At 39.5% G+C, this 230,686-nt stretch carries 188 protein-coding genes, 4 tRNA genes and 1 riboswitch (2 of these 193 cut by a window edge); of the genes, 40 read left to right on the top strand and 152 right to left on the bottom strand.

The genetic code is table 11. From position 1 onward, the window contains the following. Positions 1-479: the 3' portion of an AraC family transcriptional regulator gene (locus WAA20_RS02315; protein ID WP_073389054.1), read on the top strand. Its footprint begins 478 nt before the window's first position; only the last 479 of its 957 coding nucleotides appear in the window; its start codon lies off the left edge, out of view; its stop codon occupies positions 477-479. Positions 480-962: 483 nt separating this feature from the next. On the opposite strand, the gene WAA20_RS02310 is transcribed toward WAA20_RS02315, so the two are convergent. The 3 genes from WAA20_RS02310 to WAA20_RS02300 all read right to left on the bottom strand — a co-directional run bounded on the left by WAA20_RS02310 (position 963) and on the right by WAA20_RS02300 (position 4,808). Continuing rightward, the gene (locus tag WAA20_RS02310; protein ID WP_073389052.1) at positions 963-2,162 is read right to left on the bottom strand and encodes a glycosyltransferase family 4 protein; all 1,200 of its coding nucleotides are present in this window, start codon (positions 2,160-2,162) and stop codon (positions 963-965) included. Positions 2,163-2,223: 61 nt separating this feature from the next. After that, complete coding sequence (locus tag WAA20_RS02305; RefSeq protein WP_073389051.1) at positions 2,224-3,294, bottom strand: GTP-binding protein; 1,071 nt, start codon at positions 3,292-3,294, stop codon at positions 2,224-2,226. Positions 3,295-3,455: 161 nt separating this feature from the next. Further along, positions 3,456-4,808 carry an MATE family efflux transporter gene (locus tag WAA20_RS02300; protein ID WP_073389049.1) on the bottom strand — a complete coding sequence of 451 codons (1,353 nt, stop codon included), beginning with the start codon at positions 4,806-4,808 and terminating at the stop codon, positions 3,456-3,458. 243 nt (positions 4,809-5,051) lie between these two features. On the opposite strand from WAA20_RS02300, the gene WAA20_RS02295 reads away from it, so the two are divergent. The 4 genes from WAA20_RS02295 (at position 5,052) to WAA20_RS02280 (ending at position 10,458) form a co-directional block, all read left to right on the top strand. Beyond that, a complete protein-coding gene (locus WAA20_RS02295; RefSeq protein ID WP_073389048.1) occupies positions 5,052-5,771 on the top strand; it encodes a response regulator transcription factor in 720 nt (239 codons plus the stop codon). 38 nt (positions 5,772-5,809) lie between these two features. Beyond that, positions 5,810-7,018 carry a HAMP domain-containing sensor histidine kinase gene (locus WAA20_RS02290; protein ID WP_338802117.1) on the top strand — a complete coding sequence of 403 codons (1,209 nt, stop codon included), beginning with the start codon at positions 5,810-5,812 and terminating at the stop codon, positions 7,016-7,018. A 305-nt stretch (positions 7,019-7,323) separates the two neighbouring features. Continuing rightward, the gene (locus WAA20_RS02285) at positions 7,324-8,079 is read left to right on the top strand and encodes an ABC transporter ATP-binding protein (protein ID WP_073389044.1); all 756 of its coding nucleotides are present in this window, start codon (positions 7,324-7,326) and stop codon (positions 8,077-8,079) included. A gap of 27 nt (positions 8,080-8,106) precedes the next feature. Beyond that, on the top strand, positions 8,107-10,458 hold the full coding sequence (locus WAA20_RS02280) for an ABC transporter permease (protein WP_073389043.1): 2,352 nt from the start codon (positions 8,107-8,109) through the stop codon (positions 10,456-10,458). 79 nt (positions 10,459-10,537) lie between these two features. Here the strand turns inward: WAA20_RS02280 and WAA20_RS02275 are convergent, their stop codons facing one another. The 10 genes from WAA20_RS02275 to WAA20_RS02230 form a co-directional block, all read right to left on the bottom strand. Beyond that, a complete protein-coding gene (locus WAA20_RS02275) occupies positions 10,538-10,765 on the bottom strand; it encodes a hypothetical protein (RefSeq protein WP_073389041.1) in 228 nt (75 codons plus the stop codon). 5 nt (positions 10,766-10,770) lie between these two features. After that, on the bottom strand, positions 10,771-11,976 hold the full coding sequence (locus tag WAA20_RS02270; protein WP_073389040.1) for a hypothetical protein: 1,206 nt from the start codon (positions 11,974-11,976) through the stop codon (positions 10,771-10,773). Between the two features lie 256 nt (positions 11,977-12,232). Continuing rightward, positions 12,233-14,290, bottom strand: coding sequence for an endo-1,4-beta-xylanase (locus WAA20_RS02265; protein WP_073389038.1), 2,058 nt, complete (start codon positions 14,288-14,290; stop codon positions 12,233-12,235). A 486-nt stretch (positions 14,291-14,776) separates the two neighbouring features. Then, positions 14,777-14,850 (bottom strand) — tRNA-Pro (locus WAA20_RS02260). A gap of 342 nt (positions 14,851-15,192) precedes the next feature. Beyond that, entirely contained in the window at positions 15,193-16,128 is a 936-nt protein-coding gene (locus WAA20_RS02255) for an ATP-binding cassette domain-containing protein (RefSeq protein WP_073389037.1), read from the bottom strand. Then, the gene (locus tag WAA20_RS02250) at positions 16,112-17,248 is read right to left on the bottom strand and encodes an ABC transporter ATP-binding protein (protein WP_073389035.1); all 1,137 of its coding nucleotides are present in this window, start codon (positions 17,246-17,248) and stop codon (positions 16,112-16,114) included. Before WAA20_RS02250 ends, WAA20_RS02255 begins: the two co-directional genes overlap by 17 nt. Before the next feature lie 6 nt (positions 17,249-17,254). Beyond that, positions 17,255-18,334 carry an ABC transporter permease gene (locus WAA20_RS02245; RefSeq protein WP_073389034.1) on the bottom strand — a complete coding sequence of 360 codons (1,080 nt, stop codon included), beginning with the start codon at positions 18,332-18,334 and terminating at the stop codon, positions 17,255-17,257. 1 nt (position 18,335) lies between these two features. Further along, positions 18,336-19,271, bottom strand: a complete 936-nt coding sequence (locus tag WAA20_RS02240) for an ABC transporter permease (protein ID WP_073389032.1) — start codon at positions 19,269-19,271, stop codon at positions 18,336-18,338. Positions 19,272-19,344: 73 nt separating this feature from the next. Next, positions 19,345-21,042 carry a peptide ABC transporter substrate-binding protein gene (locus WAA20_RS02235; protein ID WP_330393661.1) on the bottom strand — a complete coding sequence of 566 codons (1,698 nt, stop codon included), beginning with the start codon at positions 21,040-21,042 and terminating at the stop codon, positions 19,345-19,347. 279 nt (positions 21,043-21,321) lie between these two features. Continuing rightward, a complete protein-coding gene (locus WAA20_RS02230; protein WP_073389029.1) occupies positions 21,322-22,626 on the bottom strand; it encodes a class I SAM-dependent rRNA methyltransferase in 1,305 nt (434 codons plus the stop codon). A gap of 114 nt (positions 22,627-22,740) precedes the next feature. Between WAA20_RS02230 and nudC the strand changes: the two genes are divergently transcribed. The 5 genes from nudC (at position 22,741) to WAA20_RS02205 (ending at position 27,145) form a co-directional block, all read left to right on the top strand. Further along, the gene (nudC, locus tag WAA20_RS02225; protein ID WP_073389028.1) at positions 22,741-23,559 is read left to right on the top strand and encodes an NAD(+) diphosphatase; all 819 of its coding nucleotides are present in this window, start codon (positions 22,741-22,743) and stop codon (positions 23,557-23,559) included. Between the two features lie 142 nt (positions 23,560-23,701). Further along, positions 23,702-23,774, top strand: a tRNA-Gly gene (locus tag WAA20_RS02220). Positions 23,775-24,114: 340 nt separating this feature from the next. Further along, positions 24,115-25,461, top strand: coding sequence for an AAA family ATPase (locus WAA20_RS02215; protein ID WP_073389026.1), 1,347 nt, complete (start codon positions 24,115-24,117; stop codon positions 25,459-25,461). Positions 25,462-25,602: 141 nt separating this feature from the next. Continuing rightward, the gene (gene tnpA / locus WAA20_RS02210) at positions 25,603-26,019 is read left to right on the top strand and encodes an IS200/IS605 family transposase (RefSeq protein WP_073389025.1); all 417 of its coding nucleotides are present in this window, start codon (positions 25,603-25,605) and stop codon (positions 26,017-26,019) included. After that, positions 26,000-27,145, top strand: a complete 1,146-nt coding sequence (locus WAA20_RS02205) for an RNA-guided endonuclease TnpB family protein (protein ID WP_338802114.1) — start codon at positions 26,000-26,002, stop codon at positions 27,143-27,145. The genes tnpA and WAA20_RS02205 overlap by 20 nt, the downstream gene beginning before the upstream one ends. Before the next feature lie 36 nt (positions 27,146-27,181). Here WAA20_RS02205 and WAA20_RS02200 read toward each other — a convergent pair whose 3' ends face one another. The 3 genes from WAA20_RS02200 to WAA20_RS02190 all read right to left on the bottom strand — a co-directional run bounded on the left by WAA20_RS02200 (position 27,182) and on the right by WAA20_RS02190 (position 29,818). Next, positions 27,182-27,766, bottom strand: a complete 585-nt coding sequence (locus WAA20_RS02200) for a hypothetical protein (RefSeq protein WP_338802113.1) — start codon at positions 27,764-27,766, stop codon at positions 27,182-27,184. Between the two features lie 761 nt (positions 27,767-28,527). Next, on the bottom strand, positions 28,528-29,322 hold the full coding sequence (locus WAA20_RS02195) for a DUF4179 domain-containing protein (RefSeq protein WP_073390579.1): 795 nt from the start codon (positions 29,320-29,322) through the stop codon (positions 28,528-28,530). Further along, positions 29,315-29,818 (bottom strand): sigma-70 family RNA polymerase sigma factor, encoded by a 504-nt coding sequence (locus WAA20_RS02190; protein ID WP_073390580.1) that lies wholly within the window; start codon positions 29,816-29,818, stop codon positions 29,315-29,317. Before WAA20_RS02190 ends, WAA20_RS02195 begins: the two co-directional genes overlap by 8 nt. Positions 29,819-30,255: 437 nt before the next feature. Here WAA20_RS02190 and WAA20_RS02185 point away from each other — a divergent pair, with 437 nt between their 5' ends. The 4 genes from WAA20_RS02185 to WAA20_RS02170 all read left to right on the top strand — a co-directional run bounded on the left by WAA20_RS02185 (position 30,256) and on the right by WAA20_RS02170 (position 35,491). Then, complete coding sequence (locus tag WAA20_RS02185; protein WP_338801142.1) at positions 30,256-30,414, top strand: hypothetical protein; 159 nt, start codon at positions 30,256-30,258, stop codon at positions 30,412-30,414. Positions 30,415-30,422: 8 nt separating this feature from the next. Next, positions 30,423-32,129 (top strand): transposase, encoded by a 1,707-nt coding sequence (locus tag WAA20_RS02180; RefSeq protein ID WP_338802112.1) that lies wholly within the window; start codon positions 30,423-30,425, stop codon positions 32,127-32,129. Between the two features lie 505 nt (positions 32,130-32,634). Next, complete coding sequence (locus tag WAA20_RS02175) at positions 32,635-34,260, top strand: sigma-70 family RNA polymerase sigma factor (RefSeq protein WP_073389886.1); 1,626 nt, start codon at positions 32,635-32,637, stop codon at positions 34,258-34,260. Positions 34,261-34,441: 181 nt separating this feature from the next. Continuing rightward, entirely contained in the window at positions 34,442-35,491 is a 1,050-nt protein-coding gene (locus WAA20_RS02170) for a hypothetical protein (RefSeq protein ID WP_073389887.1), read from the top strand. Between the two features lie 102 nt (positions 35,492-35,593). On the opposite strand, the gene WAA20_RS02165 is transcribed toward WAA20_RS02170, so the two are convergent. Next, complete coding sequence (locus tag WAA20_RS02165; RefSeq protein WP_073389889.1) at positions 35,594-36,910, bottom strand: AAA family ATPase; 1,317 nt, start codon at positions 36,908-36,910, stop codon at positions 35,594-35,596. A 194-nt stretch (positions 36,911-37,104) separates the two neighbouring features. On the opposite strand from WAA20_RS02165, the gene WAA20_RS02160 reads away from it, so the two are divergent. Together WAA20_RS02160 and WAA20_RS02155 are read left to right on the top strand one after the other, a co-directional pair. Beyond that, a complete protein-coding gene (locus tag WAA20_RS02160) occupies positions 37,105-37,926 on the top strand; it encodes a MerR family transcriptional regulator (protein ID WP_073389890.1) in 822 nt (273 codons plus the stop codon). A 271-nt stretch (positions 37,927-38,197) separates the two neighbouring features. Further along, a complete protein-coding gene (locus WAA20_RS02155) occupies positions 38,198-39,901 on the top strand; it encodes an RNA polymerase sigma factor (protein ID WP_338802734.1) in 1,704 nt (567 codons plus the stop codon). An 88-nt stretch (positions 39,902-39,989) separates the two neighbouring features. Here the strand turns inward: WAA20_RS02155 and WAA20_RS21040 are convergent, their stop codons facing one another. Together WAA20_RS21040 and WAA20_RS02150 are read right to left on the bottom strand one after the other, a co-directional pair. After that, on the bottom strand, positions 39,990-40,205 hold the full coding sequence (locus tag WAA20_RS21040) for a GyrI-like domain-containing protein (protein WP_139263853.1): 216 nt from the start codon (positions 40,203-40,205) through the stop codon (positions 39,990-39,992). Between the two features lie 6 nt (positions 40,206-40,211). After that, positions 40,212-41,102: a DegV family protein gene (locus WAA20_RS02150; protein ID WP_073389893.1), complete on the bottom strand. Its 891-nt coding sequence runs from the start codon at positions 41,100-41,102 to the stop codon at positions 40,212-40,214. Positions 41,103-41,592: 490 nt separating this feature from the next. Between WAA20_RS02150 and WAA20_RS02145 the strand changes: the two genes are divergently transcribed. The 3 genes from WAA20_RS02145 to WAA20_RS02135 are packed head-to-tail and all read left to right on the top strand — an operon-like array spanning position 41,593 to position 46,272. Further along, on the top strand, positions 41,593-42,576 hold the full coding sequence (locus WAA20_RS02145; RefSeq protein WP_073389895.1) for an ATP-binding cassette domain-containing protein: 984 nt from the start codon (positions 41,593-41,595) through the stop codon (positions 42,574-42,576). Beyond that, on the top strand, positions 42,569-43,945 hold the full coding sequence (locus WAA20_RS02140) for an ABC transporter permease (protein WP_073389896.1): 1,377 nt from the start codon (positions 42,569-42,571) through the stop codon (positions 43,943-43,945). The genes WAA20_RS02145 and WAA20_RS02140 overlap by 8 nt, the downstream gene beginning before the upstream one ends. After that, on the top strand, positions 43,942-46,272 hold the full coding sequence (locus WAA20_RS02135; protein ID WP_073389898.1) for a CPBP family glutamic-type intramembrane protease: 2,331 nt from the start codon (positions 43,942-43,944) through the stop codon (positions 46,270-46,272). Before WAA20_RS02140 ends, WAA20_RS02135 begins: the two co-directional genes overlap by 4 nt. A gap of 176 nt (positions 46,273-46,448) precedes the next feature. Here WAA20_RS02135 and WAA20_RS02130 read toward each other — a convergent pair whose 3' ends face one another. After that, on the bottom strand, positions 46,449-47,519 hold the full coding sequence (locus WAA20_RS02130; protein WP_242951227.1) for a M15 family metallopeptidase: 1,071 nt from the start codon (positions 47,517-47,519) through the stop codon (positions 46,449-46,451). Positions 47,520-47,771: 252 nt separating this feature from the next. Between WAA20_RS02130 and WAA20_RS02125 the strand changes: the two genes are divergently transcribed. Further along, positions 47,772-48,227 (top strand): hypothetical protein, encoded by a 456-nt coding sequence (locus WAA20_RS02125; RefSeq protein WP_073389900.1) that lies wholly within the window; start codon positions 47,772-47,774, stop codon positions 48,225-48,227. A 193-nt stretch (positions 48,228-48,420) separates the two neighbouring features. Here the strand turns inward: WAA20_RS02125 and WAA20_RS02120 are convergent, their stop codons facing one another. The 6 genes from WAA20_RS02120 to WAA20_RS02095 form a co-directional block, all read right to left on the bottom strand. Continuing rightward, positions 48,421-51,102, bottom strand: coding sequence for an EAL domain-containing protein (locus WAA20_RS02120; protein ID WP_073389901.1), 2,682 nt, complete (start codon positions 51,100-51,102; stop codon positions 48,421-48,423). Between the two features lie 93 nt (positions 51,103-51,195). Then, positions 51,196-51,900 carry a hypothetical protein gene (locus WAA20_RS02115; RefSeq protein ID WP_073389903.1) on the bottom strand — a complete coding sequence of 235 codons (705 nt, stop codon included), beginning with the start codon at positions 51,898-51,900 and terminating at the stop codon, positions 51,196-51,198. A 183-nt stretch (positions 51,901-52,083) separates the two neighbouring features. Continuing rightward, entirely contained in the window at positions 52,084-53,286 is a 1,203-nt protein-coding gene (locus WAA20_RS02110) for an ABC transporter permease (RefSeq protein WP_081373965.1), read from the bottom strand. After that, the gene (locus WAA20_RS02105) at positions 53,279-53,992 is read right to left on the bottom strand and encodes an ABC transporter ATP-binding protein (RefSeq protein ID WP_073389905.1); all 714 of its coding nucleotides are present in this window, start codon (positions 53,990-53,992) and stop codon (positions 53,279-53,281) included. The genes WAA20_RS02110 and WAA20_RS02105 overlap by 8 nt, the downstream gene beginning before the upstream one ends. After that, a complete protein-coding gene (locus WAA20_RS02100; protein ID WP_073389906.1) occupies positions 53,985-55,589 on the bottom strand; it encodes an efflux RND transporter periplasmic adaptor subunit in 1,605 nt (534 codons plus the stop codon). The genes WAA20_RS02105 and WAA20_RS02100 overlap by 8 nt, the downstream gene beginning before the upstream one ends. A 247-nt stretch (positions 55,590-55,836) precedes the next feature. After that, entirely contained in the window at positions 55,837-57,777 is a 1,941-nt protein-coding gene (locus tag WAA20_RS02095; protein WP_073389908.1) for an EAL domain-containing protein, read from the bottom strand. A gap of 112 nt (positions 57,778-57,889) precedes the next feature. Between WAA20_RS02095 and thrH the strand changes: the two genes are divergently transcribed. The 3 genes from thrH (at position 57,890) to WAA20_RS02080 (ending at position 62,003) form a co-directional block, all read left to right on the top strand. Then, positions 57,890-58,495 (top strand): bifunctional phosphoserine phosphatase/homoserine phosphotransferase ThrH, encoded by a 606-nt coding sequence (gene thrH / locus WAA20_RS02090; protein ID WP_073389909.1) that lies wholly within the window; start codon positions 57,890-57,892, stop codon positions 58,493-58,495. A 398-nt stretch (positions 58,496-58,893) separates the two neighbouring features. After that, entirely contained in the window at positions 58,894-60,735 is a 1,842-nt protein-coding gene (locus WAA20_RS02085) for a methyl-accepting chemotaxis protein (RefSeq protein ID WP_073389911.1), read from the top strand. Positions 60,736-60,983: 248 nt separating this feature from the next. Further along, a complete protein-coding gene (locus tag WAA20_RS02080; protein WP_073389913.1) occupies positions 60,984-62,003 on the top strand; it encodes a glycosyltransferase family 2 protein in 1,020 nt (339 codons plus the stop codon). Positions 62,004-62,061: 58 nt separating this feature from the next. Here the strand turns inward: WAA20_RS02080 and WAA20_RS02075 are convergent, their stop codons facing one another. The 8 genes from WAA20_RS02075 to WAA20_RS02040 form a co-directional block, all read right to left on the bottom strand. Then, positions 62,062-63,303, bottom strand: coding sequence for a hypothetical protein (locus WAA20_RS02075; RefSeq protein WP_073389914.1), 1,242 nt, complete (start codon positions 63,301-63,303; stop codon positions 62,062-62,064). A 21-nt stretch (positions 63,304-63,324) separates the two neighbouring features. Further along, positions 63,325-64,455, bottom strand: coding sequence for a DUF58 domain-containing protein (locus WAA20_RS02070; protein WP_073389915.1), 1,131 nt, complete (start codon positions 64,453-64,455; stop codon positions 63,325-63,327). A 14-nt stretch (positions 64,456-64,469) separates the two neighbouring features. Further along, on the bottom strand, positions 64,470-65,405 hold the full coding sequence (locus tag WAA20_RS02065) for a MoxR family ATPase (protein WP_073389916.1): 936 nt from the start codon (positions 65,403-65,405) through the stop codon (positions 64,470-64,472). Further along, positions 65,386-66,228, bottom strand: coding sequence for an ABC transporter ATP-binding protein (locus WAA20_RS02060; RefSeq protein WP_073389917.1), 843 nt, complete (start codon positions 66,226-66,228; stop codon positions 65,386-65,388). The genes WAA20_RS02065 and WAA20_RS02060 overlap by 20 nt, the downstream gene beginning before the upstream one ends. Next, positions 66,229-67,263: an iron ABC transporter permease gene (locus WAA20_RS02055; RefSeq protein WP_073389918.1), complete on the bottom strand. Its 1,035-nt coding sequence runs from the start codon at positions 67,261-67,263 to the stop codon at positions 66,229-66,231. It lies immediately after the preceding gene. A 103-nt stretch (positions 67,264-67,366) separates the two neighbouring features. Next, the gene (locus WAA20_RS02050) at positions 67,367-68,473 is read right to left on the bottom strand and encodes an ABC transporter substrate-binding protein (protein ID WP_081373967.1); all 1,107 of its coding nucleotides are present in this window, start codon (positions 68,471-68,473) and stop codon (positions 67,367-67,369) included. Positions 68,474-68,536: 63 nt separating this feature from the next. Further along, positions 68,537-68,732: riboswitch (cobalamin riboswitch) on the bottom strand. A 274-nt stretch (positions 68,733-69,006) separates the two neighbouring features. Further along, positions 69,007-69,675 (bottom strand): DUF6273 domain-containing protein, encoded by a 669-nt coding sequence (locus WAA20_RS02045; protein ID WP_073389919.1) that lies wholly within the window; start codon positions 69,673-69,675, stop codon positions 69,007-69,009. A gap of 21 nt (positions 69,676-69,696) precedes the next feature. Beyond that, a complete protein-coding gene (locus WAA20_RS02040) occupies positions 69,697-73,701 on the bottom strand; it encodes a hypothetical protein (RefSeq protein WP_338802110.1) in 4,005 nt (1,334 codons plus the stop codon). Positions 73,702-73,960: 259 nt separating this feature from the next. Here WAA20_RS02040 and WAA20_RS02035 point away from each other — a divergent pair, with 259 nt between their 5' ends. Next, positions 73,961-74,812 (top strand): pectinesterase family protein, encoded by an 852-nt coding sequence (locus WAA20_RS02035; protein WP_073387403.1) that lies wholly within the window; start codon positions 73,961-73,963, stop codon positions 74,810-74,812. Here the strand turns inward: WAA20_RS02035 and WAA20_RS02030 are convergent. Beyond that, a complete protein-coding gene (locus WAA20_RS02030; RefSeq protein ID WP_073387405.1) occupies positions 74,799-75,803 on the bottom strand; it encodes a LacI family DNA-binding transcriptional regulator in 1,005 nt (334 codons plus the stop codon). The two genes, WAA20_RS02035 and WAA20_RS02030, sit on opposite strands and share 14 nt — an antisense overlap. A 462-nt stretch (positions 75,804-76,265) precedes the next feature. On the opposite strand from WAA20_RS02030, the gene uxaC reads away from it, so the two are divergent. Beyond that, positions 76,266-77,681, top strand: a complete 1,416-nt coding sequence (gene uxaC, locus WAA20_RS02025; protein ID WP_073387406.1) for a glucuronate isomerase — start codon at positions 76,266-76,268, stop codon at positions 77,679-77,681. Between the two features lie 134 nt (positions 77,682-77,815). On the opposite strand, the gene WAA20_RS02020 is transcribed toward uxaC, so the two are convergent. Continuing rightward, the gene (locus WAA20_RS02020) at positions 77,816-78,220 is read right to left on the bottom strand and encodes an amino acid-binding protein (RefSeq protein ID WP_073387408.1); all 405 of its coding nucleotides are present in this window, start codon (positions 78,218-78,220) and stop codon (positions 77,816-77,818) included. 203 nt (positions 78,221-78,423) lie between these two features. On the opposite strand from WAA20_RS02020, the gene WAA20_RS02015 reads away from it, so the two are divergent. Further along, a complete protein-coding gene (locus WAA20_RS02015; protein WP_073387409.1) occupies positions 78,424-79,209 on the top strand; it encodes a hypothetical protein in 786 nt (261 codons plus the stop codon). A 120-nt stretch (positions 79,210-79,329) separates the two neighbouring features. Here the strand turns inward: WAA20_RS02015 and WAA20_RS02010 are convergent, their stop codons facing one another. From WAA20_RS02010 to WAA20_RS01970, 9 genes are all read right to left on the bottom strand, one after another. Then, complete coding sequence (locus WAA20_RS02010) at positions 79,330-79,974, bottom strand: AAA family ATPase (RefSeq protein WP_073387411.1); 645 nt, start codon at positions 79,972-79,974, stop codon at positions 79,330-79,332. 116 nt (positions 79,975-80,090) lie between these two features. After that, complete coding sequence (locus WAA20_RS02005; RefSeq protein WP_073387412.1) at positions 80,091-80,801, bottom strand: ABC transporter ATP-binding protein; 711 nt, start codon at positions 80,799-80,801, stop codon at positions 80,091-80,093. Between the two features lie 34 nt (positions 80,802-80,835). After that, the gene (locus tag WAA20_RS02000; protein WP_073387414.1) at positions 80,836-81,600 is read right to left on the bottom strand and encodes an ABC transporter ATP-binding protein; all 765 of its coding nucleotides are present in this window, start codon (positions 81,598-81,600) and stop codon (positions 80,836-80,838) included. Then, positions 81,600-82,664 carry a branched-chain amino acid ABC transporter permease gene (locus WAA20_RS01995; protein WP_073387415.1) on the bottom strand — a complete coding sequence of 355 codons (1,065 nt, stop codon included), beginning with the start codon at positions 82,662-82,664 and terminating at the stop codon, positions 81,600-81,602. The genes WAA20_RS02000 and WAA20_RS01995 overlap by 1 nt, the downstream gene beginning before the upstream one ends. A gap of 167 nt (positions 82,665-82,831) precedes the next feature. Continuing rightward, on the bottom strand, positions 82,832-83,719 hold the full coding sequence (locus WAA20_RS01990) for a branched-chain amino acid ABC transporter permease (RefSeq protein WP_073387417.1): 888 nt from the start codon (positions 83,717-83,719) through the stop codon (positions 82,832-82,834). 316 nt (positions 83,720-84,035) lie between these two features. Next, a complete protein-coding gene (locus WAA20_RS01985; protein ID WP_073387418.1) occupies positions 84,036-85,208 on the bottom strand; it encodes an ABC transporter substrate-binding protein in 1,173 nt (390 codons plus the stop codon). 185 nt (positions 85,209-85,393) lie between these two features. After that, positions 85,394-86,806 (bottom strand): UDP-N-acetylmuramoyl-tripeptide--D-alanyl-D-alanine ligase, encoded by a 1,413-nt coding sequence (murF, locus tag WAA20_RS01980; RefSeq protein WP_073387420.1) that lies wholly within the window; start codon positions 86,804-86,806, stop codon positions 85,394-85,396. Positions 86,807-86,931: 125 nt separating this feature from the next. After that, positions 86,932-88,032: a D-alanine--D-alanine ligase gene (locus tag WAA20_RS01975; RefSeq protein WP_073387421.1), complete on the bottom strand. Its 1,101-nt coding sequence runs from the start codon at positions 88,030-88,032 to the stop codon at positions 86,932-86,934. A 97-nt stretch (positions 88,033-88,129) separates the two neighbouring features. After that, on the bottom strand, positions 88,130-89,578 hold the full coding sequence (locus tag WAA20_RS01970) for a C69 family dipeptidase (RefSeq protein ID WP_073387423.1): 1,449 nt from the start codon (positions 89,576-89,578) through the stop codon (positions 88,130-88,132). 466 nt (positions 89,579-90,044) lie between these two features. On the opposite strand from WAA20_RS01970, the gene WAA20_RS01965 reads away from it, so the two are divergent. Both WAA20_RS01965 and WAA20_RS01960 read left to right on the top strand, forming a co-directional pair. Next, the gene (locus WAA20_RS01965; protein WP_073387424.1) at positions 90,045-92,747 is read left to right on the top strand and encodes a YfhO family protein; all 2,703 of its coding nucleotides are present in this window, start codon (positions 90,045-90,047) and stop codon (positions 92,745-92,747) included. Between the two features lie 139 nt (positions 92,748-92,886). Continuing rightward, positions 92,887-93,903, top strand: a complete 1,017-nt coding sequence (locus WAA20_RS01960; protein WP_073387426.1) for a helix-turn-helix transcriptional regulator — start codon at positions 92,887-92,889, stop codon at positions 93,901-93,903. Between the two features lie 156 nt (positions 93,904-94,059). Here the strand turns inward: WAA20_RS01960 and WAA20_RS01955 are convergent, their stop codons facing one another. The 14 genes from WAA20_RS01955 to WAA20_RS01890 all read right to left on the bottom strand — a co-directional run bounded on the left by WAA20_RS01955 (position 94,060) and on the right by WAA20_RS01890 (position 106,651). Continuing rightward, on the bottom strand, positions 94,060-94,683 hold the full coding sequence (locus tag WAA20_RS01955) for a thymidine kinase (protein WP_073387428.1): 624 nt from the start codon (positions 94,681-94,683) through the stop codon (positions 94,060-94,062). 196 nt (positions 94,684-94,879) lie between these two features. Next, positions 94,880-95,908 carry an SH3 domain-containing protein gene (locus WAA20_RS01950; protein ID WP_073387429.1) on the bottom strand — a complete coding sequence of 343 codons (1,029 nt, stop codon included), beginning with the start codon at positions 95,906-95,908 and terminating at the stop codon, positions 94,880-94,882. Between the two features lie 58 nt (positions 95,909-95,966). Continuing rightward, the gene (locus WAA20_RS01945) at positions 95,967-97,193 is read right to left on the bottom strand and encodes a GDSL-type esterase/lipase family protein (protein WP_073387431.1); all 1,227 of its coding nucleotides are present in this window, start codon (positions 97,191-97,193) and stop codon (positions 95,967-95,969) included. Between the two features lie 71 nt (positions 97,194-97,264). After that, on the bottom strand, positions 97,265-98,635 hold the full coding sequence (locus WAA20_RS01940; RefSeq protein ID WP_073387432.1) for an MBOAT family O-acyltransferase: 1,371 nt from the start codon (positions 98,633-98,635) through the stop codon (positions 97,265-97,267). Positions 98,636-98,670: 35 nt separating this feature from the next. Continuing rightward, positions 98,671-99,465, bottom strand: coding sequence for a phosphatase (locus WAA20_RS01935; RefSeq protein WP_073387434.1), 795 nt, complete (start codon positions 99,463-99,465; stop codon positions 98,671-98,673). A 73-nt stretch (positions 99,466-99,538) separates the two neighbouring features. After that, positions 99,539-100,609 carry an NAD(P)-dependent oxidoreductase gene (locus tag WAA20_RS01930; protein WP_073387435.1) on the bottom strand — a complete coding sequence of 357 codons (1,071 nt, stop codon included), beginning with the start codon at positions 100,607-100,609 and terminating at the stop codon, positions 99,539-99,541. 82 nt (positions 100,610-100,691) lie between these two features. Next, entirely contained in the window at positions 100,692-101,405 is a 714-nt protein-coding gene (locus WAA20_RS01925; protein WP_073387437.1) for an IspD/TarI family cytidylyltransferase, read from the bottom strand. Between the two features lie 45 nt (positions 101,406-101,450). Then, on the bottom strand, positions 101,451-102,035 hold the full coding sequence (locus WAA20_RS01920) for a VanZ family protein (RefSeq protein WP_073387438.1): 585 nt from the start codon (positions 102,033-102,035) through the stop codon (positions 101,451-101,453). Between the two features lie 122 nt (positions 102,036-102,157). Beyond that, complete coding sequence (locus tag WAA20_RS01915; protein WP_073387440.1) at positions 102,158-102,913, bottom strand: amino acid ABC transporter ATP-binding protein; 756 nt, start codon at positions 102,911-102,913, stop codon at positions 102,158-102,160. Continuing rightward, the gene (locus tag WAA20_RS01910; RefSeq protein WP_073387441.1) at positions 102,910-103,587 is read right to left on the bottom strand and encodes an amino acid ABC transporter permease; all 678 of its coding nucleotides are present in this window, start codon (positions 103,585-103,587) and stop codon (positions 102,910-102,912) included. Before WAA20_RS01910 ends, WAA20_RS01915 begins: the two co-directional genes overlap by 4 nt. After that, a complete protein-coding gene (locus WAA20_RS01905; protein ID WP_073387443.1) occupies positions 103,568-104,227 on the bottom strand; it encodes an amino acid ABC transporter permease in 660 nt (219 codons plus the stop codon). The genes WAA20_RS01910 and WAA20_RS01905 overlap by 20 nt, the downstream gene beginning before the upstream one ends. 72 nt (positions 104,228-104,299) lie before the next feature. Next, positions 104,300-105,208 carry a transporter substrate-binding domain-containing protein gene (locus WAA20_RS01900; protein WP_073387444.1) on the bottom strand — a complete coding sequence of 303 codons (909 nt, stop codon included), beginning with the start codon at positions 105,206-105,208 and terminating at the stop codon, positions 104,300-104,302. Between the two features lie 146 nt (positions 105,209-105,354). Next, positions 105,355-105,993, bottom strand: coding sequence for a helix-turn-helix transcriptional regulator (locus WAA20_RS01895; RefSeq protein WP_073387446.1), 639 nt, complete (start codon positions 105,991-105,993; stop codon positions 105,355-105,357). 4 nt (positions 105,994-105,997) lie between these two features. Further along, a complete protein-coding gene (locus tag WAA20_RS01890) occupies positions 105,998-106,651 on the bottom strand; it encodes a DUF3990 domain-containing protein (protein ID WP_073387447.1) in 654 nt (217 codons plus the stop codon). A gap of 241 nt (positions 106,652-106,892) precedes the next feature. Here WAA20_RS01890 and WAA20_RS01885 point away from each other — a divergent pair, with 241 nt between their 5' ends. Next, on the top strand, positions 106,893-108,221 hold the full coding sequence (locus WAA20_RS01885; RefSeq protein ID WP_073387449.1) for an AAA family ATPase: 1,329 nt from the start codon (positions 106,893-106,895) through the stop codon (positions 108,219-108,221). A 58-nt stretch (positions 108,222-108,279) separates the two neighbouring features. Beyond that, positions 108,280-108,675, top strand: a complete 396-nt coding sequence (locus tag WAA20_RS01880; RefSeq protein WP_073387450.1) for a hypothetical protein — start codon at positions 108,280-108,282, stop codon at positions 108,673-108,675. Positions 108,676-108,715: 40 nt separating this feature from the next. Here WAA20_RS01880 and WAA20_RS01875 read toward each other — a convergent pair whose 3' ends face one another. From WAA20_RS01875 to gmd, 23 genes are all read right to left on the bottom strand, one after another. Then, on the bottom strand, positions 108,716-110,428 hold the full coding sequence (locus WAA20_RS01875) for a hypothetical protein (RefSeq protein WP_073387452.1): 1,713 nt from the start codon (positions 110,426-110,428) through the stop codon (positions 108,716-108,718). Positions 110,429-110,793: 365 nt separating this feature from the next. Then, complete coding sequence (locus tag WAA20_RS01870; protein WP_073387453.1) at positions 110,794-111,333, bottom strand: Fic family protein; 540 nt, start codon at positions 111,331-111,333, stop codon at positions 110,794-110,796. Positions 111,334-111,438: 105 nt separating this feature from the next. Next, on the bottom strand, positions 111,439-112,593 hold the full coding sequence (locus WAA20_RS01865) for a Coenzyme F420 hydrogenase/dehydrogenase, beta subunit C-terminal domain (RefSeq protein ID WP_073387455.1): 1,155 nt from the start codon (positions 112,591-112,593) through the stop codon (positions 111,439-111,441). Between the two features lie 102 nt (positions 112,594-112,695). Then, positions 112,696-113,328 (bottom strand): polysaccharide pyruvyl transferase family protein, encoded by a 633-nt coding sequence (locus WAA20_RS01860; protein ID WP_338802732.1) that lies wholly within the window; start codon positions 113,326-113,328, stop codon positions 112,696-112,698. Further along, the gene (locus WAA20_RS01855) at positions 113,325-113,792 is read right to left on the bottom strand and encodes a polysaccharide pyruvyl transferase family protein (RefSeq protein ID WP_338802098.1); all 468 of its coding nucleotides are present in this window, start codon (positions 113,790-113,792) and stop codon (positions 113,325-113,327) included. The genes WAA20_RS01860 and WAA20_RS01855 overlap by 4 nt, the downstream gene beginning before the upstream one ends. A gap of 90 nt (positions 113,793-113,882) precedes the next feature. Further along, complete coding sequence (locus WAA20_RS01850) at positions 113,883-115,292, bottom strand: hypothetical protein (RefSeq protein WP_338802096.1); 1,410 nt, start codon at positions 115,290-115,292, stop codon at positions 113,883-113,885. An 86-nt stretch (positions 115,293-115,378) separates the two neighbouring features. After that, positions 115,379-116,503, bottom strand: a complete 1,125-nt coding sequence (locus tag WAA20_RS01845) for a glycosyltransferase (protein ID WP_073387459.1) — start codon at positions 116,501-116,503, stop codon at positions 115,379-115,381. A 1-nt stretch (position 116,504) separates the two neighbouring features. After that, positions 116,505-117,725 (bottom strand): O-antigen ligase family protein, encoded by a 1,221-nt coding sequence (locus tag WAA20_RS01840; protein ID WP_073387461.1) that lies wholly within the window; start codon positions 117,723-117,725, stop codon positions 116,505-116,507. Positions 117,726-117,783: 58 nt separating this feature from the next. Further along, positions 117,784-118,812 (bottom strand): stealth family protein, encoded by a 1,029-nt coding sequence (locus WAA20_RS01835; RefSeq protein WP_073387462.1) that lies wholly within the window; start codon positions 118,810-118,812, stop codon positions 117,784-117,786. Next, positions 118,802-119,683: a hypothetical protein gene (locus tag WAA20_RS01830; protein ID WP_139263730.1), complete on the bottom strand. Its 882-nt coding sequence runs from the start codon at positions 119,681-119,683 to the stop codon at positions 118,802-118,804. Before WAA20_RS01830 ends, WAA20_RS01835 begins: the two co-directional genes overlap by 11 nt. Positions 119,684-119,692: 9 nt before the next feature. Next, a complete protein-coding gene (locus WAA20_RS01825; RefSeq protein ID WP_073387552.1) occupies positions 119,693-120,466 on the bottom strand; it encodes a glycosyltransferase in 774 nt (257 codons plus the stop codon). Positions 120,467-120,478: 12 nt separating this feature from the next. Then, entirely contained in the window at positions 120,479-121,558 is a 1,080-nt protein-coding gene (locus tag WAA20_RS01820) for a glycosyltransferase family 2 protein (RefSeq protein ID WP_338802091.1), read from the bottom strand. Beyond that, positions 121,548-122,660, bottom strand: coding sequence for an FkbM family methyltransferase (locus tag WAA20_RS01815; RefSeq protein WP_073387466.1), 1,113 nt, complete (start codon positions 122,658-122,660; stop codon positions 121,548-121,550). The genes WAA20_RS01820 and WAA20_RS01815 overlap by 11 nt, the downstream gene beginning before the upstream one ends. A gap of 417 nt (positions 122,661-123,077) precedes the next feature. Next, complete coding sequence (locus WAA20_RS01810) at positions 123,078-123,782, bottom strand: sugar transferase (RefSeq protein ID WP_081373806.1); 705 nt, start codon at positions 123,780-123,782, stop codon at positions 123,078-123,080. 268 nt (positions 123,783-124,050) lie between these two features. Continuing rightward, entirely contained in the window at positions 124,051-126,036 is a 1,986-nt protein-coding gene (locus WAA20_RS01805) for an LCP family protein (protein ID WP_081373807.1), read from the bottom strand. Positions 126,037-126,085: 49 nt separating this feature from the next. Beyond that, entirely contained in the window at positions 126,086-126,712 is a 627-nt protein-coding gene (locus WAA20_RS01800; RefSeq protein WP_139263732.1) for a hypothetical protein, read from the bottom strand. A gap of 15 nt (positions 126,713-126,727) precedes the next feature. Then, the gene (locus WAA20_RS01795) at positions 126,728-127,582 is read right to left on the bottom strand and encodes a class B sortase (RefSeq protein WP_073387469.1); all 855 of its coding nucleotides are present in this window, start codon (positions 127,580-127,582) and stop codon (positions 126,728-126,730) included. 58 nt (positions 127,583-127,640) lie between these two features. Next, on the bottom strand, positions 127,641-128,354 hold the full coding sequence (locus WAA20_RS01790; protein WP_027218580.1) for a CpsD/CapB family tyrosine-protein kinase: 714 nt from the start codon (positions 128,352-128,354) through the stop codon (positions 127,641-127,643). Between the two features lie 124 nt (positions 128,355-128,478). Then, entirely contained in the window at positions 128,479-129,330 is an 852-nt protein-coding gene (locus tag WAA20_RS01785; RefSeq protein WP_073387470.1) for a Wzz/FepE/Etk N-terminal domain-containing protein, read from the bottom strand. 57 nt (positions 129,331-129,387) lie between these two features. After that, complete coding sequence (locus WAA20_RS01780) at positions 129,388-130,119, bottom strand: CpsB/CapC family capsule biosynthesis tyrosine phosphatase (protein ID WP_073387471.1); 732 nt, start codon at positions 130,117-130,119, stop codon at positions 129,388-129,390. Continuing rightward, the gene (locus WAA20_RS01775; protein WP_073387472.1) at positions 130,116-131,636 is read right to left on the bottom strand and encodes a glycosyltransferase; all 1,521 of its coding nucleotides are present in this window, start codon (positions 131,634-131,636) and stop codon (positions 130,116-130,118) included. Before WAA20_RS01775 ends, WAA20_RS01780 begins: the two co-directional genes overlap by 4 nt. Before the next feature lie 202 nt (positions 131,637-131,838). After that, on the bottom strand, positions 131,839-132,780 hold the full coding sequence (locus WAA20_RS01770; protein WP_027218582.1) for a GDP-L-fucose synthase: 942 nt from the start codon (positions 132,778-132,780) through the stop codon (positions 131,839-131,841). Between the two features lie 78 nt (positions 132,781-132,858). Next, positions 132,859-133,950 (bottom strand): GDP-mannose 4,6-dehydratase, encoded by a 1,092-nt coding sequence (gmd, locus tag WAA20_RS01765; RefSeq protein ID WP_073387473.1) that lies wholly within the window; start codon positions 133,948-133,950, stop codon positions 132,859-132,861. 345 nt (positions 133,951-134,295) lie between these two features. Between gmd and WAA20_RS01760 the strand changes: the two genes are divergently transcribed. Next, positions 134,296-135,168 (top strand): AraC family transcriptional regulator, encoded by an 873-nt coding sequence (locus tag WAA20_RS01760; protein ID WP_073387474.1) that lies wholly within the window; start codon positions 134,296-134,298, stop codon positions 135,166-135,168. Between the two features lie 78 nt (positions 135,169-135,246). Here WAA20_RS01760 and WAA20_RS01755 read toward each other — a convergent pair whose 3' ends face one another. The 16 genes from WAA20_RS01755 to uvrA form a co-directional block, all read right to left on the bottom strand. Then, positions 135,247-137,001, bottom strand: coding sequence for a hypothetical protein (locus WAA20_RS01755; protein ID WP_139263734.1), 1,755 nt, complete (start codon positions 136,999-137,001; stop codon positions 135,247-135,249). A gap of 150 nt (positions 137,002-137,151) precedes the next feature. Then, positions 137,152-137,616, bottom strand: a complete 465-nt coding sequence (locus tag WAA20_RS01750) for a divergent PAP2 family protein (RefSeq protein ID WP_073387476.1) — start codon at positions 137,614-137,616, stop codon at positions 137,152-137,154. Positions 137,617-137,671: 55 nt separating this feature from the next. After that, positions 137,672-138,538, bottom strand: coding sequence for a dTDP-4-dehydrorhamnose reductase (gene rfbD, locus WAA20_RS01745; RefSeq protein WP_073387477.1), 867 nt, complete (start codon positions 138,536-138,538; stop codon positions 137,672-137,674). 21 nt (positions 138,539-138,559) lie between these two features. Then, positions 138,560-138,826: an HPr family phosphocarrier protein gene (locus tag WAA20_RS01740; RefSeq protein WP_073387479.1), complete on the bottom strand. Its 267-nt coding sequence runs from the start codon at positions 138,824-138,826 to the stop codon at positions 138,560-138,562. Between the two features lie 21 nt (positions 138,827-138,847). After that, positions 138,848-140,164, bottom strand: a complete 1,317-nt coding sequence (locus WAA20_RS01735) for a CdaR family protein (protein ID WP_073387481.1) — start codon at positions 140,162-140,164, stop codon at positions 138,848-138,850. After that, positions 140,161-140,979, bottom strand: a complete 819-nt coding sequence (gene cdaA, locus WAA20_RS01730; RefSeq protein ID WP_338802089.1) for a diadenylate cyclase CdaA — start codon at positions 140,977-140,979, stop codon at positions 140,161-140,163. The genes WAA20_RS01735 and cdaA overlap by 4 nt, the downstream gene beginning before the upstream one ends. Positions 140,980-141,042: 63 nt before the next feature. Further along, positions 141,043-142,227 carry a hypothetical protein gene (locus tag WAA20_RS01725; RefSeq protein ID WP_073387484.1) on the bottom strand — a complete coding sequence of 395 codons (1,185 nt, stop codon included), beginning with the start codon at positions 142,225-142,227 and terminating at the stop codon, positions 141,043-141,045. Positions 142,228-142,235: 8 nt separating this feature from the next. Continuing rightward, positions 142,236-142,625, bottom strand: a complete 390-nt coding sequence (locus WAA20_RS01720; protein WP_073387485.1) for a hypothetical protein — start codon at positions 142,623-142,625, stop codon at positions 142,236-142,238. A 37-nt stretch (positions 142,626-142,662) separates the two neighbouring features. Next, positions 142,663-143,070, bottom strand: coding sequence for a class I tRNA ligase family protein (locus WAA20_RS01715; RefSeq protein ID WP_073387487.1), 408 nt, complete (start codon positions 143,068-143,070; stop codon positions 142,663-142,665). A 57-nt stretch (positions 143,071-143,127) separates the two neighbouring features. After that, complete coding sequence (locus tag WAA20_RS01710; RefSeq protein ID WP_073387488.1) at positions 143,128-143,859, bottom strand: ComF family protein; 732 nt, start codon at positions 143,857-143,859, stop codon at positions 143,128-143,130. Beyond that, entirely contained in the window at positions 143,849-146,089 is a 2,241-nt protein-coding gene (locus tag WAA20_RS01705; protein ID WP_073387490.1) for an ATP-dependent RecD-like DNA helicase, read from the bottom strand. Before WAA20_RS01705 ends, WAA20_RS01710 begins: the two co-directional genes overlap by 11 nt. A 76-nt stretch (positions 146,090-146,165) precedes the next feature. Continuing rightward, positions 146,166-146,702, bottom strand: coding sequence for a hypothetical protein (locus tag WAA20_RS01700; RefSeq protein ID WP_073387491.1), 537 nt, complete (start codon positions 146,700-146,702; stop codon positions 146,166-146,168). Between the two features lie 83 nt (positions 146,703-146,785). Continuing rightward, positions 146,786-147,610 carry a flagellar hook-basal body protein gene (locus tag WAA20_RS01695; protein ID WP_073387493.1) on the bottom strand — a complete coding sequence of 275 codons (825 nt, stop codon included), beginning with the start codon at positions 147,608-147,610 and terminating at the stop codon, positions 146,786-146,788. Between the two features lie 135 nt (positions 147,611-147,745). Beyond that, entirely contained in the window at positions 147,746-148,570 is an 825-nt protein-coding gene (locus WAA20_RS01690; protein WP_073387494.1) for a flagellar hook-basal body protein, read from the bottom strand. A gap of 104 nt (positions 148,571-148,674) precedes the next feature. After that, positions 148,675-149,664: a rod shape-determining protein gene (locus WAA20_RS01685; protein WP_073387496.1), complete on the bottom strand. Its 990-nt coding sequence runs from the start codon at positions 149,662-149,664 to the stop codon at positions 148,675-148,677. Between the two features lie 326 nt (positions 149,665-149,990). Continuing rightward, positions 149,991-152,864, bottom strand: coding sequence for an excinuclease ABC subunit UvrA (gene uvrA / locus WAA20_RS01680; protein ID WP_073387556.1), 2,874 nt, complete (start codon positions 152,862-152,864; stop codon positions 149,991-149,993). A 446-nt stretch (positions 152,865-153,310) separates the two neighbouring features. On the opposite strand from uvrA, the gene uvrB reads away from it, so the two are divergent. Further along, positions 153,311-155,305, top strand: coding sequence for an excinuclease ABC subunit UvrB (gene uvrB, locus WAA20_RS01675; RefSeq protein ID WP_073387497.1), 1,995 nt, complete (start codon positions 153,311-153,313; stop codon positions 155,303-155,305). Between the two features lie 143 nt (positions 155,306-155,448). On the opposite strand, the gene WAA20_RS01670 is transcribed toward uvrB, so the two are convergent. The 5 genes from WAA20_RS01670 to WAA20_RS01650 form a co-directional block, all read right to left on the bottom strand. Next, positions 155,449-156,795, bottom strand: a complete 1,347-nt coding sequence (locus tag WAA20_RS01670; RefSeq protein WP_073387499.1) for a S41 family peptidase — start codon at positions 156,793-156,795, stop codon at positions 155,449-155,451. Between the two features lie 63 nt (positions 156,796-156,858). After that, on the bottom strand, positions 156,859-158,055 hold the full coding sequence (locus tag WAA20_RS01665) for a peptidoglycan DD-metalloendopeptidase family protein (protein ID WP_081373811.1): 1,197 nt from the start codon (positions 158,053-158,055) through the stop codon (positions 156,859-156,861). 230 nt (positions 158,056-158,285) lie between these two features. Further along, positions 158,286-159,188 (bottom strand): permease-like cell division protein FtsX, encoded by a 903-nt coding sequence (gene ftsX, locus WAA20_RS01660; protein ID WP_073387561.1) that lies wholly within the window; start codon positions 159,186-159,188, stop codon positions 158,286-158,288. Then, a complete protein-coding gene (gene ftsE / locus WAA20_RS01655; RefSeq protein WP_242951171.1) occupies positions 159,175-159,912 on the bottom strand; it encodes a cell division ATP-binding protein FtsE in 738 nt (245 codons plus the stop codon). Before ftsE ends, ftsX begins: the two co-directional genes overlap by 14 nt. 60 nt (positions 159,913-159,972) lie before the next feature. Further along, a complete protein-coding gene (locus tag WAA20_RS01650; RefSeq protein ID WP_073387501.1) occupies positions 159,973-161,061 on the bottom strand; it encodes a helix-turn-helix domain-containing protein in 1,089 nt (362 codons plus the stop codon). Between the two features lie 299 nt (positions 161,062-161,360). Between WAA20_RS01650 and WAA20_RS01645 the strand changes: the two genes are divergently transcribed. Further along, positions 161,361-161,558: a YjfB family protein gene (locus tag WAA20_RS01645; protein ID WP_073387502.1), complete on the top strand. Its 198-nt coding sequence runs from the start codon at positions 161,361-161,363 to the stop codon at positions 161,556-161,558. A 150-nt stretch (positions 161,559-161,708) separates the two neighbouring features. On the opposite strand, the gene WAA20_RS01640 is transcribed toward WAA20_RS01645, so the two are convergent. The 13 genes from WAA20_RS01640 to mtaB all read right to left on the bottom strand — a co-directional run bounded on the left by WAA20_RS01640 (position 161,709) and on the right by mtaB (position 172,563). Further along, positions 161,709-162,560, bottom strand: a complete 852-nt coding sequence (locus WAA20_RS01640; protein ID WP_081373809.1) for a S1-like domain-containing RNA-binding protein — start codon at positions 162,558-162,560, stop codon at positions 161,709-161,711. Then, complete coding sequence (locus tag WAA20_RS01635; protein WP_073387505.1) at positions 162,553-163,335, bottom strand: acyl-ACP thioesterase domain-containing protein; 783 nt, start codon at positions 163,333-163,335, stop codon at positions 162,553-162,555. Before WAA20_RS01635 ends, WAA20_RS01640 begins: the two co-directional genes overlap by 8 nt. A gap of 31 nt (positions 163,336-163,366) precedes the next feature. Further along, positions 163,367-164,977 (bottom strand): DUF5722 domain-containing protein, encoded by a 1,611-nt coding sequence (locus tag WAA20_RS01630; protein ID WP_073387507.1) that lies wholly within the window; start codon positions 164,975-164,977, stop codon positions 163,367-163,369. A gap of 127 nt (positions 164,978-165,104) precedes the next feature. Beyond that, a tRNA-Gln gene (locus WAA20_RS01625) sits at positions 165,105-165,177 on the bottom strand. Positions 165,178-165,264: 87 nt separating this feature from the next. Next, on the bottom strand, positions 165,265-166,518 hold the full coding sequence (locus WAA20_RS01620) for a U32 family peptidase (protein ID WP_073387508.1): 1,254 nt from the start codon (positions 166,516-166,518) through the stop codon (positions 165,265-165,267). A gap of 45 nt (positions 166,519-166,563) precedes the next feature. Next, positions 166,564-167,211, bottom strand: coding sequence for an O-methyltransferase (locus tag WAA20_RS01615; RefSeq protein WP_073387563.1), 648 nt, complete (start codon positions 167,209-167,211; stop codon positions 166,564-166,566). A gap of 29 nt (positions 167,212-167,240) precedes the next feature. Further along, entirely contained in the window at positions 167,241-167,780 is a 540-nt protein-coding gene (locus WAA20_RS01610; protein ID WP_073387510.1) for an endolytic transglycosylase MltG, read from the bottom strand. 13 nt (positions 167,781-167,793) lie between these two features. Then, the gene (locus WAA20_RS01605) at positions 167,794-169,470 is read right to left on the bottom strand and encodes a ribonuclease J (RefSeq protein WP_073387512.1); all 1,677 of its coding nucleotides are present in this window, start codon (positions 169,468-169,470) and stop codon (positions 167,794-167,796) included. After that, a complete protein-coding gene (locus WAA20_RS01600) occupies positions 169,467-169,937 on the bottom strand; it encodes a Fur family transcriptional regulator (RefSeq protein ID WP_073387514.1) in 471 nt (156 codons plus the stop codon). The genes WAA20_RS01605 and WAA20_RS01600 overlap by 4 nt, the downstream gene beginning before the upstream one ends. Positions 169,938-169,983: 46 nt before the next feature. Continuing rightward, positions 169,984-170,247 carry a DUF1292 domain-containing protein gene (locus tag WAA20_RS01595; protein ID WP_073387515.1) on the bottom strand — a complete coding sequence of 88 codons (264 nt, stop codon included), beginning with the start codon at positions 170,245-170,247 and terminating at the stop codon, positions 169,984-169,986. Between the two features lie 41 nt (positions 170,248-170,288). Next, a complete protein-coding gene (gene ruvX / locus WAA20_RS01590) occupies positions 170,289-170,732 on the bottom strand; it encodes a Holliday junction resolvase RuvX (protein WP_073387517.1) in 444 nt (147 codons plus the stop codon). Between the two features lie 25 nt (positions 170,733-170,757). Then, positions 170,758-171,033 (bottom strand): IreB family regulatory phosphoprotein, encoded by a 276-nt coding sequence (locus WAA20_RS01585; protein WP_073387518.1) that lies wholly within the window; start codon positions 171,031-171,033, stop codon positions 170,758-170,760. A 147-nt stretch (positions 171,034-171,180) separates the two neighbouring features. Beyond that, positions 171,181-172,563, bottom strand: a complete 1,383-nt coding sequence (gene mtaB / locus WAA20_RS01580) for a tRNA (N(6)-L-threonylcarbamoyladenosine(37)-C(2))-methylthiotransferase MtaB (RefSeq protein WP_073387520.1) — start codon at positions 172,561-172,563, stop codon at positions 171,181-171,183. An 87-nt stretch (positions 172,564-172,650) separates the two neighbouring features. Between mtaB and WAA20_RS01575 the strand changes: the two genes are divergently transcribed. Further along, positions 172,651-172,881 carry an HPr family phosphocarrier protein gene (locus WAA20_RS01575; protein ID WP_073387521.1) on the top strand — a complete coding sequence of 77 codons (231 nt, stop codon included), beginning with the start codon at positions 172,651-172,653 and terminating at the stop codon, positions 172,879-172,881. 112 nt (positions 172,882-172,993) lie between these two features. Here WAA20_RS01575 and thiI read toward each other — a convergent pair whose 3' ends face one another. The 5 genes from thiI to WAA20_RS01550 all read right to left on the bottom strand — a co-directional run bounded on the left by thiI (position 172,994) and on the right by WAA20_RS01550 (position 178,787). Beyond that, entirely contained in the window at positions 172,994-174,196 is a 1,203-nt protein-coding gene (thiI, locus tag WAA20_RS01570) for a tRNA uracil 4-sulfurtransferase ThiI (protein WP_073387523.1), read from the bottom strand. A 103-nt stretch (positions 174,197-174,299) separates the two neighbouring features. Next, positions 174,300-175,460: a cysteine desulfurase family protein gene (locus tag WAA20_RS01565; protein ID WP_073387524.1), complete on the bottom strand. Its 1,161-nt coding sequence runs from the start codon at positions 175,458-175,460 to the stop codon at positions 174,300-174,302. Positions 175,461-175,653: 193 nt separating this feature from the next. Further along, the gene (locus WAA20_RS01560; RefSeq protein WP_073387527.1) at positions 175,654-176,409 is read right to left on the bottom strand and encodes a 16S rRNA (uracil(1498)-N(3))-methyltransferase; all 756 of its coding nucleotides are present in this window, start codon (positions 176,407-176,409) and stop codon (positions 175,654-175,656) included. A gap of 192 nt (positions 176,410-176,601) precedes the next feature. Further along, a complete protein-coding gene (locus WAA20_RS01555; protein ID WP_073387528.1) occupies positions 176,602-177,675 on the bottom strand; it encodes a 50S ribosomal protein L11 methyltransferase in 1,074 nt (357 codons plus the stop codon). A 167-nt stretch (positions 177,676-177,842) separates the two neighbouring features. Further along, complete coding sequence (locus WAA20_RS01550) at positions 177,843-178,787, bottom strand: hypothetical protein (protein WP_073387529.1); 945 nt, start codon at positions 178,785-178,787, stop codon at positions 177,843-177,845. 167 nt (positions 178,788-178,954) lie between these two features. Between WAA20_RS01550 and WAA20_RS01545 the strand changes: the two genes are divergently transcribed. Further along, entirely contained in the window at positions 178,955-179,650 is a 696-nt protein-coding gene (locus WAA20_RS01545; protein WP_073387531.1) for a LytTR family DNA-binding domain-containing protein, read from the top strand. 109 nt (positions 179,651-179,759) lie between these two features. Continuing rightward, entirely contained in the window at positions 179,760-181,085 is a 1,326-nt protein-coding gene (locus WAA20_RS01540; protein WP_073387533.1) for a GHKL domain-containing protein, read from the top strand. A gap of 58 nt (positions 181,086-181,143) precedes the next feature. Here WAA20_RS01540 and dnaJ read toward each other — a convergent pair whose 3' ends face one another. From dnaJ to gltB, 18 genes are all read right to left on the bottom strand, one after another. Then, complete coding sequence (dnaJ, locus tag WAA20_RS01535; RefSeq protein ID WP_073387535.1) at positions 181,144-182,325, bottom strand: molecular chaperone DnaJ; 1,182 nt, start codon at positions 182,323-182,325, stop codon at positions 181,144-181,146. 134 nt (positions 182,326-182,459) lie between these two features. Then, a complete protein-coding gene (gene dnaK, locus WAA20_RS01530) occupies positions 182,460-184,334 on the bottom strand; it encodes a molecular chaperone DnaK (RefSeq protein WP_073387536.1) in 1,875 nt (624 codons plus the stop codon). A gap of 121 nt (positions 184,335-184,455) precedes the next feature. After that, the gene (gene grpE / locus WAA20_RS01525) at positions 184,456-185,085 is read right to left on the bottom strand and encodes a nucleotide exchange factor GrpE (RefSeq protein ID WP_073387538.1); all 630 of its coding nucleotides are present in this window, start codon (positions 185,083-185,085) and stop codon (positions 184,456-184,458) included. Between the two features lie 39 nt (positions 185,086-185,124). Beyond that, positions 185,125-186,153, bottom strand: a complete 1,029-nt coding sequence (hrcA, locus tag WAA20_RS01520; RefSeq protein ID WP_073387539.1) for a heat-inducible transcriptional repressor HrcA — start codon at positions 186,151-186,153, stop codon at positions 185,125-185,127. A 211-nt stretch (positions 186,154-186,364) separates the two neighbouring features. Further along, positions 186,365-187,201 (bottom strand): DUF6465 family protein, encoded by an 837-nt coding sequence (locus WAA20_RS01515; RefSeq protein ID WP_073387541.1) that lies wholly within the window; start codon positions 187,199-187,201, stop codon positions 186,365-186,367. Positions 187,202-187,485: 284 nt separating this feature from the next. After that, complete coding sequence (locus tag WAA20_RS01510) at positions 187,486-188,724, bottom strand: DUF5711 family protein (RefSeq protein ID WP_073387542.1); 1,239 nt, start codon at positions 188,722-188,724, stop codon at positions 187,486-187,488. Positions 188,725-188,791: 67 nt separating this feature from the next. Beyond that, positions 188,792-189,859 carry an aldose epimerase family protein gene (locus WAA20_RS01505; RefSeq protein ID WP_073387544.1) on the bottom strand — a complete coding sequence of 356 codons (1,068 nt, stop codon included), beginning with the start codon at positions 189,857-189,859 and terminating at the stop codon, positions 188,792-188,794. After that, complete coding sequence (gene recR / locus WAA20_RS01500; RefSeq protein WP_073387546.1) at positions 189,856-190,455, bottom strand: recombination mediator RecR; 600 nt, start codon at positions 190,453-190,455, stop codon at positions 189,856-189,858. Before recR ends, WAA20_RS01505 begins: the two co-directional genes overlap by 4 nt. Then, a complete protein-coding gene (locus WAA20_RS01495) occupies positions 190,455-190,817 on the bottom strand; it encodes a YbaB/EbfC family nucleoid-associated protein (protein ID WP_073387548.1) in 363 nt (120 codons plus the stop codon). The genes recR and WAA20_RS01495 overlap by 1 nt, the downstream gene beginning before the upstream one ends. 75 nt (positions 190,818-190,892) lie before the next feature. Further along, positions 190,893-192,731, bottom strand: a complete 1,839-nt coding sequence (gene dnaX, locus WAA20_RS01490; protein ID WP_073387550.1) for a DNA polymerase III subunit gamma/tau — start codon at positions 192,729-192,731, stop codon at positions 190,893-190,895. Between the two features lie 411 nt (positions 192,732-193,142). Next, on the bottom strand, positions 193,143-194,216 hold the full coding sequence (locus WAA20_RS01485) for a 6-phosphofructokinase (protein WP_073390224.1): 1,074 nt from the start codon (positions 194,214-194,216) through the stop codon (positions 193,143-193,145). An 86-nt stretch (positions 194,217-194,302) separates the two neighbouring features. Then, positions 194,303-195,730: an amidophosphoribosyltransferase gene (purF, locus tag WAA20_RS01480; RefSeq protein ID WP_242951237.1), complete on the bottom strand. Its 1,428-nt coding sequence runs from the start codon at positions 195,728-195,730 to the stop codon at positions 194,303-194,305. Positions 195,731-195,984: 254 nt separating this feature from the next. Continuing rightward, positions 195,985-197,670 (bottom strand): VWA domain-containing protein, encoded by a 1,686-nt coding sequence (locus tag WAA20_RS01475; protein WP_073390228.1) that lies wholly within the window; start codon positions 197,668-197,670, stop codon positions 195,985-195,987. 35 nt (positions 197,671-197,705) lie between these two features. Further along, positions 197,706-198,404, bottom strand: a complete 699-nt coding sequence (locus WAA20_RS01470; protein ID WP_073390229.1) for a hypothetical protein — start codon at positions 198,402-198,404, stop codon at positions 197,706-197,708. Beyond that, positions 198,401-198,856, bottom strand: coding sequence for a hypothetical protein (locus tag WAA20_RS01465; protein ID WP_073390231.1), 456 nt, complete (start codon positions 198,854-198,856; stop codon positions 198,401-198,403). The genes WAA20_RS01470 and WAA20_RS01465 overlap by 4 nt, the downstream gene beginning before the upstream one ends. Before the next feature lie 305 nt (positions 198,857-199,161). Beyond that, positions 199,162-200,748, bottom strand: a complete 1,587-nt coding sequence (gene asnB, locus WAA20_RS01460) for an asparagine synthase B (RefSeq protein WP_073390232.1) — start codon at positions 200,746-200,748, stop codon at positions 199,162-199,164. 242 nt (positions 200,749-200,990) lie between these two features. After that, positions 200,991-202,493, bottom strand: a complete 1,503-nt coding sequence (locus WAA20_RS01455; protein WP_073390234.1) for a glutamate synthase subunit beta — start codon at positions 202,491-202,493, stop codon at positions 200,991-200,993. Positions 202,494-202,495: 2 nt separating this feature from the next. Next, positions 202,496-207,043: a glutamate synthase large subunit gene (gene gltB, locus WAA20_RS01450; RefSeq protein WP_073390235.1), complete on the bottom strand. Its 4,548-nt coding sequence runs from the start codon at positions 207,041-207,043 to the stop codon at positions 202,496-202,498. Positions 207,044-207,661: 618 nt separating this feature from the next. Here gltB and WAA20_RS01445 point away from each other — a divergent pair. After that, positions 207,662-209,752, top strand: coding sequence for a glutamine synthetase III (locus tag WAA20_RS01445; protein WP_073390237.1), 2,091 nt, complete (start codon positions 207,662-207,664; stop codon positions 209,750-209,752). Between the two features lie 239 nt (positions 209,753-209,991). After that, positions 209,992-211,767 (top strand): ammonium transporter, encoded by a 1,776-nt coding sequence (locus tag WAA20_RS01440; RefSeq protein ID WP_073390238.1) that lies wholly within the window; start codon positions 209,992-209,994, stop codon positions 211,765-211,767. A gap of 406 nt (positions 211,768-212,173) precedes the next feature. Here the strand turns inward: WAA20_RS01440 and WAA20_RS01435 are convergent, their stop codons facing one another. The 10 genes from WAA20_RS01435 to WAA20_RS01390 form a co-directional block, all read right to left on the bottom strand. Next, complete coding sequence (locus WAA20_RS01435) at positions 212,174-213,058, bottom strand: hypothetical protein (RefSeq protein ID WP_073390240.1); 885 nt, start codon at positions 213,056-213,058, stop codon at positions 212,174-212,176. A gap of 454 nt (positions 213,059-213,512) precedes the next feature. Then, positions 213,513-213,598: transfer RNA gene (locus WAA20_RS01430), tRNA-Ser, on the bottom strand. A gap of 119 nt (positions 213,599-213,717) precedes the next feature. After that, positions 213,718-213,990 carry a hypothetical protein gene (locus WAA20_RS01425; protein ID WP_073390430.1) on the bottom strand — a complete coding sequence of 91 codons (273 nt, stop codon included), beginning with the start codon at positions 213,988-213,990 and terminating at the stop codon, positions 213,718-213,720. A gap of 151 nt (positions 213,991-214,141) precedes the next feature. Next, complete coding sequence (locus WAA20_RS01420; RefSeq protein ID WP_073390431.1) at positions 214,142-217,510, bottom strand: ATP-binding protein; 3,369 nt, start codon at positions 217,508-217,510, stop codon at positions 214,142-214,144. A 90-nt stretch (positions 217,511-217,600) separates the two neighbouring features. Further along, entirely contained in the window at positions 217,601-218,329 is a 729-nt protein-coding gene (locus WAA20_RS01415) for a DUF4194 domain-containing protein (RefSeq protein WP_073390433.1), read from the bottom strand. Beyond that, positions 218,329-219,786, bottom strand: coding sequence for a Wadjet anti-phage system protein JetA family protein (locus WAA20_RS01410; protein ID WP_073390435.1), 1,458 nt, complete (start codon positions 219,784-219,786; stop codon positions 218,329-218,331). The genes WAA20_RS01415 and WAA20_RS01410 overlap by 1 nt, the downstream gene beginning before the upstream one ends. A 21-nt stretch (positions 219,787-219,807) precedes the next feature. Then, positions 219,808-220,668, bottom strand: a complete 861-nt coding sequence (locus tag WAA20_RS01405) for a transglutaminase domain-containing protein (RefSeq protein WP_073390436.1) — start codon at positions 220,666-220,668, stop codon at positions 219,808-219,810. Between the two features lie 188 nt (positions 220,669-220,856). After that, positions 220,857-222,227: a hypothetical protein gene (locus WAA20_RS01400; protein WP_073390438.1), complete on the bottom strand. Its 1,371-nt coding sequence runs from the start codon at positions 222,225-222,227 to the stop codon at positions 220,857-220,859. Further along, positions 222,228-223,523, bottom strand: a complete 1,296-nt coding sequence (locus WAA20_RS01395) for a glutamate-5-semialdehyde dehydrogenase (RefSeq protein ID WP_073390439.1) — start codon at positions 223,521-223,523, stop codon at positions 222,228-222,230. It lies immediately after the preceding gene. 117 nt (positions 223,524-223,640) lie between these two features. Then, the gene (locus tag WAA20_RS01390) at positions 223,641-225,146 is read right to left on the bottom strand and encodes an AAA family ATPase (RefSeq protein WP_073390441.1); all 1,506 of its coding nucleotides are present in this window, start codon (positions 225,144-225,146) and stop codon (positions 223,641-223,643) included. 516 nt (positions 225,147-225,662) lie between these two features. Between WAA20_RS01390 and WAA20_RS01385 the strand changes: the two genes are divergently transcribed. Then, entirely contained in the window at positions 225,663-226,997 is a 1,335-nt protein-coding gene (locus tag WAA20_RS01385; protein WP_073390442.1) for an MATE family efflux transporter, read from the top strand. Positions 226,998-227,284: 287 nt separating this feature from the next. Here the strand turns inward: WAA20_RS01385 and WAA20_RS01380 are convergent, their stop codons facing one another. The 3 genes from WAA20_RS01380 to WAA20_RS01370 form a co-directional block, all read right to left on the bottom strand. After that, positions 227,285-228,121, bottom strand: a complete 837-nt coding sequence (locus WAA20_RS01380) for a hypothetical protein (RefSeq protein ID WP_073390528.1) — start codon at positions 228,119-228,121, stop codon at positions 227,285-227,287. Between the two features lie 133 nt (positions 228,122-228,254). After that, complete coding sequence (locus WAA20_RS01375) at positions 228,255-228,797, bottom strand: histidine phosphatase family protein (protein WP_073390530.1); 543 nt, start codon at positions 228,795-228,797, stop codon at positions 228,255-228,257. A gap of 64 nt (positions 228,798-228,861) precedes the next feature. Further along, a complete protein-coding gene (locus WAA20_RS01370; RefSeq protein ID WP_073390531.1) occupies positions 228,862-230,298 on the bottom strand; it encodes an ATP-binding protein in 1,437 nt (478 codons plus the stop codon). A gap of 292 nt (positions 230,299-230,590) precedes the next feature. Here WAA20_RS01370 and WAA20_RS01365 point away from each other — a divergent pair, with 292 nt between their 5' ends. Beyond that, positions 230,591-230,686: the 5' portion of a hypothetical protein gene (locus WAA20_RS01365; protein WP_167562770.1), read on the top strand. It continues 66 nt past the right edge of the window; the window shows 96 of its 162 coding nt (coding positions 1-96); its start codon is at positions 230,591-230,593; the stop codon falls past the right edge of the window.

Raw genomic sequence — 230,686 nt, 5'->3', positions numbered from 1 at the left:
TAAGAGGCCTTCTTATGGCACTTATAGTAAAACTATTTCCTGTATACAAAAAATATGAACTTGCTGCAAGCGATCATCCGCATGAAAATGCACTTGTTATCGCTCCTGCAATTGACTATATCCAGGAACATTACATGGAGGACTTTGCAATAGAAGATCTTGCAGCCATGTGTTCTCTATCACCAACTCACTTTAGGCGTCTGTTTACAGCGATCGTTGGAGATGGGCCTTTAAGATATCTTAATCACATAAGGGTCCAGAAGGCATCTGTACTTCTACGTACAACAGAAATGCCCATCCTCAACATTTCTGATGAAGTGGGCTTTCATTCCTTATCTAGCTTTAATCGTCATTTTCTGGAAGATTTTGGTGAAGCACCAAGAGACTGGCGCAAGAAAGTGGTGGCGACCCAGAGCCGTTCCATCATGAAGTTCGCGGGCTGGATGGTACCGCCGTCCGTACGGCAGGGGGCGCGGTAAAAATATAGGTGCTTGCGCATTCCTGAGGGTGGTAGTTAATAAAGGATTTGGGGGTCGTGAAAATTATATTAAATTCAAGGCATATATCTGGAATGATATATTCTGGGATTCAAACTCGCTTCGCGGGGGCATGTGAATCCCAAACAAGAATATATCATTCCATCTATCATGCTCTTGAATTTAATATAATTTTCAAAGACCCCCAAATCCTTTATTAACTACCACCCTCAGGAATGTTCAAAGTACTTGTGATATTTTATGTATGTAATTTGGTTCTTGGTACTATGGCTTTTGCAACTTCGTTCTAGAAGTCATATGTTTTGGCACCCTTGAAATATAAACGCACACTTTCTGCGTGTTTTGTAATTCAATGAATCTGTAGGAAATATAGGCAAATGACTTCGACTTCGTCGAAGGCTCTATCGCTTATATATTCATTGAATTAGTAAACATGCAATGAATATGTGTTTTTGTAAATCGCCTTCAATTAGTTAAATCATCAGGGACAACGTATGGCTTAATAACCGGTGCCAAGCTCATCGGGCCATCTGCAGGTGCAATATAGTCTTTATCTTTGATGATAGCATTACAAAAATCTATTAATCTTCTTGCAGCAACTTCACTATTCCACTGTTTAATGATGGTATCATATGCGTTGTTGCCGAACTTCTGCTGACGAGAAGGGTGCTTTACTAATGCTTCGGCTTTTTTTAGGAAGCTATCCAGTTTTTCGCCGTTATAGATATAGCCATTCTCGCCGTCTTTGATAAGATATGGCACTGCGCCGGCCATGGAGCCGGCGACGAGGGCGCAGCCGGAGTTCATGGCTTCGTTAACTACGGCGCCCCAGCCTTCGAGGTTATTGCTTGTAAAGAGGTATATGTGGGCTTCTTCCATCATTTGTCTTACTCTGTTTGGGGGTAGGAACCCGTGGAAGGTGACTACGTCCATAAGCTTGTTGTCTTCGGCGTAGGTTTTAAGATCATCATCCATTTCACCATTGCCGACGATATCTATATGAAAAGAATAGTTTTTTTCTTTAAGATATGCTGCAAGTTCCAGGGCAAATTCTGGGTGTTTGACGCCGTCCATGAATCGTCCAGCCCATAGGATCCTTGGAGTTTTGTTGTCTTCCATTCTTTTCATGCGTCTCATCTGTTCAGGGGTATACTCTCTGACTTCAGGGAAATAGCCCCATCTGAACATCTTGTGAGGATATGCTCCTATAAGGGCAAAGTCGGAGGCAACGTATGCTCCGTTACACAGCATATAGACTTTTTTATTTCTAAATCTGATATGTTCTTTATATTTGGCAATAAGGCCTTTGGGGGATATTGCTTTCCACTGGCCTTCGCGGTAGATTCTTTCGCTCATCCTAAGAAGGGGCTTGCCGCTATCAGCTCTTTGGAGGCAAGCATTTCTTACTTCTTCATTTTCTGTCCATCCAAGAAGTACTATATCAAAATCATTAATTGCATTTAGGGTGCCGATCTTGTCATTGTCATATATTTTCACATAGGGGAGTTTATACACATCAACACCCCAGCCCATGCGAACTCTTTCTTCTTCCATAGGCTGTGTCTGAACAAATATAAAATTCTCATCACCTATGATCCTCATGATCGCTTCACATAGAGGGATCTGGTGATGATTAATATAATTCGAGATAAATAAGAATCTCATTAAGGATCATCTCCTTAGCTGTAGTTTGAAATACATCTATATTGTACCATACGTGAAAACATCAAATTAATTCGCTGAAATCAGCCGTTGGGAAATACTGATTTATTCTATCGGTTTTCAGATTTTCGCCAATGACGATTATTACTTCCTGAGCACTTTTTATATGGCTTATGGAAGTATTTTTACTCGTCGCATTAACTTCTATATAACCTTCACTTTCAGAATTAGTAAATGCATTATTCTCAGCTTTGCCCTTCGATGATTCGCAATTTTCCACATGAAGTTCTGATTTATCTTCATCCACATGATCAGCCTTCGCAAATCCCTTAATACGGATTATATGCCCGCACTCAGGATCTTCTATGGCTTTACCTACATTCTCTATAAGTTCATCTTTTGGAAGTTTTACTCCAAACAGATAAAGTGATGTATAAGCACTGTCATCCGATATCTGTCTTTTTTCATAATCTCCGTGAACATATCCTGCAGAAGCTATTCTCTTAAAGTCATCATCCGTAAGCTCATCATTTCCTTTATTAATAAAAAAGTTGTCATAAGCTTCCTCAGATCTGAAGATATCTGTTCTTTTTATTGAAATAGCTTCTAATGCTGATCTTATATGGTCTTTAACACTTTTGATCTGCGCTTCATCTGCTTCTTCTGTTTTGGAAAGTACAACGATTCCTGCATCAGCAATTTCAGATGCAAGCACATAATCAGAATCCTTAGAAAGATCATTCTCAAGATCTGCTGATGCTATTGCTATAATGCTGCCTATCTCATACCAATTATCAAGGGGAGATTCATAGAGAGTATCGAAGAATTCATCCATATCAAAGATACCGGAGGGTTCTATAATGACTCTTTGATATCCTGACATGGCAAGAGTTATGAGCTTAGTCTTAAGGCGTCTTTGATGGGCATGTTTTCCGTCGCCTCCGACTATCATCTCAACTCCGCACATATCACTTCTGATATCTTCAAGAAGCGCTACATCAATATTGACAGCGCCGTAATCATTTTCAAGGATGCAGACTTTAATTCCCTGACTATTCAAGTATCTTACATATTTTTTTATAAATGTTGTTTTTCCGGATCCAAGGAAGCCGGTTATAAGGTCAACTTTGATCATTGAATATGCCTTCTTAACTAATAATTTCAAACATCATTATAAAACTTCTAACCGGGTAAAAAAAACAGATCAGAATAGAATTCATTTTGCTTTTCATTTATTTTACAGGAACAGAATATATATCATCGAAGTTTTTAATCATCAGACATTCTATGCACTAATTATGCTTTTATTCTCTTGATCCATTTACCACTTCGAAGTCGTATAACGCAGATCACACACTTAATAAACTGATCGATCCTTAGCATAATGTAAACCCAAAATCCCGGCCACTTAAGTACAAGTCCAGTGAGCGCTCCAAGAGGTATACTAAATATCCATAAGAATATTATATCAGCAATCATAAGGAACTTTGTATCACCGCCGCCCCTAAGCGTTCCCTTAGTAAGAATACTGTTAGCAGCCTGAAACCAGATAACAAAAGCAAGGGCATGCATAAGGTCTATGGCAAGGTCAGCAGTTTCCGGCTCTATCTTATAAGCGCCAACTATGAGTCTTGATATAGCAAGTATCAAAACACATCCAAAGCCGCCAATGATAAATCCAAGAGCTGCAAAGGTTGTACCCTGTGCCTTAGCCTTCGCAACATCACCCTTACCAAGAGTGATTCCTGTAATAGTACAGCTAGCCTGGCTTATACCCTGAATAACTACTGTCGCAAGTGACATAACAACAGTTGTAATAGAGTTTGCTGCAACAAAGCTTGAACCGATATGACCCATAACTACAGCTACTGCGCTGTTACCAAGTCCAAGAAGTGTATCTGACACAAGAACAGGTATGGATATCCTGACATACTCTGAGATCAGATCTTTGACTGAAATAGCAAGGTCCTTAATTCTAAGGCCGATATTAGTATCTACAAAGAATAAGAAGCCCATAATAACTGCAAACTCAACGATTCTGGCGATAAGAGTACCGAGAGCTGCACCATTAACTCCCATTTCAGGTGCTCCAAGTTTACCAAAAATAAATATCCAGTTACAAAAGATATTTATAAAAAATGAGCAGCAGCTTGAAATAAGCGGTACATTAGCCTTTCCAACACTTCTAAGCATGATACTGGAAGTAACAGCATAACCGTTCAAGTAATAACAAGGGATAGAGATAAGAAGATATCCCGTTCCCAGACGGATAACATCCTCTTCCTTTGTAAAAAGGCTCATAATCTGACCTGGGCAAAAAGCTGTAGCAACAGAAAAGCAGGTTGCCACTATGAACAGGAGTCTGAACATAATTACAACGGATTTCTTCATGGAAAGCTGATCCTTCATTCCAAAGAATCTGCTTACAAGGACGCTGGCTCCCATGCCAAGTCCCATGCACATGATCTGAAATATAGTAATAAAGTTATTAGCAAGTGTCGCAGCACTCATTGGTGCTTCACTAAGCTGCCCCAGCATGACGTTGTCTGCCATGTTTACACCGACAGTTATAAGCTGCTGAAGAGCAATTGGAAGTGCGAATGCAACAAGCATTCTATAAAATTGTTTATCCCTAACGAATAGTTTCATGATTAACTCATCAGTTCCTTCTAAAGATTTTTATACATCAGTAATTATTTACCTGAAATTGTAACACCGCTTATCTGTATTGCAAGCATACCCATCCTCCTCTACAGTAATATATCCACGATAGCATCACCCCCCTCGTAAATCAAGTATTTAAAGCGCTTTGCGCCATGTATATATTTACTCAATCGCGCTCTAATAATATAATTTTGAAGGAAGATTAATTTAGAAAAAGAGAGGATACTCATGCAATACGACTGCCTGATAATTGATGATGAAAAAGCTCTCGCAGACAACACCTGCGAATATTTCAACATGTTCGATGTTAAGACCAAAGCTGTCTATTCTAAGAAAGAAGCCGAAAAGTTCCTTGAATCTGACAGCGCATCACTGATCCTTCTTGATATAAATCTCTCTGATGGAAGCGGTTTTGAGCTTTGCAAAAAAGTCAGAGAGACTCTCAATATTCCTATCCTCTTCATCTCAGCAAGAAGCACAGATGATGATAAGATAATAGCCCTGAATATTGGAGGGGATGACTACATAGAAAAACCTTATTCGCTTGGAGTTCTCCTCGCCAAGGTCAGAGTAGTTTTAAAAAGATTTGGAAATTCAGGTGATGGATCAGCTAATGCTTCTTCCTCTAATGAAGGTAGTGATACTTCCAAAGACTACGATGATGGCAATCTTAAACTGGACAGCCTTAACAAGGTAGTTACAGCTAATGGCAAGACTGCAAAGCTTACCAGCATTGAATTCAAGCTCCTTAAATACCTCACAGACAACCACGACAGGCTTGTAACCAAAGCAGAACTTTTTGACAACGTATGGAATGACAAGTTCACAACTGACGGAACCTTGAATGTCCACATCAGAAAGATCCGTGAAGAGATAGAAAAAGATCCTCAGAATCCCAAGTACATCGTCACTGTTTGGAAGGAAGGCTATAGGTTCGTATCATTATGAATAAAAAACCTTTTATAGTTTTAATAACATTAACCTTTTTGGCAGAAATAATCCTTTGTATCACTATCACAGGCAAGATCTTCCTGCCAGGATTTGATACCGTAAACGTAAATGAATGTGTAAAGAGCATAGAAACCGGCTTTGGTGATACTTCTAATTATTCTGATGTACTCAAATATGTACTTCTTGGAAACGATGGCAACGTCCTGTATCAAAACGCTGACGGCCTTTCTACAACCATTAATGAAGCTATTAAAAGGGGCGACCTTGTTCTTGACCTTAACACCCCCGAATATTCAGGTGCCCACATTATCTTTCATAATGAAAACAACAAGATAATCGAAAGCTACAAAAACAGACTCGTCTACAGTGTTATTCTTATTTCTTTCTTACAGCTTGTATTGATCTTATCCTATTTCCTGTATCTCAAAAGGACGATCACAGATCCCTTTAATAAGCTCAGCTCTTTTGCCAAAAGAATTGCAGATGGTAATCTGGACATCCCCTTAGAGCTTGACAGGCAGCACATCTTCGGAAGCTTTACAGAGAGCTTTGACATTATGAGGAGCGAACTCAAAAAGGCCAGAGAAGCTGAAAAGAAGGCAAACGACGCCAAGAAGGAAATGGTAGCTAAACTTTCACACGATATAAAAACTCCTATCGCATCTATCAAGTCTACCTCCGAGATTGGGTACGAACTCACTAAAGAAGATCGCACCAAAGAATTCTTTAATCTTATCAACATCAAGTCCGACCAGATAACGACTCTTGCAGCAAATCTCTTTGAATCAAGCGTAGAGGATATTACAGAGATTGATGTAAATCCATCTGCCCACTCTTCTGAAGAGATAAAAAAGATAATTCAAAACGCAGACTATCTTAATAAAGCAGGCGCTTTTGACATACCACCTACAAACGTCTTCATCGATAAGCTCCGCCTTCAGCAGGCCTTTGATAACGTATTCATGAATTCCTATAAGTATGCAGGTACAGACATCACTGTAACTGCTACTACTGATAAGGACTACCTTATAATCGATGTATCTGACAAGGGTCCTGGCGTTCCTGATAACGAACTACCCTTACTTTTGGAAAAATACAAAAGAGGAAGTAACGCTTCAGAAAAAGAAGGTGCAGGACTTGGCCTATATCTTACAAGCTATTTTATCCAGAAGATGGATGGAGAACTAAAGCTTTTAAGTGAAGATCCTGGCTTTACAGTAAGGTTCTATATAAGACTATCCTGATCCATTTAATGATCAACATAATGTATGACTTTTTGTCACTTCGTTCCAAAAGTCATGCAAATGGCCCAATTAAGAACACCTACGGTGTTGGGGCCATTTGCCTACAGATTCACTTTCGTACGAAATCCGCAACCAGTGCGGATTTCTTTAATAAACTCACAAGAATCCATTCTTTTCACAGATATAGATATTTTCTGGAGATTCACGATTTAAGAATTAATTAAGGGTTATTTAAAGGCATTTAAGACTTGAAAAGGTAATATCAGTATCAAGAAATGCAAACAAATTAGAAAAGAGGTTAAATAATGAATACACTAATTAAAACTAATAAGCTTTGCAAAACCTTTTCAAACGGTGGCAGAATGCAGCATGTACTTAAGAACATAGACCTTGAGATCTACGACGGAGATTTCACTATTATCATGGGAGCCAGCGGCGCCGGCAAATCAACCCTTCTTTATGCACTTTCAGGAATGGACAAGCCAACACTTGGTGAGATCAAGTTCTCAGAAAAAGAGATAACTAAGATGAATACAGATCAGCTGGCTAGTTTCAGAAAAGAAAACTGCGGATTTGTATTCCAACAGATATACCTCATTGATTCCATGAGCGTCCTTGATAACGTCATGGCAGCAGGCCTTCTTACCTGCAAGAACAAAAAAGAGGTTTCTAAAAAGGCAAAAGAAATCCTTAAGTCAGTTGATATTGATGAAAGCCTCTGGGATAAATTCCCAACTCAGATCTCTGGCGGTGAAGCTCAGAGAGTTGGTATTGCAAGAGCACTTATCAATAACCCAAGACTTGTTTTTGCAGATGAGCCTACAGGAGCTCTTAACTCTAAGACAGGTAAAGACGTTCTTGATACCCTTACTTCTTTTAACAACGATGGTCAGTCCATAGTTATGGTAACCCACGACATCACCAGCGCAAGAAGAGGAAACCGCGTCCTCTATGTTAAGGACGGCGAGATCGCAGGCGAGTGCCTTCTTGGAAAGTACTCAGAAAATGATGATGATCGTCACAGAAAACTTAGCGACTTCCTTGTATCAATGGGATGGTAATTAATTTAAGACGTGGGGTAAATAATTATGGAAAAGATAAAAATACTTGCTAAATCAAATTTTAGAAAAAATAAAGGCACATGCATCGGACTCTTCCTTCTTATGATGCTTGCCAGCATGATGATCGGACTTGCATTTCTTCTTTTCTTTGATGCATATCCAACAGCAACCAAAGAAGCTAAAAGACTTGATGCAGGCGATGGCTACATCTGGATAATGACTGACATAACAGGGATCGACGATGCATTTGTAGAAGAACTTGTTGGGAGCGAAACAACAGATTATTATAAGTATTCCTGCCTTGGTTTTAACAACGTATCCCTTCCTTTTGGAAACGGAACACTCGCTCCTCAGCTTCTTTTGAACAACGAAAGCGCTTTTCACAAGGGAATGGACAGAACTGAAGTCGTTATAGAAGATGAAAGCATTAAAGAAAACTACATCTATCTTCCATACCAGTTCAACACTTCAGGCGGCTATGAGATAGGCGATACCTATAGTTTCGAACTTCTTGGTACAAACTATAATTTCACTGTAAAGGGCTTTACAACTAACACATTCTTTGGATGTAACAACTGCGGTTCCTATGAATTTATAATTGATAATAATAGCTACGATGAGATCTATGCAAAAGACTCATCCATTTCAGACTCAGTAGTAATCGCTTTTAAGCTTAAAGATAGCTCTACTATCAATTCCTTCCAGATCAAAAAGCTTAACCAGATCCTTGCGCACAACCCTCTGGCAACTGCTACTATCTATAAGTTTAGTGATGTAATAGTCGGAAAAAGCTTTATGTCACTTGTACTTGCAGTTTCCTTCCTTACCATCACCATCATCATTGTTTTAGTTATTACAATAATGCTCACTAACAGCATTTCAAACTTCATTAAGGAAAATATGAAGAGCATCGGAGCTTTAAAAGCCATCGGATATTCAAGCTCTCTTATAAGAAGTTCTCTCTATATCATGTTTGCTCTTCTTGCAATATTCGCAAGCATACTTGGTGCAGGTCTATCATATGCACTAATGCCTATAATGGCATCAATCGTTGTAGGCCAGATGGGTATTCCATATGAGATATCCGTTAATATCCTTTGCAGCTTAAGCGCTCTTGTCTTTGTAGTTTTATATATACTTATTGTAGCTTTTTCAACTACAGGCAAGATCAAAAAGATCGAGCCGATCGTAGCTTTAAGAGATGGAATCGAAAATCATTCCTTCAAGAAAAACAGATTCCGCCTTGATAAGTCAGTCTTTAGCCTTAACCTTAGCCTTTCACTTAAGAATCTTTTTAATAATAAAAAACAGAACATAATCACCTTCCTTGTGACTGGTCTCCTTGTGTTCATCTGTGTTATGGGTCTTTTGATGTATGAAAACTTCAGCAGAAATCCTAAGATTGAGATCCTCACATTTGAAAGTTGCGCCGGAATCCTGGCTGTAGATTACGAAGAAAAAGATGATGCTTATTCTTATCTTCAGAGCCTTGAAGAAGTATCTAATATCAGAGAGAACATAAACATCACAACTAACTACAATAATGAAGACAGCCTTGTAACCTATATCTTTGATGATCCTTCAAAAATGAACAACAAAAATGTCTGCTACAAAGGTCGCCTTCCAAAATATGATAATGAAACTGCTGTAAGCGGTAAGTTCGCTAAAGACCATGGCCTTATGGTTGGTGATGAACTCAAGCTTGATTATGGCTCAGAAAGCTATAGCTACCTCATCACAGGACTTATTCAGACCTGCAATAACAGCGGAAGAGAATGCGTTATCACAAAAGAAGCAGCCACGCACCTCATGGATCTTACCTATGCTCCGGGCTACTACTGGTTTAACTGCGCAGACAGAGATGTTACTGAAAGCATTCTGAATAAGTGCTCAGACAAATATGGTGATCATGTTATTTCTACAATGAACTTCTACGATATGATGGATGGTAACCTTACAACCTTTAAGAGTATATCAAGCCTTATGCTGATCCTTCTTAGTACAATATCAGCCATCGTTATCACTATCATTTTGTACCTGCTCATCAAAGCATTTGTATATAACAAAAGAAAAGATTTTGGAATTTACAAGGCACTTGGATATTCATCAAGAAGCCTTATCTTGCAGACAGCCTTTAGCTTCATGCCATCCATAATCATATCTTCCATCGTATTTTCAGTAGTATCATATTATGCTGCTAACCCTTATATGTCAGTTGTAATGCACGGCTTTGGACTTATGAAAGGAACATTCGATATTCCGATCCCAGGAGTTATTATCATCGGAATAAGTATCTGCACTTTAGCATTCGTATTCTCTATCCTTCAGTCACTCAGAGTTAAGAAGATTGAAAGTTATCAGATGCTTATCGGAGAATAATTTAAAAGAAAATGGCACCTTAGGATATTTCTTATCCCAAGGTGCCTTATTATTTCCTGATCATTTTTTCCTGATCCTATTATCTTCCGTTGATCCTGAACGGACATCCCGGATAATAGTAATCTATTGGAGTTTTCTTATTTACTCTGTCCTGTTTATTAGTAAATACTATTCCTGTACAGGATAAAGAATCCACATTGCCTGTGAAATCACCCATGTTATTGGACTTATCAAGCATATATGCTGAAATAAATAAAGAAAAGCCAACTCCTACTATGAGACTTAATATAAACACGAATACTTCCATATCTATCAACCTCCATTTTGTCTCTTACTTACATAGCCTGTAAGACTTGACTCAGATGTAAGTCTTATTGACTTAAGAACTGTCTTAAGTTTTGTTATTCCTGCACCCAGTGCACAAAAGCTACCAACAACTATAGCTGCAATAAGCCTTCCAGTACTTTGATTACTGCTACTGCTATGTCCACCTGAATTAAGAAGTAAAGCTCCCAAGAGAGCCATTGCTATAAGAGTGATTATAATACCAAGTACCAGCACAACTCCTATAAAAAGCTCTTTGTTCCACGGAACGCCTCCAACAACCTTACCTGTCTGGCCATTAACAAGAATTGTATATGGTCTGTCTTTATATCTGAAGGTCAAAAACCATGCTGGAAGCATTGCTTTCATTGGTTCTGTGTTAACAACAAATTCAGGATTCTGATTTATGATCTCCTTGCTTGAACCTTTAACTGTATCTAACACAGCTGCATTAAACAGCTCTTTGGATCTTGCTGTTGCTGTATTACAAGCTTCTATTGGCTCAACGTCAGATATATCTGAGTAAAAGCCTGTAAGATAACCCTCATTAAAATCTCTAAGGCTTACCATGTTATAAGGTTCTAGTTTTACACTTGTATCATCGCTAAGCTTACGTGAAGCGTCTGTTGTCATGCGGTCAAATATGCAATATCCACTCCTGAGAGAATAGATCGAATAACTACTTTTTCCGCTTTTTATTCTTGATTTAACAACCATAGAATCTCTGTAAGCTACGTTTGTAATATAGTAGGGAACATAGATTCCTCTGATCAGTTCTGCATGAAAGTTCTTGATCTCATTAGGAATAAAGAATCCGGAATTAAGTCTCTTACGAATAAGCATCTCAGCCTGCTGCTTGGTGATCATAAAAGGAAGGATCTTTTTAGGTCTTTTAACCTTAGCAATACGTGAGAATACAACGTTAGGGCTTCCGCAATATACACAGAAGGTTGAAGCTTCTACACTATTAACAGATATCTCTGCTCCGCAGGCACTGCATCTATAGATCTGGCACTCCATATCATCCTGACCGCCATATACTTCGCTCTCTAAAACAGGCCCTTCCTCGTGGTACCCGACTTTAACCTGATATTCACTTATGTCAAAAGAGCTATCGCAGTACTCACACTGCAGGCGATTACTTCTTGGATCATATTTAATTCTTGCTCCACAATTTTTACAGGACAGTATCATATCATCATCTCTTTCTATTAAAAAATCCTTTTTCAAACGATTCAAATGATAAAGCAAAAAGCATTGAAATAACAGTGTTTCGGATAAATAAACATATTTATCGGATAAACAGCTTTCGTAAACCCGCGTCCTCGCTGGGGCCTGTTTGATCTTAATATAAAGTGGAAAAATGCATTAATTTTAAAAAGCCAGTGCTGACACTGCAGCACTGGCGTGTGATTGTTAACTTATGAGGAAGGTAATAATCTAAAAATGCTTAGTTAACAGAACATTCAATTGTTTCTCCAATTGAACCATTGCCCTGAACTCCAAATTCAACGCTCTGTCCTGTTGCAATTGTAGAGTTCCATTCTACAGGAGTGATCACATAGTAATCGCCCTGCTCGTCGATGTTAACATTCCAGCTTGCTGAAATTGTAACATCGCTCTTCTTAACTTTTACTGTCCATGTATTAACTGTGCTACCTGTGTTGCTTACTTTGAAGCTAACCTGATATCCGCTGCCCCAGTTATTGATTGAATAGGAAACGCTAAGTCCTGTAGCTTCAGGCTGAGGATCTGGAGTTTCAACAGGAGTTTCTGTTGAACCTGACTCTTCAGGTGTCTGTGTTGAAGAAGAGCTGTCGTTATTTACTTTCTCGAATACCCACTGCTGGTTTGTTCCGCCATTGTATGACCACTGGCAAACATTTGTTCCATCAGCTGTCTTCTTCTCATAAACATCGAGATACTTTGCAGCGCTTGTACACTTTGTTCCGATTGTGTAAACGCCGTTTGTGCCTGTAGCCTTAACTACGAACTGCTGAGCTGTTCCGCCGTATGCACTGTAGATACCTACATTTGTGCCGTCATCTGTCTCGCCGTTAGCAACATCAAGCATTACATTGCCAAGCTTATTTGTAAGTGTGATGTATCCGTCTGATGTATTAGTAACATACCACTTCTGAGCATCAACTCCTGAACCGGACTTGATAACAACATTCTTCCAGCCATCTGCATTATCTGCATCAACTGTAAGGTACTTCTGTGAAAGTGTGTTCTTGATGTAGTACCAGCCATCATCAATGTGTGCTGTCTGGTTAGGATTTGTTGTTGTGCCTGTTGATCCGCCAGTAGAACCACCTGTTGAACCGCCTGTTGATCCCTGACCAAATACTTCTGTATAAGCCTGGATTACCTTTGAGTATGCAGGCTTAGCATTACCTGGTGTTCTGAAAAGAAGTGGAGCTGCATTGCTGATCCATGTTGTCTGATCTGAAAGTCCCCACCATGTTACACCTGTGATCTTTCCACCACTCTTCTTGATAGAGTTGATGTTCTTGAAAAGGCTGTATGCATAGTTTGCAAGATCTGTATCACCCTTGTTTGTGATATCAAGCTCTGTGATCTGAACTTCAAATCCTGCATTTACAAAAGACTTAAGAGCTGTTGTGTAGTAATCTACTGAAGGGAAGTTTGTGCCAAGGTGTGACTGCATACCTACACCTGCGCAAACCTTCTTGCCCTGGTTGATGTAATTAACAAGTGTGATTACATCATTAACTTCCATGTATGTATTGTAATCGTTATAGAAAAGTTTTACTGAATCTGTAAGTTTGAAGTACTCAAGTGTCTCGTAAGCATAATTGAATGCTTTCTTTACATAAGAAGCGTTAGTCTTGTTGCTTCCATAAACAGCTTCCCATCCTGAGTTCTGTGCATGAAGGATCTCGTTAGCAACGTCCCATGCATATACAACACTGCCGTACTGGCTTGTGTATACATGGTTCATAACAGTCTTAACGTACATCTCAAGACGAGCATCCATTGTTGATGTGTTAACAAATCCGCTACCGCCATTGAATCCGTTTCTGAAGAACCATGAAGGAGTCTGTGAGTGCCATACAAGAGTATGTGCTCTCATCTTAAGACCATTCTGATAACAGATCTTCATAACTTCATCTACTGTGTTGAAGTTGATCTGAGGTACATATTGTTCTTTGTAATTATCCGGGATGTAATAGCCCTGATTCTTAGCCTGAGAAACTGAGATAAGTCTTGCTGAGCTTCCAAGAAGTGCATCAGGCTTCATCTCATTCTCAAGAGTGATACTGTTGTAATCTTTCTTGAGAGTTGCAAGAGTATTTGCATCTCTAAGCTGATAAAGATTGATACATGTTCCTGAATAACCGTAAGTAGTACCGTAGGTGTTAAGAAGTGTTTCGCCTGCTGCGCTTGCATCAACGTTGCATGTAAGACCGATCGCACATACAAGAACAAGCATAAGCATTATCTTAGCGACAACGCTGTAACACTTTTTCATTGATTTTGTCATTTGTGTTTTCCCCTTCTTTTGTCATTAATACCAGAACAATAAAAAATATTTATTTCTGATACACCTTCTTCTCCCAAAGCGCCAACCTGAGCGCTCAACCCCCTGGAACAATATTAAGTTTTCTGTGCTCGAGCACCCTCATTCTAGCAATTATCACAGTTGCGCACTTCCCAATAATTGCGACTTTGTTTACAATTATTGCGATTGTTGTAATATACCCCTTGACAAATTAAATATTTTTCACAAATACGAAATAATTATTTGAATAAAATGCACAAAAAGATAGCTGTAACGCTGAATATATCTACAGTTTTACAAACATGTATTTTTGTTAAGCAAAACTTGACAAATATTATTTATTTATTTTAATATATACAATTAGTATATTTTTATACTTCCCTGCATGAAACTTTCATATTCAAAGTTTCAAGAAACAATTACACAAAAATCAGGTTTTGCATAAATGCAAAACCTGATTTTTTGTAGTCGAGGCGACAAGATTCGAACTTGCGGCCTCTGCGTCCCGAACGCAGCGCTCTACCAAACTGAGCCACGCCTCGATAATATATATTATACTCTCTAAAGAGCGCTAATGGTTATATATAAACGAAAGGATACTGCACTGAATGGGTGGAACAATATAAATGGTGCTGCAGTGCGACTGTAAATCATCCGAAGTACATGAAGCCCGCTTTGAAATCCTTTCGGTTTTGCTGTGAGTCATCAATAAATCAAACAAAAATACTATTCAAAAAACATCCATCTCAACAGCATTATGAATAATACAATAACACTATCTGTAGTGTCAAGCATTTTTTCTTAAAAAACAATAATTTTTGTACGCAGCCCGATACTGCGTACAAAAATAAGTGTTCATTAAAATCAGGTACCCATAAGCCCTATCACTTGGTCCAGTCTTCAAACTCCTTGTCCGTGCACTTTACAAAGTGAGTGCCGCTCACAAGATGCTCTGTACCCTTGTTGTAGTCTATACCTGAAGTCTTGTAATCGTAGTTTATTGCTTCGCGGTTTTTCTCAAGCTCAGGGTTAGGGATTGGTATCGCAGACAGAAGGCTTTTTGTATACGGATGAACCGGATTACTAAAGATCTCATCTGTTGTCCCTGTTTCCAAGAGGTGACCAAGGTGAAGTACTCCGATCCTGTCAGAGATATACTTGACCATGGAAAGGTCATGAGCTATGAACAGATACGCTGTCCCTAGCTCTTCCTGGATATCCTTCATAAGGTTTACAACCTGCGCCTGAATAGAAACGTCGAGTGCTGAGATACATTCATCTGCTATTACAAGCTTTGGATTTAAGATAAGGGCTCTTGCAATGCCGACACGCTGTCTTTGTCCGCCTGAGAACTGGTGCGGATAACGGTCTGCATGCTCCTTGGCAAGTCCTACCTTTTCAAGTATGGCTTCAACCTTTCTATCTCTCTCGCTCTTTGTTTTGCAGATATGGTGGATATCAAGAGCTTCTCCAATGATATCCTTGATCTTTTTCCTTGGGTTAAGAGAAGCCATGGGATCCTGGAATATCATCTGCATCTGGGTCCTTAGATTCTCTTTCGTTTTACCATTTAGCTTTCCTGATATGTCCATTCCGCAGAAGTTTATCTTGCCTTCTGTCGGATCATAGAGTCTTATTATACTTCTACCTATAGTAGATTTACCTGATCCTGACTCGCCAACAAGTCCGTAGGTTTCGCCGGGATAGACTTTAAAGCTTACATTCTCTACAGCCTTAACTGTATAGGTCTTGCTTACAGGAAAATACTGTCTTAGTCCCTCTACTTCAAGGAGAGGCGCTGCGTTATAATTTGCTGCCATTTGCCTGTGCCTCCTTTTTCATTCTTTCTATTCTTGCTTTAAGCTCGTGTGGCATATCAACCTTTGGAGCTCTCTTATCAAGAAGCCATGTAGCTGCAAAGTGAGTATCTGTTACCTTGAACATTGGCGGCTCAAGCTTATCGTCAATCTCAAGAGCATAAGCATTTCTTGGAGCAAAAGCATCACCATTTTTCTCATGAAGGAGGTTTGGAGGTGATCCCGGGATCGTATAAAGTCTGTCGTCATCTGTTCCAAGATCAGGCATGGCTGACAAAAGTCCCCATGTATAAGGATGCTTGGGATCATAGAATATCTCATTTATATTACCGACTTCTACGATCTTACCTGCATACATAACGTTTACATAATCAGCGACTTTAGCTACAACGCCAAGGTCATGTGTTATGTAGATTACCGCTATGCCTCTTTCCTTCTGAACCTTCTTGATAAGCTCAAGGATCTTGGCCTGAATATTAACGTCAAGAGCTGTTGTAGGCTCATCGCATATAAGAAGATCTGGATTACAGGAAAGTGCTATTGCAATAACAACTCTCTGTCTCATACCGCCTGAAAGCTGGTGTGGATACTGCTTCATTCTCTTTTCAGCATCTTCTATACCAACCTCTTTCAAGAGCTCAATAGCTCTTTTGCGAGCATCCTTCTTATCAATCTTATAGTGCCAGATCATACCTTCTATGATCTGCTTGCCTATAGTCATGGTAGGATCAAGGCTTGTCATGGGATCCTGGAATACCATTGCCATCCTGCGGCCGTTGATATGCTTTCTAATCCACTTCTTGTCCATCTTGAGGATATCAGCTTCCTTCCACGTAGCCGTTTTATCCTCATCAGGGTTATAGTCGATTCCGCCCTTATTATCACGGTATCTGTAGATGATCTGTCCTGAATTAACGGTAGCATTCTTGGCAAGGATTCCCATTGCAGCACGCATTGTTACTGACTTACCTGAGCCGGACTCACCAACGATGGCAACAGTCTCACCCTGGTACAGATCTATATTCACGCCGCGGATCGCATGTACATCTCCTGCAGTTGTCTTAAAGGTGATGTCAAGATCTTTGACATCAAGTATTTTTTCTTTTTTCTTATCTTCACTCATGTCAGGTCACATCTCCTTTAACTTAGGATCAAGAGCTTCTCTGAGTCCGTCAGCAACAAGGTTGAAGCTCAGCATCAGAAGAGCCATTACAACGATAGGCGGGATAATCTGATAAGGATGAGTAGTAAAACTGTTAAATCCTTCAGAGATCAGTGATCCCAGTGAACATCTTGGTACAGGAATACCAAGTCCTACAAAAGAAAGAAATGCCTCTGTAAAAATAGCTGTAGGAATTGAGAACATAACCTGAGTAATGATAGGTCCGATTATATTAGGAAGAACTTCACTAAAAATGATATGCATGTTACCTGCTCCAAGAGTTCTTGATGCAAGTACAAATTCCTGCTCTTTGAGTTTGAGCATCTCAGCTCTGGCTATTCTGCTCATTCCAACCCACTCAGTAAGCATAAGCGCTATGATGATCGTGATCATACCAGGCTTAAATACAAGAAGGAGAAGCGTAACTATTACAAGCCTTGGAATGCCGTTGGCAATCTCTAAGATTCTCTGAAGGACCATATCGACCTTACCGCCAAAGTATCCTGAGATAAGACCATAGCTCATTCCTATGATCATGTCGATTATAGCTGCCGCAACTGCGATTATCAGTGAAACCTGAGCACCTGACCATGTTCTTGTCCAGATGTCTCTTCCAAAGTTATCGCTTCCAAACCAGTAGAAAGTATCTGCAAGCTTTTTTTCAAAATAGTAGTTTACAACCTTGGTTCCTGATGTTGTCCTGATATTCTCATGTCCGTCAAAAAAGCCTGTGTTCTCGATTATAGGAATTCTGGGCGCGAGATTTTTGAGCTCAAGGTTCTGACCTGAATAGGTATACTCATTCATCACAGGTCCTACGAATGCAAAGAAGGTAATAACCAGTACAAAAACAAGTCCAAGTACCGCACTCTTCTTGCGCCAGAACCTTGCTACAACCTCTTTCCAGAAACTCTGGGATGCAAAGTTTGTATCTACAAAATCATCACTGCTTTTTTTCTTAAGTTTGAAATCCGCCTGCGTAGGGATGTAGGAATCCGACTTTACAACCCGGATATCAGATTCTTTTTTTAATGCCGCTTCTGACATATCAGTCTCCCTCCTTTGCCACACGGATTCTCGGATCGATCACACCGTAGAGGATATCAACTACGAGCATGATGCCAATGTACATTGCTGAATATATAAAGCTAAGAGCTATAACCACGTTATAGTCATTAGACTGGATTGCGTTAACAAGTAGCGAACCAACCCCAGGAATAGCGAAGATCTTCTCAACAACGAGTGAACCTGTCATAAGATCAACAACAAGGGGCGCCAGAACTGTAATGATCGGAATAAGGGCATTTCTAAGTGCATGTGCAAAGACAAGCTTGTTACCTGAAAGTCCCTTAGACTCAGCCAGCAGCATATAATCTGATCCCAGTACTTCTATCATTTCTGCTCTTGTGAATCTTGCGATCGAAGCCATGGTGAACATAGACAGTGATACTGAAGGCAGTACGCTCGATCCTATGACGTCTTTAGATGAAAAGAGCATCGGGAACCAGTCAAGCTTAAATCCAAATTGATAGGAAAGTGCCAGCGCAAATACATATGAAGGAACAGATACACCGATTACTGAGATAATTGTAGCGATCGTATCCCAGATAGTATCTCTTTTGAATGCTGCAAGGAGTCCCAGAAGAAGGCCTACAACAGCACCTATAAATACAGCTGCGAATCCAACTCCTATTGATATAGGAAGTCTTGAAGCAATAAGCTGTGTGATAGGAGTATTCTTGGAAATCTTATAACTTACTCCAAGGTCACCCTTAAACATATTGATTACGTAGTGGAAAAACTGAATTACTATAGGTTTATCAAGGCCATATTTGGCATATAGTGCAGCTCTTTGTGATTCATTGAGCTTCTCATCATTAAATGGTGAGCCCGGCATCAGCTGCATAAGAATGAAAAGAATAAGTGTAATAGCCAGTAATGTGAATATTGCTGTTACTACTCGTTTTAATACGTATTTTTTCATATCCGCCCCAAAAGAAAACGCGAAGAAAAGTAATGAATCACTACCCTTCTTCGCGCAGCAATTTTTTTAGTTTTTAGTTTTTAGTTGCGTTCTTGTAAACTCTGTTAAGAGCTACCGGATGGAACTCAATTCCTGAAACATTTGTAGAGATAAGCTCTGCATTGCACTGTGTATAGAGAGGGAAAATAACTGCCTCGTCCATTACGATCTTCTCAGCATCGTAAAGTGCCGACCAGCGAGCCTGTGCATCCATAGCTGTAGCACCTGTTGTACACTCAGCGATGATAGCATCGTACTCAGAATTACTCCAGAAACCATAGTTGTTGGAATTGTTAGTAACCCACATGCCAAGGTATGTCATAGGATCTGCATAGTCAGGACCCCAACGTGTAAGACCAAGTTCGAAGTCGCCATCCTGCATACGCTGTACTCTTTCCTTCTTAGGCATCTGCTGAAGTTCAACAGTAAGACCTGGAAGTGTTGTCTCGAGCTGCTCCTTAACAACCTGAGCTACCTTGATAGGAGCATCATCAGCATCGTGGATCATTGTGATAGTGATCTCTGAAACGCCAAGTTCTTCAAGTCCCTTGTTCCAGTACTCAAGAGCTGCATCAGCATCATACTTACATACATCTGAGAACATCTCCTGATCTGCAGAGAAGTCTGATCCGTCAGGGCCTGCTGCAAAATCCATAGGAACTGCTGTATATGTAGGAGCTGAACCATCCTTAAGTACGTCTGTAGTGATAGCTTCACGGTTAAGTGCCATTGTGAACGCGTAACGGATGTTGAGGTTCTGAAGCTCTTTAACTTCCTTGATGTTAGGGCTGATGTACCAGAGGTATCCTGCACCGATTGCCTGGAATGCAGCATCATCTTTAACCTGATCAACCTGCTCACCGTTTACAAGGGTTGTATCAAGATCGCCGCTCTGATAACTCATAAGAGCCTGCTGTGAATCCTGGATTACCTGATAGTTAAGACCTGCAAGCTGAACAGAATCTGCTCCGTAGTAATCAGGGTTCTTGGTAAGGTGGATAGTTGTTGCTGCAGGCTGATAATCATCGAGAACAAATGCACCATTAGAAAGTGTTGTCTCAGGGCTTGTAGCAAATGTATCTCCGCAGCTTTCAAAGAATGCCTGGTTTACAGGATAGAATGTAGGGAAGTACATAAGACTAAGGAAATAGCTAACAGGAACATTGAGCTTAACTTCAAGAGTCTTGTCATCAACAGCTGTTACACCAAGTTCTGACTTGTCCTTGGTTCCGTCAATGATCTCCTGTGCATTAACGATCTGACCGATATCGCTGAGCATATAAGAATACTCAGAAGCAACTTCAGGATCTACAGCTCTCTGCCATGCAAATACGAAATCTGCTGCAGTTACAGCTTCTCCGTTGCTCCAGTTAGCATCGTTTCTAAGGTGGAATGTGTATGTAAGACCATCTTCAGATACATCTACGCTCTCAGCAATAGCATTAACAGCCTGTCCGTCTGCATCCATCTGCATAAGACCATCTGTATAATCTGCGATAACTTCGAATGATGTACCATCTGTTGCCTGCTGAGGATCAAGTGATTCAACAGGTGTTTCAAGCATGATATTAAGATCTGATGAACTGTTTGCACCGCCATTTGGAGTTGAACCAGAATTGTCCTCGGTTGTATTTTCTGTATCTGACACTCCGTTTACAGCAGAACTTCCGCATCCAATCACGCTAAGCGCAAGGGTTGACGCCAGCATGACTGACAATAACTTCTTCTTCATAATCATCCTCCTTTAGTGTTATATACATGTATACAATCTGTGATTTATAAACATACTAAGCGCATAAATATGCGGATGTCAACAAAAACTTTTACGCTTTAAAGTGTTTTTGCTTAGACGCGTTTAATCAATAGAGCACAAGACCTTGATTTCACTGTATTTCTGGGTTTTTGAAATTTTTTCTTATGTGAAAAGAATTTTTTCGACAATTGGAATATTGCATGTAGAAAATATCAGAATAAAAAATCTCACGCAATTTGCACTGCGTGAGATATCGGATTATATTTCATCAACCACCTGAAAGATGACAAACTTCAGATAATAAGATGTGTCATTAGCCCAAAGGATCGGATGATCAGGGCCCTGCTGGCGGAACTCTATCTGGCGAAGGCGCTTATGAGCATCCTTGGCAGCTTCCTTAATAGTCTTAAGGAAGAGGTCTTCATCCATAAAGTGTGAGCAGGAACATGTTGCAAGATATCCGCCATTTCGTACAAGGCGCATACCTCTTATGTTGATCTCACGATAGCCTGTTACAGCCTTTTTGATAGATGCACGTGACTTTGTAAATGCAGGCGGATCAAGGATCACAACATCGTAAGATTCTTTGGAAGCTTCAAGCGCAGGGAGAAGCTCAAATATATCTGCGCACTTATACCCTACAACGTTCTTATCAGCATCCTCGTCAGGAAGGGAACCATCTTCAAATTTCTTAGCAGTAAAACCGTTAAGCCTTGCATTCTCCATAGCCTGATCTATTGCAAGGTCAGATGCATCAACAGAAAGAACAGACTTAGCACCACCTGCCATGGCGTTAAGACCAAATGATCCTGTATGTGTGAAGCAGTCCAAAACCTTGGCATTTCTGCATATAGGTCTTATTGACATACGATTAAGCTTCTGATCAAGGAAGAAACCTGTCTTCTGTCCATCTTTAACATCAACAATATATTTAACGTCATTTTCAATTATAGGAACATTGGTATCAAACTCTGCACCTATGAAGCCTTTAACACGCTCAAGACCTTCAAGCTCACGAACCTTGGCATCACTTCTTTCATATACTCCTCTTATAGTGATACCGTCCTTTTGAAGAACTTCTTTGCATATATCTATGATAAGCTCTTTCATCTTGTCAGTTCCAAGTGCAAGAGACTCGATTACCAGACAATCGTTGAATTTATCTATAGTTATGCCAGGAAGAAAATCCGCCTCACCGAATATAAGACGGCATGAATCAGAAGTTACTCCTTCATATCTGAAGAGGCCATCTTCAAATCCATAGATATCTTTTCTGTATTTCCAGGCATTCGCAACCCTTGTTCTGATAAGGCTTTCATCAACCTTATTGTCCTTCTTTCTTGACATAAGACGGACTCTGATCTTTGAAACATTATTTATAAAACCGTATCCCAGGAAGAAGTCATCAAAATCGTGAACTTCTACGATATCACCATTTTCATACTCTCCTGTGATCCTTGCTATCTCATTATCAAATACCCAAAGGCCACCTGCCTTTATAGTACGACCCTCGCCTTTTTTCAAAATAACCTTTGCATCTGATATGGAAAAAATATTACTCATAAAAAACCTTTCTGTGCTATATTGGACAAAAGAATAATTGCTTAGTGCTTATTCTAATAGCATTATAATGTTGTAGATGTCAAAAGTAAATTTGAAGCTCTATGGAGGATTATCATGATCCAGGATATCGCACCATCTGTTTTCCACAATGAATATAGTAACAGAAAGCCGCAGGAGGGCGACTACGTCTTTATCTTCAAAGGAAGAGAGATCCTTGTTAAAGATGAGGATGATAGCATCACCTGCCCCAAGGTATCAGATATCGGAGACGATAAACTCCAGTTTCTTTTTAGTATCAACAATAAATTTAACTATCTGTATCTTGGAGATGAAGAGATAGAGCCTGAAGGCTTCCGCTACGAAAGCATAAGGAACCTAAGACGCACAGACAACAAACTCCTTGCCTTTGCAGGTATGACAGCTTATCATCTTCACACCTGGTATATGAATAACCGCTTCTGCGGAAGATGCGGTGCAAAGACTATTATCTATAACAAAGAACGCGCCCTCAAGTGTCCTTCCTGCGGCAACATTATATATCCTCGCATCTCTCCTGCAGTCATCATAGCTTTGACAGATGGCGACAAGATCGTAGTCACAAGATATGCCGGCAGAGAATACAAGGGGCTTGCCCTTATTGCAGGCTTTTGCGAAATAGGCGAGACTGCAGAAGAAACTGTAGCAAGAGAAGTCATGGAAGAAGTAGGCCTAAAGGTCAAGAACGTCAGGTATTATAAGAGCCAGCCCTGGGGATTTGAATCAGATCTCCTTCTTGGATTCCACTGCGAGCTTGACGGCGACAGTACCATAACCATGGATGAAAGCGAACTTAAGACCGCCGAGTGGATAGGCCGCGATGAACTTGAAGAAGATACAGAGCACGTAAGCCTTACAGCTGAAATGATGATGGCATTTAAGCATCATAAGTTTTGATCAGTGCACGCAAGCTCTATAGTTTATAAACATTATCAGAAAAAATATCAGATTTTTTGAAATTTGATGTTGACACTAAGATGATATTGAGGTAATATACTTCTTGTCGCTGCGGGATGCGCAAGCGACAAACTGAATAAATGCGATAGTGGCGTAGTTGGTAACGCGCGACCTTGCCAAGGTCGAGACCGCGGGTTCGAGCCCCGTCTATCGCTCGCATAAAACAAAAAGCACATCCTAAAGGATGTGCTTTTTGTTTTAGTGAGCGGCAGAGGAGCCGCTCACACGCGGTGCAGGATTCGTATCTCCGCTTCGCTCCGGTCGTCGCAGGACCGAGGTCCCCCGGACCTCGTGCGACCCGTCTATCGCTCGCGTAAAGAGATGATCACATGATCATCTCTTTTTTAAATCGTATGCTCACACTATTTTTTGTATTTTTGACAAAACAGGTCTAAAACTATCTGTTTTTTTGACAATATTTTTGACATTTTTGCTTGATTTTTGATTGTATTTTTGACAGAAAAGGTTTACTATTGGCTTAAAGGAGTAGCAATCATGGAACTTAAGCGAAAAACAAGTCAGGTAATCAAAGATTGGTTTTCAGGTGATAAAAAGGCTTTACTTATAAAAGGAGCCCGTCAGGTAGGAAAGACATATGTCATCAGGAGTACACTGAAGGAACTTGGAAACAATTACTATGAGGTGAATCTGATTGACTCCCCTGAAGCTATCGATATTCTTATGAATGTCAAAAATGTGGATGAGCTGATTATGGGTTTGTCTACAATTAATGATATGCCTCTGATCAAGGGGGAGACTGTTATTTTTATTGATGAAGTTCAGAAATGTAAGGAGATGGTCACCAGAATCAAGTTCTTAGTGGATGAGGGTAGTTTCAAATATATACTTAGCGGTTCGCTCCTTGGTGTGGAACTTACTAATCTTGAATCTGCGCCTGTTGGATATTTAACTACACATGAGATGTTTCCTTTGGATTTTCAGGAGTTTTTGCAGATAACAAATATAACTGAAAATGTAATGGCTCATTTAAAAAAATCGTTTGAAGACAGAACCCCTGTCATGGATTCAATTCATGAAAAGTTAATGACGCTTTTTTTACAGTATTTGGCTGTTGGTGGTATGCCGGACGCTGTTAGTACTTTTGCCGAGACACATAATATTAATGCCGTTTTAAAAATTCACAAGGATATAGCTGAGCTTTATAAAATGGATTTTACAAAATACGAGGCCGAAGATAAGCGCCTTCAGCTCATAAATGTTTATGATCTGATTCCGGCTGAGCTACTTAAACAAAACCGTAGATATATTGTTTCTGACATCAAAAAGGGATTGCATTTCGAAAGAGTACAAAGCTCTTTTTTGTGGCTGAATAATGCAGGTGTAGCATATTCTGTTTATAATGCCACCGAACCGAGAAAGCCTCTTAAATCCAGCGAAAAGCAAAGTCTCTTCAAACTATATTTGTCTGACGTCGGAATGCTTACATCTATTTATGGAATGGATACCAAGCGTATGCTTATAATCAAAAATCCCAACATGAATGCCGGCGGGATATTTGAAAATGCTGTTGCTCAGGAACTGCGAAGTAAAGGATTTTCACTATACTATTACAATTCCAACAGATTGGGAGAATTAGATTTTGTAATTGAGTACAAAGGCAGCATCTACCCAATAGAGGTAAAAAGTGGTAAGGATTACACCGTTCATTCTGCAATCAGCAATTGCGTTGCTAATCACCAATATGAGATGCAGGAAGCTTTTGTCTTTGCTGACTGCAATATTAAGCATGATAAAAAAATTACATATCTTCCAATCTACATGGTTATGTTTCTTGAAAAGGACCAGAGTGAAGATTTTATCGTAGATGAAGTATTATTTTAACACGCCGTGAGCAAGAAATCCCCCACCTCTATAGGTAGCGGGATGAATTGCGATAAACACGGCGTTTCTTGACTTTTGTATCTGATGATATTATAATCTAATTGTAAATCAGTCGTATATATAATAAAGGCTATAATAATTATGAAATTAGATAATAATAATCATTCAGTGTTCATGATGCGTTATCACCTTATCATGTGCGTAAAGTTCCGCAACAAGGTGATAGATGACAAAATCTCAAGCCGTCTCAAAGAAATATTTGAGAAGATTGCCCCTACGTATAACATTACGTTAGAGGAATGGAATCATGATATTGACCATGTACATATCCTATTCCGAGGACAACCTAACACAGAGATAAGTAAATTTATTAATGCGTATAAATCTGCAAGCAGCAGACTTATCAAGAAAGAGTTTCCTCAGATACGTAAATCTCTTTGGAAAGAGATGTTCTGGTCACAGAGTTTTTGTCTGCTGACCACAGGCGGGGCTACCGTAGATATTATCAAGCAATATATACAATCCCAAGGTAAGAAAGATGACAAACAGAGCCATTAAGTATAGAGCATATCCTACAACTGAACAAAGTGTTATGTTTGCCAAGACCTTCGGCTGTTGCCGCAAGTTCTATAATCTTATGCTTTCCGATAAAATTGAGAGCTACAAGTCTACAGGTAAGTTTGTTACTGTAACACCTGCCAAATACAAAAAGGATTATCTATATCTCAAGGAAGTAGACAGTCTTGCTTTAGCGAATGTACAACTAAACTTACAAAGCGCTTTCAAGAACCGCTTTAGCAAATCCCGTAAGAAAAACAACGGATTTCCTAAATTCAAATCTGCAAAACGCAGCCGTAAGTCATATACTACAAACAATCAGCATGGTACTGTTGCCATTACTGATAACAGCATTAGACTCCCTAAAATCGGTCATGTGAAGACAGTTATCCATCGTAAGCCTAATGATAGCTGGATAGTCAAATCAGCTACTGTATCACAGGAATCTGATGGAAAGTTCTATATTTCCGTATTGTTTGAGATTGCAGATAGTATAAATACCTATGTAGCAGACACGAATAACTGTATTGGTCTAGATTATGCTTCTGACGGTTTGTATGTAGATAATAATGGTAACGTTGGTACAAATCACAAATACTATCGTGAAAGCCATGATAAGCTTGCTAAATCACAACGTAGGCTGTCACGTATGCAAGGCTCTAAAAAGCATGAAATCAAATCCAATAATTACCTAAAGCAACTCCGTAAAGTAAACAAAATACATAGACATATCGCTAATCAGAGATTAGATAATCTGCATAAAATATCTACTGAGATAGCCAATCAGTACGATGTTGTATGCGTAGAATCTCTGAACATGAAATCTATGTCAAATAAAGGTTTTGGTAATGGCAAAGCTACTCTTGATAATGGATACGGTATGTTTCTGTCAATGCTTGAATATAAGTTATCAGAAAGAAACAAATATCTTGTAAAAGTAGATAAGTGGTTTCCATCATCACAGATATGTCATTGTTGTGGAAAGATACATCCTGAGATGAAAAATCTCACAATTCGCACAATGAAATGTGATTGCGGTCTTACAATAAGCCGTGACCAGAACGCTGCTATTAATATCTTACGTGAGGGATTACGTATACTAAACGAATCTTTTGCAGTAGCTTAAAAATTAAATATACAGTAGGGATGGAATAGCCCTAACTTATACGCCTGTGGACATTGTGCAAGACATTGAGTTGCGTATCATCGTAGCCAATGCAGTAGTGGTTGAAGCAGGAAGCTCCGACTTCAAATGCGTAGCATTAAGTCGGAGTAGTTCACACACCTTAGTAATCTGAGACTCTCCCTTATGATTCCACATAAACTGCACATCGCTTCCGGCTTCTGGTTTTCCTCCCAGGTTCTCAGACAGCTTTGCAGGTATCAAAAGCTCCCAATAGCGAACCATATAGGTGTCATCTTCTACTGCTTCAACAACTCCAAGGTGCTGTTCAAAAATCTGCATAAAACCTTCCTGTACTTTAACTACGCGGTATTTAGGAAACTCTTCATTGATCTTTGCAAGTCTTTCTTTGTCTTCAAGCTTTTCAAAGTCCTTGCTCTCAATGAGTTTTCCTTTGATATTTGAAAAGTCATTATTAAGTGGAAGAACCATTAATGCGTCAAAGCTGTTACCCTGTTCATCAGCCGCAGGTCCATATTTGTTAAAAAAGCTGCGCATAGCCATTAGTTCTGTATTTTTGTAATCAGCAGGTTCTTCTGCTCTTATGATTAAGTTATCTAACATTCTTTTTTCCTCCATTTATGCTTATCATTCTAATTTGAACAATAAAAAACCATGACATCTTACGCCAAGATATCATGGTTCATAAAATCAAACATATCAAAAATAATCCACATAAAATGCGGCTTTTACCATAATATTATTAAGCGTAATCAAATAAGCCAGTAGATTTCACCACTAACTTACACATATTGATTCATTGAATCCTTATGCTCATTGCAATATCATGTAGCCGTATTGCAATGAATTATCTTACAACGCTTAACATAAATTTCCTCTTTTATATTATGGTTAAACACATTTTATGTTATAAGTCGAATACATTACCTGACAATATTTCTGTCAAGCATGGGGAAGACAGACGACATATATCGCCTCCAGTTCCGCTGCTATAACAGCAAAAAAGCCTATTCTGCATACGCAAAATAGACTCACACAAATAGACCTACTGTGACAGTTTAGGCTAAAAATACATGATAATCCAGTTTAAGCGTACACAAAACAGCCGCATAGCAGCCATCAAAAAATCATCGTGTTCACTCAAGCTAAATTATCTAATAATCATTCCTTTACCTAACGCCAAGCGCTCTTTCTCTATATTTTTAAAACCTTTTCCATACTAACATCGATACTGAACGGTTGCAATCATTTTTTCATTGCTTCGGCATCGAATATCTATCACTTTTTAACACCCTCTATATACTCAAATACTCTTTCAAAGAGAGCCACCCATCACAGGCAGCTCTCCTATAGAAGTTATGGTTTTATTTTCCTTCAGTTATAAGCTCTTCAGCCATATCGAATAGCTCATCAACAGTAAGAGTTGTATCGAAAGTCATAAGACAGTAGTGAACGCCATTAACATCAAATATAAGGTTTGTAATCATCTGTGTTTCTTCCTGATCTGAACCATAGCTGATAAAGAAATGATCATCGTTTTCCATCCTGTCAAGGAGTTCCTGTGATACCTGTCCTTCCATGTTAGGCGGAAGGAAAAGATATTCATCCAGGCTGTATTTTACAGCAACATCTCCAACCATTCTTGTTTCCATTGAGGTGTCTTCATCATTCCTTATGGTGCTGACAGGCTCAATGTCCAGGTAGATATCCGGTAGTCCATCCTTTGAATATGTGATGTCTAGGCCGGAAGCATCAGCCATTTTGGCTCCATCTTCACTGTAATCTGACATATCGAATATTTCAGCGCTTCTGAAGGTGAAGCCATTATCAAAACGCTCAACTGTAAGCACATCCATATTTATATCATTCTCGAGTTTTGAGATGTCCACATATGTTGTGGTTTCACTACCAATCCTGTTATGGCTTACTATGCTCGAAACTATTCCACTTGCTGCCAGCGCAGTACCTCCGACAAGCAATACACATGCTGCAGCAACGATAGCTGCTGACTTTAGTCTGAAACTTGCCTTCATAATCATTCCTCCACTTTGTCTTGAATATTGTTCGCTTATATTGCGAAACATCTTTTCTTTTGTATGTCCTGAGAAATGGAGTTCATTCATGGAGCTGTTGTAGATTTCTTTAATCTGATCATTCATATGCTTCACCTTCCTTTGGAGAAAAACGAGAATCCTTTGATAACGCTTCTTTAAGTCTTCTTCTGCCTCTTGAGAGATAGTTTGCTACGACAGTTTCTCTTTTTCCAAGAATCTGAGCGATCTCTTTGATGGTATACCCTTCATAGTAAAAGAGATGGATGCTTATCCTGTAATTTGCCGGGAGCTTCTTAAGCTCTTCTGTGAGTACAGATACCGGTTCCTCCGGTATAGCCCTTTCCGGCACCGCATCAAGTCCGATAGTCTTTACGAAGAAAGCGCTCTTTTTCACATCCTTGCAGGCATTGATTGTAGTCCTGATTATCCAGGCTTTCTCATGCTCGCGGCTATCAAATCTTTGGTGGGAGGACAGGTATTTCAGTATTACATTCTGACATATGTCCTCTGCATCAACCGTCCTACGTAGGTAGCTGTAACTGATCCTAAGTATCATGTCAGCATATGTTTCCAATATCCGCCTTGCTTCTTTTTCCTCCATGACATAACTCTCTTTCTGTATTTTTTAGAAGGCCTTCTAACTATAATACGATTCACATCTAAAAAACCTATCACTCATCAAAAAAATTTTTCAAAAAATACTATCTTGTGCACATCGTATAGCTTTTGCAGTTACAGTTCAGACCCTAGCTTGACGCACAACCCTAACGATTAAAAATCACATATTAAAATTGTCTCAAACCCAGAAAAAATCTTACTTTTTCTGGGTTTTTCTATTGCATTTATAATCGTTATGATATATAATATAAACGTAACGATGTATCTTTGAAAGGAGAACGCCATGGGCATAATTAAGCAGTTAGACAAACGAACCGGCATCACTTACGTATATGAATCCAAGGCATACTGGGACAAAGAAAAAAGCAGAGCCGGGCAAAAAGAACGCTGATCGGAAGGATTGATCCGGAAACCGGTGAAATGGTTCCAACTGATGGAAGACATAGAAAGACCGCGGAAACCGAAGAAAAAGAACCCGACTACAAAAAGCTATATGAAAAGCTTCAAAAGAAATGTGAAGCACAAGAAATACTCATCAAATCTCTCAAAGCAGAAATAAAACAGTTAAAGGCTAAGTAATCACTTCTATGAACGACTATCAGTATGAAATAATTACAACTCTACAGTACCGCGTCAAGAATCTTCAGGCACAGGTTGATGCCTTCAAGAACGGATCCAAGTATCTGCAGATGGATGCTCAGTATAAGAGTATGCTTCATACTGAAGAATGCCACATACACAAACTTGAAGTCGAGCTGTCCAAGGCTCACGCACAGACTATAGATGTCAGAAATAAATGGTGGGACACCATTGAAGATGTCTATAAGGATCATCAGAAAGAAATCGCTGCTAAAGATGCCAGGATCAGAGCGCTCGAGAAGCGCATCATCCTGGTGGAGCAGCAGCGAGATGCTGCCCTGGACAAGGTCGCTGAACAAAGGCGTGAATTATATGAAGTAAAAACTGAGCTTGAAGAAGAACAGGGAAAGAATCTTAAACTGACAGCTCAGATCAACAGAGATTATGAGAACTCTTCTAAACCATCTTCCCAGTCTCCAAATCACAAGAAAATATCCAACAGCAGAGAAAAAAGCGGCAGACGTCCAGGCGGTCAGCCTGGGCACAAAGGTCACGGTCGAAAAAAGCAGGCTGTATCAGAGCCAGTTATTATGCTGCCTCCACCGGAAGAAGTACTTGAAGATCCTGACTTCAAGAAAACCGGCAAAGTCATCCGTAAACAGATGATAAATCTGAGGTTTTTCCTGGATGTTAACGAATACGCTGCTGAAGTCTACTATAATTCAAAGACGGGCGAAAGATCCCACGCGCAGTTCCCTGAAGGATATATCAATGACGTAAACTATGGCGGCAGCGTCAAAGCACTTGCATTCATCCTTAATAATGAATGCTGCGTCTCCATAGACAAGACCATCAAACTTATTTCAGATCTCACTGACGGAAAACTGAGCATTTCAAAAGGCATGGTCAATGGTCTCTCCAAAGAATTCTCCATGAAAACGAATAAGGAAAAGAAAGAGCTTTTTGCATCACTGATGCAGAAGCCTGTACTCCATACAGATAACACCAATGCCAGAAGCAATGGAAGCAGTCGATTTGTATTTATTGTTGCTGCTCCGGATGGGACTGCCCAGTACTATTTCAGGGAAAACAAAGGTCATGCAGGAATAAAAGATACCCCTGTCGACCTTAACCAGTCAGCGATATTCATCCATGACCATGACACCACCTTTTATAATTATGGCAGTGGCCATCAGGAATGTATCGCTCATATCCTGAGATACTGTAAAGACAGCATACAGAATGAGCCTGATCGGAAATGGAATAAGAAGATGTATAAACTTCTGCGGGAAATGGTTCATTACCGAAACGGCATTGATGAAACCACAGGATTTGATGAAAAAACTGTCATGGAATTTGAAGAAAGATATGACAGCATCCTGGAAGAAGCCCGAGAAGAATACGAATATATTCCACCCAGTAAATACTATAGGGAAGGCTATAACTTATACAGGCGCATGGCAAAGTATAGGTCCAGCCATCTGCTGTTTTTACATGATATAAGAGTTCCGCACAACAATAACATGGCGGAACGTCTTTTGCGTGCCTATAAACGCAAGCAGCACCAAGTCATGAGTTTCCGCTCGGATGCGAGCATTGATTACCTCTGTCAGAGCATGAGTATGCTTCTGTCATTAAGACAGGATCCAGAATCCAGCGTGTATGACAGCGTATCGAAGATCTTCGATAGACAAAAGGCCGGTAGATCGACTTGATGAATCAAGTGTAGTCTACCGGTCTTCTTATCTCAAGATAGGGTCTGAACTGTAACCTTTTGCATTAAAATTATAGAAAATTTACTGTAAATATCTTGACAATTGGAAACAGAACTTTTTACAATCAAGATAACATAAAAAGCAGAAATGCTTTGACGGGGCGGTGCTACGGCAACGTCCTATTTTTTATGTATATTTCTAATCCTTCAATTCAGGGATATAACAAGTGGTCTGGAAGTGGTCTTTTTTAAGAAGAGAACGCCTCAAAGCTCCTATTCATGCGGATTTTGTAACGGCTCAATACTTCGAACCCCGTCTATCGCTCTTTTTAATCAGAGCCCCATGCTTATATTTGTTTTAGAGCGGAAAAAGGATAAAATCTAGCCCTATAGGCTTTGTCACTTAATTGAAATTTTTTTATTTTTTTCACCAACCTTTTTTATTTTTCTTACACTATATATCCGTACAGCGCTGGTACGGATAAATGATATGTTGGAGAATGAGTATGATCAAGGAAAACGCAGACAAACTTATAATAGAATACTCTCCAAAAATCTACGGATTTGCAGTAAAGAAAGCATTTTCCCTTGAGGAATCGGAAGAACTTGCGGCAGAGATGGTAAAAGAAGTGTATTTATCATTACTTGAGGCTAATGAAGTATTCAACGTGGAAGGCTATGTCTGGCGCATTTGCGAGCATACATATGCGAAATATGTAAATAGCACCAAAAAGCACCAAGGCATTTCTTTGGACGGAATGGAGATTCCTTATTACGACAACTACAATCTCGGAGAAAAAGATAAAGATCTCAAGAAACTCCGCCAGGAGATTGGCTTTCTTTCTGAAAAAAGACGACAGATCATTTATTCATTTTATTACGAAGGAAAATCTATTCAGAAAATAGCAACTGAAGAGGATCTTTCGGAAGGAACAATAAAATGGCACTTGAATAAGGCTAGAAACGATTTGAAGGAGAATTTTTCTATGGAACGAAAAGTAGGAAGTTTGGGAATCTCACCAATCGAGGCTATTTGTTTTGATCATAATGGACAACCGGGTATTAAGGGTGGCCCAGAGGTTTATTTGGACGACAAGATAAACCTTAATATTGTATACAGCGTTTATGACAGCCCCAAAACCAAGGAAGGAATTGCAGAAGAGATGGGCATGACACCTGTATATTTGGAAGATAGAATTGCATTCCTTGCAAAGAATGGCTTCCTGGTAGAAACGAGCGGGAAAAGATATACCACATATGTGAAATTCACTCCAAGGGAACGCAGTCTGGAGCAGGAAGAAGAGATACTAAAGAGCAAGATAAAAGTTGCAGATAGCATACTAAAAAACTATGTTCCAAAGGTAAAGGAAGCAATTAAAAAGATTACAGATATTTATATTCCAAGTGGCAACCCAGAGCTTTTTGAAGCTACAGCCATATTTTATGCCATCGCTAATAAATTCGACTTGCCTATTGTAAAAAATGTGTCTCCATATCTTATTAAAACGCTTGATGGCGGTGAATACTATGTTACTGTAAATCTTAAGTCGGAGATTATTGATCCTGACTTTAAACCAATCCTAGAAGAAAGTACCAGAGATTACACGGCCTGCGGTTCAATGACGCGGAATTCCTGGAAATATCCAACGGTCAAAGCCTGGTCAAACGACAACAGATTTTCTACTCGTAAAGGAATGTGGCAAAACAACCTCAATACGGATTACGATGCCATATATGAAGTAATCTGCGGTGACATCGAGGACAACAAGGCAAATGAAGAAAAGTTCAAGCGTCTTCGTGAGAGAGGTTTTATAACAGATGATGGCAGACTAAATGTGCTGGTTGTCAAGAAAACCATGGAAGAGTTTGATGCCTTAATCCCATCTACCGAGAAGGAACAACTTGATGAATTTGCAAAGATTGCTATAGAGCAGGCTGTTATGCTTGCCAAGAATTATCCGCCGCAGATGCAGGACTTCATAGTATTTGAATTTGTAAAATGGTATGTTGATAATACTATTGCTATGATTGTATTAGATAAATTGTATGATTCCGGCGAGTACAAACCTCTTACTCAATCAGAGAAGGCAACAGTAAATCTACTGGTATTTTCGGATAGACTTCCTCAGTAAATTCAGAGCCCTCAGGCCACACAAGCCTGAGGGTTCTAATCATATTTTGGCACAAAGTATAACATGTCATTAGTACAAGCAAAAGAATTTTATTGGTATATAGCACATAAAATCTGCATCACAGCACTTTTTACACATACAAGCCAATGTTATAATAATAGAGTTTGAATCAGGAGGCTTTATGGACGTCAAAGAGGTTATACAACTTTTTTCAAATAAAGATGCAGTATACATCACAATAAAAAACACCAGTCATGGAGATGATGATTTTAGAGAAACACTTCTTGTAGACTTTGGCACTGAAAAAATTGTAATAAAACTAGCTGCAAATGTTTTTACAGATGAAAAACATCTTTTACTCTGGGAACGGATTGCTACTGAATACCGCAAACTCGGATACTACTGCCCTCTTTTTATCAGGGCTACTGATGGAACATATCCAACAGTTTCATATAAAGGCAAAGATTGTATAGTCTGGGGCGAAGAATATTCCAGGTACAGATCTGCAGAAGAACTCATAAAAGAAAAGTTTTCAGATACGCATCTTGTTAATGATGGATATTATTCCTTCATTGATGATGCTCTGATCATGGATGCAAAGGTTGCATCATGTCATTTTGATTATACTGATATGCCATCAGCATACTGTATGTTCGAACTATATGATCCTTCTGACAAAACAGACGAAACCACAGCTGATGCTGAAAAATGGCTTGATTTCGCCAAAACTCTTCCTAAGGAATATTCATCTCAGGTTAAACGGATTTGGAATAACTGGCTTAGTGCAAGACGTGAACTTGAAAAGATTTATCATCAGTTACCGACCTCTGTTTTCCAGGCAGATACTAATGATACCAATGTACTATTGGATGAAGACGGTAACTTTAAAGGAGTTTACGATTTTAACATAGGCGGACGAGAAGTGTATATCAATTATATATTCCGACAGACACCTTACGTTTCAACATGGGACTGTTATGCTCACTTGGAAAAAGATGATCTTTTCCTAAAGCGCATTATCCACGCATTGGAGATTTCGAAGAAAGCTTATTCTTTCTCGGATCTGGAAAAAGCTGCTGCCCCGCTTCTCTATAAATGTATACGCCCCTTGTGGTGGTATGCTTCGCGAGAACTTAAGGATGCTGGTACAGATAGAAATAAAATAAAACAGCATTTAGACCTCATTGAATACGAGCAAAATAGAGAAATTGCATTTGCAAAGTACATGTAAAGTGGTATGTTATATTAATCGCCAATTCTAAATCAGCATCTAAAAAACAATCCCATGCTTACGCTTTCTGTAGGCATGGGATGTGTTGCTTTTAGCTATCTTTTAAATATACGCATCAATATTCCAACCAATATAAAGAGGCAAGCTAAGAGTCTTGGTTGCTTCACAAAGATTCTCTGCTATGTTCTTCCTTGAAAGTTTGAAACCTCTACGCATTTTATACTTCTTACAAAACTGTTTGTAGCTCTTGGCCTGAGTGTTATCAGCACTTTTCACCTCAACAGGAAAGACTTCCCCATTTGTCTCAAAGAGAAAATCAATTTCTGCGGAATTACCTGAACGCCAGAAATATGGTTCTTTTCCCAACGATTTAAGTTCGTTAAGCACATAGTTTTCAGCGAAGGCCCCTTTGAATCTGACAAATCCATCAGTCTCATCCATAATAGTCTGAGCTGAAACTCTCGATTTAGCGCGCAATAGCCCTATATCTGACATGTAAACTTTAAAGTACGTCTTATCGGCAGCACCAGATAATGGGAGCTCTGGCTTTTCTACAAGTTCTGTCTTGGTAATGAGGCCTGCATCAGATAGCCAGCAAAGAGCGTCCTCTAGTTCAGCGGATCTCTTTCCCTCTTTTACATGTGAAAATACAAATTTATTATTCTCTTTTGCCAGTTGAACCGGAACAGAATCCCATATCCAACGTATCTTGGGAATTTCTGATAAAGGAGCATGCTTAGAAAAATCATCCGCATAATCGCTTAGTATTTCATTTTGCACTTCTTCAACTTCTGCAAAATCATGAGTCTCAACCCAGGTTTTTACAACTTCGGGCATTCCTCCTACTATGTAATACTCTTTTAATAACCTTTCCATTGGATTCGCATAAAGCTCTGGTATCACTCTATCAGTTGGCCAGTCCTTAAAAACCTCGATGAGATCCTCTCTATCATTTGCTATAACAAATTCTTTAAAACTCATTGGATATAATTGCAACCTGTTAACTTTACCCACAGGAAAAGAGATATTCTTTTCTTTAAGGGCAACGCCAAGTAAAGATCCAGCACAAACGAGATGAAGTTCTTTCATATTTTCGCAGAAATACTTGAGCGCCGTTATTGCTCTTGGGCATTCCTGTATTTCATCAAAGAAAATAAGTGTTTCTCCAGGAATTATTTTAGTCTTAAAGTGCCTCTCTAGCTCAGTTACGATTCTTTTTACATCATAGTCATACTCAAAAACTGCCAAAAGATTCTCTGAACTTTCAAAGTTCACATATACATAGCTATCAAAACATTCCTTTGCAAATTCATCAATGATATACGTCTTTCCGCACTGGCGCACGCCCGTTAGAAGCAGCGGTTTCCTACGTGACTTATTTTTCCATTTCTTTAAATCATTTATTATTTCTCTATACATAGCGCCTCCAAAAGTCGTGCCACTTTTGCAATAATTATAACAAAAGTCCTATGACTTTTGCAAATCCGTCTACAAAAGTCGTAGGACTTTTGTAAAAGTGGTTCAGGCATTCCTCTTTTTCTTTTGATTAAAAATAGTATTGACCTTATACTTAACTATAATGATACAACGGTTTCAGAAAGGAGATGCGAGGTATGACAATAAAGGAGTTTTCAAATCTGTGTGGCTGCAACCCACAGACAATAAGGTACTACGATCGCATGAATCTGCTGAAACCGGTTAAAGTTGATGATTGGACTGGGTACCGCTTTTACGATGAAGAACAGGCATTGGATTTTGTTAAGATCAAGAACCTCCAGACTGCTGGCTTTTCAATCGACGAAATAAAAGGACTCCTTAATGCAAGCGATGAAGCTATCTATGACGCTTTTTCTCAAAAAATAAAAGAGCAGGAAGAACATCTGAAGAAGATGATTGAAATCCGCGAGTCATACCAGAACGAAATTACTATGATAAAAAACAAGATAAGAGAATTACACAGTTCAATCAAAAATTCAATGGAAACATATTCACCTGCTGAGGAATTCGGTATCAGCATAGAAGAATACAACGAAATCGTTAAAAATCTGGATTCTTGCTTCAATGAATTCCTTAAAGACGAGGACATTTCAAAACTCAAATTAAAGAATCATTCAGCCACAAACAATAGAAAAGTGGAAAAAGAGTTTAATGAATGTTTATCCAATCCTGATCTGGAAAATATATTCGAGACACATGGATGGAAATATGTAAAAGATTTTTATTCTGACATCCCGGAAGTTTCAGCTGGCGAGGAATACTACTATTTGTTTAAGCTTGATGACGAAAAGAGTAACAACACTGCATTTGCAAATACATTCCTTGGAATACAGTGTTTACAAAACGAAGATAAAGCTATACGCTTGCAATGCAAAGTCATCCGTTCAGATGATGATCAAAATCATTTCTGGCTACTTAGAAAAAAGAGTTCCAAGTAAACGCATCATATAATAGACCGATATTCACTCGCGACATGAGGTTAAAAATGAACCGTCAGGAATTAGCTTTAGTCCCTCCATCAGGTAATCATAGCTTGTGATAAAGGCAATATAGCTTCAGCAAGCACTGCCATATGCTGCGGCGGAATATTGACTGATGAGTTTGAAGAAGATGGTGTGATAAAGCAACACTACACAATTGAACTTACATAAAATGTGTGTTATGGTCTGTCAAATGGCAGGCCATTTTTTAATTGCCAGATTGAAAAAGATGAAAAAAATTTGTAGAATCCACCAAACCTTGCGGCAAATTCTGCGACTAATAAGAGAAGCTTCAAAAAAGGGGTACCCAATGGACAAAAATAACATAACAGAATATGCCGACGAACTCATGAAAGTTGCAGTGAGTAAATGTGACAATCTTGAAGATGCCAAAGATCTTGTGCAGGAAACTCTGCTGACCGCGCTTACATCTATAAGCAAAGGCAAGGTGATATCAGAACCTAAAAGCTGGCTTATGACGGTATTAAATCACAAATATTACGATATGCTCAGACAAAGGTACAGGAAGCCCACTGTCTGCATAGATGAAATTGGTGAAATACCTGATGAAAGCTCTTCCTCCGATAGTTCTGAAGACGCGGAGAATATTCGCCGATGTCTTGCTACGCTTGCCGGTATCTACCGTGAAGTCCTAGTTCAATACTATATGAATGGCAAGAGTGTATTAGAGATATCTCAGCTGCTCAAAATTCCTGAAGATACAGTTAAGACCAGATTGTTTACAGGCAGAAAGCATATTCAGAAGGAGTTTACAATGGAGACTTATACTAAGCAAAGTTATGAACCGGATGATCTTTTTATTGGCAGCGCAGGTCAGATTGGATATAATGACGAACCCTGGTCTCTTGTAGGGGATGACCGTATTAAGATGAACCTGTTGATATTGGCATATAAGAAACCAATTACACTAAGTGAATTATCTAAGGCTATTGGCATCCCAACAGCTTATATTGAACCAATAGTAGCTACTCTTGTTGCAGGACAATTAATGAAGAGGGTCTCTGATAAAGTATATACTGATTTTATTATCTACTCAGAGCAAGACCGAATGGCTAATTTCAATATCCAATTGAATTTGGCAAAAGAGCTTTGTGATGGAATATGGCATATCGTATCCGAAGGTCTTGATGAACTACGCCAGAACAATTTTTATAAAAAGCAAAGTTTAGATCAAGCACTTAAACTGGAAAGCTTTTTCTTTTTAAGAACCATTACATCAGCTACATTAGACGTTAGAGATGAAGCCTGCGGAGGAAGAGAATCCTCAGAGCATTACCCGGAAAGACCTAATGGAGGAAGATGGTATGCTATGGGTAATCTTTATCCTCACGGTTATGATTATGAAAATTGCCCTTATAGTAAATTTCATATGAGTGGTGAATGCGTTCATACACGGCAAAATCTTCTCGGTGCAAAAGAAATAAGTATGTGTAGTTATGATACAGATTCATCAGTTTTGGGAGCAAACTATCATGACAACAGCGATGATTCCTATCTAAAATTTGTATATTCAATATATTTAGGAAAAACAGATATGCTGGAGATGCTTGATAAAAAGCTTTTGGAAGGCATCAATGAGATTCTGGAATTCAATATCATGTATCGTGATGATGAAGGTCAGTTAAAAATCAATATTCCTGTTATAACCATGTCAGACCGCTGGACTTTGTATTCACTAAGTAATAAATACTCCAAAGAAATAGCTGAAGAATATCGCGATAAAATAGTAGCCCTGGTTAAAAATCCCGTGAAGCTTCCAAATCATCTTAAGTCTGTTCCTAATTGGATTAAATATCTTAATTGTTGTAATCTTTTCCCTTCAGCAATTATATCTGAAGCAAAAGATAGGGGGCTATTTTTAAAAGGATATGATAAACCGGCGCCTGCAGTAATACTCTGCGTCAAAAAATAACATATATAAAAACTCTTATCATCAATTCATGTCGAACTGATGATAAGAGTTTTTAGTAAGTGGCTATCCCATGATGCCCATCTTACAGTCATCGTTTCTTGATCGGTAGCCAAATCTGTACACATCGTTCAGATTTTGGAGTCGAGTGATATACAGCAAGCTCCTGTGCATCTGCAAGTTCAAATCCTAGACTTGGCATCCATTCTGTAACTATATCGATTCTCTGTCTTATAAGCTTTTCATAATCATCTATAGGCTTGTCTATATCTTTTGTTTCAAAAACAGCATAGGTAGCTTTGGGAATACTCCATCAGCTATCCTTCTCATCTCCAACGAAAAAGACTGCGACAGTTCCCGGGCCTGTATGGCTTCCTATAGTTGTTCCTATATCATTGATCATGACCTTGCCATTTAGCTTAGGGAATCTTTCCTCGATGAGGCTTGCCACATACTCAGCATCCTGCCTGCATGCAGACTGAGATATGAAGCACTTGCCGTTATAGTCTTTACCACCAAGAGCCTTTTCTTCCATGATATCTACTACTCTTTGTGATACCTTTTTCTTACTTCTGACCTTTTCTCTTGGAATAAGTTTTCCCTCGATATTCACGTTAAGAAGAGGACAGATATTCAGCATATTTCCGACAAAACCTGCGGTTTTTGATACTCTTCCGCCCTTAATATAAAAGGTAAGATCTGTTGAGAAAAACCAGTGCTGGACCTTATTCCTTATATCCATAGCATAATCAGTAAGCTCTTCAAGACTAAGTCCCTGATCTCTCTTACCTGCAAGTATATCTACTAAAAGGCCATAGCCTGATGAAGCTGCAAGAGAATCTATTACCACTATTTTCCTATCGGGATATTTTTCGAGTACCATGTCTCTTGCAATATTTGCCGAGTTGATCGTTCCGGATATTCCTGAAGATAAAGTAAGATGAAGAATATCCTTACCTTCTTTTACAATACTCTCAAAGTACTCTTCATACTCTTCCACATTGATCTGCGAAGTCTTGGTATCTGCTCCGTTCTCCATAGCCTTATAGAAATCATCCAATGAAACCGATTCGCCAAGATCATCTAAATAGTCAAAACCATCAAGCTGATAGTGGAAACATATGTAACTAATCTTATTCTTTATAAAATATTCTTTTGGTAGATCAGCTGTAGAACAACAACTGATAACGTATTCTGAACTCATACCTTCCTCCTTCCATGCCCTTTTACTTTAAAAACTGGAAGTTTTTCTCTATACAGTTTATATTATGACTTTATCAAATTCAATATCCGGCAAGAATCATCGCCACTGTGAGCATTGTTTCAATATATACTATCAGTATAATTTTATATCCAAAACTTTTGTATCTTATATCTTAAATGCAGTCAAATACGCGAATAAGACTCAAAACACGCATTTCCGGACTTTAAAAATAATCCTTCATTATTTCTAGTAGAATCCTCTTAGTAACAAGAATAGTTTCCATTATCCAACGTCATTCTCATAATTATTTAGTTGAAAAATATTGGAGTTTCATACTATTTTTGTTAAAATCTATACTTGTAACATTATTAAGGAGTATTTAAAAATATTGTAAAGATTCCCGTAGCTTTTTATAAGCTGCCAACAGAATCATATTTTTAGCTCCCGGACCCAAAAGGTCTACAAAAGAGGACTATTGAGGAGATAACACATGGCATTTGAAGTTAAACATTTGCAAAAAAGATTTGGGGATAAACAGGCTGTTGAAGACCTTTCCTTTGAATTAAAAGAGCCCGGAGTTTATGCTCTGCTCGGAACAAACGGTGCAGGTAAATCAACATCCATTCGTATGATGCTCGGCATACTTGCCAAAGACCACGGCGACGTACTTTTAAATGGTGAAGCTTTTGATACACGTAAAGTCAACGTAGGATACCTCGCAGAAGAAAGAGGCTTATATCCTAAATACCCTATCATGGATCAGCTTTTATACTTTGCTTCTCTTAAGGGATTATCTGCAGATGATGCAATGGACAAGATCAAATACTGGGGAGACAGACTTAAGGTTAATGAATATCTTTTCCCGGAGAGAAAAAAAGGTAAGAAATTCAAACCAACTCTTGCAGACCAACTGTCCAAAGGTAATCAGCAGAAGATCCAGCTTATGGCTGCCCTTATCTCTGATCCGGAATTCCTGATCCTTGATGAGCCGCTTTCCGGTCTTGATCCTGTTAATACAGATCTTTTCAAAAGCGTGATCCGCGAAGAAATCGATAAGAAAAAATACATCATCATGTCATCTCACCAGATGCCTGTTATAGAAGAATTCTGTGAAGATATCACCATTCTTACCAGAGGAAAAGCTGTAGTTCAGGGTAATCTTAATGAGATCAAGAAATCTTACGGCCGCGTTAACCTCTTCGTTAAGTGTGATGAAGATATTTCTGATACTATTCAGACTCTTGGCATCAAAGTACAGAGTGACACTCCTGCAGGAATCCAGCTCAAAGTTAAGAGCGAAGATGAAGCAAGAAACCTTTTAAAGCAGCTTAGTGATACAAATAAGACGATCGTTAGATTTGAACTCAGAGAGCCTTCTCTTCACGAGATATTCATTGAAAGTGTCGGCGAAGGTGCAGAAGCTGACGATCAGGACATTGCAGGTACTAATGCGGAGGAAAAAGTAAGTGAATAAAAGTGATTTAAGAGGATTCAGGCAGGTCTTCATGTTCGAATTCATTACAGGCATAAAAAAGACCGGCTTTAAGATATTCCTTGCGATAATGTGCGCCATGGCATTTTTTACCATGCCGATCATACTCATCGTAGGCAATATTAAAAGTAAAGATAATGATGCTGATAAGAAAAAAGAGCAGTCAGACTCAGCTATAGAATCTGTATACATTTTTGACGAAACTGGACTTTCCATTGACTATACTCTTTTGAATGAATTGGAAGATTATGCAGGCGTTTCGTTTGTGACAGATAATGATATATCATATGACGATGCTGTAGACAAGCTTAGAAATGATCCTACATCCAATAACCTTGTTATCAAAAATGAATATGACAGCAAAAATGGTTTCGATGTAACGATCGTCCGTTCACCCAAAACTGACATAGGCCTTTTGGCTATCGAAGGCTTTGAAGACGATTACAAAGCTTTTTTCAGAGAAGAAGTTCTTAAAAGTACCGGTATAAGCGAAGACGATTACGAATATCTGTCCAAAGATATTAATGTAACCATCATGAAAACAGCTAAAGACGGATCATTTTCTGAGGACAAAGGCACCATTAGCCATTCCGATTATTTTGTAATGTTTGCAGGACTTATGATCCTGTTTATGTTAATAAACATGTCAGTCGGTAATGTTGCAACTTCTATTGCTACTGAGAAATCTTCCAGAGTAATCGAGTACCTTCTTACAGGAACAAGGCCCCTTGCACTACTTTCAGGCAAGATTGCTGCAAGACTTCTTGAAACTACTGTTATGATCTTCAGCTCATACTCAAGCTATTTCCTTTCACAGCTTGTATGCACATTCCTGATGGCAGGCGCTTCTGCATCAGGCAGTGCTTCAAATAACGTTGTTGTAGTTGCTTCTATGTGGGAGACTATTACTCTTCCAAAGCTCCTTATAGCTGTGCTATACTTCCTTGCAGGTCTTTTCCTGTTCACTATAATCGGTGCACTGGCTGGAGCAAGTGTATCCAAGCTTGATGAACTTCAAGATGCGTACAAACTCTACAGCTTTATTATGGTAATAAGCGTTTATGCAGATATGTTCCTCATTATCATGATGCTCAACACAAGTAATATTGAGGCTTTAAGAAATTTCTGCGCTATATTCCCGTTAACAGGTGCATTCCTTACTCCTGCTCTTATACTTACAGGAAAAATAAGTATTCTGACAGGCATGATAGCTCTTATTATCATCATCATTGCTACTGCCCTTACATTTATTCTGGCAGCAGCAGTTTATGAATCCATGCTCCTTTTCCAGGGAAAGAGACTTCAGATAAAAGATGTAATTGCACTCATGAAAAAACAGGTGGTTGTATGAAAAACTGGCTCAAAATATTAAAATTCACACTAAAACAAGCCGTTAAAGGCAAAAAATTCATAGCTTCTACTGTTTTGATAGGTATAGTTATCTTAATAGTAGCAGCCGGTTCCAACATTCTCATATCAGGTGCTCTGAACAAAGAGATTCAGGTAAGTGATCTGCAGGACGTTTATATCGTTAACGAAACAGATCTTACTATAGATACTGACAGCTTTATAAAAAAGCATCAGAAAGATTATCCTCTTCTTAAAATTACTGATCTTGAAGGAGTAAGTGCCAAGGACGCTGCATCAGATCCTTCCATCTATGCTCAGAACTCATCATACTCAATCGTACTTGAGATAAAAGAAGATGAAGAAAGCTGCAACCTTACAGTTTATATTCCTGAAGAAAGTAATATGGGCAGTGGTGATAGCGATGATTTTGCTGAAGATTTTGTAGAAGCAGTACACAATGCAAAGATCGCAAGTACAAATATTTCAGAAGATGAACTCAACATGGCCATAAGTGATATAAAGATCACCAAGGTCCTGGCTGAAGAATCTGAGGAAGCCAAAGATAACACTCTTTTAGCTTATCTTGCTCCCATGGGCGTTATGATGCTTCTGTACCTCCTTGTAATATTCTATGGACAGAGTATCGGTCAGATAATCAGTATGGAAAAAACTTCCAAGCTCATGGAATATATCCTGACCCTTACAGGTCCTACAGGCCTTATATTCGGTAAAGTAACTGCCATCTTCTGCGAAGCTGTTACACAGCTCCTTGTATGGCTTGTATGTGGTTTAGGCGGTGTTGCTATTGGAAGCGTCATATCCTCTAAGCTTATCGGTGGAAATGGAACTAACCTCATAGCTCTTTTTGTAGAGATGCTTCCAGAAGGTGGTGTTTCCAACAACTTCATAGTGCTGATAATACTGACACTCATTGCACTGCTTGCTGCATTCCTTTTCTATTGTTTTGTTTCTGCACTTTTTGCATCATTTGCAGCAACGGCAGAAGAACTGGCACAGACTAATGGTCTTTCCATAATGACTATGATGGTAGGATTTTTAGTATCAATATATGTACCTCTTTTTACAGATAATTCAAAGATCGGGCTTATGATCATCAGGATCATTCCTTTTACATCAGCATTCGTTCTTCCGGGAGATGTTGTATGTGCAAGGATCAGCCTTATAGAATTTATCATTTACTTTGCTCTTCTTTTGTTCTTCACAATAATGCTTGCAGTTCTTACAGGAAGAGTTTATAAGAACAGACTCTTTAAGCGCGGCACAAAAGGAATCTTTGCTGAGATACTCTCTACCATCACAGGTAAGGTATCAACTAAAGATAGTGATGAAGATGCATTAACTACCTCTTCTGAAAATGGTAAGGCTTTGACCGTTACCGATTATGAAAAGATAGATAAGGCTAAAAAGTCCTATACCGTTGTAGGTTTTGCACTCCTTGCACTTATCCTTGGCGCTAACGCACTTGGAACTCTTGTAGGAAATGTCATTGCCAACCTGATGGCAGCGAACTCCAACAGGGACCTTATGTCAGTATACTCAGACACTTCATTTTTGGTAATCAACAATTGTGTAGCTATGTACCTTGTTGCATGTCCTTTATGCGCACTTGTCATGAAATTCACCAATGACTCTGTTGTCAAAGTAAAAGGACACATCACAAAGAACCAGTACTTAAGATCCATATTTATGATGTTCCCGATCGATATAGGCCTTTCAAAACTCAGTGAGTTTCTGGCATCTGCATTATCAGGCGGCGAAGCCGAGAACGCCGTTGCAACTAACTTCCTTACCGGAGACAACATTCTTGCAATGATAATGGTATCCGTATTCGCACCTGTATTTGAGGAACTTATCTTCAGAAAACTCATAATCGACAGAACCCGCCGCTATGGCGAACTTGTAGCGATCCTGTATTCAGCAGTTGCATTTGGAATATTCCACTGCAATATCTATCAGTTATTCTATGCATTTGCATTAGGACTGATCCTTGGATACGTATATGTAAGAACAGGTAATGTGATTCTGACGATCATCATGCACATGGTCGTAAACTCATCTTCATCGGTTTTATATCCTTTAAACCCTACAGTTTATGAGTACTTTATCTACGCTATGCTTGTCCTTGGAATAGGCTCTATCATATATACATTGATAAAAAGAGATATTACCTTCGAAAAGACTAAAGACAGCGTTGCATTCAAGGATCTCTCAGGTGTTGCCTTTAGGAATTCAGGTACAATCCTGTTTACCTTGGCAGGTATCATGATAATGCTCTATTCATTATTTGTTCCGGTATTAATGAAATAATCCGGTCCTAAAAAGATCATCCTGATGCACTAGTTCAGTTGCATCGAAGCAGGAATACTTTTTCAATACTATATTGTTAAAAAAGCTGAATGGCTATCCAGAAACGGATAGTCATTCAGCTTTTCTTGTATCATGAATTCTATTGTCGCAGGGATGATTCTTACCCTCTCACGTAGCTATTTATACTTGGCTCTTAGTTCGTCAGCTACAGCATCAGGTAGCTCAAAGTGCTGATAGTCCTTGGAATTAGTCCAGCTTCCTCCCCATTGAAATCCATGCTCAATAAAGAGTTTATAGCAAAGGTCATTTTCATCTATCTTGTAAGGAAAGTCTGCCTCCCTATCGAGGTAAGGTGCACCTGCTGCCGGCTCAATTGTCCTTGTACCATCAACTATCTTGGTATAGGGATTATACAAAGGATTAATATCAACAGCTATTCCAAGGCCGTGTTTAGAAATCTTAGTAGTATGAGATATACACCTGTAATTAAAGCATGATGAGTTATTAGCCGTCATGGAAGTCTCATCATCTGCATCATAGTTATCAACAAGTTCCACACGTTCGATAGGATAGTTATTAAGATATAACTCTTCGAATATCTCAAGAAGATCCTGTGCAATTATTTCATGACATACCATCTCGCCCTCTAAAGTATTCCCCTCAAGATTCTTATGAAGAATATGAATATATCTAAGATCTTCTATAGGAACATTGCAATCATCCTTATAGGATTTACCCTTCATTCTTGCAAATATCTCGTCGGATATCATCGCTATATAAAAATCTTTTTCGCTTATTTCAGGTGTCATTGTGTTATTCTCTTTCGTCGTATCATTCTGTTCTTCTATTACGGAAGAATCTGTATTTGATTGCTCTGCATCTGACTTATCTGTATTTGATTTATCAGCATTCGACTGGTCGGTATTCGAACTATTAGTATTAGAACTATTAGTATTAGAACTATCAGTATTTGGCTGTTCTGTATCCGCTTTCTCCGAATCTGTTTTTCCTGTATTCGAGCTATCTTTACCCGTATTTTCTGTACCAGATATATTCTCCGCACTGTTATCAGCTGAGCTATTATCAGTCCCTGAATCTGAGCGAATGCTGTCTGTCAAAGAAGTACCTGCAACATCTGTTACAGCAGTACCACTTCCTGTCACACCATCTGCCGAATGTCCACACCCCTGACATAGCAACACCATCACCAAAAGAATACTAATAATATTTTTACTATTCTTCACCATATTTAACCTCGTGTCGCAAGTGAAATGAAAGAACTAAGATTTTTGTAACACCAAATCTCATCTTAAAGATTTCAACTATCAAATTCTCTCCCATTACCTTCATATACTACTTTACCATATCTTATTGTACATCCTCTCTCACTGTTTTATAATCATGGCTATGAGGGCTTTTTGAATCACGTATAAAATTGTAAGCAGCCATCATAATATTCAATTATTTCAGATAGCAATAATCACACTTGGAGGAAATACATGGCAAAGCGCAGAAAAAAGAAGAGTTCAGGAGCAAAACTCGTTCAGTTCCTTTTAATGCTAGTAATCCTTGGACTTGTAATATTCATATTTAAGATCGCAGTATGGGATGCAATACTCAAGAAAAAGGCTGTTAACTACGCCGTATCCAACGTAATCGAACAAGTAGCCGCATCTTCCGGCGTATCCGTAACTTCAGAAGAAGTAGAAGAAGTCCTCAATTCTATGGATCCTGAAGACCAGGAAAAACTCAATACTATCATTGAAGAGAACGTTGATTCAGAAGCAGTCTCAACCATATCTTCATACGTTTCAAATGGCGACATGGAAAGCGCCGCCGAATACGTACAGGAAAACCTCTCTGAGGAAAATGTCGAAGATCTCCAGGAACTATATGACAAATATCTGGCAGATGAGTACGGTAATATCGATATCTCTCAGTATGGCAATCAATAATTGCCCCATCGCGATAGCTGAGATCAGGGACTTGGGCAAATAATATCATACGCCGATTTTAAAAAAGATCACGAATTATCTTAGGGGATTAGGAGCTGCAGTACAGCGTGTCCACGTAAGCGGATAATCCCCTTAGATAATTCGAGATCTTTTTTACATGAGGCGTATGATATTATTTGCCCAAGTCCCGGCCTCAACTACCTCCATGGCCTTTCTTAATAAGGAGTTTTTCGAAATCTGCCAGTGTCATCGGCCGATAGTAGCAGTTGCCCTGGATGTATCTGCACCCGATGCCCTTGAGGTTTTCGACCTGCTCGCGTGTCTCAGCCCCTTCGGATATTACAGGGATATTTCCTTCCCTGCCCACATCCAGCATCATCTTAACAGGGTTAAAAGCCTTACTTGCCATAGGAAGCATGCTAAGGTAACTCTGATTCATCTTGATGCCGTCAAGGGTCGTTCCATAGAGCATTCTGAAGCTGTCAAATCCGCAGCCACTGTCATCCATAAACACTTTGATCCCTGCGCTTCTCATAATATCGATCTGACTGCTGATATTCTCAGGATCATCAGCATATGTAAGTTCAGACAGCTCAACCAAAAGCAGCTTCGAATCAAGCCCGTACTCACTCAAAAGCTTTATAAGCGTCTCTGCCACTTTAACATAGTGGAAGTCAACATGAGCGATATTTATAGAACATGGTGGCACACTAATACCTTTTTCTTTCATCTCTTTCATCCAGCCAAAGAGACTTCTCCACATCCTGATATCCAGAGAAAGAATATATCCGCTCTCTTCAAGGATATCTATAAAGCTTTCTGCTCTTAAGAGATTAATACCTCTCTGCCATCTGATAAGAGATTCCGCTCCAACTATCCTTCCTGTATCTATCTCAACTATTGGCTGCATATAGCATTTGAACTCATCCTGAATAAGCGCCATCTGTATTTCCTGGACGTGAAGTCTCTTGCTTTCAGTTTCAGTCCTGAAATCACTGTCGCTATATACATGCACATGCTCAGTATAATTGTCCTTAACACTGGACAGGGCTATCAGGGCCCTATCATGCATTGTAGCAAAGGTTTCTTTTCTATCACTTGTTGTATATATTCCTACAGCCGGGGCAAAGCCTCCATCAAGGCGGTATTCCCTTAGATTTTTTCTTACATAATCTGCAAGATTGTCAGCTGTGCCATGATCGACCATAAGTCCAAGTACGCAGAAATTGTCGCCTCCAAGATATGCAGCAAGTCCATGCAGCATATAAGCTGCCTGATTGATCGCACCTGTAGCCATCTGAATGAGCTTATCTCCTGCTGCCCTACCAAAGGTATCATTATAAAGGCGAAGGTGTCCCAGATTTACAGCAATAGTACATACCGGCTCGCCTTCTCTTCTCTGAGAAAGCCAGTCTTCTGCCTGCTGAGTAAATTTCTTATTTAGATAAAGCTGCTTCTGGGCGACATAATCTTCAGAACTGCTTGTAAGATTTTCTGATATAGGCTCTCTTTCACGCTGATCGCTTATATCTCGAAGAGAACTGATAAGAACTATCTTGTTGTTGCCGCGGCGCATCATGGTGATCTGCTCTTCTACCCAGCACCAGAAGCCGTCCACTGTACGTGCACGGTACTTGATTATTGCCGCATCTTCTCTATGTCTTTTTTCAAGATTAGTTATAAGAGATGATACATTCCAGAAGTCCAGATATTTAAGCTTATCACTTGGATGTATCTGGTGATCTGCGATCGAATTCAGTTTCTGGGAGAAAATACCTGTCTTCTCACGTCCGCCTCTGTCCTCATATTTGTGGGGAACGCAGTAGATAACTCTATAGCCGTTTTCCTGAGGATATACTTCCATTACTTCATCAGGTCTGCTACTTGTCTCTTCACCTTCTTCGAAGGTCTTATAGGATGACTTTTTGTCCTTGTACATAAGGTCATCCGCCTGCGACTTAAGTTCATCAAAGTTTCTTGCATAGCTGTCCGCATAAACAGCACCTATGGCAACCTGAACATCATGAGCCTTAAAGCTCTCACGTACCTTGACCTCTTTTTCAAAGAACTCAGCCTTCTCTATATCAGACAGGATAACAAGAAATTCGTCGCCGCCGATCCTGTAAAGTGAATCAGGAGGGAAAACTTCTCTTATGGCATCGCAGGCCCTTTTAAGAAGGCGGTCTCCTGCTTCATGGCCTTCAGTATCGTTGATCTCCTTCATGCCGTTAAGATCTGCAAACAAAATGGCAAGCGGAGCTCCGACTCTGAAAAGCTCAATATCTCTAGTTAAGGCATTACGGTTAGCTGCGCCTGTGAGCTTATCTGTAAAGCCAATATCCTTAAGCTTTTCGATAGTACCCTGACTGTGATAGAGATTTCCAACAAGATAAAAAATGCCCTGGAAAATCGCAGAAACATTCTGTATATTTTCCAAGGCAGGATTTACAACAAGCCAAAAGCCCAGATCTTCACCCATATGTGAAAGCTGGCCCATGATAACGGCTTTAGGATTAAATTGTTGAAGCTTTTCGTAAAGCTCTTCGTTAGTTTCTTTTATACTTTCGACATCTTCTATTATCGTAACTCTTCCGTCTTCGACAACGTCAAGCCATGGCATCATGTCAAGCCAGGTCAGCTCCTGAAGCTGATCTCTTACAGACTTAACGCCTTCGCCACACCACTCATCAGTGCATCTGTATGTATCTTCAGGTGTACGAAGCAGTACCAATACGCGGTCGCACTTAAACATATCTCCGACGTATGATAGAAGCGCCGCAGATGAACCGTCCTCAAAATCTTTCCAGACAGATCTGTATTGAATTCCTTTTTTTGCGTTTTTTCCGGTCAGAAATGTAAAGTCAAACAGAGCCATCTAATATCTGTCCTCCAAAACCTATTAAAACAAGTTCTAGATTATTATCGGAAAAAATGGCAGAATTCTTCACTCAGTTAAAAAATTGTCATACTAATGATATCTTGGGTCATTTTCATTAGCATAATCATTTAAGTGGTCGATTTTCTCTGCCTGATCCTCAGGGCTTCCAACTCTTCCCTGTTCAACAGCATGGATTATGTAGTGAATATAGTATTCAGCCATATCATCGCCAAGCTCAGCTGCTATATCAGGATATCTGTTTTTAAAATAGATAGGATCAAAATTCACACTGGCCCTTCTACCCTCTGCCATTCCGCACAGAAGGAAATGCTGGAAAAGAGCTTCTTCGTTAAGTCCAAACACAGCCTGAAGATCAGGATTTGCATTGTAATAATATACATAATCAAATACATCGCTCATATCCTCAGGTGTAGGTACAAGTCCTGCTGCCCTGTGATATACGTAGCTGTTGATCCAGCCTGCTTTGTAGAGTCTTTCAAGGACTGTTACAGGAACTGTATATCCATGATCATACATATCAAGGACTTCGCCCATAGTCATAACGCGGTACCTAAAGCACAGCTCAAGCTGCTCATAGATGCCGTTATCATCTGTATATGGATTTGTAAGTGCAGGCTTAATAAGGGTTTCAAATACATATGTCTTGGTAAAATCACTATCGTATGCAGGCCCTGCACTTGCTGTTATAGGTGTAAGCATAATGGATGCGGCTATAACGCCGGTTACGCCTAACGTAACAACCTTAAGCATCTTCTTTCCAAAGCTCTTTTTCATAATCTCAATCCTCTCATAATAATTATTTTTCTTAATATAAGTTTTCTTGATCTTAGTTTTCTTAATCCAGACTTTATTGATACTGATTATCTTAATCTTGATTTTCTTTATTTAGCTTATCTTTATTATGATTATATTTATATCTGCCCGTCACTTAATCTCTTTCAATAACGCATTCAAAAATCACTCTGATCTTAATGCATCAATAGGATTAAGCTGGCTTGCCCTTCTTGCCGGCATCCATCCAAATATGATTCCGACCGCCGCTGAAAACCCGACTCCAAGTGCTATAGCACCCCAGGATATAGTAAATGCTACATCCATAAGACTTGATCCTATATAAGCTATGACAAGTCCAAGCAGTATTCCAATAAATCCGCCCATAAGTGACAGTATTATTGATTCCATAAGGAACTGTACCTGTATTCTGGCAGGCTCTGCGCCAAGTGCCTTACGAAGACCTATCTCTTTGGTCCTCTCAGATACAGATGTAAGCATCATGTTCATGATACCTATTCCGCCTACAAGTAAGGCTATGGAAGCTATACCGCCCAGCATGGAAGTAAGCATCGACTGAACAGATCCCATTACATTAACAAGTGATTCAAGATTGATAACGGAAAAGGCGTTATCTGCTTTATTGTAAATACGGTCAAGCTCCTGACGAAGGGCTGTCTCTACGTCACTTGTAGATGCTCCGTCTTTGACATATACATTTAAGTTCGAAATATTATTGGTAAAGGTCATCCTCATAACATTTCTGTATGGCACCATTACACTTCCATCAGAGTTACTGTTATCAGAATATGCTGCAGAGAGATTGGTGCTGTCACCCTGTATACCAATAATAAGATAATCATATCCGCCGATATGAACGGTCTGTCCGATCACATTTCTTTTTTTCAGGACTTTATCTGTAAATGTCTTATCAACAATGCAGACCTGAGTATAACCGTCAGCCTCAAATTCTCTGAAGGATCTTCCTTCTTCGATAATGTCATTGTGGGCAAAATAGCTTACGTCAACGCCGTCCATTGTAACGTTGTCATATATTTCACCGTCCTGTACAGCAGAAACTGTAGTCGATACAGAAGGTGCAATACCATCTACGCCATCAAGATTTCTTAATGTATCAATGTCCTTTTCAGAAAGTCCTGCCTTAAGAGATGTTCCGGGAGTCATAACCGTTATAGTGCCTGCACCAAGTTCAGAAAACTGACCCATAACATAATCTGTAGCTGTCTGTACTATAGTGATAAGACCGATTACTGATGCAACACCGATCATGATTCCCAACATGGTAAGGAAAGAACGCATCTTGTTGCTCTTTATATTCTGGACAGACATCTTGATGCTTTCTGTGATCATTCCAATAATTTTACGCATCTTCGACATCTCCTTCACTTATGATTCCGTCCAGGATCTTTACTATACGTCTTGCATGTCCGGCTATTTTTCTGTCATGAGTGATCATAATGATTGTTCTTCCTTCTTCGTTTAAGGAATGGAACAGATCCATAACAGCAGCACCTGTCTTTTGATCAAGAGCACCTGTAGGCTCATCTGCAAGAAGTATAGTAGGGTTAGTAGATACGGCTCTTGCTATGGCAACTCTTTGCTGCTGACCACCGGAGAGCTGATTTGGAAGATTGTACATCTTGTCAGCAAGACCTACTTTTTCAAGAACTTCTTCTACTCTTTCCTTTCTCTTTTTTTCAGGCATTCCTGCATATATAAGTGGTAGTTCAACATTTTCAAATGCAGTCTGCCTTTGAAGAAGGTAGAAAGACTGAAATATAAATCCGATTTCTTTATTTCTTATATTAGCAAGTGATGTTTCATCCTCATCTGCTATAACGCGGCCAGAAAGTTCGTATTCACCGCTTGTAGGTACATCAAGGCATCCAATGATGTTCATTAGGGTTGATTTACCTGATCCGGAAGGACCAAGGATTGCAAGAAACTGACCTCTTTTTACAGAGAGATCTACATTCTTAAGAACGTGCAGCGTCTCGCCTCCCATAACATAGTCCTTGCAGATATCTCGCATGACAAGGATCTTGTCGCTATTATCTGTAACTATATTACTCATTGGCACCACCTTCACTAGAGGTAGCGACACTTCCGCCTGACATCTCTTCCATTAAAAGTGCCATGGAATCAGTCTTTGGAACAAGGATAGCATCACCATCAGAAATGCCTTCTATGATCTGAGTATAAGATCCGTCTGATACGCCGATAGTTACAGGCTTTTGAACAGGGGTTGTGTTCTTAGGGTCAGATATATCTTTTATATATACAAAATAATTACCTTCTGAATCTGACTGTACTGCACCGCTTGGTACAGATACTACCTGTGATACATCATCTATGATGAGCTTAACTTCTGCGCTCATACCACTTCTTACTACTTCATCAGCCTCTATCTCAACTTCTGCTTCGAAATAGGATACACCGCCCTGTACAGTAGCAGCCTTGGCGATCTTTTTGATAGTACCGTCATATGTAGCATCAAGTGCATCAATAGATACGATAACGCTGTCTCCTTCGTTAACACCAAGGATGTCATACTCACCGATCTTGACTGCTATCTTCATCTCACTATAATCTGTAACAGTTGCAACACTACCTGCAGATGCCACATAAGATCCAACTTCTACAGGAAGAGCTGATATTATTCCATCTCTTGGAGCTGTGATAGTGCAGTCAGACAATTGCTTTTGAAGATCTGCAAGCTTAAGCTGGTTAACAGAGTCATTGCTCTGAGCTACAGCAGACTGGATCGTAAGCTGATATCCTTCAAGCTCCTGATTGACTGCAAGGACTGCTGCATTATATGAATCTATAGCATTAAGATAGTTTATCTGTGCTGTGATAAGAGAATCATAGAGCTGAGTCAGTGAATCCTCTTCTTTCATCTTGGCAGCTTCATACTGGGATACTGCGTAGTTATAACTGTCCCATGCGCTGTCAACGGAAGACTGGGCATCTTCTACAGCTCTTTTATAGTTTGTAAGTGAATCTCCGCTAAGGCCGTTATCTTCAGCTTTGGAAAGATCTTCCTGAGCTCTTGAAAGAGTAGTCTGCGCACTTGATACAGTAGAATAGGCTGTATCAACACTGTGTATTGCAGAGCTTATCTTATCTGAAAGCTGTCTGTTATTAAGCTCAACTTCGTTATTATAATTCTCCTGGGCAGATACGAGATTTGCAAAAGCTGTATCGATTCCGCTAAGAGCATTCTGAAGTGATACATTTAGACCATTATCAATTTCATACTTAAGATCATCGTAGGACTTCTGAGCCTGAGCTATACTGATAGCACTAGTAGCATCATTTATATCCATAGAAGCAGATAACTGATCTATTGAACTTTGTATACTATAAGTATCAAGCGTCATGATGACATCTCCGGCTTTAACTTCATCGCCGACTTCAACCATGACCTCTGTTACCTTTACTCCTGTTACTGCCGGGATTACTTCTGAAGAATTTACAGGTTCAGTAGTACCTGTAAATGTATGATATGTCTGAATATCTCTAAGAGACGCAACATCATCTGTATATAAAGATTGCGTTACATTTTTGGCTGCATTCCTGAAATACAGAACCACTGCTACAATTATTACTGCAATTACTCCCCACTTGATAAACCTTTTCCACGTCTTCTTTTTAATCTTTGCACTCATCAGTCACAAACCCTTTCAAAGCCCGACGCATACGTACGCCAAAACAGTCCTGAGCAAGGCACGCAGCGTCCCTTAATCCTGTTTATTCTTCCCAATCAGATTGAGCAAAATCAATCTTTTATAAGTGTATACATATTTTTCTCATAAATATACCCTTTTTATACTTTTTTCAGAAGATTTATACTCTGGTAATAATCTGGTCAAAAAGGGCGCAAAAATGCCCGTATTTTCAAAAGAATCCATCTTATTAAAGCCGCATTTCTTCCATGATACGAAGGCGACGGTTATTGTATACATATGAAACAAGCTGATCTGCAGGAAGAGCCTTTGAGAAATAAAAGCCCTGGAGATAATCGCATCCCATGTCCCTTAACTTTTCAGCCATATTATGGGTCTCGACGCCTTCTGCTACTATTTCATAGCCCCTTGAACTGAAGGTCTTAACTATATCAGGAAGGACGTCTGATGTTCCGTTAAAATATGACCATACTAAAGACTTATCTATCTTAACTATCCTGAAAGGAAGCTCTAAAAGCTCAACAAGGTTAGAATATCCTGTTCCATAATCATCAAGAGAGAATGTGCTTCCTCTTTCGATTATCTTATTCATCATTTCTTTTAAGATCTTGCCATCTGTCATGGCAGATTCTGTTATTTCAAAATTGATCTGTTTAGGATCGATCTCATATCTGTCCATAAGATTAAAAAGATCTGATACAAGCTCTCCGGATTTACACTGGATAGGAGACAGATTGATCTCTATGAATCTAACACCAAGATCTTCCATATCTCTTTCTCTGATAAAAGAGCATACCTGTTCAAAAACCTGCGAACCGATAAAACCTATCGTTCCATTTTTTTCAGCGATAGGAATAAACTGATCAGGTTCTATTATTCCAAGCTCTTCATCTTCAAGTCTTGCAAGAGCTTCTATTGATATGATCCTTTCTTTTTTAGTTGAATAAATTGGCTGGAAGGCAACCTTTATCCTTCTTTCTCTTATAGCTTTACTTACAGCCCGTTCAACTTTGATCCCTGCTCTTATTTCTTCTATTCTTGCAGCACTGATATTCTCCGTCACTTCATTATCTTTCATCTCGGCAATTCTAAGACCCTCTTCCAGAGAATCAAATATTTCCCTGATACTCATCTTAGGAACGTCTTCACCAAGATGAGTTATATGTATCTTGAAAGTAACCTTTCCGTCTTCTTCACCCCAGGGCATCTCAAAACGCCTTCTTATGGCCTGCTCAATTTCTTTATGATTGATATTTTTATTAAAAAGAAGTGCAAACCTTCCCCTGTGCATATAAAAAAGATTTACTCCCTTGACCTGCTCTGTGATCTCATCACCGATATCATGGAGAACTCTCATCAGCTTTCTTCTGCCATAAATACTTTCAAGTACAGGGAAATTCTCAATTCCTATAACGCTTATATCTATAGGATCACCATATTCAAGCTTTTCATCTATTACTTCACCAAGAGCCCACTGGTTATAGATTCCTATATCAGCATCCGTAAACTGTGAGGGATTCTGGATATCGAGATAAATAATGATTATGGCCGCAGCATTAAATATTCCTTCAAGAAGGACGTCTGTAAAAACGAATCCTTGAAGAATCATACCTGTAAGTGACAATGACCAGAACCCTATCGTATACACCATTCTGTTAGGTGCCATGTGTACCTTATAGTACCAGGCATAAGAAAGAGGAAGCAGTATATAGAATGCAAGGAATACAAGCCATGTGTTGTAATATCCCCAGCCCCTGTGATATAAACCAGTTTCATCAATATAGAAAAACATGTGAGTATATGGAGTTAGTACTACAGATAAAAAAGAAAGCAGATAAGGAAAGGCAAAAATAAACCAGGTACTTCTTTTTATACTTTTACTCTTTCCTGTCATAGCAATAGTGAATATGGCAAATGACCAGATCTGCATTATATAGCTCACATAATAGGCAATATTAACTATATAATGAGCCGTAATAGAATAAGAGGATGGATTCTTGGCCATACCACATGCAACAATATTCATGAAGCAGCTTACTATCTGCAGGCTGATAAGCCAAGAAAAATAATTCCAGGATCTGAAAGGAAGATGCTTTTTCCACAGATCAGACAGCATAAGAACTACAGAGATCAAAAGTGCAGCAATTTCAAAGTATACGTTCCAGATCATTGATATATCTCCCATCCACAATATAAGTCTAAGGGTTTATTTAATACTTAAATACTGTTATACTGTAATACATCAATTCAGTAAACTGTTCTTTTTTCAGGAGGAAATATTTATGTTCGTTACATGCTTAGATCTTGAAGGTGTTCTTGTTCCCGAAATCTGGATCGCTTTTTCCAAAGCAAGTGGTATCCCAGAGCTTACAAAAACCACCAGAGATGAGCCCGATTATGACAAGCTCATGAAGTGGAGACTTGGTATTCTTAAAGAGCACGGTCTTGGTCTTAAAGAAATTCAGGAAACAATCGCAACTATCGATCCCATGCCCGGTGCCAAAGAGTTCCTTGATGAGCTTCGCTCTTTTACACAGGTTATCATCATATCTGATACTTTCCAGGAATTTGCAAGCCCTCTTATGAAGAAGCTTGGCATGCCTACTATATTCTGTAACAGTCTTGAAGTTGCAGAAGATGGCGAGATCACAGGCTTCAAGATGAGATGTGATCATAGTAAGCTCTCTACTGTCAGAGCTCTTCAGTCCATCGGTTTTGAGACCATCGCAAGCGGCGACAGCTACAATGACCTTGAGATGATCAAAGCAAGCAAAGCAGGCTTTTTGTTCAAATCCACAGATAAGATCAAAGCTGATAATCCTGATCTTCCAGCTTTTGAAAACTATGATGATCTTATGAAAGCTATAAAAGGAGCTATCAATTCCTGATAGTGCTATATTGGTACATAAATTAGGAACATAAGTGAAATCAAAACGGACAATCGTATCCGTCCATACTATAATATCATATATCAGACAATTGTTGACTACTGCATAGGTAATCCTACCTGTAAAATCCTCGGCATTACGATTGCCGGGGATTTTCAAGTTTATCCAATGGAAATCTTATGCAGTATTTTTTGCGCTTCAATAACCGTACATGTTTTTATTTAACATCATTTATTCTTTCTATTAACTATTTGATGGTTATATACGATATAAGATACGTAGTAGTTGTTTTGACTTTACATTCATGACGTAAGGGACGTGTGAAAAAGTCAATTCGTCAAATACGTAAATCAAAAATATTTTTATAAGATGACTTAGCATCAGAAAGTGAGGATATCATGGCCAGGAATAAGGACGTTCTAACCAAGGAAAACAGTAGTAATATGACTTCATCATCACATACCAGAAAAGTTCCATTTATAAAAACTGTCTCCGGAATGTCCGGTGTCACATATTTTTTCTTATTAATCGTATATATTATATCAATTGCTATTGTAACTTCTCAGATGATAAATATCGCTAACACATCAACCTCTACTACAGCTATGGCTGAAAATGTCATGGACAGCATGCGTATATTTGAAGTTGATATGCGTATACTTGACAATGATGGATTTGCTCTTGCTACTATGTATGATACCCTCGTTTCTATAGGTCAGGTTGATAGCAAGAACACCGAGATGGAAACTTGCCTAAGCGAGATGGATGAAGCTCTTGAAACGATCGAAAGCACATTTACATCAATGGCATCACATGGTTCTCAGGGTTCTGACGAAGCCAATAATGCAGTCAGTATATTAAAAGAAAACTATTCAGGTTACAAAGAAGGATATACTAATATAATAGCCGCATCAAAGAATGCTGATGCAGATACTATAACCGGAGTAGTATTCGGAGATGCTTCTACTCAGCTTGCTACAATGAAAGAGCAACTCACAATTCTCGATGAACAGATCCTCCATCTAAGAACGATCCTTACAAACGTAGTTGAGTCTCAGGCAAAAAGTGCTATCACCAAAGTCAATGTAATGTTTGTTATATTCCTTCTTGCAGTAGCTATATCCATTGTGTTCAACTATATGATGGTAGGACGCAAAGTTAAACAGATTGCAGGCGAGATCAATTCCATAATCTCAAATATAAGAGATCACAAAGGCGACTTGACTGCAAGGATCACAACTCATACAGCTTCTGAACTTATATATATAAAAGACGGCTTCAACGAATTCATCGAATCACTTCAGGGAATATTAAGAAATGTCAAAAATAGTACTAATACACTTACAGATTCATCCTCTAACATAACAAGCAAGATCCAGCTTGCAAGCGACAATGTTACCAATACATCTGCTGCCCTTGAAGAGCTCTCTGCCAGCATGCAGAACGTATCAGATACTGCCAACACCATCAATGGCAAACTTGAAGATGTCAAGAGTGCCACAGGCACCATCAATGACGGTATCAAGGATGGAACCACCAAAGCAGGCGAGATCAAGACTGAAGCTATCGATATCAAGAAAGATGCCCAAAACAAAAAAGACAATACCGGCTCCCGTATGGAAGAACTCTCCAGTGTACTGGAGCAGTCCGTCAAGGATAGTGAAAAGGTTGCCCAGATCAATGAGCTTACAAATGTAATCCTTGATATAGCATCCCAGACCAATCTCCTTGCACTTAATGCCTCAATAGAAGCTGCAAGAGCAGGCGAAGCCGGTAAAGGATTTGCAGTCGTTGCTGAAGAGATCAGCTCCCTTGCTGAGAACTCCCGTCAGACAGCAGGCAATATCCAGAATATCAGTAATGAAGTTACAGATGCAGTTAAGTCTCTTGCAGACAATGCTATGCAGGTTCTTGACTTCATCAATACTACAGTTCTAAGCGACTATGATTCCTTCGTAGAAACAGGTGAGAAGTATGAGCAGACCGCAGAATTCTTAACCGACATGCTAAGCTCCATGGAAGGTCAGACTCAGAATCTTAACAGCTATATGAACGAGATGGCTGATTCCATATCATCCATCACAGATTCTGTTCAGGAAGCTTCCGATGCCATCAACCTCTCAGCTGAGAATTCTCAGGATATCGTAGATCAGATATCCGGTATCAGCGAAGCTATGACTACCAATAACGGCGTAACCGAACAGCTTAACGAAGATACACGTCAGTTCATTAAGATGTAAAATAATCTTTCAGACATAAAGCGTTAACAATATCCGAGTTCTATATACTTAGATCAGATTTTCAGCCATTAACAGAAGATACACTTCGCCCTGCGGAGTGTATCTTTTTTTGATCACAAATGCCAGTTATCACATATAATTGTCATATTGTCATTCAGATAAGCAGTTTTTTTTCGATTGTGATAAAATGACTTACAAGGGTCGAATTTTCCCAAATCAAAACTAAAGATCTAAGGACAGACATTTTTATGAAAAAACTATTGAGCGTAGCAATACCCTGCTACAATTCTCAGGACTATATGCGTCACTGTGTTGAAACCCTTCTTTCAGGCGGTGATAAGGTTGAGATTCTTATAATAGATGACGGTTCTAAAGACGATACCCTAAAGATCGCCAGAGAGCTTGAAGCAGCAAATCCCGGAATCGTCCGTGCAATACATCAGGACAACAAAGGTCACGGCGGCGCCGTTATGACTGGTATCAGAGAGGCAACTGCTCCTTATTTCAAGGTAGTTGATTCTGATGACTGGGTAGGCGTAGAAGCCTTCCACCATATCCTGCAGCTCCTTGACGGCTTCATTCAGACAGGAAGCGAAGTTGACCTTCTTCTTGCCAACTATATATATGACAAGGTTGGAACTACTCACAAAAAGGTAATGCGTTATACTCACGCACTTCCAACTGATAAGATCATCAGCTGGGATCATGCAAAGCGTTTTAAAAAGGGTCAGTATATCCTGATGCATTCAGCCATCTACCGCACACAGGTTCTTCGTGATAGTGGTCTTGAGCTTCCGGAGCACACCTTCTATGTTGATAACCTCTTCGTATATAAACCGCTTCCTTATGTTAAGAAGCTCTATTATACAGATACAGATCTCTATCATTATTTCATCGGCCGTGATGACCAGTCTGTAAATGAGAAAGTCATGATATCAAGGATCGATCAGCAGATAAGAGTCAACAAGCTGATGCTTGACGGAACTGATCTTAGAAAAGTTGAGAATGTACATCTTCGTAAGTACATGTACAACTATGCAGAGATAATAACAGTAATATCTTCTATCCTTCTTATAAAGTCAGGTACACCTGAAAATATGAAAAAGAAGGAAGAGCTGTTTAACTGGCTTAAAGAAAACCATAATTATTTCTACAAAAAATTCAAACGTGGAGTCTTTGGACCTGCGCTTAGTCTTCACACCAAAGCAGGTCGCAAATGCCAGATATTCTTTTACAATGTTGCAAATAAAGTGTTCGGATTCTCATGATCCGAACACTTTTTCTATAATAATCTCTATTAACTAAAAGTCTTATCTTGGGGTGTTTTTAAGCGCGAAATAATCTATCAAAATCTGCCACATCCTTAGGATTTATAAAATCACTATCATAGCGTGCTTTCTCATACATTTCATGAATAGTTTTTTTATTTTTTATATCAGTATCCTTATATGCAGCATTCTCTATTTCTTCCGGTGTCATCTGCATTTCGACATCCTTAAAGAAAGGCGCCTTTTTGATAAACTTCTTATACTTTCTCCTGATATTTGCCGAAGGCGAACGATCAGTAAAAACAAGACGGTTACTGCGTGCTTTATTAGTGAGTGCTACTGATTCATCAGGTTTTAAATACTCTACCTTATCCCTTTCACGAACAGCTGCTGCCCTTTGAAAGCTCTTATAAAAATTTATGATAAGAAGGACCACTACAAATACGATAAAGAAAACCGCCGCAAATGCCATGATAGCTGAAAGAATCTCCCAGAACTTATCAAGAAAAGGATTTTCCTTCTGGTCCACAAGATCTCCAAAGCTTATAGGACTTCCTCCCTGAACTCCGTTTACACTGACTTCCTCTTCATACTCATAAGTCATTCCGGAAAAAAGAAATCTAAGAAAGTTTAAAATAGCATTCCATACTGCGTTTATAAGTTTTTCTCCATGTCCTATAAGTAGAAATGCTATTCCCAGGCAGGATACCACCCCGCTTCCAAATATCAGCAAGATGGAATTCGAAGACCTGATCCTGTCTACAGGAACATAAGTCCTGTCGCTGGAAAGTCTGAGCCTTCTGTCCTGTCTGTAAAGTACCATATATACAAATGAAAATATAATAATACAGACAGTATATATTTCTCCAAAGGTAAGCGGAATCTGTTTCTTTGTATATGTAGCAAAAAGTAGATAAAAACCGCAGAATAATAAAAGCCAGTAATTGGGTCTTATCATAACCGATTCATTGATATGGGCATAATAAGAAAGAAGTATGACTCCAAGCAAAACAACAAGAACAGGGATATAGTCATAAGATCCAGCCTTCAATTGCGAAATAAAAAGCAGATAGTTTATCAAAACAAGTCCTGCGCCGCCTAAGGTAAACGGAACAAAATTCCTAAGATGTTTAAGCACAAAGTGCATGACAATAACATCAAGACAGATGATCATATCGATAAATACTGTCTTAATTGTCATATCTGCATAGATACTCTGGGCAAAAAGTACGATCCCTAAAGCTATCATGCAATTATTGATGACCCTGATTCCGGTCATTCCTTTGGTCTCAGCTACCATATTCAGAACCTGTGCCCCCGTTTATTCATGCCTTACTTTATAAAAATGAATCCGCCCTTCCTGAACACGCACCTCCATAGATGGCGTCAACGGACAAAGCCATATAAGACTTCCGTTAATATCTGCAAGTTCCTGCGCCGCCTTTATAATGTCATCTCTCTGGCAGCTTGAAACAAGCATATAGGTTACATCTCTCTGATCTGCCCTTATCCTTGCATCAGGTATTATCCTTTCTTCTAAGATCTCAGACATAGGCCTTACATCCTTGGTAAGGTCTATCCTTGCAAGGTCCATGGCAATCCTTTTTACATGATCATCCGAATTACCACTTCTGGCTTCTATTTCCTTATCTGTGATTATATCCATGCCGTTACTTATAAGTTTTACAGGGATATGTTTTGAGACAAAAAAGGTCGTAAGAGTCATGATAAGCCTGATGCTGTCTTCTATAAGATCAGAATCATATAGTACAGACGGATCCTCGACATTAAGCAAAAGGACTATCTCCTGGGACGACGTAGGATCGTGGAGATTGACTTTAAACTCTCCTGTTGCTGCAGTTGCCTTCCAGTTAATTGAAGAGACCGTATCTAGAGTTGTATAATCGCGGATCCCCCTAAAAGTGAACACGTCCTCCTGAAGGAATCTCCTTGTTACAACATCACCAAGCATTTTGGAAAAAGAGACATCGAATCTGTCACTTGGAAGAGTATCTGGAAAGACATACAAAGATGTATTCTGATCTCTTTGAGTATAATGCTCTGCTCCGCCTATCATGTCATAGCCAACTAGAGAAGTTAGTAAAACCTCGTAGTAGCCACGTTTTTCGCCGTGAACAGGAAGAGTTCTTGTTATCTTTTCATATTTTTTAAGACTGAAGATATCAGTGATATTAGTTCTGTCAGATACGGTTACATTCTGACCGTTTTCTATATCGAGTCCCTTACCTACCTGAAAGCGTACTTCAAGAAAAGGGATACCCATCTTCTTTCGGTTACTTATAACCTCTTTAAGAACAGTATCGTTCCCCTCTACGATACTGCCTCCAAATGAAAGGTCTACGCTCAGATCCTGTGACCATTTCTTTGCAAAATATGACCTATATAAATAAAACAAAATAAATACTAAAGGTATTATAAGTATTATCTGCACGCCGTCCCTCCAGGTCAGAATTCTTCAGTAGGAACAGGAATTTCATTAAGGATCTTAGTGATGATATCTTCAGAAGACGAGCTCTTTCCAAAAGCATGTGGAATCGTAAGTCTGTGAGCAAGAACAGGAACCGCCAGTTCCTTGATATCTTCAGGAACCACATACTCTCTTCCTCTTATAAAGGCAAGAGCCTGTGCGCAGTGAAGAAGGGCTATGCTGCCTCTTGGGCTTACTCCTGCTGCAACATCAGATCTTGTGCGGGTAGCTTTAACTATATCTGTTATGTAGGTGATGAGCTGTTCATGTACTCTTACCTGTGACGCGCCCTTTCTCCATTCAAGGATGTCTTCAGCGCTTATAACAGGTTCTAAGGCCTTTAGCTTATCGCCTGTCATAGCACGCTCAAGGATCTTTTTTTCCTCATCCTGAGAAGGGAATCCCATGGACAGCTTCATCATAAATCTGTCCAGCTGAGCCTCCGGAAGCGGGAAGGTTCCTGCGGTCTCTATAGGGTTCTGGGTTGCGATTACGAAGAAGGGCTCAGGAAGCTTTCTTGTAACACCATCTACTGTTACCTGCCTCTCTTCCATACATTCAAGAAGTCCCGCCTGGGTTCTTGGTGTTGCCCTGTTGATCTCATCTGCAAGAAGGATCGATGTAAATACAGGTCCCTTGTGAAAAGAAAATTCGCCGTCCTTGACATTAACTATATTAAGACCTGTAATGTCTGTCGGCAGAAGGTCCGGTGTAAACTGAATCCTTTCAAAAGGAATCCCTGCTGATGCTGCTATGGACTTAGCAAGAACAGTTTTACCTGTTCCCGGTACATCTTCAAGAAGTACATGTCCGTTTGCAATTAATGCACAAAGGGCAAGTTCCACTACCTGGTCCTTGCCCACAATTACTTTTCCAATGTTTTCTTTTAATAAACTAGTCTTGTTGGTATTCACGCATCTGCCCCCATATCCGGCGCTGCCTGTTCATGTATCCGGCAACGTCCATTCCATACGCATTCTCAAGTACGTCAGCAGTAAATACTTTGTCTTTTTCCCCCTGACAAAGAACTTCACCGTTTTTAATAAATATCATATCACTTGAGATCTCAGCTGCAAGACTTATATCATGAAAAACCCCAATTAATGTATTTGGAACATGACTTCCATCTGCCATGACAGTTTCTCCGCAGGACCACTTTTCAAGATGCTCCATAAGCTCTGCCTGATATTTAAGATCAAGGTGGTTAGTGGGTTCATCAAGAAGTATTATGGGTGTTTCCTGCGCAAAACAGCGCGCAAGAAATACTCTTTGAAGCTGACCACCTGAAAGAGATGAGATCTGCTTTTTCTCAATATCTTTAAGGCCTGTCAGTTCAAGGCACTTATCTACTACTTCCCTGTCATGCACAAGGCTTTGATGGCTTGCTTTTATATTAAATCCCTTTCCATGCCTTTCATTATCATGTCTTGCAAATCTTCCAAGCTCGACAGTCTCTCTTATACTATACGAAAAGTATACAGGTGAAAGCTGTGACATCATGGCCATCATCCCGGCTATCTCGCGCCTTTTAAGAGTGGAAATATCATGACCAAGGATCTTAATACTGCCCGTAGACTTAATAAGACCGTTAAGGCTTCTAAGAAGGGTCGTCTTGCCGCTTCCGTTAGAGCCCATGATAGAAAGGCTCTTTCCACACTCAAGGTCAAAACTGATATTTTTAATTACAGGATCTGCACCATATCCTGCGCTTATGTTCGAAACAGATATTGCCTGCATTTAGTTATCCTTCCTTCCTCGCAGATATAGCCATACAAAAAACGGAGCGCCTATAACGCCAGTAACAGCTCCAACCGGAAGCTCTGATTCTACCGCCGTTCTGGCTATCATATCGCAAAGTGCCATGAAGGCTCCGCCTACAAAAAAGGACATGGGCACAACTCTTTTATGAGATGAACCAAATACTATTCTGACTGCGTGTGGAGCTATAAGATCGACAAATCCTATTGTTCCTGAAAAGCAAACTGATACGCCTGTAAGGAGCGATGCAAGTAAAAGCAGGGCCTTCTTTCTATTCCTTACATTAACGCCCATAGCGTATGCCTGCTCGTCTCCAAAGGACATGATATCCATGGATCTTGCATAGTACAAAGTTATTATCAGTCCAAATATGCACATGGGAAGAAGTATCTGAACATGATACCACCTCTTACCTGAAAACGATCCCATCTGCCACAGAAGAAGCTGCTGAGAATGTGCTCTGGCAAAAGAGCTTACGAGCGTCATAACAGCATTAGTAAACAGCGAAATGACCATACCTATAAGTATGACTGTGTTTGAATGAAGAGTGCTATCAAATTTAGAGGCAATCGCAAGAACTAAAAGAACCGTAGCAAATCCAAATGCAAATCCGAATGTCGGAAGGAGAAAACTTCCAAGAAAAGGAACTGTAAACTGGGTAACGATTATTATAGATGCTCCAAGAGATGCACCGCTTGATACGCCAAGTGTATAAGAAGATGCAAGAGGGTTCTGAAGAACCGCCTGCATAATAGCTCCAGACAGGGCAAGAGCACCGCCAACAACAAAAGCTGTCATGGCTCTTGGAAGTCTTATAGTCCAGAGTATAGACGTTGTTGCAGCAAGGTCATCAGGAATATTTGTTCCAAATATCTTGCCGCTAAGGATCGTCATGGCATCTTTAAAAGGAATATCTACGCTACCTATACCCATACATATGCCAAGGATTATCAGGCATGTAATAATTGTTATGACTTCAAGAGTATTTTTACTAAAATCATTGTTTTTATCCATATCATACCTATAGTAAAAATGCGCAATCCAAGTCGTAAATACTTACTTATAGTTTACTTCTTAGATTGCGCATGTCAAAATCAATATTTTTTTCTAAGTATTATTATCTTGTAACTACTGCAAATGGATCCTCAAGATCTGCAAATACTTCAGGATAGATGTACTTAGCCATCTCTACCATAGCGCTTACTACGTGCTGGTTAGGCTGGTTGATCTCATTTGAAAGTTCCATGAGATATACATCTCCGTTAACAACAGCTGTTACATTCTCCCATCCTGAAAGTGCAAGGTGTGTATCTACTGCATCAGGTGTGTACATATCTGTTGAAATGATAACATCAGGATTTACTGCGATTGCATCCTCTTCTGTAAGAGAAGCCCAGCCTTCCTGATCAGCTGTAGCATTGATAGCGCCAACTGCTTCGATCATCTCAGCGATGTATGTGCCTGAACCTGCAGAGTAGATTGTTGGGTAGTCAGGTGTAGGTGTGTTTGTTTCATAAAGAACTGTCTTCTTGTCAGCTTCATCGATTGTAGCAGCAAGCTCTGCGATCTCTTCGATTGTTGCATTCATCTCTTCTACAATAATCTCAGCCTCTTCATATGTACCGGTGCATGCACCTATAAATGTGATGCTCTCACCGATCTCTGCAAGTGATGCAGCACTTGGGATATCAGCTACGCAGATACCAGCTTCACGAACAGATGCATATACGTCTGTTCCTGTTGCATAGCTCATACCTGTTGTAAATACGATATCAGGATTAAGTGCTACGATAGCTTCCTGATCAGGAGCCATCATATCATACTGAGGGATATCTGCTGTAAGATCAGCTCCATAATATTCAAAAGAATATGTATCGCAGGCAACAATGTAATCAGCAAGTCCAAGGTCTACAAGAAGACGTGTTGATGAAGGTGACATACTTACGATAGCATCGATTTCTTCGGGAACAACGATATCATTTCCTGCAAGATCCTGAGTAGGAAGATCGTATTCCGGAACTACAAGGTCTGAAGAAGTTTTAGTCTCATCTTCTGCAGTCTCAGCTTCATTTCCTTCTGTTTCACTACTTGTTTCTTCTGAAGCGCTCTGAGATGCTTCGTTAGAACCTGCATTTTCCTTACCTGAATCTGATGATCCGCATCCTGCAAGCATAGTAAAAGACAATGTTGCAGCGAGCATTGTTGATAACAGTTTCTTTTTCATAATATTCTCCAATCTGAAGCATAAAGAATAAGCCACATGTTCAAAATAGTGCTTCGCTATTATGAACACCAAGACAACATGGGCAGGTATCTGACTTAGGAACACTTTTTTGGTGGTGCCCTCATGACTGTATCCATCAGCCATGCGCATCCTCTGTTCCAACACAGTAGCGGCACTGTCCGGGATGTACGCCCGGTTCCCTGTTAGGTCAACTGCAAGCGGATAACTTGTAGCCGACACCCACATACGTAGGAACATTATCACAAACGCTTAATATAGTCAATTGACACGGGGATATTTGCAATTTTCCATCTGGTTAATGTTTGCTGAGGTATTCCTTCCTCTCTAGAAACCTTGGTTACTGATTCATTGTTTGGAGGAAGCAATCGTCTAAGCATTGCCTCTTTAAGTCTGGACTGTATCCCATGTGAAGCTCCTTCCTGCAATATCTAAAATGATATCACACATAGCTTCAAGCTTCACTGACATCTATTTTGGCACACGGGGATCTCGTAAGTTTTAGTTTTTGTATATTATTGTATGCTCACCCACATGCACGGACGAATTCCTTCTGGATGAACTCCTTTTCCGCTTTCTCCTAGAACCGATACTTTTCCACTACTATCAATATAAGCTGCTTTTTCATTATCTACTATCCACCAGGGGGAAGCATTAGTCTTCTCATTATAGGGCAATCCATTTCTCACAGCATACTCACTTGGAGTACTCAAACATCTTTTAGAATCACCAAGATATTCTTGTACTTCATTAAATTGTAATAATGAAACTCTATCTTTATTAACTAAACAAATTTTATCTTTTTCTTCTTCAGAAAAAGATCCATCATAAAAAACATTATTTAGCCAATTTCTAAGTGTTGACTCTTCCCATTTTATATATCCAGATTTCTCCTCTTCAAATCGTTTCACCTCCAAAACATCCTTGCTAAGAAGATACAATTTTTCATCCTTCTTTTCCAAAACAATCCAAATAATAGGATCAATTGTTCCAAAATCATTATCTTGTTCATATTTTCCCAGCGACACATAATCTCCTATCTCAGCAGAATTAATATCCTTTACAATAATTCGTTCAGATCGATCGCTTATCATTGTAATAAAGAATTCCATAAATACTATGGCAATCAACAACAGTCCAACATACTTAATTAACGGTCTTCCTATCATTAATCCCTTATTCAAAATAGTCTACCTCCTAAACTTTTACATTGCATTTCTATAGATTGTTATTTCGTCTTCAATAGGTGCCACTTCAGAACCTGCTATTCCATTTAGAGTTTCTATGCATCTAGCTAATAGATTATCTGGAATATTACTAATTGAACTATATCCTGATAAAGTATTAGCGCCATGTATAATCGTATAAAATGCTCTTTTTATTTGATCTTCTGTATAATCTTTGCAATCTTCATAGTTTTTTACACTCGATACTAAATGCTCCTTGTCATCTTCATAATTTAGGTAATAACTCACCTCAACATCATCTCCATATAAGGAATCTTCATTTACTGCAAATTCTTTTTTATACAACGCTTCTATTCCTGATTCATCCCATTCCCTTATCAATCTAATCGTATCCATATCTGTAAGCGTAGTATAATAACCCATCTCGCTTCCATCAACTTCATACTTCATTACAGAATAGAATAAACATACATTTTGCATGTCTTTATATTTTTTTAATTGTTCATTTAAATTATTCATTCTGTCAACATAATCATTTGTTGCTGAACATATTGAAGAAGCAATTCCAACGGCACCTCTTAATTGATTAATATATTTGAAAGCATCATCTAGATTATCACTTCCCAATGCATCATCTATACTACCCAAAATCTCATTAGCAACATCTGTTTTTTCTACTTCTCCATTTTCTATTGCGGTTTTCAATATATTTCTTGCAACCATTGCAATTCCTTTTCCAACAGGATTACAAAAGGCACTTGCAATACCTATAGTACAATCAAGTGCTAACTCTTTTTTGGCTCTTTCTATATCCTCATATATTTTCGTTATCTCTGTTGAACAAATAGCATTAATTCCTGGAGATCCAGTCAATCCATATTTTAAATCTATTCTATCATGATTGGTTACTACTGAACTGGTATAGTCACCACCATAATTATTCATTCCACTATTTCCAGTTTGAGTTACAACAACTGTATCATAATACAAATTAAACGCTTCATTTGCAGTAAAATCCAAATCACTGGCTTTATCACTAGTTCCACTTATTTTTATGCTTTTTGCATTATCAAAACATCCTAATTTTTTACAATAATCCCAAATAGAAAATAAAAGTAATTCGCTATGATTAGCAATTTGCATTTCTCTATCCATTTTAGCAACAGCTTCTTTATCTTTTAAATCTATTCCCCAAGCAGCTTCTGTGGTTTTATCAGCTGTAATCTTTGCACTTTTATACAAAAACAACATAAACGAATCATCTTTATAACGCGATTCTCCCCCTCCATCATATGTACCATTTAGCGCTGCATTAATAAATGAAAAATACTCCTCATATCCACTTTCTTTATAATTATCATTTGCCAATGCCTTAAGATGATTTCCAACTATATATTGAACATTGCTGCTTAATTTGTTTGGATCAGAAACAAATAAATTCTCATATGATGCATCAGATTTAAATAATCTATCTAAAAATTCCATATCCGCTGATGATTTTGTACTATTATACAACCGGATAAGATTTTTTTTCTTTTCTTCAACAGTATTACCCTCTAACAATTCATATTCATGCTTGAATACATCTGGTTTTTTTGCTTCACTCGCCTTTATATATTGAAGTCCTGTATAATATGAAATGCAATAGCTAATTTCTCCGGTTTTATTGTCTTTACCAGGGTTAGTAACCGCATCTGGACCTAAATGATCATTATTCTCGGTATCTATTTCATATTCTGTAAGAATCCCCGCATCTGTACGCGTTATTTTGAAGTTAATGCAGTAATACGAATCCTTTTCAGAACTTAATCCTTCCACTCCACTGATATTAAAGTTGTCCAATACTTTATAAGCCATACTGCCAAAATCCGATATTCTGTCCATAATATCTTTTATAAACTCTGTATTGGTTTCATAAATATAATTAGCTCCAGCTTCAGAACTTTGACAGGCTTTAATACATGTTTTAAGTAATCTATTCTGAACATCGAGGTCCTGATCAGAAGGCGTTTTTCCCTCATCATATATGCCAAAATATTTTTCAAACAACTGTGCAATTAATCGTTTTTCTACATCAGATATTGCATATCCCTCGAATCTATATTTATCCATAATGATTTCGAATTCATATTTTTGTTCATCATTATGATATATTTCTAAAGGATTATGATCTTGACACCACTCAATATATTTTGCTTCTCTATCTTCGCTTGTATAAACACCAACTTCGTGAACCTTATCAGCATGTTTTAAATTAACAACAATATCAGCACCTTTTATTCGTATATCTAAGTAGGAATTATGAGGCTCACAGTCGTAATTGGTTAGTTTTGCATTTTTCAAAGCCTGAACAACATTATATCCAACTCCATCCTTATCCAAATAGCATTCAAAATCACTAATTTTTTCAGGACCAAATATATATGGATATTCAGAGGCTCTAAAAGAAGTGGTTGTGTGTAGTATATTCCCTGAAATCGCCCTATCTTTATCACAATCAGCATCATCAAAGCTATTAGCAACCTTTTCTATACTTTTTTCATATATTGCAGCTAATGCCCGCTTCGTTACTTTATCTTTTTCTTTATCCCATTCATCCCAATCCCAAGTAATATCACCTTCTGTCAAGCCATTTAAATCTTCACCATAAGTTTCAAATAACTCATCTATTTTTGCATCTACTTCAGGATCTCCTGTTTTATACTCGGCATATGGATCAGCTGTAGATGTTGTATTATTTCCTGTTGACGTCGTGCTTGAACTGGATGTATTATTTCCTGTTGATGTCGTTCCTGAACTGGATGTATTATTTCCTGATTTATTATTTTTAGGCTTTTGTTTAGGTTTTTGATTATCTTTTGATGTTGCTCCACCTGCAGCACTAGCTGCATCATATTTTTCAGAATTAGTATTTGCAATACCAAAATCTCTTTGTCCTGGTCTTTTTAATCCAGCCAGACCTAAAGCCTTTGCTATTCCTGTTTTACCACCTTTGGTATATCTGTTTTTTGTTTTGTCTAATATCTTATCTACAAGTGTTCTTGCAAAGGCTGAACCTACAGCTGGGCCTTTTTTATCTTTACATGATTCAAGTATAGACTCTATTTGGTCGTTAGAGTATCCCATTTCAAGAAGAACTGCCTTTTTCTGTTCTTCAGGAAGATTAATAAATGCAATACCAAAGTCCTCTTCTGACAATCTGGATACATCTATATCTTTCTTATCAAAAAGCATTGCCAGTATATTTTCGAGCTGTGCATCACTCAGTTTTCCACCAAGTTCAACGGCATTATATTCTTCAAGGAAGTTGATGATATCTCCATCCTTCATATGAACATCGTCACCAAGTTCAAGGCATGAAGGATCAAATGGTTCAGGTACTGCCACTGGAGTTGCAGCTATAAGCTCATTTGAAAAAGTATTATCCATTTCCTGAGTTTTCTGTTCGTATCTACTAACAGAGCTATTATAAACACCTGTGCGATCAGCAACGTTTTGTGTCTGTGTTTTGATTGTCTCTGTATATGAAGAGTAATCGAATTTTGCAACATCTGTTTCAAGCTCTGCGAGGATACTTTCAGCACTTTCAACCTTACTCTTTACGTTTAATGCTCTCTGACCTGCTTCTGACATAGAATCTTTAAGAGAAGAACAGCTATCGTTATCACATAAAAGGTCTCCATTACATACGCCCTGGTCTGACTCTGAAGGCATGGATCCACTTCTGAATATCTGAGGGAATCTGTTACAGAAGTTCTTTGATTCATATGCTGTCTTTTGAGCCTTCTGTATAGCTTCATTACATGCATCGAGTTCCTTCCATGTCTCTACCATCTCTTTATTTAGAAGATCATGAAGCTGGTCTCTTGCCATATCGCCATCTTCGCCTTCCCAAACGTCTTCTGTCATGGAAGAAAGATCTGCTTTTCCGTTATTGATAACCTGTTCTGTTGCGGTCATTGCTTCGTCATGCTGTTTCTTTACCTCTTCAAGTAAGTCGAGGTTCCATTTGATTCTACCCATAAGATTTACTCCAATACTTTATAAATTATTTAAAGATTTTCTGATTTTTATATGATGATCAATCAGAAAGGTATAAAAACCCGAAATTATCTTACGCTTATTTGCATTTGGTCACCTCATGATCCGACGAAATGCATTTTTTATACGACGAACTGCATCTATTAACCTCTAGCATCAATTGTTGCGGTGATCAAAACCAGGCCTTAAACTATATAAGAAGTAACAATCATTTTATTATCTGACGGAGGCCACGCGACCCATGAAAAAAATCTTTTTTAGCAATGGAACACACTATCAAAAGCTATACTTTGATGAAGAATATTATAAAAATAATAATGTTACTGACAACTCTTTGCATATAAAGGGTGCGGGAATGGATGTTACTACTATCTCATGGTCTGATGGAGGATTCGATAAGGCGCCTGATGATAAGGGCATTAAACTCGGAACTTTCAGAAGTTATACCATGTTCGTATCAGGGAATGAAGCGATAATTGAAGATCTCACTATAGAAAATACTGCTGGAGACGGACGTATCAGAGGTCAGGCGATCGCGCTTTATGCTGATGCATCTAAAGTAACCTGCAGACGTGTTCATTTAAAAGGGCATCAGGATACTCTTTTCATGTCTCCACTGCCTCTAACTGAGCGCGAAAAGGGTGGTTTTATTGGACCAAGAGAAAACAGTCCTCGCCTTATGACAACTCAGTATTATGAAGACTGCATAATTGAGGGTGATGTTGACTTTATATTCGGAGGGGCTAATGCAGTATTTAAAAACTGCACCATTGTATCTTTGTACAGGGCTCCTTTAATCGATAAAAATACTATATCAAAAGAAAAAGCTGCTGATTATACAGATGTTCCTGTTCAGGGATTTGTATGTGCTCCCTGCACTCCGGAAGACGAACCAGGAATAAGGTTTATAGACTGCAGATTTATAACAGACCGCTGCCCTGATTCTTCTGTTTATCTTGCGCGTCCATGGCGCGAAAAAGGAGCAGCCTCTTTTGAAAACTGCTCCTTTGGTTCGCATATCCACCCTGACTTATTTGCCGGATGGAAAGATATATATGATTTAGAAAAAACAGCCAGGTTTAAAAATCTGTAGTGCAGCGCTTTACAAGCTTTGATTCAACAACAGTCTTGTGCTCTACCTTTTTGCCCTGAAGACATTCCATCATCTTGTCTACGGCTACGTGTGCCATATCTTTGATAGAAGTATCTACAGATGTAAGTTCAGGCTCTACAAAATCTGCAAGCGGAGAATTGTTATAGCCTATAACGCTGATATCTCCGGGAACAGAAAGCATTCTTGCCTTTGCATACTTAAGGACTCCAACAGCAAGTTCATCAGTTGTTGAAACTACTGCATCGAAATCGAGATCTTTTCTCATAAGGAGGAGATCTCTTTCTTCATGTAAAGAACAGGTGATCTTAAGTTTAAGATTACCGTCTACCGGAATTCCGTTATCTTTAAGTGCGTCTTCATATCCGACCATCTTCTGCTTGGATGAATAGGATTCTGAATCATAAAGGAAAAGGATCTTCTTCCTTCCTGCCTTGATAAGAGAATCTGTCGCATTGTACATGGCATTGCGGTCATCTCCAAGGACTCCGTATATGTTCTTATTCTCAAGGTATCCGTTAAGTATAAATACAGGAACCTGTTCAGCATCTTTATGAAGATATGCAACTTCATCCTTCTCACAATTTCCAAGGAACTGTGAACCTATAAGGATAAGTGCATCAACTTTCTTCTTAAGAAGAAGGTCTACTGCATGCTCTCTTGATTCAAGGTCATATCCACTGCAAAGGAGCATGTAGTCATATCCGTATTCGTGAAGCTTTTTTTCAAGGATGGAAACCATTCGTGCCATGTAGTCGTCCTTAATATCGGCACATGATATTCCAACCATTTTCATAGAATTAAACTGAAGACTTCTTGCAAAAGGATTGGGAGTGTAGTCATACTCCTTCATTACTGCAAGAACCTTCTCTCTGGTCTTATCACTGACGCTGGGATTACCATTAACAACTCTTGATATAGTAGCAATAGAAACCCCGGATAATCTTGCTATATCATAAATAGTAACTGCCATTTCAAAACCTCGTTTCCTCATCAACCCCATAGTAAACTGTAAATGCTTACAATTCGCTAACATTATATATTAAAAAAGCATCCCATACAACCCAAAAAATTCTTTGATTTTCTATTAATATTGCCCATAAAAATCGAATATATTTGGGCAATGCAATGTCTTGAAATAATCATCCCAATCGAATATAGTATTTTTGTAAGCGCTTACAGAAAATGTTTTTCTCACATTTCAAATCTGATTGCTTACTTTGCAATAATCGCAAAGACGCTTTGGCCTTAGCCATTTCGAGTGTCACATATGTTTAAATATTTAATGAAATCATTAAACTGACCATACAAAGCAGCCGCGCTCACTGCTATAGTATATATCCCTTAGATCACAAACAAAAGGTGCACGTTCCTGATCTAAGAACAAGATCATCTGTACAAATATAAATTTTTGAAGCGCAGAAATGGGGAAACTATGACAAAATTTATGGATGAAGATTTCCTGCTTAACACCGAGGCAGCTAAAAAGCTCTACCATGGTTATGCAAAAGAGATGCCAATCCTTGATTATCACTGCCACATCAGTCCAATGGAAATCGCACAGGATCGTAAGTTCGAGAACATCACACAGATCTGGCTTGGCGGTGACCACTACAAGTGGAGACAGATGCGTTCCAATGGCGTACCTGAGAAGTACATCACAGGCGATGCTTCTGATTATGAGAAGTTTGAAAAGTGGGCAGCAACTCTTGAAAGAGCTATCGGCAACCCTCTTTATCACTGGAGTCACCTTGAGCTTCAGAGATATTTCGGATACTACGGCGTACTTAATTCAAAGACCTGTAAAGAGGTTTGGGATATCTGCAATGAAAAGCTTGCTAATACATCCTGCAGACAGCTCATCAAGGATTCAGGCGTAACACTTATCTGCACAACAGATGATCCTGCTGACAGCCTTGAATGGCACGAGAAGATCGCAGCAGATGAAAGCTTTGACGTACAGGTTCTTCCTGCATGGAGACCAGACAAGGCAACTAATATCAACAAGCCTGATTATGTTGATTATCTTGAGACTCTTTCTAAGGTTTCAGGTATTAAGATCGACTCTTTTGCTTCACTTAAGGAAGCTATGAAAGTAAGACTTGATTTCTTTGAAAAGCACGGAGCTAACGTATCAGACCACGGCCTTGATTATGTTCCTTATGCTCCTGCCACAGAAGATGAAGTTGAAGCTATCGTTGCTAAAAAGCTTTCTGGTAGCGAGCTTTCAGATCTTGAAGTTGATAAGTACAAATACGAGTTCCTTCTTTTCCTTGCAAAAGAATATCACAAGAGAAACTGGGTAATGCAGCTTCACTTTGGATGTAAGCGTGATAATAACGCCGGAATGTTTGCAAAGCTCGGCCCTGACACAGGATTTGACTGTATCGGTGACCAGGTTTCAACTGCAGCTGTTGCCAACTTCCTTAATGCGCTCAGCGCTACAAATGAAATACCAAAGACAATCCTTTATTCACTGAACCCTAACGACAACTCTTCACTTGGAACTATCCTTGGATGCTTCCAGAACGAGGATGCTATCGGCAAGATCCAGCTTGGATCTGCATGGTGGTTCAATGATCACTTCAAGGGAATGACAGATCAGCTTACCGACCTTGCAAGCCTTGGACTTCTTGGCAACTTCATCGGTATGCTTACAGACTCAAGAAGCTTCATCTCCTACGCCCGCCACGAGTACTTCCGCAGAATCCTCTGCAGGCTCCTCGGCAGCTGGATCGAAGACGGACAGCTTCCTGAAGATTACGAACACATCGGAAGCATTGTAAGAGACATATCTTACAACAACGCCGTAAGATACTTTGGTTTCAACCTCACACCAGTAAATAAATAACTACCAAAAAGAGCCGGTCACAAACCGGCTCTTATAATATAAAATCGAAAACATTTCACATTGACGCCCGGACATGATTCTGCCCGCAGAATCATGTCTAGCGTTTGACTTCATTGAAAATGAAGTCAAACGCCTCATACGGAAGTGAATCCTTTGTTTGTGAGAATATTCTCAACCTGATAGATGCCTTCTGTATGAAGCACCATGATAGGTTTTCCGGATTCTCTGTTAAATGAAAGGTAGATATAATCTACATTTATGTTGGCATCATAAAGAGCATCAAGAAGGTTATTAAGTGCTCCGACCTTATCTTCTGTCTCGATTCCAAGAACAGGAGTTGTCTTACACATATATCCGGCTTCACTTAATACTTTGATAGCCTTCTCGGCATCAGATACGACCATTCGTACCATACCATATTCAGCGCTGTCGTTAGTTACGGAGCCAAGGATATTGATCTCGTTTTTACTAAGAAGACCTGTAATATCTCTGTAAACTCCTTTTTTGTTTTCGGCATAGATTGAAACCTGTTGTAACATTTTTTATTCCTCCCGCGACTTTATACAAGTCTTTAAAATCAACTATATAGTAGCATAAAGTCTCACTATATTTTAAGTTGTAAATTTAATAAAATTTGACAATGGCATTTTTAACCAAAACAATATATAATCACATAGCACCTACGTGCATATCTTAATTATAATATAGGATCTCATTCCAAAAGGATTTGGAGGCGCATATAATGAAAAAAAATATAATAATTACTGCAGCTGTTGTCACTATATCAGTTATCCTGACCGTTTCTGCTGCAGTTTACAGAAGCAAAAACGGCTCTACAGTTACTAATGAGCTTGATCCATCTTTGGCTTCATCTTTAATGGATGATGAAGTATCAGGAATGGTTACCAATACAGATTCAGGTGTTTCATCTGAGAGCAGCATCACCACTGTACCTGACGGGGTTTACACCAACGGTAGTGAATCAATGATATTTGATGGTAACAGCGTTGATATCTCCGGAATGGTATTTGACTATACTCTTGAAAACGGATATGTAGTCCTTGATATCGATAGCCTTTCTTTCTCCGATGCATTCACAAATATGTACAAGGAAGAAAAAGGTGAAGACGCTGATCTTGATGCTCAGCTTACAAAAACCAAGGAATCTGCTTCATCCATAACCATTCAGTACAATGAAAAATTCGACTGGGTAACTTATGAAGAGTACATCTTCAAAAGATCAGAAGACTTTTCAAAAGGACCTTCAGGAACATACCAAAGCGAAGACGATTCTAATATCACACTTACCTTTGATAATGGGATTGCCACCTTCGTAAATGGTGATATTACAGAGACTCATCCATATGTTATCTACCTTGATGGCGAAGATCTTATAATCGTTTTCTATAGCCTGGATCTTTATTCAAGTGATTTTTACGGTTCTTTCTGTGAAAATAATTACTTCTACTTCACAGATGAATCCAAGATCGATCTGGGATTTGGTTCATTCGTAAAGGCTGAAAAATAATCATATTCATGTTATTTCCAAGGACCTCTTTATGAGGTCCTTTTATTATTCAAAAACTTATCCTAACCCAACTGATCATTATTTCTTCAAAACCTTTATTCTGATACTATTGCTCCATCTTTAATCAAATACATCGTTTCCAAAACGGACCTTCATATATTCCTTGATAGCTTCAACGCATTTTTCAAATCCGAGCCTTCCTGAATTAAGGCACAAATCATAGTTATAAGCATCTTCCCATCTCTCGCCGGTATAATACTTGTAATAGTCTGCCCTGTACTTATCCGTCTTTTCTATGAACTTTTCAAGCTCCTTGCCGCGCATTGGCTGCTTAAGTGCTGCCTGCTCCATAAGGAAGTCCTGCGGAGCATGAACGAATACGCTTACAACGTTATCAAAGTCCCTGAGGACATAGTTGGCACATCTTCCAACTATTACGCAGGGCTGCGTATCAGCAAGCTTTTTTATAACCTCAGCCTGATAGTTAAAAAGGTTCTGCATGGAAGTAAAATCATCACTTTCAGGGCCGATTACTTTTCCTTTATACACACTCTTTTTTATCTTATTTAGAAGAGGTGCCTTGCCCTGCCTTATGCTTTCATCAGCCTGAACGAAAAGTGCTTCACTTATTCCGCTTTCATCTGCGGCAAGCTTTACAAGTTCCTTGTCATAATAGTGAATGCCAAGTTCGTTAGCCAGCATCTCTCCGACTGTACGTCCACCGCTACCATATTGTCTTTCGATTGTTATAACGACTTTTTTCATTAGTAAATTAACCTCATGTCGCGAGCGAAGTGAGTGACTAATGGTTGAAGTGGTGGAGCTCGCGACACCACTTCGAGAAGTTTGGAAATTTTTAATTTTCAAACTTCATGCCTCCATTATTCTCCAAGATATGCCTTACGCACGCCCTCATCGTTAAGAAGATCAGATGCCTTACCTTCCATCTTGATCTCGCCTGTTTCAAGTACATAAGCCCTGTCTGCTATAGAAAGAGCCTTCTTGGCATTCTGCTCTACAAGAAGAACTGTAACGCCGTCCTCGTGAACGCTTCTTATGATATCGAATATCTCATTTACAAGAAGTGGTGAAAGCCCCATTGAAGGCTCATCCATGAGGATGATATCAGGATGTGACATTAAAGCTCTTCCCATTGCAAGCATCTGCTGCTCGCCGCCTGACAATGTTCCTGCTATCTGGTTCTGCCTTTCCTTAAGTCTTGGGAATCTTGTATAAACCTGTTCAAGAATTCCGGCAGCTTCTGCCTTATCTTTTCTTGTATAAGCTCCAAGCATAAGGTTCTGGGCAACTGTCATATCAGCGAATACTCTTCTGCCCTCAGGAACCTGAGCCATTCCCATTTTGACTATCTCATGACCGGGAACGCCTGTAATATCTTTGCCGTTATATATAACAGATCCGCTTCCTGCCTTCAAAAGGCCTGATATGGTGTGAAGAGTTGTAGTCTTGCCCGCTCCGTTAGCTCCGATCAAAGCTACGATCTCGCCTTTATCTACATGGAAATTTATTCCTTTAAGAGCCTGGATCACTCCATAATATACTTTTAAATCTTTTACTTCTAAAAGTGCCATAAGTTAACCTCAATCTATAAGATATATGCCCGTATTATTCTCCTATATATGCCTTGATAACTTCAGGGTCATTCAGCACATCTTTAGTTACGCCCTGCTTAAGCTCACGACCAAAGTTAAGAACTGTAAGCCTTTCGCAGATACCGCTTACAAGTTTCATATCATGCTCGATCAAAAGGATGGTCATCTCAAACTTATCTCTGATAAGCTGTATCGTCTCCATAAGCTCTGCGGTTTCATTAGGATTCATTCCTGCTGCCGGCTCGTCCAGAAGAAGAAGCTTGGGCTTTGTAGCTATCGCTCTTGCGATCTCAAGCTTTCTTTGCTGACCGTAGGGAAGATTGGATGCAAGGACGTCTTTTGATTCATCCAGATTGAAAACCTTAAGTATCTCAAGAGCCTTTGCCTCGATCTCTTTTTCCACCCTGCAATACTTGGGTGTATGAAGGATTCCGTCAAGGCTTGAATAGGAAAGCTCCTTATCATTCTGAAGGCCTACTTTAACGTTATCTATTACAGACATCTGCTTAAAGAGACGGATATTCTGAAATGTTCTGGCGATTCCTGCCTGGTTGATATCGATAGTTTTTTTGCCTGTGATATCGCTGCCATCAAGCTTTATGATGCCTTCTGTTGGCTTATAAACGCCTGTAAGAAGGTTAAATACAGTAGTCTTACCTGCACCGTTAGGTCCGATGAGACCATAAAGCTCACCTTTTTCTATGGAAAAAGTAAGGTCATCAACTGCACGAAGACCGCCAAATGAAATTGAAAGTTTATTTACTTCAAGAAGTGCCATTATTTAGTACCCCTTCCCGGTCTTTTTGTAATACCTGAAAACCTTGATAAAAATCTGGATCTCCACTGTCTTGCTCCCGGTGCCCAGTTAAAGAGCATCATTACGATAAGTACGATAGAATAGATAAGCATTCTGTATGTGCTCAGGCCCCTGAGCATCTCGGGAAGCATGTAAAGGATCGCAGCTGCGATAACACTTCCTTTGATATTTCCGATTCCACCAAGAACTACGTATACAAGGATAAGAATTGAAATGTTATATCCAAAGTTTCCGCTTGTAGCCTGAAGTGCAGAAATGTTATGTCCAAAAAGGACACCTGCTGCTCCTGCTATTGCTGCTGAAATAGTAAAAGCAAGGATCTTGAACTTAGTTATATTAATGCCTACAGATTCTGCCGCAATGCGGTTATCTCTTATAGCCATAATAGCTCTGCCATCACGTGACTTAACAAGATTCTGAACTATGAAAAGAGATATCAAAAGAACTACTATTGCAATAGTAAAGTTCGCATCACGAGGAGTACCTGTGATACCCATAGGGCCTGAAAGAACTGTTGTTCCTCCTGCTTCCATGTTCATAGCACTTGCACTTGTAAAAGAAAAATGAAGTCCTTTGGAATCTACTCCAACGTAAAGAGCATTGATAACATTCTTAATGATCTCACCAAATGCAAGAGTTACGATTGCAAGGTAGTCACCGTTGAGTCTTAAAACCGGTATACCGATTAAAAATCCAAACAGAGCTGAAACTGCGATACCTATTACAAATGCAAGGAAGAAACGAAGCCCTGCAGGAAGGCTGTCACTTACAGCATTTGAAAACATCGCACTTGAAAAAGCTCCCACGCACATGAATCCTGCATGTCCGATCGACAACTCCCCAAGTATACCAACACAAAGGTTAAGTCCTACAGCCGCAATCGCATAATAGACCATCGGCACAAGGAGACCTTGCATATGACTTGAAAGTGTACCTGTAAGTATAAGAATTTCAAAAATGATATATGCCACAATAACAATCAGATATGTGGTCAAATTTCCATTTAACTTCAACTTTTTACTCATATATTAATCCTTCCCTCGGACATTGTAGCCAACTACCACATTTCGCCTCGGACATTGTGACTACATCATAATAACAAGCTTTCGCTTGGCTTTCGCTTGGCTTTCGCCTGGACATGGTAGCTACGCTACCATGTCTAGCGTTTGAAAAACAAAGTTTTTCAAACGCCCTATACCTTTTCTTGAATCTTCTTTCCAAGAATACCTGTAGGTTTAACAAGAAGCACCACTATAAGCACTGCGAATACGATCGCATCTGAAAGCTGTGAGGAGATATAGCTTCTTCCAAGAATCTCGATTATTCCAAGAACTATTCCGCCTATCATAGCGCCAGGGATCGAACCGATTCCTCCAAGTACTGCTGCTACGAAAGCTTTGATACCGGGCATGGCACCTGTATAGGGATTAAGTGTCGGATATGCTGAGCAAAGGAGTGCTCCGGCTATTGCCGCAAGGAAAGAACCTATAGCAAAAGTAAGTGAAATAGTTCTATTAACATTAATTCCCATCAGCATAGCAGCGCCTCTGTCCTGAGATGCTGCAAGCATTGCCTGTCCGTCTTTTGTCTTGTGAATGAAAAGCTGAAGTCCAATTAAAACTACAATGCTGACTGCAATTGTAACTATAGTAACGCCCGGAATCTTAAGGGATGCGATCGTAATTCCTTCCCACTTGATAATAGATGTGAAGGACTTAGGATCTGATCCGAATATAAGAAGGGCGAGATTTTCCAAAAGATAACTGACACCTATAGCGGTGATCAGAACTGCAAGAGGAGAGCCTGCCTCTCGAAGAGGTCTGTATGCTATTCTCTCTGTAAGTACACCGACTGCTGTACATATGAGCATCGCAAGTAATACGCCTATGACCATTCCTATTCCTGAACCGCTGAAGGCTGCGACAATAGTAAAAATAGCATAGCATCCAACCATAATGAAATCGCCATGAGCGAAGTTGAGCATCTTGGCAATACCATATACCATGGTATATCCAAGAGCTATGATGGCATATACACTTCCAAGACTTATGCCACTGATTAAATATGTGAGGAAATTCATCTTGTACCTCTTTCCTTCTGGGGTGCCGACAGGGCTCTGATAAATTCGTAGAACAATAAATGTAGATCTTTACTTTTTTCTTCCCCAAATATTATGTGTATTACTATATATATTATAGCTAAAATGCATTAAAAAACATCAAATAATATACTCGATACAGAATGTTTGGCTTATAAATATTTCGAGGATATCCAATAGGTATCCGATTATTTAAAAAAGGCATCCGGCACGGACTTCACTGCCCGAACCGGACTGCCTTATTTATTTATAAACCCCTTAAATTACACTATATCAATTGAATAAAAACTGGTATGTCTTATTCTGCAAGTACGTATTCACCGTTCTTGATAACAACAGCCTTTGGCTCCTTAGTAGGTTCGCCTGCTGCTGACCATGTCATGCCAAGAGATGTAAGTCCGTCTACAGAGATCTCTGTCATTGCTGTCTTCATTGCATTACAGATATCTGATACGCTCATATCAGGTGTGATACCTGCCTTTTCAGCTGCTGCCTTAATAGCATATACAGCATCATATGCATCTGCTGCAAACTGGTTAGGAACGATCTGATGAGCTTCCTGGAACTTAGCTACAAAGTTCTTGGTAAGATCATCTGTAGCATCTGCAGAGAATGGAGTAAGGAGCATAAGTCCTTCTGCAAGAGATGTATCGAAGTTCTCAACACCAAGGATTCCGTCCATACCGTCACATCCGAAGAATGTAGCTGTAGCACCCATTGTAGATGCCTGCTGAAGGATAAGTGCTGCTTCTGAATAGTAGATAGGAAGGAAAATAAGCTCTGCCTGTCCATCGATAGCTTTCTGGATCTGAACTGAGAAATCTGTCTTGGAATCTGCTGTGAAAGCTTCCTGAGATACGATCTCAAGTCCCTGGTTAGCAGCTTCTGCTACGAATGTTTCTGTAATACCGGATGAATATACATCTGAACTGTCATAGATTATAGCGACCTTAGTTGCAAGCTTCTTCTCACCAATATACTGAGCTGAAGCTGTTCCCTGTGCAGGATCTGAGAAGCATACACGGAAAGCGTTATCATATTTTACGCAATCAACTGCTGATCCTGAAGGTGTGATCTGGAAAATGTTATCATTGTGAGCTTCGTCAGCAACTGCGATACAGCAGCCACTTGTTGTAGAACCAACGATGAACTGAGCGCCCCAGTCCTTTAATGTATTATAAGCGTTAACTGACTTCTGGTTATCGCACTCGTCATCTTCTGCCTTATATTCAATCTTATATCCGTTGATACCACCGGCTTCATTGATCTCATCAACAGCGATCTGTGCACCCCACTGAACTGCGTTACCATAAGCAGCAGCACCGCCTGTGAGAGGTCCGATCGCACCAATCTTGAATACATCTGAAGAAGATGATGAAGATGATCCTGACTCTGAGCCTGCACCACATCCAGTGATAAGAGAAAGAGCCAGAGCCGCACACATAGAAATGCTTAACAGTTTCTTTTTCATAATATATCCTCCTTAACCTTTTGTGAAAAACAAAGACAGCACATGTATCCTTGTATACAATGTGGCCAAAAATATAATTTTATTATGGCAGACTTTTACGCGTTGTCAAGTCAAAGTGTAAAAGTTCTATGCCGTAAAAAACGGAGTGCTACCTTAAATAACACTCCGTAATTTCTTTACTATATTCAGATCCTGTCCTTACAATACTCTGCAAGTTTCTCAAGAGCCATTGCATGTGACGCCTTGAAATAAATTACTGCGCCATCTGTAAGAAGGCTATCAAGCTGATCCTTAGCACTTTCTGCATCGTCATAGCTTGTTACGTCCATAAGACCGCCCTTTTTAGCTTCGTCAGCAATATACTTTGCTCTTTGTCCTATAGTGATAAGAGTATCTATAGAAAGATCTGCAGCTTTTTTACCAACGCTTCTGTGAAGGTCTTCTTCGAGGTCTCCAAGTTCAAGCATATCGCCAAGAACTGCAATCCTTCTTGATCCGTCTGTATTAGCAAGGGTACTGAGACCAGCCTTCATAGACTGAGGATTTGCATTATATGTATCGTTATAGATAATAATGCCGTTACCAAGATTCCATGTCTCCATTCTCATGGCTGTTGGTTTATAATTTTTAATTCCTTCAATGATCTCTTCATAAGACATATCAAGTTTCTTGGCTACTGCTGTAGCAGCAAGTACAGGATATATCATATGTCTTCCACGGGCAGGGACTTTGATGGTATCCTTTTCATCAATTCCTGTACGTGTTCTTCTTACTATCATAGTAAACTTAAGGCCGTCCTGAAGAGTATCATCTATATCAAGTGCACCGTAGTCAGCATCGGAATCTTCGCCAACCCACTTGAATCTGTAATCTTTCTGAAGGTCCTCATTATCCTTGAGCTTAACAAGATATTCATCATCAGCATTCATTACTGCAAGACCATCAAGTGACAAGCCATTAAATATCTCGCATTTAGCCTTAAAGATATTTTCTCTTGAACCAAGATTTCCGATATGGGCATCACCTATATTGGTGATAACTGCCATTGTAGGATGAGTCATACGTGTAAGATAGTTGATCTCACCTTCATGGTTCATTCCCATCTCAACTACAGCAACTTCTGTATTTCTGTCTATTCTGAAAAGAGTTCTGGGAACACCTATATTATTATTATAGTTACCCTCAGTAGCGATAACATTGAACTTCTCTGAAAGAACAGATGCGATCATATCTTTCATAGTTGTCTTACCAACACTTCCGGTAACAGCAATTATCGGAATCTGGAACTGCATACGATAATAGCTGGCAAGATCACCTAATGCAAAGAGGGTATCGGGAACCAGCACATAGAACTTACCCGGAACCTTTTCATCCGGCTCTTTGGATACGATCGCTCCGACAGCTCCTGCGTTAAGGGCAGGATTTACGAAGCTGTGTCCATCCATCTTTTCACCTACTATGGCAAAAAACAGATCACCGGCCTGAGCCTTTCTGTTATCAGAAATGACACGCTTAACAATAGTATCTTCCGAAATCTCCGGGGTAAGCAGGGTTCCGTTTGTAGCGTCTAATATTTGCTTAAGTGTAATGTTCTCCATGATTAACTCCCAATCGTATATCGCGAGTGACTAATAGTTATATTGGTATCGAAAGCTAAAAATATTCCACTTGCATAGTCCATATCGCAAGCTTGTATATTCTTTATTTTGATAATATATATTTATTATTTTGTACTTATTATATCACTATCTGTTGTATATCTGCGACGCCATTTTTCAAGAGCGTCCTCAACGATAAGCTGGCAAAGGTCATCATATGCAATTCCAACCTCACCTGCTTCCTGAGGTACAAGGCTTGTAGGTGTCATTCCGGGAAGTGTATTTACTTCAAGGAAATAGATATTATCATTTTCATCTACGATAAAGTCAGAACGTGAATAGGTTCTAAGTTCAAGAGTTTCATGAACTTTGAGAGCCATATCTCCCATCTTCTTAGCAAGTTCAGGAGTAAGTCTTCCAGGACAGATATGATCAGCTCCTGTTGCTGTATACTTATTCTCATAATTGTATCCGCCCTCGATAGGAACGATCTCTACGCTTGGAAGAGCTTTGCCTTTAAGTACAGCATTAGTGAACTCGCGACCTTCTACGAACTGCTCGATAAGGATATCACTTCCATATTCAAGAACACTTCTAAGAGCTGGCTCAAATTCTTTTTCATCCTTAATGATATATACGCCAACAGAAGATCCGCCTGTAGGTGTCTTAACAACACATGGAATCTTGTTTTCTGATATCATGCGTGGAATATCTTCTTCTGTTACACCTGAATAGGAATTCCACTTAGGAGTATTAACGCCCTGGGGTGCAACCATCTGCTTGGTCATGATCTTGTCCATACCAATAGCTGCGCCAAGGTATCCTGATCCTGTATAAGGAACCCCAAGAAGATCGAATGTAGCCTGAAGACGACCATCTTCACCGTTAAGGCCGTGAAGAGCGATAAATACTACGTCTGCCTTTGTGCAGATATCAAGTACGCCTCTACCAAAAAGAGAAGGGCTCTTAAACTTACGCTCTGAACGAACTTTCTCAAGGTCAGGAGTAAGTCCGTCAAAAGTTACATCCTTAAGCTCAGGAAGATTATCAAAAAGCTGACCGGGATCAGCAATAACATCCTCTCCCATATCCTCAAGTCCCATATACATATCTACAAGAACAGCTCTGTGTCCTTTTCTTCTAAGAGCACCACAAACCTTTGTTCCTGAGATAAAAGAAATCTCACGTTCTGTGGAAAGACCTCCACATAATACAACTATATTCATAATTAACCTCATGTCGCGAGTTATACGAGTGACTAATAATGGAAGTGGTGGAGCTCGCGACACCACTTCCAGGAGTTAATCTCTGATTAACTCCATATTATGCATCCGATCTTGCATAAGAATTCTTCATTACATTACATGCTTCTTTTAAAACAGATGAAAGAACCTTGGAAGTCTCTTCCTCTACCATCTTTGCTGTTTCTGCATTAGCTTTTTCACTTATCTTTACAGCTGCAGCGCCTTTTGCCTTCTTAAGCTCAGCATCATAGCGGTTAATGATCTCATGGCACTTACCATGAACCTTGAGCTGGTATCTTTCAATAATATTAAGGCTTGACTTATATGAAGCGTTAGCAAGAGCTCCGATAAGTCTGCTATTCCAGTACATAGAATCTGTAGAAACTTTTTCCTCTGTACATCCAAGGAAATCAGGTACTTCATTTATATTAACGTACATAGGAACCATTACGTTAAATACGTTTGATCCAAATGCTACCCACTGAATTGCAGGAGCATCAGGTCTTATCTGAAGAAGCGACATAAAGTCTGTACGGTTTATACCAATTGAACGGAACATGCCGCGCTTTGAAGGATCTCCGTAGCTTCCGTATGGATCATAAGGTGTTCCCTGGAAGTGACTTGAAAGAAGGTACTTAACATCCTCTTCAGTGATCTTTTTCTCAGGGATAAGTGACCATGGAAGATCGTCAGAATCAGGTCTATAGTCAGCTGTAGGGCCATCCCAGTAATAGGTATGAGGATTTAAATATCTCTCCATGTACCATGCTCTTGGTGTGTTATATACATGGTCAGCATCTTCATGTGAACCAAATGCATATCTTGCATTGAAGCCTTCTGAGATAGACAGATCAAGGTGACCTTTTTCTATGAACTCTCTCATATCGGCTGAGCACATGTGATCTTTCTGAGCGCCAAGTGCATCATCAAGGTCGAAATGGTCAATTCCCATCTGATTGGGCATTACAACATAAGCTTCATCCGGAACTCTTTTTGCTATCCAGTGATGACCGCCTATGGTTTCAAGCCACCAGATCTCATCCTTATCAGCAAAGCCGATACCATTCATTTCATAAGTTCCGTATTTTTTGAGAAGTGATCCAAGACGGACAACACCTTCTCTTGCACTCTTTATATATGGAAGTGTCAGAACCACAAGGTCCTCTTCACCGATTCCGCCTTTTTTGAGGGACTCATCAAGACATGGATCAAGACCCTGAACTCTTTCATTTGAAGTGATGGTCTCTGTAGCTGTCATAGCTACTCCGGCAGCATTTATACCGCTTGCTGCCCAGATTCCTTCGCCTTCAACGGCGTTGGGAACGCATGTATACTGCATCGGGTCATCCGGAAGGTCGATCCCCTCTCCGGATATAACGGATTTATATTTTCTTGGCTGATCTTCTGGCTTTACAACGGCGTATTTCTTGGGGGTGTAGTTACCCGCACCTGAGTCGTCGTTTCTGGCCATCATGGTCGAGCCATCATAAGAAGCTTTTTTTCCTACAAGTATCGTTGTACAAGGCATAACGGTTCCTCCTGGGGTTAGGTTGTCGCAATGGGACGGACTATGGCAAATAAAATCATAAGCCTCATGTGAAAATTTTTATGATTTTTCTAAGCGTCTTATACGACTACGTGAACACGCAGTACTTCGTCTCCTAAGACGCTAAGAAAAATCAAAAAAATTTTCAAAATCGGCTTTTGATTTTATTTGCCATAGTCCTGCGTATTCGCGTAAAACAAGCTATACTGCTTATCGCCATTCCGTATCATCGCGTATTTACATTAAAAGCGTTAAACAATATAATTTAACGTGTTCTATTAGTTCATAAATGAACTTTTTCCATATTAAATTGCATATGCATTTCATATTCATAAAAAACAATATGTAAGCTAATACTTTTATGGATTAAGCACTAAATATAATAGCTTTAATTATGTAAAAACTCAACCCGCATAGAAAAATACGGATTACCAGGGGGAAGGAATCCATGTCAGATATAGTCAGTAATAAATCCCAAGGAGCTTCTAGCTCTATTTTTGAGGGCAAAGCAAAATCTCATCTTATTTCATTTGCCATTACCATATGCGCAATGACTCTGTTTTGCATTATGATGCGTATTACGCCATTTGGGGATAATACTTTTCTTTATGACGATAACAGACGAGAGTTTATTCAGTATTATGCTCATTTGAAGCGGGCTCTTATGGGGGAAGCGAGCATTGCATATTCACGTACCAAGGGTATGGGAGGATCGATGCTTGGGCTTTTTTTCTATACTATGTCATCGCCTCTTAATTTCGTATATGCGCTGTTTCCTATAGAGGTATTCCCTGCTGTGCTTACGGTTCTTTTGGTGCTTAGGCTTGGATTATCGGCTTTTACTGCGGATGTGTTCTTAAGCCATGTGGGTGTAAAAAGAACTATTCCGTTCTCTGTTTCTTTTGCCATGTCACTTTGGGTATTTGTATCTGTATTGGTTCCTTCATGGCTGGATGCTGCCATCATGTTCCCGCTTCTTGCAACGGCGGTTTTGGAATATTCGCGTGATACAAGGTCGAGGAAGAAGTATCTTTATCTTGTGATCCTTACTGCAGTTCAGTTTTATATCAACTATTATACTGCTTGTATGATGATCATCTTTTTTGCTATATGGATGGTCCTTCGCTTTATTCTTAAGGTCATATCCTTCAAAGATGGACTAAATGTAGCATTAGGTCTCGTTACAGGTATGCTGATAATATGCCCTGTGTTACTCCCTTTATATCAGGAACTTACACTTAGTGAAAAAAGTGTCGGCGATTCATTTATATGTCAACTTTTTCAGGATGCACATATTACGAATCCGATTCTTGTACTTGCCAAGATATACACTTTTACAATAGACGGCAAACAGGTAATGTTCGGTATGCCGCATCTTTTTTGCGGTACTGTCATGATTCCTCTTCTTATACTGTTTTTTATGAACAGAAAAATCGATAAGAAGATCAAAATGCAGGGAGTTTTTCTTCTTGCAATACTTTTTATAAGTTTTCTTGTATCACCTCTTGATCTTATCTGGCATGCCGGTAATGTGCCTAACGGTTATCCATTCAGGTATACTTTCCTTTTTGTCGGTGTGATGATAACAAGCGCTGCCATTTCTTTTAATACAATATTAGAACAATACATTTCATCAGAAAACCAGATAACAGCTTTTACTAATATAAAAGCATCATTTAAAACACGTATTTCCAATTATTTTAAGGACAAAAACGCTCGTGACTTTGATATTCCAATGGCATTTACAGTCTCTTTTGCTATTACTGGTATAGCTGAAGTGATCATATTAATATGCGCCATGGTCATGAACATAGAATTTCTTACTCTAAAATCAGGCATCATTGGTCTTATGATCCTTATGGCAGAGTTCATTTTTATAGAGCTATACTTTTGCAAAAAAAGTAAGGTTTTTTTCATACTTCTTGCTATGTTGTGTGTATGCGATCTTCTTGTAAATCATATGAAGATCGTGAAGGCGTCATATTATCCCTGCGAGACTATGTCTGAATATCAGGCAAGATATATCGAAAAGAAAGAAAAAATAGATGATATCAAAGCAACCGACAATAATTTTTATCGTATAGAAGATGTTGTATCCAATCCATATGATGATATCAATGACGGTATGGTATACGACTATCATGCAATTTCTCATTATAGTACGGGCGATCACAGAAACGTTCGTATGTTCCTTAAGGCGATCGGTTTTAACTATAACAGTCTGTATGATGAGTACACATCTGAGAATACAGCCACTGCTGATTCTATTTTAAATATCAAATACATACTTACTGATGAAGGAACCGTGCAAAACTCTGATCTGTTTCCTATTGCAGTAGCTATTCCGGCAGATACATATCTTCCATCTGATGAGATTCCGGATGATCCATTTTTATTACAAAAGCAGATAGCAGATGCTTTTACAGGTTGTGGCACAAATATAGATGAATATCTTGAAGAGGGAAATGAATTATTCGTTCCTGTAACAATTATAACTAGTGATGTATCTTTTAATGATGAAGATCAGATATCTACCATGAAAATAGATTTTACACCAGAATGCGATGGGGATATTTATTTCTATTTAAAAGATCTTGTAAACACATCTCAAAATATGATCTTATCTGTTGATGGTGTTGATATTTCAGGTTATGGTAATGCTTCTTCTATTAAGATAATAGATATTGGAAACAGGAAAAAAGGTGATAAGGTATCTCTTACCCTGACCGCTTACGGACCTGCAAATGAAGCAGATTTTGGAACTCCTCTTATATTTACAGAAAACGCAGATGTACTTTCAGAATACAGTAAGCTGTCATCATCACATGCTGCCGTAGTATCCGAAACATCTCCAACCATACTTACTATTCATATTCCTGATACTGCAGATTCAGATGATAATACCGTCATCCTGTTATCAGTTCCATATGAACCGGGATTTATAGCTTATAAATCTGAAGATCAGGAACCTTTATGTGTATCACAGGTCTTCGGTGCTCTAACCTGCATAGAAGTACCTTCCGGCTATACAGGAGATATTATTCTAGATTATCGTATACCAGGGCTTAAAACAGGGCTTTTGTTACTATTTATAGGATTATTATTGTTACTAATCCGATATTTTTATCCAAAAAATCATAAATTAATATAAGAATTTAAATATTTTTTTGGTAAACCCTAATATTTTTGATATTTTTGGCGAAATATGATTTGAGACCGTTTTTTCGTTAACTTTGTGTCCTGATTTTTCAGGGCGCCTTAAAGATTTTTGGAAAAAAAGGAGAAAAATCATGGCAAAAGCAAATCCTGCAGCAAAAGCTGCAAAGAAACCTGCAACAGCTAAAAAGGCTACAACAGCAAAGAAGACAGAGGCTAAGAAGCCTGCTGCAAAGAAAACTGTAGCTAAGAAGGCCGTTGCTAAGAAGCCCGCCGCAAAGAAGGAAGAAACCAAAAAGACTGTAGCAAAGAAAGCTGCTCCTGCTAAGAAGGCTGTAGCTAAGAAAGCTCCTGCTAAGAAAGTGGTTGCTAAGAAGGCTGCTCCTGCTAAAAAGGTAGTTGCTAAGAAGGCTGCTCCCGCTAAGAAAGCAGTTGCTAAGAAGGCTCCTGCTAAGAAAGTAGTTGCTAAGAAGGCTGCTCCAAAGAAAGCTGTCGCTAAAAAAGCTCCTGCTAAGAAGGTTACTCCTATTAAGAAGGCTGTAGCTAAGAAGGTTGCTACAAAGAAGACAGCTGTTAAAAAGGCAGTTGCTAAGAAAGCTCCTGTAAAGAAGATCACTTCTATCAAGAAGGCTACAAAGAAAGCTGTTGCTAAGAAGGTTGCAGCTGCTAAGAAAGCTCCTGCTAAGAAGATCGCAGCAGCTAAGAAGGCTACTGTAAAGAAGATCGCAGCAGCTAAGAAACCAGCAGCAAAGAAGGTAGCTGCTAAGAAAGCTCCTGCTAAGAAGGTTCTTGTAGCTGATCCTTTGAAGTCTGTATCCGTAGCTGACAGAAAGTTAGCTAAGGAGCAGTACGGCAAGAGAGTAAAAGAGCTCCGTCAGGCATGTGGCCTTACACAGAGTGATCTTTCAAAGGCTCTTGGTGTAACTCCCGGATATATCAGCAATGTAGAGAACAATCGTACAGCTATGTCTCTCCACATCCTGATCTATTTCGCACAGCTTACAGGCCAGACTCTTGATTCACTTGTTGGTGAACTTGAACCTGCTTACAAGCAGTCCGCTATCGATAAGAAGATCAACGGAATCGTTGCAAAGCTCAGCAATAAGGACAAGGAAAAGCTCGTTAAGATGCTTAGCGTATGGTCCAAATAAAAAAGACTAAGATTCATCTTCGATGAATTTTAAGCCGAATAAAAAAGCATCCTCAGTACAGACACTGTGCTGGGGGTGCTTTTTGTAAGCCATTATCTACCTAGTGTACTGACTCGTTCATATTTAATCAAATATGAATGAGCCAGCACACTAGGATCATTCCTCGGATTTTTTGTAATCTATATCGCGCTCTCTTGCTCCTGTAACTTCTCCGCTTCTAAAGTGTCTGCGGCAGACTGATACATATGCTTCGTCTCCGCCAAGCATTACCTGCTCACCTTCTCTTACGATCTTGCCGCCAACCACTCTGGCATTAAAGTGAGCTCTTCGTCCGCACCAGCATACAGTCGGAACTTCTTCGATCTTATCAGCGATCTCCATAAGACGCTTTGATCCTGGGAAAAGGTTGCTCATAAAGTCTGTCCTAAGACCATAGCACATAACAGGAAGATCATAGGAATCTACCAGTAATGAAAGCTTATCAACCTGCTCTTTGGAAAGGAACTGCGCCTCGTCGATGATAACACAGTCAAGCTTCTTCCATCCGTCATCTTCACCTGATATCCATTTATCAGCTGTTTCAAGGAACTCTTCTACAAAATCGCACTCCTTGGCAAGACCCATTCTTGATTTGATGATCCTCTCACCGTCGCGATTGTCAGTTTTGGGTTTTAATAAAATTGCATTCTGTCCTTTTTCAAGATAATTGTGGTGAACCATAAGCGCATTAGCCGTTTTTGAGCTGCCCATGGCTCCGTATCTGAAATAAAGCTTTGCCATAACTGTGACCCCCGTTTTATTTTTCATAAAAAAAGTGCCAATAGATAACCTTGGCACTTTTAATTATCTTATTCTATTATACAGATTTATTACCACCTTGTAATAGGAAGTTTGAAAATAATAATTTTCAAACTTCTTAAAGTGGTGTCGCATGCGACACCACTTCACCATTAGTTACTCATTTTCATCATAAGTCTCATCCCACTATTGAAATGTAGTAGTTATAGAGGCTTGTATATGTAGCATTGTTGTAGTGAAGACCGTCAGAGGATGAGAAGCCGTTCTCTGTAAGATAAGAATAGCTGTCTATCCAGGTAATACGTGAATCAAGTCCTGACTTAAGTGACTGATTGAACTTCTCTATCTGCTCATTGGTAACTGTTGTATCACCAACAGGTGTAACTGCTGAATAATATATCTCCATTCCTTCGCTTGTCCAAAGGTCAACGTAGCTATTAATAAGCTCTACGTATTTGGACGCATTACCAAGGTCATTAACACCTAAATTGATGATAACTTTGGTTCCCGGCTTTGCATAGTCATCAACAAGATCAATATTTTCCTTGAACCAGTAGTATCCCTTACCTACTTCACAAAGCCATGTATAATCATCGTTCTTAACAGCGTATTCCATTCCAACTGTTCTTGAGTCACCTACAAAGATGATATCAGAAGCAGATGTAACAGGGGATGCTGTTTTTACAAGAGGCTCCGGCTCAGTATCCTGAATGTAGGCATCAGTTACGAAAAGAGTCTGTCCATCATAATCGATCGCATACCAGCCATTGTCGGTACTACCTGTTGCAACAACCTGTGTTCCGTAAAGAAGTACTGAAACAACATCATAGGAAGTATCGGGACCAAGCCTTAAATTAACGTTATTGTTAGTGTAAAGCGGTATTGCACTTTCAAACCAGGTAACTGTATAAGCCATCTCGTCTTCAACTTCCGCATCAACACGTCCGTCAAGGAGAACAGTATCTTCCAAAAGGTCAGAAGTATCACTTGTAACCTCAGAAACTTCCTGCTCATTACCACTTGCTGTCTCATAAACAGACATGTCCAGTGTAGCTGCTTCTGCATATCTGACACTCGTTTTTTCTTTATGAGAAACATACGATCCAAAAGAAATGAGTGCGATAGTGAATGCCGAAAGGGTTGCAATCGGTATAACAACTACATTTTTATTGAATTTTGATTTTTTTCTAAATCTCGTTGCTTTCATAACGTCGTATTATAACAGTTGTTACAGAAAATGTCAAATTTGCTTACAATTGTTCACATTATTCCTTAGGAATTTCCGCCGCATGAGTCCTTAAATATTCGTACCAGACTGTATATGCTGAAGCCTTTAGATGAACACCGTCAAAAGAGATATCCGCCTGAAGGTCACCATTACTATCATCAAATACTTCATTTATATCAAGATAAAAGACCTTTCTGTTATCCGCCAGCCCTTTAAGAGCTTCACTTCTTGTATTTATAACACCATTAATAGAAGCATCCGGAGCCTTGGTATTATCATATTCTCTTGTTACATGCATGATAGCCTGAAGATAGATTATTGCATCCGGGCAGGCTGTCTGGATCTTAGTGATGACCTCAGTATAACTACTGATCCAGCCGTCTGTTGAGCCGTATCCTATTTCGTTGATACCGACCATGATATAGACTTTCTTATAATCCTTGCCTTCAAGAGCCTTTTCAAGTGTAACCTTGCCGCCACTTGTTTTTACAAAGGCCTTGTTGTTAGCTTCATATATAGAAAGGGATACTTTGCCATAAAAAGTAGCCTGCTCATCAAGCTCTGCACAGTATTCAGAAAGACCTACTGTTCTTGAATCTCCTATAAAAAGAGCATCGGCAAAATAATCTGCGTCTACTTCTCCTGTCGTTGTCATATAAGGGAACTCTTCAACTACTGGTTCTGTTGAAGCTGCTTCTTGAGAATCGGAAGATCCGCCTGCGCCGGCATTACCACTTGATCCTGTGCCTGCAGAGCTGTCTGTGCTGGCACTTCCTGATCCGTCTGTTCCTGCACTGCCAGAAGTACCTGAGCTTCCTGTTCCTGCGCTGTCAGAGCCTCCCGAATTTCCGTTTCCTGCGTTATCAAGACCGCTTGATCCAGAGTCTGCATCACTTCCTGATCCCGCATTATCATCAGCTCCCTGAGAACCGCCAGATCCTGCCGTGATATCTGCGCCATTATCAGATCCGTTCTCTCCACCCGAAGCTTCCGGAGTAGTCCTTGCCATATCGATATAATAATCAGGATCCTGACTTTGAGCCATCTCAACGAAATCTTCTGTCACATAAAAAGGAGTTGCGCCATCAGCAAGCCCTCGAAGAGCAAGTGTCATAAATGGCATCTTATAGTCATAGTTATAGTATGAATACAGCCCATCCTTCTGACACGCCGAATAAGCCGTCACAAGAAGCGAACTTGCAACAACCGCGATCAGAAGAGGGGAATGTATGAAATTATTCTTTTTCTTATTATCATTACTCATTATATAAGCCTCACGAATACAGGAGGTATTTAGCACATGCTTAGAAATACATGGATGTATTTCTATGTGCATTAAAATCGTAAATACATCAACGGATTTCCGGCTGTATTTGCAATACTGAAAATACAGAGCCAGAAAAGTACAAATAAAACTACAACCGCAACAGGATGCTTTCTTTTCTTTTCACAAAAATCAAAGACACGCGGTATAAGGAGCACAAGTCCCGGCACTATATATGGCCAGTAAAGGGTGCTGTACTTGATGTAGTCACTGGTGTTGACATAGCCGCTTATTCCAAAGAAGGGGAACAGCCTTGTCATGTAGACCGTGAGTCTTTCCATGTCGCTTATTGCAAATATGACCCAGGATATCGGGATCATAAGGAATACATTTAGTCTTGAAACTATGTTAAAAAGGTTTTTGTTGACTGATATTATATACTTTTCCGATAAGATCAATACATACAAAAACATTCCCCAGATAATGTAATTAGGGGTTATTCCATGCCAGATGCCTGTCAAAAGCCATACCAGTAAAAGGTTTAAAATGCCTCTGAAATCGCCTCTCCTGTTGCCTCCAAGAGGAATATAGATATAGTCTCTAAACCAGGTTCCAAGGCTCATATGCCATCTTCTGTAAAAGTCTCTGACACCAAGCGCTGCATATGGATGGTTAAAGTTCTTTACAAACGGGAATCCCAAGGCTACTCCAAGTCCTGCTGCCATAAGTGAATATCCCCAGAAATCAAAATAAAGGTCAAGGGAATAGGCAAGCGCGCCAATCCATGCAAGAGGTGTAGAGATACTCTCGTAGCCTATCGTATGAAGGTCTTTCCACAGTACTGCAAGGTGGTCTGCTATTAAGACTTTCATAGCCATTCCGGCGATAAAATATTTAAGTCCGTCTTCTATATTATTAAGATAGATTCCTATACGCTCTTTTCTTGTAGAGACATCACTATCTATCCATATGGCACTGCTGTACATCTTATCAGGGCGCATGATAGGGCCCTGCAAGAGCTGGGGGAAGAAATAAAAATACGAGGCAGTCGTAACAAAGTCCGGGCGTTCTTTGATTTTACCCGTATATAAATCTGCCTGATAAGCGATCATCTTAAAGGTATAGAAACTGATTCCTATAGGAAGAAAATCTATGGAAATGGTTAATCCCAGGATTTTGAATAGCATAAGAAGCCCTGCATCAAAAGAGACTGCAAGGATCAAAAAAGATTTTCTCTGAAGCGAAGTCCATTTTCCCAAAATATAATTAAAAATGGTCGCGCCAAGAAGAACCAGGCACCACCTGGGTTCTCCGAGAGTATAAAAAATAAAGCTTCCGAAAAAAAGTACCCACATGCGCATGGTTGCAGGCACTATATAATATATAAGTATAAAACACGGAACAAATCTAAAAATAAAAATAAGATCTGTAAGTGATGACATCTATCTATCCCCTCATGAAGGAAGAGATGATGCTATCAGTCTTTTTCCAAAGACCTGGACATATAGCAAAAAAACGACTTGGCGTTCCTGTTAGCAACAAGCTCCTGCGGAAAATCCACGCTTTCAAGAAGCTTATGGCAGTTATCAAATCTTCCAACATCATATGAAATATGTGCATCTGTCGAAACACAAATAGGGACATTTAGCTCCGCGCAGCGCACAAGTATCTGTTTGCATCTATCGTAAATTGAATCATCCCAGCCAAAGCTGTGTTCATTGATCTCTATAAGCTTATGCATATCACGTGCTGCCGTAACTACGCTGTCTATATCAAAGTCAAGACCGGTTCTTCCAATGTGACCCAGAATGATAACTCTGGAATTGGAAAGGGCCTTAATATACATATCAGTAATCCTGCTCTTTGAAGCCTTAGCTGCAAAATCCGTCATATGAACAGAAGCTATAAGATAATCAAGCCTTCTTGTAACTCGTCCAAATAAAGAATCCGCTTCATTTATGTTCTTATCGATAATTCCTTTGGCAGGATTGATATCATGTCCAAAAAGGTTACCCTCAAGATCGACTATATCGACCTCACAACCGCGAAGAAGTTTTACCCCATACCATTCACGCGGCCAGCAGTTCATATTGTAGAAATACTGATAGTGCTTATTATCCATGTAATCGGAATAAAGCATGCTGCTAAAATGATCTGTAGTACCAAGGAGCTCAAGCCCCTGCTCTCTTCCTGCTCTGACATTTTCTTCAATAGTCGAATACGCATGTCTTGAATATAGTGTGTGCGTATGTAAATCAGTACGTAGTTCCAAAATATAACCTCTAACACTTAATACAATCTTAAATCATATACATTTTTGAATCAGTGATTTTGAAAATGTATTCTTAACTTTGCATTGCTTCTTTTAGAATCCGGATCGTATGTCCTGCGCCTTCACCTGCATCAAATAATCCCTTCCAGCCAAGTGAAAGAAGTTTATCCGAATCAAGGCTTGAATCAGGCATTGGATTATCACCCGCACGATTCTTTTTATCATCAATACTTATAGATAAATTTACACCAGCTGCGTCTGCAAATTGGCTCATCATACCATAAATCGATAAAACGCTTTCGGGATTCGAAATATTGTACGCATTCCCGCTCATACCCTTATCAAGTATAGTCAGCATCGCCGACGCACAATCAAGCATATAACAGTATGACCTTCGTTGCAAGCCCGGACTGTTCATATTTAGATCATGTCCCTTGGCTGCTTCTAACGCGAAGGCCGATGCTATATGATCATCATCTGTTCTGGCTGTAGGACCGTAAACGTGACCGGGCCTTGCTATAAGTGCCCTGACATTTTTTTCTTTGGAAAAACAGGCGCATAGCGTCTCGCAGCTTCTTTTGCCACAAGCATAGGATGATCTTGGACTTAGTATATCGATCCAGCCATAATCATCTTCTTTAAAAGGTCCGCCCTCAGGCCTTGTTCCATATACTTCGGAGGATGAGATATACAAAAGGCCCTTTATGTGTGCGCTATCAGCGTATTGCAAAAGGTCCTTCAATAAAGCCACGTTAGTATATAGAGACGTAAGTGGGTATGAATTGATATCCCCCGGTGAAGATGGTCCTATACCATCTATTATATACGATATTTCGTTAGGCAGTTTACTTATTAAATCTCCCTGCTTATCGCTGTCGTATTCTAAAACTTTCAGGTACTCTGAATCTGCGTACCTTGAAAATCTGCTCTTTATTTTGGCACTATCACGTCCTGCAAGGTATATATGAATACCTGCATCTGCTTTTTCATTATATCTAAATAATATATCAGCGATAGCTGAACATATAAGGCCTCTGGCGCCTATTATAAGAACTGAACTTCCGCGCATATCATTCAGGATGTCCAGATTCTCTATCACGTAGTCCAGATCTGATATGTATAGGTTACTTTGGTAGAGATTCATCAATGCATTTTCCTCTGCTTATTCCACCTAACTCTTTTGCAGGAATTACTTTCAATAAATATGTATTATTCAAACTGATACTTTAATTCTTAAGCCATTCAGATCTTCTTGCGGAAAGAAGGGCTTTAAAAATATCTATATCTTCGATAGTAGTAAGCTTTACATTTTTTTCAGAACCTATGGAAAAATGCACCTGCTGCCCCATTTCGATCATAAGTGTGCATGAGGCTATAGAATTAGTAATACCCCTTTCAAGTGCTCTTCTGTGAAGATCGCATATATCGCCAAGTTTAAATCCCTGCGGAGTCTGAGTCCTCTTAAGACCATCTCTAGGATAAGTTCCTGATGATACTTTCTCATCATCTGTTGTCAGCATGGCTTCTGCACAGGGGATTACTGCTATGGCATTGCCGCACTTTTTTGTAACCCTTATACAGTCTGATATTATCTCTGCAGATACAAGAGGACGTATAGCATCGTGGATCAAAACTATATCATCAGCGCTGTGACTTTTTTCAAGTTCGTATACACCGTTTCTTATAGATGCCTGGCCGCAATCTCCGCCGGGGATGACCGTTTTAAGCTTAGTTATATTAAACTGCCTTGCATAGGCCATAAGGACCTGATCCCAGCCATCGATGCAGACAACTGCGATCTCGTCTATCTCAGGATGCTGTTCAAAAGCTTCCAATGTATATACTATTACCGGTTTATCATTAATAGAAAGGAACTGCTTGGGAATATCCTGATGCATCCTCTCTCCGCTTCCTCCGGCTATTATAAGGGCTATTGTCATTTGATTATCTCCCATCATGACTAAACTTTACCAATACTATTATTATTAAAAATCACCTTTTGAATCATCTACTACATTATTTTTCGCTCCAGCTATTTTGGCTGTCACTAGCGAAGCGAGTGCAGCTCCCAGCAAGCCTCCAAAGGTGTTGCACAGAAAATCATCTATCTCGCATTCACCAACATTTAAAGCCAACTGCATACATTCTATTGTCAGTGAGAAAAAGACCATTATCAGTGTGATTATAACGATTCTTACAGGAATTTTAACCGACCTCATAATGATACCAAGTATAAACGCCGGAATCATAAGCATGACAACATTTTCAATAGCAAGCCACAAAAGCTGTGTTCTGCCTGTTCTTCTGAGAACAATAAGCCAATAAAAAGGTTGGGTCATTATTCTTCTACCACTTTCTCTGTAACCACGCATAAGGATCGTGAGTGAATAAACTATAAACATAAATCCAAAGAAAAGCGCTACAAGAATCCTGTCATGGAGCTTACGCCCGGGCATAAGAAGTATTAATACAAGAAAAAATATGGCCATGGTAAGGATCGCAATGTATCCCGAACTGACCATATAAGAAAAATTGAAGTGATTTTGGATGTCACTAAAAATGTAGTCCATGTAAAGGATTCTCCTTAAAGCCAGATTTCATAAATATTTTAACATAAAAAAAGACCTCCCTGTATTGATATATACCCAGAATCCTAGATACATATCATATAGACAGAAAGGTTCCTTTCTTCTTATATATAGAGTGCACTATCGTACTCAAATGTTCTCAGAAATTTCTTAGCACGTTCTGTTTTAGGTTCTTTAAAAAATCCCTTTACATCCTCGGCCTCTTCGACGATCTCCCCGTTATCGAAGAAAAGGATCCTGTCTGCAACTGCCTCTGCAAAGCTCATTTCATGAGTTACTATAAGCATTGTAGAACCTGACTTTGCAAGCTTAAGCATTGTTTCAAGAACTTCGTGAACCATCTCAGGATCAAGAGCTGCTGTAACTTCATCAAAAAGTAGGATCTCCGGATGCATAAGAAGTGCTCTTACTATTGCAACACGCTGCTTCTGTCCGCCTGATAGTTGGCGCGGGAAGTAGTCTTTTTTGTCCAATAATCCGACTCTGTCTAAAAGCTCTGTTGCCTCGCGGATAACTTCTTCCTTTTTTCTCTTCTGAACCTTGGTAGGAGCAAGGATCAGGTTATCAATTACGGACAGGTGCGGGAATAGTTCATAGGACTGGAACACCATGCCAATCTTCTGACGAAGCTTCGTGATCTCTTTTTTGCCGGATTCTACAGGAAGTCCGTCTACTGTGATGACTCCGCCCTGAATCTCTTCAAGACCGTTAAGGCAGCGAAGGAAGGTACTTTTACCGCATCCGCTGGGGCCTATGATAACAACAACTTCGCCCTTTTCTACCGAAAGATTTATATCTTTTAGTACAACATTTTTGCCAAACTCTTTATGTAAATTCTTGACCTTTAATAATTCGCTCACAGAGCCCACCTCTTCTCTAAATAAACTGACAGTCTGCTGATAGGCCAGCAAACAAGGAAATACAGGAGGAATACAACTGCAAATACTCCAAATGCCGCATTTGGTGATGCCTTCCTGTTGGCCTCGATTATCTGTTGGGCAACCTTTAATACCTCTACTATTCCAATCATCATCACAAGAGAAGTTGTCTTGATCATTCTTGTAATAAGATTTATGGAAAGAGGAATCAGCCTTCTGATCGTCTGAGGGAGTATTACATACCTGTATGTTTGAATCTTGTTCATACCAAGTGCAAAAGATGATTCGAATTGTATCTTACTTATACTTTTGATAGACCCTCGTACGAGATCTCCCATCTCAGCAGTTCCCCAGAAGCAGAATACGAAAATGGCTGACGTTTCTGCAGACAAGTCCCATCCAAAGACTCTGGTGGTTCCAAAATAAACGATGAACAAAAGAACCATCTGTGGCATGATCCTGACTATCTCAAGATAAACTTTTAAAACTACGCGAAGAACAGGATTTTTAAAAGTCATCAAAATTCCAACTAATAGACCAAGCAGTATGCTGATCACAACTGATATAAGGCTGATCCTGGCTGATACCCACAAACCCTGGAGAAGGCGAAGGAAGTTGGTTCCTTTAAATAAAACATCAATCCCCAAATCCTGCATAACGAAGCCTCCTTTCCAAAATAGAACCCAGAATGGATACCGGAAGCAGCATTATCAGATAAAAGACTACCAGAAGGAATAAACATTCTATAGTTTTAGCATACATTCCGATCAGGTCCTTGGCTGTAAACATCAGGTCCATAAGGCTTATGGTTGAAAAAACTGATGTCTCTTTTAACAGGAATATGACATTTGCAAGAAGTCCGGGAACGCTGATAGATACTGCCTGAGGCAGAATGACATAGATAAATGTCTGTTCCTTTGTCATACCAAGACTAAGAGCACTCTCTGTCTGAATAACAGCGATCGACTCGAGGCCACTTCTAAAGCTTTCTATCATATATGCGCCGCCCAAAAGTCCAAGACCAAGCACGCCGCAGGTCTGGGCTGTGATCTTTATACCTATCTTGGGGAGAGCAAAATACAAAAAGAAAAGCTGTACCAAGAGAGGTGTATTTCTAAAAAGCTCGATATATATTCCTGTTATGGTCTTTAAGATCCTTACCTTAAAATGTAAGATAGCAGCGCCCGCAAGGCCTATCAAAAGGCTCAAGGCGATGCCCTGCCATCCTATCTTAAGAGTAAGGGCAAGCGCATCCTTATATAAAGGAAGATAGCTTTCTATAACCGCATAGTCCATTACTCAGTTTCCTTTGTGGTTTTGTTTATCTTTTTTCTAATGAAAGAATTATTGCTTTTTTCGTAGTACCGATCAGTTCTTTGAAGGCTCAATTACAAGTGTATCTTCGTAATCTGCGCCGTAGGTCTCAAGAAGAGTAGCCTCATATCCTGCATGGAAGAAGTTCTCACTGCCAAGTGCTACAAGCTCGTCGTTAAGCCATGCAAGGAGAGTTTCATTGCCCTTAGTAACAGCAGGTGCGATAGTATCCTGATCACCAAGTGAAGGAATACCTACAACATATCCTTCATTCTCAAGAGAAAAAGCTATAACCTCTGTATTATCATTAGCCCACGCAACACCGGTGCCATTCTCAAATGCTGTCTTAGCTTCTGCATATGCATCATACTTCTGAAGCTTAATATCAGGATAGTTCTTGGTAAGATAGGTCTCTGCTGTGGTTCCGGAGATAACGATAACCTGATCATCAGCGCCTATACTATCAAGACTGTCTACTACAGCTCCCTCAGGTGATACAACACCAAGAGCTACATTCATGTACGGAAGAGCAAAATCAACTTCCTGTGCCCTCTCCTCAGTAACTGTGAAGTTCGCAAGGATTATATCAACCTTACCAGTCTGAAGATATTCAATTCTGTTGGCTGCTTCTGTAGATACATAGTTGATCTCAACTCCAAGATCCTGACCAAGTCTCTCAGCAAGATATACATCATAACCTGCATAGTCACCATTTTCATCAACATATCCAAATGGGCTCTTGTCTGAGAATACTCCGATGTTGATAACACCGCTCTCCTTGATCTCATCAAGTGTTCTAAAACCCTGTGATGAACTTTCTGAATTATCTGTATCTGATGAAGCTGCATTATTAGCTGTATTACTACCTGCAGCGCTTGTAGATGAGCAAGCTGTAAGTCCTGTCATTGCAAGTGCGCTCACAAGAGCAAGTCCAGTTACTTTGTTAAATAGATTCTTCTTCATAATATTTGTCCTCCTTTTATTAACGGCTGTTTTATAGCCTTTTGATATTTAAACTATATTTCCTATCGGCTTAGTAGGATATTATCACAAAAAAGAAATCAGGTCAACAACCTGATTTCGATTTTTTTAAAATGTTTTTGTAAAGGTTACATCTCGCACAAATCTTTCACATCACATTTCAAAACTCTGCTAAGGGCTAAAACAGTTGCAACGGACGCCTTATTTATATCCTTTGCTCCTATCTCATACTGCTGCAGAGTCCTTAGATTAACTCCGGATTCACTTGCAAGCTGGCTTTGAGACATCCCAAGAAGCTTTCTATATGCCTGAATCCGTCTGACCGAAGCCATATTTTTAGCCTTTTCGTTTATATATTCAACAACTTTTTCCTCATCCATTTCATGATAGGGATGATATTTCATTCGCAGCTGCGCAGGCGTAATGATCCTTTGGATTTCTCTAAAAGATTTCCCTGATTCCCATTGATAATATGCTAGCACCCATCCTGTCCAGTACTCCTTTGTTGGTTCTGAATACGACAGATCTATTTTTTTCAGACTATCATCTCCGTATATCTTTGAAACAACACATTCTACCAGCTCTGTGCCAGACTTACCAGCAACATATCTTGGATTTCCCACTTCAAACTGAGCCGCTATACCTGAATTAATAAACAGATGCATGAAAAAATCGATCTCAAATCCGTAATCATTCACCGCCACATCAAATGCATCTGCCAGATTCATCATCGCATCACTTAGATACAGTTGATCATATGCATGCATAAATCTATTTCTCCCTTCTCATCAGATCTACCAGATATACGCCATCTCTATCAATAGTATTTGAAATATTATAAAAACTATCCCTAGCACTTTTATCTCTGGACATTTTCTTGGGATAATAAGAGGCATTATCAACCTGAATAGCCTCAATAAACTTTAATTTAGAAAAAGCTTTTTTACTCTTAATAAAGTATTGTGTTCCAAGTTCGCCAAGGCACATTGCTTTTTCTAACTGAGCGATACTGATAGTATTTGAGATGAATGCTCTGGCAAAAGAAAAATAAGAATCATCTGCCCTATATCCCAATATAAGATCATAATCTTCTAAATCCACATGATAATGGTTCTTTAAATAATCAAGACCATCTTGAGCAATAGGACTATTAATATTAACGTTACGATGCTCCAACAATACAGTCAGCCAATGCAAAATAGAATAATCCTTACTGTTAAGATCCAGAATCCTAAGTCCATCAATATCTATTTCATAAGAATTGACAAAACCAGGCCTTTCATCATCTACAGCCCATTCTTTGGCAAGTTCTAAATGCTTTGTGCAATAAAAGCCCTGTCCGTAATCATTGCTTATCTTCCCACCTGTTAAAACGGGCTTTTTAATAATTTTCTCTGAACCGTGATATAAAATGATCTTTTCCATAAGCATCTCCTATACTTCTCTGGAAGTATAATTATATTATAACTCTGTAGAAGTATAGTTGCTACATTTTTTTTGCAAAAGTGGCATTTTGAGTTGTTTTCGCGTTGCAAAAGTGGCATTTTATATGTGTTTTTCATTGAAAATGTGGCATTTTTCTTTGAAATTCTTATGCAAAAATGGCATTTTGTGTTAAAATCAAAATAAAGAACAACATCTATTTACCAGAGCATGAGGTCAAAAAATGATTACGAGAAAAGTAGAAAATTCAATCAATAACTGGATAAAAAATTCATCAAAAGCCATGCTCGTAAGTGGTGCCCGGCAGGTTGGAAAAACTTACACCATTAGACAATGCTTGAAGAATTCAAATTATCTTGAAATAAATCTAATTCAACAACCAGAGTTGAAGCCTCTCCTGGAAAAAGCCATGAGCGTTGATGATTTAATTGTTAATCTCTCCGCTTTAACGGACTATAACTTTATCCCCAATGAAACTATATTATTCATTGATGAAGTTCAGGAAATTGCTGATATCGTTACCAGAATAAAATTTTGGGTAGACGATGGCCGATTTAAATATATTTTAAGTGGCTCACTACTGGGGATAGAATTAAAAAATCTAAGATCTGCACCAGTTGGATATTTAGAAGAAATCCAAATGTACCCTCTGGATTTTGAAGAGTTCCTTTTGGCATCAGGTGTTACAGAACAAACAATTGGATATCTAAAAAAATGCTTTAATGAGAAAACACCCATCGGAGACATTATCAATAACAAAATGGCGGAACATTTCAGAAGATATCTTGTTGTAGGCGGAATGCCTGATGCTGTCAAAGAATATACAGAAACTGGAAATATCGGTAATGTAAATGCCATCCAACACAATATAATCGAATTATATAAGCAAGACTTTACAAAATATGAGAACAAAGAAAAGAAATTAAAACTTATTTCCATTTACGATTTGATGCCGTCCGAATTATTGAAACAAAATAGAAGATTTAACTACTCTGATCTACAAAAAGGTCTTAAGTTTGAGCGCGTTGAAAGCAGCTTTCTTTGGCTTAATGCGGCAGGCGTTGTTATTTCCACTTATAATGCAACTGAGCCAAGGCTTTCTCTAAATCAAAATAAAAAAAGTTCTTTTGTTAAACTCTATTCTTCGGATATTGGATTACTAACATGCCAATACGGAAGAGCAATGAAAGCAAGCATCCTGGCAAATGATAACAAAGTTAATCTTGGAGGAATATACGAAAATGCTGTAGCCCAAGAACTTCATGCTCACGGATTCCAAAGCTATTACTATAATAGTCACAGCATAGGAGAACTTGATTTTATTATTGAAGAAGATTTTCATGTTGTGCCAATCGAGGTAAAAAGCGGTAAAGATTATACCGTTCACTCAGCTATAAATAAAGTTGTTTCAAACAAAGAATATGATGTAGATCATGCCTATGTATTTGCCAACTGCGATGTTAGTGTTAATGGCAAATTTATTTACATGCCAATTTACATGGTTGCATTCATAAACGATAATACAATGCTACCTATTTTAGAGAAGATATAACCCAAAGCTTCACATAACTGTTATCACGTAAATAACACCACATCACCCCATGAATACTATGAAAATATTTGAAATCATTGATGACGATAACAACTTATCTATTGGCACGCTATTATATTATAAAAAAGCCAAAGACTTCTATATTGAACTCGTGGAAACCCTCGATGAATGGACTGCTCCTCTCCTTCTGACAGCATATGTAAAACACGGAATTTATACTATCCCTCGTGATATTAGTAAATTATGGGTATGCGAAAGAATCATTCCAAGCAACAGACAAAATATCGGTTCAATCTTAACTACCCATAAACTCAAAGCCTATGATGAAATGAAGTTCCTTGAATTATCTGAAGGCCGCTGCAGCCAGGACAGCTTGTATATCAAAAAAATAGATTCGCTTCCTGAATACGTACACAATAGAAATCTCCAGAACCTTACTGATTTATACTTATGACATTCTTATTTGACGCGCGTCAAATAGCTTTATCTTGTAACTATTCTATAACAAAGTATTCTCCATCAGTTTTAATAGTGATCGTATCTCCAACATTTACAAGCAACATATCGATAACATCTACATATAACGCTTTATAAATTTTGTTATTCTCATCAACAATGTAAATATAAGTGTTACCGCTCTCTACAATAGTTTCTATTTTTATAATAGTAATCTGCTTCGTTGGGGCATCAGACAAATCCTTAGAAATCGGTTTTGTCTCTGGTATTGCTGTACTCGCTGTGTTCTCTGTATTTGCTTCTTCTACAGATAGTGTCCCATTAAGAAGTGCCTTATAGTTAGCAATACAATCCTCCTGAGTTGTAGCTGTAGCAACCAGATTGTACTGCTCAACATTTACTGCTGCATACATTTTTACTAAGCCGGCATTATCTTTTAGCACCATTATATAGGTTGGATTATTATCAACCAGAATAAGTGATGGAAATGATGCAACATACCCCTTTTCCTGAACCTCACCCTCAGCTGCTGCCATAGCTGAAAATTCATCAGCGCCTGTACATGGTATAAATAGTGTTTCTTCTGTTCGTTCATTTGAAAGAATGAAACCTATGTTAGAACTGTCTGAATTTACAGAAGTAACACCTGTATATATCCAGATATCTCCATCTTTGGCCACATACCCATAGTCAGAAACACTATCTGAATCTGAAGATTCTGTAATCTTCTTACATCCAACCTGCCCAAACTTTGAATTCCAATAACCGCCATTAAGCTGAGCATAATAATTGTACTGCTTACAGATTAGATCTCCTTTGAATACCACATCTACCCATGTAGGAATTTCATCAAGACTAAGCTTTTGGGTTTCACCATTAAACGGATTAACCAGTATACAGCCAGTCACCTGTTTACCATCGAATAATCCAAATTGCTGCTCGTATACTGAATACACGTACCAGGGTGTTCCCTCTTCATCTATTTCAAAATGGCCATTAGAAAATATGGTAGTAGGATACGTAAATCTTACGTGGCGTTTTAAATTCTGACTAAAGCAAGCTGATGGAACATACTTCATTCCTTCATCCAATGCCACATATTCCGCATCCATATTGACTGGATCAACAGTAACATATCCAGGAATACCTGTATCTTTGTTTTTCAGCCACTTAAAAAAGTCCGCATATTTTAAAGGTGCAGTTTTGATTGGGCAGCCCTGAAAATCTATCTGGGTATAACCTGCCACATCATACTGGCTGACAACATTTGATAATGCACCAATTTCTCTATCACCAAGTTTGGTTGCTGACTTAGTATCCATCAAAGCAATGGAACTTGTTCCTTCCGCAGAAGGTATTTCTGATACATCAGCCTCAGTTACAGTTATAAGCTCACTATATTTCTTGGAATGAAAGATTTCGCCTTCAGCAAAGAAAGACAAAATAAACATCGAAGCAAATATCCCAAGAGCAACTCTAAATCCAATACTTTTGAACATATATTTAATCAGAGTCATACTTTGATTATCTTTACTGGAGCCAGTTGAAATCACTCGAAGAGATCTTTCTTTTGGGCGTCTTCCCTGCTCTTTTGAAATTCCAAACATCTCAATAGTTCCGTAAAACATGGCTACTGAGATTGCAAAAAACCACAGCCCCTCACTATGAATGTTCAGAGCCGGGGTGGTCTTGTAATACCACAGCGGAATAAAAAACATTGTAGCTATGCCGCTTTTAATATGCTTATTCATACAAATAATACCTCCATATCAATGTCCTAGAATGGATGACAGTTTATGATCAAATGTCATCCAGTAAAGACACTTTGATATAGTAACATATTTTTTAGCCGTTTTTCCTATACAAGTTTTGGGGAATGAAGTAGAAGATTTTTGCAGTGCAGTTTTTGTTTACAACTTCACTCTATTTTTTATAATTTAGGTACAAAGACATTTGTTAGAATTCAAATATATATTCACAATACCTGGTGTCGTAAATAATTACGAAAGAGAGTTAATATGCGAACAATTCCAAGATTTATCTGCATTTTATTATGCCTGCCACTCTTATTGAATGGATGCTCATTAATTCATGATCCCGAGTCCCAAATCATGAATTATCTGGAAGAGAAATATAACAAGGAATTCATCAAGGTAGAACCAACATCGACAGATTCTATCTTAGCTTCAGACAGTTCCTTGCATATAAAATCTATCTCTTCCTCAACATCTTCAGGCGGAACACCGACTGATAATCCTACGCGGTAATAGTTCTTCTTGTATTCGCCTGGTCTCTCGCCCTTGGATATTCTAACTTCATCGTAGCATCCATGGGTAAGCTTCTCGTGTATCTGACAGATCAATTCTCCTGTTAACGGTTCTTTGTTAATGACTTTTTCTTTCAAGAAATCGTAGCAGACCTTTTGGTTATATGTTTCTAAAAGAGGTTTCAGATCTCCTGTATATTCAGTCACCTTTCCAGTTTCAAATATCTCTCTGGTGTGAGAAATTGAAACTCCGGCAGCTTCTATTTTGTTAGAATTGTATGCAAAGATAATCTTAAAATCTGAAAGCACTGATTCAAGATTAGTAATTGAACATATTTTTTTGTCACGCCATAATATAACAGCATCGGTGAAAGTAATATTATCTGACATAATAGTCTCAAAATCAGCTCATTATTATTCCACTGCAAATATCATAACTATTCTCTCAAAATAGCCACTGTACCATATAATAATCCATCCAGAATTTCGCTGAATCTAGTTACCTCTAATTGCAAACACTGCTTTTATTTCATTCTTTATCATTCTTAACTTCATACTCGATCGAATAGCTGACCCAAATGATTTACCTCGCGAGATATTCATAAGGAATCGTTTTCTTTCAGATGGCACAGGTGTAGGTGTATGAAGCCTTTGTTCCCTATTATATTCTTCACTAATAGGTCTTTCATCCAAAAAAATATATCCCTCTCTCTTCATTTCATTTAATACATCAAATGCTTTCTTGCTGTTAACCAAAACACACGAAATTTTCTGCTTCTCGTACAAAAACTCTCTTTCTGTTCCAACACCAGTAAAATCTCCGAGTGTTATATCACCCGTTCTATTCTCCTGAGCATAAAAACAATTGTAACAATTATTTCTATATGCTACTCCGCGATGATAAGCTATCTGATATTCATCAGTTCTATTTACTGGTGCGGCAAAGAAAATGTCTTCATCGTCTCCCAAAGTAAGAACAAAATTTTGCGTCCCAAAACGATAATCTCTAAATGCAATATGGCTAGCTTTTTTTTTCGTCTTCTTTTCTTTGGATCGGACATAGTCTTTAAGCCACTGTGCCTGTATAACACCATGACAAATCAAGTCAACACATAAAAGATTTTCAGTATTAATACCTTTTATTTGAAGATACTTTCTTAACCCAGAAACTTGACATGGAAGTCCAACAAATAGCACTTCGTTCTTCTCTTTAAGAACCCTCTCTATTTGTGTAAAAGTGTCCCCCATATCTGAATAAACATATTTCGAATTTTGAAAAAATGAATAGCCGGTATTTCTCAGTGAGATTTTTGCAGAAAATTGCTCATCCATTTCGCACCCAGCAATCCAGCATCCTTTATTTAAATAATACTTATATAATTCTGCAGCAATTCCTCCCGATGCAGACTTTTTTCTCACATCATTGTTCATAGACCATCCAGCATAACAAATTTTCGTTTTTTGCATTTCTGGCCATTCATTCACTGGACATGTTTTATAGCACATCCCACAATCAATGCATTTTTCTGAAGAAACTATTGCTATCTTTCCATCTAAAGGATTATCCTCAAAAGCCACAGCATTAACAGGGCAAATATTCACGCACGCTCCACAACCTGTGCAATTATTTTTTTCACACACGCTTTGCATTTTCTTCACCTTTTACAGTCAGAAATAATTGCATAACAAACCTTACTAAATATACACACTTATCTTTGGGGATTAGTAGCTTGATAATAAAATAATATCAATTTATACTTCAAGCATTTTTTCTGCAATTTCGTTTAAATACCTTTTTGACTGAGACACCATTATGTTTAAATTATTGTAAATTTTCTCATAGTCAATCACTTCTGGATTAGATATGTTCCTAATATACTCTCCCCTTCTATCTTCAATATCTAATATACTAGAAAGATTCTCCATCCTCAAAGAATGAGAGCGGACATAGTAAAAAAATGGAATCCGGTTATAAATTGAGAAAAGAATTCCATGATATGATCCAGTTAGTACAATCTGTGCATGCTGAAACAAATGCAGGAAGTCATCTGGCCCATCAATACTTACATTTTTTATATTTCTATGTGGACGTTTTTCATTTATGCAAATTATCTTATACCCATATTTATCTTTCAAATAATACGCATCCTTTATCATTTTCCCACTTATATCTGGGAAATATAAAAGTATATATTTTTCTCCTTTATGGATTAATTTATTATTGTCTCCATGCAATCCATAAATCAAATTCCATTCTTTTGCAAGTAGCATTGTAGGATCACATACGGAAATGACTTTCTTTGATTGTATTATTGAATTAATTTCTGATATAGATTGTTTTTCTCTAACACTAACTGCATAAAATCTTTGCAGGTATTGCCTTATAGCATCTTTCTCATTTTCACTAATAGTTTTGCCAAAAGATGATGCATAAGAACACTAAGCTTATCATCCGTAGCAAAATCTAAATAGTATGATTTATCATTCCCAGTTATTTCAAATGACCACACAAGATCACTGCCAACTAAAAAGCAATCAAATTCTTTATTAGCTTCTTTAATATTATTTTGATTAAATTGTTTAGAGCATCTTGTTTTTTCATGTATCTGCTTTGATAAGCTGTTATATCTTCTTCGGTAGCTTCTGCTGTAAAAAAAACAATGGACCATTTCTCTAAGAGTATGTGAATTAAAAATACTCATTTTTTCTCTTTTTTCTATTTCTTTGCAGCAGTAGTCAATTATATAGCAATCAACGCCAAGTTTATCTAAGTAGTAATATAGAGCATAAGTCTGAAAAAAAGAGCCAAAATTTGACGTCCTATGAAATGTCAGAATTCCTACCTTCATTATTTCAATCCTTTTCTTTCCTAACATCACTCAATATAGAGTTAAATTGCTTTATATTGAAAAGCCACGATAATAGTGCAAAGACCATAACTAAATAATTATATATAATCCAAATCCTATAATTCCTTTAAATTCTGGCAAAAGTTTTATAATGTACCCAGCAAACCAGCCTATAACAACAGCATTTATCATGCATCTTAATACAATCAAGATAAAATTTTTAATAGAACATTTAAAGCCATATTTATACACAACAAAAATGTCCGTAATATACACAATTCCTCTTGAAACAATTGTTGCTACGATTATTCCTGAAATCCCCCAAAAATATCCTAAGATAAAATCCAGAACAATATTCAAAAAAGCGCAAAACAAAGCTACAACTCTTAATTGTGCAAATAATCCCAGTGCCGACCTAACAAGAAACACTGGATAATGCATTCCTCTAATGCACACTTCTGCAGTCATCAATAAAATCGGAATAGTTCCTAGAAAATAATCATCATTCAACCAAATATCAACCACAAATACTTGTAGCAAATTAGCCATCCCTGTGAACAAAAGCCCATAGATTAACGCATTTGTGAAATATATCTTTATAAATACATTTTCAACAAAAGAACTATTTTCCTCTACATTTAACTTTCCAATCGATGCAGTTAACGCTCCATATACTTTTGTTAACAACAAGTTAAAAGCATTCAGAATCATGGTATATTGCGAAACTATGCCAACCATTGATACATTATAAAACATCGTAATAAAAATATTATCTGTACCACTAAATGACACTGCAGCCATTTTTTCAATAAACAGTCCTTTTATATTTGCATAAAATTCTTTTTTGTCTTCATCAGATAATTTAGGACTAGAGTCTAGATTTCTTAAAAATGGATAATCATTAACAGATCTTAAATCCAATGCAACATTACATAGCAAATCAAATACTATCTTTACTATCAGATATGGAATATATGCATGGGTTATAGCGACAATGATCATTTGTATAATGTTCATTGCGATGTTAAAAGATAGGGTATATGACTCAATAATATAATTTTTTTGATCGGCAATTATAATAGTTTTTCTAAACACATAAGCATAAGAAATAACTGTATCCAGTAAAAAGAGAAAATATAAAAGATAAATGTTCGTACTCACATTACTGTTGCTGACCAGCTTATCCAAAAATGGCGCCAGTGCCAGACCAACAAAAAATACAATTGTCATTATGATTCTATAAACATGTTTGTAAAAGCTTATATAGATGCGAATCGAATTAGTATCATTGTCTTTAATTGGTTTATAAAGTTTATAAACCATTGCATTTCCAAGTCCCAATTCCACAAACGAAAGAATGGTTATTACATTGGAAAAAAGGCCGTTGATTCCAAGGTATTCTGCACCTAAAACGTATGTAAATACGGTTCTACAAATAAAGCTTACAAAAATATACCCTAGCTGACACCAAAAAGTGATTATTAAATTTTTTTTACCCATACTATATATTTCTTTATTTATCATCACTTTTTTATTATCATCCAACTGTCTATAGTTATTTTGCAATACTAATCAGTCTCAGAAAACTATTGCGTAATATTCTGGTAAATAGCTCTCATCGCTTTACTTGAATTGAGTATATTATACTCAGAGTTAATAATTTCTTCTTGAACATTCCTATTTGTATTCAAGTCTGTATGCTCATAAATAAATCTAGCCCATTCATTATTGGTCAACTCTAGTGATATAAATTCAGTACTATCTATTATTTTTACTTTTTGCGAAACTCCGGTGCTGAAGAAGCAAGGCAAGCAAGAATACTGCGCTTCTATCCCTGCCAATGGAACTCCTTCATGAACAGATGGCATAAGAAATATATCCATTGCAGAGTAATAAGCTGATACCTCACTTATGTGCCCTAACAAGAAAATGCAACTATCAAGTCCCTGTTTATCAATATATTTTTGTATAGTATCTTTTAGTTCACCTTCTCCTATAAGAACCAAAGCACAGTTGGAAAAAACTTTTCTACATTCAGCAAAAATATCTATTAGCCTAAAATGATTCTTGGGTTGATAAAAATTTGCCACATTTCCAAAGACTATCATATTGTTTATATTCAGCTGATTTCGTATTAGTTCTCGTTTTTCAGGATTAAATTTATATTTTTCAACCTCTATTCCATTACTTACTATATGTTGTTTTTTATTATTCCCCTCACCAAACACAAACCGCCACGATTCCTCGCTGCATGCTACGCATGCATCAATATACTGAGGTAATACTTTTCTTAACATATTAGCAGACAACCTACGCCATAACGTAATATTACACATAAAATTCGAAGCATGACCATGGACAACTATTTTTGAATCAGAAAAAAGTTTAACCCAAATAATTGTCCTGAAAGCTTCCTGTAGATTATCACAATGTATATGAACTATTTCATAGGAGTTTTTTTCTACTACTTTTTTTATAAAGCGCATCCATAAATATTGCCGATATACATATGGTCTTATGCATAAATTAGCATTTATAATTTTTCCTTTTTTTGCATCTATCTCAGAGATTACTCTTTTCGGAAATTCTTTTTTACATTCATTAACAAAGTCACATATAATATCTTTTCCAATATGTTTTGAGATATTATACGCAACCGTTGATCTCCCACCATGCCCTATGTTATTAGCACCTATGATCAATACTTTCAATTTATAGCCCTCTATTACCAATTACAATTCTTTGGCTATTAATCCTGCCGTGAACCAAAAGTATCACAATTGCAAAATAAAAAAACAAGCTATAATAGTAATCCCCCTGAAATGCAACAATCATAGCTGAAGCTGCAGCACAAGAAATAACTCCACTCTTCGAGTTAAGATTTACAGACAATTCTAATAAAGAATAAATAAAGAGTATAAAAACAATAATACCAATAATTCCACCTCTAAACATAATCTGTAAGTATTGGTTATGAGCATGCACTACCCTTGTTAATAACACCTGCATATAGTCTGTCATATATCCATAACCCCAAAGCGGTTTTTCTGAGATTCTTTTCAAATATGAAGTCCAAATTAAAGATCTTTGAGATTGAATTGACTTTTTAAACGCCATTTCCAAAAGTCTAGCTATTCCACTATGTGTTCCCATAACTACAAACATCCCAAAGATAGCAATACTAGCAATGACAAGTATTTTTGGTATTTGCAGCATTCTTAGTATTACTGGTTTCTTTATTCCTATCCATAATAATACATAAAAAATGATCATTGTAATTATTGACGTTGCTGCAGCGGTCATGAACAGCGGAACACAAGCCAAAATATGAATAACAAGTGTACGAACCCTTATTTTCCCCACTAATTCAACATCTAATGCAGAAGTAATACTGGCCATAGGCAAAATAAATAATATTTGATAATTCTTTGATCCTAATAAATATCGGTCTTTCTTTATAGAAGTCGTAATATTTGAAATATACATATATCGTCTATGATAAAACGCCAAAACAGATAACGTATTTGCAAGACACCAAAAAGCTAATAGAAAAGATGCAGCCTTTAAAAAATCAACGTATTCATCTTTTTCCTCAACATAATTTGCTAATAAGAAATATATAAATAAGTCAATATTAGTACTGAACAAATGCAAAACAGTATTCCCATTATGATTTAAAAAAGTGGAAATCAATAAAACAAGCAAAAAAGCAGGATAAATAAGAGAAATAAGACTTAGATTTTTTTTATAAACAAAAAAACGTATAAGCAACACAATAAAAATAGTATATTTTAATAAATCTAAAAATATCGATACATAATGCAGGGAGGGTAACGAATCAAATGTATCTGGCTTAAATAACGGAAAAAGCAAAAGAAAATATTTATAACTTGGCGTTATTCTCAGTATCAGACCATTCCTATTATTGTTCATAATTCAAAACCCTTTTTCTTAAGAAACATGTTTTCGATTGTTCTTTGTAGCTAATTATTCATATTTCAAACTCAGATTTCTTAGGCAATACTTTTTCGAAAGATTCTTGTAGAGCCTTACTTATTAATTCATAATTCATTTTTTCATCAACAACATCATTGATACAAATCATCTTATATTTGCGATGAGATATCGCTTCACAAATCTGTTTCAATTCTTCTTCATTAAGATCAAATAGCTTTGTTCTTGCATTTTTGGGAATAACATAATTTCCACTTGCCAGTTGCCAATATTGAAATAGCCACTGATTAACATCGTCATCTTTTCTAAATTTATTTCTAGAAACAGTATCTAGTAATTTTTTTTCACATGCATCAATTTCTAAAAATGTTGTTTTAAGAAATGATGTAGGCATATGAAAGGTAAAAAATCCACAAAAATCTTTCCATGGAGTAAGTAATATATTTCTTACAACATTTTTACCCAAAAAAGGAGAATACCATTTCAAAAAATTATCCTTAATAAACATTTTCTTTGAAAAATGATCATTGATAACTCTAGTACAATTTCTCATTATCGAATTAATAACAAAATATCTTTCATCAGAAACTAGTGGAACAACATTTTCAACTGCTCTATCCACCGGCACTCCATTCAAGAAAAAATCCGATTGCGAAACATAATCAATAAGAAACATATCATCATTAAAATATACAAAATGCTCGCTAAGTCCTTCTATCTTATGCAAATTAACTTCTATAGCAGACGAATTAAAAGTTGGCAAACAGCTTTCGTCCATAATATCATCATGATCTATAAAAGATATCTTAGGGCAAGAAGTTTTCATCCATGTAGGCTTTTGCCCACAAGTAACGAAATAAATATGATTTACCCAGGGTGCATATTTTTCTACAGAACGAAACCAATACTTTAAAAGATTCCAGTCCCTATACCTAACATCTCTTGAATCTGTTTCTTTTTTTCGCTCACAATACAAGTTTTTTTTCTTTATCCAATCCTCATCACTTCCATCAACCCATGTGATAACAAAATCAATTGCATAATCATCTGAGCTATTATTTTTCATAGTCCCCAAACCTTCTCTTAACTCTATTTTCCAACCTATACCATAGCATCCTGATAGACACTTCTTTGGTCTTTATGTCAATCACTTCATAATCATTTAAAACATTATAAGTATGCACACCTATAACTCTATACTTCTTGTTAAGTATAATATCTTTGGGATAAATAGTTTTTATAACAGTTTCGTTATACTCTGGATCAATGCTAAATGTGTTTAGTACTACGCCAAGTCCATACCCACCGTCGCAATCTTGGGAAACTCTAATCAAATCACCAAAATTATTAATAACTTTTCCTGCACATCTAGCATGCTCTTTTTTTACTGTTAAAGGATTATTGTCACAAAAACAGATTTTCTTATTATCAACTTTAAATAGCCATAATTCGTTGCAATTATCTGCGTTTTCATTAGTTATGCAATATGTAAATCCAAAAATGTCACCCTTATATTTAAAAAAAGTACTATCAACACATTTTGCCCCCCCATCATATAAAGATATACATTTTTCCCATTTATATGGAAAATCTATCGCTCTGTATAAATATATCTCCCCACTGTCCCCACTTTCAGGGCATATATATATATTATTTCCGTAACTAAAAATATAAGGATATGATAGATGATATGATTCTCGAATAACTTCAGTCCATTCTGTTACTTTTCCTTCGGAGTATTTGCAAAAGCCTATTACTCCCCTACCTTTTTCACCTAAATTATATTTCCATATCTCAGCAAAAATATACATCTCTCCCTTATAACTGAACAAAAAAGGATCTGCAGCCCATGCATTATCTGGATTATTGAGTACTTGATATTTACTCTCTTTCCTCTTTTTTATTGCAACATGATACTGTATTTGCTGTATATGCATATCAAGCACCTATCTAAACAGTTTTCGCGTTTCAAAAGCAATCCCCTTGATGCCTCTATATCTCACAACAGATATTATTTTTGCGCTCCATCTTGCAAGACTCACAGGAATACCGTATTTCATGATTTTACCGATGATTTCATGTTTATATTTATCTTCTTCATTTTCCCATGATCCTTCAAAATGATGTATGGCATACGTGTTTTTCGTAATAATCGTTTGTTTTGAAAAATGATTTTTGGGGGACAAGTAATCTGTTGGTAAAACCGTAAATCCCTCAACTATCTGTTTTGAATTGTCTTTTTTTAAACCGTGTTGAATAAAATACTTGGTAATTCTTTTCACATTAGGAGTATTATCTACAACTCCACTTTTATAGAAACTCCTTCCCTCATAATCCCTCAGTAATTCTCTGATAACGCTATTATTTTTTTCACAAGCTATAAAAGAAGTTGACAACCTTCTACCATCCTCAAAACCTATTACTCCTTGATTATCTAAAAGCCAATCTATAGGTTTTACTATTTCAACATCAGTATCTAAATATATTCCACCATACTTATATAATGCATTCAGCCTGGCCACATCTGAAACAAATGCCCATTTTTTCTCTCCTGCAGCCTCTATAGTATATTTATTAAAATCTATGCAGAATGATTTTTCATCCCATAAAATTATTTGATAATCAGGGCAATATTTTTTCCAACTGTCTATACACTTTGCCCCTAATTCTGATATTTGATTACCTCCAAACCAACAATAATGAATAATTTTAGGAATCATATACACACCCATTTATGCTCTAACATCTTTTCCAAGGATCTGATTGTAGAAATAATAAAAGCAAATAAAAACTGAAAAAAGATGGAGTTTGTATAACGTTGAACAGATTTTGAGCGCTATAATTTTTTTTCCACCAAAATTTGATGATAGAATATTTAAATAAGTATTGTTTCTCCATTCAGTTATACATTGATCCAGGAATCCACGCTCTTCTTTCTCTAATTCTTTACGCCTTTTCATATTTTTAAATGAGAGTCGGCATACCCCTCCAACTGAGCTACGAATAAAAACTTGGCATATAAATTGCTCCTTGATCTTTGTTCCATTGTTATCAGCAATTAGAGGCATAATTTCAGCAAATCCTTCATGCATAGATATATATTTTTCATCATTCATGGCTCCAGTTAAAGAGCTTGATCGTACGCGATAATGATAAAATGCATTATTTGTAAACATCACTAACTTAAGCTTTTTCAGACATTCAAATAAATAACACGTATCCTCCGATCGCTTTATACTACGAAATCTCACATCACAAATAGGCTCAAATCTATATATTTTTGCATATGCACAAGGGTTAATAATAGCTAATGCTTTGCAATCTTCAATAGAATAAACATCATCGCCAAAGCTAATCATTTCTTTGCATATTATTCGATTCGTTTCATCTTCATACCGAATAATACCTGCAACGCATAAATCTAGTTGCTCCTTTTCCGCTAACGAATAAAGGTCTTCTAAATACCTTTCTTCTACCCAATCATCTGAATCCAAAAAAGTAACATACTTAGTTCTGTGTTTGCTAACATAATCTAGACCAACATTCCTTGACATACTTAATCCCATATTGCATGAATTATGGATTATTACCATTCGATCTCCAAAAAAATCCTTATAGGCATTAACAATCTCGATAGAATTATCTTCAGTTTTATCATCTATAATTATGAGCTTATAATTCTGAATAGTCTGTGTTTGCAAACACTTCATCATTTTTTCTATATACAACTCAACTTGATATACAGGTACTATTACACTAATATCTATCATGATTAGACTCCCTAAATCTCTTTGAAATTCATTATTCTTCATAGTCTTCAAGTAGTCTTTCTCTGGGAATAGCATAGTATAAATACTCATTTACAATAACAAATGCCTGTTCTCCAATATATTTTCTTAAAACAAATACATAATCGTCTACAATACTTCTTACTAATGCAGGTATTTCTATCAAGTCTTCTTTTTTATGATATGCACATATTGCTAAAACAGGCCGATCCCTTTTAATCAACTCAACTCCCCCTTGCAATACAGCAAGTTCTGCACCTTCTATATCCATATTAATTAGCGAAACCTTTTGTTTTTTAAATCTACTATCAAAATTGTTCTTTTCGCCAGAAGTTCCTATGTATTCGTTAATAGTGATGATTTTCTGTTTTAAATCATCTTCAAGATTATCGAGGTTTTTTAGAAGCAATTTATACTCTGAGTGATTTCCCTCAAAAGCATATATTCTTTCAAATGGATAATTGTTGTTTAAAAAAGTTAAAATTGTATCTCCTTTAGCACTTCCACAATTTACAAAACATTCATCATCTAAATGTAAATAGTATTCCCAGTATTTTTCCTTTTGCGTTGCCTGTGGTAATCTATATGCATCATGTTCAGCTGCGCATCGAATGATTTCTTTTAAAGTATCTTTTGATTCTTGATCATATAGCAAATCATATATATTAGAGAATTTATCGATATTATTCTCTACAAAACTAATAAAAATTCTATCTTCTATAAACTGAGAATTATTATTTGCCATTCCAAAGTGAGGAAATCTGATTGGACATATTTCAGTTTTTCTTTCTAAAAATCTTCTTAGTATTTTATATAGAAATGAATTATAAGAATCTGGTAATACAATAAAGCAAGCTATATCTTTATCACGTTTCTTTAAATCCAAGAGAATTCTTAATATTTCTTTTTTATTATATTTAACTAGTTCTTCAACTTCTAAATGATTTCTCAAAAAATACTCAATTGCTATTTCCTTAATCAATTCAGTATCTTCCGGATACGCAACAATTATTTTTCTGTGAGAAAGGTTTAAGGACAAAACTCTGCAGTGTGATTGAGAAACATCTTCATAACTTACCGGGCACGCATTAGTAATTATATTCTCAATTATTGCTTTTCCTTCCATATCTTTATCCCTCTGTTAGGATTTTAATAATCGGTAAAAAAAAATAATTTACTATTTTCATAGTGGACATAACTCGTATTTTTCCAACATGTTTTATTTGCAAATATTCTTCTTATATTTTTTCTATCACTGGGATTCAGCCATAGCAGACCGCTCAACCGTACTAAAGATAATTCCTCTATATCCCCCTCACAACCCCAGATAATTTGATAAAAACCGAAAGTCTGGCGTCCCCGTAAGAATTCTGTGAATGCTATCCCCCTGTTTGTACATCATCACTATTTAGATTAATTATAAGCCATATGTTGTACTTTTCATAGAAAAAAGCGTAGATTTTGTATCAAATCTACGCTTTTATTATTTTCTTAAGCTAATAGCAAATACCCGAGGTTGTTATTCACTCATATTATTTCCTGATCAATACGCTCCGTCCTTGCCAAAAACAGCAGGAAAGGTTCTTACTATAAGTTCGATATCCTTAAATACACTCATATCCTGAATATACTGAAGGTCAAGTTCAACCCAACGATCCCACTTAATCTTTGCCCTGCCACATACCTGCCAATAGCAGGTAAGACCTGGCTTTGCAATTAAGCGTTGCCTTTCGTAAGCATTACACTCTTCCATTTGACTATAGATAATTGGTCTAGGTCCAACTATACTCATATCACCTTTAATAATATTTAGAAGCTGAGGAAGTTCATCAATTGAATATCTTCTGATAAATTTTCCTACATGAGTTATTCTTGGATCATTCTTAATCTTAAATGCATGTCCAGTCTGCTCGTTCTGCGCCTGCATACGTTCAAACTGGGCTTCAGCATTCTTATACATGCTACGAAACTTGTATATTTTGAACGGCTTCATGTTCTGACCGGCGCGGAGCTGAGTAAAAAATACAGGTCCGCCATCTTCCAACTCTATAGCCAATGCCGTAAGAAGAAATACAGGTAAAAGCAATATCAATGCAATACTTGCTGCCAAGATATCAAATGCTCTTTTAATCCACTTGTAAACATTGGGTTTGTGGTCAAAGATTTCTTGATAATTTAATTCAATTATCTTTCTTCCAACAAATAATCCACTAAGCGATTCTGCCCTGAGTGTTGCTGTCTTTGCCATATCATAACCCCCTTATAGGCTGTGACTGTGCTTCTACAATCTATATCGGCAAGATTTGACTTATTATTAATAGTATCCTCCTTCCTAAAAAATATTGAATCAATATTTTTTATATCAAAATGATTGTATTCTAATTGAATATTTTTTATGCATATAAAAACTGCCATACAAATCAATGTATGACAGTTTTATAGTTATTACTAATCGTTTTTTACTTTATCGACTCTTCTAAGCAACAATATCACTACCTGCTTATAATGATCATATCTCAGGAATCGACTTCAGTATAGAATACATCTATGATCAGATCATACAAACCTTCTTCGTCATAGATAAATTCTTCAAAGCCTGATTTTCCTATAATGCTTTCTCCCTTCATCTGGTATATATTTGCAGAATCGAAGTTGTACTCTGCTGCTTCGTTACCAAGATACACAGCTTCATTTAGACCTATATCTGTCACCATATATGGAGATAAAGCACTATAAATCGAAGCTACAGATTCCGGATTCTCTCTCACCTTTTCCTGGAGAGCAGGTACAAACTCTATCAAGTATTGAAGCTGTCTTTCAAGACGTTCATTTGCGCTGTAGTCATCATATATATCCCTATGCTGGGTGTACCAGTATGCATCATCTCCTGTAAGCGTCACCGTATCTCCCTTACGAAGTGACCTGTACTGTCCTGCTGCCGGAAGACTATACAATACTTTGAGTGTTACTCCGCCGACCGTATCATTTACTGTCGGTATAGCTCCCATGTTAATGGATATATATCCATTTATTGGAAGCTCGTGGAACAGGTTCCTAACCGTTTTAACTGTTCGTTCACAACTTTGCTCAAGTCCGTTACCAAAGCCGTGCTGTAGGCATATCTGAGCCTCTCCTGTCCCTACATATATACCTTCTTCATTGTAGACATCTATATCCGTCATTGCATTTCTATTGATAGCTACAATCTTGATCTCTTTACTGTCAGGGTCAAGGATCAGGAAGAACATTGCATCTGACTGTCCGCCGCTAATGCCATCTTCTCCTTCATGAACCTTGTCCATGCTGTCAATTCCAAGTACAAGGAATGTCAGAAGGTTAGAATTATACGCATAGGTTTTGCCATCATATCTGATCCAACCAGGCTGCCAGGAAGATGCTGATGCTGTCAGCGGCATCTGATCATCTCCTATAGAATATTCCTCATATAAGGAAGCCTGTGACAGGTCCGGAGCCTGATCCTGTGTCCTGTTATATAGAGACAATCCGCCAGTATATTCCATGAGCCTGTATGCCCCATATCCTATACCAACAAATCCTACAGTCACTGCAAGTAAAATAAGGATCGTATTTCTGATAATTCTTAGGGCTCTTCCTATTTTTGAATGATGATGATGTCTGTGTGTGTGATGATATTCCTGGGTTTTTACAGAGCCTCTACTTTTGATCTTACTTGGATCAAAGCCATCAGGAGCATTTATAAAATCATCATCTTCTTCATCATATTCCCCGGATTTCTTTGTATCTGCTTCTTTATAGTACTCTTTATGGCTATCTTTATAACTGGCTTTTATACTCTCTTTATAATGATCTTTATTATCTCTGCTTTCTTTTAATGCTCTATTCTCTGACGATACTTTTGCAAAGAATACATTTGTATCATCAGCCTTTGAACTTTTAACTCTTTTCTTAAGATCTTCGTATGATGGTTCTAATGTTTCATCGCCATCTTCAAGATCAAATATTTTTTTTAGTTCCTCAGTCCTTCGCCTGTCTTCGTCTTTCTGTTTCTTGATGCTGTATTCTCGTTGCCTTTCCTGGGCGAATTTCCTGATCTCTTCTCTGCGCTTCTTTTCAGAAAACTGGTATCTGACTTCCTCTGCCCTGTTTGCAAATGGCTTAGGCGGAGGAGAATCAGGCCTTATCTCTGCCAACTGTTCAAGCGCTGTCTTTCTGGGCTTTTCTTCTTTTGGTTTCTCTTTATAATTCAAGCTCAGATTGTCAATTGTACTGTCATATAACTGCCTGTTACTAACATAAGAACCGGTCCTTGAAGATCTTATAGCATTCCTGTTTGACGATACCCATTCATCTACATCATCGCTATCCATGGATCTATATCCATGACTATTAATATCCTCAAACTCTATTTCAGGATTTACAAACTTTCCAGGCCTTCTGTCTAGCATTATATCGCCCATATCATAGTCTATTACAAGGCCGTCTTCTTTAAGGGGAGAAGTATATTTATTAAATTTTCTCATCTTCCTATGCACTGATACATCGCCCCCTTGCCCTTAAAAAGCCAGGTTATCAGTTCACAACTATTGCAAAGCTTCCCATATCGTCCATTGTTACAGATACTTTACCGCCTGATACTACTGATGATGCAGCTGTAACAGATCCATCCTGGTGTATCTGATAGATTGTTACGCTTCTTCCTTCATATCCATTGCCTACACCATAGGTTGATGTGAAGGTACCAAATCCTGACCATATTGATACACCTGCTACGTACATACGAAGTTTGAATGGCCCTATCACAGTCTTACCACCGGATACTGCGTTGACGTATGACATAAGAGTATCTGACAGACTGTCTGTTCCAGGCTTTGGTGATATAGCAGTAGATACTGCTCTTCCATCTGTAACTCCACTGTATGTAGATGATATACGTACAGGAGGTCCGCTTCTTGGAATTACATATGCAGCGCCCGTGCTGTTATACGGAACAGAGGAGCTTCCACCCCCTCCACCGCCAGATGACCTTCCGCCACCTCCACCAGAGTTTCCGCCGCCAGAACCGCCACCATTTACGTATACATTAGTAATGATGGTAACATTTGAAGTCGTTGGACTGGTAGCTGCACTTGTACTAAATGCACATGTGTAGCAAAGAAGTAGAACTGCTGCCCATACTGACATGATTTTCTTTTTCATAACATACCTCATTTCTCACTGGATCTGTGAACCTGAATACGTACTGTAAACGAAATATCTATTGGTTGAATCTGTAGTGGATCCTGCTGATATTGTAAGCATTCTCCAGCCGTTAACTACTGCTTCTCTTAGATACTCTGTCTTTTGAGCATCCATGCTTCTGGATGAATATATATTATTTACATAGCTACTAAAAATATCAAAATCATAACAATTAGTATTCGTTAGTATATCTGTATCATAGCCGCTCATTGCGGCAAATACCCTGAATTCATGTACATATCCCGGAACATACAGGTATATGAAAGGGTTAGCTTCAAAATATTCAGGATTAGCATATATTCCGAGATATTCCAGCGGACCTCCTTCTTCGTTTGATCCATATATAATAGTATTAGGATCGGTATAATCTGTTGTATTACCTATATCAAGGTGAAGCGCGCCGCCTTCCTGAATATTACCTTTCGCATTATGCGTATCATAGTAGTCCTGATCACCTTCTTTTTGCATAACAGGAACTGTTATTCCAGCTTCAGGTATTACCAGATAAGCAACCGTTTCAGAGTTCTGAGCTAGTATACTATCCCAGTCCGGACGCAAGTCCGGGATCTTTCCCTGACATTCAAAGGCGTCGCTTGTACTTCCTACAAGCACTTCTCCTTCTTCAAGATCTGTAATAAAGCTTTCTGCGTAGCCTTGTTCCAGTACTGCTACGGTTGATTCATATGTTGCATTATCAGAAAGCGGAGTATTCTCATCACTTATCGTCTTCGTAAAGGAGCATCCACTTAATGTGCTAATTGTTATTGCGCTGCAAACAGTACATATCAGTGCTTTTCTGTGCATCCCATAAAATTTGAATCTACGCATCTTCTCCCTCCGAACCCTTATGTTCCAAGGCTATAAATGGTATACAGATCTTTAAAACTTACTGATAATCGCCATAATTACCATAGTATTTGCCATAATACTTGCCATAGTATTTGCCATAATACTTGCCGTAATATTTATTTCCATCCATGGAAACCATGTTCATGACTGCACCCAGTACGTGGCATCCTGCCTTACGTAACTGGTTTTGAACATTTTGAACGAATCTATAGCTTATCCTGCCGCTAGCTATAACGAGAACTGTACCGTCGCACTGTTTGCCGACGATAGCGGCATCAATTACTGATCCAAGAGGCGGTGTATCGATAATGATGATATCGAATACGTCATGGGCCTCTTTAAGGAGCTGTCCGAACACTTCACCCCCTAATAGCTCTGATGGCATCGGTGTGTTCGGTCCGGAGAATATCATGTAGAATCCGGGTTCATCGGTTTGGCACAGACAATCATCTATCTTGCAGTGACCTACGAGGAAGTTGGTAAGACCATATCTGATCTTTCCATTCTTGAAATGCTCTCTCATAACAGATTTTCTGAGATCTGCATCTATCAGAAGTACTTTCTTGTCAGCCTGTGCAAAGGTTCTTGCAAGCTCAAAGGCAACTTCTGATTTACCCTCATTAGGTGTACTTGACGTAATTGCAATTGTACGTATGTCCCTGCCGCTGAACTCGATGTTACTTCTAAGGGTCTTGTAAGCTTCCCTGGTCCTAAACTCAAGTTCATTATCCCTTATCATTACTCTCTGCATGTATTCTCCCCTTTTAGGATCTTTGAAAATAGACAATCAAAGTCCTACGCACTAAAGATATCGGCTACAATCAACTTATTATTTACATTTTTTTGCGAAAAAATCATTATTCAAGCAAACACTTTTATGAACCAGTATTTGTTTGAGAATCATCCATATCGTCAGCTCCAATATGGCTTATCTCACCGGACCTGCCATGTTTTCTGGATTTCTTATTACTTTTACCGTTTTGGGAACCTATATCCTGAGTAACATTTTCATCAAATGGAATGATACCAAGAGCACTGATGCCAAGATATCTCTCAACATCTTCAGAAGTCTTGACTGTATCATCCACAAGAAAATGTATGATAAGAAGCGCTGAAACTAGAACTGCTCCGAGCGCAAAGCCTCCCAGTGTCCACAAGATGCAGCTGGGGGCTGACTTTTCAGTTGGAAGATTAGCTACCTCAACAACGTTAACAGCATCTATATCCATAACATTTTCAATATGCTCAGCACTGACTTCCCTTATATAGTTAGCCATTGTCTGAGCCGTGTATGGATCTGTATCTGTAACTGTAATAGCCACAATACGAGTATCTGCAGGAGTATTCACAGATACTTTTTCCAAAAAATCATCATAATCATATCTGTCACCTATACCTAATGTATCAATAACAGATTCAAGAACGTAGCGGCTCTTGATAAGTTCAGCATAGTCCTTGGTCAGCTGAGAACCAACCTGAAGATCTGTATAGATACTGCTGGAATCAGCATTGTCCTTATCAAGAACATATATTTTAGTAGTCGAACGAAATTCTTCAGGAAGCACGAATTTACTAAAAGCAAATCCTGCAACAGCACAACCTATCGCAACAATTGCAATAAGCCACAACCGATGAATTAATATACCTACAATCTCGCTAAGATCAATCTCTATCACTCCACTATTGGTCCTAGTATTCTGGCTTACATTTACATCAGTCTGTTCCATACGTACCTCCAAACTCACTTGTCTGTGTACAGGCCAACCTGAATCAGATGCAGTTCTTCACTTTATCAGATCCATGGCATTTGCATATAGAATTTCTCTGGCGTAATCTTCTCCGTATTTTTTTCTTATATAGTTAGCACAATCAAGCATATCAGGAATACGACTGCCCGTATCTCTGTGTGCATCCGTACCTACAAAACTGATTTTTTCCTGGGATAGAAGCTTTCTTACAAATCGGCCCACGGGGTTAAACATTCCCATCATAACGCTGTCGGAATTGATCTGAAGTCGCACTCCTCCATCTATTATTTCGTCAATTCTTGATTTATCTTTATAGAAACATTCATATCTTTCGCAATGGGCCAGTATAGGATCCCATCCCTCATAGGCCAGGCGCCTTAATCCCTCAGAAATATAGCTGTACTCATCCGAAGGATTAAATTCAACAAGTATATCTGACGATTCTCCCATTGGAAGAGCATTTCCTTCTTCAAGCCTTTGGGGAAGTGTTTCGTCATAGTATAGTTCATTGCCAGGATATATCTTTATGTCGATTCCTGCTTTATCAGCTTCTTCCTGAAGCTGCATGACCCTTTTATGGATGCCTTTGGGAGATACGGACTTAACGTAGATCTTGTTATGAGGCGTAGCGATAATTGTCCGTATATTATTTTCATAGGCAATCCTAAGCATGTTAAGTGACATCTCCATACTTTTGGAGCCGTCATCAACAGCAGGGATCACATGACAATGCATATCCACAAAACCATACTTGAAATTTTTACTCATGTTGTTCTCTCTTCTTGCTTATTTTCTTTAGGGACACCTATATTCTGGTACAGTCTTGTCATGAAAGCTACTTCCTGCTCAATGTTAAGTCCTCCATTTTTAAATATTCTCTCAACCATCTGAGGCGATGCACTTCTGTTAAGAAGATAGCTTCTTTGATCGAACTGCATCTGTGTTTCCTTATCATCGTTGCCTGAAAGAAGGCGATGAAGATTCATAAGTGTATCATAGTCATAATATTCATCTGCGCCCGATCTTGCAGGTGCGATAACACCCATTTTGTTCATCTCATCAAGGATGTGATATGCCCAGGCCTCCGGTGGATTCTCCAGTGAAAAAAAGTTTATGAGTCCTGTAAGATTTATATCTTTTGAAATAGTATCAGACGCCATGCATGGAAGTCCAGATACTTGCGCTTCCATAAGGGCTGCCGGAGCTCCATTTACATTTGCAGGATATATAAAATAGTCCATAATTTGATAGAAATCGTATACATTGCCCCATGTGCCAAGGAAGAGTATATTGCCTATTATTCCAAGCTGCGCCGCTATCTGCGCGCAGTCCATAAGTTCTTCTCCATCGCCTATAAGAAGAAGCTTCATGGGGAGGCCTTTAAGGCTGTCAAATTCCCCAGTAGGGTCTTCTGCCAATATTTTCTGCATCCAGGCAAAGACATGAAAAAGAAATTCATGATTCTGATTTTTATGAAACTGTGCCACGCATCCAAAAACATAGGTATTCGCAAGGCCTAGTTTTTCGCGGAAGGCATCACGTATTTTGCCATTATACAAAAAGTTTTGTATATTGATTCCATCCTGTATTACATGGATTCTTCCTGCATCAACTGCAATATCTCCAAAGATGGCTCTTGCAGCTCCCATACTTGATGCAAAGCAGATGTCCGCGCAGTCTTCTTTTAGTATAGGTGATGTGAAGTTAGCTTTTCTTATCTTCTGAACGAGCCCTGCATCTATTACGCTTCCCACATGCATTATTGTTATCGCGCCGTGTCTTTTGGCAAGGGGAAGATATATTGACGCAGCAGAATACATATGCCCCTCCACGATCTTCCATTCACCTTCGTGCTGGGCAAAAAAGCTGTTCACAAGCTCTGTATATCCAAAAAGGTTATTGCTGTTATATGTCGGTATGGCATAAACGTGGCCACCGAGCCTTGTTATCTCTGCATCAAAAAATCCTGCTCTTCTATGGCGAAGCAGCTCATCAGATGATGGGAATTCTTTACCTGTCGGGGTTGGATCTCTTGGAATCAAAAAATCGAACTGAATCTGGCTTCTGTCAAAATTTCTGTACAGATTCATGATGTGTGCCTGCATTCCGCTCAGATCGATGGAATTAAGTACATGAAGTATTCTGATCTTTGCTTTGGGAACATTTTCAGACACACGTATAGTAGAAGGTATACGCTTTTTAACCGGCGCTACCTGGGGATTATTCTTCTCACGTTCTCTTTTTCTTACGTCAGATGCGCTTTCAATGGTCTCGAAAAAAGACATAGATGTCGGCCCTCCCTGCTAAAACCCTATACTATCCCACGTTTACATTATAACGCTATGCCGACTGTCTTTCTACTAGAAAACGCTGCATTTGCAAAACTATTACTTGTTAAAATGTGCGTCATCAAACGCACAATAAAAAACCATGCTCACAGCATATCTGTAAGCATGGCTAAATATTAATTATCTTGAAAGACTGATTTTATCTTTCTGCACGCATAGGATTGTTAAGGAAATCCTCGTATGTAAGCTTAATTCCTTCGTCAAGCTCAGTCTTGTATGTCCATCCAAGATTTGTTGCCTTAGATACATCAAGAAGCTTTCTTGGTGTTCCGTTTGGCTTTGTAGAATCCCATCTGATCTCGCCTTCGTATCCTACGATCTTGGCAACTTTTTCTGTAAGCTCTTTGATAGTAAGCTCTTTACCTGTACCTGCGTTAACTGTCTCATCGCCTGAGTAGTTGTTCATAAGAAATACGCAAAGGTTAGCAAGGTCATCAACATATAAGAACTCACGAAGTGGTGATCCATCGCCCCAGCATGTTACGAATGGAAGGTTCTGCTCCTTAGCTTCGTGGAAGCGGCGGATAAGAGCAGGAAGAACATGTGAGTGCTCTGGATGATAGTTATCGTTAGGTCCGTAAAGGTTAGTAGGCATTACAGAGATATAGTCTGTGCCGTACTGACCATTTAAGTATTCACAATATTTAAGACCGCTGATCTTGGCAAGTGCATAAGCTTCGTTAGTCTTCTCAAGCTCAGATGTAAGGAGAACCTTCTCTGTCATAGGCTGAGGAGCCATACGAGGATAGATGCAGGATGAACCAAGGAATTCAAGCTTCTTACAGCCGTTCTGCCATGCAGCGTGGATCACATTCATCTCAAGGATCATGTTGTCGTACATGAAATCAGCCTTAGCTGTAGCGTTGCCCATGATTCCACCAACCTTTGCAGCTGCAAGGAATACATACTCAGGCTTCTCCTTGGCAAAAAACTCTTCAACCTGATCCTGACGTGTAAGATCAAGCTCTTTATGTGTACGTGTAATTATATTTGTATATCCCTGACGTTCAAGTTCTCTTACGATAGCAGAGCCAACCATTCCGCGATGACCTGCAACATATATTTTTGCATTCTTTTCCATCTTAATTCTTTACCTCTTTTTATAACTTTAAACGGGAGACCATGACCCTAAGATCACAGTCTCCTTGATGATCAGTTTTTATTTTACAAGACCCTTTTCAAGATACTCTTCAAGGTTGAACTTGATGTTCTCTTCAGATCTTTCTACTGCAACTTTTCTCATATCAGACTCAACCATGATGTGTACAAGTTCTTCGAAAGATGTCTTTGTAGGATTCCAGTTAAGCTCTGTCTTAGCCTTTGTAGGATCACCCCAAAGGTTAACAACGTCTGTAGGTCTGTAGAAATCAGGGCTTACTTCTACAAGCACCTTGCCTGTAGCCTTATCGATACCCTTTTCATCCATTCCTTCGCCCTTGAACTCGAGTTCGATTCCTGCATAGTGGAATGCAAGCTGGCAGAACTCACGAACGCTGTGCTGAACGCCTGTAGCGATTACGAAATCGTCCGGCTTCTCGTTCTGAAGGATGAGCCACATACACTCAACATAATCTCTTGCATAACCCCAGTCACGAAGTGAAGAAAGGTTACCAAGAAGGAGCTTGTCCTGCTTGCCCTGAGCGATTCTTGCAGCTGCAAGAGTGATCTTACGTGTAACGAATGTCTCTCCTCTTCTCTCTGACTCGTGGTTAAAGAGAATACCGTTACATGCGAACATGTTGTAGGCATCACGATACTCTTTTACGATCCAGAAACCATACTGCTTAGCAACAGCATATGGGCTGTAAGGATGGAAAGGAGTCTTCTCGTTCTGAGGAACTTCTTCAACCTTACCATAAAGTTCTGATGTAGATGCCTGATAGATACGGCAAGTCTCAGCAAGACCGCAGATTCTTACTGCTTCAAGTACGCGGAGTACGCCTGTAGCTACAACGTCTGCTGTATATTCAGGAACATCGAAGCTGACCTGAACGTGTGACTGTGCAGCAAGGTTATATATTTCATCAGGACGAACAGATCCGATGATCTTGATAAGACTCATTGAATCTCCGAGATCGCCATAGTGAAGGTGGAAGTTTCTCTCGCCTTCAAGATGTGAGATACGTTCTCTGTAATCAACTGATGAACGACGGATCATTCCGTGTACTTCATATCCTTTTGAGAGAAGAAGCTCTGCAAGATATGAACCATCCTGACCTGTAATTCCGGTTATAAGTGCTTTCTTTGCCATATATAATTCCTTTCTTTGGTTAAAACCAAACAACATTCATAAAGCTCAAACTTTGATTGCCGTGAACAGATTGACATGACTTTAGAATAAATTTGATAAAAAGTCATACATCTGTTTTATACACTGCAAGCATTATATAACTATTATTTGCATTTGCGAAGGCACTAAGTTGACCAATAATAGCATTATATTGACCTCGAATATTGATATATCTATAATAATGTTGAGATATCAGAGATATTGACAATTATGCTACTTATACGTTTTTTAACTGAATATTGTTATCTTCTGCCATGCAGATATTGGAAAATTAGCATTTTCAGGTCATATAGATAAGGATATATTATGGAAAACTACTTATTCCACGGCAACCTTGTTGCTTCAAACAGAATACTCTATACCCCTTCACAGTTTGCCAAGTCTTCTTTGATCCACCTTCAGGAAGTTGGCTCTCTTCAGGCTACAAAGCAGCACACAAGCAGCCGTCAGGGGCTTGGCTCATACCTCTTTTTCCTGATCGAATCAGGCCAGGGATCGCTCAATTACGACGGCATCTCATATGAACTCCGAGAGGGGGACTGTGTATTTATTGACTGCAAGAAGCCTTACTCACATACCACCTCCAAAAAGCTCTGGAAGCTTGATTGGGTGCACTTTCAAGGCACAAATATGGAGAACATATACACCAAGTATTTAGAGCGTGGCGGACAACCTGTTTTCCGTGCGGATAGTCCTAAGCACTATCTTGACATTATCGATGGTATATATAACATAGCTTCGTCTGACGATTACCTTCGCGACATGAAGATATACGAGCAGCTAACAAGGCTACTTACCCTCCTTATGGAAGAGAGCTGGCACCCTGAGAATATGCCTGAGAATACTGCAGGCAAAAAGAAAAGCCTCCAGGAAATAAAAGCTTACCTGGAGACTAATTATGCTGAAAAAATAACTCTTGATGAACTTGCATCAAAATTCTATATAAACAAGTATTACCTGACAAGGATCTTCAAAGAGCAGTACGGATCTACGATCACAGGATACATCTTAGAGCTTAGGATCACAAAAGCCAAACAGCTCCTTCGCTTTTCTGAAATGCCAATCGATGAGGTTGCAGGTGCTGTCGGTATAAGCGATGCAAACTACTTCGCAAGAATATTCAGAAAGATTGAGGGAACAACGCCTCATAACTATAGAAAACTTTGGTCACAGCTATAATTATCGGAATTCCAGTTATGCCGTTTAACAGCTATCTATAATGAATTGATTTCAACCTCTTTATGATATCTATGACTCTTACTCAGCTCGCAAGAATCCGCTGCTGATATCCTCGCCCATAAGCTTGACATTTGCTTTGGTTGGTGCCGAAGGGAAAGGGTCATACCCTGTCTGGTCACCGCTTGCAGGATAGTAGAATGTCTGTCCGTCTATTTCATATGAGATAAGCTCATATGATGCATAGTCCTGCTGGACTAAGAGGTATCTTGCCTGAAATCTTGGCACTTCATCTAGTACTATCCTTATTGTTTTATAGCCTATGAACAGTACTATCAACGCCATAATAACCGGCACAAGCTTTTTTTCTGCACCTCTTTTATAAAACAAAAGTGTTACAAGCTTGCCCGCCATAAGAACAGCAGGAAGCCATATATAAAGGGCTCCGTATCTTACCAGCGGAGATGACATTACAAAAAAGCCAAGCGCCACATAAGAGATAAGGTCAATAAATACAAAGTCTTTGAAGGAGACAGTTCTATGTCTTGCCATCATTACGACCTTACCTGCATTGTTAAACATACTCTTTCCGGCTTTCTTATTAGCTTTCTTATTAGCTTTTTTTCCAGACTTTTTAGATGTCTTAACCATGACGCCTGGCAAAGATGAAGCACCGCTTTTAAGCTGAAGGAAATAGTATACTACAGCAAATATAAGTAGGCCTATCAAAAATACAGCATCTGCAATAAGCATGCCTTTATTGAATGCAGAAAGGCTCCTGAACCAGTCCGGGAACCACTTTGTAATGCTTATATTATATAGAGCTGCATCTGTATAACCTCTTCCATAGACCGCTATTTCATGAGCGTCATACTGGGCAGTTCCTTTGGGTATCTTCCACGCAAAGGTGAACAGATCGATAAATGTAACAGGATATATAAGCCAGCCCGATATGATCATATTTCTGATAAAAAACGGTACCGATGTCAGAAGTCCCAGTCCAATAAAGTACGAGATTGCCTTGGGCCTGCTTATAAGTCTTGCATGCATTATCTTCCAGACAGGCTTTATGGCAAGAAGTAAAAGAGGCGCTGCAGACAGTTTTAATGTAACTGCATATACCACAACTATGCAGAGCATGGCATATGGATAGAATCTCTTTTCCCTGTTTCTGTCAAGATCAAGCCAGGATATGAGTATATAAAGGACCATGCACATGACAAAATAGTCTGATGCAGGTGATACGATCTCGTCGAGTATCGTGAATATATAATAGATTGCTATAAATCTTACTGCATCGGGAAGAGTAAAATACCCGCGTCTTTTGATCTGGATTATATCTACACATTTCCATGAAAGAAGAAGGACAAAGTATCCTGCCATTGTATGAAGGGACTGTCCGCCTGCCCATGAGAAGCTATAAAGAGCGCAAAGGGGATATACTGCGCTGTTATATGCAAGTCTTTGATTGAAATTGCCAAGGCCTTTGACTGCGCCATAAAGCTCGTTCCAGTGTATCGCCTGAGCATGATATAAGCCTGTATCATAATGTTCCAGCCCGTGCGAAGTAAAATACGCAATGATAAAAAAGATTACAACATAGGTTATTACAAGCTTAGTGCTGATATTCCTTCCAATACCGTATGACAATATCTTGTAGAACATGTCACGAAGGGCATATGCGCACACTCCAAGAGTTACGATAAAAAGTATGATATTAGCAACAAGTCCTATTCCACCCCAAATGCTGACGAACTGCGCATAGATAGAAACAAGGACAAGACCTGTAATAAGATAGTTTTCACGAAACTGCACTTCATAAGGTGCAGTACGCAAACCGGCATTCCTTCTCTGCGGCACAGAATGCTGCAGAAAAGAAATGCCGGTCATTAAATAGTGAAAACCATATCCTGCAAAATAAGTTGTAAAAATCACGTATAGCCAATTAATAGCAGTGATCAACATCTGTTTTTCACTCTCCCGTTTTTAACCTACGATGCCCTGGAATACACATCCAACGATGACACCGAGTATAGCTCCCATAATAACCTGAAGCGGTGTATGTCCTACAAAGACTTTAAGCTTCTCGTCATCCGGAATGTCCTTACCCATCTCTTCAAATAGTTCGGCAAGGTTCTTGATAACAACTGCCTGCTTACCTGTCTCACGTCTTACACCCATTGCATCGTGCATTGTTATGAGTGCAAGGATTCCGGCAAGTGCAAATTCAAATCCGGATACTCCGTATGTAAAGCCTACGATAGTAACAAGGCTCATTACAGTTGCTGAATGTGAGCTTGGCATACCGCCATCTCCAAGGAGTCTTTCCTTGTTAAACTCTTTATATGTGATCATATAGATAAGAGTCTTTAAGATCTGTGCTGTAAGCCATGCGGTAACAGGACACATTATTACTACATTATTGAAAAGTTCATTAAAAAAATCTAACATATTTATCTTTCTATTTTGGTACGTGTTTTGAACTACATAGATCTATATACGGGTATCAGATTGTCTTGATATACTCTGCTATTGCATCATGCCAGTCAGCAAACATGAAGTCGCTTGTAAGTTTGAACATGTAATTCTCAAGGATTGAATAAGCAGGTCTTGGAGCACTGGCAGGATTCATCTCCATGTATTTCTTGGTTGATACATGGTTAACTTTAGTTGTCTTGCCTGCAAGACGGAAGATCTCATCAGTAAAGTCTGCCCAGCTGCATGATCCTTCACATGTTCCATGGAACAGTCCATAGTTATCTGTAGGAAGAAGGTAATGAATAGCCTTAGCAAGTTCAACAGTGCTTGTAGGGCTTCCTACCTGGTCATCGACAACGGATACTTCATCATGATTTTCAGAAAGTCTGAGCATTGTCTTAACAAAGTTCTTACCATCGCCATAAAGCCATGCAGTTCTTATTGTGAAGAAATGCTCAGCAAACTGCTCAACGAATTTCTCACCGGCAAGTTTTGTAGTTCCATACGCACTTACAGGACCTGTAGGATCAAATTCTGTATAAGGCTTTGTTCCGTTTCCTGCAAATACATAATCTGTGGAAATATGTACAAGCTTAGCTCCTGTTTCTGTAGCTGCTATTGCAAGGTTTCTGGGTCCTATAGCATTGATCTTATAAGACAGATCCCAATCCTTCTCCTGTGCATCAACTGCTGTATATGCTGCGCAGTTAATGATGGCATATGGCTTCACCTCTCTTGCAAGAGCGATAACACTATCAACATTGGTGATATCAAGACTACGGATTCCTTCTCCTTCACATACATCTGTATTTATAAGTTCGAATTCATCGCCGATCTCTTTATTAACCTGTCTTCCAAGCTGACCATTACATCCTGTAACAATTATCTTTTTCATTACCCAAAACCTCTTTAATTATTATATTTCTCCAAGTCCGTCTTCGACTGCCTGAACCATTCCGGCAAGTGCTTCTTCTTCATCAATTCCCTGACATGTAAATTCAAGTTCATCACCGCACTTAACACCTGCACCAAGAACGCTTAATACACTTTTCGCATTAGCTGTATTCTCTCTTACCTGAAAAGTGATCAGCGATTTATATCTCATAGCCACTTTGCAAAGAATACCTGCTGGACGCAAGTGGAGTCCGGTAGGATTCTTAATGACTACCTTCTGACTAACCATAAAACTTAAAAACCTCCATTACTACTCATCATCTTCTGTTTTTTCTTTTTCTTCAGGAGCAGTTGCTGTGATAGTCACGCGAACTGTTCCATTTATCTCAACACCTTCAGGAGGTGTGAAGCTTACTGTAACTGTATATGTACCGGACTCAAGGGTCTCATCATCTGAAAGCTGTGATGTAAGCTGGCTCAAGTCGATAGTCGCATTAAGGTCTGAAGCAGATACGGAATCTATAGTCTCGCCAAGACCTGATATCTCAACTGTAAAGCTGGTATCATCTGCGCCGTTACCAAGTACTATCTTGTAATTCTCAGGAACATTATCATATGTCACACTGCCTGCATCAATAGTTATGGTTCTGTTAGCCTGAGGTATGATATCAACGACTACAGTGCATATTCCATTGAAATCTGCATCTCCAAGAGAGATACCATTTGGCAGATAATCAGCAATGTTAACTGTTGTCTGAAGATCTGATGTAAGTCCTGTTACGTCAAGAGGATCAGATACATTAATGCTTGTCACATCTGAAAGAGCAGATGACTTACCTGCGATAACAACCGTATCAGGGGTACTCGTAATATCACCTGATAGCATGAATCCATCAGCCGGTTCTCCGGTAGTATGATAGTTGATCGGTACAGTCTTGATCGCAAGTATAGTAACGTTAACTCTTACAGCTGTAATGTTCATAGAGATCGCTGGATCTGTTACAACACTGCCATTCTCGTCATACAGCTTTATAGAAACATCTGTTCCGATATTGGAAGTAAATCCTGTAACATCTACATCAACAGATGCCCTGTCAATTCTGTCGATCACAGACTGTGGTCCGCTTATTCTGACCTGGTTCTGATCAGTAGAAACAGAACTTACTATATAGCCATCACTTACAGTTCCTGAAGTTGTAGCTCCAAGAGCCAGTGTACTTGTTGCAAGATTTTCGATCGAAAGTGCAACTTCCGTACTGCTTGGAATAACTGAATCGATCTTACCTGAATCCTTGGTAATAGTAATCTCGATCGGAACAGTACTGTCGTCTGTCATTTTCTCAAAATCTGCTATAGCAACTATATTATCTTTGGAAAAGCTTTCAATTACAGATCTGGGTGCTCTTACGGTAACGGAACTGATAATGTCGGTATTATCAAGTACCTCATACACTTCCCCCGCATCAGAGATAATGCTTGTGTTTCTGAATGTTACCGGAATATTCGTAAATCTCTCTGTCGAAACCGGATCGTTAATATTGGTAACAAGGAACCACATAACTGCCGCAAAGAGAACTGATGCTATCTTAAGTCCCCAGTTAGAGTAAAGTCCTCGTAAGAATTTCATTCTGCCTTGACCCTCCCTCTGAAAACAGGTCTGTGTTTATGTTCCTCTTCAGTCTTATTCTGAATCTGTCTAAGTCTTTCTTTAAGGCTCTCAGAATCAAGGGATCTGTCGAGAACTCCGCCGTATGCAACTGATATCTTACCTGTCTCCTCAGAAACGATGATGGTAAGTGAATCAGTAACCTCTGACACACCAACGCCGGCTCTGTGCCTTGTTCCAAGCTCTTTACCAATGTTCATGTTATCTGAAAGTGGAAGATAACATGTAGCAGCCGTAATACGATTACCTCTGACTATAACTGCTCCATCATGAAGAGGAGTGTTATGTTCGAAAATATTGATAAGAAGCTGACTTGTAACAATAGCATCAACTTCAATTCCTGTCTGTTCATATTCTGCCAGTGAATGTTCCTGCTCTATAACGATAAGCGCACCTGTTCTAACCTTAGCCATTTCAACACAGGCTCTGGCAATCTCATCTATCGTGCGGTCTGAGAACCTTCCTTCTCCACCGCTTATATCAAACGGGAAAATACCTGAAAGAAAATTTTTACGTCCAAGCTGTTCAAGTGCTCTTCGAAGTTCCGGCTGAAGTACTACAACAACAGCTATTACGGCTATACTAAGAACATTCTGCACTATCCACAGAATCGTATTCATGTTAAAGAGGGCCGCAATAATGATGAAAACGACTATGACAACAATACCTTTCATCAAAGACCATATTCTGGTATTACGCATCCATACCAGCATATGATAAACGAGAAAGGCAATTATCAGGATTTCAACAATATCCGTCCCCTTTATATCAGGCATATGAAAATTGGTAAAATTTGTATCCAGTAATGACTGAAGCGTCTCCATCCTTAACCTCGAGAATTATTCGGATCTGTTACTCCTCTGATTACCAGTTCCTGTACTATTTCGTGTCTGACGGCCTGCTGTCACATTATTATTAACTACTCTGCTTCTGGGCTGCTGTGTACTACGTCCATACGCATTAGCTGCTCTGCGCTGCATATGAGATTGTGCACTTCCTGCTGCTGAACTTCTTGGAGCCTGAGCATTTGGCCTTGAAGGTGTTTTTTCAACACGCTCAGTTCTTTCTTCTGTACGAGGTGCTGTAGCTCTGTTGATCTGTTTTACCTTACGATCAGGTGTTGCTACAGATACCTTGGGAACAGCCTTTACATAGTAGTAATAATCATCATCTTCGAATTGAACATTTTCAATTCGTTTGTAATCAAGATTAAATGCAAAGAATTCAAGTACTTTCATAAGGAGTCCTGCCAGAACAGAACCAAAGATCACGCCTATAACAGAAAATCCTGCACTGCTAACAACATTCGCAACAAGAATGCCGATCATAAGTGTAATAGTTCCTGCAACTATGGCAACATCCCATGAATGCTTGATAGAAAGACGTCTGATTATATAAACAATGATAGTTGTGATCGCAAATACAGCAATGACAGATATCATTACCTTACTTGCAAAAACTCCGTCAACTATTGACTGAACTCTCGATATTACTGCTGCAGATGTATCTCCTTCTGCTGAACTGGAGATAAATATGCTTGTATTATCTGCAATATAGTTAAGGTAATAATAAACAACCACACCAAACACAACTGACACTACAGAATGCGCTGATCCAAGAAGACCGACTGCAAGTGGCATTACGTACGGAATGCGGAGATAAAAACAAAGTGCTGTAAGAATAAGCACTGTAGAATCATTTGGTGAAAAACGATAATACAGAAGGTACATGATAAGAAAAACAGCAAGTGCTATAACTGCTGTCTCCATAGATAAAGCCCACAAGTGAGCCATAATAAACAAACCCGAAAGTATAACAATGAAAGCCTGTGGCAGAATAGCACACAGAAGTGAACACATGAGTACAATAAGCGGACTTGTAAGGGCTTCCTGACATCCGATCTTAGAATTGATAACACTAAGAGTGATGAGCGTGAGGAAAAACTTCCAAACAAGCGTTATATAAAACTCAAATTTGACATAGTAAGACTTAATTATCTGTTTAAGTTCCAGTAAGGTAGCCATAATATCTTTTATTCCTTTTCATACATTTTTCTCAGTCTTCTGAGATTATTGTAATGTTTCTTCATTCTTTTGCGCATCTTAGAATAACGTCTGGAAAAAAAGATGTATGATACCATACAATATCCAATCAGCCAGATCAGATAATAAGTTAAAACTTTCTGTCCAAACGCCACCAGATCAATACTGTACATATCTTCAAGAATTGACTCAAAAGCGGACACAGCGTATACCGCGAACAGTATCACAAACGAAACTGTGGCACTGATCGCGGACTTAACTATTTCAAGGCCAATGTAATCACTTCTGAAGTAACCGTTTATTCTGTTGTCGTTTGAACCTTCACGCGCTGTAAAAGCAGCCATCCTAGTCATTAGAATGACTTTTTCTTCCTGAACCATATAATTAACCCTCGGCCTATTTAGGCCCTCCTACGCATCAGGGACGCAGGAAGCGCATACCTCCCTTATCTTCCTTCTTCGCAGGCATCTGAATCTTGGGCGCTTCCTTATGGAAAGCATCTGTCAGATTATTAGCCATCTTATTCTTACAATTCTGACACAGACGGCCTGTCTGAACCGGAGCACCACAATTCTCGCATTGTAACTGAATAGGTGAATCCTTAGAGAACATAAGTCTTTCTTCACGGATCCACTCTTTGATCTGATTAAGTTTAACATCATTCTCTTCCGCAATCTGCTTAAGAGATGCTTTAGGATTATCCTGAACGTATTGTTTTACCTTCTGGAAATCATCCTCCAGGGCCTTTTTGCAATTTTCGCAAATTGGTGGTCCTGCTACATAATTGAACATCTTACCACATCTTGAACAGTTACGTAAATTCATAAGCAGCCTCCTTGTTGAATGCTTAACCTACGGTTGTTGTTCACTGTCGCTGTCCGATTATGCCGTCTGTCCTATTGCCAGGGACAGTACATAAATAGACGATGCCGGGCCTTTTTTCAGTTGCCAGGTCATATGGTCAACTGTTGAACCCGTCGTATAGATATCGTCAATTATTATGAGATTCTTTAATTTTACATCATTTTGTTTTATATTAAAAGCTTTTTTCAAATTGACGTGGCGCTCACTTGCTGATAATTGCTTCATTGGCGTTGTATCACGCACTCTTTCGATGATGTCACATCTGACCGGAATATCCATTCTTCTTCCTATTGCTTTGGCAAGAATTTCAGCCTGATTATAGCCTCTTTTATTCTTTTTGCCCTTATACATCGGCACGGGTATAAGAGCGTCAGGTTTTAGTGCTCTTATCTTTGCTCCAAGATGTTTTTCTATTTCCATTGCATAAAAGTCAGCATATTCCTGCCTTCCTTCATACTTGAATCTGTATATCGATCCTGATACTGTCCGGTAATTATAAAGTGACATTCCATAATCAAATACGTGACCACCCTTTAAGCAGTCTCTGCAATACTCAGCATGTCCGTATAAAAGCGGCTTACCACATTTAAGACATGTTTCATGGCTGTCAGCATATTCTGCCTTCGCCCTGCACTTTTCATGTGCCATGCTTCCATAGGGCACCACCTTATCACAGAACGGACAATGTCTTGGAAAAAGAATCGTCACCACCTTGTCATATAATTCATAAGCTCTTTTTTTACTCATCATATGACATGATCTCCTCTATCTGATCTTTAAGACCAGTATAGCGGGATAGCTGATCTTCATTTTCTACCATTTCTCTGATAGCATCTTTGCTGCCAAGGATCATTACGCATTTACGTGCTCTTGTAACTGCTGTATACAAAAGATTCCTGTTGGTAAGCATTCTCGGGCCGCCAAGAAGAGGTATCACGATAGCAGGATACTCTGAACCCTGGGATTTATGAATGGTAACGGCATAGGCAAGTTCAAGCTCATCAAGATTACTGAAGGAATAGGTGACTCTTCTTTTTTCATCAAACTCAACCACAAGAGAAGAAGTCGCTGTCGTAATGCTGACAATGCGTCCCATGTCTCCGTTGAATATTCCTGTTCCACCATCTATCGGGATGTTGTATTTACCTATGATCTCCCACTCGGCCTGATAGTTGTTATGTATCTGCATGACCTTATCACCGACTCTCAGAAGCCTGTCGCCATGCATGTATTCTGCCTTGGAAGGATCTGCAGGATTTAGATACTGCTGCAATATCTTATTAAGAGTCTCGCACCCGAGAGCACCTTTTTTCATAGGTGTAAGAACCTGTATGTCGAAAGGATCTGCATCTACATAACCGGGGAGCTTATCTCTTATTAGCATTATCATGTGCTTGTATATTATGTTGTAATCATTTCTTTCTAGGAAAAAGAAATCCTTGCTCTTATTGGAAAGTCCCGGCATCTGCCCCTGATTTATATAGTGGGCATTCATAACGATGTCGCTTTCCTTGGCCTGTCTGAAAATATGATTTAAAACTACTGTTGCGAACTTGCCGCAGGAAATAAGATCATGAAGGATCTGTCCAGGGCCTACGCTTGGAAGCTGGCTTGAATCACCTACAAATATTAGATGCATTCCTGGTATTACAGCTTTTAATAGCGCATGGAACAGATGTATATCTACCATGGACATCTCATCTATGATAATTACATCCGCTTCCAAAGGGTTATCCTGATCACGATTAAAACGAGCTGTCTGCTTGACTGCATTATCTTCAGGAACTCCACCTGATATCTCAAGAAGTCTGTGGATAGTCCTTGCTTCATAGCCTGTAGCTTCTGTCATACGTTTAGCTGCTCTTCCTGTAGGGGCTGCAAGCTGGATATCAAGGCCTTCTTCTTCAAAATAACTGATTATAGTATTTATAGTTGTAGTCTTACCTGTACCGGGACCACCTGTAAGAATGAGGATTCCATTAGAAGCACTCTTAAGGATTGCTTCTCTTTGAAGATCATCAAGCTCGATATTCTTTTTCTTCTCTATAAAACGGATCCTGTCAAGCTGGGCTTTTCTGGTTCCGGAATTTTCATCAACATCAAGATGGATATTAAGGTCATAGAGTCTTTGAGCGCAGGCTCTCTCTTCGCCAAAAAGCTGTGAGCTGTATACTTTGTCTTCATCCCTTATAATGATCCTTCTTTCGATCGCAAGATAATCAAGCTGGGAAAGTATCAGGTCTTCGTCAACTCTAAGAAGTGATGAAGTTCTTTTGATCAGGATATTCTTGGGCAGATAAGTATTACCTTCCTGAGCTCCTTCCTGAAGCATATAGAGTATTCCACTTCTTATGCGGAAGTCTGAATCTACGCTGAACCCAATTCTACTTGCAATCTCATCTGCAGTCTTAAATCCGATACCGCCTATGTCTTCTGCAAGCTTATAAGGATTTTGCTGCATGACTGTATATACACTACCGCCATAAGTGTTGTAGATCTTAACAGCCATAGTGTCTGATATTCCATATCTTTGAAGGAATATCATTATATCTCTTGCTTCACGCTTTTCGCTCATCTGAGTTGCGATCTCAATGGCTTTTCTTTCGCTGATGCCTCTGATCTCAGCAAGGCGCTCAGGTTCCATTTCGATTATGCGAAAAGTATCTTCTCCGAATTTTTTGATGATACGTGCAGCGAGTGCTGCTCCGACTCCCTTGATAGCCCCGCTTGCAAGGTATCTCTCCATTGCCTGGGCATCTTCAGGTTCTACGATCGTATATCTGGAAACTTTGATCTGATCTCCGTACATAGGATGCTGAACAAGCTCTCCCTCGATCTCAAGAGTATCTCCCACATCAGCATCACGAAATGTACCAACACAGGTAATCTCGTCCCCATCAGATATGACGGTTGCTACGCCGTATCCGTTCTCTTCATTTTTATAGACAAAATGCTCTATATAACCCTTAATCTTTTCCATAAATCATATTATGCCCCGAAAAATACCCTGCCGCAAGCGGCAGGGTATATCATAGCCAAATTCCCCCCATACACTTTTATACTTCGCCTGTCTTAGGTATTTCAGATTCCTTATTTTCACTTTCAGAAGGTTCTGTATCTTTTTCCATTTCAGCTTCCTGAAGCGATGACACTGTCGAAAGCACCTGTGCCTGTGATGCATCCGCAGGAATATCTCTTGAGGCTTCATCACCTATGCCATAAGTCCTTTTCATATTCTCATAGAGCATCTGCGCAAGACCGTTACTCTGGGTATCAGCAGATGTTGCTGCGATATCCTGAATCGTCAGATCCTTGAAATAATCCACGAGACTGTTTGAATTGGTCATGGATAGAGCATCACTCATCTGGCTGTCATCTGTCTTAAATGCATCAACAGTTTTACTCATCTCCTTAAATACCTGCTCAAGGAAATATGCTTCAAACTGTTTGCAGGCATCCATAAGTTCCTGCTCGGTTTCTGATTTTGGAGCATTACTTACTGCCTTCTGAACTTCATTTGAATACTGCGTTTTAGCAGCGTAGTCTGTATATGCAGCTGAACTTATTCCACTTAAATTACTAAAATCTGCCATAGCATCATCCTCTTTTTTCCAAATTCCTCGGACGCGTTCTTTGCGTCCAGAGTTTTGAGCAAATTCATTTGATCAAAACTCCATTATCGTTTCAGCTGGTTAGCTGTCTGCATCATCTGGTCTGTTGTTGTGATGGCTGTAGAATTCATTTCATATGCACGCTGAGCTACTATAAGATTGACCATCTCAGTAGCAACGTTAACATTAGAACCTTCAAGGTATCCTTGTCTTATGATACTCTTCTCTATTCCGTCAGTCTCAGCTTCGTTCATGGCAGGGCCGCTTGCAGCAGTGACTTTCCAGGTTGTACTTCCAACTCTTTCAAGACCGCCGGGATTTTGGAACTGCCATAGGCCTATCGTAAATCCAACTTCCTGAGGAACACCATCTTCATCCGGATAATAAATGGTTCCATCAGATCCTACTGAGATTCTGTTAGAGATATATCCGCCTTCAAGTCTAATCTCTTCGCCCTCAGTACTAAGAATTGGGTTACCATCTGATGTTGTCAGCACAAGCTCTGTTCCTTCTTCGTTACCGATTGCCCAGATGAAGTCACCATTTCTCGTATACACCGGATTACCATCTGCGTCATGATATGAGAAGAATCCGTTGCCGCTTATTGCGAAGGCTGATGTACTTGGATTATCAAGAAGTGATCCCTGTGAAAAGAGCTGCGTCAATGCCGCTGTTCTTACACCAAGTCCAACCTGCGAAGTCGTAGGCTTGGGATCGCCGTTAGCTGTTGTTGTAACAGAATTAAGATCCTGATAAAGAAGGGACTTAAACTCCGCCTGCTGAGCTTTAAATCCTGTTGTATTAACGTTCGCAAGGTTATTCGCGATCGTATCTACATTTGTCTGCTGAGCATTCATGCCTGTTGCGGCTGACCATAAGCTACGTACCATAATTACCTCTTTTCCCGACATAGAAATCCAAATGAGTGCATCCCAAACTCCTGATTTCTGAGCATGTCGTAACTACTAGCATATTCCCTTCGTGCCTCTAGCTATATCCATAAGACCCTAAGGTCCGAAGTTCTGTTACAATCTTCCAAGTTCAGACGTTGCTGTCTTAAGTGTTTCATTGGCTGTCTGTATCATCGTAGATGCAGCTTCATAATGTCTTTGTATATTTATTATCGACACCATTTCGTCAACTACTGAGACATTAGACTGTTCCAAAAATCCTGCATTTATAGATCCGGTTGCATCGATCAGAACTGCTGCATCTGTGGGTTCATACAGGTTTTCACCATATTTGGCAAGTGCATCATAGTCTTCAAAATCGAAAAGACCTACTGTTGCTATAACCTCACTTGTTTCGTTTTCACCTTCTCCGGTGAACTCAAGAACCTGTCCTTTAACATTTACAGCATGCTTTTTAGTTGTATCTACAACTATATGCTGTCCTTCTGTATCGAGAACATAATCTCCGTCATGTGTAACAAGAGCGCCATCTGCTGTAAGGGTAAAATTGCCGTCACGTGTATACATGACAGTCTGCTGCCCTGCCTGGTGTCCTGCTATGTTGTTGTGTGCACTGGTGTAATCTATAGCGAAAAAGCCTTTTCCAGAAATTGCCAGATCCCATGTACTGCCTGTGGACTTCATAGGTCCTTCAGACCAATCTGTATAATCCTCTCCGGTCTTGACACCGGGGACGATATGACCAAGTCTTCTGGGATAAAGACCTGGTTCGGATGTATCTTTAATTTTGAGGGCCAGCTGTGATCTGAATGTTTGCTGGGTAGAACCCTCTTTTTTGTATCCGTTAGTGTTGGCGTTAGCCAGATTATTGGTTGCAACGTCCATGCGATGTTGTTCATTGATCATCGCGGACCATGCAGTGTAGAGTCCTTTAACCATAAAAAACCACTCGCCTCCTTGCGTCCTATGCCCTGTGTGCACTAAACGCATGACACATACAGAAGGAGGCTGTGGTTTAAGAGTAATCTGATACTTAGATCAGCTTAGTTTCCTGCACCGCTGAGGAACTCAACATATTTACCGGTTCCGATAGCAACAGCTGTCATCGGATCCTCGGCTGTCATGGTGTTGATGCCTGTCTTAGCTGCAATGAGATCTTCAAGACCTCTAAGAAGTGATCCACCACCTGTAAGAACGATACCACGATCTGCGATATCTGCTGCAAGTTCCGGAGGAGTCTTCTCAAGTACACCATGGATAGCTTCTACTATCTGTGTTGTAGGCTCTCTCAATGCCTCTTCTGTTTCTTCTGAACTAATCTTGACAGTCTTAGGAAGACCTGTAACAAGATTTCGTCCACGCACATCCATATAATCTGCTTCAGGACGTGGGTATGCACTTCCTACGCGGATTTTGATATCTTCTGCAGTTCTTTCACCGATCAGAAGATTGTGCTTTTTTCTCATATAGCGGACGATAGCTTCATCAAAGTCATCGCCTGCGATCTTAACTGATGTTGATACAACTGTTCCGCCAAGTGAAATAACAGCGATATCTGTTGTACCACCACCTATATCTACTATCATGTTGCCGCAAGGCTTAATGATATCGATACCTGCACCAATAGCTGCTGCGATAGGCTCCTCGATGATACGAACATCTCTGGCACCTGCCATACGTGTTGCATCTTCTACGGCCTTACGCTCAACTTCAGTAACTCCTGAAGGAACGCATACAGCGATAAGAGGTTTACGATAAATTCTGCGTCCGAGAGCCTTTGTAATGAAATGCTTCATCATCTGCTCTGTGATCTGGTAATCACTGATAACGCCCTGACGAAGAGGACGAACAGCTACGATGTTACCAGGTGTACGTCCAAGCATCTGACGTGCATCCTCACCGAATGTAAGGATCTGGTCTGTGTCTCTGTCGTATGCTACAACTGAGGGCTCCTTAAGTACAACGCCCTTTCCTCTTATATAAACAAGAATACTTGCTGTTCCTAAATCAATTCCGATATCTGTATACTGCATGGATAAGTCCTTTCAATTTGTTGTAAGTCTGTTATTGTTATCGCTTGTGCGAGTTGTCATCTTTGTAAACTATAAAGCGTATAATTCACAAAGTATTATAAACTAACAGACTTAATTTGAAAACAGGCTAATTGAAAAAAATTATAGCGGCAGCACAGAGAAACTTATTACAAATCCTTCTAAGTTCCTTTTTATCTGTACTCCCGCATCCATGCGCATTTTCCGATATACAGTTTATGTAGTTAACGTGATTACATTTTTGTAGTATCACACTATTCTACGTCCTATATATCGGAACAATTGCGCTATCTATTAACCCTGATACTTTATTTGAGCATTTTAGCCACGTAATGACCAGTATAAGATTCTTTTACCTTGGCAACCTGTTCAGGTGTACCCTTGGCAACGACCGTTCCGCCCTTTGCACCACCTTCAGGTCCAAGATCTATTATGTAATCGGCTGTCTTGATAACATCGAGGTTATGCTCTATTACTACTACCGAATTACCCTGAGCAACAAGCTTTTGCAATATATCAACAAGCTTTGCAACATCCGCAAAGTGAAGACCTGTTGTAGGCTCGTCAAGAATGTAGATGGTCTTACCTGTACTTGTTCTTGAAAGCTCTGTAGCAAGCTTGATACGCTGTGCTTCACCACCGGAAAGCTCTGTTGAAGGCTGGCCCAGCTTAACATATCCAAGACCTACATCGTAAAGAGTCTGGATCTTTTTATGTATCTTGGGAACGTTCTTAAAGAATTCCAGTGCTTCTTCCACTGTCATATCAAGAACGTCGTATATATTTTTTCCCTTATATCTGACTTCCAGAGTCTCTCTGTTATAACGTTTACCGCCGCAGACTTCACAAGGCACATATACATCAGGCAAAAAGTGCATCTCGATCTTAACGATACCATCACCTGAGCAGGCTTCGCATCTTCCTCCTTTTACGTTAAAAGAAAATCTGCCCTTGGCATAACCCTTGGCTTTGGCATCAGGTGTACCTGCAAAAAGATCCCTGATGAGATCAAAAACGCCTGTGTAAGTAGCCGGATTGGAACGAGGTGTACGTCCAATAGGTGACTGATCTATATCTATTACCTTATCCAGAAGTTCAAGACCATCTATGCCCCTGTGATCTCCCGGTATGCATCTGGCCCTGTTAAGGCTCTTTGCAAGATGCTTGTACATTATCTCATTTACAAGTGAGCTCTTGCCTGAACCGGAAACACCTGTTACTACGGCAAGTACTCCAAGAGGAAATCTTACATCAATATCCTTGAGATTGTGTTCTCTTGCTCCTTTGACTGTAAGCCAGCCTGTAGGCTTTCTGCGCTGCGCAGGTACCGGAATAGACTTTTTACCAGAAAGATACTGACCTGTTATGGAATCAGGATTAGCCATTATATCTTCTGCTGTACCTGTTGCCACAATAGTTCCGCCATGAGCGCCTGCTCCGGGGCCTACGTCTACGATATAATCAGCTTCTCTCATAGTATCTTCATCGTGCTCTACAACGATGAGTGTATTGCCAAGATCGCGAAGATTTTTGAGAGTATTAAGAAGCTTATCATTATCCCTCTGATGAAGACCTATACTAGGCTCATCCAGTATATAGCAGACTCCGCAAAGGCCCGAACCGATCTGTGTTGCAAGTCTTATACGCTGAGCTTCTCCACCTGACAATGTTCCCGTAGCTCTTGAAAGTGAAAGGTACTCAAGACCTACATCCACAAGGAATCCAACCCTTGCCCTTATCTCTTTTAACAGCTGTGCTCCGATAAGCTCCTGCTGCTTAGTAAGTGTCAGGTTCTGTAAATACTTGTGAAGTTCCTCTATAGAGATCGAAGTAATCTCATAAATATTTCTGCCATCAACAGTTACTGCAAGTGACTCAGGGCGGAGCCTCTGACCATTGCAGGCTGTACATGGAGTAAATGTCATGAACTCTTCGTATTCAGCCTTGGCAGTCTCTGAAGCTGTCTCTCTGTAGCGCTGCTCGACATTTTTGATAAGGCCGTCGAACATGATAGGATATGTACCTTCACCGCGCTGGCCCTTATAGTGAACGTTGACGGTCTTATCAGCGCCATATATAAGAACATCATGGATCTTCTGCGGATACTTTTCAAAAGGAGTATCAAGATCAAATCCATATGCCTTGGCAAGAGCTTTAAGCGTAGCATTGGCAAAGCTTCCCTCTTTGTTACAGGACTGCCAGCCCATTACCTGGATCGCTCCCTCATTGATCGAAAGAGTCTTATCCGGGATCATCAGATCCTCATCAAACTCCATCTTGTATCCAAGACCTGAGCACTGCGGACATGCGCCATAAGGATTATTGAAAGAAAAGCTCCTTGGCTCGATCTCCGGAATAGATATTCCGCAATCAGGGCATGCAAAGTTCTGGGAAAAGTTGATCTCTTTATCCCCTATAACATCTACAACAAGAAGACCTTCTGCCAGAGAAAGCGCTGTCTCTATAGAATCTGTAAGCCTTCCCCTGATACTCTGAGGATCTTCTTTGACAACAAGTCTGTCTACGATTATCTCAATATTGTGCTTAATATTCTTATCAAGACTGATATCTTCCGAAAGGTCATACTGATTGCCATCTATCCTGATACGGACATAGCCGCCCTTCTTGGCTCTCTCGATAACCTTCTCATGCATACCCTTTCTGCCTCTTACAACAGGAGAAAGAATCTGTATCTTGCTTCCAACAGGAAGTGACAATATCTGATCCGCCATCTCATCAACACTCTGGCGCCTGATCTCCCTTCCACAATTCGGGCAATGCGGAATACCGATCCTTGCATAAAGAAGTCTGAAGTAATCGTAGATCTCTGTAACAGTACCCACTGTAGAACGAGGGTTTCTGTTAGTAGACTTCTGATCAATTGAAATAGTAGGCGAAAGCCCCTCTATCTTCTCAACATCCGGCTTATCCATCTGTCCAAGGAACATCCTTGCATAAGAAGAAAGCGACTCCATATACCTACGCTGTCCTTCTGCAAAAATAGTATCAAACGCAAGCGAAGACTTACCCGACCCTGAAAGCCCGGTAAATACAGTAAGCGTTCCCCTCGGAATATTTACATCCACACCCTTAAGATTATGCTCATTAGCATGACGCACTCTAATATAATCATGAATATCAACAGGAAGCGGCTTCTTACCTGTTGTATTCACTTTTGTCATATGTGCATTACTTTCAGGGGTTGTCTGAGTATTTATCTTTTTAGCTGACATAACTGTCCTCGTTTCTAACTTCTCGCGGATTCCTGGGGATGAGAGTTAATAAATGATTTTCTGGTCATGAAAATCATTTATTAACTCCCATCCCCAGGAATCATCAAGGTTTTAGTGATGTTTAATATGTGCAAATTTTCAATTGATTGCATCAAATCTTATGATGTGAAAACATTATACCATAGCATTTCAAATACTAAAATCATTTTTGTTATCAAAATAACTCTTTTTCTGCTATAAGACTCACAAATAAGACATCTACTCGCTCATAAAGCTTCTTATAGCCACAGAGTCCATAGTTATTATATATCATTTTCATCATTTGCCATAAGTAATAATTCTGCTAAAATATATACATAGCACGCGCAGACAGCGCTCATGACATGAGGTTATCTATGGATAAATTTAAACTTGTTAGTGATTTTAAGCCAACGGGCGACCAGCCTCAGGCTATAGAAAAACTTGTAAAAGGTTTTAAGGAAGGCAACCAGTTCGAGACCCTTCTTGGCGTCACTGGTTCAGGTAAGACTTTTACCATGGCCAATATCATCGCCGCCTTAAATAAGCCAACCCTTATAATCTCCCACAACAAGACTCTTGCCGGCCAGTTATATGGCGAAATGAAAGAGTTCTTCCCGGAGAACGCCGTAGAATATTTTGTCTCATATTATGATTATTACCAGCCTGAAGCCTATGTTCCTCAGACTGATACTTATATTGCCAAGGATTCTTCCATAAATGATGAGATCGATAAGCTTCGACTTTCCGCGACAGCTTCTCTTGCAGAGCGCAATGACGTTATCGTTGTAGCATCAGTTTCATGTATATATGGTCTAGGTAGCCCTGATGAATTCAAGGGAATGTCCATATCTCTTCGCCCCGGAATGACTAAAGACAGGGACGAAGTCATCAAAGACCTTGTATCTATCCAGTATCAGCGCAATGACATGGATCTGTCCCGTTGTAACTTCCGCGTACATGGTGACGTCGTAGAGGTATTCCCTGCTAACGCTGACGACTATCTTATAAGAATTGAATTCTTCGGAGATGAGATAGACAGAATATGTGAGGTAGAGCCTCTCTCAGGCAAGGTGATCCATGAGCTTGAACATGTCATGATCTTTCCTGCTTCTCATTATGTTGTTCCTCAGGAGAAGATCAACAGAGCTTGTGAAAATATAGAAAAAGAGCTTGAAGATCAGGTTCGCTTTTTCAAGGGAGAAGACAAACTTATAGAGGCTCAGCGTATTGCAGAAAGAACCAACTTCGATGTAGAGATGATGAGGGAAACAGGCTTTTGTTCTGGTATCGAGAACTATTCAAGACACCTTAATTTCATGGCTCCGGGAGAACCGCCTCTTACTCTCATGGAATTCTTCCCAAGAGATTTCCTAATAATCGTGGACGAATCTCACATGTCGATTCCACAGATTGGTGCCATGTATCATGGTGACAGGAGCCGAAAAGAAACCCTTGTAAACTATGGTTTCAGACTTCCTTCTGCTCTTGATAACAGGCCTCTAAATTTTGAGGAATTCGAAGAGCACATCGACCAGATGCTCTTTTGCTCAGCTACTCCAGGTAAATACGAACAGGAGCATGAGCTTCTTCGTGCAGAACAGGTAATAAGACCAACTGGTCTTCTTGATCCTGAAGTTGACGTAAGACCTACAGAAGGCCAGATTGATGATCTTTTGTCCGAGATAAGGAAAGAGACTGATAAAAAAAATAAGGTACTTGTTACTACTCTTACCAAGCGTATGGCTGAGGATCTTACAGAATATCTTGCAGAAAACGGAGTAAGGGTCAAATATCTGCACTCTGATATAGACACCCTAGAGCGTGCTGAGATCATTAGAGATATGCGCCTTGATGTATTTGACGTTCTAGTCGGAATCAACCTGCTTCGAGAAGGTCTGGATATTCCTGAGATAACTCTTGTTGCTATCCTTGACGCAGATAAAGAAGGTTTCCTCAGGTCAGAAACATCTCTTGTACAGACCATAGGACGTGCCGCAAGAAACTCAGAAGGCCATGTAATCATGTACGCCGACACCATGACTGAGTCAATGCAAAATGCCATAGACGAGACCAACAGACGCCGTGAGATACAGATGAAATATAATGAAGAACACGGTATTACTCCTCAGACTATCAAGAAGGCTGTCCGTGATCTTATCGCAATAACCAAAGAGATCACTAAGGAAGAAGTCAAGTTTGAAAAAGATCCTGAATCCATGAGCAGAGATGAGCTTGAAAAGCTTATCGGCAAGGTTCAGAAGAAGATGAAAAAAGCAGCTGCAGAACTCGATTTCGAGACTGCTGCCGCTCTTCGTGACCAGATGATCTCTCTTAAAGCTCATCTTAATGAGATCACAGGTGGAAACTGATATAATGCACTCCTTCCGGGCGCACTACAAATAAAGCGAAGCAAAGCAAAATTAGCAAAATAAAGCGTCATATCAGGTTTATCGCCTCATATGACGCTTTTTTATTTATAGTATTATCTCATGATTTTTCATCAACCTTTTTATCAGCCTATTTCTTCAGCAATGATTTCAAGTGCCTTATCAAGCTGATTGTCAACTCCATTCTCCGCTGCTTCCGGATCGTATTCGATCTCAACATCAGGATCAATACCTGTTCCATGAATGTTGATGCCATTTGGTGTGTAATACTTACTTACTGTGAGCTTAACTGCTGTTCCATCACTAAAAGGAATGATCCTCTGAACGATTCCTTTACCATAAGTTGTAGTACCAACCAGGGTTCCCATTTCATAATCCTTGATAGCTCCTGCAAGGATTTCTGAAGCACTTGCAGAATATCCGTTAACAAGTACTACCATCGGCATATCGAACTCATTTTTTCCATCACAGTTATAATCAACTCTATTGCCATCTTTATCAACTGTATAAACTATTGTTCCCTTAGGAAGAAGCTGGCTTGCTATCTCACATACTGTATCAAGGTTTCCACCGGGGTTAGATCTAAGGTCTATCACAAGACCTTTCATTCCCTGCCCCTTAAGTGTTACAAGAGCTTCTGTAAACTGATCACTTGTTACTGTATCAAACTCGGTAATCTGGATGTATCCGATATTACCTTCTTTCATTTCATATTTAACTGTAGGTGTCTGGATCTGGCGACGTTCAACTTCAATTTCAAGATAATCGGATTCGCCTTCTCTTACTATTGTCAAAAGAACTTTTGTATGTTCCTCACCCTTAACATTACGAATGAACTCTTCAAGCGTCATTGATTCTGTGAGCTTGCCATCAACTTTATAGCATACATCGCCTTCTTTAAGTCCAGCCTCCTGAGCAGGTGAACCATCCATAACGCCGGCAATGACAGGAAGTCCTGTTGTATCATCTGTACTTATATAAGCACCGATTCCATAGTAGATACCATTTGTATCTTCCATAAGAGCGGTAAGCTCTTCCTCGGTATAGTAAACAGAGTATACATCTCCAAGGCTATCAAGCATGCCTTCATACATACCATCTGTAAGAGTCTTGGTTGAAACATTTTCAGAATCAATATAATACTCATCGATAGTCTGTTCAAGGAGCTGAAGCTTAGCCATTGTTTCATCATTAACTACAGACTCATACTCATCAGTTTTACTATCTTCGTCCTGTTCTTCTGTATCGTCTTCTTTTGCACTTTTACTGTCATTATTATCAACTTTAGTAGTTGTGACCGTATATGGTGCCGATTCATGTTTTACCAGTGCGAAGCTTACAGAAAATACGACAGTACTTAAGAATGCTCCTGCAACTACTCCAAGGAAAAATGTACCCCAATTAAATTTTTTTCCTGGTTCTGGAGGATTTTCATTGACCATTTGATTGATCATTTCATTCTCATTATCCATTTCCAATAAAAACCTTTCTATACTTTTGCTTATTTTCTTTATATGCCAAAGCAGGGGAATCACTTATTTGAGGTAATTCCACGGGCTAACATATGACCCGTTAAGGCGTACACCAAAATGAAGGTGTGGTCCTGTTGATCTTCCTGTAGATCCAACAGCTGCTATATTCTGGCCGGCAGTAACTTCCTGACCTGCAGAAACATACAATGCTGATGCATGCATGTAGATTGTATAGAGTCCATCACCATGGTCTATCATAATATAGTTGCCCATGGTGCTTGAATACGATGCTGCTACAACCGTTCCTGCATATGCAGCCAGAATACTGGAGCCTGTAGGCGCTGCAAGGTCGATACCGTTATGCATCTTCTCTATACCAAGAGTAGGATGCATTCTCATACCAAAATCATCTGAAATTCTGGTATAAGCAGGACAAGGCCATGTAAACATACCGCCATCATACGACCTTTTATTTTGATCTGCAAGTTTTGCTTTATCAGCTTCAACTGCTTTTTCCAAAGCAGCAATTGTTTCATTTTCTTCTGCTATCTGAGCTTCATACTCTTTAATAGCAGCTTCCTTGTCGGATATATCGGCATTTACTGCAGAAAGCTGTGTCTGCTTTTCTGCAAGAAGCGCTTCCATACTTGCCTGCTCAGCTTCTATATCTGCCTTGGCTTCTTCAAGGGTCGCCTGCTCTTCTTCAAGAGCCTGTTGTGTAAGAGCTATAAGCTGCGTTGTAAGGATATATTCCTGAAGTTTCTTGTTATCATATGCGGAAAGCTCAGTAATATACTCAGCTTTATTAAGCATATCTCCATAACTGTCTGATTGGATAAGAAGTTCCAGAAGGTAGGTATCACCTCTTTCATACATGAACCTTATCCTTTCCTTCATGGACTCATACTGCTGTTGCTGTATTTCTTTGGCAGCTTCAAGTTCAGCCTTGGTTTCTTCAATCTCAGTTTCTTTATCAGATATCTGCTGTTCAAGCTCATCAATATTGGCCTGCATAGCAGAAAGAGAAGCATCCAGCTCGGAAATATAAGCATTCAGATCACTTTTATCTTTTTCCAGTTCCTTCTTAACTTCCTCAATATCTGTAAGCGATGACTTCATCTTGTCACGCTCTTTTTTTGCATCGTTTATCTGGTTTTCTTTTTCTTTAATACTTTCTTCTGTGACTTCTGCATAGCTTTTTATGGTGAATTTATCTGCTGAAAATGTAATACAGAAAGTCACCATCAATATGAGTGCCATTAACTTGCGAAAAGTACCTATATTAAAAAAAAGTCGTTTCTTTTTCAAGTCAAATTCCCCCAAAAGCAAAATAATCCGTCTAAGGACGTTAATGAGTCTTTGTGCCAATATGCTGTTTGAATCACCACATGATCACAAAGACCTAAACCACTCACACCCTAACGGATTATTACAGATTAATGAATTCATCTGTTCCTGAAAAAAATATTTAAGGAACAAAAATATTATGCTTATACCCCAAGATGTCGACGCACTGTAAATGCACTTCCGAAGAAGCCTATTCCAACTCCGATCAGCACTGAAATTGGAACCAGTGATTCATAAATATGCTGTACCGGCAAGAATGTCAGTAAGTTACTGAGTATGGAATAATGTGTACTAATATAGCTTACTACTTTATTGTAAAGATAATAGATAACAATAAGCGGAATGATAGATCCGATGATACCAATAAGGATACCCTCTATAACGAAAGGCGCTCTGACAAAATAGTCTGTAGCTCCAATATATTTGGCAATCGTGATCTCAGATTTTCTTACTGATATACCAATAGTTACCGTATTGCTGATAAGGAATACGGATACACACAAAAGAATCAGAATGATACCAACTGAAATAACAGCTATGAGCTTGTTGATACCGCTAAGTGTAGATGCTGTGATCTCTGATCTTCTTACCTCTCTTACAAGTGTCTGATGACTTTCAAGATAAGTTACAAGTGACGGCTGAAGAGAAACATCCGTCATGTAGATCTGAAGGTTAGCAGAGTCTTCAAGGGGATTTTCTGTAAATCCATCAGCATATTCTCCAAGATAATCAGTCTTGAAACTCTCCCACGCAGCTTCTGCTGAAATATATTCAACCTTACTTACTTCTGTTCTGTTCTGAATTTCTGCCTGGAAAGCTAGTATCTGCTCTTCAGTAACTCCCTCCTGGAAAAAGACAGTTACAGAAACTCCCTCTTCTGCAGTCTTTACAATATTTGAAAAGTTAACAATTATCGAATAGAACGTACCGAGAAGGAAGAGACATGCAGCTATAGTTGCGATGGATGCAAGTGTATACCAACGGTTTCTTGTAAGGTTTCGAAAACCCTGGCCTATTGTATAGAAAAAAGTACTAATAATCCTCATCATCGATATATACGCCCTTCTCAGCGTCGTCTACTATGACGCCTTTTTTCATTGTAATAACGCGTTTCTGCATTGCATTGACGATCTCACGGTTATGGGTAACCATTACAATAGTTGTACCATTTTCATTGATCTTCTCAAGCAGCTTCATGATCTCCCATGAAGTATTGGGATCAAGGTTACCTGTCGGCTCATCGGCCAAAAGAATAGATGGCTTATTAACAAGTGCTCTTGCAAGAGCAACACGCTGCTGCTCACCTCCGGAGAGTTGAGTTATCTTATTCTTATATTTACCGGCAAGGCCAACTGTTGCTAAGATCTTTGGTACATTTCTGCGAATTTCACTTCCCGGTTTCTGAATGATATGCTGAGCAAAAGCAACGTTTTCATAAACATTACGATCAGGAAGCAGTCTGAAATCCTGGAATACTATGCCGAGATTTCGGCGGAATTTAGGTATCTTACGATGCCTTATATGATTCAGGTTGTACCCCATCACCGTGATTTCACCTTCAGTAGCAGTGAGCTCACGAAGAAGGAGTTTTATAAGTGTTGACTTGCCTGAACCGGAATCTCCAACTATAAATACAAATTCGCCCTTTTTGATGTGAAGCGACACACCATCCAAAGCAGGAGATCCCGTTGTATAGGACTTAGTCACATTCTCAAGTGTTATTATCTCGTCGCTGGGGATCCTTCTCCTCTTTCTTCGCGCTTTTTCCATCCATTGTCCTCTCTATAAGTCCCGCAGCTTCTCCCTTATTATTGCAACCGGACTTATTTTTTAATATTCAAACTTTTCCATATATTTCATGTACTTAACGACCATAAGTGCGATCTTGAAGGTAATAGCATCTTCAAATACACGCAGATCAAGACCTGTGCTCTTTTGAAGTTTGTCCAGACGATACACAAGTGTATTACGGTGAATAAAGAGCTGTCTTGATGTCTCTGATACATTAAGATTGTTCTCAAAGAATTTATCGATAGTAACGAGAGTCTCCTCATCGAAATCATCGGGGTTCTTGCCACCAAATATCTCTTTTATGAACATCTTGCAAAGCGGTATAGGAAGCTGGTATATAAGTCTTCCGATTCCGAGTTCGCCATAGCTGATGACTTTGCGGCCTTCAAAGAAAATCTTACCAACATCAAGAGCCATCTTAGCTTCCTTGTATGAGCGGCTGACTTCTTTTATCTCCTTGACAGTTGTACCAACAGCAATGCGCACTCCCTTAAGACCTTCCTTCTCAAGTTCAGAAGCAAGACCTGCTGCAAACTTACTGATCTCCTGAGGAGTATCAAGTGAAGATACGTCTTTTACGATGATAACGTTATCCTCATCTACCTCAGTTACAAAATCATCACCTGTTGATCCGATGTGAGTTCTTGTAAGCTCAAGTGCACCTGCATCTCTTCCGTTATCTGACTCCATGATCATGGTTACTCTTGGAGAATCAGACTGGATATGGAGCTTCTTGGCACGTGAATAAATATCAACAAGAAGGAGGTTATCAAGAAGGAGGTTCTTGATAAAGTTATCCTTGTCAAATCTCTCTTTATATGCAACGAGCAGGCTCTGAAGCTGAAATGCTATCATCTTGCCAAGCATGTATATATTCTCACCGCTTCCTCTTGCAATAAGAATATACTCAAGCTGCTGCTCATCATATATTTTGAAATACTGCTGTCCCTGAATTTCCTGGGAATCTGCAGGAGATGCCACAAACTCTCTTGCGGAAACAGAAACATCTGCAGCCTCAGCAAGTGTAGATGCGACCTCTTTACCGTCAACATCAAGTACACAAAGCTCAACGTGCGCGATGTTCTTAAGGCCATCAATCGTATTCTGTAAAATCTGATTTGAAATCATTTATGAAGTGCCCCTTTCATTTCACAAGATTGGATATTTCCCCCTTGCTATATTGTAAAGCACTTTATTGAAAAAATCTATAATTACACAGTGTTTTTTTGTGAATTATTAATAGCTAAAGTGGTTTTTAGTAATTTTCGGGGTGAAAAAATAATTTATGTTCTAAAAAATTGCACAAAAAACAAATTATATATCATTTATCAGGCGAAAACAGCCGATATGAACTATAAGATATGGTTGAATATGCTTTCGCTTATATAGCAGCATTTTCGATCATTCCGCACAAGGAGGTGAGGTATATGGATATAGCAAGTCTTTCTACCGCGTTATCCATGAGCAAACTTCAAAACGACTTTAGCGTTGCGATGTTTGCAAAACAGCTCGACACTTACAAAGACCTGGGCGAAGCAATGACGCAGAACCTCGATGAACTTGGTAAGCAGATGGAGCTGTCAGTTAACCCAAGTGTAGGCAGTAGTTTTGACGCTTCGGTATAATGATTCATATTTTTTCTTTCGTCATTGCAAAAAGAAACTCATGAATCTTCAGAAAGTCAGAACGTGCGCCGACAACGCACCAGCCAGAGCACGGCAAGTTATCTTGCCGTGCTTTTTTTGCAGGCACATCAACTTTTAATGACCGATCTTTTATTCATCCGCTTTATCTGTCTTACGGATTCCTCGCTCAAAGATCTCGATCTTACCCTCTTTTAAAAGTCTTCCTACCGCACGCTTAAACTCATTTTTACTCATTGAGATCTTGTCTCTGATAATATCAGGACTTGCTTTATCGGTAAATGGAAGTACACCGTTATAGGCATCTATCTCTTCAAGGATCTTCTTTGCATCTATATCCATCTGCTGAAGGGTCTTTTCTCTGATACTAAGAGTAAGCTTTCCATCCTCGCGGACTGTAACAACTCTGGCATTTACTGTATCACCTATCTGAATATCACCGTAAAGCTCTTTCTTGGGGATCAGTGCTGAGTACCTGTCATCTACCGCAACAAAAGCACCAAAGTTATCACTCATCTCATAAACAACACCTGTAACACGGGAATCCTTTTCATAAGGGCTGTCTGTATCAAGATACTCATAGACATTCATGGTAACGCACAGACGGCTTGATTTATCTATATATAGAGCACACAGAACTTCCTCGCCCTTTCTGACTCTCCTGGTCTGCTCATGGAAGGGAAGAAGTACGTCTTTTTCAAGTCCCCAGTCCATGAAAGCGCCTATCTTTCCAACATCAGTTACTGTAAGTCTTCCTACCTGATGCAGCATAAGCTTAGGCTCAGTTAATGTAGAAATAAGTCTGTCATCAGAATCTTTATAAAGAAATACTTCTAACTTATCTCCAAGTTTGCAATCCTTTGGAACCTGTTTTTTGGGAAGGAGGACTCTTTCGCTTCCGTCAGTTCCCTCTTCAGCCAGATATATGCCAAAATCAACTTTCTTGGTAACCACCAGAGTCTGTTTTTCACCTAAATTAAACATTATGTTCCTCCTTTCCGGAACCTGATACATCCTTTTGGGTCACTTCTATAATGCAGTAGGGTTTGCCATCTTCATCACCAAGTGAAACTGTATGGACTATGCCGCTCTCATTTGCGTTTGTGCAGCAGACAGGATATATCACATCTCCAAGACGTGCCTGCATCCTGTATTCTGCGCGGAGCCTTTGGACAGTGGGCATAACCTCACAATTATCCTCGAGCGATCTTATAACGCCCATACCCATATTGATATATTGATTATTATTTACATGCTGATTAGTATCAAGATGATAAGGCTGAACCGGTATCTTCTCTGCCTTTTTGATATCTCCTTCTTTAGGAAAAGAAATCTTTCTGGGCAGATACTCCATCGGCAGTTTTTCTTCTATTGGGTATCCCTCAAGGATATCAGGAGTAACCCTGACGGGCCCGCCTTTTTTTATATTGATGAGAGCCCATACAGAATTGGCGACAGCAAGTCTTTCACCATCTTCCGTATCCATGAAGTAATTTCTGCATCCGACAAAGCCTTTTATTTCGTATGGAATCGTACCGATTATAACTTTTTCGCCAAGTCTGGGATATCTCGAAACATCGACCTGCCATGAGTTTACGACCCATGCCTGATCTCTTTCACCAAGATAATCGATTCCAATTCCGCCATCTTCCGACTGGAATGTAGAGCAATCCTGAAAATAATTCATAAGGGCCTCCATAGATAGGAAGCCCTGAGAGTCTATCTCGCTATATCTGATTCTAGATTTAAAACAATACATATAGTTTTTCCGTCAAATTAAATAATTATAATTATCTCTTTACAATGATCGAGTTAAGATCAGTTACACCAATAGTAGCTGCTGCAGCATTTATATACTGCTGAGCATTAGCACCGTCAAGGTTCTGATAATATGTATATGCCTGCTTATGAGCACCGCCCTGTGTAACAAGTCCAAGTGCAAGACCCTGAGCAAGCTCTGCAGATGCATCCATCTGCTTGTTATAAATAAAAGCATCTATGTGCTGGTTATTCATGGCAATTTCATAAGCATAAGTAATAGCTGCTGCCTGAATAGCTTCACCGGCGTGTGAGCTGTATCCAACCTCACTGCAGATGATGGATCTTACTTCTCCGTTAGGAGCCCTAAGTCCCTGTGTGCACATGTAGTCTGTTACTACTTCAATATTCTCCATAGCAACATATGGTGAAGAAATATCATGTGTTACATACTTGGAAGAATTAGCCCATGCATAGCTGTTTGTAAGAGGTACATCATATGGATGAACAGCAAGTGACCAGTTGATATTACCTTCTGATGAAATGTAGGAATTGAACAGATCAAGGTAATCTTTTCCTGCATAATATTTGTTAGGCTCGTTGGTCTTAGCCCACATCTGGTCAATACATGTATATACGTTAGCATTAGCATTCTGTGACTTGATCGCATTGTAGAATACACGGAATGCATTGGCATTCTGAACTGCAAAAGTTGTAGCATCAACGTTGGACATGTAGTTCCAAAGATATCTTGCGTTGATCTCGTTACCGATTACGAAGTTATCGATCTGTCCAAGTCCCTGGTTACTGTATCTTGAAGCAAGGAATGAACCTATAGCTGCAAGAAGCTCAACACCTGCCTGATCTGCTGCATTGTATGCATAATATGAATGTCCTGCTGATCTTGAGAGAGGGTTGATAGATGTAAGGTCGGCATGCCAGTCATTAAGAAGAACCATTGTACAGGATATTCCGTTCTGCTTAAACATGGAAATGAGCCAGTCATAAGCCTGAACTGTTCCTGCGTTAAATGAATATGTCTTACCGTTGTAATTGTAAGTGATCTGAGCTCCGCTCTTATTAAGGAGCTGTGACATAAGAAGGTTATATGAGCACTGATCGATTCCGAGAGTTACGATATCACCTGAATGGATCATTGTAGACTCAGGAATGATTCCCTTCTTACCTGCCTGAACTCTTGCTACTGTATGTGTAGCTATTGCCTCAGGATTTGTAATATAAGCTGCATTACTAACCTGAGTCATTACTCCGCCCTGGGATGTTGCTACTACGAATTTCTTGTAGAGCATTGAGTTTGCAGTATTGTTATTAAGTGCAACTGTAAAAGTTGCAGATGTTCCTGCTGCTGCAGTTGCAACCTGTGTTCCTGTAACACCTGTATCATAAACGTTCTGTGCATACAGATGATATAATCCATCTGAACTTGCCGGAACGCTTGAAGTCGTAGCCTTAATAATGACATTTGAACCACTTATGCTAGCGCTAAGTGATACAAAACCATCTGCATGTGCTGTTATGCTAGCCTTATCTGTGTACATCATAGACACAATTACCAGTGCTGTACAAAGCAGTGCACATACGCCCCTTTTAACCCCTGCAACAAATCTGTTGTTCCCTCTCATTAAATTACTCTCCTTGTTTTTTAATCACGATACGTCTATCAAGACGCAACACTTATTTCATTATACAGGAAAAACATAAAAAAAGAAAAGCTCTACAGTCAAATAACTGTAGAGCTTTTAAATTTAGCTGGGCTAGCAGGATTCGAACCTGCGAAGTGACGGAGTCAGAGTCCGTTGCCTTACCGCTTGGCGATAGCCCATCGACAAGATAAAAGTATACGCACTTCTACCACTTATGTCAACAGTTTTTTTAACGATTTTTTATTTTCGGAAATCCGCGCTTTTATTTAGCGCAGATTTCCATTCTGAGGCGCGTGAATTCTAAGAATATCACCTGCTTCAGGAACTGTATCAAGTTCAATATCAATAAGCTGCTGTGGATGAGGTGCAGACTCCTGGGATGTTCCATCCTCTGCATAGATTGCTTTTACAACCGTTTCAATATCTCTTCCATCAGGCTTCATGATCTCGATGGTCTCGCCAACTGAGAATTTATTTCTCTGCTCAATACGGGCAAGTCCCTTATCATTAATGCTGTCAACTATTCCAAGATATGTATATTCGTTTACATATGTATTGCTGTCATAGATCTGGGATTCATCAGATGGCTTACCAAAATAGAATCCTGTTGTGAACTGACGATATGTACATCTTGCGATCTCATCCTGGTACCATGGCATATTAGCACGGTACTTCTCTTCTGATTCAAGATAATCGTCAATTGCCTTTCTATATGTACGGGCAACTGTAGCTACGTAAAGGGCTGTCTTCATACGTCCTTCGATCTTGAAGGAATTGATTCCTGCATCGATAAGTTCCGGAATGTGCTCGATCATGCACAGATCTTTTGAATTAAAGATAAATGTGCCTCTCTCATTCTCATATACAGGAAGATATTCTCCGGGTCTTGACTCTTCAACAACCGCATACTTCCATCTGCATGGATGTGTGCAGGCTCCGTGATTGGCATCACGTCCTGTGAAGTAGTTGGACAGAAGGCATCTGCCTGAATAGGAGATACACATAGCTCCGTGGATAAATGATTCTATCTCAAGATCATCAGGAATATTAGCCCTGATCTCTTTAATTTCTGCAAGAGAAAGCTCTCTGGCAGCAACAACGCGCTTTGCGCCAAGGTTATGCCAGAATTTATATGTCTCATAGTTAGTATTGTTAGCCTGAGTTGATACGTGAATCTCTATTTCAGGACAGATCCTTCTTGCCATCATGAAAAGACCCGGATCAGCGATGATCATAGCATCTGGTCCAAGTTCCTTAAGTTCATGAAAATACTCTTCTGCACCCTTAAGATCATAATTATGAGCAAGGATATTAGCAGTTACATGAACATGTGCGCCATGATCATGAGCATACTTAATTCCTGCTGCCATATCCTCTTTAGAGAAATTCTTCGCCTTAGCGCGAAGGCTGAAAGCTTCTCCGCCAATGTATACGGCATCAGCTCCATAATTAACAGCAGTCTTTAAAACTTCAAGGCTGCTGGCAGGTATCAGTAATTCAGGTTTCTTTACTTCTTTCATTTAATTAACACTTTCTAAATAAAACAAAACTACGAATAACACAGATCACTTGGTCTTTACACTAAGTGTAACTCCGTCTCCCGTATTCAGAATGACCGTCTGAAGATCTTCTCTGTGGGTTATATTGTAGATATAATCCCTCATACGGGCATGTATGGTTCTGTTACGCCTTGTAACAGCAAACCTGGACTGAACTATATCTCCATCCTGAAGAACATTGTCTGTAACAAGTAATCCGCCTTTTTTCAGGACTCTCATAACTTCCGGAAGGAAGTTCTCGTACTGGCCTTTGGCTGCATCCATAAATACAAAATCGTATCCTTCATTAAGCTCTTTAAGTACGTCTGCAGCATCCCCTTCCAAAAGGGTTATCTTCTTTCCCTTGTCAAATAAATTAAAGTGCTCTTTGGCAATAGGTATCCTTTTTTCATACTTCTCAATCGTTGTGATAGTGGTATCTGCATCCGAATATTCCGCCATAAGAAGTGCTGAAAAGCCTGTAGCTGTTCCGACTTCCAGGATATTACAAGGATGCGTCAAGCTGAGCAAAAACTTAAGAAGAGACTGTGTGTCTTTTCTTATAATGGGAACATCTCCTTCAATAGCCTCTTTTTCAAGCTTATCAAGATATTCGGCATTCCCTTTGTCCATGGCACATATAAACTCCCTCATCCTTTCGGGATCTATGGCCATAAGAGCTTCTTCATCAAAGCGGTCCGTCATTACTGTGCATCTTCTCCTTCGCCACCTTCAGCGCCTTCTGAAGGTGTATCCTCGCCTTCGCTACCCATATCTTCGCCTTCGGCTGCTCCTGTACCTGATGAATTATCTTCTACGTTAACGTTATCAGATATATTGCTTTCTACTTCACCTGAGCCGGACTCTGAATCGCCCTTATCTGCATTAGCACAGATTATGGCAAGCATCTCATCAGGCGTCATGGCTGTTGAAAGAGTATATACTCCGGGCTGTTCTAATCCATGATATTCAGAAAAATATTCCTGGATCCTGAAAAGGAATGCGTCCTTTATAAGGCCTGCCCCCTCAAGAGCATCTGCAAGTTCTGATACAGTCTCGCCTTCAAGTATTGTGACATTAAAGTATTCGCCTTCTCCAGTGGATACAGGAGTCTGATTAAATATTCCACGGCCATAGCTGTAAGCAACCTTTGAATACTTTATCAGGAGGAATAAAAATATTATCAGTAATACAACTCTGATTATTGCACTGGTAATGGAAATACCTACTTCTTTTTTGTTCATAATAGCTTCTTTCTTAGTTGTCCATGATGATCGGAAGAATCATCGGTCTTCTCTTAGTCTTTTTCCAGATAAACTCACTGAGAATATCCTTAACAAGATTCTTGAGCTTAGGCCAGTCAGTTATACCTCTGGACAGAGCTTCAGTAACCTCATCAAGTACAAGGTCAGTTGCATCTTCGATAAGTTCATCAGACTCTTTGACATATACAAAGCCTCTTGAAACGATCATAGGCCCTGATACAAGCTGGGCACTACCCTTATCGATTCCAAGAACAGCTATAACTATACCATCCTGAGCCAGTCTCTGACGGTCTCTTAAAACGACATTACCTACATCACCAACTCCGATTCCATCAACAAGCACTGCTCCTGTAGGAACCTTACCATGTATTCTTGCACTTGTCGAATCCATCTCAAGAATATCACCGGTCTTAAGGATAAATGTATTCTCCTTAGGGATACCAAGCTTAAGTGCAATCTGTCTCTGTGCTGTAAGATGACGATATTCACCATGCACCGGAACTGAATATTTTGGTTTAACAAGATTATATATCAGTTTTATATCTTCCTGGCAAGCGTGACCTGATACATGTACGTCCTGGAAAATAACCTGAGCGCCCTTCATCATCAGTTCATTTACAACATTAGTTACAGACTTCTCATTACCTGGGATAGGTGTTGAAGAGAAAATAACTGTATCTCCTGGTTTAATAGATATCTTTTTGTGCTGTCCGTTAGCCATACGTGAAAGAGCAGCCATGGACTCACCCTGCGAGCCTGTTGTAATTATAACTTGCTTATTGTCAGGATAGTTCTTGAGCTCATCAATATCTATAAGTGTATTATCCGGAACCTTGATACATTCAAGCTTCTGGGCAATATCAATGACAGTGACCATGCTTCGGCCTTCTACGACAACCTTTCTGTCATACTGGTAGGCTGCGTTTATGATCTGCTGAACACGGTCGACATTACTTGCAAAGGTCGCAACTATGATACGTGATTTCTTATGTTCACGGAAAAGAGCATCAAGAGTAGCACCAACAGTCTTTTCTGATGCAGTAAATCCGGGTCTTTCAGCATTTGTAGAATCACATAAAAGGGCAAGTACACCTTTTTTACCAATCTCACCAAATCTCTGAAGATCGATAGGATCTCCATAAACAGGAGTATAGTCAACCTTAAAGTCACCTGTATGAACCACGATTCCTGCAGGTGAATATATAGCAAGTGCAGCTGCATCAACTATAGAATGGTTTGTCTTGATGAACTCAACCCTGAAATCTCCAAGGTTTATAAACTGGCCGAACTTAACGACCTTACGGCGTGTGTTACGCATAAGTCCGTGCTCTTCAAGCTTATGCTCAATAAGACCCATCGTAAGTCTTGTAGCGTATACAGGAGCATTAACCTCTTTAAGAATATACGGAAGTGCTCCAATATGGTCTTCATGACCGTGGGTTATAACAAAACCCTTGACCTTATCAATATTATCAAGAAGATAGGTCACATCAGGGATTACCAGGTCAATTCCCAGCATATCATCGTCAGGGAATGACAGACCGCAATCCACAACAATAATACTGTCTTCATAACGGAAGGCAGTAATGTTCATACCAATTTGCTCCAAACCTCCCAAAGGGATGATCTGCAGCTTCGAGGCATTATCTGTATTTTTTTGTTTCTTCAATCAGTGTTTCCTCCACATTCTTTACAGTAACCGTAGAGTTTGACCTCATGATCGATAACCTGAAAGCCGGTCTTTTGGGCAATGGAGGCTTCCAGCCCTTCCATCATATCATCCTTAAATTCAAAGACTTTGCCACATTTGACACAAATCAGGTGATGATGGTGGTGATGGTGTCCTTTGGATCTTTTTTGATCCGAGATCTCATACCTCTCACTTCCATCATCAAAATTGATTCGATCGATAAGATGTAACTCCCTGAGTACCTGTATTGTTCTGTAAACAGTTGCCAATCCAATCTCCGGATGGTCTGCTTTCACCTTGTTATAAATTTCTTCAGCAGTAAGATGCTGTTTCCTGGACGCCTGCAGAGCTTCAAGTACATAAATGCGCTGATTCGTGACCTTGAGTCCTTTCTCGCGCAACATGCCCTTGAATGATTCCTGGTTCACATTTTTATGATCTCCCATTGTCAGTCGTCCTCTCCTTTATATATGAATAAAAGTAAGCACAAGATCATAAATCGAGTTCTATACCATCTTCATCAAGTAATTTTACAAAAATCTGTCCTACAGCACGAAGTTCCTGATCACTGTCCACTATAGTATAAAGAGCATCAGCATCTTCGCTATCAGAATCATCACGAAGAATAAGAGCTTCTCCATCACCTTCTTCAGAATCAGTTACAAGAAGGTATGTTTTACCAGCCACAACTGTCTGCTCAAGTGCATAAAAATCATGTGATCCTTCGCCATCAATGTTAAGTGTGATCTTTTCCATAATTATTCTTTTCCATTTATCTATTATTAAAGCAATACCTCTCAGTTTTTATCACTCTGAGTTTTATTAACCACATTATCCAGATAATCCTGAAGTATAAGTTCGGCAGCGATCATATCAACATGATCCTTGCGATCACGTCCTCTTATACCCAGTTCATCCATTATCTCGTCCGCTTCTACGGTTGTAAGTCTTTCATCAAGCATATGAACAGGGAGTCCGGTCCTTCTTTCAAGCTTCTCCTTGAACAAAAGAGCCATCTGCGCACGTTCACCTACTGTTGTATCCATGTTAACAGGAAGTCCCAGCACGATTTCTGTGACGCCATATTCTACTATGAGTTCCTCAATACGTGCAAGGGTCTTCCTAAGCTTATTCTCTTCCTTTCGACGTATTATCTCCTTGGGCTGTGCAGTACACAGCAGCATATCGCTGATGGCTACACCAACGGTACGCGACCCATAGTCAAGTCCCATATATCTCATACTGCTTAATTAATCCTTCCGCTAATTACTTTTTCTGATCCCAGTTATTGTTGTGAATATACTGAGTCAGCATTTCCTCAACAAGCTCATCACGCTCTACTTTGCTGATCAAGCTTCTGGCGCCGTTGTGGCTGGTTATATATGTTGGATCACCGGACATGATATATCCCACTATCTGATTGACCGGATTATATCCCTTTTCGACCATAGCTTCATAAACAACTTCCAGTATCTTACCAACTGCAGTTTCCTGAGGTGTCTCAACTTTGAAAAATTGTGTATGTCCAAGATCCTGTGCCATAAGCATCCTTTCTGCACTTTATGTGTGCGCAAAAACCGTATAGATAATATTATTTTAACCTAATGCCGTTTTCTATGCAACTTACGCTATCATCGTCACCATATACCGCTCTTAGCAAAACGGCATATCTACTGCGTTTTATTATGATTATGCCATGAGCATGATATCATCTGTCAAAAAGCCCGTACAGATTCCTTCTGCAAAAGTTCCGGATAATTCTTTCTCTTTATCCTTATCACCTATCTCCATGGCAAGCCTTACATATCTTTCTGTATGGCCTGTTATATATAACTTGCCACCAATGTCCTGAACATCTTCCCACAGAACTTTTACCTTTTCTCCTATGAAGCTTTCTCTGTACTTTCTTGACTGTGCCGCTGTCATATCTAGAAGCACATCACTTCTTTCTGACTTCTGGCGATCTGTTAACTGATCAGGCATTTTCTCAGCAACAGTACCTTTACGAATTGAATACTTGAATACATGCATCTCGTAGAAATTGACCTTCTCACAAAATGCACGGCACTCCTCGAACTCTTCTTCGGTTTCACCCGGGAATCCTACTATTACATCTGTTGTGATCGCAGGTCTGTCATAAACCTCTCTAAGGAGCTTTACTCCATCGTAGTATTCCTGCGCAGTATAATGTCTGTTCATCCTCTTAAGAGTATTCTCACAACCCGACTGGAGTGATAGATGGAAATGCGGACACAGTTTTGGCATAGATGCCATTGCCTTAGCCATCTCAGGGGTTATGATCCTCGGCTCAAGAGAGCTAAGTCTTATTCTCTCTATGCCTTTAATAGCATGTATTTTTTTCAAAAGATCTAAAAGCTCTGAACCTTCTCTGTCAAGGCCATATGAACTTATATGGATTCCTGTTATTACTACCTCTTTAACCCCGAGTGCTGCAAGTCCCAGTATCTCTGATACTACATCCTTCTGCTGCCTTGATCTTATCCTTCCTCTGGCAAAAGGAATAAGACAGTATGAACAGAACTGATTGCAGCCATCCTGAATCTTGATATATGCCCTTGTATGCTCAGGTGCATGCTCAAGCTTCATCTCTTCATATTCGGTCTTTTCTTTGCTTCCGACTTTGATGGATGGATCCATTTCCATGGAAACATTTTTATTTTTATTGGAAACTACATCAGTATCATTTTGATCTGATGAATTTCCATTATCCTCAAGGTATTTTTTCAGTATACTTACTACCTGATTCTTTTTATTGTTACCGATTGCAATGTCTATACATTCATCCATCTTGACCTTATCTTCATTGGTCTCGACATAGCATCCTACTGCAACTACCAAAGCGCCCGGGTTCTCTTTCTTGGCGCGGTGTATCATCTGTCTGCTTTTCCTGTCAGCAATGTTAGTAACAGTGCATGTATTAATGATATAGATATCTGCAGGCTGATCAAAAGGCCTGATCTCATAGCCTGCTTCCTTAAGGTCTTGTTCAATTACATCCAGCTCATAGCTATTAACCTTGCATCCAAGGTTGTGAAGTGCAACACTTTTCACTAACTAACTCCTTTTTTTTCGGTGTTTTGACGTTGACTAATCCTATCCTCTCGTTTATCATTAAGAAAAGAAGGAGGTATTTGCGCAATGAAGACAGTTAAAATTTCACTTAATTCTATCGATAAGGTAAAATCATTCGTTAATGAGATCACAAAATATGATTATGATTTTGATCTTGTTTCCGGCAGATATGTTATCGATGCAAAGTCAATCATGGGCATCTTCTCACTCGATCTGTCTAAACCGATCGATCTGAATATCCATGCAGAAGACGGCGTTGACGAAGTTCTCAACGTTTTAAAGCCTTACATGATCTGAGTATCAATGCGCAGATATTGTGTGGGTGAAAGGTAAAACCTAATAATTTTAGGTTTTACAATTTTTAATGGTTAGTTCAAGGGCTCTGGATTTATTCCAGAGCCTTTTTGTATTATGCAGTGATTTCAATTATCTCATCTGTATCTATAGCTTTCTTTACCATATCATCGATCTTATCGCGGAGATTTCCTTCGTGATCCTCAATGATATCAAGCCTTGGCTTAGTAACAGGATGCTTAGCTACAAAAATCGTACAGCAGTCTTCATAAGGCTGGATTGAAGTTTCGTAAGCGTCGATCTTAAGAGAGATATCTACTATATCCTGCTTATCAAATGCAATAACAGGTCTGTAAACAGGCATAGATTCTACGACAGCGTTTGTGCAAAGAAGTGACTGCATTGTCTGTGAAGCAACCTGTCCTATGGATTCTCCTGTGATAAGTCCCATACAGTCAGACTTCTTGGCAAGCATCTCTGCAATACGCATCATGTATCTTCTCATAATGATAGTAAGCTCATCGTGAGGGCATTTATCATAAATATACATCTGGATCTCAGTAAAGTTGATAACATGAAGCTTAACTTTACCGGTATACTTTGCAATAACTCTTGCAAGGTCTTCAACCTTCTGCTTAGCTCTTTCTGATGTGTATGGCGGAGCGTTGAAATATACAGCTTCGATCTCTACACCCCTTTTAGCGATCATATATCCTGCAACAGGGCTGTCGATTCCGCCAGAAAGAAGGAGCATAGCCCTTCCTGCTGTACCAAGTGGCATTCCACCAGGCCCCGGGATAACTTCTGAATACATGTTGATCTTCTCTCTAAGCTCTACATGAAGAAGAATATCAGGGTTATGTACATCAACAGTAAAATCAGGATGAGATTCAAGTATAGCTGCGCCAAGGTCTCTTGCAAGTTCCATTGAATCAAGAGGATAAGATTTATCAACTCTACGAACCTGAACTTTAAAAGATTTGTGCTTATCAGGATATACGTCGCCCATAAAGCCTGAAACAAGTTCAGCAAGTTTCTCCGGTGTGGGGAGCTTGCCGTCTTCATCTCTTGCCACAGTTACTGCCGGACAGATTCCTGTAAGACCAAATACAGTCTGAAGAGCCTTTACCGTCTCATCAAAGTCATAATTTTCAGCTTCAACATAAATACGTCCTGCTGTTCTTGTAACTTCAAATTCTCCTGAGCACTTTTCAAGTACGCGCTTAATCTGACGCATAAGAGCATCTTCGAACACGTAACGGTTTTTACCTTTCAAGCCGATTTCGGCATACTTCAATATAAATGCGTGATACTGCATCTTAACCTCTTTCTGTTATCCATGTGATTGAATTTATCAATGATCGTAATTATCTGATTATAACTATAAATAGTAAATCTTGATATCCTGTCTATATAACTTTTTACTGACGTGAATATCTTCTAAGCATCGGAACAACTGACTCAAGTGCCTCTACTGTATGATCTATCTCTTCCTTAGTTGTAAATACAGACATGCTAAAACGAAGAGTTGAATCAAGAAGCTCTTTATCAAGTCCAATAGACTTAAGTGTGTCGCTTACATGCGGACGATTAGTAGAGCATGCACTTCCTGCAGAAACATATATATCCTTATCTTCAAGCGCATGAAGTAAAACCTCTGCTCTTACTCCTTTAATGCTAAGACTGATTATATGCGGAGCGCAGTCACTGTCTGTCTTACCATTTACACTGACATCAGGAAGCTTATCACATACAGCCTTTATAAAATAGCTCTTAAGCTCGCGCATAGTCTCAACATGACTGTCAAGGTTTTCATATATTTCTTCAGCAGCTCTTCCAAGTCCTGCGATTCCCGGAACATTCTCTGTTCCTGAACGCATACCTTGCTGCTGGCCTCCGCCATAATTTATCGGAACGATCCTTACGCCGTTTTTGACATATAAAAAGCCTGTGCCCTTCGGTCCATGTATCTTGTGACCGCTCACAGACATAAGATCGATTCCCATCTTTGAAGGATTTATGTGGAACTTACCGTAGCCCTGGACTGCATCAACATGAAAATATGTCTTTGGATTAACCTGCTTTATTACTTTTCCGCATTCCTCGATCGGCATAAGTGCACCGATTTCGTTATTAACAAGCATTATACTTACAAGGATCGTATCTGGTCTTATAGCATTCTTAAGATCATCTACTCCTACCTGACCATTCTTATCAACAGGAAGATATGTAACTTCAAAGCCCTGCTTCTCAAGATATTTCATTGTTTCAAGAATTGCAGGATGCTCAACAGAAGATGTGATAAGATGCTTACCAACCTCTTTTTCTCTGGATCTTGCAGCTCCTATAAGGGCCATATTATCAGATTCTGTTCCACCTGATGTGAAAAAAATCTCTTTCTCATTGCAATGCAGAGTTGCTGCTATCTGCTTCTTGGCTTTCTTAACTATATCCTCAGCAACCTTGCCATAGTGATGCATACTTGACGGATTACCGTACGTTTTTGTCATTGTATCTGCAACAAGCTGTGCTACATCGTCAAAAGCACGTGTTGTTGCGGAGTTATCAAGATAACACTCCATTTTATTTAATGCTCCAGTTCCAAAAATTATCGCAATATTCTAAATTAATTACCTTCGAGAGTATAACCAATATATCTCAAAAAGTAAAGTCTGCCTTTTTACTCGTTTTTAACCTAATGTCACGAACAAAGTGAGTGACTAATGGTTGGAATTGGCAGCGCCCGCGATGCCAATTCTCGGAGTTGATCTCCGATCAACTCCCGCCTTCCAACATATACCCAAGCCATGCAAGAATAGTAAATCCGGCTGTCTCTGTGCGAAGTATCCTGCGTCCCATAGTTATAGGCTTCATATCTGCCGCAAGAGCCTTATCAATCTCAGCATCATCAAAACCGCCCTCAGGCCCTATAAAAATAGCTACGCTCTGACCAGGCTTTATAGAAGAAATAAGCTCCCTTGTCTCATCCATACCCTTGGCAAGTTCGTAAGGTACAAGCTTAACATCCATAGAAGCTGCCATTTGCACTGCTTCGCCATAGGTTACAGGCGCATGTACATTTGGGATAATGCTTCTTTTACTCTGCTTGGCTGCAGCCTCTGCAATACCCTGCCAGCGTGCCACCTTGGATTTAGCCTTCTTCTCATCAAGCTTAACGATACATCTTTTCATAGCGACAGGAATGATCTCATATACGCCAAGTTCAACCGCCTTCTGAACGATAAGTTCCATCTTGTCAGCTTTAGGAAGCCCCTGAAAAAGATATATCTTAGACGGAAGCTCAATATCATCTTCCTTTACAAAACGAAGCCTACAAATAACGCTGCCGTCTGCGATCTCTTCTATTCCATAGCGGTATTCCTTGCCATCGCCATCTCTGGTACTTACGGATATCTCTTCGCCTGTTTTCATTCTAAGGACATTGACTATATGATTGTAGTCATCGCCTTCTATCATAAGAGTCTTATCGACTTCGTCTATCTGTTCCTTGTCTACAAAAAAATGATACATATTTTGTCTTTCCTTAATTTTTTCCCAAAAAAATCATGAATAATTACAGTTCTATAATACATCATTATAGCAATAACGAATCACCTAATGCCATTTTCAACCTTCTAGTGAATCCAATTTTCATCTCATGATATATCTTAACACTAAAAAGGCCATACCTTAAATTAAGTATGGCCATGTAAAAACTGTCATTTATGCTTTTCTGGATGTAACAGATACCCAGTCTCCCTGGTGTATCATCTCAATATCTGTAAAGCCTGCTGCTCTGTGGGCAGCTGCAACCTCTTCTCCTTTTTCATTCATGATACCGGATGTGATAAATACTGCACCCTTCTTCATGAACTGACCTATTACAGGAGCAAGCGGTACCAGAACTACAGGAAGGATATTAGCAAGAACAACATCATACTTTTCGTATCCGACCTCATCCTGTACCTTCTTATCATCAATGATATTGCCGATGATAAGCTTAAGATCCTTATCTGTATATCCGTTAGCTTCAAGGTTTTCTGCTATAGCAGGAATTGCACCCTTATCAAGATCTGTTCCTACGCAGTGGCCGGCGCCATACATAAGAGCCAGAATTGAAAGTACTCCGCTTCCTGTTCCTACATCAAGAACCTCGCAGCCTGGTGTAATATATTTGCCAAGCTGATGGATGCAAAGCTGTGTGGACTCGTGAAGACCTGTACCAAATGCTGTTCCAGGATCTATATGGAATATCTTGTCTGTCTTTTCAAGATCCTCTTCGGATGGTTCTTCCCAGGAAGGAATAATAAGAACATCATCTACGATGAACTTGTGGAAATACTGTTTCCAGTTATTCATCCAGTCTATATCTTCAGTAACATCAACAGAGATAGTGCCATCTCCTATATCCATGTACTGACTGATTCCATCAAGTATCTGCCTTATCTCTTTTTGAAGCTGCTCAGGAGTCTTCTTAACCTGCTTACCACCTGCAGCTTCCATCTGATATGATACATCACCTGTTCCATCAGATGCAGATGTATCCTCGGCATCCTCGTCCGGTATTGTAACTGTCAGAGTATTATCATCTGCAAGCTCTGCAAAGAAATTAAGATAAGCGATTCCATCATCCTCCTGCTCCGGAACAACATCTACGAACATCTGTTCCTTCTCTGCAGCTGTAAGCGGCACCTTATCTTCTATCTGCGCACCTGTAAGGCCTATATCAACCATCTCGCTGATAATGACATCTTCAGCCTCTTCATTTGTGCGAATTCTAAACCTCATCCATTTCATACGTTAAAACCTCATCTAAAACCTGTTACGTGTCATTAAGACTAATCCTGACAAAAAAGCCTTCTTCTCAGCCCATTTTAACGCACAACAAACGATAATGCAAAGTTTGAAGATGTTTGTATATATCAACCTGCCATATTACCGGAATATGGATCATTCATACCGAGTCAACCTGCCATGTTGCCGGGATATGGATTATTCATACCGACATTACTGATCTCGTTTCCGGCACGCTTGCAAAGTTCCCTGAACTTACCTGAAAGTCTGCTGAGCTTGCCATATAAGTCAAATGATATCACAGTTGTAGGTGCAACCTGCATGTATGAGCTCATCATTCTTACAAGGATATAGCTGTCTATAAATGCATATCTTACAACGCAGCCAACTATGACACCCACAACAAATCCTATAAAAGTAAACCAGCCAAGAGCCTTGAACAATAATACAAATAAATAAACAGGTAATATACTTGCTACTACTGTTCCGATTATCACAATAAGAGATACCTTGGCTGCATCCTTGAGGAGTGTCTTCCAGTTCTGAAAATAGATAACTACGCCATCTGCTGCGCTTTTGAATGCACTCTGCTGATTATTATAGAACGTGTAGCCAAGGCAGCATTCATCTACATATCCAAGTCCGATTCTGATAAGGCTCTTGGCAAATCCCGCTATTATGCTCATTCCGGGAACAAAATCAAGGAAGCTCTCCACCTTGCCTACTGCACTTTGAAGCTGGTTAACAGCCCCGCTTACAAGTCTGTCAAGAACAAAATAAATGTTGCTTGTAGCAAATCTTGACTTAACCATTCTGATTCCATAGTTTACTTCATCTGCAGGTACCTGACCGGTTCTGAAGGTTTCAGCGATTACTGCAACATGCCCTGCTTTAACAAGATATCCAAAATAGGTGTTTATTATGTAGCTTATAAGCAGTGTTCCTGCAAACCAGATTAAAAGTCCGATCATTCCAACTTCTTCACTTTCCATCAGCACGCTTATCCCCATGACTATCGCGAACAGAATGATTGACAAAAGTACCGTAGCCAAACCCATTCCCAGCTTTATCCATGCAAATTTCAGTGTCTTAGTGTATACTTCGTTAGCTTTCATACTCTTCCTCCTTGTTCTACAGCTTTCATACTTGTAGTACATTTATGCATCCATTTTATGCAGATATTTCAATGTATATTCTATTTTTTCGTAAGTGGTTGAAAATCCGGTGCGAACGGTTATAATATTACTGTTTATCTTAGGCTTTTCTTATACAGGAACTAAATATGCGGGTAGCAATACTTGATGACGAACAGATATTCGTCGACAGCTTATACAAATTATTGTGGAAAGAAATGAACTTTGAGCTTTTCACTTATACTGATCCCAATAAGCTTCTTGAGGATTATTCACTTGGCAAAAGATTCGATATTATCTTTTGCGATGTTATCATGGAGCCATTTAACGGAATCGAAGTTGGCAAGAAGATCCGTACCTATGATTCGACCTGCTTCATTATATATCTGACAAGCGACCTTTCTTCCGCTCCCAAAGGCTACGAAGTCAATGCTTTCAGATATCTGATAAAACCTATTGATGAAAAATCTCTGTCAGACACCCTCGAAAGCATCCGACAAGAAATTCGCAGTAAGAAAAAGCGCTTACTTCGTATCGATGCATCATTTGGATCAATGATTCTAAACACTGCTGATATTCTCTATATAGAAGCCAACAACAAGGATACAGCTGTTTATACGGATGATGATTCTATAACTGTCAGAAAGAACCTGACTGATTTTGAAGAAGAACTTTCCGGGCAGCATTTCTGCAGAATACACCGCAGTATTCTTGTTAATCTTGAGAGAATCTCGCAGTATGATTCTTCACACATAACACTTGATAATGGAAACACACTGGCTCTTAGCAGGCGCAGATACAAGGACTTTGAATCTGCCTTCAATGCATTTATTTCAGGAGAATAAGTACGAGGTTAAGCTTGAAAGTGTTCCACATTTAAACCCAAATTGATGACGCGAGCTCCATCAGTTTGAACCATTAGTCACTCGCTTTGCTCGCGACATGAGGTTAATTATGAATCTCCATATCATTGATCTTTTTGGCCCTTATGTAATTGCCGCAATTTCAAATGCTATAGCCTGCACTGAACTTATATTGCTCCTCCAGTACTTCTGCGGGGGGCATCTTGATATTTCAGGAAAAAGGCTGTATCTGCTCTTCCCGTCCTATTTTCTTGTTTTATTCATAACGAATATTTTCATACCAATACCATCACTTTATATGATCATGGTCCTTGCAATGGTATATCTGACTATTCTGGGGCTTAGTTCACTTAAGCTTACGGATGTTCTTTTGACCATTCCGACTTTTTTCTTATATACCGTTTTTTCAATAATGCCGTCATATATTTTCACGACAGTATTCCCGTATGTGGATGATTCATTTTCCTGCTTTTACCTGACACTGAAACTCTCTGATGTCATTACAGACCTGACTATCATACTGATTCTTGTGACAATACACATCATTTCCCAAAAGAAAGGACTGGTCTTTCATATTACGTTAAGAGAAATCGCGCTGGCAATGATACTGTTCTGCCTTACAATGCTGATACTGGCGCTGTGTGCTATGTTATTCGCAACAAGCGACTATTTGGGATTTGCTGATATGTTCTGGAGGTTCTTCCTGCCTATAGCATATGTCAGCTGCATTGTATTCTATATTTACAGTTTGTTTGAAAAAAGAATCCGTCTTGAGAATGAGACACTTGCAAGAATTCATATGACCTATCTGCAGACTCAGCTGGACGCTATGCAGAACCTCCAGCTGCAAGAAGATGAGATCAGGAAAAAGAGACATGATCTCAAAAAACATATGGCAATAATCGAAACACTGGCTGAAGACGGTAATTACAATGAAATCAAAAAATATACTAAAGATCTTACTGCCAGCCTTCCTGCCGCTCCTGTTCCTATTAGCGGCAATAATATTGCTGATATAATCCTGGCCAGCAGAATGGAGATTGCAAACAAAAAGGGCATTACCTTTGGCTATGAAGGATCACTGGCAGGGCTTACCAATATGCCTGCCCCTGATATATGCTCCATTCTTGCCAATGCTCTTGATAATGCGCTGGAAGCCTGTGAAAACATTGAAAATCCTTATATTAATGTCAAAGCAGTCAGAACACGCAACTTTACTACTATTTCCGTAATCAATCCTGTGCTTGTACAGCGCCATATACGCGGAAATCTTATTTCCACGACCAAAAAGGATAAGGTAAGTCACGGTTATGGTCTTAAGATCATTCAGGAGCTTGCAGGTAAATATCATGGCAAATGCCTCATCTCCTGCAGTAAAGTAGAATTCAGCTTAAGAGTCCAATTACAGAACCCGTGAAGCTATTAATAACGAGAGGGTGCCGCTATTTTGTGCGACACCCCCAAAAAAGTTATCTTTATTTATTCCAGAAGCCTTTTTTCTTCTTTTTGTCTTTGCCGTCCTTATCATCAGAACCATCCGATGTAAGTCTCTCTGCCTCATTAAGGCTGTCACCTGTAAGTTCATCAAACTTAGTAAGGAGCTCTTTGGCCTCTTTGGAAAGACGTTCAGGAGTCTTAACTACAAGAGTAACATAGTGGTCACCTCTGATATCCTTATCTCTAAGAGAAGGAACACCCTTACCTCTAAGTCTGATTCTTGCTCCTGTCTGAGTTCCAGGCTTAACATCATATACTACTCTACCATCAACAGTATCGATCACGATGGATCCACCAAGAGCTGCAATAGCATATGACATCTCTACAACTGAGAAAATATCATAATCTTCTCTCTGGAATGTAGGATGACTTGATACAAGTACCTCTACAAGAAGATCGCCTCTTGGACCTCCGTTGATACCAGGTTCACCCTTTTCTCTGATACGAACACTCTGTCCGTTATCAATTCCTGCAGGAATTGTAACTTTGATCGTCTTGCGGCTTGTCTTATAACCTGTACCGCCACAATCAGAACATTTATCTTTAATAATCTTGCCTGAGCCGCCGCAGTCAGGACATGTCTGAACATTACGTACAGTTCCGAAAAGAGACTGCTGTGTGAAAACAACCTGTCCCTTACCACCGCACTTAGGACACATCTGAGGAGTTGTTCCAGGCTTAGCGCCTGTACCTTTACATGTCGGGCAAGGATCTTTCAAATTAAGAGTCAGTTCTTTCTCAGTGCCTGTGATTGATTCCATAAATGTAATTCTGACACTGGCACGTATATTAGCTCCCTTTGCAGGTCCGGAACGTGCTCCACGGCTTCTACCGCCGCCAAAGAACTCACCGAATATGTCACCAAATATATCACTGAAATCAGCACCGGAGAAATCAAATCCGCCACCGTTAAATCCTGCTCCGCCGCCTTCAAATGCTGCATGACCGAACTGATCATACTGGCGTCTCTTCTCAGGATCTGAAAGTACCGCATATGCTTCAGAAGCTTCCTTGAATTTTTCGGCTGCTGCAGAATCACCGGGATTCATATCAGGATGATACTTTTTAGCAAGTACTCTGTATGCTTTTTTGATCTCATCATCCGAAGCGCCCTTGCCGACTCCAAGAACTTCATAATAATCGCGTTTCTGATCTGCCATAATACCTTTTCCTTAGCGCAAAATACCCGCGAGCTGCGAAATCCGCAGCTCGGGGTTATAATCATAGATCCATATCACAAACGCAAATACCTGCGTCTGTAAGAAGTCGTATAAAAATCACCGACCTTTATACATTATACTTCTCTGTAGTCTCCGTCAACTACGTCATCATTATTTGCTCCCTGAGATGAAGCGCCTGCTCCGCCCATATCAGGTCCAGGACCAGCCTGAGGGCCAGCCTGCTGCTGCATGTTCTCATACATCTTTGAGAAGAGCTGCTGAGCATCTGTCATAAGTTTCTCTTTCTGAGTCTTGATCTTATCGATCTCTTCGTCAGTAAGTTCCTTATCCTTAGTAGCTTCAAGAGTAGCCTTAAGATCGCTGAGATCAGCCTCTACTGTTGACTTAGCAGTAGCATCGATCTTGTCGCCTGCATCCTTGAGTGCCTGCTCTGTCTGGAATACGAAGGAATCAGCTTCGTTTCTTGCATCAATGCCTTCCTTACGTTTCTTATCCTGAGCCTCATATTCCTGAGCCTCTTTGATAGCCTTATCGATATCATCATCAGACATGTTTGTGCCGGATGTGATTGTGATGTGCTGCTCTTTACCTGTACCAAGGTCCTTAGCAGATACGTTAACGATACCGTTAGCATCGATATCGAATGTTACTTCGATCTGAGGCATACCTCTTCTTGCTGGTGGGATACCATCAAGACGGAACTGACCAAGTGACTTGTTGTCTCTTGCGAACTGTCTTTCACCCTGAAGAACGTTGATATCAACTGCTGTCTGGTTATCAGCTGCTGTTGAGAAGATCTGGCTCTTCTTTGTAGGAATAGTTGTATTACGCTCGATAAGCTTTGTAGCGATACCACCCATTGTCTCGATAGAAAGTGAAAGTGGAGTTACATCGAGAAGAAGGATATCTCCTGTACCAGCTTCGTTATTGAGCTTACCACCCTGGATACCAGCACCAACTGCTACGCATTCATCAGGGTTAAGGTTCTTGGAAGGCTCCTGACCTGTAAGCTGCTTAACCTTCTCTACTACGCAAGGAACACGTGTTGAACCACCAACAAGGAGTACCTTACCAAGGTCAGCGTTTGTAAGACCAGCATCTCTCATAGCGTTCTGTACAGGGATTGCTGTCTTCTCAACGAGGTCATGAATGAGCTCTTCGAATTTAGCTCTTGTAAGATCCATATCAAAGTGCTTAGGACCTTCAGCTGTTGCTGTAATGAAAGGAAGGTTGATGTTAGTTGTTGTAGAAGAAGAAAGTTCCTTCTTAGCCTTCTCTGCAGCTTCCTTAAGTCTCTGCATAGCCATCTTGTCGCCTGAAAGGTCTACGCCTTCTCTTGACTTGAACTCTTCAACCATCCAGTTGATGATTCTGTTATCGAAATCGTCACCACCAAGGTGTGTATCACCGTTTGTAGAAAGAACTTCGATTACGCCATCACCGATCTCGATGATAGATACGTCGAATGTACCGCCACCAAGGTCATAAACCATGATCTTCTGCTCTTTCTCGTTATCAAGACCATAAGCAAGAGCTGCTGCTGTAGGCTCGTTGATGATACGCTCTACTTCAAGACCAGCGATCTTACCAGCGTTCTTTGTAGCCTGACGCTGAGCATCGTTGAAGTATGCAGGAACTGTGATAACTGCCTGTGATACAGACTCTCCAAGATAGTCCTCAGCATCCTTTTTAAGTTTCTGAAGGATCATAGCTGAAATCTGCTCTGGTGAGTACTTCTTGCCGTCGATGTTACGGCCATTATCTGTACCCATATCTCTCTTGATTGAAGAGATTGTGTGATCTGCATTTGTAACAGCCTGACGCTTAGCAGGCTCACCTACAAGTCTCTCACCATTCTTTGTGAAAGCTACAACTGAAGGTGTTGTTCTAGCGCCTTCTGCATTTGCGATAACGGTAGGCTTTCCACCTTCCATGACTGCTACGCAGCTATTTGTAGTACCAAGGTCGATACCAATAATTTTACCCATAGTTAATTACCTCCATAACTATTTCATCTTGATTTTTAATCTATCCCATTTGGGAATTCGGAGATGTTTATATCTGTCAACGTTCTCCTGAAGCTATAACCGTTTTGGGTCAAGCCTCTTTCTATTTAGCAACAGCCACCATTGAGTGACGGATTACTGTATCGTGATATGTGTAGCCCTTCTGGAGCTCCTGAGCAACGATTCCTTCTTCATACTCTTCACTCTCAACCTGCATTACTGCATTGTGAAGGTTAGGATCAAACTCCTTACCAAGAGCCTCTATAGGTTTAACATCCATGTCTTCAAGTGTCTTAATAAGCTGCTTGTAGATCATGTCAAATCCCTGAACAAGAGAATCATCTTTCTTATCTTCCGGAACTGCTGCAAGACCCCTTTCGAAGTTATCTACAACCGGAAGTATCTTAGTAAGTACATTACCTGCACCTGCATCGAACATCTGAGCTTTCTCTTTCTCAGTTCTGTTACGGAAGTTCTCAAACTCAGCAAGCTGACGTTTGTACTTGTCTGTCATGTCATCAAGCTTATCCTGAAGAGGATTTTTCTTTTTTCCAAAAAGAGATTTCTTACCCTCTTCCTTGCTCTCTTCTTCAGCTTCCTTGGAAGAATCTTCAGAGCCTTCGGCCTGAGCCTCAGCATTTTCTTCTGTAGCTGCCTCGTTAACAGCTTCATTTTCATTAAGAGCGTCTTCTACTGCTTCCTGCTCTTTTTTGATTTCCTTTTCCTGACTCAAGTTGGTTCTCCTTTATTACTATTATTTATGTGAAAATAGCTAGTCGTTCTTTTTATAAAGATCATCCAGCTGATGCATCATCTTCTTAAGAGTAGATACAACCTTGTCGTAGTCCATTCGCTTAGGTCCTATGATACCGACCGTACCTCTCATACCCTCTGCAAGTTCATAGGTTGCTGTAACAACACTGCAGTCCTTCATGGTAGCTATAGGCATTTCATTTCCTATATAAACCTGAATACCATGCTCAGTAGCATTCAAAGAGCTTTCAACAAGACTTGTAAGATCGTGCTTTTCTTCAAATGTATTGATAAGATCACTTGCCTTCTGATTATCTGAAAGCTCAGGGTACTTTAAAATGTTATTAGTACCACTTGTATATATCTCAAGCTCTTCATCAGCTCTGATGGATTCAGCTGCTGCATCTATGACATGTCCGACAATCTCCGAGTGTATACCCGCCTGAGCTTTAAGTGCTGCAATAAGGCCAAGGTTGATATTCTCAACCGATATGCCTCCAAGATTCGTATTAAGGATCATGTTCAGCTTCAGGATCGTTGCATCATCAAGCTCTTCTTCAACCGGTATCATCTTGTTCTTGATAAGGTTACCTTCAAGAACTATGGTAGCAAGAAGGTGATCGCTATCAACTCGGCTTATCTGCAGGAATTTGAGCTTGTTCTTGCTCATGGAAGGCGCTGAGATCATGGTTGCATAATTAGTATTGTCTGCAAGCTGTCTCGCTACATGCTTAAGAAGATTCTCAAGCTTCTCTTCCTTGTCCAGCAGCATCTCACGCATGCTGTCAACTTCCTTCTCCTTCTCAGCAAGCATATCGTCAACATAAATGCGATAGCCCTGATCAGAAGGTATACGGCCTGCTGAAGTATGTGGCTGAAGTATAAGCCCCATTTCTTCAAGATCAGACATCTCATTGCGAATTGTCGCAGATGAAAGATTCAGATCCGTATACTTGGAAATCGTCCTGCTTCCAACCGGTTCTCCGGTCTCCAGATAATTACGGACGATTGCATTTAGAATTGTTTTCTTACGCTCTGTAAGTTCCAAATGATTACCTCTTCTTATCCGGTGTTAGCACTCACTCGACTTGAGTGCTAATATCTTACATACGTTAAATTATCACTTATAAACTTCCATGTCAACCAACTAATAACTAAAAAAGTCTAAAGAAAAAATAAAGAAGCGCAAATCCATATAGAATCTACGCTCCTTCATATAATAAAAAAAGATATGGGGCAATTTAATAACGTTTTTTAGATCACAGATCAAAGCTTCCAAGCTGCTCGTCTGCTACATAATAAACTCTGCCTTCTTCAGGTTTTACATAAAGATCCAGTTTCTTAAGCTCATCATACTTCTTGCCAAGGCTTGCCTTTGCATTCTTTAAAAGAACGCTCTGCTCAACATCATAGTCTCTGTACTGGAGAACAAGTTTAACCTTAGGCTCATTTGCAGCCTTAACATCAGCCACCTTCTTAGCAACTGTCTTTGCTGCTACAGATGCCTTCTTAGCTACTGTCTTCTTAGCTGTCTCAGCTTTCTTAGCTACTGTCTTTTTAGCTACAGTCGCCTTCTTTTCTACTGTTTTCTTAGCTACAGCAGCTTTCTTTTCTACAGTCTTCTTAGTTGCCTCTGCTTTTTTAGCTACTGTCTTTTCAACCTTTTTTACATCCTTCTTTGCTGTCTCAGCCTTCTTAGCTACAGTCTTTTTAGCAGCTGCTGCCTTCTTTGTAGTATCTTTTGTAACTTTCTTTGCAGTCTTAGCTGCCTCTTTCTTTACTTCCTTCACTTTCTTGTCAGCAGCTTTTTCTACCTTTTTAGCCGTTTTGGCTACAGTCTTCTTAGCTTTTTCTGCCTTTTTTTCTGTATCCTTTTTAGCTGTTTCTACTTTCTTTACTGCTGCATCCTTTACGTCTTCAGCTTTTTTAGCTGCTATATTCTTAACTTCTACAACCTTAACACCAACTTCCTGTTTCTTAGCTTCAGCATCTTTTGCAAGTGCTGCTGCCTTCTCGCTTTGCTCTATAACAGCTGCTTTAACAATAGATTTGATAGTTGCTGTAGGTCTTACCTGTGTGCTACTCTCTTCTGCCATAATGGATTCCTCCCATGCATCTGCTCACCCTGCAAGCAGCAAGGCTGTTTCTATAATTGTAGTTGTCTGGAAAATTGATTAACAGTGAATCTGTTGGAACTAATAACCTTACTTTTTCGAGTTTATCGCAATTCCGTTACATTGTCAATGTTTTGAGATACAAGGCAACAAAAAAGTCATGTGCCTTTCATCATTAAAGACACATGACTTTGCATTTCTATGTACAGATTACAGGATGTAATCAGTACATGTCCAGAAATGCATGGATGCATTTCTATGTACGACTATCTGAGCTCTATCTGATCTAGTGAATCAGATGTAACGATCGTAAATCTGCTTCTGCTTGGTCCCGGGATAATGGCTCTGATACTTTCATCAAACTCTCCTTCAAAACGAAGAGTTCCATCTATACCATAAAGCTGCCACTGCTTGTCGTTATATATAACGAACTGATCATCCGAGAAGAACAGATCTGTATAAGCAAGATCAAAGTATTTTTCCAGGATCTGCTTACCTGATGTATTATAAACCGTAAGTTTATACGCACCTTCTTCTGCTGTTCCCGCGCTAACGATGCCTGCGTATGAGTCACTATTGTACACGCTCATGATCTCACTCTCACCAATGTCACTTACCACAGGATCATTAGGAACATCCTCACCCTTGTAAAAAATAATACTCTTATCAGATACCGCCATATTGGTAGATGCATTCAAAAAGACATCATAAGGGATGATCGTATCTTCATATTTAAAAGAACTAACCATATTATCCGTTTCATTCTGACCTACAGCTCCAAAGTTAAAAAAGGTAACTCTGGTCTGCATAGATCCGCTTGCCTCTTTCAGATAGCATACCGCAAGCAGTTCTCCATTAGGAGATATGGAAACACTTGTAGGGTATCCACTGTTAGCCATAGTTGCTTTTATGGCCGCAAGCTCTTTACCGGAAGTATCAAAAAGTTTAATTCTGGTAATGTCATCATCATCAAGTATTACGGCAACAACGCCCTGCTCAGATACACAGAAATCTCTTATAGGAAGATTCGTTCCAAAACTTCCAAGTGTTCCTTCTGAGTTAGCTACATAGATAGTATTGCCATTGTAATCACCTACAGCAACTGTTTCTCCACAGATTCTCACTACAGGTGACTGCATATCATAGGTCATATTCCAAAGAGCTCTTCCATCCGCAGACAAACAGTTGATACCATCTTTACTATATCTAAGGATATTTTGTCCAAGAGGCATAACTGTAACACCTGACATTCCGGTAAGAGAGGTAGTGCTAAGTACACGTGACTCCGAATACACCTTATTGTGCCAGTTCATATAAATAAATACTATCAGGGATATTGATACTATCAGAAGAAAAATAGTTCTGTAAAAAACTATAAGTCTGTGATTTCTTATCTTTTCCTGATAAGATGGCTCTCTGGAAAAAGATGCACCGGCATCTTCGTCCGGTGCATCTGAATTTCTAAAATATCTGCTGTAATCTCTAAAGTTTCTGACTTCTGCCATCAGTCCTCCATATCAGCAAGTATAATACCAAATCAGTAGATAATTTCAGATCATAAGATCAACTATATTAGTTGAACTTATAAACTGTTACAGCATCATATGGACGCTCCGGTCCATATACAGGGCTTGGGAATGAAGGAGTATTAACTCCATTTGGAAATGTCTGTGTTTCAAGGCAAAGTCCATCATACTGACCATACTCATATCCATTCTTACCCACAAGATCCTTAAGGAAGTTAGCAGAATAGAACTGGAATCCCGGAAGGTTAGTTGATGCATGCATTGTGATTCCTGTTGCAGGATTTGTTACTATAGCAAACTCACGCATCTGTCCTGTAGCATTTCCAACTTCATCAACGCCGCCGTCGATAATAAAGTTATGATCATAACCATTTGCAAGTGCAACCTGCTCATAATCAGAATTGATATCCTGTCCAATTGTCTTAGGAGTTGTGAAATCAAGTGGAGTTCCCTTAACTTCGCGCTTCTCACCTGACGGAATAGAACCTTTATCCTTAACAGGTGTGAAGTAGTGGGAGTTAAGCTGAAGAACGTGACCAAGAATCTTGCCGCTTCCGCTTCCACCAAGATTGAAATATGTATGGTTAGTTACATTTATAAGAGTATCTGCATCACTGTCTGCATGATAATGAAGTGTAAGCTCATTATCATCTGAAAGTGAAACTTCAACTGTGAACTCACGGTTTCCAGGGAAGCCAAGCTCTCCGTCTTTAGCCTTATAGGTAAATCTTACAAGATTATCGCCTTCTTCGCTGTCCCATACAGTCTTGTGGAAACCATTGTCAAAATCTGTGTGAAGGTTATTTATACCATTCTCGTTAAGAGGAAGATGATATTCCTTACCTGCAATAGTATACTTACCACCCTCAACACGGTTAGCAGATGGTCCTATAGTTGATCCAAGTGTAGGCTTGTTGTCCTTGTAGCCCTCAAGATCATCGAATCCAAGAACTACATCGCACTTGTTGCCATTATTGTCTTTTACAAAGACATTCTGAATGTTGATACCATAATTAAGGACTGTAACTTCCATATCATTTTTATTAGTAATATGGAAAAGATATACTGCCTGTCCCTTGTCTGTTTCCCCTACAAATTCTCTCTTTACGCTCATACTTCGGTCCTTCCCTCTAGTGCACGTAACAGTGTCACTTCATCAATATATTCCAGATCCCCTCCAACAGGTACGCCGCTTGCAATACGCGTAACCTTGATGCCTGTGGGTTTCACCAGTTTACTCACATACATAGCTGTCGTTTCGCCTTCAAGACTTGAGCCTGTCGCAAGGATCACTTCCTTTATATCTTCAGTCTGAAGACGTTGTATAAGTTCTTTAAGTCTTATATCTGAAGGGCCCACACCAAGCATCGGTGATATTACCCCTTGGAGTACATGATAAAGACCATTATATTTTCCTGTTCTTTCATATGCTGCAAGATCTCTTGAGTTCTCAACGACCATAATCGTCGACTGATCTCTGCTGTCATTCGAACAGATAGGGCACAGATCCCCATCTGTAAGAGTACAGCACTTCTTACAGTAATGAACATTCTCCCTGGCATCGTTGATAGCACCTGAAAGTCTTGCGACGCGGTCTTTGGGCATATTTATAATATAAAACGCCAGACGCTGCGCTGACTTCCCGCCTATTCCGGGGAGTGAAGCAAGCTCTTCAATAAGCTTGTTAACATGGCCGCTATACAGATCCATTAGAATCCAAATCCTCCGCCAAGGCCGCCAAGTCCTCCGAGACCACCTGTCATCTTACCAAGAGCCTCAGCATTTGCCTTATCAGCTTCACCCATTGCCTCATTAACAGCGGCAACGATTAGGTCCTGAAGCATTTCTACATCATCAGGATCAACAGCTTCAGGAGAGATCTTAATAGCCTTAAGCTCTTTAGATCCTGTAACAGTTGCTTCTACAGCACCGCCACCTGCTTTAGCTGTGAACTCCTTATTCTCAAGTTCCTTCTGATTCTCTTCCATCTGACGCTGCATACGCTGTGCCTGCTTCATCAGATTATTCATGTTACCTGGAATTCCTCCGGGAAAACCTCCACGCTTACTCATAAATTAATACCTCCGTAAAATCCATTTTATAAAAAGACATATGAAAAAATCCTATGTTCTATTTACCACATAATATCAGACGTCCTCTTCAGGTTCATCCTTTTCTTCAAAAGAGCTACCATCATCTTCGGGGCTCATATCCTGAACAAAATCAGGAGCAATATCCTCATATGTACTCTCAGAAGCCATATCCATCTCAGCAGATATATCTTCTTTAGAAGCATCTGCTTCTGATCTTGCATCTGTCTGAGAAGCTACCACAGCTTCCTGATCAGTACTATCTTCTCTTTGCTCATCAGCCGGATGACTCACTTCGTCTTCTGTCACAACATCGAACTGAATAGCAGACTTAATAGCTTCAAGATCCACATAAGACTGCTCAAACTGCTCACCTTTTGCAAGGTTTCTTATCTCAACCTTTATGTCCTTGCCAAAAGTTTCTGCAAGCTCATTTTCAAGAGTACTCTTTTGTGATTCAACAAGTGAACCCTGAATTCCTGTACTAAATACCATCTGAAGAGTATTGTCAGCACCAAGTGAAAGCCTTGGTCTGTCTGTCCTCATTGCTATCTTGAGTGCAGAATCCTTCATTCCACCAAGAAAGCGGTCAAATCCGTCAACAACAGCCTTGATATCTTCAGGAATAGGTCTGTCAAGTTTCTTGGCTTCTACAGTTTTTGAAAACTCAGCTCCTGCAACATTCGCAGATGAAGCCACAGCTATCTGACCGTTTTTGATCTTTCTGATTATATCATCAGATTCTCTGGCCTTTGTTTCAAGCGCTCTTACACGGCTAGCAAGTCCTTCGTCAGATGCACCTTCCATCTGCGGACGACATATCCTTATAAGAGCCATTTCAATCAGAATACGCTTTTGAGCTGCAAAACGCAAACTTGCCTCAAGCTCTGAAAATACGCTTATAAAACGCATTATCGTATCTATATCGCATCCGTCTGCCTGCTCTTTTAAGACCTTAAGATTATCTGTAGAAATATCAACAACATCTTCAACATTATCAGAAGTTGATACAAGCATCAAATTTCTAAGATACCATACAAAATCAGCTATAAACTGTGAAAGCTCTCTACCCTGAATGACTACATCAGCAAGAATATTAAGCGCTTTCTTAGCATCAGCATCATGAAGTGCTTCAAACATCTGTCCGAATACTGCTGTGTCAACAGCGCCAAGAACTCCAAGAACTTTGTCATAAGTAAGCTCTTCGCCATAGTTAAAAGCAACGCACTGATCAAGAAGACTTAGAGAGTCTCGCATAGAGCCATCTGCTGCCCTTGCAATATAACGAAGCGCCTTCTCCTGCGCATTTATACCTTCACTCTCAGTAACTTCCTTTAGTCTTCCTTCTATAGTATCTATAGTAATACGATGAAAATCATATCTTTGGCATCTGGATAAAATAGTGATCGGTATCTTCTGAACTTCAGTAGTAGCCAGAATGAAAAGCACATATTCCGGTGGCTCTTCAAGAGTCTTTAAAAGTGCATTGAAAGCTCCTGTAGAAAGCATGTGAACCTCATCGATGATGTACACTTTCTTTTTGCCCATAGTTGGAGAATAAGAAACTTCATCAATGATGGTTCTGATATTATCGACACCGTTGTTGGAAGCAGCATCGATCTCAACTACGTCAACGCATCTGCCTTCAGCTATAGCCTTGCATCTCTCACACTCGCCGCAAGGATTACCATCTACGGGATTCTCGCAGTTAACGGCACGTGCCAGTATCTTGGCAACTGATGTCTTACCTGTTCCACGGGTTCCGCAAAAAAGGTATGCATGGCCTACGCGGTCCGATCTTATCTGATTTTTAAGAGTAGTTACAATGTGATCCTGACCTTTGACATCTTCAAATGTCGGAGGACGGAATTTTCTATATAAAGCTACGTATGGCATCTGGGTATACCCTTTTCGTTTTTAATGAAGGTTGTCGAGATTCCTGAGGATGGCAGTTAATAAATGATTTTCTTGTCGTGAAAATTATATAAAATTCACCGACATAGAAATACATCCATGTATTTCTAAACATGTCTAGCTACGTCCTGTAACTAGGCATGATATCTGGAATAATATATTCCGGGATTCATAAACTCGCTTCGCGGGGGCAGATGAATCCCAAACAGAATATATTATTCCATCTATCACGCTCTTGAATTTAATATAATTTTCAAAGACAAGAAAATCATTTATTAACTGCCATCCTCAGGAATATTCAAGCTATATTATAACACACTAATTTGAAACCTTGTTCACCTTTAACTAATTGCGTTAATTCCTCACCATAGAGGAATTAACATTTCTATGCCATCAGTCCCCGAAGCAGATTCCCAGCATTTTAGCTTCCTTAATGATGCTTGCATCTTTCGGAAGTTCTTTGAGTTTTCCGGCAACATCCTTAAGTGGAACCTTAACCATCTCACGGTTCTTGTAGGCAATCATGTAGCCGTATTCTTTTTTCAATATGAGTTGACCGGCTTCTACGCCTACGCGGCTTGCGAATACTCTGTCGTAAGGGTCAGGGACGCCTCCTCTTTGCATGTGGCCGGGGACAGTTACTCTTACTTCGCGGCCTGTTTTCTTTTGAATCTGATCGGCGATTTCATAGGACACAGATGGGAAGGGATAATTTGAAAGTTTCTTTTTATATTCCTTCTTAGAAAGCTTGGCATCTTCCTTGGATTTAGCACCCTCTGCAACTGCAAGGATTGTAAATCTTGAACCGTTTTTAGCACGCTTTTCGATAGCTTCTATTACTTTATCTATATCATATGGAATCTCAGGGATAAGGATGATGTCTGCGCCGCCGGCGATTCCGGCATTGAGGGTAAGCCATCCGACCTTATGACCCATTACTTCTACTATGAATACACGTCCGTGAGAATCTGCTGTTGTATGGATGCAGTCGATCGCGTTAGTAGCAACGTCAACTGCGCTCTGGAAACCGAAGGTCATATCGGTGCCCCAGAGATCATTATCTATTGTTTTGGGAAGCGATATTATGTTGAGTCCTTCTTCTCTTAGAAGGTTAGCAGTCTTCTGAGATCCGTTACCGCCAAGAACTACAAGAACATCAAGCTGAAGCTTGTAGTAAGTCTGCTTCATTGATGCAACCTTATCTTTGCCATTTTCATCAGGTTCATGAATTGTCTTAAAAGGAACTCTTGATGAGCCAAGAATAGTTCCGCCTCTTGTAAGAAGTCCCGAGAAATCTCTAGGGGTAAGCATCTTAAAATTACTATTTATAAGGCCTTTATAACCATTGAGAAATCCGTAAATTTCCATTTCAGTTCCACTTGCATCAAGGCACTTAACAACGCCTCGCATTGCTGCATTTAATGCCTGACAGTCACCACCACTTGTAAGCATACCTATTCTAAGCATAGACTCTCCTCCCTTTCAAACCAATTGCCAGTTACTATAATACCATATCCCAAAGAAAAGCTGAGGCGAATTTGAAGCTTGTTATATCAAGCTTCAAATTCGCCACGAATATCATCTGTCGGTGGCTCTTCCGGGTATTTACCTGTAAAGCATCCTTCGCAGATGGACATTTTATTATCAACAAGTTCCTTAAGTCTGTTAAGGCCAAGATAACCAAGGGTATCTGCCCCTATTATCTTTCGTATATCTTCTATACTTTTGTTATATGCAATGAGCTGCTCTCTGGCAGGAATATCAGTTCCAAAGAAGCAGGGCCACAGGAATGGAGGTGAAGAAATTCTCATGTGAACTTCTTTAGCTCCTGCGTCGCGAAGCATTCTGATGATCCTGTCGGAGGTCGTACCTCTAACGATAGAGTCATCTATGATAACAACTCTTTTACCATTTACTGCATGGTTAAGAGCATTAAGCTTAACCTTTACACTACTCTCACGGTTCTTCTGACCGGGCTTTATAAAGGTTCTTCCAATATAAGAGTTCTTAACAAACACCTGTCCGTATGGAATTCCTGATTCCATGGAATAACCAAGCGCTGCCACATTACCTGATTCAGGAACGCCGGCTACGATATCGGCATCTATCGGATCATCCTTGTAAAGGAATCTTCCTGCTTTTATTCTAGCATCATATACACTCTGACCATCAAGAACAGAATCTGGTCTTGCAAAATAGATATATTCAAAGATACAGTGCCCATGCTCTTTTTCAGGGATACATCTTGTTTTATTGGAAAGGATCTGGCCGTCAGCTGTTATCGTTACAATTTCGCCCGGCTCAACATCTCTAATATACTCAGCATCAATAGTATCAAGTGCACAGGTTTCTGAAGCAAAAATATATGCATTATCTCTTTTGCCAAGGACAAGAGGTCTGAAACCGTGGGGATCTCTTGCACCTATAAGTTTACGGGGGGACATGATAACAAGGCTGTATGCGCCCTTTATCTGGGGCATTGCAAGAGCAACAGCTTCTTCTACGCTGCCGGTTTTAAGCCTCTGCCTTGCAATAAGATAAGCGATAAGCTCTGAATCGATAGTAGTCTGGAAGATAGCTCCTGTGTATGCAAGCTCCTGCCTAAGTTCCGGAGCATTGGTAAGATTACCGTTGTGAGCAAGGGCAAGCGTACCCTTAACATAATTAAGAACCAGAGGCTGAGCGTTCTCTCTTACAGAAGATCCGGCAGTAGAATATCTGACATGGCCTACACCTATATTGCCTGCCAGCTTTTCTATATCCTCTCCTGTAAAGACTTCATTAACAAGGCCCATATCCTTATGGGAAAAGACCTTTCCTTTAGGTCCCTTCGTATCGCTTACCGCAATACCACAGCTCTCCTGACCTCTGTGCTGAAGCGACTCAAGTCCATAATAGATGGATCTTGCAACATCACCCCCATCAAGGTCATACATGCCAAATACACCACACTCTTCGCCAATTCGATCTTCTGATAACATCATAGTCTCCTACAAAACTTATAATATTGCCTGCCAGATTGTTCTTTCATAAAATCCGCGGCAGTCACAGATTTTCAAAAGTACATATAACAAATCAAAAAAGCTGATCAAAGGGTGCAGGAAATAATGAGAATCCCTGGCGCCTTTGTCAGCTTTTCTTTAAAATACTTACATTATTCAGATGAAAACAAATTAAAGCATGTAATCATTAACACCGAATTATTATTTCGCCAAATGCCGGTTTTGTCAACCAATTACATATTAACGTTGAACAGATTTCGCAGTTCGTTAACGATATCATCAGAACTTGCATCAATGCAAACTGCTTCATTGATAGAAGAAAGTGTCTGAAGATCTTTTTTGTCTGACTCAGTCATCTCATATCCGATAGTATAAACAGAGATTCCAAGACCTCCTACTATAGGAGTGATCCTCTTAAGCTCATAGCCTGCATTCTGTGCTCCGTCTGAAAGAACGAAAAGCATAAGATTTGCATTCGGAATTTCTTCACTTGCATCAATAAGCATCTTCATTCCAACAAGTACTGCGTCATATGTTGCTGTCTGACCACCAAGTTCAAGATCTTTGACAGCACCACTGAAATATGCTCTTTGCTTGTTATCAAACTGGCCGATAGGAAGGTTGATATAAACCTTGTCACTGTAGCTTACAAGTCCGATATAGCTGTTTGAATCAATATACTGCATTGTATTGAGTAGTGACTCTCTAAGAGCATTGATACGTGTTCCGCTCATTGAGCCGGAAACATCTGTAACAAAGACTGCAATTGTAGGACGTGTTCCGTTCTTATTGGTCTTCCATACTTTCTGAGCAGAAAGATAATCAGAACCGCTCATTCCATAATCCTCAGAAACATAATCCTCATGAAGATTAAAGCCTCTCTCTTTTGCCATATTCTGGCTGTCACTATTCTGGCAATACTCAACGAACAAATTAGCAACTTCCAGCTCATTATCATCTGTCCAGCCAAAAGAATATACAGGATGATCATGACGAACACCTGCAGGAGTGTACACATAGTCTTTAAGCTCAGGTGTGTTAATGTAGGTCTGCTCCTCCATTACCATTGCATCAATGATACCCTTTGCAGCAGATTCTTTAAGAATAGATGTTGTATAAGCAGCTGTCGGTGCATTGTTCTGATACTGGACAAGCTGATCTACGGCACTGTCTGAAAGGGGGTTGGAAGAGTCAAATGCATGAAGCATGGAACAAAGAATGTTCATGCCTGTTGCAGATGTATACGGATTTGTATAAGCAAATACAAGATCTCCTGCGATAGCCGCTTTAAGAACACCATCAACAGTTACATCACCGTACTTTTCTTTATAAGTATTATAAACATCCTTGGACATAAGGATTCCTGCTGTATTACCAGCGATCCTGTCAGTTAACTTTGTTGCACTTACACCACTTGAAACAAGCATATCTCCCCACATCTCATTGGATGGAATGTAGAGATCCGGCTGATATCCGCCACTAGTGATATAAGTAAGTGTCTCACCTGATGAGATCTTTCTGATAGAAACAGAAACGCTCTGGCCATCTACTGTGTAACCGGCTTCGTTAAACTTCTTACCAACTGCCACAAGCCACTCATCAGGATAGGATGATCCGCTGAATTCTGACGGAGCTGCGATCTCAATGTTGATCTGTCCGCTTCCTTCAAGCACAAGATCAAAAGTCGAAATGTCAGCAAGTGAATCTGCAACTGATGCATTATCCATATCCACATCAAGTCTTGCTGTTGTTGTCTTAGGGTCGATCTTTTTAACAAAAGTATTAAGTTCAGTAACAGCATCATCATAGCTAAGCGCATTTTCAAGTGTTGAATTTGAAGTCATGCTGCCATTACATGCTGTGACTGTAAGCGCCAAAGTAAGCGCAAGTGCCCCCTGTAAAAACTTCCCTTTTCTCATCTTTTCTCCTCTTTTCTTATAAATTACAGAACTTTTTAGTTATACGTATGCCTTAAAGACTGACTGATCGCGCTTGCATAGTCCTGGACCAGCGTAACGGCATCCGTATCTTCATTCTGTTCATTTGTATATCTGGCAAGCTCTAAAAGAAAATTCTGTGAATTCTTGATAAGCTCCTCATTTTCTTCTATCACCTTGTCAAACTCTGCTTTAAATTCTCCTGAACTCTCAAGAGCCACAAAAAGATTTACAGCCCCTCTGCAGTTATGGTACAGAGCATTCTTGGCCTGAGAGATGATATCCCTCATACCCTCAAACTCTTTCATATCATTTATGGTAAAAAGCTTGTCGTTTCTTTCAACAAACTCATCCATCTGATTCATATACTTAAGTAAGACATGTCCAGGCTCTGCAAAGTCAGGCTCATCTATAATAAGCTGATTAACAAGGCCTCTGACATCTTCCTTCTTTCTTCGGATGAGTTCTTCCTCTTCAGCCTTTTTCTTAGCTTCTTCCTGAAGCTTTTTATTTCTTTCAGTGACATACTTTATAACAGGTATACCTGTAAAAAGAGCTCCGGCAATAGCCACTACTATAGCTGCTATCATAAGGATCCTGTATATCACGATTCCAAAATTTATGATCATATCACTGGAGTAAACTAAAAGACCTACAACCGCTGCTACTCCGCAAATAAATACCAAAGCACTCTTTACTACATTTTTTATTTTCATAATCTATATCCATCTCCCTTTTGAATCATTGTAAGAAGATTAATTACATCTATTGTTTTCTTTTGCTTCTGGGCAAGTTCCAGCTTTTCTTTGGCGACAGCTGCCACATCAAGCTGAGCATCTATCGAATTAACATAATCACTTGCAGTTGCCTTGGCGTGCATCACCTGAACAAGACTAAGTCTTACAGATTCTGAAAGCTCTGCCCTGTCGAGGCTCTTTTCGATCTCTTCAAGCTTTGCAGCGTCGCCTTCTATCTCTTCCTTTAACTTTAAAAAAGAGCCTTTGTTAACCTGCAACTGCAACATATATGCATTTAATCCTTTAATGGCTGAAGAAATCTCCGATGCATTTGGAGCAAAGACCGCGCCGTAGCGCTTTTGCATCTTACCAAGTCTTTCCGGATAACCTGCAATTTTCCTTTGAATCAAGTTTAAATCCTGACTGTTCATAGACTAAAAATAACCCCGTCCCCCAAAATTATATGTGAGATATTATATATTATTCATCAAAATTTTGCCACCGCGAACTTGCTAAATTAAAGTATGAAAAAGGCAAAAACATAGCAAAATAAACGAATTTACAAAAAGGATCTATCCGCCTATATAAGATGATCAAAAAGCCATCTCATATAACGAATAGATCCTTAATTATAAGTAAACACCTTAGGGTGCACATAGCGCGGTAATTGGCAGCGCTTGCGCTGTCAATTGACAGAGTTGATCTCTGATCAACTCATTTATCGCAGATAAACTCATTATTCCCCGCTTGCGCCGTAGTTTGCAAGTACTCTTGCAGAAGGATCATTTACATCGCAGCCTTCCCACTCCTTATTAGGCATCCAGAAGTCTGCTACCATCTGTGCATTACCAGGATAGTATTTCTCAAAGATATCTCTGTAGAGAAGAGATTCTTTAGTGAAAGGCTTTGCAAAGTCATATTTTTCACAGCCCGCTTCAAACTCTTCATCTGTATAAAGGCTCTCTGCATACTCTACAAGGTCGTCGCGAAGTGAATGTCCAACCGCATCAGAGAAGGCTGCCTTCTCACGCATAAGGATGTTTTCTGGGATCACTTCATCTTCTTCAAAGGCATGTCTTAAAAGATATTTGCCCATGCCATATGTATTAAGCTTAAGTTCCGGGTCTATACCCATTACATAGTTTACAAAATCAAGATCTCCGAATGGAACTCTGGCCTCTAATGAGTTTACAGAGATACATCTGTCAGCACGAAGAACGTCGTACATGTGAAGCTCTCTGATACGCTTTGCAGCTTCGTCCTGAAAGTCCTGTGCAGAAGGTGCAAAATCTGTGTATTTATATCCAAAAAGCTCATCTGAGATTTCGCCTGTAAGGATTACTCTTGTATCAGTATTTTCATGTATCCACTTGCATACAAGGTACATACCGATCGACGCTCTTATAGTTGTAATATCATAGGTTCCAAGAGTTTTGATAACAGTCTCTAAAGCATCGATAACATCATCCCTTGAAATAATAACTTCATGATGGTTACTTCCAATATAATCAGCAACCTCTCTTGCATACTTAAGATCAATAGCATCGATATCCATACCGATAGAATAAGTTTCAAGAGGCTTATCCATAATTTTTGCAGCTACGCCGCATACAAGTGAAGAATCAAGTCCGCCTGAAAGAAGGAATCCGACATTTGCATCAGCATCAAGTCTTTTTACAATGCCCTTTACAAGTCTGTCGTGTATACCTTTACAAATATCCTCAAGATCTCCATCTGTATACTCACCTTCCACGCTTGAAGGATCTGCATATTTTATGAACTTACCGTATTCATAATAGTATCCTGGAGGGAATGGCATTATCTTATCGCATACATCTGTGAGCATCTTAGGCTCAGATGCAAATACGATACAGCTGTCCTTATCATACCCATAATAAAGAGGTCTGATTCCGATCGGATCTCTTGCTGCTACAAAGGTCCTCTTTTTGTGATCATAGATGATAAGAGCAAACTCTGCATCAAGAAGCGAAAACATGGATGTTCCAAGTCTTTCATAAAGTGGCAGTAGAATCTCACAGTCACTGTCAGATTTAAAGCTGTAACCTATACCTTTTAAATAGTCTTTTAGCTTTCTGAAACCATATATCTCACCGTTACATACAACTGTATTGCCATTATGATTAAAAGGCTGCATACCAGCCTCTGAAAGTCCCATAATTGATAATCTTCCAAATCCAAGAACACCCTCTTCAACCCTCTGAACTCTGGCCATATCCGGTCCTCTTGAAGCACATTTTTGCAGCATATTTTCACAAACTTCCTCTTTTGCTCTTCTGCTGCAAAATCCTAGTATTGTGCACATTTTAGTATCCTCCTTGTTATATCTAATTAGCTTCTTCTTTTGTAGAAAATTGCGATAAAATTTGGCCAAAGCCCCTGATATAATCCTCGGGCGTTATCCGTACGAGGAGTGTTCAGGGGCATCGTATGTGAATGCGTAATAAAACTTATATTTTACGATTATCACAAAGCGTTCAGCCAAAGCCCCTACTCCGAGTGGCAAGGTAGCCCGAGGATTATATCAGGGGCATCGGCCAAATTTCCTTACATATTGCTGTATCCCATAAGATACTCATCAACTTCCTTAGCACAGGCTCTTCCTTCTGCGATAGCCCATACTACCAGGGACTGACCTCTGTGCATATCACCTGCAGTAAATACCTTTTTGACATTGGTATTGTACAGATCAGGGTCAGCAGTTGATACTGTATTTCTATTTGAAAGAGCTACGCCAAAGTCCTTGGCAACATATTCCTGACAACCGATAAAGCCAGCCGCTATAAGAAGCAGATCGCATTTAATGGTGTTCTCTGTTCCAGGAACTTCAACGAGTTTACCGTTATCGAACTTAACCTTAACGGTCTTTACTGCAAGAAGCTTTCCGTTCTTTGCGATAACTTCTTTGATAGTTGTCTCATAGATTCTTGGATCGCTTCCAAATACTCCGATGGCTTCTTCCTGACCATAATCAGTCTTTAAGACCTTGGGCCATTCAGGCCATGGGTTAGAAGCAGCTCTCACTGTAGGAGGACATGGCATCATTTCAATCTGGGTAACTGACTTACAACCATGTCTGATACATGTTCCTACGCAGTCATTACCTGTATCACCACCGCCAACGATAACTACATTTTTGTCTTTTGCACTTATATAGGAATTCTCCTTGGCAGATGAAAGCGTAACCTTATCCTGAAGAAGTGCTCCGCTTCCAATGATGGCCTTAGTAGTTGACTTAAGGAAATCAACTGCATAATATATACCATTTGTATTCTTCATATCTGCAGCAGCAAGAGGTCTTGGATTCTTAGCACCGCAACAAAGAACAACTGCATCAAACTGTTTAAGAAGTTCAGAAGCCTTAATATCCTTACCAACATCAACAGATGTTTTGAATACTACTCCTTCAGATTCCATGAGCTTTTGTCTTCTGATGATGACTTCCTTTTGGAGCTTCATATTAGGAATACCATACATAAGAAGTCCGCCTACACGGTCATCTTTTTCATAAACAGTTACGCTGTGTCCTCTGTGGTTAAGCTGGTCTGCTACTGCAAGTCCGGCAGGGCCGCTTCCGATAACAGCAACCTTTTTACCACTTCTTACAAGCGGAATCCTTGGCTTCATGTAACCTTCTTCAAAGCCCTTTTCTATGAGGAAAAGTTCGTTGTTATGAATGGTTACTGAATCTTCTACCGTACCGCATATGCAGGCCTTTTCACAAAGGGCCGGGCATACTCTTCCGGTAAATTCAGGGAAATTACTGGTCTTTAAAAGTCTTGAAAGAGCATGTTCATAATGTCCCTTATATATCTCATCATTCCATTCAGGAATAAGATTGTGGAGAGGACATCCTGTAACCATACCTTTAAGCTTTATAGCTGACTGGCACATTGGAACGCCGCAGTCCATACATCTTGATGCCTGCTGCCTTCTGTCCTCTTCACTTAAATGTCTGTGAAATTCATTAAAAGTCTTTATTCTGTCTTTAACGCTTGCAGAGTTTTCATCAACTCTTTTATATTCCATAAATCCTGTAGACTTGCCCATGATCATGCTCCTTTATGTGTTATTTCATTAAAGGCTTCAAGAACCGCATTACTTCTTTTAAGACCCTGCTCTTCATACTTACTGATCGCTGCAAGGACCTTCTGATAGTCGTTAGGAACTATCTTCTTGAAATGAGGAAGATATTCTTCAAAATTATCAAGTATCTTCTTTCCATGCTCAGAGCCTGTCTCTTTTACATAATCTTCAAGAACATTCTTAAGCTCCTCGATGTCATACTTTTCAGTAACCTCATTTAAAGATGCCATGTTCTTATTCATTCTCTTGTAAAGATCATGCTGCTCATCCAGAACATAAGCTATACCGCCGCTCATACCTGCTGCGAAATTCTTTCCGGTAGATCCAAGTATTACTGCAAGTCCTCCTGTCATATATTCAAGACCGTGGTCACCACATCCTTCTGCAACTGCAACAGCGCCTGAATTTCTGACACAGAATCTTTCTCCTGCAACACCAGCTATATAAGCTTTACCGGATGTAGCACCATAAAGTGCAACATTACCGATAATAATATTTTTAGAAGAATCGAATACTGATCCCTTAGGAGGTACTACAACAAGCTTTCCTCCTGAAAGTCCCTTACCAAATCCATCATTGGCATCACCAGAAAGTCTGAGTGTCACACCCTTAGGAAGGAATGCACCAAATGACTGACCACCGCCACCTTCACAGTTAACTGTAAAGGTATCTTCAGGAAGGCTTTCTCCAAACTTTTCAGTAACTTCAGATCCAAAGATTGTTCCTACTGTTCTGTTAGTACTGCTTATCTTTACGCTTACGCTTGTAGCCTCTCCGGTATTAAGCGCTTTTTTAAACTTGGAAAGAAGAACAGATTCATCAATTGTCTTTTCAAGGTGGAAATCAAAAACCTTGGATGGATCAAAATGTCTTCCAGGCACCTTTGCATAAGATGAATCGATGACCATGTTAAGATCTACAGTTTCAGCTCTTTCTGTTATCTGATGATCCTTCATCTTGAGGCAGTCAGATCTTCCGACCATATCATTAACTGTCTTAAATCCAAGCTCTGCCATGATCTCACGAAGTTCCTGAGCTATGAAATTCATGAAGTTCATAACATATTCAGGCTTACCCTTAAAGTTCTTACGAAGCTCTGCATTCTGAGTTGCGATACCAAAAGGACATGTATCCTTGTTGCAGACTCTCATCATCATACAGCCCATTGTTACAAGTGGAGCTGTAGCAAAGCCGAACTCTTCTGCTCCGAGAAGCGCTGCGATCGCAACATCTCTTCCGCTCATGAGCTTACCATCTGTTTCGATGATTACCTTTTCACGAAGTCCGCTTTCTATTAGAGTGTGGTGCGCTTCTGCAAGTCCAAGCTCCCATGGAAGTCCTGCATGATGGATAGAACTCTGAGGAGCAGCACCTGTTCCTCCGTCATAACCTGATACAAGGATTACCTGGGCACCGGCCTTGGCAACACCTGATGCTATAGTTCCAACACCAGCTTCTGAAACGAGCTTAACTGAGATCCTTGCCTTTCTGTTGGCATTCTTAAGATCGTATATAAGCTGAGCCAGATCTTCGATCGAATAAATATCATGGTGCGGAGGCGGTGATATAAGAGCAACACCCGGTGTTGAATATCTTCTTTCCGCGATCCATGGATAAACCTTTCCGCCAGGAAGGTGACCACCTTCACCAGGCTTAGCACCCTGTGCCATCTTGATCTGGATCTCTTTTGCATTAATAAGGTATTCACTTGTAACGCCAAATCTACCTGATGCAACCTGCTTAATTGCGCTGCACTTCTCTGTTCCAAAGCGGTTAGGATTCTCGCCGCCTTCACCTGTATTGGACTTACCGCCAAGTCTGTTCATGGCAATAGCAAGTGTCTCGTGAGCCTCCTCTGAGATAGATCCATAGGACATGGCACCTGTCTTAAATCTCTTAACGATCTCAGATACAGGTTCTACCTCTTCGATCGGTATAGGCTTGTTTACATGTTCAAATGTGAGAAGTCCTCTAAGTGTATGAGGCTTTTCATTATCAACAAGTGCTGTATATTCTTTAAATCTGTTATAATCACCAGTTCTTGTAGCCTGCTGAAGAGCGATGATAGTCTGAGGATTATAAAGGTGATCCTCTTTCTCATCTCCGCTTCTGAGATTATGGAATCCCATACTGTCAAGGCTGGTATCTGTAACAAGACCCATAGGATCGAAAGCATGATCGTGGCGAAGTGTAACTTCACTTCCTATCTCTTTAAGACCGATTCCGCCTACTCTTGATACTGTTCCGGTAAAATACTTATCGATAAGGTCCTTACTAAGTCCTATAGCCTCAAATATTCTTGCTGACTGGTAAGACTGAAGTGTTGAGATACCCATCTTAGCAGCTGTCTTAACGATTCCGTGAAGGATCGCACTGTTGTAATCAGCGATCGCTGTGTGGTAGTCCTTATCAAGTATTCCTATATCAATAAGCTCTGCGATACACTCATGAGCAAGATAAGGATTTATTGCTCTTGCACCAAATCCAAGAAGTGTTGCCATCTGATGAACATCACGAGGCTCACCGCTTTCAAGGATGATCGAAACAGCAGTTCTTTTCTTAGTAGAAACAAGGTGCTGCTCAACTGCTGATACAGCAAGAAGTGACGGGATCGGAACATGGTTTTCGTCTACTCCTCTGTCAGAAAGGATCACAATGTTGTAGCCCTTTGCATACGCTCTGTCTACTGATACAAGGAGCTGATCCAGTGCTTTTTCAATATGTGTATTCTTATAATATAGAAGTGATATTACCTTAGACTTAAGACCGGGCTGATCCAGGTTCTTGATCTTCATGATATCAACACCTGTAAGAATAGGATTATCGATCTCAAGCACTCTGCAGTTTTCTGAACTTGCATTTAAAAGGTTACCGTCTGAACCAACATAAACTGTTGTATCAGTAACAATCTCTTCACGAAGTGAATCGATCGGAGGGTTTGTAACCTGGGCAAAAAGCTGTTTGAAGTAGTTAAAAAGAGGCTGGCTTCTCTCAGACAAAACTGCAAGTGGTACATCATGGCCCATGGAAGCAGTTGCTTCTATACCATTAGTTGCCATTGGAAGAATGCCTGTCTTAACATCCTCATAGCTATAACCAAATACCTTATAGAGCTTATCTCTCATCTCCTGAGTATGTGTAGGTATCTTCTTATTAGGAATAGAAAGATCCTTAAGAAGCATAAGGTTTCTGTCGAGCCATTCACCATATGGATTCTGGCTTGCATAATACTGCTTACACTCTTCATCAGAGATGATCCTCTTCTTGCTTGTATCTACAAGAAGGATCCTGCCCGGCTGAAGACGTGACTTAACAGTGATATGCTCAGGCTCTATATCAAGTACACCAACTTCAGATGAAAGGATAAGTCTGTTATCATCTGTAATGTAATAGCGGCTTGGTCTAAGACCGTTTCTGTCAAGAGTAGCACCAACGATCTCTCCGTCTGTAAATAAAATTGCAGCAGGGCCATCCCATGGCTCCATCATTGTTGCATAGTAGTGATAGAAGTCTTTTTTGTCATCATCCATGAAATGATTGTGCTTCCATGGTTCAGGAATGGTCATCATTACTGCAAGTGGAAGATCTATACCATTCATATACATAAACTCAAGCGTATTATCCAGCATAGCTGAATCTGATCCCTGAGCAGAGATAACCGGGAATACCTTATCAAGATCACTTCCAAGAGGAGAAGATGTTATAGTCTCTTCTCTTGCAAGCATTCTGTCCTTATTACCTCTTATAGTATTGATCTCACCATTATGGGCGATGAATCTGTATGGATGTGCTCTCTCCCAGCTTGGTGTTGTATTAGTAGAAAAACGTGAATGTACGATCGCAATAGCTGTCTCAAAATCAGGATCTCTTAAATCCTCATAGAATAATCTAAGCTGAGATACAAGGAACATTCCCTTATATACGATAGTTCTTGAAGAAAGGGATGTAATATATGTATCATCAGAACTTTGCTCGAACTCACGACGAAGAACGTAAAGCTTTCTGTCAAAATCTATTCCTCTTGATACATCCTTTGGTCTTTCGATGAAGCACTGCATGATCTCAGGCATACAGTCTCTTGCAACATCGCCAAGGATCTCAGGATGAACTTCAGGTTTTCTCCAGCCAAGGAACTTAAGGCCATTTTTTTCTGTAATGACCTCAAACATACGCATAGCGAATCTTCTCTTAAGATTATCCTGTGGAAAAAAGAACATACCAACGCCATAATCTCTTGCATGTCCCACGTTAATCCCAAGCTTTTTGGCTTCTTTTTTGAAAAAAGCATGAGAGACCTGTGTAAGAATACCTACGCCGTCACCGACTTTGCCACTGGCATCCTTACCGGCTCTGTGCTCAAGCTTTTCAACTATGGTAAGAGCATCATCCAAAACCTTATTGTCAGTATGGCCATCAATATTTACGACAGCACCGATACCACATGCATCATGTTCCATCTGCCAAAACTCTTTTTGACTAAGATCACTATAGTTACTTTGGTTTACCTGTGACATAATCTGTTCCCTTTTCCCTTATTTTTATTACTTTATTCAATAAAAAAAGAGGACGCAGCTCGCACTAATTAAATAGCGCAGAGCAACATCCTCGTTGCATATATATTTATTATTTTCAAACTATATTTTAAATATCGAACTAAGACTCTTATCCCATTAGAGTTATTGAAATAAAATTCATAAACCCGATTCAATTTTTTGTAATTATGCAGCAGACCAATTGGTTTGTCAACCGTAAATATCATTATTATAAACTGATACTTTGATGATTTAAACCGTTAAAACGCTATTTTATTAAAGAAATACGCCCTTTTCAGCCCCATAAACAAAATAAAAATTTAATTTTCAAAAGTTTTTTATTTGATTTTTTTAAAAATTTCTAGTTGACAAATTATTTTTGGGGGATTATTATCTGTCTATCAATTGTTTCGACAATGAGGCCGGGCAGTGGGATACATATCCCAACTGCCCATTTTTATTTCAAAAATGCATACAGGGTCTTATTTTTATAAGACTTGACAGGCAAAGGCGCCAAATTGGTATCGCAAGTAGCGGATCATTTGGCGCCCTTTTTGATTTAAGTTCATTAACAGCAATTTAAAAATACGGAGGTGGATCATGAAGATCGAAGAAAAGGGATTGCCGGAGCTTTTTGGAAGCAATGTATTTAACGAAGAGACAATGAAAGAACGTCTTTCCGGTGAATCTTACAAGGCATGGAAAAAATGCATCACTAACGGGGAGCCACTTGACCTGGCTACTGCAAATGAAATTGCACAGGCCATGAAGCAGTGGGCTGTAGAAAAGGGAGCAACACACTATACACACTGGTTCCAGCCAATGACAGGTGTTACTGCTGAAAAACACGACAGCTTCATTTCTCCTGCAGGCGGCGGTAAGATCGTTATGGACTTCTCAGGTAAGGAGCTTGTAAGAGGTGAGCCCGATGCTTCTTCTTTCCCTTCAGGAGGACTTCGTGCAACATTCGAAGCAAGAGGATATACAGCATGGGATCCTACATCTTTTGCTTTCATTAAAGATGGATCACTTTGCATTCCTACAATCTTCTGCTCTTACTCAGGACAGGCTCTTGATAAGAAGACTCCTCTCCTTCGTTCTATGGATGAGGTTTCAAGACAGGCTATCAGAATCCTGCGCCTCTTCGGAGATACAGAGAGTAAGAGAGTTATCGCACAGGTTGGTCCTGAGCAGGAATACTTCCTTGTAGATAAGGAACTTTATAACGAACGTGAAGACTTAAAGCTCACAGGCCGTACACTCTTTGGTATCAAGCCACCACGCGGACAGGAACTTGAAGATCACTACTTCGGACAGCTTAAGCCAAGAGTTGCAGCTTATATGAAAGATCTTGATGAAGAACTCTGGAAGGTTGGCGTTCTTTCTAAGACAAAGCATAACGAGGTTGCTCCTTCTCAGCACGAGATGGCTCCTGTATATTCAGGTGCTAACGCAGCCTGCGATCAGAACCAGCTTGCTATGGAGATCATGAAGAAGGTTGCTGACAGACACGGTTTTGTATGTCTTCTTCACGAGAAGCCATTCGCAGGAGTAAACGGATCAGGTAAGCATGATAATTGGTCACTTTCTACAGATACAGGTGTGAACCTCTTCAAACCAGGTTCAACTCCAGGCGAAAACGCTCAGTTCCTTCTCTTCCTTGCAGCATTCGTAAAGGGTGTTGATGAATATCAGGAAGCACTCAGATGTACTGTAGCATCTGCAGGTAACGACCACAGACTTGGAGCTCAGGAAGCACCGCCAGCTATCATCTCTATTTTCCTTGGTGATGAGCTTGACGCTGTAGTTCAGAGTATCATCAATGGTAAGTCCTACAAGGGATCAGGCAAGCATTCAATTCAGATCGGTATTGATGTTCTTCCTTCTATTCCTCAGGACAATACTGATAGAAACCGTACATCACCTATGGCATTTACCGGTAACAAGTTTGAGTTCCGTATGCTTGGTTCAGGACAGTCAATCTCCGGTCCTAACATTGCACTTAACACTATCATGGCTCAGGAGCTTAAAGAGTTTGCAGATAAGCTTGAAAAGAGCAAGAACTTCCAGACAGATCTTCAGAAGCTTATCAAGAAGACCTTTACAGATCATCAGAGAATTATCTTCAACGGTAACGGCTATGATGCATCATGGGTTAAGGAAGCTACAAAGAGAGGTCTTGCAAACCTTGTATCTACAGCTGATGCTCTTCCTGAATATGTATCAAAGAAGAACATCGATCTGTATGTAAAGAACAACGTATACACAGAGGAAGAAGTTCGTGCAAGAGGTGCTATCCACGTAGAGACCTACAATGCAACAATCGAGATCGAAGCACGTACTATGATCGACATGATTCACCGTCAGATCCTTCCTGCAGCATCTGCTTATACAGCTGAGCTGTGCCAGAGAGCTGCTGCACTTAAGGCAGCCGGTGTTGTAGTTGAATACGAAAAGAATACTGCAACTAATACTGCTACACTTACAGATGCTCTTGCAGCTGCATGCAGCAAGCTTGAAGCTGATTTTGCCAAGGTTCCTGCAGATCCTGATAAGGCTATGAAGTACCTTCATAAGACAATCCTTAAGGATATGGCCGAGGCAAGAAGTGCATCAGATGCACTTGAGGCAGTTGTGGACGAGCAGTACTGGCCATTCCCAGTATATGCAGACTTACTCTTCTCGGAATAAGGAGTTTCTTTTCAGAGAAAAGAAACTCTGGAAGGCGATTTATCAGAGATAAATCGACTTCCGGGTAATTGAGGGCGATTTATCAGAGATAAATCGACTTCCAGGTGATATTTTCAATAATTCGACTTCCGATTTAATGGAAAATCCAGCAATGGCGCTGATAGAGTTAAATGCTCTACCAGCGCTTTTTTAATACAAAAAAGTTTGAGCAATCATCGCTCAGTTAGGGAGGAATAATTATGAGTGAAGAAATTCTATCTTACGTGAACTCGCAGATATTTGGTGTGTGGTTCCTGGCAGGTGCTGCACTGGTATTCTGGATGCAGGCTGGTTTTGCAATGGTTGAAACAGGTTTTACCAGAGCTAAGAATGCCGGCAATATCATTATGAAAAACCTTATGGACTTCTGTATCGGAACAGTAATGTTCATCCTTATAGGTTTTGGTCTTTTCCTTGGAGAAGATGCTCTGTTTGGTCTTGTTGGACTTCCAAACTTTGATATCTTCTCACACTACGCAGATTTCGACTGGTCAGGTTTTGTATTCAACCTTGTATTCTGCGCAACAACAGCAACTATCGTATCCGGTGCTATGGCTGAAAGAACAAGATTCATTTCTTACTGCGTATACTCAGCTGTTATCTCAGGTGTTATCTACCCTGTAGAAGCTCACTGGACATGGGGCGGTGGCTGGCTTGCTCAGATGGGATTCCACGATTTTGCAGGTTCTAACTGTATCCACATGGTTGGTGGTATCTGTGCACTTATCGGTGCCTGGATGCTTGGTCCTCGTATCGGTAAGTTTACTAAGGATGCAAATGGTAAGATCACTAAAGTTAATGCTTTCCCTGGACACAACATTCCGATCGGTGCTCTTGGTGTATTCATCCTCTGGCTCGGCTGGTATGGTTTCAACGGAGCAGCAGCTACATCTCTTGAACAGCTCGGTGACATCTTCGTAACAACAACTATCGCTCCTGCAGTTGCAACAGTTGTATGTATGATCTTCACATGGATCAAGTATGGTAAACCTGATGTTTCAATGTGTCTCAACGCTTCACTAGCAGGTCTTGTAGCTATCACAGCTCCCTGCGATACAGTAGATGCTTTTGGTTCAATCGTAATAGGTGTTGTAGCAGGACTTCTTGTAGTATTTGGTGTATGGCTTCTTGATAACGTACTTAGAATTGATGATCCTGTTGGTGCTGTAGCAGTACACATGATGAACGGTATCTGGGGTACTATTGCAGTAGGTCTTTTCTCAACTAATTCTGTTCCTGGATATAGCGTTGCAGATGCAAACGGAAACGAGATGGTAGGTCTTTTCTATGGCGGAGGATTTAAGCTCCTTGGAATCCAGTTCATCGGTATGTTTGCAACAATCGCCTGGACAGTAGTTACTATCATTATCACTTTCGCAGTTATCAAAGCTACACTTGGACTTAGAGCTTCTGAAGAAGAAGAGCTTTCAGGCCTTGATGTTACAGAACATGGTCTTTCATCTGCATATGCAGGCTTCTCCATTATGGATATCACAGGAATGGAGATGGAGGAAAATGAAAATACAGATCTTGGTATCGGGGAATACGATAAAGCTTCTGAAGCACTTAAGAATGCATCTGTTAAGGTTATCAAAGCTCCTACATACCCTGAAGCTGATTCCGGTATCCATAAGGTTGTAATCATAGCTAAGCTTTCACGTTATGACAAGCTCAGAAAAGCTATGAACGATCTTGGTGTAACCGGTATGACAGTAACACAGGTTATGGGATGCGGTATTCAGAAGGGCGCCGGCGAAAGATACCGTGGTGTTGAAATGGATGCAACACTTCTTCCTAAGGTTAAGCTGGAGATCGTAGTTGCCAAGATTCCTGTAGATAAGGTAATCGAGACTGCAAAACGTGCACTTTACACAGGTCACATCGGCGATGGTAAGATCTTCGTTTACAACGTTGGTAAGGTTGTAAAGATCCGTACAGGCGAAGAAGACATTGAGGCTCTAGCAGATGTCGAATGAGATTCACTTTATTTCATAAAGCGAATCTCTAGACATGAAAATTGTAAACAATTTTCATGTCCGTGAGGCAAGAAGAAGAGAAACTCTGGAAGTCGATTTATCTGCGATAAATCGACTTCCGATGAGTTTGTCGCCTTCTGCTAATTATCGTAGATAAAGGAGGTTCTCTTAAAAGAGAACCTCTAGAAGTTGATTTATCAAAGATAAATCAACTTCCAATGAGGTGGTCGTATAATTAAAAAGAAATCCGGTATTATTATAGTCCTTGGAATCTTACCGAAGACTATATATAATACCGGATTTCATTTTTTACTAATACCTTCTATCCGCTTACCCCGCGGAATCTTTAATCATCCCCATCCATAGTAGTGTTACTTTTAATCCTTCTCTTCTTCTCAACATATACTTAGTCGATTTCAATTGTGATCTCTTCTGAATAGATATCATCTGCGTAATAATCGTCTGCATCGTATACGCGGAATGTGAATTCTATTTGTTCGATATCATCTTCATCTTCTATATCGATATCTTCAAGATCTTCAGGATAGAAATCGATATCACTAAGTGCCTGTGTGCCTGGAAGGAGCCACTCAGCCCAGTAGCAATCGATCATATATCCGTTGATTGAAGCATCATCAATTGTGAATACAACATTCTGATCTGTATCATTCAAAAGATATACTTTAAGCTCATAGCCCCAGTACTCATCCATCTCTGTTCCTGTGAGAACGAGTCTTATATCATCATTTTCAGCAAGGATGATATCGGAATCTTCATCTTCTCTTTCAACTATTTCTGCGTTGTCTTCGCCCTTTGGATAAATATGGAACTCTTCATAGAAGATATCATCTGCAGACCAGTCATTTGAATCATAGGCATGCATTACAATAAATATATCTGTAACTTCTCCTATAAGTTCCTCTTCCTCTTCTGAAAGATAGAATTCAAGATCTTCATTTGTTTTTTTGCCGGGTTTAACTTCGGTATATAAGTATGGAGTTACGCATACACCATTTAATGATGCGCTTTCTGCAGAATACATATAAGTAATGTCATCTGAGTTATTCTCAATTGAAACTTTAAGAGTATAGCCCCAGTCTCCATCCTCATCAATATCAACAATCTTAACAGTTGTCTCATCGATATCAACTACAGTATATTCCTCAAAGTCAGTACTACTCTTTGATCCCTTAGCATTTGAATCTACACTAAAAGGTGGAATAACAGCTATGATCATAGCCATAAGAATCGCGGTGAGAGTTTTTACGATAGTCTTCGTCCTAAAATACATACTGTAACCTCCTTAAACACAACTACAACAAAAGGTGGTTGGACTCCTCTACCCGCGTTAGTAATTATATGATATTTCGTTAATCGCTTCAATAACAATTCATTAATATTTCTTAAAAGATGCCTTATTTTCTAATGATTTGAATGAACGTTCTATCGTTTATGATAAGTATATTATATGACGTAAGGGTCAAAAGTCATTTCGATTCGAGCTTGCTCGAAATCGAATATGAATTTATGACCCGCAAAACATGAGCAAAGTAGCACGTAGTGCGGATTTGCGAATGTTTTAGGATTGTGAGAGTTTCGAAGAAACGGAACAATCCGTTAGTCATAAGGTGTCAAAAGGAACTTTTGACACCTACCTCATTATATCCTGTTCATATTAGCCTGTTCAGAAAGCTTAAAATAAAAAAGAGCCATCAAAAGTAACGGCTCTTTTCGTATATTAAAAGCGGAGACGGCGGGATTCGAACCCGCGTGCCCTTGCGGACAAACGCATTTCGAGTGCGCCTCATTACGACCACTTTGATACGTCTCCTTATTATGAAAATGTAATGCGTACAAGTTGCTCCGTACGGAGCACTAGAAAAAGGCGCTTGTACAGCGCCTTTTAATTATATAGCCACGTAAAATACGAGTCAAGATTCATTTAGATTCTTACATCATCTGAGCTATAGCTGTAAGGGCATCAAACTCTGCTTCATAAACTCCGCCCTTATTTTCCATCTCTTCCCAGGTGTACCACTGACCATTGAGCTGAATGGAGCCAACTCCAATATCCGTTACAACAACCTTAAGCGCCCTTCCGCCAGTGATCATATAAACGTACTGATTCACTTCAAAAGGCATATTGTAAACGTGCCCTCTGGATACGACATCTTGGAGCTGCTCTGGGGATAAATTCTTATCAACCGCCTCTGTTTTAGTCATATCCACCTCCTAAAAAGATTATCTACACCACAACAAAATATATATCATTTTGTCTATTCCGCATGCATATAACTTATCGGCAGTTTTACCTTTATGTATTAGTTCAAAATAATTAATATTCCAGGCGATTAATTAAAGATAATCTTCTTTCTTAAGCAGTTTCCACAATGCGTGTCAGGGCTTCTCCGTCAAGGAAATGCTCAACATAACTACTCTTATCGGTATACATCATGACGATATTGGTTATATCAGCCTTAGGAGCTATAACCTTAACCTTTTCAGGTACGCAGCAGAATATAGGCTGAAGGTCAAAGCTCTTAAGAAGCTCTATTGATGCTGCGATCTTACTTTCATCCATCTTATTGAATGCTTCATCAAGGATTACAACTCTAAGTGTATTCTCTCCCTGTGCTGCACGAACCTTCTGTGCTATGGCTGCAAACATGACAATGTAATAAGGTGTCTGGATACCTGATCCTGACTCATCCCTGATTACGTCAGACATATATTTGCTGGATCCTGAGTGGTCTATTGAGCAAAGGTCGAGACGAAGATAGGTTCTGTAGTCTGTATACATCTCAAGCTTCTTTTCTCTTGTAAGTCTTTGCTCAGTTGTCAGGTTCTTCTCATCCATTATAAGCTGCAGAAGTTCATCAAGTTCGTCCTTGTGGGCTTCTTCAAAAAAGCCTGAGAAAATGGATATTCCGCCGTATCCCGGAAGGTCAGGATCAACCTTAACAAGGTTAGGATCCATGAACATATCATAGAAGCGCTCAAAGCCTCTTGCCTTCTCATGGATAAGCCTGTACTTAACATTACCAAACCACTTGGAAGAAAGTACCTCGTTAACCGCGTCGATCTGTTCCTGAGCCTTCTGAATATTGGACTTCAGTTTACCAATAAATTCTACCTTGAACTCATTGGTAGCCTTCTGAGCAGCCTTTTCGATCTCATCCTCAAAGGTTGTAAAGCCGCTTTCTGAAAGGCGCTTATACTCTGTATCGTACTCTTCGTTATCGAACTCTCTGTCAGGATCAAAGCCTGCGACTTCTTCCTGGTTATAGGCAGTTCGCAGTCTCCTTACAGATGTAAAGTGCCTTGACTGCGCTTCAAGAGCATCCTGTCTCATTCTTGTGTGGGCATCACGGATCTTCTTAAGACTTCCTCGTCTGTTCTGACCGGAATCCTCTCTTATCCATGGATCGCCAACATTCATACGCCACTCGGCTGTAAATCTTGATCCGTCAAGTGCCTGACTTTCAAGAGCTGTGACCTCATCTCTTGCTATTGCGATCTTTCTTTGCTCGCTTTCTATCTTGTTCTCAGCTCGTCCGCATTCAATGCTGCTGACTCTTATCTCTTCTGTGATCTCTTCAAGTCTTGCAGTAAGACCCTTAAGCTCATTATGAAGCTCTTCATCACGGGTCGTATCAACATTTCCGATCTGTCTAAGGAGCTCAAGAGACCTTGCTTCAAGAGTCTCGATATCTTCCACATGGCTTATAGCATTGTCAAAAAAGTCTTTGTCTACAAGACACTTTTCTACCCTGTTCATTTTGGTAACAGACAGGTTGGCTTCAACAGTGTCTTTTTCTTCATTAAGCTTTGTAAGCTCATCCATAGACTCTTTCTCCTGCTGCTCTAAAGCGCTCTTACCAATATAGAAAGTCTGACTCGCCTGCTTTCCTCTTGTAACAAATCCCTTGTATATAAGAAGGTCTTTAGTTATAGAACATTTATGCTTATATAGATCTTCTGTATTATCGACCTTAATGATAAAGCCAAGCTTGTAGTCAGCATAAATTCTTGCATCTTCGTTGTCAGTTACAAGCTCATCAGCAAGTGAACCTTCTTCTGCACTACCCTTCCAGTTTTCCTTGATCCTTTTAATATCAATAAGACCTGACTTGTAGGCACGAAGGCTATCCTTAGCTGTTCTGTATATTTTAAGAGCATCATCATAATACTCTTCAGGAACTAAAAGGTCGAACCTCTGATTATCAAGATATCCTTCTACCGCTGCCTGCCAGCTTTGATCACGAACCTCTAAGAGGTCTGCAAAAATAGGTATCTCAACGTCTTTTTTAAACTTCTTTGAAAGCTCTTTTTCAAGGAGGTCTTTAAGTCCCCGCGTCTCTTTAGGATACTGCTTCTGATTACCTGCAAGAGCGCTTATCTTATCTTCCTGATCTTTGATAAGGGCATCGATCTCTACGCTTCTTGTCTTAAGCTTTGCATGAAATGCAGCAAGCTCCTGATATAGATTTCCGATCTTATTATCTACGTCTTCCTCCGGATATGAAGCAAGATCTTCTATTTTAACATTCTGAGCCTTTTCAAGGATTTTTTTATACTCCTCATCACAGGTAAAACCGGCATTCTCAGCTTCCATCAAAAGCATGAGCCAGCTTCCTGCGCGGCTCCTTATTGTCTTGTGAACACTTTCGAGATTATCAAGGTAGCCTTTTCTCTTTTCATCAGCTGCATTCTTCTCATTCTGAAGGCCCTGCTTGATCTGCTCTGTATCAGACTTACCAAGTTCTTCATGAACGCGTCCGATCTTCTCCTGAAGGCGCTTTTGCTTGTCTTTCCTGGTCTCGTTCATGGCCTTGGCCTGATTTATATCCATGGAAAGCTGCTCGATAAGATTCTGAGAAGCTTCCATACTGTTTTCAAGGATCTTCTGCTCGTCACGAAGAAGGGCATAGTCCAAAGTCTTAACAAGAACAGCATCCTCGTGATATACATCGTAGGACTGTCTGATCTTCTCAAGCTTTTCAAGCTTTCTGCGGCTTGACTGGGCTCTGTCTCTAAGATCGTAATAATCATGGATAGTACTTCTAATAGAAGTAAGATCTACACTTTCATTGACAGAGCATATAGAATCAGTAATAAAACTTCCGATGTTCAGGTTCTCACCGATACTGCAGGATACGGCTGCTTTAAGAAGAGAGATATACTCGCTTCTGATCTGACCATAGGCTGCCATTATGTACTTACTGTACTCTGTATCTGTATAGAAATGGTAATTCTCTTCACCTACGTATGTTCCAAGGAATCTCTTGAGCTCGCTGATATTAAGTGCCATATCATCAAGCACGAAAAGATTCTCAGGAATTCCTTTTCCGGAAAAAGACATCCATCTTTCTGTATGTCTTGTGTGATCCTGAGGACAGTCAGCTACAAAGCCATCACAAAAATATGTATCCTTGACATCGTTATAGAATTCAAGCACAACATAGCTTGTAAAAAAGCCGTCATGACGAAGGAACTTCTCCTGGTTATTGGATGCCCAGTATCCGTAAAGGTACTTCTCAACATTTCTTGCTGAATGCTTGTCGGCAGCCTTATTAAAGATTCCCTTCTTCTTACCTGTAAGTACCATCATCACAGCATCGATTATCTGTGATTTACCTGCCTGGTTGGCACCTGACAATAAAGTCACATCGCCAATCGGAAGGAGGGTTGGTTCATCAAACTTACCCCAGTTATATACATAAACTTTATTTAATCTGATCATCAAATATCTCCCATCAACTTTAATCTAAGGTCACAGTCTTTTTTACCAAAAGAAAGATTCTAATAATATCTTCCTTTCATGAACTATTCCTTAAATCTCCTGCTGCTCTTCCATTTCATCCTTAAGCTCTAACAGCTCCGTAACTTTGGCAGCTGATACAAGATGAAGTATTGCAGGAGTTATTCTGAACATAGTCTGAGGGTCTCTCCATTCGCCTTTGCCCTTTTCTATGATATGGAAGCTTACAAATGTCTTAAAATCATTGGCCATCTGCTGCTTGTTGGAAGTAATATCAACCTTAACATTGTCCTTAAGGAACTGAACCACTTCACCAACGTCTGATGTGATCTGGTCTCCTGTGGATGGGTCGCTGTATTTCTTTTGGTATATACATCTAAGTGCCAGTGCGATCCTTGTGGTATTAAGATTAAAATGAAATCTTGCAAAATCCGACTCACTCTGCAGTGCAAAAAGGCCATTGTCCTTGTCGTGTACAAGTTCAAATCCGCCCATTTCAAAATACAGATATAAAAGATCGAAATTGGACTCTATGAAAATATAATCTCCGTTTCTTGAAAGAAGTCCTGTCTCAGTATCATAGTCCATCTGAAGAATATATGTTCCTGACAAAAGAAGTCTTACTGCCCTTTTAAAATATTCCTGATCAGCTCTTCTGAGTCTGTTATAAAGACCTGTTACTGTGCGATCAGCATTGTCCTCAAAGTCACTTTCTCGTAAGCCAAGGCGCTGCCCGGGCACATCAAACTCCATCTGCCCTTCATTATCAAATGTATCATTATTATCAATATAGTCACTCATTATGAATCAGCTCCGCTTTCTTTAATAGTAAAAGTCATATCAGGGATGCTATAAGCTCCTGCCTTAATGTGTCGTCCTGACTTTTGTACCCTGTATTCACCATTTGAAAAGCCATAGAGTGAAGCCATGATAAGAAGTGTATAGTCATCTTCTGTAAACTTATCCATCTCCTTAATGATCTCACCTGTCTCCATGCGCTTTCTGCCATGCATCTTTTCTTTGACATAGCTTCTGGCATCAGCCATTGTATAACCACCAAAGCTCTTCTTAAGAAAGTCTCTGGTCCTGTCTTCATCCTTCTGGTGATGAGGGCGAAGAAGCATTTTGGTCTCGGTTTCTTTCTCAGGTCTGTAGGTGTCAGTTCTTAGTGACCTCTCATCGATAAAGGTCGATCTTACTGCATTAAGTCCTGATTGCACCTTCATGGAATAAGCCTTATTATCTTCCATTCCCTTCATGATACGTACTATCTTACTTACGATAGAATTATCACTTCTAAGGTTATGTATGACAGCCTGAGTGAACCGTCTGTTATAATCGGCATTTCTATCCGTGATCATATCTATCTTGTTATCAGCTTCAGAGAAAGTCCTGTAGATAACATCTATACGTCTTCTTATTTCAAGAATTCTTTCATCTTCATCAAGGCCTGCCATCTCAGCTGAAGCATCGCTTTGCGCCATCTGCCTTATAAGCTCAGGATCTTTTTCCAGATTCCTTACAAATCTTAAAATGTCTCCGCCGTAAAGAGCTATGGAATCACTGGTCTTAAGGGGGTGATAATAAGCATCGATGACGCTCTGCTCGCCGCCTTCCTTAAACCTCTTTTCAAGCATGTCTCTAACCTGCTCATCGTCGGCGTGCTCTTTATAATATTTGCCAATATAGTAATAAAGATTCCTGAAGGTCTTGGAAAGCTGGCCGGCATTCTCTGCGGCAACTTTAAGTGCTCTTGACATTGTACGGGCACGCCTTGTATCGTCTTCTTCACCTGCCATGCTTAAGACCGCATAGGTAGAAAATACGTCACTGTCTGCAAGTTCGCTCCTTGGTCTTGTCTCTCTGTAGAGGACTTCTAACATATCAGAGGCATAATCCGGCATGACTATATCACGCTCGAATCCCTGCTTGGAATCTTCTTCACAAAGCCATCCCTTGTGTATCAGCTTACCAAGAAGGAAAGAAGCCTTTCCCGGAAGAGATTTAAGGAGTTCTTTGTCTATTACTTCTCCTTCTTCAACATCTTCGGACAGATCAGCCTGAGCGATACTGTTTTCAAGCGAGATCAGGATCTGTTCTCTTAAGTCTTTTTTGCTGATAACAAGCTCATCTTCAAAGGCATCACGCACAACAAAAAGAGCTGCAAGATACAGCTCTCTGTTAGGTGACGATAATATACTAAAAAAATCCCCAGGCACATTTGAAAAAAATGCCCCCGATAACCCTTTATAATCCATTCAAAACCTCATAGGCATATTTTAGCCATGAATATAAATATATTTGTAGGCTACGTAATAGTCATCTTCCCAATGATCTGCAGACATCTGCTGTGGTGTTATAAGGAAATAGTTGTAGCGGACAGGAATGCCATATTCTCCCATATCATCCCATGTGACATCAATTGCATATGTCACTCCGCCTATAATAACTTCATTCCAGGCATGCAGTCCTGATTGCAGACCGTTAGTGCCGTATCCTGTAACAATCTTGGATTCTATTCCCACAATATGCATGAACAGGTCAAAAAGCTCTGCATATCCCTGGCATACTGCGGTCCCTTCAGATATTGCATTAAGATAGCTATACTTAGAGTAAGTGTAGTCGTAAGTAAGATTGTAACACATCCAGTCATGAATCGCCAGAACCTTCTGCATCTCGCTCATAGAGCTGTTTGTGATGTTATCAGCAACGTTAATGGTATCAAGAACACCCTGGATCCTGACATCTGTAGAATAAACCTGACGGCCTTCAAGATATCCGTAATTCTTGTAATGCATAAGAAGTGCATATGGATCTGTTCCTACTGCTGCCGCTACATCAGGGTTCTCCGTGGCATAACGTGCTGAATCAAAATTCTCAACTGTAAGGATAGACCTTCTGTCTACCATTGCAATTCTGCCCTCTTCAAATCCATTGTTTACATAATGAGACCAAAGCTTATTTTTGTCATATCCATAAGCCTGATAGAGATCAGGATACATATCAGCATAAGAGTAATAACCGAATCCTTCAGGATTCTCGAACAAAATGTACTCACCGGCATGTGATGTGATCGACATAAAACCTGAGCACATGAAAACTACTGCGAGCGCAACCGCTACTTTTCTAAAAATCTTCATAAAAAATACCACCTTACATAAAACTAATTTTTCCGCCTGACAGCATTAAAAATTTGCAATTTTTTGTACCAGGCTTTTCTATTATATCGGAAAATTATTAATTTTTCGAACCCAATTTGCAAACTGCCCTGCACACCTTTCTTTACTACCATTTGATAATAAAGAAAGGTATGCAGGGCAGTTTATTGTCACAGATTCACAGAACAGTTGTCGGTGCTATAATGTGAATTATTTAAACTTATGGAAAAAGAAATAACCATTTGCATTCCGGGTGAAACCTGAACTTTTTTGATCTGCATCCTGTCAATGGTTCCCGGATATGCTCCCGCAAGTGATGAAGACTCGCAAAACTCTCCATCCAGCGATACTTTGCTTCCGCTAACTCCTACGATTTCATTTTGAAGATTCTTTATACTAAAATATGCGCTGTTATCGGTAATGCCTTCATAGTATATTATTACATTCTCATCCTCATACACCATCACATCCGGCAGCTTATATGAAGCATAATCATCTTCATCATAACCGGGATCTGCATTAAAAAGTATGTAGTCGCTATCGAAAAACTCATCGTAATCAGAATCAAGACACCTGAACTTTATTCCCACTCTTCCAATGTCCGTAATACCGTATGCATCCAGATCCGAAGCGGTCAGCTCTGCATTTATCTCTTTGCCCGCTTCAACGCTACAACTTTTACCACTAAGATCATACCCGTCTTCTTCGTAATCGAATTCTCCGTCAACCATATATCCGTTAATTGACAGGTCTTCAAGCGATACTCTTCTTTCTTCATCGGACTTATTTATGATAGAGATATTAACAACATCTCCTGTCACAGAGTTTGCTCTTATCACGAATCCTTCATCATTGACCAGCGTTACAGGAAGATTTCCAAGATCTGTCATACCAAGATCTTTACTGTCTTCAGGCAAAGAGCTGTCATCCGTTTTTAGTGAAGAGATCATCATTTCAAGACAGGAACCATCGCTTGGATCATCCACCTCTTTGGCATGCATGAACATTGCTTCAACAATTCCATAATCTCCAACAGGAATATAATAAATATGTCCCTGATACGCTATCTTGTCCTGATAGTATGTTCCAAATACTTTGTAACAAAGTCTGGAACCCAGCATTACAGCTTCGCCCCTGATTGCACCGATCCATATATAGTCATAGGCCATTATCGCATCTTCAAAAAGCGCAGGATCTTCTCTTTGCTCTTTGGAAATATCCGTATCTACTTTATATTTGAATCTGACAAAGTCAGGACTTATTGTATCCTCATACAGCAATATATCTTCGCCAAGAGAATCATCCAATTCCCACTCCGACGGAACCCAGAAGCTAATGCCGTTAAACTCAACTTCACTCCAGTCACATTCTGATGCTGTCGTACCTTCTTCAGGCACGTTGTCATCTGCTTCTTCATCTGCAGATGCCAAAGCCCCTGCCTGATCATCAGATTCATTGTCGCCGGACGTATTGGTACATCCTGTAAGGACCAATATCATTATGAGAAAAGAAATATACAGCCTTTTTTTGATCTTGTCCATTTATAAATCTATATCCTTATGGTGAAAAGATTTATGGCCCGAAGCATAGTCACCAACTATATGACCGCCACCTACAAGTTTATATTTGTAAGTAACAAGGCCATCAAGTCCTACAGGTCCTCTTGCGTGAAGCTTACCTGTACTGATGCCAACCTCTGCTCCAAATCCATATCTGTATCCATCAGCAAAACGTGTAGAGCAGTTGCGATAAACTCCCGCACTGTCCACCATCTGCATAAAATAATCCGCAGCTTCATCATCTGTTGTAAGAATGCTGTCAGTATGGTGTGATCCAAAGCGGTTAATGTGATCAGCAGCCTCTTTTACATCGTTTACTAATTTTATAGATACAATGAAATCGTTATACTCAGTTGCAAAGTCATCCTCTTCCATGATCTCTACATCAAAGGCTCCTTCGAGCATATCGTGAACCTCTTTGGTTCCTCTTATCTTAACTCCGTTATCTTCAAAAGCCTTTGCAAGTATAGGAAGAAAATCACCTGCTATCTCTTTATTAACAAGAATAGTCTCTACTGCATTACATGCTGCAGGATACTGTGTCTTAGCATCTATTATAACAGGAATTGCAGCTTCAAAGTCTGCTTTCTTATCAACATAGATGTGACAGATACCGCTGGAATGTCCCATTACAGGAATCTTGGTATTGTCCATGATATATCTGACGAATTTATTAGATCCGCGAGGTATAAGCAGATCCACATCCTGATCACATGCAAGAAGCTCATCTATCTCATTGTGAAGCTCAGCCTGTAATAGGCACTCCTTGGGAAGCCCTGCTTCTACAACACTATCTTTAATTATACGAAAAAGGACTCTGTTTGTCTTCGCTGTTTCTTTGCCGCCTTTTAATATCGCACAATTACCGCTCTTGATACAAAGTGATGCTATCTGAACAAGGGCATCCGGGCGGGCTTCAAAGATAACACCTATTACGCCGATAGGTACACTTACTCTTGTAAGGACAAGACCGTCATCAAGCTGTCTTTTTAAAAGAACCTTTCCGGTAGGATCAGGAAGATCTACCAGCTGCTTTATACCTGCGATCGCATCAGAAAGCTTTTGATCGTTGAACTTAAGTCTTTTAAGGATTGACTGTGCTATTCCATTTGCACTTGCAGCCTCCATGTCTTCATTATTGGCTGCAAATATTTCTTCCTTACCCTTTTCAAGAGCATCAGCTATCATCAAAAGAGCCTTGTTACGCTGGTCTATGGATGTAGCAGCAAGTTTTGGGGATGCAAGTTTCATGTTGCGTGCTTCTGTTTGTATATTCATGATAATCTCCATTTTAAAATTTTCAGTTAAGGCATATATCTACTTTAATATGTTTTTCTTATAACATGAAAAGATTCTTTTCATTGTCAACTTACAAATATACTCTATACATTTGTATCAGGAGTTCATAAGCTGCTGTGCTGTCTTCTTATCATACTTAACAGTCTTAACTCCGCTTGTCTCTATAAGGTACAGTGCATGAGCTGCCATATGTTCTGCTGCCTGCTCAAGGTCTCTTACACCTGAAACATTCTTGTAATGTTCAACTACAACGTCTGCAGCTTCTTTGGTTACAACACACTCTTTTTCACTAAGTCCAAGTCTTCTTAAAACTCTTGGAAGTGAATATTTCAGGAAAATAGTTCTCTTTTCATCATGTGTATAATCAGGAAGCTCTATCACAGCAAACCTTGTAAGAAGAGGATCTGAGATCCTGCTTCTGTCATTGGCTGTAGCTACGGGGTATACTCCTGTTGTAGGAATCATACATTCCATATAGTTGTCTGTATAGCCAAGGTTATCAAGAAGAGTCAGGAGCGCATCTGCAGGATTACCTGATGATGAGTCATTGTCTGCCTTATCAAGCTCGTTGATTATAAATACAAGATTGGACTGACCTGCTCTTGAAAAAGCTTCCATAATGGATCCAGGCTTAGCATTAGCATATATTCTGGAACTTCCTGTAAGCTGCTCGGGATCATGAACCGCACTCATATCAAGAGCTGCCCACGGCAGCTTAAGTATCCTTGCGATCGCATATGCAATCTGGGATTTACCTGTTCCTGCAGGACCTATAAGAAGGATTCCATACGCAGGAAGCTTATGGGTTCTGTTGATCTGGATTATAGTCTCTATTATCCTTTGCTTAACATTCTCCATGCCATAAAGCTCTTCATCAAGAATGCGTCTTGCTGCCACAGGATCAATTGATTCGAAATAGGAATCCTTCCACTGAATGTTCATCATGGTAGAAAGAGCCCTTTGAGCGTGACGTCTTTCTTCACTTGATACTTCATCAGAATTGGCAACTGCAAGATTACGCCTTGCCCAGCTTCTAATATTAGAAGGGAAAGTCTTGCCGGCACATTTCAAAAAGTCTGTAATGGACTGAAGGGATGTAAGCTTCATGCTGTCATCATCAGCTTCTTCCTCCTCGCTACTGCCAGCCTCAAACTCATCTTCTGATATGTGGCTGTCCAGAAGTCTTCCTATCATGTACTGAAGGAATCCGTCCTGAGCAGAAAGCTGTGAGGAAATCCCTGATTCAACTTCTCGTATCTTATATATGGCAAATCCGCCTCTAACGCTTTTACCGGAGAGCCTGACACTTATCTTATTGGCACCAAGCCATTTGACGAATTCTACGAATCTGGCATCGATCTTGACTATGTCTGCCTGAGCATTGGGATCATCTGAAGAAAAAGATGTGCGCTTGGCGGGGTCCATGAAGTGACCGCTGATGTGGTGTTCAAAGGCGCCAGCCGGGTTTCTAAGGACCATTATAGGCTCTCTTGGAGTTGGTATTGAAACATCAGAATAGAAAACTTTATACGTGATCGGGTTCTTATCCGCTACCTTCTTATCATCTTCATCAGAACTAAAATCAAAAACTCTTCTTGCCATAAACTCCTCCTATGTGGTGCGGGGGTATGGGGGCTGTGCCTTCAGGCTTTGGTAAATGAAATCAACGCCTCATGTGAAAATATTACAGATTTTCCTAAGACTCTTCTCCGCTGACGTAAACACGCTGTACTCTCGCTCCAAAGAGTCTAAGGAAAATCAGTAATATTTTCAAAATCGGCTTTTGATTTCATTTACCAAAGTCCTGAATTGCAAGTTCCCGTATTCGCCTGGGTGCTACTGAATCATTATAACGTATCTAGCGCTATAACAGACAAAATCAAACTATAAATAATCAAAAATATTGATTTATAAAAACAGTCTAACAAAAATATTTTAAATAGTGTACAATCAAAAATAGCGCTGTCTATTTTTAATACAGATAAATGTATGTTTATACATTATTTTTGTATATTATACATTATTAGATCAGAAATACAACAGGTATTTATTAATGATTACTTTAAGTAATCCGTATAAATACTGATTTCTCAGTTTTATATAGGAGTTTATTTTCAAATGAAAGACAAAGATTTTTTAATTAAGCTTGCAAAGATAACACTGCCGATTACATTTCAGGCTTTTATGCTGGCACTTGTAGCAGCGGCGGATGCTTTTATGCTGGGGAGTATTGATCAGGATTCTATGTCGGCGGTTTCGCTTGCTACTCAGATTCAGTTCATACAAAATATGATCCTGTCTGCTACTGTTGGTGCTACTGTTATTCTTGGTGCGCAGTATTGGGGTAAGAGGGATCTTGAATCGCTGGATGATATTTTCTGTCTGGCTCTTAGGATATGCGGGGTATTGTCTATTGTTTATTGCATAGGATGTACTCTTTTCCCAAGATATCTTATGTTGTTGTATACAGACAATGAAGATCTTATCGTTATTGGGGTAAGGTATCTTAAGATTGCGGGATTTTCTTATCTTCTTACAGGAATTTCGCAGTGCTATCTTGCTATGATGAAGGTATCAGAGCATGTTAAGACTGTGGCATTTGTATCTGCTACGGCTGTTGTGACCAACATAATATTAAATGCCATTTTTATTTACGGCTTACACCTTGAAGAAAGAGGTGCAGCACTTGCTACGCTTGTTGCAAGGGTCATTGAATTTGGCTGCGTTATCGTGTTGTCGTATCAAAAGGGGTATATACATCCAAAGCTTTCCGGACTTTCAAGATTCAATAAGGTCCTAACGCTTGATTTTATCAGATGTATGTGGCCTCTTCTTGGTGCCTGTCTTCTCTGGGGAATTGGATTTACTTCCTATTCTTCTTTTATGGGACATATAGGAAAAGATGCTGCGGCTGCAAATTCAGTTACAGCAGTAATAAGAGATCTTGTATGCTGCGCAGGTGATGGTCTTGCGAACGGATGCGGCATCATGGTCGGCTATGAACTTGGCGCGGGGAATCTTGAGAGGGGTAAGCTTTATGGTCAGAAGATGGTTGGGATATCTTTTGTCGTAGGTTTTATTTCTACAGGTATTATGTTTTTGTTTACGCCTATCGTATTCATGACAGTTAAGCTTACTGATACAGCAAGACACTATCTGCTACTTATGATGATTGCAATGGCTATCTATATGATAGGGCGAGTGGTTAATTCTGTTCTTATAAATGGTATATTCGCAGCGGGCGGCGATACACTTTTTGATATGTATTCACTTGTCGTGACCATGTGGTTTATGGCAGTACCTCTGGCTTTCCTTGGAACTTATGTATTCCACTGGCCCGTGATCGTGGTATATGCCTGCACATGTCTTGATGAAGTTGGTAAGATTCCTTGGGTTTTACATCACTTCTACAGATATAAGTGGGTTAAGGATCTGACCAGAGAAAGACGATAAATAGATTTGTATATAAGCATCCATTTATCTACATGTCTACTTTTACAAAAACAGGTGTCAAAATCAGCTTTTGACACCTTATGACTAACGGATTGTTCCGTTTCTTCGAAACTCTCACATCTACGTTCCACTCCGGTCGGCGCAAAGCAGACATCCCCCGGATGTCTTGCGCCCTAAATCATTCGCAAATCCGCACTACGTGCTACTTTGCTCATGTTTTGCGGGTCATAAATTCATATTCGATTTCGAGCAAGCTCGAATCGAAATGACTTTTGACCCTTACGTCATCAAATTACTGTCAGAATCTTTTTATCTATACAAACCTGTGCAGCGAAGACTTTTTCTACTGAGCCTTCAAAAAGCACATCAATCTTACCTTCAAGAATACCTCTTACTTTACCTTTTCCATACTTCTTGTGAGATACAGCGCATCCTTCAGGGATATAATTTTTGATTTCATCATCAGAAAGCTTAGCGGAAGCTTTGGCTGCGCCTGGCTGTGAATATGAGTAAGCGTTAGCAACGCTGTAAGCAGGCGCCGTCTTAACTGACGGAGTGGTAAGAAGTGCAGACTTTCGTCCATATTTCTGGCTCTTCATAAGCTTAGTCTGTGCTGCTGCAAGAGCTTTTAACTCTTCAGATGCTTTAAGCTTTTCTGCATAAGCTTTTTCCTGTCGTTTCTTCTCGCTGTAGAGTACGTTTTCTGCAAGACAATCGAGAATGAATTCAAGATTATCGTTAGTAAAGAAATAAATAACATGTGAAAGCTTCTTCTCGTCAGGGTTCTGGAGAAGGCCCTTATTACCGTTTCTGATAAAGAGGATTGCTTTGCTTGCAACTTCCTCATACTGGGAAACCATCATTTCGATTACATCTTTTTTGGATTCCTTTAAAGTAATACCAAGACCGGCATCTTCTGCCTTTTTATGGATAAGGTTGAAATCTTTTTCTGTAGCATAGAGTACATATCTGCTCTGGGAGACGGTGTTTACATGAAGTGAAGATGCATTCTTGGCAAAAGTCCAGATGAACTTGTCTTCAATATCCTCTCTATTATAATGATCAAGACCTTTCTGCTTGATAAGGCCACAAACTTCTTCGTAGATGTATAACTGATTATTCATGGGGATACCTCGTAAAAATTTTCGCTCAAGAATCCAATTATACACTCTTCGGTCTATTATTCCACTTCGCAATTTTTCCAAAAAAGGGAGTGGATATAAAAATATGTATTAGCAAAATGTACAGCCTTCAGAATTACTCATTCCTGTACAACGTGATAACTTCTCCATTATGGAAATATAAAGGATTAACATCAGAAGTGAATCCCTGTTCCTTCAGCGCTTTGATAAGCGTTCGCATAAAAAATCCATGTGTGACTACGCCGCAGCTGGTATTTTTATCCAGTATCTTTTTCACAAATATCCTGGCCCTTCGTCTTGTCTTATCCATTGTTTCAGGTTGTCTGCTACTTCCTGTAATCCACTGGATCCTTGCTACCATATACCAAAACCATAGTGGCATTTTTAGAGACGTTTTAATACCTGCGCACATAGGTACTTCATTTATTAATGATGTGCGTGTAAATATCTTATCTCCAAACATCTTCCTGGCTGTGTAATAGGTTCTTATAAGTTTACTTATGTAGATGTCTGAAACATCACACATTAGAGGATTTAAGGGCGACGTATCAACGGATGCAGTATCATACATACTGCACTGCTCATCAAACTCTGAAGATGTGCACCACTTCTTCCATACGTGATTTACTTTGGCATGCCTGATAATCAAAATTTTCAAATCAAACCTCATATCACAGGTGTTAATAGATGTTTATATAACAGATTCCAATTCCAAATATAGGTCAGTCATCATTTTTTTCGAACAGGTCATCAAGCTGGATTATTTTTCCGATGTAGTTACTGTATTTGTTTGGCTTCAGGCCATATGTAGTAATCATGGCAACCTGTATAGTTTTCCTTGTTCCAGTAGCTTCTCTAAATACCGCAACTTTGTTTTTCAATGATTCATCATATTCCTTGGTTATTTCATAAGGTTGTGTAGAAAATTTATCTTCACATAGACTTATTACATGATCTCGGCGATCGATGAGCATGTCTATCTGAGCACCTTTTTCGTCATCATTTCCCTGTTTATACCAGGATGAAACCGTTGATAATATACCAGGTATTCCCAATTTTTTCTTTACCTGGGCTATATGATCCTTACATATCTGTTCAAAAGTAAGTCCTTGCCATGCATTTCTAGAAGGGTTATCAGTAGTATTACTCCAAAAATGTTCATCTTTTCCATAATTATCACGAACAAAGCGCAAATAGAACATTGTAAAATAGTCGCATAGCTGATATGTCTTTTCCTTGCTTTTATTTCCAAATTTCGTGTTAACCCTAATAAATCCAGACTTTTCAAGATCTGATAGCATTTGTGTCAAATCTCCATTAGCAGGAATTTTGGTTGCTTTCGAAATTTCTCCTCTTGTAAGACCTTTCTTTTTTTGACTTAAAGCTTCAACAATCTTTATATACTGGTCACTATTTTTGAATAGGGTCTGAAATAACTGATCAAATTCATCCCAGAGCTCTGACATTTTATTGAAAAAGATCATGTCTATGTTCTCATTTAAGGACAGCTCTCGATCCAACAACCTCAAATAAAAAGGAATTCCACCCATTATCATATAACACAGCGCAATATCATATCGTGACCAGTATATATCTCTTGAATTAAGATATTTTTCTGTATTATAAAGATCCAACGGAGACAGAATAATTCTACATGTACGACGATTGAAAAGGCCGCCTTTATTATTATCAATATTTTTTACCAGCCAGGATGTTGAAGAGCCGCATACTATAAAGACAAGATTTTTCCTTGCGCTCCCCCATGAATTCCAAAACCATTCAAAAGCTGGAAGAAAGCCAGATAACTGGCTATCCATCCAAGGCATTTCATCAAAAAATACAACCTGCTTCTCATCTGATCCTTTTTTCTCCAAATAATCTCTTAATAGAAAAAAAGCCTCTGTCCAGTCTTTTGGATTATCATATTTTTCATCAGAATAGTGGTTTAGTTCAAGTATGAAATTTTTTAGTTGTTCTTGTCTTGGACGGTTGTATGCCCCGGTAAACTTAAAGTCAAATTTATTTTCAAAGAATTCATTGACAAGAAAAGTTTTGCCTACTCTTCTTCTACCATATACGATTACAAGCTGGGCTTCCTTTTCTTTCATAACCTTGGTCAATCGTTTTATCTCTTTTTCACGTCCAATTAAGTCATTCATCGTATCATACCTCGCATTTTCCTCTATATGTTATATTTTATTCCACATTTAGAGGAAAATCAATTTAATTTTCCTCTAAATGTCTTTTGTAAGGACACATTTAGAGGAAATTTGCTTTCATTTTTCTCTAAATGTCATTTTTAAAAGTACTTATAGAGAAAAACTGCTTAAATGGAATTATATTTCCATGTACTTCTGACAGATTATAATTTCAAGTGTTTTTGCGTGTTATCATATCAACATAGGCTTATAATGGTTACATAACCTTTTTTTACCAAAGGAGATAATACTCATGACCATTGATAAAACTGATGAATCAGGTCATCTAGAAGCACTTCATTCCGTTATTGCCAATCTTGAAAGCGCTGAAAATCGCTCTAATAAAGAT

Origin of the sequence: Butyrivibrio fibrisolvens (genome assembly GCF_037113525.1) — a bacterium.
Classification (GTDB): domain Bacteria; phylum Bacillota; class Clostridia; order Lachnospirales; family Lachnospiraceae; genus Butyrivibrio; species Butyrivibrio fibrisolvens.
This window is presented reverse-complemented; position numbering and strand designations above follow the sequence as displayed.

What these genes read in the sequence shown, in the direction of transcription:
- WAA20_RS01650 (WP_073387501.1), bottom strand. Translation starts at nt 161,061, where the DNA reads ATGATTTCAAATCAGATTTTACAGAATACGATTGATGGCCTTAAGAAC.
- WAA20_RS02060 (WP_073389917.1), bottom strand. Translation starts at nt 66,228, where the DNA reads ATGCAGGCAATATCTGTTTCGAACATAAGCGCAGGATATGGTGCAGAT.
- WAA20_RS01970 (WP_073387423.1), bottom strand. Translation starts at nt 89,578, where the DNA reads ATGCCTTGTACAACGATACTTGTAGGAAAAAAAGCTTCTTATGATGGC.
- WAA20_RS02195 (WP_073390579.1), bottom strand. Translation starts at nt 29,322, where the DNA reads ATGAATGATCAGATTAAAGAAATCTACAACAGCTCCATGAATGAACTC.
- WAA20_RS01965 (WP_073387424.1), top strand. Translation starts at nt 90,045, where the DNA reads ATGTCAGATATAGTCAGTAATAAATCCCAAGGAGCTTCTAGCTCTATT.
- WAA20_RS01695 (WP_073387493.1), bottom strand. Translation starts at nt 147,610, where the DNA reads ATGGTACGTAGCTTATGGTCAGCCGCAACAGGCATGAATGCTCAGCAG.
- WAA20_RS02115 (WP_073389903.1), bottom strand. Translation starts at nt 51,900, where the DNA reads ATGAAAAAGAGCTTTGGAAAGAAGATGCTTAAGGTTGTTACGTTAGGC.
- WAA20_RS01925 (WP_073387437.1), bottom strand. Translation starts at nt 101,405, where the DNA reads ATGACAATAGCCCTTATAATAGCCGGAGGAAGCGGAGAGAGGATGCAT.
- WAA20_RS01370 (WP_073390531.1), bottom strand. Translation starts at nt 230,298, where the DNA reads ATGAATGACTTAATTGGACGTGAAAAAGAGATAAAACGATTGACCAAG.
- WAA20_RS01805 (WP_081373807.1), bottom strand. Translation starts at nt 126,036, where the DNA reads ATGAGAAAATTTAATAAATATACTTCTCCCCTTAAAGAAGACGGCCTT.
- dnaK (WP_073387536.1), bottom strand. Translation starts at nt 184,334, where the DNA reads ATGGGTAAAATTATTGGTATCGACCTTGGTACTACAAATAGCTGCGTA.
- WAA20_RS01785 (WP_073387470.1), bottom strand. Translation starts at nt 129,330, where the DNA reads ATGGAACAGACTGATGTAAATGTAAGCCAGAATACTAGGACCAATAGT.
- WAA20_RS01620 (WP_073387508.1), bottom strand. Translation starts at nt 166,518, where the DNA reads ATGAAAGAAGTAAAGAAACCTGAATTACTGATACCTGCCAGCAGCCTT.
- WAA20_RS01775 (WP_073387472.1), bottom strand. Translation starts at nt 131,636, where the DNA reads ATGTCTTTTTTCGAGACCATTGAAAGCGCATCTGACGTAAGAAAAAGA.
- WAA20_RS01550 (WP_073387529.1), bottom strand. Translation starts at nt 178,787, where the DNA reads ATGAAAGCTAACGAAGTATACACTAAGACACTGAAATTTGCATGGATA.
- WAA20_RS01750 (WP_073387476.1), bottom strand. Translation starts at nt 137,616, where the DNA reads ATGTTAGATTTTTTTAATGAACTTTTCAATAATGTAGTAATAATGTGT.
- WAA20_RS01565 (WP_073387524.1), bottom strand. Translation starts at nt 175,460, where the DNA reads ATGGAGTGTTATCTTGATAACTCCGCAACAACACGTGCTTTTGACGAT.
- WAA20_RS01610 (WP_073387510.1), bottom strand. Translation starts at nt 167,780, where the DNA reads ATGAACAAAAAAGAAGTAGGTATTTCCATTACCAGTGCAATAATCAGA.
- thiI (WP_073387523.1), bottom strand. Translation starts at nt 174,196, where the DNA reads ATGCAGTATCACGCATTTATATTGAAGTATGCCGAAATCGGCTTGAAA.
- dnaX (WP_073387550.1), bottom strand. Translation starts at nt 192,731, where the DNA reads ATGCCATACGTAGCTTTATATAGAAAATTCCGTCCTCCGACATTTGAA.
- WAA20_RS01395 (WP_073390439.1), bottom strand. Translation starts at nt 223,523, where the DNA reads ATGAATATACAAACAGAAGCACGCAACATGAAACTTGCATCCCCAAAA.
- WAA20_RS01900 (WP_073387444.1), bottom strand. Translation starts at nt 105,208, where the DNA reads ATGAAGAAGAATCTATTTAACAAAGTAACTGGACTTGCTCTTGTGAGC.
- WAA20_RS01470 (WP_073390229.1), bottom strand. Translation starts at nt 198,404, where the DNA reads ATGAAAATAAAAAATGTAGTAAAGAGTGCTTTGGTATTTATTTGCGGA.
- WAA20_RS01440 (WP_073390238.1), top strand. Translation starts at nt 209,992, where the DNA reads ATGAGTGAAGAAATTCTATCTTACGTGAACTCGCAGATATTTGGTGTG.
- WAA20_RS01770 (WP_027218582.1), bottom strand. Translation starts at nt 132,780, where the DNA reads ATGGAAAAGAATGCAAAAATATATGTTGCAGGTCATCGCGGAATGGTT.
- WAA20_RS01985 (WP_073387418.1), bottom strand. Translation starts at nt 85,208, where the DNA reads ATGAAAAAGAAACTGTTAAGCATTTCTATGTGTGCGGCTCTGGCTCTT.
- recR (WP_073387546.1), bottom strand. Translation starts at nt 190,455, where the DNA reads ATGGATCTGTATAGCGGCCATGTTAACAAGCTTATTGAAGAGCTTGCT.
- WAA20_RS02190 (WP_073390580.1), bottom strand. Translation starts at nt 29,818, where the DNA reads ATGGAGGAAAAAGAAGCAAGGCGGATATTGGAAACATATGCTGACATG.
- WAA20_RS01890 (WP_073387447.1), bottom strand. Translation starts at nt 106,651, where the DNA reads ATGGAAAAGATCATTTTATATCACGGTTCAGAGAAAATTATTAAAAAG.
- WAA20_RS01685 (WP_073387496.1), bottom strand. Translation starts at nt 149,664, where the DNA reads ATGCAGTATACAGATATCGGAATTGATTTAGGAACAGCAAGTATTCTT.
- WAA20_RS01640 (WP_081373809.1), bottom strand. Translation starts at nt 162,560, where the DNA reads ATGTTTAATTTAGGTGAAAAACAGACTCTGGTGGTTACCAAGAAAGTT.
- WAA20_RS01790 (WP_027218580.1), bottom strand. Translation starts at nt 128,354, where the DNA reads ATGCAGAGAGTAATGATAAGGGATAATGAACTTGAGTTTAGGACCAGG.
- WAA20_RS01485 (WP_073390224.1), bottom strand. Translation starts at nt 194,216, where the DNA reads ATGCTTAGAATAGGTATGCTTACAAGTGGTGGTGACTGTCAGGCATTA.
- WAA20_RS02130 (WP_242951227.1), bottom strand. Translation starts at nt 47,519, where the DNA reads ATGGTGAAGAATAGTAAAAATATTATTAGTATTCTTTTGGTGATGGTG.
- WAA20_RS01495 (WP_073387548.1), bottom strand. Translation starts at nt 190,817, where the DNA reads ATGAGTAAGCGTGGAGGTTTTCCCGGAGGAATTCCAGGTAACATGAAT.
- WAA20_RS01945 (WP_073387431.1), bottom strand. Translation starts at nt 97,193, where the DNA reads ATGAGTAATGATAATAAGAAAAAGAATAATTTCATACATTCCCCTCTT.
- WAA20_RS01435 (WP_073390240.1), bottom strand. Translation starts at nt 213,058, where the DNA reads ATGTATTTTAGGACGAAGACTATCGTAAAAACTCTCACCGCGATTCTT.
- WAA20_RS01405 (WP_073390436.1), bottom strand. Translation starts at nt 220,668, where the DNA reads ATGAAGATTTTTAGAAAAGTAGCGGTTGCGCTCGCAGTAGTTTTCATG.
- WAA20_RS01540 (WP_073387533.1), top strand. Translation starts at nt 179,760, where the DNA reads ATGAATCTCCATATCATTGATCTTTTTGGCCCTTATGTAATTGCCGCA.
- WAA20_RS01630 (WP_073387507.1), bottom strand. Translation starts at nt 164,977, where the DNA reads ATGAGAGGGAACAACAGATTTGTTGCAGGGGTTAAAAGGGGCGTATGT.
- WAA20_RS01545 (WP_073387531.1), top strand. Translation starts at nt 178,955, where the DNA reads ATGCGGGTAGCAATACTTGATGACGAACAGATATTCGTCGACAGCTTA.
- WAA20_RS02120 (WP_073389901.1), bottom strand. Translation starts at nt 51,102, where the DNA reads ATGGCTCTGTTTGACTTTACATTTCTGACCGGAAAAAACGCAAAAAAA.
- WAA20_RS02180 (WP_338802112.1), top strand. Translation starts at nt 30,423, where the DNA reads ATGAACGACTATCAGTATGAAATAATTACAACTCTACAGTACCGCGTC.
- WAA20_RS02310 (WP_073389052.1), bottom strand. Translation starts at nt 2,162, where the DNA reads ATGAGATTCTTATTTATCTCGAATTATATTAATCATCACCAGATCCCT.
- WAA20_RS01615 (WP_073387563.1), bottom strand. Translation starts at nt 167,211, where the DNA reads ATGGCCATAGATCCCGAAAGGATGAGGGAGTTTATATGTGCCATGGAC.
- WAA20_RS02135 (WP_073389898.1), top strand. Translation starts at nt 43,942, where the DNA reads ATGAAAAACTGGCTCAAAATATTAAAATTCACACTAAAACAAGCCGTT.
- WAA20_RS01700 (WP_073387491.1), bottom strand. Translation starts at nt 146,702, where the DNA reads ATGGCAGATTTTAGTAATTTAAGTGGAATAAGTTCAGCTGCATATACA.
- WAA20_RS01555 (WP_073387528.1), bottom strand. Translation starts at nt 177,675, where the DNA reads ATGAAATGGATGAGGTTTAGAATTCGCACAAATGAAGAGGCTGAAGAT.
- WAA20_RS02240 (WP_073389032.1), bottom strand. Translation starts at nt 19,271, where the DNA reads ATGAAAAAATACGTATTAAAACGAGTAGTAACAGCAATATTCACATTA.
- WAA20_RS01955 (WP_073387428.1), bottom strand. Translation starts at nt 94,683, where the DNA reads ATGGCAAAGCTTTATTTCAGATACGGAGCCATGGGCAGCTCAAAAACG.
- WAA20_RS01705 (WP_073387490.1), bottom strand. Translation starts at nt 146,089, where the DNA reads ATGGAAAAGATTAAGGGTTATATAGAGCATTTTGTCTATAAAAATGAA.
- WAA20_RS01600 (WP_073387514.1), bottom strand. Translation starts at nt 169,937, where the DNA reads ATGGGAGATCATAAAAATGTGAACCAGGAATCATTCAAGGGCATGTTG.
- dnaJ (WP_073387535.1), bottom strand. Translation starts at nt 182,325, where the DNA reads ATGGCAGATCAGAAACGCGATTATTATGAAGTTCTTGGAGTCGGCAAG.
- WAA20_RS02035 (WP_073387403.1), top strand. Translation starts at nt 73,961, where the DNA reads ATGAAAAAAATCTTTTTTAGCAATGGAACACACTATCAAAAGCTATAC.
- uxaC (WP_073387406.1), top strand. Translation starts at nt 76,266, where the DNA reads ATGACAAAATTTATGGATGAAGATTTCCTGCTTAACACCGAGGCAGCT.
- WAA20_RS01425 (WP_073390430.1), bottom strand. Translation starts at nt 213,990, where the DNA reads ATGACTAAAACAGAGGCGGTTGATAAGAATTTATCCCCAGAGCAGCTC.
- WAA20_RS01960 (WP_073387426.1), top strand. Translation starts at nt 92,887, where the DNA reads ATGGCAAAAGCAAATCCTGCAGCAAAAGCTGCAAAGAAACCTGCAACA.
- WAA20_RS01720 (WP_073387485.1), bottom strand. Translation starts at nt 142,625, where the DNA reads ATGGTTCAGGAAGAAAAAGTCATTCTAATGACTAGGATGGCTGCTTTT.
- WAA20_RS02110 (WP_081373965.1), bottom strand. Translation starts at nt 53,286, where the DNA reads ATGCGTAAAATTATTGGAATGATCACAGAAAGCATCAAGATGTCTGTC.
- WAA20_RS02185 (WP_338801142.1), top strand. Translation starts at nt 30,256, where the DNA reads ATGGTTCCAACTGATGGAAGACATAGAAAGACCGCGGAAACCGAAGAA.
- WAA20_RS01595 (WP_073387515.1), bottom strand. Translation starts at nt 170,247, where the DNA reads ATGGAAAAGATCACACTTAACATTGATGGCGAAGGATCACATGATTTT.
- WAA20_RS01510 (WP_073387542.1), bottom strand. Translation starts at nt 188,724, where the DNA reads ATGGCAGAAGTCAGAAACTTTAGAGATTACAGCAGATATTTTAGAAAT.
- WAA20_RS02270 (WP_073389040.1), bottom strand. Translation starts at nt 11,976, where the DNA reads ATGATACTGTCCTGTAAAAATTGTGGAGCAAGAATTAAATATGATCCA.
- WAA20_RS01810 (WP_081373806.1), bottom strand. Translation starts at nt 123,782, where the DNA reads ATGGCAAAGACAGCAACACTCAGGGCAGAATCGCTTAGTGGATTATTT.
- gmd (WP_073387473.1), bottom strand. Translation starts at nt 133,950, where the DNA reads ATGGCAAAGAAAGCACTTATAACCGGAATTACAGGTCAGGATGGTTCA.
- WAA20_RS01825 (WP_073387552.1), bottom strand. Translation starts at nt 120,466, where the DNA reads ATGATTCCTAAAATTATTCATTATTGTTGGTTTGGAGGTAATCAAATA.
- WAA20_RS01385 (WP_073390442.1), top strand. Translation starts at nt 225,663, where the DNA reads ATGAAAGACAAAGATTTTTTAATTAAGCTTGCAAAGATAACACTGCCG.
- WAA20_RS01475 (WP_073390228.1), bottom strand. Translation starts at nt 197,670, where the DNA reads ATGAGAAAAGGGAAGTTTTTACAGGGGGCACTTGCGCTTACTTTGGCG.
- uvrB (WP_073387497.1), top strand. Translation starts at nt 153,311, where the DNA reads ATGGATAAATTTAAACTTGTTAGTGATTTTAAGCCAACGGGCGACCAG.
- WAA20_RS01585 (WP_073387518.1), bottom strand. Translation starts at nt 171,033, where the DNA reads ATGGCACAGGATCTTGGACATACACAATTTTTCAAAGTTGAGACACCT.
- WAA20_RS02215 (WP_073389026.1), top strand. Translation starts at nt 24,115, where the DNA reads ATGGAACTTAAGCGAAAAACAAGTCAGGTAATCAAAGATTGGTTTTCA.
- WAA20_RS02040 (WP_338802110.1), bottom strand. Translation starts at nt 73,701, where the DNA reads ATGGGTAGAATCAAATGGAACCTCGACTTACTTGAAGAGGTAAAGAAA.
- WAA20_RS02160 (WP_073389890.1), top strand. Translation starts at nt 37,105, where the DNA reads ATGACAATAAAGGAGTTTTCAAATCTGTGTGGCTGCAACCCACAGACA.
- WAA20_RS02280 (WP_073389043.1), top strand. Translation starts at nt 8,107, where the DNA reads ATGGAAAAGATAAAAATACTTGCTAAATCAAATTTTAGAAAAAATAAA.
- WAA20_RS01840 (WP_073387461.1), bottom strand. Translation starts at nt 117,725, where the DNA reads ATGAACAATAATAGGAATGGTCTGATACTGAGAATAACGCCAAGTTAT.
- WAA20_RS01560 (WP_073387527.1), bottom strand. Translation starts at nt 176,409, where the DNA reads ATGTATCATTTTTTTGTAGACAAGGAACAGATAGACGAAGTCGATAAG.
- WAA20_RS01455 (WP_073390234.1), bottom strand. Translation starts at nt 202,493, where the DNA reads ATGGGCAAGTCTACAGGATTTATGGAATATAAAAGAGTTGATGAAAAC.
- WAA20_RS01940 (WP_073387432.1), bottom strand. Translation starts at nt 98,635, where the DNA reads ATGTCATCACTTACAGATCTTATTTTTATTTTTAGATTTGTTCCGTGT.
- uvrA (WP_073387556.1), bottom strand. Translation starts at nt 152,864, where the DNA reads ATGACAAAAGTGAATACAACAGGTAAGAAGCCGCTTCCTGTTGATATT.
- WAA20_RS02235 (WP_330393661.1), bottom strand. Translation starts at nt 21,042, where the DNA reads ATGAAGAAGAAGTTATTGTCAGTCATGCTGGCGTCAACCCTTGCGCTT.
- WAA20_RS02105 (WP_073389905.1), bottom strand. Translation starts at nt 53,992, where the DNA reads ATGAGTAATATAGTTACAGATAATAGCGACAAGATCCTTGTCATGCGA.
- WAA20_RS01990 (WP_073387417.1), bottom strand. Translation starts at nt 83,719, where the DNA reads ATGAATTTCCTCACATATTTAATCAGTGGCATAAGTCTTGGAAGTGTA.
- WAA20_RS01850 (WP_338802096.1), bottom strand. Translation starts at nt 115,292, where the DNA reads ATGGGTAAAAAAAATTTAATAATCACTTTTTGGTGTCAGCTAGGGTAT.
- WAA20_RS02085 (WP_073389911.1), top strand. Translation starts at nt 58,894, where the DNA reads ATGGCCAGGAATAAGGACGTTCTAACCAAGGAAAACAGTAGTAATATG.
- WAA20_RS02015 (WP_073387409.1), top strand. Translation starts at nt 78,424, where the DNA reads ATGAAAAAAAATATAATAATTACTGCAGCTGTTGTCACTATATCAGTT.
- WAA20_RS02170 (WP_073389887.1), top strand. Translation starts at nt 34,442, where the DNA reads ATGGACGTCAAAGAGGTTATACAACTTTTTTCAAATAAAGATGCAGTA.
- WAA20_RS02205 (WP_338802114.1), top strand. Translation starts at nt 26,000, where the DNA reads ATGACAAACAGAGCCATTAAGTATAGAGCATATCCTACAACTGAACAA.
- WAA20_RS01515 (WP_073387541.1), bottom strand. Translation starts at nt 187,201, where the DNA reads ATGGCAGAAGAGAGTAGCACACAGGTAAGACCTACAGCAACTATCAAA.
- rfbD (WP_073387477.1), bottom strand. Translation starts at nt 138,538, where the DNA reads ATGAAAAAGATAATTGTTACAGGATGTAATGGTCAGCTTGGAAGACAG.
- nudC (WP_073389028.1), top strand. Translation starts at nt 22,741, where the DNA reads ATGATCCAGGATATCGCACCATCTGTTTTCCACAATGAATATAGTAAC.
- WAA20_RS01885 (WP_073387449.1), top strand. Translation starts at nt 106,893, where the DNA reads ATGATTACGAGAAAAGTAGAAAATTCAATCAATAACTGGATAAAAAAT.
- WAA20_RS01670 (WP_073387499.1), bottom strand. Translation starts at nt 156,795, where the DNA reads ATGGATAATGAGAATGAAATGATCAATCAAATGGTCAATGAAAATCCT.
- gltB (WP_073390235.1), bottom strand. Translation starts at nt 207,043, where the DNA reads ATGTCACAGGTAAACCAAAGTAACTATAGTGATCTTAGTCAAAAAGAG.
- WAA20_RS01975 (WP_073387421.1), bottom strand. Translation starts at nt 88,032, where the DNA reads ATGAATATAGTTGTATTATGTGGAGGTCTTTCCACAGAACGTGAGATT.
- WAA20_RS01795 (WP_073387469.1), bottom strand. Translation starts at nt 127,582, where the DNA reads ATGCGTAGATTCAAATTTTATGGGATGCACAGAAAAGCACTGATATGT.
- WAA20_RS02150 (WP_073389893.1), bottom strand. Translation starts at nt 41,102, where the DNA reads ATGAGTTCAGAATACGTTATCAGTTGTTGTTCTACAGCTGATCTACCA.
- asnB (WP_073390232.1), bottom strand. Translation starts at nt 200,748, where the DNA reads ATGTGCACAATACTAGGATTTTGCAGCAGAAGAGCAAAAGAGGAAGTT.
- purF (WP_242951237.1), bottom strand. Translation starts at nt 195,730, where the DNA reads ATGTTATCAGAAGATCGAATTGGCGAAGAGTGTGGTGTATTTGGCATG.
- WAA20_RS02005 (WP_073387412.1), bottom strand. Translation starts at nt 80,801, where the DNA reads ATGGCACTTTTAGAAGTAAAAGATTTAAAAGTATATTATGGAGTGATC.
- WAA20_RS01505 (WP_073387544.1), bottom strand. Translation starts at nt 189,859, where the DNA reads ATGAGCGTAAAGAGAGAATTTGTAGGGGAAACAGACAAGGGACAGGCA.
- WAA20_RS01390 (WP_073390441.1), bottom strand. Translation starts at nt 225,146, where the DNA reads ATGGCAAGAAGAGTTTTTGATTTTAGTTCTGATGAAGATGATAAGAAG.
- WAA20_RS01735 (WP_073387481.1), bottom strand. Translation starts at nt 140,164, where the DNA reads ATGAAATTCTTACGAGGACTTTACTCTAACTGGGGACTTAAGATAGCA.
- WAA20_RS01800 (WP_139263732.1), bottom strand. Translation starts at nt 126,712, where the DNA reads ATGAAAAAGAAAATCATGTCAGTATGGGCAGCAGTTCTACTTCTTTGC.
- WAA20_RS02245 (WP_073389034.1), bottom strand. Translation starts at nt 18,334, where the DNA reads ATGTCAGAAGCGGCATTAAAAAAAGAATCTGATATCCGGGTTGTAAAG.
- WAA20_RS02020 (WP_073387408.1), bottom strand. Translation starts at nt 78,220, where the DNA reads ATGTTACAACAGGTTTCAATCTATGCCGAAAACAAAAAAGGAGTTTAC.
- WAA20_RS01870 (WP_073387453.1), bottom strand. Translation starts at nt 111,333, where the DNA reads ATGTCAGATAATATTACTTTCACCGATGCTGTTATATTATGGCGTGAC.
- WAA20_RS02305 (WP_073389051.1), bottom strand. Translation starts at nt 3,294, where the DNA reads ATGATCAAAGTTGACCTTATAACCGGCTTCCTTGGATCCGGAAAAACA.
- WAA20_RS01380 (WP_073390528.1), bottom strand. Translation starts at nt 228,121, where the DNA reads ATGAATAATCAGTTATACATCTACGAAGAAGTTTGTGGCCTTATCAAG.
- WAA20_RS02175 (WP_073389886.1), top strand. Translation starts at nt 32,635, where the DNA reads ATGATCAAGGAAAACGCAGACAAACTTATAATAGAATACTCTCCAAAA.
- WAA20_RS01760 (WP_073387474.1), top strand. Translation starts at nt 134,296, where the DNA reads ATGGAAAACTACTTATTCCACGGCAACCTTGTTGCTTCAAACAGAATA.
- WAA20_RS02100 (WP_073389906.1), bottom strand. Translation starts at nt 55,589, where the DNA reads ATGAGTGCAAAGATTAAAAAGAAGACGTGGAAAAGGTTTATCAAGTGG.
- WAA20_RS01930 (WP_073387435.1), bottom strand. Translation starts at nt 100,609, where the DNA reads ATGAATCTCTACCAAAGTAACCTATACATATCAGATCTGGACTACGTG.
- WAA20_RS01465 (WP_073390231.1), bottom strand. Translation starts at nt 198,856, where the DNA reads ATGAACAGTCAGGATTTAAACTTGATTCAAAGGAAAATTGCAGGTTAT.
- ftsX (WP_073387561.1), bottom strand. Translation starts at nt 159,188, where the DNA reads ATGAGGATTATTAGTACTTTTTTCTATACAATAGGCCAGGGTTTTCGA.
- WAA20_RS02155 (WP_338802734.1), top strand. Translation starts at nt 38,198, where the DNA reads ATGAAAAAAATTTGTAGAATCCACCAAACCTTGCGGCAAATTCTGCGA.
- WAA20_RS02255 (WP_073389037.1), bottom strand. Translation starts at nt 16,128, where the DNA reads ATGGCAGCAAATTATAACGCAGCGCCTCTCCTTGAAGTAGAGGGACTA.
- WAA20_RS02075 (WP_073389914.1), bottom strand. Translation starts at nt 63,303, where the DNA reads ATGGTAGCTGAGACCAAAGGAATGACCGGAATCAGGGTCATCAATAAT.
- WAA20_RS01835 (WP_073387462.1), bottom strand. Translation starts at nt 118,812, where the DNA reads ATGAAAAATAATAGCTCAGATGATTATGCAATTGATTTTGTTATCACA.
- WAA20_RS01895 (WP_073387446.1), bottom strand. Translation starts at nt 105,993, where the DNA reads ATGCATGCATATGATCAACTGTATCTAAGTGATGCGATGATGAATCTG.
- WAA20_RS02145 (WP_073389895.1), top strand. Translation starts at nt 41,593, where the DNA reads ATGGCATTTGAAGTTAAACATTTGCAAAAAAGATTTGGGGATAAACAG.
- WAA20_RS02200 (WP_338802113.1), bottom strand. Translation starts at nt 27,766, where the DNA reads ATGTTAGATAACTTAATCATAAGAGCAGAAGAACCTGCTGATTACAAA.
- WAA20_RS02285 (WP_073389044.1), top strand. Translation starts at nt 7,324, where the DNA reads ATGAATACACTAATTAAAACTAATAAGCTTTGCAAAACCTTTTCAAAC.
- thrH (WP_073389909.1), top strand. Translation starts at nt 57,890, where the DNA reads ATGTTCGTTACATGCTTAGATCTTGAAGGTGTTCTTGTTCCCGAAATC.
- WAA20_RS01920 (WP_073387438.1), bottom strand. Translation starts at nt 102,035, where the DNA reads ATGGACTACATTTTTAGTGACATCCAAAATCACTTCAATTTTTCTTAT.
- WAA20_RS01420 (WP_073390431.1), bottom strand. Translation starts at nt 217,510, where the DNA reads ATGATCAGATTAAATAAAGTTTATGTATATAACTGGGGTAAGTTTGAT.
- WAA20_RS02000 (WP_073387414.1), bottom strand. Translation starts at nt 81,600, where the DNA reads ATGGCACTTCTTGAAGTAAATAAACTTTCAATTTCATTTGGCGGTCTT.
- WAA20_RS01815 (WP_073387466.1), bottom strand. Translation starts at nt 122,660, where the DNA reads ATGGAAGGAAAAGCAATAATTGAGAATATAATTACTAATGCGTGCCCG.
- WAA20_RS02080 (WP_073389913.1), top strand. Translation starts at nt 60,984, where the DNA reads ATGAAAAAACTATTGAGCGTAGCAATACCCTGCTACAATTCTCAGGAC.
- cdaA (WP_338802089.1), bottom strand. Translation starts at nt 140,979, where the DNA reads ATGCCTGATATAAAGGGGACGGATATTGTTGAAATCCTGATAATTGCC.
- murF (WP_073387420.1), bottom strand. Translation starts at nt 86,806, where the DNA reads ATGGAGAACATTACACTTAAGCAAATATTAGACGCTACAAACGGAACC.
- WAA20_RS01830 (WP_139263730.1), bottom strand. Translation starts at nt 119,683, where the DNA reads ATGCATATACAGCAAATACAGTATCATGTTGCAATAAAAAAGAGGAAA.
- WAA20_RS02030 (WP_073387405.1), bottom strand. Translation starts at nt 75,803, where the DNA reads ATGGCAGTTACTATTTATGATATAGCAAGATTATCCGGGGTTTCTATT.
- WAA20_RS02295 (WP_073389048.1), top strand. Translation starts at nt 5,052, where the DNA reads ATGCAATACGACTGCCTGATAATTGATGATGAAAAAGCTCTCGCAGAC.
- WAA20_RS01690 (WP_073387494.1), bottom strand. Translation starts at nt 148,570, where the DNA reads ATGGTTAAAGGACTCTACACTGCATGGTCCGCGATGATCAATGAACAA.
- WAA20_RS02055 (WP_073389918.1), bottom strand. Translation starts at nt 67,263, where the DNA reads ATGGATAAAAACAATGATTTTAGTAAAAATACTCTTGAAGTCATAACA.
- WAA20_RS02095 (WP_073389908.1), bottom strand. Translation starts at nt 57,777, where the DNA reads ATGATCTGGAACGTATACTTTGAAATTGCTGCACTTTTGATCTCTGTA.
- WAA20_RS01415 (WP_073390433.1), bottom strand. Translation starts at nt 218,329, where the DNA reads ATGAGTGACTATATTGATAATAATGATACATTTGATAATGAAGGGCAG.
- WAA20_RS01855 (WP_338802098.1), bottom strand. Translation starts at nt 113,792, where the DNA reads ATGAAGGTAGGAATTCTGACATTTCATAGGACGTCAAATTTTGGCTCT.
- ruvX (WP_073387517.1), bottom strand. Translation starts at nt 170,732, where the DNA reads ATGAGATATATGGGACTTGACTATGGGTCGCGTACCGTTGGTGTAGCC.
- WAA20_RS01820 (WP_338802091.1), bottom strand. Translation starts at nt 121,558, where the DNA reads ATGAAGAATAATGAATTTCAAAGAGATTTAGGGAGTCTAATCATGATA.
- WAA20_RS02050 (WP_081373967.1), bottom strand. Translation starts at nt 68,473, where the DNA reads ATGAAAAAGAAACTGTTATCAACAATGCTCGCTGCAACATTGTCTTTT.
- WAA20_RS01710 (WP_073387488.1), bottom strand. Translation starts at nt 143,859, where the DNA reads ATGATGAGTAAAAAAAGAGCTTATGAATTATATGACAAGGTGGTGACG.
- WAA20_RS01400 (WP_073390438.1), bottom strand. Translation starts at nt 222,227, where the DNA reads ATGGACAAGATCAAAAAAAGGCTGTATATTTCTTTTCTCATAATGATA.
- WAA20_RS01740 (WP_073387479.1), bottom strand. Translation starts at nt 138,826, where the DNA reads ATGGTTAGTCAGAAGGTAGTCATTAAGAATCCTACCGGACTCCACTTG.
- WAA20_RS01905 (WP_073387443.1), bottom strand. Translation starts at nt 104,227, where the DNA reads ATGGACTATGCGGTTATAGAAAGCTATCTTCCTTTATATAAGGATGCG.
- WAA20_RS02275 (WP_073389041.1), bottom strand. Translation starts at nt 10,765, where the DNA reads ATGGAAGTATTCGTGTTTATATTAAGTCTCATAGTAGGAGTTGGCTTT.
- WAA20_RS01910 (WP_073387441.1), bottom strand. Translation starts at nt 103,587, where the DNA reads ATGCAGGATTTGGGGATTGATGTTTTATTTAAAGGAACCAACTTCCTT.
- WAA20_RS02300 (WP_073389049.1), bottom strand. Translation starts at nt 4,808, where the DNA reads ATGAAACTATTCGTTAGGGATAAACAATTTTATAGAATGCTTGTTGCA.
- WAA20_RS02250 (WP_073389035.1), bottom strand. Translation starts at nt 17,248, where the DNA reads ATGAGTGAAGATAAGAAAAAAGAAAAAATACTTGATGTCAAAGATCTT.
- WAA20_RS02165 (WP_073389889.1), bottom strand. Translation starts at nt 36,910, where the DNA reads ATGTATAGAGAAATAATAAATGATTTAAAGAAATGGAAAAATAAGTCA.
- WAA20_RS02010 (WP_073387411.1), bottom strand. Translation starts at nt 79,974, where the DNA reads ATGAAAAAAGTCGTTATAACAATCGAAAGACAATATGGTAGCGGTGGA.
- WAA20_RS01665 (WP_081373811.1), bottom strand. Translation starts at nt 158,055, where the DNA reads ATGGCACTCATATTGATGGTGACTTTCTGTATTACATTTTCAGCAGAT.
- WAA20_RS01780 (WP_073387471.1), bottom strand. Translation starts at nt 130,119, where the DNA reads ATGAGTAAAAATTTCAAGTATGGTTTTGTGGATATGCATTGTCATGTG.
- WAA20_RS02265 (WP_073389038.1), bottom strand. Translation starts at nt 14,290, where the DNA reads ATGACAAAATCAATGAAAAAGTGTTACAGCGTTGTCGCTAAGATAATG.
- WAA20_RS01725 (WP_073387484.1), bottom strand. Translation starts at nt 142,227, where the DNA reads ATGGCTACCTTACTGGAACTTAAACAGATAATTAAGTCTTACTATGTC.
- WAA20_RS01715 (WP_073387487.1), bottom strand. Translation starts at nt 143,070, where the DNA reads ATGAATTTACGTAACTGTTCAAGATGTGGTAAGATGTTCAATTATGTA.
- WAA20_RS01635 (WP_073387505.1), bottom strand. Translation starts at nt 163,335, where the DNA reads ATGTATTGTTTTAAATCTAGAATCAGATATAGCGAGATAGACTCTCAG.
- WAA20_RS01410 (WP_073390435.1), bottom strand. Translation starts at nt 219,786, where the DNA reads ATGGATTATAAAGGGTTATCGGGGGCATTTTTTTCAAATGTGCCTGGG.
- WAA20_RS01995 (WP_073387415.1), bottom strand. Translation starts at nt 82,664, where the DNA reads ATGAGTAAAAAGTTGAAGTTAAATGGAAATTTGACCACATATCTGATT.
- WAA20_RS01950 (WP_073387429.1), bottom strand. Translation starts at nt 95,908, where the DNA reads ATGAAAGCAACGAGATTTAGAAAAAAATCAAAATTCAATAAAAATGTA.
- WAA20_RS01875 (WP_073387452.1), bottom strand. Translation starts at nt 110,428, where the DNA reads ATGAATAAGCATATTAAAAGCGGCATAGCTACAATGTTTTTTATTCCG.
- tnpA (WP_073389025.1), top strand. Translation starts at nt 25,603, where the DNA reads ATGAAATTAGATAATAATAATCATTCAGTGTTCATGATGCGTTATCAC.
- WAA20_RS01880 (WP_073387450.1), top strand. Translation starts at nt 108,280, where the DNA reads ATGAAAATATTTGAAATCATTGATGACGATAACAACTTATCTATTGGC.
- WAA20_RS01865 (WP_073387455.1), bottom strand. Translation starts at nt 112,593, where the DNA reads ATGCAAAGCGTGTGTGAAAAAAATAATTGCACAGGTTGTGGAGCGTGC.
- WAA20_RS01645 (WP_073387502.1), top strand. Translation starts at nt 161,361, where the DNA reads ATGGATATAGCAAGTCTTTCTACCGCGTTATCCATGAGCAAACTTCAA.
- ftsE (WP_242951171.1), bottom strand. Translation starts at nt 159,912, where the DNA reads ATGGAAAAAGCGCGAAGAAAGAGGAGAAGGATCCCCAGCGACGAGATA.
- WAA20_RS01445 (WP_073390237.1), top strand. Translation starts at nt 207,662, where the DNA reads ATGAAGATCGAAGAAAAGGGATTGCCGGAGCTTTTTGGAAGCAATGTA.
- WAA20_RS02230 (WP_073389029.1), bottom strand. Translation starts at nt 22,626, where the DNA reads ATGAGTAATATTTTTTCCATATCAGATGCAAAGGTTATTTTGAAAAAA.
- WAA20_RS01575 (WP_073387521.1), top strand. Translation starts at nt 172,651, where the DNA reads ATGAAGACAGTTAAAATTTCACTTAATTCTATCGATAAGGTAAAATCA.
- WAA20_RS02125 (WP_073389900.1), top strand. Translation starts at nt 47,772, where the DNA reads ATGGCAAAGCGCAGAAAAAAGAAGAGTTCAGGAGCAAAACTCGTTCAG.